The following is a 229,136-nucleotide window of genomic DNA, read 5'->3' on the forward strand; positions in this document are numbered from 1 at the left end:
GGGGGCGCTGCCCCCGGACCCCCGGGATATTTTTAGCCAGATGAAGGGGATCCCCGGACTCTCGCGAGGAGATACAAGATGAACAAACTGGCGGATTATGACGGACCTATTCTGGAGATCGACAAGCTTTCGATTTCCTTCTTTACCCGTCTGAGGGAAATTCCCGCTGTGATGGATTTTTCGGTCAGCGTACAGCCCGGCGAGGCGGTGGGGTTGGTCGGCGAATCCGGTTGCGGCAAATCAACCGTGGCGCTGGGCGTTATGCAGGACCTTGGCAAGAACGGTCGCATCGTCGGCGGAACGATCAAGTTCAAAGGCCGCGATCTGGCAGAGATGTCGACCGAAGAATTGCGTGACATTCGCGGCAATGAGATCGCGATGATCTATCAGGAACCTATGGCGTCGCTGAACCCGGCGATGAAAATCGGCAAACAGTTGATGGAAGTGCCGATGATCCACGAGGGCGTTAGCCAGGAAGAGGCTTACTCTCGCGCGTTGGAAGTGGTGACAGACGTACGCTTGCCGGACCCCGAGCGGATGCTGAATTCGTTCCCGCACCAGTTGTCGGGTGGTCAGCAGCAGCGGATCGTGATCGCGATGGCGCTGATGTCGAAACCGGCGTTGTTGATATTGGACGAACCTACAACCGCGTTGGACGTGACCGTTGAGGCCGCTGTGGTCGAGTTGGTCAAGGATTTGGGCAAGAAATACGGCACATCGATGCTGTTTATCTCGCACAACCTGGGTCTGGTTCTGGAAACCTGCGACCGGCTTTGCGTGATGTATTCGGGTGAAGCGGTTGAGCGCGGCTCGATCAAGGATGTGTTCGACGAGATGCAGCACCCTTATACACAAGCGCTGTTCAGGTCGATCCCACTGCCTGGGGCTGACAAGAACTCGCGTCCTCTGGTGGCCATACCGGGGAACTTCCCCCTGCCCCATGAGCGGCCTCCGGGCTGTAACTTTGGCCCGCGCTGCGACTATTTCGAAGAGGGTCGCTGTGACGCCAAGGACATCCTGATGGAAGCGGTGCCCGGGAATGACCGGCATCACACGCGCTGCCTGAAATTCCAGGAGATCGATTGGAACGCGCCGATCACGGTGGGCGAGCAAAAGGAAAAGGCCGAGATTGGTCGGACCGTTCTGAAGATGGACAACCTCAAGAAATACTATGAGGTTGCGGCAAACGCGCTGTTTGGAGGTGGCGAGACGAAGGTTGTGAAGGCCAACGAAACGCTCAGTTTCGAGGCGCACGAATCCGAGACTCTGGCGATCGTTGGCGAATCCGGTTGCGGCAAGTCCACCTTTGCCAAGGTTCTCATGGGGCTGGAAACGGCCACCGACGGGCAAATCCTGCTGGACAACCGCAATATCGAACAGGTGCCCATCGAGGAGCGTGATGCCAAAACCGTTGGCGAAGTGCAGATGGTCTTCCAGAACCCGTTCGACACTTTGAACCCGTCGATGACGGTCGGGCGTCAGATCATACGGGCGCTGGAAATCTTCGGCGTCGGCAATTCCGAGGCCGAGCGCAAAAAGCGGATGCTGGAGTTGCTGGATCTGGTGAAACTGCCGCGCGCCTTTGCGGATCGGATGCCGCGACAGTTGTCTGGTGGTCAGAAGCAACGTGTGGGCATCGCCCGTGCCTTTGCGGGTGACGCCCGCATCGTGGTGGCGGACGAGCCGGTATCGGCGCTGGACGTTTCGGTTCAGGCTGCGGTGACCGACCTGTTGATGGAAATTCAGCGTGAACAGAAAACCACGCTGTTGTTCATCAGTCACGACTTATCGATTGTGCGGTATCTGAGCGACCGGGTGATGGTGATGTATCTGGGCCATGTGGTGGAACTGGGCACCACGGATCAGGTCTTTGCCCCACCCTATCACCCCTATACCGAAGCACTGCTGAGTGCGGTTCCGATCGCCGATACGTCGATCGAGAAACAGCATATCGTTCTGGAAGGCGACATCCCATCGGCGATGAGCCCGCCGCCGGGTTGCCCGTTCCAGACGCGGTGCCGCTGGAAATCCGAAGTGCCTGACGGTCGGTGTGAATCCCATGTACCGCCGGTGCAGACCCTGGCGGATGGGCATCAGGTGAAATGTCACCTGGCCGAAGACATTCTGGCACGGATGGAACCTGTGATCAAAGTCGCAGCGGAGTAACCGTCAGATTGGATTTGGAAAGGGCCGGTCATGGACCAGCCCTTTCTGTTGGCGCCGTGGTTTTGTGGGGAGACTAACGGCGCTAGAACTTTCACGTGAGTGGCAGCCCCCGGAATGACCTCAACCGGTCATGACGTTATTGCCGAAATGCATGAACTCCTGATTCATTCCGGCAATCTCCCCGGCTTCGAGCTGCAGGCTGGCACTGTCGAGCATCTTGTAGCTCTGCTGCCCTTTCACCCAGTCGTCAGCAGTTTGCAGTGTCGTCAGAGTGTAAGACGTGACCTCATTCAGGTAATGGGTCGGGATGATGACCTTGGGCTTAAGCTTGGAGACGATGTCGTTTCCCTGATCAAAGCTGAGAATGTGTTCCGAGCCATCCACAGGCAGCGTCAGAACATCCACCTGTCCGATCGCATCCCAGAACTCCTGCGGCGGATTATGGCGGTTGTCGCCCCAGATCAGTGTGCGGATGCCCCCGGTTTCGACCAGATAGACGACCATATCCATGTGACCGACATTGTTCGGCGGGCAGGCTTCCACCCCGAACTCGGCCAGTGCGTTCGTCCAGTCATACCAGCCAGGCGCGACACAGGCGTGCTTATCGGCAAAGCCAGTGATCTTGACGTCGGCAAACTCAAAGTTACCCACCATGCGATCCAGCACCATTGTCGAGCTTGGGCGTTCAATCGCATCGTGATCGAAATGCGCATGGGTGGACAGGGTGATGTCCACAGGTATCTGGGGGAATTCATTGCGGAACCACAGACCCCACGCACCCGACGGATCATCGCGCCAGGGATCAAACAGAACGGTCGCCCCGTTGGGCGAGGTGATTTTGATGGCACAATGACCGTAATAGTCGATGCCAACGGCCCCGGTGCTGGCCTGACCGGTCGACCCTTGCAGGTCGATCACATGGTTGTTGTTCCCCGGCTGCAACCAGGCCTGCGATTGCGCCTCGGCCGGTTTTGCGCCCAGCACCGAAGCTGTCGCGCCGACACCAGCGGCGCCCGCCGCCATAAAGAACGACCGGCGCGACAGCCCCGGCGCCAGTTGATCCTTGTCTCCTTTCAGGATGGTCGGCTTCAGATCTTTTCGATCCATGTTTGTGTACCTCTCTGTTGGACGTGTGCAGTTTGTCCGCACCTCACCACAGAGGGTAACAAGCCAAGGCATACGGGCTCAGACCGGAAAATTAGGGGTGAAATATGGGGGCAAACCCCATATTCAGACATCACGAAATCGAGAGCAAATGGCTGCGCAGGTTCTTCTCGCGTCCCTCAAGGCCCAGTTTACGACGGATATTGTTGCGATGAAAATCGATGGTCGATGTTTCCCGCGACAAAGCCTTGGCAATGTCTTTGGTTGTTTTCCCAAACATCACCATCTGCGCGATTTCAATCTCGGTCGGGGTCATTGCCGCGAAGGCATCTGTCAGTTTGTCAGACAAGGACGACGTAATCTCGTTGAGGTTCTTTTCGGCTAGCTCAAGATAGACGTATTGCGCCTCATCCCCGGAAAGCTGCGCCCGAACTTTTTCGAGATATGGCAGAACTCGGCTGCGCACCTGTTCGACAATTTCGTGATCCCGGCTTTTGCGATCGTCATCCAGGCTGGACAGCAAAACGCGTAGAGCCGTGTTCGTTTCCTGCAATTCCCGCGTGCGATCCGAGACACGCATTTCAAGCTGCGCCAGTGTTTCGTTCAGTTTCTCTTCCAAAGCACGGCGCAGATAAACCTCTTGCAACAAAGCCAAATCCGACTCGACCATGCGTGCGAACTGCGCCAGTCCTTCGCGAAACAACAAAGCGCGTCGGTTCTGTTTTCGATCCAATACGCAGATTGTTCCGAACACCGATCCATCAGGCCATTTCAACGGCAGACCGATGTAAAAGGTCATCCCGTGTTCCAAATCGTCATTGTCTGCCCAGACCGGATCACAAGCGGCGTCCTCGACCACCAGTTCCCCGTCGCGTTGCAGAACGCCCTGACAATATAGTTTGGGATTCAGCTGGAAACTCATGCCAACTGGATAAGGGTTTTCAGGATGATCGGACGTGATCAGTACGGCATGATCCGGCGCATCGGTCTTCATGATCAGGCTTGCGGGGACATCCGCCAGCTCTGCGACCAGGTCCACCAGCTGTTGCCAGTTGGCCAGTGTTTCTTTGGGAATTTGCGGGTGATCAACAGGCATAAGGGGCCTCACCAGTGACTGGGCGATACCCTTTCAGGTTAGTTGGACAGTCTGTCCAGAATCAAGAATTGGACGCTCTGCACCGCAGCATCGAGGTTTACCCGCCCCAGATAACCTTCACGTAATTCTGGGTTTCCTTGTAGGGCGGAATACCGCCATGCTTTTCCACAGCCTTTGGCCCTGCGTTATAAGCCGCCAAGGCCAGAGGCCAGGACTTGAACTTGCGGTACTGCCAGGACAGGTATCTGGCCCCGCCTTCAAGGTTCTGTTTGGGATCATGCGGGTTAACCCCCAACAGTTCGGCTGTTTGAGGCATCAGTTGCGCCAATCCCAGCGCGCCTTTGTGAGATTTCGCCTGCGGGTTCCATCCGCTCTCCTGCTGCACAAGACGCAAGAACAAATCTTCGGGAATGTTGTGAAGTCGGGCCGCCTGCTTCGCCAGGTCCAGGTAATGGCCGCGATACTTCCCGGTATAACGCTTGCTGGTTTGCGCGCGGGATGTTTTGGGCTTCAACCGAGCGGAATCGCGATATTGCGTTGCAGCACGGGAATCCAAAACCTTGGATTGCTTCAGAAAAATATCCTTACGGCTTTTGGTCGACAGCGTTTGCGCCTGCACAGGCGCGACAGCCAGCACAAGGCAGACAACAGAAAACCCAGCAACCCAAGAACGCATCAATGCCTATCCTGCTCGATAAGAAACCAGTCAGAGTATAGGTATTCGCGGCGAAAATGAAAGCGTGGTAACGACCAAAGTAAGACTCTTGTTCAACACTGTTGTATCTACTGTTTTCAACCATGATGCAGGCCGTATAGGGTCTCACAAAACAAGTCGCGCCAGATTCGGCGCATATACGTGAAAACAGAACGAGGAATTACATGGCGGGTTCAGTCAACAAGGTCATTCTGGTCGGAAATCTTGGCCGCGACCCCGAGGTCCGGTCGTTCCAAAACGGCGGCAAAGTGTGCAATCTGCGCATTGCCACCTCGGAAAACTGGAAGGACCGCAACACAGGTGAACGCCGTGAGCGGACAGAGTGGCACTCGGTCGCCATCTTCTCGGAGCCGTTGGCCCGTATTGCCGAGCAATATCTGCGCAAAGGCAGCAAGGTTTACATCGAAGGCCAGCTGGAAACCCGCAAATGGCAGGATCAGTCCGGTCAGGACCGTTATTCGACCGAAGTTGTCCTGCGCCCTTATCGCGGAGAACTGACCTTGCTCGACAGCCGTGGTGAAGGTGGCGGCGGCGGTGGTGGTTACGGCGGCGGCCAAGCCGGTGGTGGATATGGGGATCCTTATGGTGGTCCGTCCAGCTCTCCGGCGCCTGCATCGGGCGGAATCGACGACGACGAGATTCCGTTCTAAGCAAAACGGAGACACAACATGACATGGTCCTTCTCTCTCGGCCGATTGCTCGGTTCCGAACTGAGGGTCCATGTCACCTTTTTCCTGCTTTTGGCCTGGGTCGGTTTTGCCGCCTACTCCGCCGGTGGCCTGCCTGCGGCTATTGAAAACCTGATCTTTGTTCTGGCGCTGTTTGCCTGCGTTGTTGCGCATGAATTCGGTCACGCCCTTATGGCCCGGCGTTATGGAATCAAAACCCCTGACATAACCCTGCTGCCCATCGGCGGGTTGGCCCGGCTGGAAAGAATGCCCGAAAAGCCGATGCAGGAAGTTCTGGTGGCCCTGGCCGGTCCTGCGGTAAATATCGTCATCTGGATCATTCTTGTCGCATTGGGCGCAGGGCTGCCGATTGAGACATTATCCCAGCTCGATTCACCGGGTGTCGGGTTTCTGAACAGGCTGGCTTACATCAATCTGCTGCTGGCTGTGTTCAACATGATCCCCGCCTTCCCCATGGATGGAGGCCGCGTTTTCCGCGCCCTTCTGTGTCTGCGCATGGATCGTGTCAAAGCCACGCGCGTGGCCGCGGTCGGCGGCCAGATCGTAGCCGTGGGCCTTGGCTTTTTCGGACTGAGTTCGGGCAACCCCTTCCTGGTTCTGATTGCAGTGTTTGTGTTCATCGCGGCCAATGCCGAAAGTCAGGACGTCGCGTTGCGATCTGCTGCTCGCCGTGTATTGGCACGCGATGCGATGATCACAGAATTTCACGCGCTATCCCCCAACGACACGCTGAGCACGGCGGCACAAGCCGTGATCCACACTACGCAGCACGAGTTTCCCGTGCTTGATGCTGAACATGCTCTGCTTGGTTTTGTGACCCGTGATCGGCTGTTCGCTGCGTTGGCAAGTGATCAACCCAGATCAGCACCGGCGACCTCGATCATGGACGCGGATATCCCTGCGGTTTCGTTGACCACCGGCCTGGAAGCCGTATTGGAACATCTGCACAAGGGTGCTCCGGCCATCTCGGTGGTCACCCGGTCCGGGCGCATGATGGGTTACATCACGCGGGAAAACATCGGCGAGCTGATGGTCATTCAGGGTCGTTAGGGTTTTCGGTCAAGCCGTCGCGAGGGCGTCCGACAAAACCGACAGAACCGCATCTTTCGGTACATCTGAGGTCACGAAAGCCTGCCCAATCCCGCGCGCCAGAATAAACCTAAGCTGCCCGTCCACAACTTTCTTGTCCTGTCCCATAAGATCTACCAGCGCCTCGGCGTTTGGTAGGTCGCCCGGAATATCGGCCAGATCGGTTTTCATCCCCATCGCCCGCAAATGCGCACGCACCCGGCTTGGGTCTTCTTGCGAACACAGGCCAAGGCGGGATGACAGTTCAAACGCCAGTGCACAGCCGATGGCCACGCCTTCGCCATGTAAAAGACGGTCGGAATAACCCGTCGCAGCCTCCAGAGCATGGCAGAACGTATGCCCAAGATTGAGAAGGGCGCGGTCGCCTTGTTCGGTTTCATCCCGCGCCACGATATCGGCTTTCATTTGAACCGAACGCGTGACTGCGTGCACGCGGGCCGCCATGTCACCGTTGGAAACACTTGGACCGTTTTTCTCAAGCCATTCAAAGAAGTTTGCATCGCCTAGCAGTCCGTACTTAACAACCTCACCATAGCCGGACAGAAAATCCCTCTGCGTCATGGTGCCCAGCACCGAAGTATCAGCCAGTACCAGCGAAGGTTGGTGAAACGCGCCAATCAGGTTTTTTCCCTGAGGTGCGTTGATCCCGGTTTTTCCACCCACCGAGCTGTCGACCTGCGCCAGCAAAGATGTCGGGATCTGCACAAACCGAACACCGCGCCGCAGAACCGCCGCTGCAAAACCAGCCAGGTCACCAATAACCCCACCGCCAAGGGCCACGACAACGTCCTGACGCTCGACTTTCTCAGCCAGCAGCCACTCAACGGCGCGTTCAAAATGCGGCCAGCTTTTGGTGGCCTCTCCGGCTGGCAGGGCCAGTGCGGACATCTCAATGCCCGCAGCGTTCAACCCGGCGCGTAGAGTTTCCAGATGCAGATCGGAAACGTTCTCATCCGTCAAAACCGCGACTTTTGACCGAGCCAGCAGTGGTGAAATCCATTCTCCGGCCCGCGCCAGAAGATCCGGCCCGATCTCAACGTCATACGACCGGTCACCCAGTTCCACATGTACTGTTTGATGCATTTACTTGTGTTCCAAAACATCAGGGCGCGCCAACAAAGCGTCGACAACGCGGCCAACCATATTTTCGATCGAAGTCTCGCCATCCGATTCAACCGTCAGATCAGCTTGGGCATATACCGGAACGCGGGCTTCGTAGAGGGACTTCAACGTTGCATACGGATCGGCGGTACGCAGCAACGGGCGCGTATCTTTGTGGCGAACGCGGTTCCACAGAACGTTTAGGTCCGCCCGCAGCCAGACCGCAGCACCTTTTTCGGTAATCATGCGGCGGTTCTCGGGCTGCAAGAACGCCCCGCCACCCGTTGAAAGAATGCCTTTCTTCTCATCCAGCAAGCGCCCGATGACCTGAGATTCTTTGGTGCGGAAAAAAGGCTCACCGTCGCGCTCGAATATCTCGGGAATGGTCATGTTGGCGGCTGATTCGATCTCAGCATCGCTGTCCAGAAACGGAACACCCAGTCTGGCGGCCAATGCACGACCCACAGCGGTCTTGCCAGCCCCCATCATGCCCACCAAAACAACGGTTTTGTGCAAATCAAAACCGGCCTGCGTGTCCGCTGGATGCGTGTTATGCTTAATTTCGCTCATTTAACCGTGAATGACGTGATCTTAGGAAAAATGCCAGTTATAACTTGGCCAAAATCAAAAATTGAGGCAGCGTGGCGCCATGGGCCGTCTGATTAAGTTCCTGATATATGTTCTTTGCCTGGGATTCATTGGGCTGGTTGCCTATGCCTATGTCGGCCCGTTCTTTGGCGCGGATTTCTCTGCACCGCAAAGTGAAATCCGCGAACCGGTCGAATTGGATGTCAACTAAACAGGCGCTGTTGGCGATCTTTCTGGCTGGTTCGGCGCAGGCGCAAGCCCCGCTATCTGCAATCGAATGGCTGGCGAACCCTCCGGAAAACCTGCCCGGAACGGTTTTGCTTGAACCTCCGGTCGCGCAGAATGGCGGATTGCCCGATGTCGAAGTGACCCCGCTCGAAGCGCTGTCACAACCGCTGGGTCTAGTGTCGTCTTCGGTGACTGGATTGCCGGTGGATTTGTGGCACAACAGCGATGCGGACCGACTTGCGGAATTGATTGCAAAAACACCCGTTCGCGGTAATCCGGCAATGCAGCGGTTGTTGTTTACATTGCTTCTGTCAGAAACCCGTGCTCCCGCCGGGCCGGAAGCTGAAGAGGTGTTGTTGCTGGCGCGACTGGATCGATTGATGCAGCTGGGCGCGGCCGATCCCGCTCAATCGCTTGTCCAACTGGCGGGACCAACGGATTCTCAGGACCGGTTTCAACGCTGGTTCGATGCCACGCTGCTGACCGGCGACGAGGATCGCAGTTGCACCGCCCTGATCGCTGAACCACATCTGTCCAGAGATTATGCAGCACAAGTGTTCTGCAAAGCTCGTCGGGGGGATTGGGCGTCCGCAGCGCTGACGCTGGAAGCCGCGCATGCGCTTGAGGTTTTGCCGCCGGAAGACCTTGCCGTTCTTGATCGATTTCTGAGTCCAGAACTCTACGAAGGCGCTGCTTATCTGCCTCAACCCGAAAACCCGGACCCGCTGAGTTTTCGCCTGTTTGAGGCAATCGGAGAGCGTCTTCCCTCTGCCCCGCTGCCCCGCGCGTTTGCCAACGCTGACCTGCGAGATGTGGCGGGATGGAAAGCGCAGATCGAAGCTGCCGAACGGCTCACGCGTATTGGCGCTTTGACACCCAATCAATTGCTGGGCCTTTACACCGAGCGGTCTCCGGCAGCGTCCGGTGCGGTCTGGGACAGGGTTGCGGCCATTCAACGGTTTGAAAGCGCGCTGGATACCGGCAATTCGGAAGCCATTGGTAAGACTCTGCCACCGGTCTGGCAGCAGATGCGAAACGTCGGGCTTGAAGTGCCTTTTGCCGAACTGTTCGCCGAGCGTTTGTCGCATTTGTCCTTGGATGTACCTGCGACTGAAAACTTGCGCTGGCGCGTTCTGATGCTGTCGGGTCTTTACGAACAAGCCGCCCTGTCCACGCCTGACGCGTCCACCGAGTCACTGTTCCTTGCGGCTTTGGCGCAAGGTGATCCGGGGCGTGCGACATCCCCTTCCCCATGGGCGGATGCAGTTGCGCAGGGATTTGCGTGGGCGGCACCGGTGCCCAACGACATCGACGCGCTACTTGCCAACGGTCAGCTTGGTGAAGCGATACTGGAAGCAGTGCAGCTTTTTGCGCATGGCGCACGGGGCAATCTGGTGGATCTGACCGCCGCAATCGCAACTTTCCGGCGCGTGGGCTTGGAAGACACTGCGCGGCGTGCAGCACTGACCCTGTTGATCCTGCAAGAGCGGTGATCATGAGCGCACCGGCATCAAACGAGCTATGGATTTCGACCTTCTTGCAGGCTCAGGCGGCCGAATTGGGGGCAGCGACAAATACATTGCTGGCCTATGGGCGCGACCTGAAGGATCTGGCCGCATGGTTGGAACACAGGTCTTCCGGGTTTGACCAAGCAGATCGTGATCAGATCGAGGCCTACTTGATCGACTGCGACGCACAGGGCCTGTCACGTTCAACCCGCGCGAGGCGCTTGTCGGCCATCAAACAACTCTATCGATTTGCCTTCGAAGAAAGCTGGCGCGAGACGAATCCCGCCATTCAGATCAAAGGTCCGGGCCGCCAGAAACGGTTGCCGAAAACGCTGGACGTGCCCGAGGTTGATCGCCTGCTCGAAGCCGCACGACAAACCGGACGCACCAAAGCAGATCGGGTGCGCAACACTTGTCTGATGGAGGTTCTTTACGCCACAGGAATGCGCGTGACCGAACTTGTGTCCCTGCCCGTCTCCTCGGCCCGAGGCGATCCGCGGATGCTGCTGGTTATGGGGAAAGGTGGCAAGGAACGCATGGTACCGCTGTCGCCACCGGCGCGGGACGCGTTGGCCGCGTGGCTGACAGTTCGGGACGAGATCGAAGATCAGGCCGTAGAGAAAGGCGGTCAAAGATCGCGTTTTCTGTTTCCTTCGCGCGGCAAATCCGGCCATTTGACGCGACACAGGTTCTTTCTGCTGGTCAAGGAACTGGCAGTTCAGGGTGGCGTGTCGCCGGAAAAAGTCACGCCGCACACCTTGCGCCACGCCTTTGCCACGCATCTGCTGGCGAACGGTGCCGATCTGCGCTCGATCCAAACACTGTTGGGTCATGCTGACGTCGCCACGACCGAGATTTACACCCATGTTCTGGATGAACGGCTAGCGGAACTGGTGTTGCAACATCACCCGCTGAGCAAAGACCCGGACGGAGACAAGGGCTAAGCCCTTGATCCAGCGGGGCAGTATCCCCATAACGGATGCATCACCCTAAACCACCAAGGACCAATGGAACCCTCACCTTCTCTGATCGACGGCGCATTCTGGTTTACGTCAGGCGCGATCCTCTTATTGCTGATCTTGTCCGGCTTTTTTTCGGGCTCGGAAACGGCACTTACGGCCTCTTCACGCGGAAAACTGAGGGCACAGGCCGACAAGGGTTCACGCGGGGCGAAAAAGGCGCTGGAAATCACCGACGACAATGAACGTCTGATCGGATCGGTTCTGCTGGGTAACAACCTCGTCAACATCCTCGCGGCATCGCTTGCGACGGCGTTGTTCACGCGGCTGTTTGGTGAAAGCGGCGTGGCTTTGGCGACGCTGGTCATGACCTTGCTGGTTCTGATCTTTGCCGAAGTGCTGCCCAAGACCTACGCCATCACCAATTCCGAGAAAGCCGCCGCAGCGGTTGCGCCGATCATCAGCGTGGTTGTCACGGTATTTTCGCCCATCGTCGCAGCCGTGCGATTGCTGGTGCGCGGTGTATTGCGCCTGTTCGGCGTGCAGATCGATCCCGACAGCAACATTCTGGCCGTTCGTGAAGAAATCGCCGGGGCCCTGCAATTGGGCCATTCCGAAGGTGTAGTCGAAAAGGAAGACCGCGACCGCATCCTGGGCGCGCTGGATCTGGGCGACCGGGCGGTGGAAGAGATCATGTTGCACCGCTCGAACATCGAGATGATCGACGCAGATGCCGCACCCGAGGCGATCCTGAAACAATGTCTTGAGAGCCCCCATACGCGTTTGCCTGTCTTCAGGGATGAGCCGGAAAATATCGTCGGCGTTGTCCATGCCAAGGACCTTTTCCGCGCGATGTACGCGCAGGCTGGAGGCAGCGACGGCAGCGCCGAACGACTGGCCAGCTTTGACATCGGCAAAGTGGCCAACGATCCCTATTTCGTGCCCGAAACCACCACGCTGGACGACCAGATGCGGGAATTCCTGCGGATGCACAGCCATTTTGCGCTGGTGGTGGATGAATATGGCTCACTGCGCGGCCTGATCACTCTGGAAGACATTCTCGAAGAGATCGTGGGTGAGATCGCCGATGAATTCGACATCGAGGAAGACGTTCCGGTGACCCGCACTGATGATGGCCAGTTCCTGGTCGAAGGTGCCATGACCATCCGTGACGCCAACCGCGCGCTGGACTGGTCACTGCCGGATGAAGAGGCCAACACCCTAGCCGGTCTGGTGATTCACGAGGCACAGATGATCCCTGTCGTTGGTCAGGTGTTTTCGTTCCACGGTTTCCGGTTCGAGGTCACGGCACGCGAAGGCAACCGCATTACCGGACTGAAAGTACGTCCCCTCTAGCTTATCCAAAAAGCCGGTGCCCGAAACGGAGCACCGGCTTTGGGTACTGGTCGTGCGCGAACCAACAACGCAAGAAATACATCCCCGTCAGGACACCAAGGGCGCTATCCACAACACGCGTTAGGTCGGGTGCATTTTCGAGACGGGCTCCGGGGCTTTTGCCCAAGTCAGCGAATGACTTCCGCGACAAGTTTTGTCGCTTTTGACATTGCGCTCTGACCCACGCCAAGCACACTGGCGAAAACCAGTGGGAGGCCCTTATGAAACTTCAAACTCGCGTGGTGGTCATCGGCGGCGGCGTTGTCGGCTGCTCGGTCCTGTATCACCTGACAAAGTTGGGCTGGTCTGACGTCATGCTGCTGGAACGGTCCGAATTGACCAGCGGATCGACCTGGCACGCGGCGGGCGGATTTCACACCCTGAACGGCGACACCAATATGGCTGCGCTGCAAGGCTATACGATCCGGCTGTATAAAGAGCTTGAAGAGATCACCGGCATGTCCTGTGGCCTTCACCATGTGGGCGGCGTGACGTTGGCTGACAATCAGGACCGGTTCGACATGCTTCTGGCCGAGCGCGCCAAACACCGGTTCATGGGGCTTGAAACAGAAATCGTCGGACCGGAAGAGATCAAGAAGATCGCTCCGATCACCAACACCGATGGCATTATCGGCGCGCTCTATGATCCTCTGGACGGGCATCTCGACCCATCCGGCACCACGCATGCCTATGCCAAGGCTGCCCGTATGGGCGGTGCCACGATCGAAACCCATTGCATGGTGCGTGAAACCAACCAGCGCTCGGACGGAACCTGGGATGTCGTGACCGACAAAGGCACCATTCACACCGAGCATGTCGTCAATGCAGGCGGTCTTTGGGCGCGTGAAGTGGGCGCAATGGCCGGGGTCTACTTCCCCCTGCACCCGATGGAGCATCAGTATCTGGTGACCGACGCGATCTCCCAGATCGAAGCGATCATCGACGCCGGTGGAGAGCACCCGCACGTCATGGACCCGGCAGGTGAAAGCTATCTTCGGCAGGAAGGGCGCGGTTTGTGCATCGGGTTCTATGAACAACCCTGCAAACCCTGGGCCGTTGACGGCACGCCGTGGGAGTTTGGCCACGAATTGCTGCCTGACGATTATGACAAGATCACCGACAGTATCGAGTTCGCATATCGCCGCTTCCCGGTTCTGGCCGAGGCCGGTGTGAAATCGGTTATTCACGGCCCGTTCACCTTTGCGCCCGACGGCAACCCTCTGGTCGGCCCGGTTCCGGGTATGCGCAACTATTGGTCGGCCTGCGGTGTCATGGCCGGGTTCAGTCAGGGTGGCGGCGTTGGCCTGACACTGGCGCAATGGATGATCGAGGGTGAGCCCGAACGTGATGTCTTTGCCATGGATGTGGCACGGTTTGGCGACTGGATCAGCCCTGGCTATACGCGCCCAAAAGTGATCGAGAACTATCAGAAACGCTTTAGCGTCGCCTATCCGAACGAAGAACTGCCCGCCGCGCGCCCCAATCGCTCGACCCCGATGTACGACATCTTTAGCGATCTCGGCGCCGTCTGGGGGCAGCAATATGGGCTGGAAGTCGCCAATTACTTCGCGCAGGGCGATGAGCCGGGTTATGAGACGCCTTCGTTCCGGCGTTCGGACGCGTTTGAGGCGACCGGTCGCGAAGTGCGCGCTGTGCGCGAAGGTGTGGGCATCAACGAAGTCCACAATTTTGGCAAGTACCGCATTACGGGATCAGCCGCACGCGATTGGCTGGATCGGATCATGGCTGGTCGTATTCCGAAACCCGGACGGTTGTCATTGACGCCGATGCTGTCGCACAAGGGTAAACTGATCGGCGATTTCACGGTGTCCTGCCTAAGCGAAACCGAATTTCAGCTTACGGCTTCATATGGCAGTCAGGCCTTCCACACGCGTTGGTTCGAGCAAAACGCCCAGGATGGCGTGACAATCGAGAATATCAGCGACCGTCTGAACGGGTTTCAGATTGCAGGCCCCAAGGCAACGCAGATTCTGGCTGCGTGTACCCGTGATGACCTGAGCGATTTCCACTTTCTCGACGTGCGCCGTATGACCGTTGGCATGACGGACTGCATCGTGCAAAGGGTCAGCTATACCGGCGATCTTGGCTATGAAATCTACTGCGATCCGATGGCGCAGCGGCAACTTTGGTGGACACTGTGGAAGTCCGGACAACCCCACGGCATGGTACCTTTCGGAATGCGCGCGATGATGAGCCTGCGTCTGGACAAGTTCTTCGGCTCATGGATGCGGGAATTTTCACCCGACTACACTGCTGCGGAAACCGGGCTGGACAGATTCATATCGTTCCAAAAGAACGTTGACTTCATAGGTCGTACAGCTGCTGACGCGGAACACACCGAAGGCACTTCACGCACCTTGGTTGCATTCGAGGTCGAGGCCGATGACGCCGACGTCAACGCTTATGAACCCATCTGGTTGGACGGCACTGTTGTCGGGTTCTGCACGTCAGGCGGCTATTCCCACTACGCTCAGAAATCCGTCGCCATGGGCTTTTTGCCGTCTGAACGCGTCGCCGACGGGCTTGAGGTGGAAATCGAGATCCTGGGACAGATGCGAAAGGCCAAGGTCATCTCGACGCCTTTGTTTGATGCGGATGGAGCCCGAATGAGGGGATGACTTGGGCTTGAGCCGACGGCATTGTGGCGAAATGACTGAGATTCCCATCATTCTGCTTGCCGCCGGCCAATCCAGCCGCATGGGCGGTATCGATAAACTGATGCAGCCCGTCGACGGAGTTCCGCTTCTCACCCGATCCGCAACCATGGCCCGCTCTGTCGGGCCTGTTATCGTCGCCCTACCCCCACAACCGCACCCAAGATATGAGGCGCTTGACGGTCTGGACGTTCAGGTCGTCCCGGTTTTAGACGCTGCGGAAGGTATGAACGCCAGTTTGCGCGCCGCGATCCAAAAGTTGCCTCCTGATGCACCAGCTGCAATGGTATTGCTTGCTGATTTGCCTGATCTGACTGCAACCGATCTGAGGATGATCCTGCAAGCGCGGCAAACCTATCCTGACAATTTAATCTGGCGCGGAACAACCGAGGATGGAAAACCCGGTCACCCAGTGGTGTTTGACAAATCTCTCTTCGGCCAACTTTCGGAACTGCAAGGGGATGACGGTGCGCAGGCGGTTGTACGGAAACAGCGCGGCAAGGTTCACTTGCAAACCCTGCCGGGCCAAAACGCGTTGTTGGATCTGGATACCCCGGAAGATTGGACAGATTGGCACGCGAACCGCACCCCATAAAAAACACGGCCCGGTCTTTCGACCGGGCCGGTGCCCAAAACAGGACTACCACTTTGTTCAATCTCCAAAGTGCGGCCAGTGCGCCTTCAAGACGCTCCGGCTATCAAACAGCCAAACCTAAACAAGACCCCCTCGTTAACACGCCGCTATCACTTTTGGTGATCGAGTTGACCGCCAGCGCCCCCTAGCGCTTTTGGTCCCCCTCACTTGGGCACCTTCATCCTCACTGATCTGATCCTTCGAAACAATGTAAAATTGGAGGAAAGGGTTAATTTGGCTTTGAGACGAATGACTTTTGCGCAACATCACGCACGCGCACACTCAACCCTAGGGAGAAAGTGAAGTTGTGAACACGTCAACGATTCGAGATTAAGCGCAAACTTATGAGCTTATTCACCCAGTCAGCAGCACAATAATTGTGTCAAGCCCCGCGCAACACGGGCTCGCCCACAACCATTGGAAGAGCAGTCTTTTTGCCCCCAAATCAGGGAAATCATTGTCAACAAAACAAAGCAAATTCAATGTTTTTGAAAGTTTGACGTCAATTTTAGCAACAATCCTCCGATTCGCCCGTGCCCGAACCGGGAAATTTTGCGAATCCCGACTGACGTCCGCCGTCACACAACACCGGCTTTGTGGCAAAATTAAGATTTATTAATTGAGCAGTCAGGAAACCCCAATCCTGAACAGGCATCTGGTGTCTCAACGCGCATTCGCAGCTGCGTGATAATAACAGGAGACACAAATGAGCATCCGCAAATCCTCGCTTCTACTTCCCCGTACATCGAACTGGGTGGGCGTCAGCGCACTCGGCGCCGCATTGCTGGCAACGACCGCCATGCCGTCGATGGCGGACGAAGCGCTGGCCGATCTGGTCGAAACCGTTTCACCGTCGGTCGTAACCATCATCGCCGAACAGGACACGGCCCCCACTCCGGCTCAGAACTTTGATTTCGAAGGACATCCCTTCGGTGAATTCTTCAAACGATTTGACGGTCCTGAAGGGTTCGACATGCCACAGCGCGGCCCGGCACAGGGCCTGGGCTCGGGCTTTGTTCTGGATGAAGCCGGATACATCGTCACCAATCACCATGTCGTCGACAACGCCTCGACCGTGACGGTTCGGCTCAGCGATGATCGCAGCTATGAAGCCGAAGTGATCGGAACCGACCCGCTGACAGATATCGCAGTGCTGAAAATCGACGCCGATACGGACCTACAAGCTGTTGAACTGGGTGACAGTGACACGATCCGCGTAGGCGAAGACGTTGTCGCCATCGGCAATCCCTTCGGTCTGAGCTCGACTGTCACGACCGGCATCGTTTCGGCCAAAGGACGTAACATCTCGGAAGGTCCGTATGCGGAGTTCATCCAGACGGACGCTGCGATCAACAAGGGTAACTCGGGTGGCCCCCTGTTCAACATGGAAGGTGAAGTTGTTGGCGTGAATTCGGCCATCTATTCGCCCAGCGGTGGATCAGTTGGCCTGGGTTTTGCGGTGACATCGAACATTGTCGAGCACATCGCAGCCGATCTGCGCGACGATGGCCAGGTTAGCCGCGGCTGGCTGGGTGTTTCGATCCAAAACGTCAGCCCGCAACTCGCGGCGGCGTTGGGCATCGATGCCTCTTCTGGCGCGCTCGTGTCCGACGTGGTTACTGACAGCCCGGCAGATGGCGTCCTGAAACAAGGTGACGTGATCCTGTCCTTCAATGACGAGGCCGTCGACTCAAGTGGTGATCTGCCGATCCTTGTGGGCACGACCAAAGTTGGAACAGACAGCACTCTGACCGTTTTGCGGGATGGCAAACAGGAAACGGTTACGCTGACCGTTGGTCAGCATCAGGCCGCGTCCGCTCAGGTTGATGAACCGGTCGAAGCTGAGGTCGCAGGCACATCGCTTGGTGTAACGGTCGCCCCTCTGACTGAAACGGCCCGCGCGGAAACAGGTGTTGCCGAAACCGTCGAAGGCGTTGTGGTCACAGATCTGAAGCCGGACAGCCCGGCGGCAAAAGCCGGCCTGCAGCGAGGCGATGTGATCGTCAAGCTGGGCAATCAGGACACCTTTACACCTGATGCGCTGATGGCAGCACTGGACAGCGAAAAAACCGATCCTGCCCTTGTGCTGATCAATCGCGGCGGCAGCCAGATATTCGTCGCGGTCGAACTGGCCTAATCTAAAAAAGCGTGCGCCGCTTGATGGGGATTTTCGGCGCGCGCCTCACCCGGCGGAACAGAGTTGTCCACTATCCGCCGGGCTTGCCGGGTGCAGGCCCAGCACCCGGCAAGAACTTCTTCAAACCATGTGCTTTACCCGAAATTTGTGTTTAAATCCCGAAAGAAAGGAGCCCGACCATGAGCCGCCGCCTGTTGATCGTCGAAGATGATGCTGACACCAGGGACTTCATCGCCAAAGGATTTGGGGAAGAGGGTTACGTGGTCGAAACCGCAGCCGATGGTCGCGAGGGGTTGTACCATGCCACCGACGGAGGGTTTGACGCTATTGTTCTGGACAGGATGTTGCCCGGCCTCGATGGGCTGTCGCTGATCAAGTCCCTGCGGGCAGCCGGGTTGAAAACCCCTGTATTGATGCTGACGGCCATGAGCGCCGTGGACGAACGGGTAAAGGGCCTGCGTTCGGGCGCTGACGATTATCTGGTCAAGCCCTTCTCGTTCCAGGAGTTGCACGCCCGGATCGAGGCTCTGCTGCGCCGCCCTCAGGAATCCGAAGAGGCGCCGACCTTGACCTGCAAGGATCTGCAAATGGATCTGTTGACCCGCAAGGTCACGCGCGACGGGCACGAGATCACCCTGACCCCTCGTGAGTTTCAGATCCTTGAGTTCTTCCTGCGCCGCAAGAACCGTGTGGTGTCGCGCACCATGTTGCTGGAAGGGGTTTGGGACTATCACTTTGACCCGAACACCAACGTTGTGGACGTCCATATCTCAAAACTGCGGCGGCAGTTGGATGAAGGCGGCGATGCGCCGTTGATTGAAACTGTCCGCGGAGCGGGTTACATGATGTCCGATGGATAACCTTCGGCTTTCCCTGAATAATTCCCGCACAAGGCTGGTCGCCACCAGCATGTTCCTGAGCACCTTTCTAACAGCATCTGTGCTCGCAGTTGTTTATGTGACCGCCAACCGAAGCATCGAGTCGGAAACCCGCTCGGTTGTATCAGCCGAATTGACGGGGCTGGCAGATGAATATGAAAGACGTGGGCTAATCGGTCTGATCACCGCCATCGAACGCCGCCTGCCAAGCGCTTCAGAGCGTGACGCGCTCTATCTTTTGACGGATCGGCTGGGCGTGAAGCTGGTGGGTAATTTGAAATCCTGGCCAGTGAACATTGCCGCCGGAAGCGGTTGGGTAGACCTTGAACTGCGTCGCGCCGACAATGATCAACTCTTGCCTGTTTCAGCCGCGTCCATCCGCCTGCCCGGTGGGGAACGTCTTTTGGTTGGCCGTGACGCCGCGACGCGCCAGCAGTTCGACAGGGTGCTGTTCCGATCCGTCGCACTGGCGCTGGGAATTGCCTTGGTTCTCAGTGTCATCACCGGTTGGCTGTTCACACGGCTGGTGTTTTCGCGCCTTTCCGATATGGCCAGCACGGCCGAGAATATCGTATCGGGCGATCTGTCCAGACGGATGCCCCTTCGTGGAACCGGGGACGAGTTTGATCAGGTCTCGGGCACGTTAAACAACATGCTCGACCGGATCGAGGAGTTGATCAGCAATCTTCGCACGACCTCAAACTCAATTGCACACGACCTGCGTTCGCCGCTGTCTCGCCTGCGTCAAAGGGTCGAAGCCCTTTCGGAACCCGGCAAAAGCGAGCTGGATCGCGAGATCGACATTGCGCGGGCAACGGGTGAGATCGATCATGTCTTGCGGGTGTTGGGGCAGCTCACCGAAATTTCACGTGCTGAGGCCGGTCTGGGGCGCGAGCAATTCGAAACCATCGACTTGCAGCAATTGGTTGGTGATGTCGTCGAACTTTATGATCCCGTCGCCGCCGATCAGCGAGTGCAGCTGGAGGTTACAGGTTCCGCCCCGTCCATTCAGGGGCACCGCCCCCTTCTCTCGCAGGCGCTGTCAAATCTGCTTGAAAATGCGATGCGATACGCGCCAGAGGACACGGCGATCACGATTACAATCGGCGCGCATGATGGGTTTGCTCGGTTGAGCGTCAGGGACCGTGGACCCGGCGTTCCTGTGGAAGAGTTGCATCGCCTTCAGCTTCCTTTCGTGACTCTTGATCCAGCGCGGACAGAGCGTAATGCGGGTTTGGGTCTGGCCCTGGTTGCTGCAATCTCACATATGCATGGCGGGAAGTTTGCAGCGCGGAACTGTGACCCCGGGCTGGAAACCACGATCAACCTCGCGCAATAGCGTCAATCCGGAATGCCGTTTATCGCCAAGGTCTTGTTTTTATAACGCTTGTCGTCCGTCACATCCGCACCGAACCAATCAGGTGGAACGTATTCTTTAGCCTGCTCCTCCGAGGTGAATTCCACCTCCACCAAACGCAAAGGCGCCAGATCGCCTGAAAAGATATCCAGTTCGAACACCAGACCGTCCGGCAATTGACCGGTATAGCGCTCCTTTTCAACACGGCGCCCTTCTGTTTCTGGCCAAAAGGTTTCGAACTGATCCGCAGTAATCTCGGCCTCACGTTCAACTCGCACCAGCCCACCGCTGCCTTTCAGGGTCAGGAAAAACGCATCGTTCTTCTGCCTCAACCGCAGTTCGGTCGAGTCGTCGGGCGCCGTCAAGTAACCCTGTCGCACGACCGCTTTTTGCGCCTTGCTCAGGTCCGGTAGTTCCGACACCAGAAACTTGCGTTCTATTTCTTTGCTCATCGGATTGAAACCACTCCGTTTTCCAATTCGTCAAACAGCGCATTATACGCAGCGCAGGCCACGCTGCGCCCGGCATAGGTGCTGACCGGGGCACGGTGCTGACCCATTTTCTCAATGTCCGCCGCAAAAGGCACCGTCGTCTGCAAAAAACGCTTCGGATACAGTGCGCGCATCGACACCATCGTGTCCTGATGCAAAATCTTCCGCTGTTGCACCATCGAAAAGAACGCCCGCAACTTTTTCTTACGCAGTTTGTGTTTATCAAAAAAGCGCACCAGTTGATCGAATGTCCGTTCAGACAGCGTTGTGGGTATGACTGGCACCACGATCTCATCGGCTGCCTTAAAGACATTCTCGGACAGGATCGAAAAGTTGGGCGGACAGTCCAGAATGATCACATCATAGTCGCTGCCAGCCGCCACAAGAGCCTTTTTCAACCGCGAGCGCTTGTTCCGCATCCGCGACAGGAACACATCGAAATCGCGAAAGGTCAGGTTTGCAGGAAGCACGTCCAACCCTTCGAAATCGCTGGCCCGGATGCCTTTTGTAAACCGTTCTACATCCTCGAAAAACCGAGCCTCCGTCAACTTCTTCGATGGCTTCACCCGAAAGTAGAACCCAGACGCGCCTTGTGGGTCGAGATCACACAGCAACACTTGTTTCCCGGCTTGCGCATACGCATAGGCCAGATTCACCGAGGTCGCGGTTTTACCGACACCGCCCTTGTTGCTGTAACAGGCAATGATCTTCATTCCTCACTCCTTTTTTGGTGAAATAAGCTGCGGAACAGGTGTCGGGTTTCAGGCCCGTTGAATTGCTGAAAGCTTGAGATGACGCGGCTTCGTTCGGCCTTTTGGCGCTGATCCAGCACGGCAATCAATCCACCCACCGCCAGACCGATCTGGGCATCCACGCGGCCCTGGGTGTTGCTTTGTTGCGAAACGAAGGCCAGCAATGCCTCTTGCTGCACCGAGTAGTCGTTGAATAGACCCAGATTATCCTGAAGCTTTTTCAGAGGCTTGAGTATGGATTTGAAACTCTTTGCGTCAAAGAGCGGGGCAAAGAACTCCATCAGGTAGCGTAGCTTTTTGCAATCAATGCGGAGGTCATGCACCGTTTCGTCCGGGGTGTCTTCGGTAATGCTGCGCGCGATCTTGCACACCTTGCGATAGCGTTTCCAGATCAGCGCGCAGGCATAGTCAAATGCGCCCCGGTTTGCGTTTAGCCCGGGCTGCAAGCGTGCTGTGCCATCGAACAAAGCGATCAGCTCAGTCATTGACGCGTCGTAGGCGTCGCTGCGTAATCGTCGGGACAAGCGGGATAATTCCTGCGCGCGCTCCTTCTGGAAACGATCAAACATTTCCTGCAAACCTGCGTGAAGATTCGATGGTATCAATTTGAAATACATATCTTTTTCCAAAAGATACACATCCAGATCGCGCATTCTCCCAGTGGGGGCCATGAGATCGGAAAAGACCTGTTTCAACTCTGCGGTCTGCGCATCAGAGAAAACCCCTTTGAACAGGCTGAGCACGGAACGGATTTTCCGAAGAGACACCCGGTAATCGTGCAGAAACTCTGTATCAATGTCAGCAATCACACCAGCTTCGTTCTGTCGTGCAACCTTAAGATATGTTTGGATAATATCTGCAGCCACCTCGATGGAAGGTTCCGTTTTTCCCAATTTGATCTCAGGCTTGGCCTGATAGGCGACCATGTCCGGATACAGCCCGGCATAGAACGCATCCAGACCCTGCTCATCAGCAGTCATAGCGGCAATAGCTGCGCTAACCTTTTGATACGCTCTTTCGTACCCTCTCAGCCGCTGAAGTTGAACAATCGTCGCTTGCCCTTTTGGTGAGGACATGGACCAAATCGTTCCCCTGACCTGCGTTTTCTGCAACTCGTCCAGCACAATGAGAGAATTCACCTGAATCTCTCCGGTTCCGATCTGCATTAACGCGCGCAGTTCGGGAAACTTGTTCAAAGCCGACCGCACCGGCCCCTGTGGCAGGTCTAGAACAAACCGCCCTTGCCCTTTGCAGCGCTGAGACAGTGGGAGGCCGCCGTGCTGCCAAAGATGCAGTACACCACCAGTTTCAATCAGAATCCGACCAGACGAGCGCAACGACTGATCGTGACAATCCAACAGTGAAAACGGTTTGGCGGCCCCTTTTGTGTCAATTCTTACAGACAGCCCCGAAAGGGAATTGGCAAAAAGCGCCTCGTCAAATGGATTTGGCAGAATGAACTGATCAGCGGAAGGCCCGGTCATGGTCCAACCTTCCGAGGCTTTTTTCTTGCCCTTGGCTGACTTCCTTCCGGTCTCTTTGGCATTTGACACCCGACCCTCCATGACAGCGTAACGTCAGGCAAACTTATTCCCCGAAAAACATCAAGACATTCTGTTTTGACCAAACGTAATCATCGGGTGACAGAAGTCGGTGACGTAAGTATGACCAGCGTATGAGTGACCCCGTTTCATCGATCCGAAACCTCGGCCCCGCCTTTGAACAAGCTTGCGCGCGGGCTGGTATTCATTCGGCTGACGAGCTGCGAGAGCTGGGGCCCGACGAAGCCTATGCCCGCCTTTTGCGTGCTGGGACCAAGGCACATTTCATCGGCTATTATGTTTTGGTGATGGGGCTGCAAGGCCGCCCGTGGAACGATTGCAAAGGTGAAGAGAAAAAAGCCCTGCGACAACGTTTTGATGCCATCAAGGCCGGTAACAGCGCAGCGCCAGAAAACAAGATGGTTGCTGATCTGGACGCCATCGGCGTGCGCGTCGCACCCAAAGATCTGAAACAAATCTGAACAAAAAAGGCCGCCCCAACCGGAGCGGCCCAATCGTGCAGCATAGGCTACGGCTTAGCCGACCAGCTCGATGCCCGAGAAGAAGTAGGCGATCTCAACCGCTGCGGTTTCCGGAGCGTCGGAACCGTGAACCGAGTTTTCGCCAACCGATTCAGCGAACTCAGCGCGGATGGTGCCGGGTGCCGCGTCTGCGGGGTTGGTTGCGCCCATGACTTCGCGGTTCTTGGCAATGGCGCCTTCGCCTTCCAGCACCTGAACGACGACCGGAGCCGACGACATGAATTCGCACAGTTCGTCATAGAACGGACGCTCGGCGTGCACGTCATAGAACTTGCCAGCCTGAGCTTTGGTCATGTGGATGCGCTTTTGCGCAACGATGCGAAGGCCGGCTTCTTCGAACTTGGCGTTGATCTTGCCAGTCAGGTTACGGCGGGTTGCATCGGGTTTGATGATCGAGAATGTGCGTTCCAGTGCCATGTCGGCCTCTCCTTAGTGCTAGGCGCAGCATCTGCGCCGAAATCCATCGCGCGCCGCCTAACACGGTATTTGCCGCATGAAAAGGGTGCCGCGCGGTTTGAGGATCAGATTGTGTCGGGTAGCGGGTCCATTGCGTCAACGCGGCGAACATATAGCACGGCAAGAAGGCCAATAAAGCTGCTGGCGAACATCATTCCCAGCACCAGGTACGGCCCGTTTTCGGGGTTGACCAAAGCCCCCGTCATTGTGGTCAGAATTGCACCCAAGGCCACGACCATGGCACCGGACAGCCCCGCCGCACTTCCGGCCAGTTTTGGACGAACCGACATCACCCCGGCCGAGGCATTGGCGTTGGTCAATCCGTTTCCAAAACCCACGCAGATCGCGGACCCGAAGAACACCCAGACCGACCCCATTTCCCCCAGAAACAGCAGCAGCCCGCAGAACGGACCGGTCGAGGCGACGATCCGTCCGATCAGGATCATCGTCGTCAGGCGAGTACGCGCGGCAATGCGCCCGGTAACGAAATTACCCACCATAAATCCACCGGTGATGATTCCGATCCCCAGCCCCAGCATCGCCGGGCTCAGATCAAACCACACGGCAGCCACCAAGGGTGCGCCGGTGATGAAACTGTAGAACCCTCCGATCGAAAACGCGGCACACAGCGCATAGCCCCAGAACCGGCGAGCGCGAAACAGGTGCGGATATTCCCGCAACTGCGCGGCAAAGGTCGCGGATCGGTTGGTGTTGGTCTCGCCCATATCCGCCCACAAGAGCAGCAGCATCCCGGCCCCCAGCGCAGAATACAGAACAAACCCGGCCCGCCAGCCAAACAGCATGTCCAGCGCGCCGCCCAGCATCGGCCCCAGCATCGGAGCAAGCGCCATCGCCATAGCGACATAGCCCAGCTTGCTGGCCGCCTCGTTCGGCGTGTAGAGGTCGCGGATGGACGCGCTGGACAGCACCGGCCCCGCCACCACTGCCGCTTGCAGCAGGCGGAAACCAAGGAACACCCAGATCGACTCGGCCAGCACACAACCCAGCGAGGCACAGGCGAATATACCCATACAGATCAGCAGGATGGGCCTACGGCCAAACCGATCCGACAAAGGCCCCATGATCAGTTGCAACACGGCAGAGACCGCCAGATACCCGGCCACCGACAGGTTGATGAGGCCATAGTCAACCTGAAAATCCTCTCCCATCCGGGCCAGCGACGGCAGGAACATGTTCAGTGACAGCACCGACAGTGCCGTGGCGAAGATCAATGTGACCAAAGATGGGGGCGTCTGAGCCGCGCGCATGATGAAAACCGTCGAGAAATGCCAACCGGAACAGCGCTAACACATCGCCTTTGTATTGAACATGTCAAGCTGCTGGCGGCGGCATCACCGCTCTGCTAAGAGCGCGTCATGTTACGGATCGAAGACATAACCTACGCGGTTGAAGGCCGCCCCCTGTTCGATGGGGCCAGTGCGACAATTCCTGACGGCCACAAAGTCGGCCTTGTCGGGCGGAACGGTACGGGGAAAACCACCCTGTTCCGGCTGATCCGGGGCGAGTTGGCGCTGGAATCGGGCAACATTGCTGTGCCGAAACGCGCCCGCATTGGCGGGGTAGCGCAAGAGGTGCCCTCATCCGATGTCTCACTGATCAATACGGTTCTGGCTGCCGATACCGAACGCAGCGCGCTGATGGCCGAGGCCGACAGTGCAGAAGACCCCGCGCGCATTGCCGAAATTCAGACCCGTCTGGCCGATATCGACGCCTGGTCGGCCGAGGCGCGCGCGGCCTCTATCCTCAAAGGCTTGGGCTTTGACGATGAGGACCAGCTGAAACCCTGTTCCGATTTTTCGGGCGGCTGGCGGATGCGCGTGGCGCTGGCGGCAGTGCTGTTTTCTCAGCCCGATCTGCTGCTATTGGACGAACCTACCAACTATCTGGACCTTGAAGGCGCGCTGTGGCTCGAGAGCTATCTGGCCAAATATCCGCACACGGTCATAATCATCAGCCACGACCGCGGGCTGTTGAACCGCGCGGTGGGCTCGATCCTGCATCTGGAAGACCGCAAGCTGACCTATTACGCGGTTCCTTATGACAAATTCGCAGAACGCCGCGCCGAACGTCTGGCGCAGGCAGAATCCGAAAACGCGAAGGCCAAGGCCCGTATCGCTCATTTGCAGAGCTTTGTTGACCGCTTCCGCTACAAGGCGTCCAAGGCGGTTCAGGCGCAATCGCGTCTGAAGATGATCGAACGCATCCAACTGGTCTCAACCCCGCAAGAGGCCGCTTTGCGCGCGTTTTCGTTTCCGGAACCCGAAGAGCTGTCGCCTCCAATCATCCAGATCGAAGGCGGTGTGACCGGTTATGGCGAGACCGAAGTGTTGCGCCGCCTGAACCTGCGCATCGATCAGGATGATCGCATCGCGTTGTTGGGCAAGAACGGTCAGGGTAAATCGACTTTGTCAAAACTGCTCTCGGATCGCCTGCCACTGATGGCGGGCAAGATGACGCGCAGCAACCGGTTGCGCATCGGCTATTTCGCGCAGCATCAGGTGGATGAGCTGCACGTGGACGAAACGCCGTTGGACCACCTGCGCCGCCTGCGCCCGGATGAGGCTCCGGGCAAGTGGCGATCACGTCTGGCCGGGTTCGGGATGAACGCCGATCAGGCGGAAACGCTGGTCAGTCGTCTATCGGGCGGCCAGAAAGCTCGGCTGTCGCTGCTGATCGCCACCATCGACGCGCCGCATATGCTGATCCTCGATGAACCGACCAACCACTTGGATATCGAAAGCCGCGAGGCGCTGGTCGAGGCGCTGACCACCTACTCCGGAGCCGTTGTACTGGTCAGCCACGACATGCACCTGCTGTCTCTGGTCGCGGACCGGCTTTGGCTGGTCTCGGACAAAACGGTGAAACCCTTCGATGGTGATCTCGAAGCCTATCGCGCCATGCTGCTGGCCCGCGACAAACCGGCAAAGGAAAAACCGCAGGTTGCGAAACCCAAGCGCCCTTCGCGTGATACCATGCTGGCGCTGCGTGCCGATCTGCGCAAATGCGAAGACCGGATCGAAAAGCTGACGGACATGCACGAGAAACTGTCAGCTAAACTGGCGGATCCGGCCTTGTACGAAGATGACAGGATTAACGATCTGGAAACTTGGAACCGCAAGTTCACCGAGGTTACCGAGGCCATGCAAAAGGCCGAGGCCCTGTGGGTGGCGGCCGCCGAACGGCTTGAGCAGGCAGAAACTGCATGAGCGCGCCTGTCAAAGACACCGACGCCATGATTGCCGGTATGCGTCCCGTTTTACAGCCCGGCACATTTGCCTTTATCGTTTGGCCCGCGAACGAACCCTGGCCGGAAGGCACGCGTGCAAGCTGTGTCGAGGCTGAGGGATTGTCCCTTATTGTTCCGTTCAAACATGCGGCTCAAGATGCCGTGGCCATGCACTGCATCACATTGCAGGTTCATTCCTCGCTGGAAGGTGTCGGTCTGACCGCTGCCGTGTCCGCTGCTTTGGCACAGGCGGGCATTCCTGCCAACATGGTCGCGGGGTACCACCACGATCATGTTTATGTCCCCTCAGATATGTCAAAGGACGCCTTGAGCATCCTGCAAGACCTGCAACGGAGCAGCAAATAGCAATGGACAGCGCTTTCCTTATTACCGCGTTCACGACACTTTTCGTCGTTCTCGACCCGCCCGCGCAAACGCCGATCTTTGTTGCGCTAACACAGGGTATGGACTGGAACACCCGCCGATCCATTGCGGTTCGGGCCTGCCTGACGGCAGGTGTCATTCTGGCCATGTTCGCCGCCTTTGGTGAAGCGCTTCTGGGGTTCGTTGGCATTTCGATGGAGGCATTTCGCGTTGCCGGGGGTGTTCTGTTGTTCCTGACGGCGCTGGACATGCTGTTTGAACGCCGCACCAAACGGCGCGAGAGCAGCGCCGAGGAAGAGGAACACCCGGACCCTTCGGTCTTTCCGCTGGGCATTCCGCTGATCGCCGGCCCCGGTTCGATCGCAACGATGATTCTGCTAGCGGGCCAGCAGCCCGGCATTCAGGGTCTTGCCGTTGTCATTGGCGTCATGCTCGTCGTTCTGGCGATGGTTTTCGTGATGTATCTGACATCCGGCGCGGTGGCCCGTGTTCTGGGCAAAACCGGGCTGAACGTCCTGACACGCCTGCTGGGTATGCTGCTGGCGGCTTTGTCTGTTCAGTTCATTCTGGACGGCCTCAAGGCCTTTGGTTTTGCGTCTTAAATCCCCATATACAGTTCATGTAACTTTAGTGGGGTGAACCTGTTGGAAAGCGTCAATATTGGACAATTGGTCTATCTGGTCGTGCTCGGCCTGGCGGTCGCGTTCTGGTTCGTTTCGCAAAACCGCCAGTCGCTGAACAAGACCCTGCAACAGGTGATGGCCTGGGTGTTCATCTTTGTCGGTGTCATAGCGGTCATTGGGTTGTGGGAAGATATCCGGTCCTCGGTCAGCCCCGCCCCGCAGATGGCCGTCACCGGCGACGCGATTGAGGTGCCGCGTGCTCAGGATGGGCACTATTACCTGCCGCTCGTCGTGAACGGCGAACCGATTGTTTTCCTTGTGGATACCGGTGCCAGCCAGATCGTGCTCAGCGCACAGGATGCGGAGCGCGTGGGCATTGACCCGGACCAGCTGAACTATTTCGGACGCGCGATGACGGCGAACGGAGAGGTGCGGACCGCACCTGTGCGACTGGACAGTCTGGAACTTGGGCCGATCACGGATCGCAATGTCTCGGCCTGGATCAACGAAGGTGAGCTGCATCAGTCGCTTCTGGGCATGGATTACCTGCATCGGTTTTCGAACATCCAGTTCACCGATGGCCGTCTGATCCTGTCGCGTTAGGCTCTCTCGCCACTTGAGAACAAAATGAGAACATGATATATCTCTATCATGTCTGCTCAGCTTCTTGGTCAAAAGCCCGCGCGCGCTGCGCCGGGGGTCAAACTTCATGAGGAAATCGCCCTGCAACTGGGCCGCGTGCACGAAGCCTGCGGCCCGGCCCGGCGCAGTTTCGCCATGTGGCTGGCCGGTCAGACGCAGGGGCCGGTCTTGTGGATTTCCCCCGCGTGGGAGCCCGGCCAGTTGAACCCGGACGGGATGATGCCCTTTGCCGACCCCGCCCGGTTCATCTTCGTCCACCCCACCCGTGCCGAAGACCTGCTGTGGTGTATCGAAGAGGCGCTGCGCAGCGGGGCCGTTCCGCTAATCGTCGGCGACCTGCCCGGCGCGCCGGGGCTGACCCCGATACGGCGGATGCATCTGGCTGCCGAACAGGGCGGCACGATGGGGCGGGCTCCGCTGGGTCTGTTGCTGACGCCCGGCGACGGTGGCGCGCAAGGGGTCGAGACGCGTTGGCACATGGCCGCCACCCATCGGGGTGAGGCCCGCCGCTGGGCCCTGACCCGCCGCCGCGCCCGCGCCCTGCCCCCGGTTACGTGGCAGGCCACCATGACCGCCGCCCGCGCCGGTCTGAACCTGAAGCGGATCGAAACAGAGGACACCGTGGCGTGAGTCCACATGGTTCACGCAAGATGTGACTGGTCAAACCCCGGACCGCGCCCTAGCGTCACCGCATGAGCCATCCGATCCATGACAGCCGCTATTCCTGGCTTCGCCTACTGATCACGCTCGCCATTGCAACAGTGGCGAATGTGGGGTTGTGGGCGGCGATCGTAGTCATGCCTGCGATTGAAACGGAATTTGGCGCTGGTCGTGCCGAAGCCTCGATGCCTTATACGCTTGCGATGATCGGTTTTGCACTGGGCAATATGTGGCTGGGGCAATTGGTAGACCGGCTGGGCGCAACAATGGCCCTGATCGGAGCAGCCGGTCTAAGTGCCCTGAGCTATGTGCTGGCAACGCTGGCGCCAAACATCATGCTGCTGTCCGCGGCGCATCTTTTGCTTGGGTTGGGCACTTCGGTCGGATTTGGCCCCCTGATCGCCGATATCTCGCATTGGTTCATGAAACGTCGCGGTATTGCCGTCGCGCTGGTGGCCAGCGGGAATTACCTGTCCGGTGCCATCTGGCCCACCCTGCTGTCCGGCATTCTGGCGCGGGACGGCTGGCAACAGGTCTATTTGTCGCTTGCCATTCTGACGCTTTTTGTTGTCATCCCCTTGTCGTTGCTGCTGCGTCGTCAGATCCCGGCAGAGGCGCATAACTCCTCCGCCGCCTCAGCCCAAATCAATGCGCGCAGCGTCGGTATCTCACCTCGGGCGTTGCAATATATTCTTGGTCTGGCCGGGATCGGTTGCTGCGTGGCGATGTCCATGCCGCAGGTCCATATCGTCTCGTATTGTGTCGGGCTGGGTTATGGCCCCGCAGTCGGGGCCGAGATGTTGTCACTGATGTTGTTGGGAGGTGTCGTCAGCCGCGTAATTTCGGGCTTGGTTGCAGATCGGTTGGGCGGGGTCATGACGCTTTTAATCGGCTCGGTCCTGCAATGCATCGCGCTATTTCTGTTCCTGCCCTATGACGGGATGGTCTCACTCTACTTCATCAGCCTGCTCTTCGGGCTGGCACAGGGCGGTATCGTGCCCAGCTATGCGCTGATTGTCCGCGAATACATGCCACCGCAAGAGGCGGGCGCGCGGGTCGGATTCGTCTTGATGATGACCATACTCGGCATGGCTCTGGGCGGCTGGATGTCAGGATGGATTTACGACCTCACCGGAAACTATCAGCTGGCCTTCGTGAACGGTATTCTGTGGAATGGGCTGAATATCGCAATCGTTCTGATGCTGCTCAGGCGGTCCCGCCCCAGAAGAGAGAGGGTCATGGCATGACGTTCATAACTCGCCGCAATGTACTTGCCGGGATGGCCGCCCTGCCCTTGGCCCAGACTGCGCATGCCGCGTTGCAGCCCTACATTCTGTCAACCAAAGACACCCGGGTCGGTTTTACCTTTGATCTGTCGGGCGTAACGCAATCGGGAACCATGCCAATCCTGTCCGCTGACGTTCAGGTCGACACACACCGCCTGCAGAACAGTCGGGTATCCGTGACGCTGGATGTCAGCAAAGCCAGAACACGGCTACCCTTTGCGCGTATGCCCATGCTCAGCCCCAGTGTGCTGGACGCAAAAAACCATCCGACGATTCGGTTTGTATCAACCGACATTCAGTTGGGTGTAGATGGGCGCATATCAAACGGCGCTCGGGTAACGGGTGATCTGACCGTACGAGGCGTGACCCGCCCGATCACGTTAGAGGCCAACCTGTACCGTAAGGCCGGAACTGCGGTGAACGACCTGAGCCGTTTGTCCATTGGCCTGAAAGGGGCTTTGAACCGGCACGACTTCAACGCTTCGGGCTATCCGGATCTGGTTCAGGACAACGTCGGTCTGGACATCCACGCCGAGATCATCCGCGTAACCTGACCGGGGATCAGCGAAAAACGACTCGATAAGGTCGAATTGATGCGTGCATAGTGCGTTGACCCTGCCAATCTGAGATCACTATGCGCACGATCATTTCATTTGCGGCCCTGTTTCTTTCGGTCATTCTGCTACAGCTCTCGACAGGAGGTGTCGGGCCGCTCGATGCCATCTCGGGCATTACGCTGGAATTTACGACAGAACAAATCGGTCTGCTGGGGTCGGCGCATTTCATAGGGTTCTTCGTCGGATGCTGGTGGGCCCCGCGCCTGATGGGCAGCGTTGGACATTCCCGCGCCTTTGCGGTGTGCACCGCCTTGGGCGCGATGGGGTTGATCGGGCATACCCTGACCGAAAACCCTTATATCTGGGCCGCCCTGAGGATCGCGTCAGGCACCTGTGTCGCCGGCTGCTATACGGTGATCGAGGCCTGGCTGAACGCCAAGGTCACCAATGAAACACGCGGGCGCGCCATGGGGACCTACCGCATTGTGGATATGGGGGCCTCGCTGACCGCTCAGTTGATCATCGCGGTTCTGCCACCTGCCTCTTACGTGTCGTATAACCTGTTGGCCATTCTGTGCTGCGCCGCCTTGTTGCCGCTGACACTGACCCGAGCGAGCCAACCGAAAACACCCGATGCACCGCGTCTGCGACCAAAGCTGGCCTGGCGCAGCTCCCCACTGGCCGTTGCAGGGGTCATCGTAGCAGCGCTGAGTTCTGCTTCGTTCCGAATGGTCGGTCCTGTTTATGGTCAGGAAGTGGGTCTGGGCGTGGACCAGATCGCGTTCTTTCTGGCATCGTTTGTCTTGGGTGGAGCGCTGGCACAGTACCCGATGGGATGGCTTGCGGATAAATACGACCGACGCTGGGTGCTGATCTGGTTGTCCGTTGCAGCGGTCCTCAGCTGCGGCGTGACCATGGCGGCCAGCGGTACCGGAACCTTGGGGGTCATGCTGGCGGCGGGTCTCTTCGGCTTCACGACCTTCCCGATCTTTTCGGTTTCGTCGGCACACGCAAACGACTTTGCCACTACCGAACAACGGGTCGAGTTATCTGCGGCACTGATGTTCTGGTACGCGCTGGGGGCAATCGCATCGCCCTACATCTCATCCACATTGATCCAGCAATTCGGTCCTGGAGCACTGTTTGCCTTTGTCGCACTTGGTCATGTATTCCTGATTGGCTTTGGCTTGGCCCGAATGAAATCTCGCCCCACGCCCGAAGAGCGAACCAACTACGTCTATGCGCCACGGACGTCATTCACCATTGGTCGCCTGTTGAAGCGATCTCGGGAAGGGCGATAGATCAAAGGCCATGGGGCCAGTCCTCTTCAAAGACCTCCGTCGGTTTTGGTAGTGCCTCAATGCTAATCCGCAGGCGGCGGGGATGGGATCATTTCATCTAAAAGTGATCCTGCCTCGTACCCCAGCAGATCAACTTCCATACGCGCTGGATCGCCGAAGGCCCAAACACCAACATGGCGCTGCATACTCTCATAGCCGACGAAATCGGCCATTGCCTGATTGCCATGTGCATTTTCGGCAAACATGACCTGACCCGCAGCAACTTTCTGCGGCATCACGCGCTCCAGATACAATTCAACGACATTGATCCCGGTCACGTTAGACCCACCGTGATGGACAACATACATGTCGTCCCAGACCTCTTCACTCACTGTCGCACGCGCATCCGATACAGCCCTGTGTAACGCAGCAATCTCGGCCCGCGCTGCTTTGCGCATGTTCGCGGCCCAAATCGGACGCATGTCGTTGATCGCATCTGCCACGTCCTGCTTTGTCAGGGTCCCGCGCTGGACAGCTGTGCTGGTAAAGGTCCGCGCAGCCTCAAGCATTTGCCGTTGCCAGGCAATCTCGTCTTCCGGCAGGTCGAGTCCTTCGATCCATGGCAGCAAGGTATCGATTTCCTGCGCTATAGTCGCAAAGTCAGTTTTCCAACGAGTGTCATCTTCTTTGGGCCACGGAGTAACCGCACCGATAATTCCCAAAAGAACATGGGACGTGGATTTGAAAATCAGATAGTTTGGCGCGTCCCTTGGAAAGGACACCTCCCCATTTTCGGACAGGATCGTAACATCCCGGGCAATCACCATGACCGGCCGTGTCTGCGATGTCAGCGCATCCTGACCACGCCGAAAAACCGACAGCATCGCCTTGTCAAAACTATCAATCGCATCCATGGCTTCACCCTGTTCGGCCTGAACATTCGGCGCGACGAATAGAGTCAGACAGAGAGTCGCCGATACCTTCAGCACGCTTTGAACCCAAAACAGCTTCATTTTGTCCCCCATGCGCAATTTACACAGCAATCATACATGGTTCTGCACCGCCACGCGAAGGTCGCGTTGAACCGGCACTTACACGCCTTTTCGGGCGTTTATCGGTGAAAGCGGGGTTTTGCTGGCCGGTGACATAAGGTAGACGGACGCGCAGTTAGATATGCGGAAGCGAAACATGGCTCGGATTCTCATCACCTCGGCGATCCCTTACATCAACGGGATCAAGCACCTCGGCAACCTGATCGGCTCGCAATTGCCGGCTGATCTATACGCGCGGTATCAGCGCGGCCGGGGAAACGAGGTCATGTTCCTGTGCGCCACGGATGAGCACGGCACCCCAGCGGAATTAGCCGCTGCGAAAGCTGGCAAGCCGGTCGCGGACTATTGCGCCGAGATGTACGGAATTCAGGCCGACATCGCCAAGCGCTTTGGCCTGAGCTTCGATCACTTCGGTCGCTCTTCCAGCGAGCAGAACAAGCGTCTGACCCAGCATTTCGCAGGCAAGCTGGACGAAGCCGGGTTGATCCGTGAAGTCAGCGAAAAACAGGTCTATTCCAACGCCGACAAACGCTTTTTGCCTGATCGTTACATTGAAGGCACCTGCCCCAATTGTGGCTATGAGCGCGCACGGGGCGACCAGTGCGAGAACTGCACCAAGCAGTTGGACCCGACGGACCTGATCGAGCCGCGCTCGGCCATTTCCGGTTCGACCGATCTGGAGGTGCGCGAGACCAAGCACCTGTATCTGCGCCAGTCGGCGATGAAGGATCAGCTGGACGCGTGGATCGACAGCAAAAGCGACTGGCCGATCCTGACCACCTCGATCGCCAAGAAATGGCTCCATGATGGTGACGGGTTGCAGGATCGTGGCATCACCCGCGATCTGGACTGGGGTGTGCCGGTCAAGAAAGGCGATCAGGACTGGCCTGGGATGGAAGGCAAAGTCTTCTATGTCTGGTTCGACGCCCCCATCGAATACATCGCCTGTGCCAAGGAATGGGCCGATGCCAACGGCAAATCCGATGCTGATTGGGAACGCTGGTGGCGCACCGACAAGGGTGCGGATGACGTGCGCTATGTCCAGTTCATGGGCAAGGACAACGTGCCGTTCCACACGCTCAGCTTCCCGGCCACCATTCTGGGTTCGGGCGAACCGTGGAAGATGGTCGACCACCTGAAATCGTTCAACTACCTGAATTATGACGGCGGCCAGTTCTCGACCTCACAGGGCCGTGGCGTGTTCATGGATCAGGCGCTGGAGATTCTGCCCGCCGATTACTGGCGCTGGTGGCTGCTGAGCCATGCGCCCGAAAGCAGTGACAGCGAGTTCACATGGGAGAACTTCCAGCAGTCGGTGAACAAGGACCTTGCCGACGTGCTGGGGAACTTCGTCAGCCGGATCACCAAGTTCTGCCGCTCGAAATTCGGCGAGGCAGTGCCTGCAGGTGGTGAGTTCGGCGAGCGGGAAAATGCCCTTGTCGAAGAGCTCACCAAACGTATCCGCGCCTATGAAGGCCATATGGAAGCGATGGATGTCCGCAAATCAGCGCAGGAATTGCGGGCAATCTGGGTCGCGGGCAATGAATACTTGCAAGCCGCAGCCCCGTGGTCGACCTTCAAGGAAGACCCTGAACAGGCCGCTGCTCAAGTGCGATTGGGTCTGAACCTGATCCGTCTTTATGCGGTTCTCAGCGCACCCTTCATCCCCGATACCTCGGCCCGGATGCTGAGCGCGATGAACACGCTGGACACCAGCTGGCCCGATGACGTCGCCATGGCGCTGAACGCCCTGCCCGCTGGTCATGACTTTACAGTACCTGACGTTCTGTTCGCCAAGATCGCGGATGAACAACGTGAAGACTGGCAGCAAAAATTCGCCGGAACGCGCGACTGAAGCCTTCTGGCGTCAAGAATTGACGGGGGCCATCATGGCCCCCTTTTGCTCTGGCCCTTAGTTCGGGCCAAGGCCTAAACCAGCCTAAGTGCTGAAATTTTTGGCGCCGCCTCTGACGTGCCCGAGATTCATCACCTTGAGAAATCACCGCAAAGAAGTCATCCTGAGACCAAGTCCTTCCGACTCGGGCCGCTTGGGCGGCGGGGTCGGCTTCAATTGTTTCTGCATCGAACGAGGCTTTCGCCATGTCCCCAGCGTTTAACTTACCCACCCTGACCAGCAGGCCACTGGCCGTTATTTTGATGCTGTTGTCCCTGGGTTTGGCGCATCCTGCGACCGCGCAGGAGGAAGGGGCACCGCCAAAGGTCTCGATCGCGGCGGCCTATACCGAGGAAATCACGGACGAGGCCACGTTCATCGGTCGCGCCGAGGCGATCAACAACGTCGACATCGTGGCCCGCGTGAACGGGTTCCTCAACAGTCGCGAGGTTGAGGATGGTGCAACCGTCAAGGCAGGCGACCTGCTGTTTACCATCGAGCCTGACCTTTATGAGGCTACGCTCGAAGCGCGCAAGGCCGATCTGAACCGGGCAGAGGCAAATCTGGAACTGGCCAAGGTCGACCTGGCCCGTAAGGAAGAGCTTTACAAACGCGACGCTACACCGGAATCGGAACGCGATATTGCCCGCGCCAATGAACTGGTGGCCGAGGCTGAGGTCAAAGCCGCCAATGCCGCCATTCAGCAGGCCGAATTGGATCTGAGCTATACTCAAATCCATGCGCCGTTTGACGGTCGTATCGGCAGCATCACCACCAGTGTCGGCGATGTGGTTGGCCCGACCAACCCTCCGCTGGTCAATATCGTCAGTGAGTCACCGATCTACGTGAATTTTTCGCTGAACGAGAAGCTCTTTACTTCGGTTCTGCAAACCTACGGCGAAAGCTCGGCCTCGCTTGCCGAAAGCCCACAAAGCCCAAATGTGCATGTCGTGCTGCCAAACGGAACCGAGTTGGATGAAACCGGAAGGATCGTCTTTGTCGACAACCGCATCGATCCGCTGACCGGTGCGATCACGGTCCGCGCGCAATTCGACAACGCCGACCGGCTGATCCTGGATGGCGCGTTTGTAAATGTGCAAATCGAAGCCTTAGAGCCGACCTTGCAGGTCCTGGTGCCGCAAGCAGCCCTGCAGCGCGATCAGCGGGGTGAGTTCGTTCTGGTGGTCAACGACAAGCAGATGGTGGAACAACGCTATATCACCACCGGCGATACGGTCGGCACCGCCATCATCGTGACAGACGGTCTGCGTGAAGGCGAAAGCGTGATTGTCGAGGGATTGCAGAGGGTCCGCCCCGGCGTGGCCGTTGACGCGGTCGTGGCCTCTGAGCAGCCGGGAGAGTAACAGATGTTCTCAGCCCTGTTCATCAGCCGGCCCAAGCTGGCGCTTGTCATTTCGCTGGTGCTGACCATCATGGGCGGCATCGGCTATCTGGTGCTGCCAGTGGCGCAGTTCCCTGATATCACGCCACCGGTTGTCAGCGTTACAACAACCTATACCGGCGCCAATGCCGAAACTGTGGAAAACACTGTCGCCGCCCCCATCGAGGCGCAGGTCAACGGTGTGGACGATATGATCTACATGACGTCCACGTCTTCGGATAACGGGTCCTATTCGCTCAACATCACCTTCGAGGTCGGCACCGACCCCGATATTGCTTCGGTGAACGTTCAGAACCGGGTCGCGCAGGCTATGTCATCGTTGCCAACCGAGGTGACATCGTCGGGTGTGGTCACGCAGAAATCCTCGACCAACATGCTGATGCTGGTCACCCTGACATCGCCGAACGGCACGTATGACAGCGTCTTCTTGTCCAACTACGCCTCGATCAACCTGCGCGATGCGCTGGCGCGTGTGCAGGGTGTTGGTAAAGCGGATGTTCTGACCAACCTTGAATACGCCATGCGGATCTGGATGGACCCCGACAAGATGGCTGCCCTGTCCATCACACCGGGCGATGTGATCAACGCGATCCGCGAACAGAATATCGAAGTTTCAGCCGGTTCGATCGGCTCCCCTCCGGTACCCGAAGGACAGACGTTTCAGTACACGATCAAGTCCAAGGGCCGTCTGACTTCGGCTGAAGAGTTTAGCGACATCGTGATCCGCACCGGTGCCGATGGCGCGATCGTTCGCGTCAAAGACATCGCGCGTACAGAGCTGGGCGCGCAATTCTACTCGGCTTCCGGTTATTTCCAGGCGGTTCCAGCCACTGTGATCGGCATCTACCAGGCGCCCGGCGCCAACGCTCTGGCGGTCTCGGAGCGCGTGCAGGCAGAGCTGGTACGCCTGTCTCGCGCATTCCCAACGGACGTCGAATATGAAGTGCCCTTCAACACCACTGACTTTGTCGAAGCTTCTCTGAACGACGTGGTCTCGACCCTGATCCTGACCTTCACTCTTGTGATCTCGGTTGTGTTTGTGTTCCTGGGAAGCTGGAGGGCCACGATCATTCCCGCCGTGGCCATCCCGGTCTCGTTGATAGGTACGTTCGCCTTCTTGCTGGCCTTCGGCATGTCGTTGAACACGATCTCTCTGTTCGCGCTGGTGCTTGCCATCGGGATCGTGGTCGATGACGCCATCGTCGTGGTCGAAAACGTGGAGCGCATCATCGCGGACGAGGGGCTGCCCCCTGCCGAAGCGACCCGCAAGGCGATGGGGCAGATCACAGGCCCGGTTATCGCGACGACGCTGGTTCTGTTGGCGGTCTTTGTGCCAGTGACCTTCATGCCCGGCATCTCGGGGCGACTGTATTCCCAGTTCGCCATCACGATCTCAACCGCGGTTGTGATTTCGTCCATCAACGCTCTCACCCTGTCACCCGCGCTGTGTGGTCTGGTTCTTCGTGCACGGTCAGGCCCGCCCAAAGGACTGCTTGCGATGTTCGAAGGGTTCATCGGCACAGTGCGCAATGGGTATGTCGCCATAGTACGTAAGCTGTTGGTTTTTCCGGCCATCGCTTTGGCCATCGTGGTTGGACTTGGCATGGGAACGGGAACGATCATGTCGAACACCTCAGCCGGGTTTATCCCGCTTGAGGACAACGGCTATCTGTTCGTTGACGTGCAACTGCCCGACGCGGCGACACTGGAACGGACCGAGGCCGTGACCGCCCGTCTTGACGATCAGCTGCGTGAAATCCCCGGTGTGGCCAGCACGGTTCTGGTCAATGGCTTTTCGCTGCTGAACGGCACCACCACAAACGGCGCTGCAATCTTCGTGAACCTCGACAACTGGAGCGAGCGGCAAGAAGAAGACCTGAGCGCGGATGCCATCCTCGCCAAGGTGCTGGCGATTGCCAACAGCGAGTCTGCCGCCTCGATCGTTGCCTTCAACCCACCGCCCATCCAGGGTCTCGGCATGTCTGCCGGGGTCGAGATGGAGGTACAGCAAACCGGTGGCGGCACCCCTCAGGATCTGGCCTCGGCCGTGGGTTCGTTCGTGTATTCAGCTAATCAGAGGCCCGAGATCGGGCAGGCCTATACAACCTTCCGCGCCAACGTTCCTCAGCTGTTCGTGGACCTGGACCGTGAGAAAGCCAAGACGTTGAATGTCTCGGTGGCTGAAGTGTTCCAGACCATGCAGGCGCAACTGGGGTCTTACTATGTCAACGACTTCAACCTGTTTGGCCGCGTCTACCGCGTAATGATCCAGGCCGATGGCACCTATCGCGACAATGTCGAGGATATCGCCAATCTCTACGTCCGGTCGCAAAATGGCGACATGGTCCCACTGGGCACTTTGATCGACGTTGAAAACGTGCTGGGGCCGGTTCTGTTGAAACGGCACAACCTGTTCCGGTCGGCCACGGTGACAGCGGTGCCTGCGCCCGGCCTGTCCAGCGGCGACGCGATCACGGTGATGACAGAGGAATCTGAGACCGCCCTGCCCCCCGGATATGCATTCGAATGGACCGGAACGGCACAGCAGCAGTTGGCATCCGGCAGTCTGGTCATCATCATTCTGGGGCTCGCGATCCTGTTCGGGTATCTGTTCCTGGTGGGCCAGTACGAAAGCTGGACGATGCCCGTTTCGATCCTTCTTTCGGTGGTCGTGGCCCTGTTTGGCGCCGTGGCAGCGGTTGCGATTGTGGGCAGTGACATCAACCTCTACACGCAGATCGGTATGATCATGCTTGTGGGGCTGGCGTCCAAGAACGGTATTCTGATCGTTGAATTCGCGATGGAACAGCGCGCCAAGGGTTTGTCCATCAAGGATGCCGCCGCCGAGGCGGCGTATCAGCGTTTCCGCGCCGTGATGATGACCGCCCTGTCCTTTCTGCTGGGAGTTGTGCCGCTGCTCGCCGCAAATGGTGCCGGTGCCGCCAGCCAGAAGGCAATCGGTGTTGCGGTGTTTGGCGGCATGCTGGCCGCGACGCTGGTTGGTGTGATCGTGGTGCCCGTGCTCTATGCCCTGATGCAAAGCATGCGAGAATGGTTGAAGGGTACCAAAAACGATCCTGGCCCTTCAGAAGAAGCAGCCTGAACACCAAAAAGCCCCGCCTGAGTAGGCGGGGTTTTTTCTTGCAAATTCGTTTGTTTTTTACGGCTGACTCACGCCACTTTTTCGTCCCGTAGCCGTACGGACATCCAATGATCAATCCGCGCGATTTGCTCGGCAGTAAGACGTAAGCCCAGTTTGTTGCGACGCCAAACCACATCTTCAGCCGAACGGGCGTATTCCTTGTCCATCAACCAACTGACTTCTTGTGTGGTCAGGGTGGCGCCGAAATCCTCACCCAGATCAGAAGCCTGCTTCGCATCCCCCAAAACATCACGCGCCTCGGTCCCATAAGCGCGGATCAGACGCGCAACCCATTTCGCATTGAGGAACGGATAAGCAGCCAGAAGATCGCTTTTCAAAGTTTCCACGGCATCAACAGGAAAATCTCCACCCGGCAGAGCAACTCCGGCGGTCCAAGGGCCGGGCAAGTCCGGGAAGAACTCTCCTACCTTTTCCAGCGCGCTTTCCGCAAGCCGACGATAGGTGGTGATCTTGCCGCCAAACACATTCAACACAGGTGCCCCGCCCTGCGCATCCACTTTCAAGGTGTAATCCCGTGTCGCCGCCGTGGCGCTGCTGGCCCCGTCGTCATAAAGCGGGCGCACCCCGGAATAGGTCCAGACGATATCATCGCGGGTCACGGCACGTTTGAAATACTTCGATGCGAAGGCGCACAGATAATCCTGCTCGGCCTCGGTACAGACCGGTTTGGTGGACGGATCCGGATGGTCCTGATCCGTTGTACCGATCAGGGTAAAGTCCTGTTCGTAGGGAATGGCGAAAATGATGCGCCCATCCTCGCCCTGAAAGAAGTAACATTTGTCGTGATCGTACAGCCTGGGCGTTACGATATGGCTGCCCCGCACCAGCCGAACCCCCTCGCGTGAGTTCACGCGGATCTTGGTCTGGATAATGTCACCCACCCAAGGCCCACCCGCATTGATCAGCATCTTGGCCCGGATCACACGGGTCTCTCCGCTGTCCCGCTCCCGAACCGACACTTCCCAAAGATCACCAACCCGCTCAGCCGAAGTTACTTCGGTCCGGACCATGATCTGCGCGCCTCGGGCCTCAGCATCGCGCGCATTCAGAACCACCAGACGGGAATCTTCGATCCAACAATCGGAATACTCATAAGCCGTTTCAAACTTGTCCTGCAAAGGAGCGCCTTCCGGAGCCGAACTCAGGTTCAACGACGTCGTTCCCGGCAGGATTTTGCGCCCGCCCAGATTGTCGTACATGAACAGGCCCAACCGGATCAGCCAGGCCGGGCGACGCCCGCGCATCCATGGCATAACCGTGCTCAACACTCGCGAGGTCGGAGTTTCCGAGTCGAACCGCATGTCTTTGTGATACGGCAGCACAAACCGCATCGGCCAGCTGATATGCGGCATCGCACGCAGCAGGGTTTCACGCTCGATCAGAGCCTCGCGTACCAGCCGGATTTCGAAATACTCCAGATACCGCAACCCGCCGTGAAAAAGCTTGGTCGAGGCAGAGGACGTTGCCGACGCGAGGTCGTTCATCTCGGCCAGCGTCACTGACAAACCCCGCCCGGCCGCGTCCCGAGCAATGCCGCAGCCATTGATCCCGCCACCGATGATGAAAAGGTCTGTGATCTTGTTGTCCGTCGACCGCATATCCGATGATTCCCCGCCAAGCATGGTTATCGGCATTAGCCAGAACAAACTTCGCTTCGTCAACGTTTATGTTCGTTTATTTTCTTTTTGCAACACGGGTATGTATTTCAAGCAAATCTTCTTGCCAAAGCAAACAAAAAGAACAAAAACGAAAGCGACACTTTTGCACCGGAACCCCTCATGTCCTTGTCCTTTCGCCAATCCGATATTCTGGAAATCGCCAGCGCCGAGGGCCGCGTGACTGTTGACGGGCTGGCCGAGCGATTTGGCGTCACGGTTCAGACAATCCGGCGCGACCTCTCCGAACTGGCGGATGCGGGCAAACTGGACCGGGTCCATGGCGGCGCAGTTCTGCGTTCAGGCGTTTCCAACATCGGGTACGAGGACCGGCGCGCGCTGAACTCCGACGCCAAAGCGCGCATCGCTCTGGCCTGCGCCGCCGATATCCCAGACGGGGCTTCAGTTTTCATGAATATCGGAACCTCAACCGAGGCTGTGGCAAGGCAATTGCTGAACCATAAGAACCTGATGGTGGTGACGAACAACATGAACGTCGCAAACATCCTGATTGAAAACCCCGATTGCGAGATCGTTATGGCCGGTGGTGTCCTGCGGCGGACGGATGGCGGGTTGATCGGTAATTTGACCGTTTCGACCATCCGGCAATTCAAATTCGATCTGGCCGTCATCGGATGCTCGTCACTGGACACGGACGGCGATCTCTTGGATTTCGACTTTCAGGAGGTTCAGGTCAGCCAGACCATTATCGCACAGGCACGCCGCACATTTCTGGTTGCCGATCATTCCAAATTTCAGCGCTCGGCCCCCGCGCGCATAGCCTCATTGGCCGAGATCGACGCGGTCTATACCGACGCACCCCTGCCCGGTAACCTGCCCCAGCGCTGTCAAGAGTGGCAAACAGACGTTGTCATCTGCGACTAGACAAAAACAGCTTTCAACGTTCAGGCGAGTTGCATGGCTTGCCAGATGGGACCTGGCCTGACACTATCCGGGGAATAAGGAATTGTGCACGGGAGGGGAGAACCGGGCCATGATTGCGCTTTTATTTGCATTACTTATCGCCACGATGGGGCTGAACTATTTCAACCTGACAAGGGCCAGCAACCTGCTTTTTTTCGCCACGCTGGTCCTGTGTGTGTATTGGCTGAAATTCCACGCCACCACACCTTTAACGATTCAACTCTGAGGGAATTGCCATGACACCTGAACTGTCCCGCACCCTCAACGCACTCGGTATGCTGGCTGTCTGCCTCGTTCTGGCACTGGCGTTTTTCTATCAACTCGTTCTTTACGAACTGCCCTGCCCGCTTTGCCTGCTACAACGCGTCGGCCTTGTCGCCGTTGGCGTGGGGCTTGGCTTGAACCTTCTCTACGGGGTAAGGCCGCAACATTACGCCATCGTACTGATCGCCGCATTGTACGGCGGCAGTGTTTCGATCCGGCAGATTCTGCTGCACATCGTGCCCGGAACGGGTCACTATGGCTCTCCGGTTCTGGGGCTGCACTATTACACCTGGGCTGGAATCGCCTTTTTCCTTGTATTGCTGGGCACATCGATCATGCTGCTGTTTGAACGCCAATACGAGGGATCCTCACATCACGAACCCAGATTCGGTGGCAACGCTCTGGCCAAATACGCGTTTTTCACGATGTTGGCATTGGCCGTGCTGAATGCGGGTTCAACCTTGTTGGAATGCGGGCCCGGTATCTGCGCTGACCCGCCGACAAGCTACAAGTTGATTGACGAATTGGACCCCGGCAATTGATGATACCCTAACCTTCCCAAAAAAGGAGGCGCGAGCATGGGACTATTGGGACAGCCCCTTGGCTATTACGACTACCTGACTTTCGTGGCACTGATCCTGCTGCTGGCGGCGGTGATGGCACTGTTTCTGTTTGTCATGGGACTGCCGGGGCGGATCGCCATAAAGCGCAATCATCCCCATGCCGAAGCCGTCAAGATTATGGGGTGGATGGGGTTTTTGGCCGTCGTGCCCTGGTTCCACGCTTTTATGTGGGCCTTCCATGACGGTGTAACGGTCGATATTCGCCGCGGTCCGGAAGAAGAAAAAGACGCCATTCGCGATGAAATCAAACGCTTGGGCGGCAAGGTCAAGCCAGAGTATCAGGATCGTCTGGACACAGACGACACTCAACAAAGCTAAGGCCGAAGGAAACCAACACACATGTTCGTCGCCCTTGGCATCACGCTTTTCTACATCATTTTTGTCTGGCTCATCTTCTTCAAGCTGGAATGGCTGAAATTCAACATCGCCTGGGGCATCGTTTCGTTCTGGGTCGGCGCGCATCTGTTGTTGATCTTTCTGGTGGCGCTGCGTTTCTTTCAGCCCTTTTCGGTGGACAGCCACGTTGTACGCTCGACCATACAAATCGTGCCCAAGCTGACGCAGCCGACGATATTGACTGAGGTTCTGGTAGAGCCGAACACACAGGTGACCAAAGGCGATCCGCTCTATCGTTTTGATGACACCGTGTTTTCGCTGGCGGTGGACAATGCGAAGGCGCAATTGGTTGCAGCCGAGCAGAACGCCAAGATACTTGATCAGGACGTTATAGCCTCGACCGAATCCGTGGAACGGGCCAATGCGCAATTGGCTTATGCTCAGACCCAGCAAGCGCGATATGAAACCCTCGTGCCCGCAGGTGGAGCGCGTCAGGACGATCTGGACCGCTGGAACGAACAGGTGACCGAAGATCTGGCCGCCGTCAAACAGGCCGAGGCAAATCTGGAAAAGGCGCAACTGGCTGTGGAATCGCAAATAGACGGCGTGAACACAGGAATTCTTCAGGCGCAGGCGCAATTGGCCGAGGCTGAGTATTTTCTGGAAAACACGACGATCTATGCCCCCGAAAACGGCATGATCGTTTCTCAGCAGGCGCGCCCCGGACTTGTCGTCGGTGACATTCGGCTGGGCGCGATCGCCAGTTTCGTGACTGAGGACAGCCCCTATATTCTTGCCACCTTCCGCCAGCAGAACCTGAAGTTCGTCGAACCGGGGCAAGAGGTCGAGGTGGCGCTGGATCTTTATCCCGGCGAAATCCTGACTGGTAAGGTCGAGGCGATCTGGTGGGCCACCCGACAGGGGCAATACCTTCCATCTGGCCGCCTGCCCGGTTTTGAACTGCCCGAACTGCCCGGTCGCATTGCCGTGCAGATCACTGTTGACGTGCCCGAAGGACATACTTTCCCCGCAGGCGGCCACGCGGCGGTGGCGATCTACACCGGCATGGGCAAAAGCTTTGAGTTCCTGAGGCGCATCAACATCCGCCTCTATTCCTTCGCCAACTTCATCCGACCGCTGGATATCTGAGGATGCGCGCCATGACACTCCGCCGGTTGTTGGGAACTGCCATCTGCGCCGCTACGCTGGCGGCCTGCACGCCGGTGGGACCGGATTTCGTACGCCCGAATTCCCCGGTCGTGAAGCAGTGGATCGAAGTGAACAACCCCAGCGCAGGGCAAAGCGGCCTGACATCGCGCAGCGCCCCCGTAGTGAAGTGGTGGGAAACGTTCAATGACCCCACCCTCAACAAGCTGATTGCCGAGGCTTATGCCCAGAACCTGACGCTTCAGGTCGCCGGTGCACGGGTATTGCAAGCCCGGGCACAGTTGGGGATCGCATTCGGCGAGCTTTATCCGCAATCGCAGGCCATTGGCGGGTCGTTGCAACGACGGCAGATCAGCGACAATCTTGGGCCGATTTCCGATATCAACCGGATCATCCCACTGGATACCGAGTTTTCGACCTCACAAGTCGGCTTCGATGCCCAGTGGGAACTGGATGTCTGGGGCGCGCAGCGGCGTGGCGTTCAGGCGGCACGGTCGAATCTGGCGCTGCAGGTGGCGAATTATGACGATGCTCTGGTCACGTTGACCGGGGATGTGGCTGCGCTTTACGTCAACATCCGGGCGTTACAGGAATCGCTCGCAGTTGCCCGTGAAAACATCAAGTTGCAGCAGGAGTCCGCAGATCTGACCCAGCTACGTTTCAACAACGGGGTTACCACGGAACTGGACGTTCAGGAATCCACCGCCCTGCTCAACAACACGAAAGCCTTGGTGCCCGAGCTGGAAAGTGACCTGCAACAGACCAAGAATGCCTTGGCCGTACTGCTGGGGGCCACCCCGTCCCGTATGACAAGCCTGTTGGGGAATTCCGGCCGTATCCCGTCTGCGCGATCCAACGTAGCCGTGGGCGTACCCGCGGAGCTGTTGCGCCGCCGACCGGATGTCCGCGCGGCAGAACTGGCTGCCGCGACGCAATCGGCGCAGGTTGGTATCGCGATGGCAGACCTGTATCCGCAATTTGTGCTGTCAGGCTCGATTGGCCTGCAGGCATCGGGCGGGCGTGATCTGTTCAGCGGTAACAGTACAACCGGGTTGGCCAGTGCCGGTGTGGTCTGGAACGTGCTGAACTATGGGCGCATCAAGAACAATGTAAGGGCTCAGGATGCGGCTTATCAGGCGCTGATCGCCAATTATCAGAACACCGTGCTGACCGCCTATTCCGAGGTGGAAAGCGCCATGGTCGCCTATGCGCAGGCGCGTAAACAGGTTGGGTTTTATCAGCAAAGCGTCGACGCCTCGCGCAAGGCCGTTGATATTGCCGTCAGCCAATACACAGACGGCATCGCCAGCTATTCGCGTATTCTGAACACTCAGACAGCCCACTTGCGCTCGCAAGCCAATCTGATCGAAGCGCGGCAGCAAGTGTCCAGCAATCTGGTCGCGGTTTACAAGGGTCTGGGTGGTGGCTGGCAAATCCGTCAAAATCAGGAATTCCTGCCTGAAACCGTGCTGGCCGAGATGGCTTACCGCACCGACTGGGGTGATCTGCTGCAGAAAACCCCGACCCGAGCCAGCCTGAACTGAGGTTACTTGGTCAGCCCACGCAACCCACCGGAAATCAGGATATTGACCTCATACAGAATGCGCGGCGCAGCTAGCCCCCCCGGGCTGGCCAGGTAATTCGGGCTCCATTCCGGGTCGAACTTTTGCTTGAAGCTGCGCAGACCTTCGAAATGGTAGAACTGCTCTCCATGTTCATAGACGAACCCGCCGATGCGGTTCCACAGCGAGGCGAGCTGACGGTTTTCTATCCCCGAGAATGGGGCCGCCCCCAGTGAGAACCAGTGGAATCCCTGATCTGCCCCCCATTGCATCATCTCGGCAAACAGCGCGTCCATGACAAAGCTGGGGCTGTCCGGTTCATAGCGCATCAAGTCCAGCGAAAGCTCGGATTTGTTGCCGCCCTGAAACAAGTTGGCAAAGGCTTTGATCCTGCCTGTGTTGCCGTCCCGCAGAACTGCGTGATCGAAATAAGACAGGTACTGATCGTCGAACCCGCCCAGCGCAAAGCCTTTTTCGGCACCAGCCTTTTGCGCCAGCCAGTGATCAGAAATCTCGCGCAGTTCCGGCAAGACAGGAGCCAATTCTTCTTTCGGAATGATCTCAAAAACATAACCTTCACGCGCGGCCCTGTTTTTGGCCTGGCGGAACCGCTTGCGCGACTTTCCGTCCAGCGAGAAGTCCTGCAAGGGCACCCGTGCAACCTCGCCAATCTTCAGGATCGACAGCCCCAGATCCAGAAAGGTCGGTAGGTATTTGGTCGAAACGCTGTAAAAGGCACAAAGCTTCCCTTCACGATCTGCCATTTCTCGAAGCTGCCAGATCAATTGTTGTCCGGCGGCCTCATCGCCGACTGGCTCTCCTTTCGAGATCAACGCGTTGCCAGTATCGGCGTAGGCGATGAATGCCGTCTCATCCGGCGAGATCAGGAATTGCTTGTCGCCGGTAAGTGAGATTTGGGATTCAGTGTCTTCACACTCCATCACCAACCGTTCAACAACCTCGGGAATTTCAGTGCGCTGCGGTGCCGGTATCTCACGCCCGAACAGAGAGTTCACGGCAACAATGCCCACGATCACCGCCACAACAAGGCTGGAGCGTAAAAAGCGCGATGCATCGCCGGTCCACGCAAACTCCCACCATAGGGCATTCTGGTACTCGACATGGGAATAGGCAAACAGCCCGATCCAGAAGATCACGGCCAATAGTACCACGACGCTGATCAGCCACGGGATGTTTAGCCTGAATATCGACGCGCCGCTGACCCGGTAAAACGCCCCGCGGAACAGAGCCAGCACACCGATAGTGCCCAGCATCGACAGCGCTTCGTGGGTATCCAGCCCCTTTGTCAGCGAGGCGAAGAACCCAGCCACCATCAACAGCATGGCGACCACCCAAGCACGGTAGAGCTTGCGGAACAATCCGCGTGACACCAGCAGAAGCAATACGCCGATAGCACTCCCGGCGAGGTGCGAGGCTTCGACAAATGATAGCGGCAAAACTTCTCTCAGAACGCCAAGGTTCTGGGTGCTCGCCGGTAATGCGCCGGATACCAGCAGGACCACCCCGGCCACTGCAGCGACGCCCGCGGCCACCATGGGAACGATGGGCCGGATGACCCGGTAGACCCATGTCGCGGCCCCGCCGATCCTATGCCTCTGGGTCAGAGCCGATGCGACCGCTATGGACAGGCTTGCGATACCGAATGGCAAAAAGGTGTAGACGACCCGATAGAGCAACAAGGCCGCGATCACATCCGACCGTCCCGATGCCCCAAGCCCCGCGATCAGCGTTGCCTCGAACACGCCGATCCCGCCCGGAGCATGGCTGAGAATGCCGACGGCGATTGCGGCGATGTAGATCGTGAAGAAATACGGGTAACCAACGCCCAGATCGTCCGGCATGAGCACATAGAGCGCCATGGACGCGCCAAACAGATCCCCGATTGCGGCCAGTGTCAGAAGGCTGGCCAGTTTGCCACCCGGCAAATTAAACCCGATGCCAGCAACGGCAAACCGCCTGCCCCCACTGGACAGCCATATGAACATGGCAACCAAAGCCGCCAACAGGCACAGGCCTATAACGGTCTCGACCGTTTCGCTGACAGGCATCACTTTGGAGATTCCGTCTGGATGCAAGGTCAGCAACAACCCCAGAATCAGAATAAGACCCATCCAGAACGCGACCCAGGACGTGGCAATCACCCCGGCCACACGCCCCAGGTCCAACCCTAACGAAGCGTAGATCCGGTATCGAATCGCGGTCCCGGTAATGTAGGAAAAGCCAAGACAGTTGGACACGGCATAGCCGCTGGCCCCTGCCATTCCGGCCACAGGCAATGGCACCTTGCCGCCTGCCACGCTTTGCACGGCAAACACGTCGTAAAGTGACAGTGAAAAGAAACTGAGCGCCGTCCAGCACAACGCAAAAAACAACAGCTTCCATGACGTCGCCGAGATATCAGTCTGGACATCCGACCATTTCACATGCGCGGACAGATCATGCAAAACCGTCAACGCAATCCCGGTTATCAGAACCGGTATTGCTACCCGCAGCCAGGGTTTTTCCAGCGTGGCCGTAACCTTTTCGGCCCAATGCACGGCTAAAGGTTCACCGTCTTTTTCTGCATTGGTCATGCTGCACGTCCCCGCCAGTTTCTGATCGAAGATAAAACGCGCGGCTTGCCCGCCCGCCAATCAACTTCACTTCATCTGCCAGCAAACTCTGGCACATTTTGCTTTCATCTCAAAGCGCTAGAGCCGCCCTTTGCGCGTCGACAGCAACAGATTCGTTTCTGACCGCGTTACACCGTCGACCTTTCGGATCTTGAACAGAACCTCGTCCAGTTCAGCCAGAGTTTCGGTGCTGATCTCGGCGATCAGATCCCAGCTGCCATTGGTCGAATGAACCGCCGTAACCTGACGCATGGCGCCGATCCGGGCCATCACCCGTTCTGTCCCGCGCCCCTCGATCTCAAGCATCATCAACCCGCGCACCGGGCTTTGCGCAAGATCGCGGCGTGTTAACACGGTAAACCCCACGATTTCACCGGATTGCTTCAGCCGCTGCAACCTGCTGCGCACGGTTGTACGCGTCACGCCCAACGTCTCCGAAAGCTCTGACAGGCTGGCTCGTGCATCCCGCTGCAAAGCATTAAGCAGGCGATTATCCAATTCGTCCATTACTCTTTCTCAATTAGGATTTTCCGAACACATTTTGAGCAATTTGCTGACTTCACGCAAGACAGTCTGACATCCTAAATGGACATATGGAAATCAAAGATATCATACTGGTCGGCGCTCCGATGGACGTCGGAAAGCGCCGTCAGGGTTGCCGGATGGGCCCTGACGCGTATCGCGTGGCGGGGCTGGATCAGGCATTGACCGATCTCGGTCATTCCGTTCACGACTGGGGCGACGTGCAACCCGACGACGTTGACATTCCCCAACATCCGCACCTGTTCGCTCTGCCAGAATGCGTTGGCTGGACAGAGGCGCTCAGCAAGGCTGCGCAAACTGCGGCCCAGCAGGGTGTTCCCATCTTCCTGGGGGGCGATCACGCGCTGTCCATGGGCACGGTTGCCGGGATGGCCGCATACGCCGCGCAGGTAGAGCGCCCCTTGTTCGTACTGTGGCTCGACGCTCACAGCGACTATCACACGCCGGACAGCACCGACAGCGGTAACCTTCATGGTACACCCGTTGCGTATTTTACTGGCAGACCTGGGTTCGAAGCCTTCCCGCCTTTGCCCTCTGTCGTACCAACGGACCGCGTCGGCATGATCGGCCTGCGTTCTGTCGATCCGGCCGAACGCGCAGCTTTGGAGCAGGATCGCGCCATGCTGGCGGATATGCGCAGCATCGATGAACACGGCATCAAGGCCCCGCTTCTGGCCTTTCTGGATCGCGTCAGGGCCGAAAACGCCCTGCTGCACGTCTCGTTGGACGTTGATTTTCTGGACCCGGCAGTGGCACCTGCTGTTGGCACCACGGTTCCGGGTGGCGCAACCGAGCGCGAAGCCCATCTGGTGATGGAATTGCTGCATGAAAGCGGGCTGGTTTGTTCACTTGATCTGGTCGAGTTGAACCCCTTCCTTGATGAGCGTGGCCGCACAGCAAAACTGATGGTAGATCTCGCCGCGTCGCTGATGGGACGCCGTATCTTTGACCGCCCCACCCGGAGTTTCTGATGCTGTCGCTGCAAGCACCCTCTGCCGCTGTTATGATCCGGCCACATGCATTTGCATCCAATCCGGAAACGCGCGATGACAATGCCTTTCAAACACTGAGCGTTTCATCCGCCGAGGCCACGTCAGACGCCGCCAGAGATGAACATGACCGGGCGGTGCAGCAACTGCGCGAAGCAGGTGTTTCGGTTCATGTCTTTGACGATTACGGCGACCTCAACACGCCTGACAGCGTTTTCCCGAACAACTGGTTCTCAACGCACCCAGGCGGCCACATAGCGATATATCCAATGTTTGTACCGTCTCGCAGACGCGAGCGGCGAACCGACGTGATCGAATTGCTGAAACATGAATACCGCGTACAGGACGTCATCGACTATTCCGGTCTGGAACAAGACAATCTGGCACTGGAAGGGACTGGTGCGATGGTGCTGGATCACGTCGCGCGCATCGCCTACACGGTCACGTCCAATCGCGCCGATCCGGTCTTGCTGGAAAGGTTCTGCACTCATTTCAACTATGAGCCAATCGCCTTCGAGGCCCGCGACGCCAAAGGCCGCGACGTGTATCATACCAACGTGTTGATGGGGATCGGCACGCATTACGCATTGATTTGCCTGGATATGATAACGGACCCAACTCGCCGCCAGACCGTGCGCAACCGGTTAGAGGAATCCGGCCGAACCGTGATTGATCTGACGCACGAGCAAATCGCCGAATTTGCGGGCAACGCGATTGAGCTGACGGGGCGGGATGGATTGGTTCTGGCCTTGTCCAGCCGTGCACTTGCTGCCCTCACACCGGATCAAGTCGCGACAATCCAGGCCAGTGCTACGCCTTTGCCACTGTCCGTTCCAACAATTGAAACTGCCGGTGGATCCGTGCGCTGCATGATTGCAGGCGTCCACCTTGCCCGCCGATAGGAGAGCATGATGCAACCTTCAGATAAGGCCTTGGTGCCGTTCGTATCCGTCGACAACATGATGCGGCTGGTTCACCATATCGGTGTCGAAACGATGATCACGCAGATCGCCGCACAGATCGAAGCCGATTTCAAACGATGGGAAAGCTTTGACAAAACCCCGCGCATTCCGGCGCATTCCCCCCATGGTGTGATCGAACTGATGCCAACCTCGGATGGCGAAGCTTACGGGTTCAAATACGTCAACGGCCACCCCAAAAACACTTCCGAAGGTCTTCAAACAGTCACTGCATTTGGCCTGCTGGCAGATGTCTACACCGGATATCCGACCCTGTTGACCGAGATGACAATGCTGACCGCTTTGCGGACGGCGGCAACTTCGGCTCTGGTCGGGAGCTATCTGGCCCCGAAAAATGCCACGACAATGGCCATGATCGGCAATGGTGCGCAGTCCGAATTCCAATGCCTGGCCTTCAAGGCCATGTGTGGGATCGACACCGTTCGGCTTTATGATATCGATCCGAACGCCACCGCAAAATGTGCCGCGAACCTTCAGGGCAAAGGCCTGACCGTCGTCTCTTGCAAGACACCGGAAGACGCTATCGAGGGCGCGCAGATCATCACCACCTGCACGGCAGACAAGAAATACGCCACGATTCTGACCGACAATATGGTTGGTCCCGGCGTCCACATAAACGCTATCGGCGGCGATTGCCCTGGCAAGACAGAATTGCATCGCGACATCCTGTTGCGTTCGGACATCTTCGTCGAATACCCCGAGCAGACCTGGATCGAGGGCGAGATTCAGGCGCTAGACGCAGATCATCCTGTGACCGAGATGTGGCAGGTCATCACCGGTGCCGCCAAAGGGCGAACCGATGAGCGGCAGATCACCCTATTCGACAGTGTCGGTTTCGCGATCGAGGATTTCTCAGCCCTGCGCTATGTCAAACAGGCAATTGAAGGCACCGCGTTCTTTGAACCTCTGGACATGTTGGCGGACCCGGACGATCCGCGCGATTTGTTCGGAATGCTGATGCGGGCCGGATAGCACAATCTTGGGGGCTCTGCCCCCGTCGCGCTGCGCGCGCCTCCCCCGGGATATTTTCAGCCAGATGAAGCAAGGGATCCTTTATTCATCTGGCCATAAATATCCCGGAGCGCGAGGCAGAGCCTCGCTTCTTGGCTATCCCGCAAGCGATGGCAGGTAGAGAACAATACCGGGGAAGGCCACAAGCATCGCGATGGTCATGGCATCAGCGATGAAAAAGGGTGTGACGCCTTTAAACACATCCTGAACGCTCAAATCCGGGCGCACGCCAGCTACGACAAAGCAGTTAAGCCCTATCGGCGGAGTGATCAGGCAAAACTCGGCCATTTTGACCACCAATATGCCGAACCAGATCGCGCACATCGGGCCTGACATGCCAAACGCACTGTCTGCGGCACTGACGGTTTCGCCGCCATTCAGGGCCATGACCGCAGGATAAACAACCGGCAAGGTCAAAAGCAGCATTCCAATCGCGTCCATGAACATGCCCAACACCGCGTAAGCCAGAAGGATGCAGATCAGGATCATCATGGGCGACATTTCGAGCCCTGTGATCCAATCCGAGAATGCGCCCGGCAGATCTGCAAAGCCCAGAAAGCGCACATAGATCAGAACGCCCCAGATGATCGAGAATATCATCGCCGTTAGCTTGGCGGTTTCCAGCAAAGCGGATTTGAACTCGGTCCAGCGCATTCCGTGGAACAGAGCAAAACAGAACACGATGAAAGCGCCGATTGCGCCGCCTTCTGTCGGTGTGCCCCACGCCTTTTCACCAAACGGGTTATAGACAAAGCAGATGATGATCAGGATGACGGCGACAATCGGGATGGCACCGGGCAGCGCGGCAAGGCGTTCTTTCCACGTAAAACCCGTGACTGGCGGGCCGACGGATTTGAAGATGACCGCAATCCCGACGATCAGCAGACCATAGACAACGGCAGAAAACGCGCCCGGTATGAAGCCGGCCAACAGCAATTTGCCCACATCCTGCTCGACGATGATCGCGTAGATGACCAGAATGGCCGATGGCGGGATCAATGAGGCCAGCGTGCCTCCGGCCGCAACCACGCCTGCAGCAAAGCGCTTATTGTAGCCGACCTTCAACATCTCGGGGATCGCGATGCGGGCAAAGACTGCGGACGTCGCGACCGAAGCTCCGGACACTGCGGCGAAACCAGCAGTCGCAAAAACAGTCGACACCGCCAGTCCCCCGGGAACCCAGGCGACCCAGCGCTTGGCGGCCTCGAACAAGGCGCGGGTGAGACCGGCGTAGTAAGCCAGATACCCGATCAGGATGAAGGTCGGGATCAGGCTGAGGGTGTGGGATGCGACCTTGGAATGCGGCACCTGCCCAGCAGTCTTGACGGCCACTGTCAGCGCTTTGCCAAACCGCTCCGGATCGTAACCGAACTTGGCCCAGAATATCCAAACCAGCCCGACAAGCCCCGCCAAACCCGCAGCGAAAGCAACGCGCATGCCTGCCACGACAAGGACCAGTAGACCGCCGGTGACCCAAAGGCCAATCTCAATCGTGTCCATGTATCAGTCCTGCCCTTCGAACTGCTCGGCCTCGGCCGCTGCCTGTGCCGCCGCATCCTGTATCAAGGGAACCGCGGCCGGAGCCTCCAATCCCAACCAGAATGCGCGCCCATACCCCCAAACCTGCAACGCAAGGCGCAGGCAAAGGACGGAAAACGCAACGGGTGCCAACAGTTTTGCGGGCCAAAGGGGAATGCCGATGTCAATGGAACTGTCCCGGCTCCACAGTGGCGCGCCGAAATCGAACGACCGGTCGAAATGTGACCAACTGCCCCAAACCAGAGCCAACATCAGTAAAAGGATCAACACCACCGAGATCAGCTCGAACAACCACAACGCTCTTCCGTGCAGGCGCGAGATAACGATGTCCATCCGAATGTGACCACCGTCGCGCTGAACGTATGAAATGCCCAGAAAGGCGATAAGCGGCATCGCCTGCTCAATCCAGTCGACATAACCCGGCAATGGCGCATTCAGGGCGTTGCGTCCACTGACCGAAATGACGGCCAGAACCATCAAACTAAACACTGCCAAACCGCTGATGAGTGCCAGAAAACGCTCCAGCTTCAACAAATGCTGATCCAGCTGGCTCAGACGGCTTCCGTCCGCCAGCACCGTGGCCTGTCCTGCCATTCTGGAAGTTCCTTGTATTCCAATCAGAACCGGGCGCCCAGTTTGAGCGCCCGGTCAAAAGATCAGTTGCCGCCGCGCTGTTGCTTCAGCGTCGTTTGCACAAGATCATACAGATCCTGAGCTGGAAGGCCCTGTTCGGTCATGTCCGTGATCCACTTTTCACGGATCGGGTCGGCCGCCTTGGTGCGAAACTCTTCGATCACAGCGTCGTCGATCATGACTTTTTGCACGCCTTTTTCCTCAAGAACGCTGTCCCATTGCTCGAGCAGCCCGCCGTAGTTTGCGAGGTAATGATCAATTGCCTCGTCGATCGAGCTGTTCAGCGCTTCACGATGTTCCGCTGGCAAGGCTTCATAGGCCTCGATATTGACAACAACTGGGCAATTCACGGTTCCCGGGTTCAGGTTGGCCGTCCACCAATCCGCTTCGTTGATCGTGCCAAAAGACAGGTGCGCGTGCTGGGCAAAGGCGACCGTGTCAACAACGCCGGATTCCATCGCATTGAATGCTTCGGTCGCAGGTACCGAGGTCGGAACACCGCCGACAGCCTCGAAGGCCTGCCCCAAACCGCCGGTCGCCCGGACCCGCATTCCATCAAAATCCGACAGTTCATCCCGCGGCTCGCCGGTTCCGACAATGTTATATTGCGGCATCGGTGAGGTCATGATGATGCGGGCGTTCCATTGGGCCATCTCATCCTTGACGGCTGGATGGTCATAGACCGCATGGCTGACTGCCACCTCTTCCTGCAGGTTATTTACGCCCAGGAATGGCAGTTCCAGAACGGTGATCGCGCGGTTCTTGTCGCGGTGATAGCCAGCACAGAACTGAGCCATTTCGAAGGCACCGATTTCGATACCGTCCAGATTCTCTCGCGGTTTGGACAGCCCACCGTAGCTGACGTTGATGGTAAACTCACCGCCTGTCTTTTCGCTGACAAGTTCGGCCAGTTTTTCAACATGTTCCGTGAACGCGCGGCGCTTGCCCCAGACGGACGCGTTCCATTCAGTTGCCGCAGCTTCGGTTACAAAAGCCACGCCAAGGGCGGCGACGGCGGCACCGCTCAACATCTTTTTCATAATTTTGTCTCCCATTGGTGCGCCTCCTCCCGAGGCGCTTGTCGATCAAGCTAGCGCCAACATTCGATTGTGCCAACCCTGACCGGAATATCCTAAGGCTCACGAAGACGTCGGGATCGTAACCTTGATCGCTGGAAGGATAGCGAGCGACTGGTCCTTGCTCTTGCAATCGCCGCACAGCGCGCCAGTCGCTTGTTACATCTATTCTCTTGTTTTAGCTCATCTTTATTCAGATTTCTTGACTTCATTTACAAATATCACCCTAAAACAGAAATTTCTTTACAAAGAAATTCAAGGATTACGGCAATTTATTTATTTATTTTCTGAACGCGGTAATATTCGGTCTTGGGGAGGAACGGGATCGACATTGCCTAAGCGACCGGCAAAAAATGTCCCAAAGCAATCCAGTCCAGAGGGAGGAGCCTCAAAGATGACCACCGCTGCCCAGGCAGATGCCAAGACATATCCGCCATCCGCAGAAACCGTCGCACGTGCGCATGTCGATGCTGCAAAATATGCCGACATGTACGCCGCCTCGATCAATGATCCAGATACCTTCTGGGGCGAACAAGGTAAGCGCGTCGACTGGATCAAGCCCTTCTCAAAGGTCAAGGACGTCGATTACAGCTTTGGTTCGGTTAAGATCAACTGGTATGCCGATGGCACGCTGAACGTGTCCGCCAACTGTCTGGACCGCCACCTGAAAACGCGTGGCGACCAAACCGCGATCATTTGGGAGCCGGATGATCCAAACGAACCAGCCCAGCATATCTCTTACGCCGAGCTGCACCGCCGCACCTGCCGCATGGCGAACATTCTGGAATCTCTGGGCGTGCGGAAAGGCGACCGTGTTGTCATTTACCTGCCGATGATCCCCGAGGCCGCTTATGCCATGCTGGCCTGCGCGCGGATCGGCGCGATCCATTCTATTGTTTTCGCGGGATTTTCACCGGATGCTCTGGCGGCACGCATTAATGGTTGTGACGCCAAGGTTGTGATTACCGCTGACGAAGCACCGCGCGGCGGTCGCAAGACACCGTTGAAATCAAACGCGGATGCGGCACTGTTGCACTGTAAGGACAGCGTGAAATGCCTTGTGGTCAAGCGGACCGGCGGTCAGACCACATGGATTGACGGACGGGACTACGACTATAACGAAATGGCGCTTGAGGCCGATGACTATTGCGCGCCTGCCGAGATGAGCGCCGAAGACCCATTGTTCATCCTCTACACCTCCGGCTCGACCGGTCAGCCCAAGGGCGTTGTGCACACAACGGGCGGCTATCTGGTTTATGCGTCTATGACCCATGAGATCACGTTCGACTACCACGATGGCGATGTTTACTGGTGTACTGCGGACGTGGGTTGGGTTACGGGCCACAGCTATATCGTTTACGGCCCTCTGGCCAACGGCGCGACGACGCTGATGTTCGAAGGGGTTCCGACCTATCCGGATGCCAGCCGCTTTTGGCAGGTTTGCGAAAAGCACAAGGTCAACCAGTTTTACACGGCTCCCACAGCGATCCGCGCGCTGATGGGTCAAGGCACCGAATTTGTCGAGAAATGTGACCTGAGTGATTTGAAGGTTCTGGGGACTGTTGGCGAGCCGATCAACCCAGAAGCCTGGAACTGGTACAACGAAGTTGTTGGTAAGGGGAATTGCCCGATCGTGGACACCTGGTGGCAGACCGAAACCGGCGGTCACCTGATGACGCCTCTGCCCGGTGCGCACGCGATGAAGCCCGGCTCGGCCATGAAGCCCTTCTTTGGCATCGAACCCGTGGTGCTGGACCCGCAGTCCGGCGTCGAGATTGAAGGCAATGGGGTCGAGGGCGTTCTGTGCATCAAAGACAGCTGGCCCGGTCAGATGCGCACCGTCTGGGGTGATCACGAACGGTTCGAGAAGACCTATTTCTCGGACTACAAAGGCTACTACTTCACAGGTGACGGCTGCCGACGCGATGAGGATGGCGATTACTGGATCACCGGTCGCGTGGATGACGTGATCAACGTGTCCGGGCACCGTATGGGCACTGCCGAGGTCGAAAGCGCGCTGGTCGCCCATGCTGCCGTGGCCGAGGCCGCCGTAGTCGGCTACCCCCATGAAATCAAAGGACAAGGCATCTATTGCTATGTCACTTTGATGAATGACCGCGAGCCTTCGGACGAACTGCTGAAGGAACTGCGCACATGGGTCCGGACCGAGATCGGCCCGATTGCCTCGCCTGACGTGATACAGTGGGCCCCTGGCCTGCCTAAAACCCGCTCGGGCAAGATCATGCGCCGTATCCTGCGCAAGATTGCCGAAAACGATTTTGGCAGCCTGGGTGACACGTCGACGCTCGCCGATCCATCGGTTGTTGAAGACCTGATCGAAAACCGTGCGAACAAGTGAGGATGTGATGGACGCTGCCACGATCACCACACCCACCGTTCTGATCCTTCTCGGCCCTCCGGGCGCCGGGAAGGGCACGCAAGCGCGTATGCTGGAAGAGAAGTTCGGGCTTGTACAACTCAGCACCGGAGACCTGCTGCGCGAAGCCGTTGCCGCAGGCACCGAAGCCGGCCTTGCCGCCAAGGCCGTCATGGAAGCTGGCGATCTGGTCAGCGATGAGATCGTCATTGCCATCCTGCGCGACCGCATGGTTCAGCCCGATTGCGACAAGGGCGTCATTCTGGACGGCTTTCCGCGCACAACGGTTCAGGCCGAGGCACTGGACGGTCTGCTGGCGTCGACCGACCAGAAGATCAACGCGGCGATCAGCCTTGAGGTCGAAGACGCCGAAATGGTGATCCGCATCTCGGGCCGCTACACCTGTGCCGGTTGCGGCGAAGGGTACCATGACCGCTTCAAGAAGCCTGCGGAAGACGGCAAATGCGACAAGTGCGGCCATACCGAATTCAAGCGCCGCGCCGATGACAATGCCGAAACCGTGGCCTCACGCCTGGCCGCGTATCACGCGCAGACCGCTCCGCTGATCACCTACTACGACGGTCAGGGCGTGCTTCAGCGCACGAATGCCATGGGCAGGATCGAAGACATCGCCAACGATCTCGAAGGGATCGTCGGCAACACGATGAGTTAAGGGGAGGAGATAAGCCGCAAGGCTTTGATCCTAAAAAGAATACTTCAAAAGACCGCCTTGGCGGACCGGAGAAGTTTTGCCTGATGCCAAGGGGTATCGGGCACAATCGAGAAGCGGCTCGCGTCACTGGAGGATTTGGGCACGGGTCGCCCAACGAGGAAGCTAAGGAGGAACCCGCAATGGCGGATCATTCAACAAACTCCGCGCAGACTGCCGAAGCCGATAAGGGCTATTGGCAGGCCAACCTGCGCCTCATCTACATCAGCCTCGCGATCTGGGCGCTGGTGTCGTTTGGATTCGGCATTCTGCTGCGTCCGTTACTGTCGGGCATCGCCGTCGGCGGAACCGATCTGGGCTTTTGGTTCGCTCAGCAGGGATCGATCCTGGTCTTCCTGGTGCTGATCTTCAACTACGCCTGGCGCATGAACAAGCTGGACGCCGAATACGGCGTAGACGAAGAGTAAGGGAGAGCGGGGATTATGGATCAGTTTACCATCAACCTGCTGTTTGTTGGCGCGTCCTTTGCGCTATACATCGGCATCGCGATCTGGGCCCGCGCAGGTTCCACATCGGAATTCTACGCCGCCGGTCGTGGCGTTCACCCGGTCACCAACGGTATGGCAACAGCGGCGGACTGGATGTCTGCGGCCTCGTTCATCTCGATGGCGGGCCTGATTGCCTTTACCGGCTATGACAACTCGACCTTCCTGATGGGTTGGACCGGTGGCTACGTGCTGCTGGCACTGCTGCTTGCGCCCTATTTGCGTAAGTTCGGTAAATACACCGTGTCGGAATTCATCGGCGACCGTTTCTACAGCCAGACCGCACGTGTCGTTGCGGTAATCTGTCTGATCGTTGCGTCGGTCACCTACGTGATCGGTCAGATGACCGGCGTGGGCGTGGCCTTTGGCCGCTTCCTTGAGGTGTCCAACACGTCCGGTCTGCTGATCGGTGCCTGTGTGGTCTTTGCCTACGCGGTGTTTGGCGGGATGAAAGGTGTGACATACACACAGGTTGCTCAGTACTGCGTGCTGATCACCGCCTACACCATCCCGGCGATCTTCATCTCGTTGCAGCTGACAGGTACGCCGGTTCCGGCGCTGGGTCTGTTCAGCGACACTGCAAGTGGTGAGCCGCTGCTGACCAAGCTGGACGCGATCGTGACCGAGCTGGGCTTTGCCGAGTATACGGCGCACCATTCGAACACGCTGAACATGGTTCTGTTCACGCTGTCGCTGATGATCGGTACCGCCGGTCTGCCGCACGTGATCATGCGCTTCTTCACCGTGCCGAAAGTGTCTGACGCACGCTGGTCCGCCGGCTGGACTCTGGTCTTCATCGCCCTGCTGTACCTGACCGCCCCTGCGGTTGGCGCAATGGCGCGTCTGAACATCACCGACATGATGTGGCCCAATGGTGGCATCGAAGGTGGCGCTGTCTCGGTCGAGGAAATCGACACCGATCCGCGCTATGACTGGATGAAAACCTGGCAGAAAACCGGTCTGCTGGACTGGGAAGACAAGAACGGTGACGGCAAGATCCAGTACTACAACGACAAGTCCGAAGCCATGACTGCAATCGCAGAAGAAAAAGGCTGGGTTGGAAACGAGCTGACCAAGTTCAACCGTGACATCCTGGTTCTGGCCAACCCCGAAATCGCCAACCTTCCGGGTTGGGTGATCGGTCTGGTCGCTGCCGGTGGTCTTGCGGCTGCTCTGTCGACCGCTGCGGGCCTGTTGCTGGCGATCTCGTCGGCGGTGTCCCACGACCTTGTCAAAGGTGCGATCAACCCGCAAATCTCTGAAAAGGGTGAACTGCTGGCTGCACGTATCGCCATGGCCGTAGCCATCGTTGTTGCAACCTATCTGGGTCTGAACCCACCGGGCTTTGCGGCGCAAACCGTGGCACTTGCCTTTGGTTTGGCGGCAGCTTCGATCTTCCCGGCGCTGATGATGGGGATCTTCTCGACCCGCATCAACAACACCGGTGCGGTTGCTGGTATGCTGGCGGGTCTGGTTGTCACACTGGTCTACATCTTCCTGCACAAGGGCTGGCTGTTCATTCCGGGCACCAACTCGTTCACCGATGCTGACCCGCTGCTGGGTCCGATCAAGTCGACTTCGTTCGGCGCAATCGGGGCGATGATCAACTTCGGCGTTGCCTACGTTGTTGCAGGCATGACCAAAGAGACCCCGCAGGAGATCAAGGATCTGGTCGAAAGCGTGCGCATTCCCCGTGGTGCGGGCGCAGCTCAGAACAAGTGAGCATGATGCGGTCGTTGGTTCTTGCCTTCGACCGCGTCTTTCGATCCACTGTTCCCGCCCGGCATACCACTGGGCGGGATTTTTTTCACCAGAACACCGGAGACAACAATGCCCCTGTCCCACGATGAAATCGCCCGGTTTCTGAAATCCGTTCATCCCTATGATGCGTTGCCCGCGGACGCTCTGGATCAGGTCGTCAAACAGATCGAGGTCTGGGAGGTTGAAGAAGACGCTTCGGTCTATGAGTTGGGCCACACGCTGCCCGGGGTGTTTGTCATCTACGAAGGACAGGTAGAGATTACCGATGAGAACGGTGCCGTCGTCTCTCATCTGGGATTGCGCAATTCCTTTGGCGAGCGCGGTCTGCTGAAAGACGGCAAGGCCGCCACCAAAGCCCGTGCGCATACACCGTCTGTCCTGATGGTTCTGCCTCCGGATCTGGTGAGGCAGCTGATTGACGGGCATGATGTCGTCGCCAATTTCTTCAATCGGACCCGGGGTGATCGCAGCGGCCCTCAAAGCCTTGCAACCAGTTCGATCGACGTTCTGATGGCGCATAACCCGGCCACCTGCCCCGTGGATACTCCTGTCCAGGAAGCGGCACGAATGATGCGGGACAAACATATCTCGTCGCTCTGCGTGACAGATGGAGAAAGTTTAAAAGGTATCGCGACCTTGCGGGATATCTCGGGCAAGTATGTTGCTGACGGATTGCCGCCGACCACACCGATTTCCGAAATCATGACCGTCAATCCGATTACACTGTCGCCCAGCGATATCGGGTCGGATGTTCTGCACATCATGATGGAGCGAGGCATAGGCCACATCCCGATTTCCGAAGGCGGTCGTCTGGTCGGAATCGTGACGCAGACCGATCTGACCCACTATCAGGCCGTGAACTCGGCCGAACTGGTACGCCGCATTGCTCAGGCTGACACAGCGGGTGAAATGGCCCGAGTGACCGAAGAAATCCCGCAGCTGCTGGTTCAGCTTGTCGCTGGTGGAAACCGGCACGAAATTGTCACCCGTCTGATCACCGATATTGCCGACACAGTGACCCGCCGTCTGCTGGCTTTAGCCGAAGCCGAACTGGGCCAGCCCCCGGTTCCGTATTTGTGGCTGGCCTGCGGCTCGCAAGGGCGACAGGAACAAACAGGCGTGTCTGATCAGGACAATTGCCTGATGCTGGACGACAGCGTTACCGATGCCGATATGGCCTATTTCACCAAACTGGCCAAATTCGTCTCGGATGGGTTGGACACCTGCGGGTATTTCTATTGCCCCGGTGACATGATGGCGACCAATCCGCGCTGGTGTCAGCCTGTACACGTCTGGCGCGATTATTTCAAAGGTTGGATCGCCAAGCCGAACCCCGAGGCGCAGATGTTGGCTTCGGTCATGTTTGACCTGCGCCCCATTGGTGGTGCGTTTGAGTTGTTTGCAGACCTGCAAGCCGACACTCTGGCAGCCGCCAAGGCGAACTCGATCTTTGTGGCGCACATGATTTCGAACTCGCTGAAACACACACCTCCGCTGGGTCTGCTGCGCGGTTTCGCCACGATCCGCTCTGGTGAACACCGCAACACGCTGGACCTGAAGCACAACGGGGTTGTGCCCGTTGTCGATCTGGCGCGCATCTACAGCCTGCAAGGTGAACTGACCGAGGCCAACACCCGCGCCCGCCTGAAAGCCGCCGAGGTCAGCGGAGTGCTCAGCCCCTCGGGGGCTCGTGACTTGCTTGATGCCTATGACCTGATCGCCGAAACCCGGTTGGAACATCAGGTTCGATTGGTCAAATCAGGCGAGAAACCCGACAACTATCTGCCACCGTCCGACTTGTCAGACTTTGAGCGAAGTCATCTACGCGATGCCTTCGTGGTGGTAAAAACGATGCAATCGGCGGTTGGCCACGGCAAGGGAATGCTGGGCTGACATACGTCAGACGAACGGAGAGACCATATGTTTCTGGAATTGATCGGCACCATTTTTGCGGGCTTTGCCTTTGCAGGCATCGTTCTTGTGCTGAACAAATTGACTGGTGGGCGTTTGCCGAAATGGACCACTCCGGTTGCCGCCGGTCTGGGGATGATCGGCATGACCATCACCAGCGAGTATTCCTGGTACGACCGTACGCGCGACCAGCTGCCCGACGAAATGGCCATCGTGCAAGAGGTTGAAAGCCGCGCTTTTTACCGCCCCTGGACTTATGCTGTACCCTTCGTCGACCGATTTGCTGCTATTGACACCGTATCGGTACGCACCAATGAAAACGTTCCGGATCAACGACTTGTCGATCTATATTTATTCGGACGCTGGGCACCGGTTTCGAAACTGCCCGTGGCTGTAAACTGCGCCGAGAATAGCCGAGCCAACTTGGTCGACGGCGCGGAATTTGCCGATGACGGGCGCTTGATAAATGCCGACTGGATTTCAGCCGAAGCCAACGATCCCCTAATCGAGGCCACCTGCGGGGTCTGATCATGCTAACCGGATTGAGCCTGAGACTCAGGATTTTTCTGTTCTTCTGTTTGCTGGCGTTAGGTGGAATAGCGATCAGCGCGGTGGCGCTTTGGGTCGCCTATTCCCGCGCAGGAAACCCCGATCTGTTCAGTGACTTCATCTTCGCCGAAATTCTGATCGGGTTTGGTTTGCTGGCCCTGATCGCAGGTGTATGGCTGCTGTTCGATGACAATGTCGCCAAACCGATCGAACGCCTTTCGGCCCAGCTGCGCGCCCGTGCCCATGCTGGTGTCAGCACGGATCTGGATATGCAGGCCGCACGCTATCTGGGTGATCTCGGCCCTGCTGCGGCGGGGCTGGCCGAACAACTGGCCTCGAACGCCATGCGCACCGCCGAGGCGGTGGCGTCAGAAACCGCCCATCTGGCAGCGGAGAAACAGCGCCTCACTGCCCTTTTGACGGAAATCCCTGTTGCCATGCTGTTGGCAAGCCCGAAGCATCAGATCGTTCTGTACGATGGGCAGGCGGCTGAGGTTCTGGCGCAAATCGCGCATCCTCGCCTGAATGCGTCATTGTTCGAGTATCTCGAATCCACGGGCCTGACAGACGCTTACGCTCAACTTAGTAAAACCGGCAAGGACGTCTATTGCACCCTGTCCAGCGTTGACGGTCGGCAGACCTATTCCGCCCGGATGAAGCCGCTGGGGGATGCGCCCGGCTATATGCTGGTCTTCGAAGACAGCGCCCTGCACATGTCACCCGATGAGGCCCGCCCACTGGTCTATGATTTCGAACTGCTCGACACGCCGGGGGATGACGCGTTTGAAAATCGCACCCTGTCGGAACTGTGTTTCGTGGTCTTCGACACCGAGACAACCGGCCTGCTGCCGCACAAGGATGAGATCGTACAGATTGGCGCGGTACGCGTTCTGAACGGCAAGATTGTTCAGGGTGAGCATCTGGACATGCTGGTTGATCCGGGCATACCGATTCCGGCAGCCTCGACCAAGGTACACAAGATCAGCGACCGCATGGTTCAGGGCGCGCCGGATATTGCCAAAGCCGGGCGCGTGTTCCACCAGTTTTCGCGCGATGCGGTGATCGTGGCGCATAACGCCCCATTCGACATGGCCTTTCTGCGTCGTCACGCAAAACAGATGGATGTTGAATGGGATCATCCGATACTCGACACCGTTTTGCTGTCCGCAGTGCTGTTCGGAGCCAGCGACACACACACATTGGACGCCTTGTGCGAAAGGCTGGAAATCACCATTCCCGAAGCACTGCGTCATACAGCTCTGGGCGATGCGGTGGCCACGGCTGAGGCGTTGATCAAGATGCTGCCGATCCTGCAGGCCCGAGGCCTGACGACGTTTGGTGAGGTGATTATCGAAACCCGCAAGCATGGGCGTTTGCTGGAAGACCTGAACTGACAGTTAAAATTGCAAACAGCAGTCAGCTTTCCATGGACAATCCGGGCCGCGCATGGCACCTGATGCGCGGCCAAGGAATAAGCGCGCAATGACCGAAAAGACCTTCACACCCTCGCCTGATCAAAGCCCGGCCTTCCGCGAGGCGTTGGGATGCTTTGGCACAGGCGTCACTGTGATAACCGCGCAATCCGAAAAAGGCCCGCGCGCCATCACCGTGAATTCCTTTGCGTCGGTCTCGTTGGATCCGCCACTGGTGTTATGGTGTCTGGCCAAGGAATCGAACCGTTTCAATACGTTCAGTTCCTGTGATCACTATTCGATCCACGTCATGGCGCAGGAGCAGCAGGATCAGGCACTGCGTTTCGCCCGCGACGGTACGGATTTTTCTCATGCGGACTGGGTCGCTGATGAGGCGTCCCGCCCGCAACTGGCAAATTGTCTGGCACGGTTTGATTGCAGCTTGCACGCCCGTCACGATGCCGGGGATCATCTGATCATCGTGGGTCAAGTGGATCAGGTGATGTACCGCACAGGTAAGGGCCTGATCTTCAAACGCGGACAGTTCGGTGGTTTCGTCGACCTGATTTAATCGTCCAGCGAGCCGTGAACCGCCAGCGCCTCCAATTGTGCGTCTTGCGGAGTGATCACGCGAAAGGCCTCATGCACTCCTGTCTCGGTCAGCTCTCGGGCCACAGTCAGCAGCGTGTTGGCGGCATGGTCATCGCACAGTTCCGACATGTGATCGATTTCGGCTTGCGCCACACCCATTGCCGCTTCGACCGAGGGCGCGCCGTAGAGTTGCACAAAATGTTCGGCCAGATTGCGCGTGATCTGATCTTTCTCTGCAGCTTCGATCTGAGTCACGGCGACAAAGGTCACCCGGCCAAAGGTTTCCAACCCCAGCCAACCATTGGCAAAGGCCTGACGCGCTTTGCCCTCAAGATCGCCCTGGCCCCAGTTCGAAAACTCGAACCCGCCAGAAACGCACCACTCACCAGTGCGGGCCGGAGAATGAAACACGTTCATATCGCTTTCATCGAAATGGATCGCTCGGGCCAGTTTCATCATCCGTTCTCCAACAATTCAGTCAGGGGGCGCAGATGCGTGTCGACGCCATCGCGGATCAGCATCCCGAACCGCTCATCTGTTCCAAGGAACACTCCGCCATCAATCAACGGTTCCCCGACCCCGCGCAGCAGGCCCATCCATTCGGCGTGCAGAGGGGCGTTGCCATCCTCTTGCCAACGGTTGAGCCAGGTCAGCATATGACGTGACCAGCTTTCGACCAGTTGCGTGGCCGTAACCTCGGCACAGCCTTCATCGTAAAGCGCTGTGATATCGGGATTTTCACCCGGTGCGTCACTGGTTTGCAGCAACGTCAATTCCCAACCAACGACCAGCCAGTCCGGCTCTTCCTCGGGAACCGTGGTAGAGGCCGCAATTCGGAACCGACCACAGCGGGCCCCGTTCACGCAAATCAGGCCATCCCACCCCAGATGAACCGCGACTTCGGGCGGGGCCAGCGCGCCCAGCGCGTTCTGGAACCCTACGGCGCAAAGCGGCAGCATCGCCATCGCATCGTGCAGAGGAACTTCGGGGGCGAAAACAATCGCCACCCGCAGGAAATCGGCCTGAATGTTGTAAACCACCGTCCCGGCATCACAGCCCAGCGCCGCCATGGCTTGCGCGCGCTCGAACGGGTCTTCCCCACCCTGAACCGGGTGGCCCGTCAACAAGGGGGGAAAGACCGGTTCGCTCATGCCTTGCCTTTGGCGATCATGTCGCGGGCGATCTTGCGGAACGCCTCGGCCTGCGGGCTGTCGGGTTTGCTGACCACGATTGGCGCGCCTCCATCAGCGGCAACACGAATCTCCAGATGCAGCGGAATCTCACCCAGCAACGGCACGCCCAGCGCTTCGGCTTCAGAGGCCACGCCGCCATGACCAAACACGTGCTCTTCATGTCCGCAGTTCGAGCAGATATGCGTGGACATGTTCTCGATCATCCCAACGATCGGGGTCTTGAGTTGGTTGAACATGTCGATCCCTTTGCGGGCGTCGATCAGCGCCACATCCTGCGGGGTTGAGACCACGATGGCACCGTCCACCTGAAACTTCTGGCTCAACGTCAGTTGCACATCCCCGGTACCGGGCGGCAGGTCGACGATCAGAACGTCCAACGCGCCCCACTGCACCTGCCCCATCATCTGTTGCAGGGCCCCCATCAGCATCGGACCGCGCCAGACAACAGCCTGACCTTCATTGGTCATCAGACCCATCGACATCATGGTGACGCCATGGTTGCGCAACGGCAGGATCGTCTTGCCGTCAGGGCTGGCCGGGCGGCCTGAGACACCCAGCATCCGGGGTTGCGACGGCCCGTAAACATCCGCATCCAGCAGACCCACACGTCGCCCTTCGGCAGCGAGTGCACAGGCGAGGTTGGCCGAAACGGTCGACTTACCGACACCGCCTTTACCTGACGCTACTGCAATGATCCGATCCACACCCGGAACCGGCTGCGGCCCAGTCTGCGAGGGCTTGGGTTTCGGTTTCAGATCGGGCGGTGCCTTGTCGGAATGCGCGGTCAGCATGGCCGAGACGGTGGCCACACCGTCTACCATTTGCGCTGCTTTCTCGGCGGTGGCGCGCACGGGCTCCATCTTTTCGGCGTGCTTTGGATCGATCTCAAGCACAAAGCGCACGGTGTCACCTTCGACATTCAATGCACGTACGATACCCGCACTGACAATATCCTGCCCTGACACAGGGTCGGTGATCTTTTTCAGGTTCGCCAGAACCGCGTCACGAACACTCATGCCTTTCTCCCAAGTATGTGCCCTGCTGACAGGGGCGTGCGTATCGACGTATTCTGGTCGCCGCTCATTGCATGTGTCTCCGTCTCTTTCTGTTTATTTGACGCATCCCGCCCGGCAAAGTTACGCTGAGCCATGCGCTTTGTCCTTATGTGCCTGAGCCTGACGCTCTCTGCCACCCCTTCCTTGTCCCAGGAGGCGATTGGCCTTGCGGCCCCGGCCGAGGTGAACGACTCCGGTCTGTTGCAACATATCCTTCCTCGCTTCTCTCTCAAGACCGGGATACGCGTTATTGCGGATGATGCAGGGGTTATGGTGCTGGAAACTGCGCCGCCCGGTGACCCGGTCTTTGCCCGCGACGGGGTGATCTATCATCTGCGCATCGAAGACAATGACCGTCAGGCCCGTTTTCTCGACTGGCTGCAGTCGGATATCGGCAAACGCACGGTCGAGAACTTTGCCCCGGCGCAAGGTGCGCCATTTTCTGCGAGTTTCGAAATCACAGCTGCGCAATCCGATGGCACCGTCGATGGCGATACCGCCTTGGGCGAGGAGCTGTCGATGACCCATTGCGGGCGGTGCCATGTCATCGGACCGAAGAACCGTATGAACGGGTTGGGATCGACCCCCTCTTTTGCCGTTTTGCGGGCAATGCCAGACTGGACTGAGCGGTTTGAGGCGTTCTTTGCGCTGAACCCCCATCCTGCCTTCACCCAAATCGACGGTCTGACGCCCCCCTTTGACCCCGAGCGTCCTTCGCCCATCCACCCGGTCGAAATGACGCTGGACGATCTCGATGCGATCCTTGCTTTTGTATCGCATATCGACGCGGCTGATCTGGGGGCTCCGCTCCAGCTTCAGTGATCCTTTCTGTCCGAATAGTAATCCTCGGTGGTGACAACCCGAGGTCTTGGGTTTGACTGGAACGGATTGTCCTGCTGATTGAATTGCGCATTCACCCGACAATTGTCACACATCTGGATCATCCGTGCCTGATCAGATGTGGCAAACATCGGATGCGTGCCTGACAATTTCTCCATGATCCGCTCAACGGTGGATTTCACCCCGAACAGCGCCCCGCATTCCACGCAGGCAAAGGGTTCTTCCTCGTTTAGAACCTGCTGTGACAGAGCCACATCGCTCAGATCCAGCTGTGGCACCAGAGTGATTGCATCTTCGGGGCATATGGTCTTGCACATACCGCATTGCAGACAGGCGTCCTGCTGGAAGTTCAGTTGCGGCATGTCCGGGTTATCTATCAAAGCACCGGAAGGACAGAGGGACACACAGCTGAGGCACAGGGTGCAGCTGTCCGTATTTACCGCGACGGCCCCATAAGGCGCGTTCTCCGGCAACGGCAACGGTGCGTCAGCCTTAGGGTTCAACGCCTGCGCCGCCAAACGCGCGATTTGCCGGCGATTGCCCAGCGGCAAAACCGGATCACCCAACGGCTGCGGTACTGCCTGATCATATAGCAGCGCAGCCATGGCATCGGGGTCAGCTTCGTCGATCAGACCTATCCCGTCCGAGCCTGCGATAGCGCGTGCCAGTTCAAGTTCACGGACCAAAGCATCTCGTTCGGTCGTTGGGGCGAGCAGCACATCCACCCGGGCAAAACCATGCGCCAAAGCCGCCAGCATCTCGGCATGTCCGAAACCGGATATAACGTTCATTTCCAACGGAATAACAGCCGAAGGTAAACCACGCCCGAACCGCGCTGCTAACCGGATCATCTCGGCCCCATGGGCATCATGCACAAGCAGCCGGGGCGCGGTACCGCCCGCCCGCCGATAGGTGCGCGCCAGAATGTGCATCCGCGACAACAGCGCCGAAACGGTTGGGTCCTCGTAGGTTATGGCCGTCGAGGGACACAGGGCAGCACACGCCCCGCAGCCCGCACAGACCATTGGATCGATTGCGACATGCTCGCCCGCGGGGGTAATCGCTCCGGTTGGGCAGATGTCCAGGCAGTTGGAACACCCCACCTGTTCGGCCCGGGAATGGGCACAAAGGGTTTCTTCCATCCGTACATAAAGGGGTTTTTCGAATGTCCCGACCAGATGCACGGCCTCAAAGGCCAGCCGTTCGATTGCGACGGCATCTTTTGGATCGGCCCGCAGGTAGCCTTCGCGCTTGGTCGGGGCCTGCACAAAAGGCGTACCGCCGGTCAAATCGAGAATAATGTCGCAGGCCGAATGCGCCCCGTCCTTTGGGTCAGTCCATGCAAATGCGCCGCGTCCTCCGGGCACGACCTGCTGCAGCTCGTCCAAATGCAACGAAAACCCACCAAGCGCACCGGAAACAGAGCGCAGCCTTCCCCGAACCACATCAAAAGCCCGCGAGACAGGTTCAGATTGTTCCGTCGTCAGAACAGTCACTGCCAAAGTGCCTGCCAACCGCTCTGCCAGATCAAAGGCCACTGCGCCTGGACCGATGATGAAACAGGTGCCTTCGCTGAAAACATCCACGCTGGGCGTCACGGGTTGCGGCAATAGCGCCTCGGCTGCCAGGGCGGCCATCTTCGGGGTCGCATCAGCGCCCTGATCGGACCATCCGGCCCGGTCACGCAGATCGACAAATCCGGGCGCGTCGATGTTCAGGTCTTCGGCAAGGGATTGGAACACCTCCTGCTCTTGCTGGCAGGCAACAACCGTTTCGCCATCCTGCATCAACTTCGCGGCCGATTGCAGTTCGGTCGTGCAAAGCGCGGTATGCACCTTGGAACAGCTGATACCACAGGCGCTCTCGATCCTGTCCGGGTCCAGCGCCTGAGTACCGGCGCAATCGCATAGCAGTAGTTTCGTACCCATGTCCCCTCCCTCGGGACACGGTCCCGATCTCATGCACTTTAGGCTGTACATCCGGCACGGCAACTTCAACCCCTCGCCGAATGTCAGGTACAGGGCTGTATTCCGCAGCAAAATGTCATGAAACAAAAGCGTTCTTTGGACCTGATCACGCAGTTGCTACCCCGAACTACGACCAAAGTCGTAGGGCGTGGACTTGGCACGAAGCTAACTTGTGTACCATAGTGGACTGGGAAAGGCAGGGGAGAGCCTTTCGGGGAGGAAACAGTGGCCAAGGCCGCAAGCCAGATCGAAATGCCGGTTGGCGTCATAGTGCGCAAAACGCCCGGGGTCACCCGTTGGGCTCGATGGAATTGGCGCGCGGTGGCTTTGTTACCTGGCGCGGGGCCTGCCGAGTGGCAGGAACTGCGCCGCGAAGGCGATGCCGTGGAGTATCATGCCGCCACCCTCCCCCTTACCCTCTGGGCCGACGAAACCGAGGCCTATATGGTCAACCTTTCCGATGGCCAACCTTCTATTTACCTGGTGCTGCGGGATGAGCTGAAGGGCGACACCCCTCTGAACGCGGTGTTGATCACTGCCTCTCCGTTCGAAGGGCAGGATTACGCGGACACAGGTGAAGAGATTGTCGAGAAAATCCCCATGACCGAAGGGCTGATCGCCTGGGTGCGAGATTTCACCCTTAAGCATCATCAGCACGAAGTCTTCGTCAAACGCCGTCGCGACAAGAAGCGGACCGATCTGGTAGAAGACGGCAAGGGCGACGCGCGCATTCGGCAGACATCCGATGTCTACCGTGCCCCGCGGAGGGTACTGCAATGACCGAAGCCCGCGATTTCTGGTCGCGCCGGAAGGCAGCGGTTCAGGCCGAGGCCGAAGCTGAGGTTGTAGCGGCGCAGGAACAGGCCATCGCAGAACAGCGGGCGGAACTGGAAGAAAAAACCGACGCCGAAATTCTCGCGGAATTCAACCTGCCCGACCCCGATCAGTTACAGGCCGGAGACGATGTCTCAGGCTTCATGGCCAAGGCCGTTCCCGATCGCCTGCGCCGCCGTGCGCTGCGGCGATTGTGGCGATTGAACCCGGTCCTGGCCAATGTCGACGGGCTGGTGGACTATGGCGAAGATTACACCGACGCCGCCTGTGTGATCGAAAATATCCAGACAGCCTATCAGGTGGGTAAAGGCATGTTGGCCCATGTCGAAGCGCTCGCTGCCGAGGCGGAAGAGATTAAAGAGATCGCCGACGAAAGCGACGACCCGGAATCCGAGCTTGAACCGGCTGAACCGGAACCTGTGCCCCAGCCTGTGCAGGTGGCTCAGGCTGATGAGCCGGAAGACATCGATCTGCCCCCGGCCCCACGCCGCATGACTTTTGAATTTGAAGGATGACCGAATGACCGCAAGCAACGCGCAAAACATGGATGTCTCGGCCGAGGATCGCCTGCGCGCGGATTTCTACAACTTTCTCGGGCTGTTGCTGTCAGGACCGCCGGATCAGATGCTGTTGGAACAGATGGCGGGTTTGACCGGGGACGACACCGATCTTGGTCAGGCAATACAGGCCATGGCGCGGGTGGCCAAAGTCACCAAACCCGCCGCTGCGGAACGCGAATTCAACGCACTGTTCATCGGTCTGGGCCGAGGCGAGTTGCTGCCCTATGCCAGCTTCTACCTGACGGGGTTCCTGAACGAGAAACCTTTGGCGCAACTGCGCAACGATATGGCGGTCCGTGGGATCACCCGCGCCCAGAACGTGTTCGAACCCGAGGACAACATCGCCTCGCTGATGGAAATGATGGCGGGGATGATCGTTGGGCGTTTCGGCGCCCCCGCCTCTCTGGAAGACCAGAAAGCGTTCTGGAGCAAACATATCGGCCCCTGGGCCACGCATTTCTATTCGGATTTGGAAGCCGCCGAGAACTCGGTTCTCTATGCATCCGTCGGCACCGCCGGTCGGGTGTTCATGGAGATCGAACGCGAAGCCTTCCGAATGACGGCGGAGTAATCCGCCTTTCGCCGATGCCCATGGCATCAAACCGCAATTGGGACAGGAGGAGCCCATGAGCAAGACCAAGGAAGAAGGCGCAACCCGCCGCGACTTCCTGAAACTGGCCGGAACCGCAGCCCCCGCTGCCGTCGCCGCTGCCAGCCTGAGCGGACAGGCCGAAGCAGCCGAGCTGCCGACGGATGAAACCCGCATTCAGGATACCGCGCACACGCGCGCGTACATAGAAAGCACACGCTTCTAGCACGAGGAAAGCACCCGGTTCATGACCGGACGCCTTCACCCCGACAGACGGTTGCGATTGGCCCTGACGTCGGCATTAGCAGTACCAAGCCAGCCGTGGCTGACACGGCGCGCAAGGGAGGAAAGAAATGCTTAGGAAAAAGACCAACGGGGTTGCGAGACGCCCCCAGCGGACAAGTATCCTGTCCCAGGTCGGCGAGAAAACCGTCGATCGCCGCGCATTCCTGCGTGGCTCGGGCCTGACGATCGGCGGCCTTGCCGCGATCAGCGCCACGGGTGGAACCGTGACGCCAGCCAGCGCCCAAACAGCGGCCAACACCGCCGTTGAGAATATCAAATCCGTATGCACCCACTGCTCGGTCGGCTGTACAGTCGTCGCCGAAGTGCAGAACGGCGTCTGGGTCGGGCAGGAACCCGGCTGGGACAGCCCGTTCAACCTGGGTGCGCACTGTGCCAAGGGGGCCTCGGTCCGCGAGCATGCCCATGGCGAACGCCGCCTGAAATATCCGATGAAAAAGGAAGGTGGTGAGTGGAAACGCATCAGCTGGGATCAAGCGATCAACGAGATCGGCGACGGCATGATGAATATCCGCGAAGAATCCGGGCCGGACAGCGTATACTGGCTGGGGTCCGCGAAACATAACAACGAACAGGCCTACCTGTTCCGCAAGTTCGCCGCCTATTGGGGCACGAACAACGTGGACCATCAGGCCCGTATCTGCCACTCGACCACTGTTGCGGGTGTTGCGAACACATGGGGCTACGGCGCCATGACCAATTCGTACAACGACATCCATAACTCGCGTGCCATCTTCATCATCGGCGGCAACCCGGCCGAGGCGCACCCCGTCTCGCTGTTGCATGTTCTGCGCGCGAAAGAGCAGAACAACGCCCCGCTGATCGTCTGCGACCCGCGATTCACGCGCACTGCAGCACATGCGGATGAGTATGTGCGGTTCCGTCCCGGCACCGACGTTGCTCTGATCTGGGGTATCCTGTGGCACATCTTCGACAACGGATGGGAGGACAAAGAGTTCATCCGCACCCGTGTCTGGGGCATGGACCAGATTCAGGAAGAGGTCGCCAAATGGACTCCTGATGAGGTTGAGCGCGTCACCGGCACACCCGGCTCGCAGCTCAAGCGTGTTGCGCGCACCATGGCCAACAACCGTCCCGGCACGGTGATCTGGTGCATGGGCGGCACGCAGCACACCAACGGCAACAACAACACCCGCGCCTACTGCGTGCTTCAGCTTGCGCTTGGCAACATGGGCACCTCGGGTGGTGGCACCAACATCTTCCGCGGCCATGACAATGTTCAGGGCGCGACGGACCTTGGTGTTCTGTCCCACACCCTGCCCGGCTATTATGGCCTGTCGAAAGGCGCATGGGGTCACTGGGCACGAGTCTGGGGTGAAGAACCGGAATGGCTGGCTGGTCAGTTCGCTTCAATCAAGGACAAGGAAGGCAAGGACAAGTCGCTGCAGAACGAGCGCGGCATCCCGGTCTCCCGCTGGATCGATGGTGTTCTCGAAGACCCGGCCAACATGGATCAGGACAACAACGTCCGTGCCATGGTGCTGTGGGGTCACGCTCCGAACTCGCAAACGCGAGGCCCGGAGATGAAGACGGCGATGGAGAAGCTGGACATGCTGGTCGTGATCGACCCGTATCCCACCGTTTCCGCCGTTCTGCATGACCGCACCGATGGCGTCTATCTGTTGCCCGCCTGCACACAGTTCGAAACCCGTGGCTCGGTCACGGCGTCGAACCGGTCGCTGCAGTGGCGCGACAAAGTGGTTGATCCGCTGTTCGAAAGCCTGCCGGACGAGGTCATCATGGCCAAGTTCGCCAACAAGTTCGGCTGGGCGGATCGGTTCTTCCGCAATATCGAGATGGAAGACCCGGAAACCCCGAATGTTGAAAGCATCACGCGTGAATTCAACGCGGGACTCTGGACCATCGGTTACACCGGTCAGTCGCCGGAACGTCTGAAAAGCCACATGGCCAACCAGCACACGTTCGACAGAACCACGCTGCAAGCCATTGGCGGACCAAACGACGGCGAGTATTACGGTCTGCCCTGGCCCTGCTGGGGAACGGCCGAGATGGGTCATACGGGGACACCAAACCTGTATGACATGTCGAAACCGGTGGCCGAAGGCGGCCTGACCTTCCGCGCCCGCTTTGGCGTGGAGCGCGATGGCGACAACCTTCTGGCCGAAGGGGTCTATAGTGTTGGATCGGAAATTCAGGACGGCTATCCCGAATTCACGATGCAGATGCTGATGGACCTTGGCTGGGACGGCGACCTGACAGCCGAGGAACGCGCAGCTATAGACGCTGTTGCGGGACCAGAGACAAACTGGAAAACCGACCTGTCCGGCGGTATCCAGCGTGTTGCGATTGAGCATGGCTGTGCGCCCTTCGGGAACGCCAAGGCCCGCGCGGTCGTCTGGACCTTCCCGGATCCGATCCCACTACATCGTGAGCCGCTCTATACCAACCGGCGCGATCTGGTGGAGGACTATCCGACCTATGAAGACCGTCAGGCTTATCGCCTGCCCACCCTTTACGCTTCGATCCAGAAGAACGACTTTTCAAAGGATTACCCGATAATCCTGACGTCAGGTCGTCTGGTCGAATATGAAGGCGGCGGTGAGGAAAGCCGGTCGAACCCGTGGCTGGCCGAGCTGCAGCAGGACATGTTCGTCGAGATCAACCCGCGCGATGCCAACAACCTTGGTATCCGTGACGGGCAACAGGTCTGGGTCGAAGGTCCGGAAGGCGGCAAGGTCAAGGTGATGGCAATGCTGACCAACAGGGTCGGTGCCGGTGTGGCCTTCATGCCGTTCCACTTCGGCGGCCATTTCCAGGGCGAGGACCTGCGGCACAAATATCCCGCAGGAGCCGATCCCTATGTCTTGGGTGAAAGTTCCAACACCGCCCAGACCTATGGCTACGATTCAGTAACCCAGATGCAAGAGACGAAATGTACTCTCTGCAAAATCTCGGCAGCGTAAGGAGGACGATTAATGGCTAGAGCAAAGTTTCTCTGCGACGCTGAACGCTGCATCGAGTGCAACGCCTGCGTGACCGCGTGCAAGAACGAACACGAGGTGCCGTGGGGCATCAACCGCCGCAGGGTGGTGACGATCAATGACGGCAACCCGGGTGAACGCTCGATCTCGGTGGCCTGTATGCATTGTTCGGATGCGCCTTGCATGGCGGTGTGCCCGGTCGACTGCTTCTATCAGAACGAAGAAGGGGTCGTCCTGCACTCCAAAGACCTGTGCATTGGCTGCGGCTATTGCTTCTACGCGTGCCCCTTCGGCGCGCCGCAATACCCGCAGGCGGGCAACTTCGGATCGCGCGGCAAGATGGACAAATGTACCTTCTGCGCCGGCGGCCCCGAGGAAACGCACTCGACCGCAGAGTTCGCCAAATACGGTCGCAATCGGATCGCCGAGGGCAAGCTGCCCATCTGCGCCGAGATGTGTTCCACCAAGGCCCTGCTCGCTGGTGACGGCGACGTGGTGTCTGCCGTTTACCGCGAACGTGTCGTCGCGCGCGGCTTCGGTTCGGGCGCATGGGGTTGGGGCACGGCCTACGACCAGAAAGACGGCTAAGATCTTTATTAAGAGCGACAGCCCCTGCTTCGCGTCGGGGGCTGTCTTTAAGTTGCGCGGGGTCTTGAAAAAGTCGTCGCAGCATATCCTCAACGTGGCGGAGCGACGATGACCGACGATATCTACTGGCTGCTGAAACTGAACCTCAACCCCGAAAAGAAAGCCGAGTTCCAGGCCCTTATGGCTGAGATGGTCGAAGCCACGTTGCAGGAAACCGGTGCCAACAGCTATGAGTGGCACCTGACCGACAACACGGTCCACATCTACGAACGCTATGCCAGTTCCGATGATGCAATGATCCACATGCAAAATTTCGGTGCAAATTTCGCAGACCGTTTCCTGTCGCTTCTGACTCCTGTTCAGTTGGACGTGTACGGACCTGCGAATGACGACCTGCGCGCCGCGTTGTCTCCGGTAGGTGCGGTCTTTCACCAACAAATCGGCGGCTTTGACCGCTGACCCGAATTTGTACAAGAGGATAGCCAGATGCGCCTGATCCAATGTCTGCTCGTTTCGATATTCCTGACCGGAGCCGCTTGGGCGCAGGACACCTCTGAACCCCCGGCCCCGGATCGCAGCGCAACCGGCGGGGCGAGCACGCTTGAGGATATTCTGGTGCGTCAGCGGGGCGAAAAGTTAGATAACAGCTATCGCTCGGAAAACACAGGTCAGGGTAACGCCGAGGGGTTGCTGGGCCAGTTGGGCACACGCGGCGTGGCATCAGACAGCGATGTCTATCGCGCGATACGATACGGCTCGGCCAACACCACCGTTTCATCTGCCGGACCCGCAGCGGGTGTGCTGATCCAGGACGGCGGCATGTGGTGGCTGAACTTTCGCACCGGGCCGCTGCGCGAATACGGGGGCTACATTGTGGCCGGAATGGCGGCCATCATTCTGCTGTTTTTCCTGATCCGCGGCAAAATTCGCATCGACGGAGAGAGAACCGGCAGGACAGTTACACGTTTCAACGGGTTTGAACGGTTTGGTCACTGGCTGTTCGCCGGGTCGTTCATCGTGCTAGCGATCACCGGCCTGCTGACCCTCTATGGCCGCGACTTCCTGATCCCGATTTTCGGGAAAGAAGGGTTCGCCACCGTCGCTCAGGGCTGCAAATGGCTGCATAACAACCTTGCATGGGCCTTTATGCTGGGACTGATCATCATCACCGTAAACTGGATTGCCCATAACATCCCCAACCGCATCGACCTGAAATGGCTGGCCGCCGGAGGGGGATTGTTCACCAAGGGTAGCCATCCGCCGGCCAAGAAATTCAATGCGGGCCAAAAGGTCATTTTCTGGGCCTGTATCCTGCTGGGTGTCTCGATCAGCTTGTCGGGCCTGTCGTTGCTGTTCCCGTTTGAACTGCCGATGTTTGCCAAGACATTCTCGGTCGCCAATGCCACTGGGATTCCACAGATGCTGGGCCTAAACCTGCCCGTGCAGATGTCCCCACAGGAAGAGATGCAATATGCACAAGTCTGGCACGTGATGGTCGCCTATGTGTTCATCGCCATCATCATCGCCCATATCTACCTTGGCTCCGTCGGCATGGAAGGAGCCTTTGACGCCATGGGCACCGGTGAGGTCGAAGAACAATGGGCCCGCGAGCACCACTCGCTATGGCTGGAAGAGGTGCAGGAAAAAGAGGCTGGCAAGGCAGCAGCCTCGCCCGCCGAATAGATGCGCGGGCTGATCCTGGCCCTGGCGCTGATCCCCCTACCCGCCATGGCCGAGTTTTTCACGCTCAAGGGTCACGGCGGGCCAATCATGGGGATCGCCACCGCGCCCGACGGCAGGATCGCCACGGCTAGTTTCGACAATTCGGTCGGCCTGTGGTCGGACCAAAGGCCGCAATGGCTGGAGGGCCATGAAGCGGCTGTGAACAGCGTCGCCTTCAACGGAACCGCCATATATTCCGCAGGGGACGACTTTACCCTGCGCCGCTGGCCGGGCGGCGAAATCGTAGGTCAGCACAAGGGCAAGATCGTCAGCATCGCGGCATCGAAAACCCATGTGGCCACCGCCAGTTGGGACGGAACCATCGGGCTGTGGCCGGTGGACGGGTCCGAGGGCAGGATGCTGGGGCCGACCGGCAGTGGCGTAAACGCAGTGGTGTTTTCCTTGGATGGCAGCGCGCTGTATTCGGCAGGCATGGATGGCTCTCTGCGCCTTTGGGACGTGTCCGATGGTCAGGAAACGCAGCGCATTGTCGAGCATGGGTTTGGCCTGAACGAATTGATACTGAACGAGCAGGACGGCTGGCTCGCCTATGGCGCAGTAGACGGAGTGACCCGCATCCGCGATCTGGAAACCGGCGAGGAACGGGACTTCACCCTTGAACGTCGCCCGATCTTGGCGCTGGCGCTCAGCCCGGATCGCCGCCTGTTGGCAATGGGCGATGGCGAAGGCTTTATCATGATGATCGACACGGCCGAATGGCAAATCGCGCAGGATTTCCGGGCCACCCTGCGCGGACCGGTCTGGGCGCTGGCCTTTTCCGCAGATGGCCAGAACATCCACGCAGGCGGCATTGACCAGGCGATGTACAGTTGGCCGATTACAGCTCTGGGCGATCAGGAACAGATGGCCTCGACTGAGCCAGGTTTTCTGAAAAATCCGCAGGACATGAGCAACGGTGAACGCCAGTTTGTCCGCAAATGCTCGATCTGTCACAGCCTGACACCGAACGGACAGCGGCGCGCAGGGCCGACCCTGCACGGTGTCTTCGGGCGCAAGGCAGGCACGCTACCGGAATATTTCTACTCGGACACGCTGCAAGACTCTGATATCATTTGGAATGACGAAACGATAAATGCCCTTTTCGACGAGGGGCCGGACCACTACATTCCGGGTTCAAAGATGCCGATGCAGCGGATCACCCAAGCGCAGGATCGCGATGACCTGATCGCCTTTCTACGCCGCGCAACGGCACCCGAGAACTGAGCCGGAGGAGACCAATGAAAGCCTTTCTTGCCGCCGTGGCCGCAATGGTCGTCATCGCTGTCGCAGCCCCCTTTGCACTGCAACAAATGGGGTTCAGCACCGCAGATGCGGGCTCGGGTTCGGCTGTGCGCCTCGACTGAATGTCCGAATACCTGACCACCAAAGAACTGGCCGAACTGCTGCGCATCGGCGAACGCAAAGCGTATGATCTGGCGTCGTCTGGTGAAGTGCCTTGCGTGCGCGCCATGGGGAAACTGCTGTTTCCAAGGGCCGAAATCGTGGCTTGGCTCAATGCTTCGCGCTCGGGTCCGCACGTCGCCGAACCTCCACTGCCCCCAATCGTCGCAGGAAGTCATGACCCTTTGCTGGACTGGGCACTGCGCGAAAGCGGCTCTGGTCTGGCAACTTATTACGACGGCTCATTCGACGGGCTGACGCGGCTGAGCGACCGCAACGCGCAGGCCGCTGTGTTGCACATCCACGAAGATGGTGGGTTCAACAACAAATCCCTACGCGATGCCCTGGGTGAAGCTCCGGTCATCCTGTACGAAGTCGCGCGGCGCGAACGCGGGCTGCTTCTTGCCCCCGGCGTTTCGGACATCAACACGTTCGACGATCTCAAATCGCGCTCCGTGATCCTGCGTCAGGACAGTGCGGCCAGCCAACGCCTGTTCGATTTCCTGCTTGAATCCCATGGCATGAGCCGTGACGATCTGGATATTCGCCCCGGCTGCGCGCGCACCGAAGAGGAACTGGCCATCGCGCTTCACGACCAAAAGGCTGAGGCCGGTTTCGGACTGGGTGCTTTGGCCGGGCTCTATAATCTGGGCTTTGTTCCCACTCATAACGAACGATTGGACCTGGCGATCTGGCGCAGGTCATTTTTCGATCCGCCAATGCAAAAACTGATAACGCTGCTGCGCTCGGATCACTTCACGCAACGAGCCCGCGAATTCGGTTCCTACGATCTGTCGGGACTTGGAACCATCCACCACAATGGCGCCAGCGGGTGAACCACCACCCGCCGCTTCATCTTTTCAAAAATACTCACCCCGTAAGGGTTGGCCGCAGGCCAAATTATTGAGCATTGGGGAAAAACACCTGCTGCCCGTCCAACCTGAACGAAGCGATTGCCTCCTGCCCGTCCGGCCCGGTCAGCCAGTCGATAAATCGTTGGCCGGAAGCTGCCCGCACATGCGAGTGCTTTTCAGGATTCACAAGGATTACACCGTATTGATTGAACAGGCTTGGATCGCCTTCGATCAAAACCTCAAGATTACCCCTGTTTCCAAAAGACAGCCACGTGGCCCGATCCGTCAGAGTATAGGCGTCCATGCCGCTGGCCACGTTCAGGGTCGCCCCCATGCCGGACCCTGTCTCACGATACCACGCGCCTGATGCTTCAGTCGGGTCCAGCCCAGCCGCAGACCAATGGCTCAGCTCAGCTTTATGAGTTCCGCTGTCATCACCACGTGACGCAAATACGGCTTCAGCCTCGGCAATGGCTGAAAGCGCGGCCAAGATATCAGTGCCGCCACGAATTCCGGCCGGGTCAGATTTCGGGCCAACCAGAACGAAATCGTTATACATCAGATCTTTTCGCTCGACGCCCCAGCCGTCTTCCACGAATTTCTCTTCGGCAGGCTTTGCGTGAACCAGTAGAACATCTCCGTCCCCGTTGATCGCGTTTCGGATCGCCTGACCGGTTCCAACCGCGACAACACGAACATCAATGCCTGACTCCGCTTCGAACCATGGCAGGATGTGTTCCAACAGCCCCGAGTTTTGCGTTGATGTTGTCGACTGCACCACGATAAACGGCTCTTCGGCCGAAACCACACTGGCCGACAGGCCATAGGCCATCACTGCTGCCCGAATTAATGCCCGGAACATCATTCTCTCCGTTCTATCTTTTTAGGTAACCAACCCACCCGCGAGATAACGACGCGCCGCGTCACTTTCGGGGGCATTCAAAACTTGTTTTGCGGTGCCGTGTTCCACCACATGTCCGCCCTGCATCATGACCACATCCGCGGCCAAACGTCGGGCCTGTCCGATATCATGCGTCACCATCACAATCCGTACGCCCCGCTTCGAGGCGCGTAACACCATTTTCTCGATCATCTGGGTCGCGCTAGGATCAAGGGCGCTGGTCGGCTCGTCAAGAAACAAGGTCTCGGGCTCCAACGCCAGCGCTCGCAGGATTGCCAATCGCTGCGCCTCGCCCCCGGACAATGACCGCGCGGGTTGCCGGGCCTTGCCGTCGAGTCCACCTTCGGCCAGCAGCTCGGCGATACGTGCCTTTCTGGCTGTTCGCGCCATCCCCTGACGTTTGAGAACGAAATCGAGGTTTGCAGCAACGGACCGGCGCAGCAACACCGGTTGCTGGAACACCATGGCCTGACGGGCCTTCTGCACTGCGCCCAAAGGCTCTCCATCCTGAATCACTCGCCCCCGATTCGGTGTGATCAGGCCATGCAGGCAGCGCAACAGCAGGCTTTTGCCAGCGCCATTGGGACCAAGGATCAACGTTGGCCCCGGCCCATCCAGAACCAGCGAAGGGACATCCAGCAACGTCTTGCCCTTGCTGCGGATACGCAAATCCTCAACCCTCAGGCAATTCGCCATTTCACAGAGCAGATCACGCATGGCGCAACCCCTCCTGCTCGGCCCGCAAACTGACAGCGCTGACCATTGCATTCACAGCCACTGCAATCCCGATAAGGATGACCCCCAGCGCCAGTGCCAGCGCCAGATTCCCTTTCGAGGTCTCAAGCGCGATGGTTGTCGTCATGACGCGCGTCACGTGGTTGATGTTTCCGCCCACTATGATCACAGCGCCGACCTCGGCGATGGCGCGTCCGAAACCCGCCAGCAAAGCCGTAACCAAAGCCAGTCGCGCGTCCCACAGCAGCACCGGGACTGATGCAAGGCGGGACACGCCCAAAGATCGCAACTGTTCGGAATATTCCTCGGCCAGCATCTCGACGACTTGTCGGGTCAGTGCTGCGACGATCGGGGTGACCAAAACCACTTGCGCAATGATCATGGCCGTCGGGGTATACAAAAGCTCAAGCACACCCAAAGGGCCGGACCGGGACAGCATCAGATAGACCAGTAAGCCCACGACGACCGGAGGGAACCCCATCAGGGCGTTCATCAGAACAATGATCATCCGCCGCCCCGGAAACCGGGCCACTGCCAAAGCAGCCCCGACAGGCATACCGATCAGGGCAGAAATCAGCACGGCAAACACGGATACTTTCAGAGACAACAACACAATCGCCCAAAGCTCTGAGTCTCCTTCGAGGATCAAAGCAACCGCTGAGCTGAATTCTGACGCAAATCCCTGCATTTTTTACCAAGCAACATGCATCTCGTACGAAATGCGTTAATTTACAAGTAAATACTACTCTGTTTTTGAAGCGAGTACAGACACAATTCCGGCATCTGAAATCAAAAACGCGGCCCCGATTGGGGCCGCGCTGAAATCGCTCATGTCGTCGGCTGACGTCAGTTCAATGCCGCATCCGTGATCTGGTGCGTCCAGGCACCTTCGGGCTCTTTGGTGATAGCCGGGTTTTCTGCGGAAACGGCCGACAGCAGCGTTTTCACTGTCTGTTCGTAATCGGCAGGGTCCAGCGCTCCGTCCGATCCTGCAATCAGCTTTGCGACCTCACCCATCATATAGACCTGATGGTCCAGTTCCTGCGCGCCTGTCTCATCGAATTCCAGCACGATTTCCGCAGCCTCTTCCTGGTTTTCGGCTGCGTATTTCCAGCCCTTCATTGAGGCCCGCACAAAACGTTCCATCTTGTCGACGAATTCAGGATCGCTCAGGTTCTCTTCCATGACATACAGTCCATCCTCGAGCATCCCGAAGCCCATCTGAAGATAGTTGAACGTCACCAATTCTTCGGGCGTGATACCGGCCTGAAGGATCTGACGGTATTCGTTGTAAGTCATGGTGGAGATGCAATCCGCCTGCCCCTGGATCAGAGGATCTGCAGAAAACGCCTGCTTCAGAACCGTGACTCCGTTATCATCGGCACCATCTGTTTCGATGCCCAAGGACGCCATCCAGGCATAGAACGGATATTCATTGCCAAAGAACCAAACCCCCATAGTGCGACCTGGGAAATCCTCGGGGGTTTCGACGCCGGTGGATTTCAGGCAGTTCACCTGCAAACCGCCCGTTTTGAATGGTTGCGCGATGTTCACCAACGGAACGCCACGCTCGCGCGCGGCCAAGCCAGCGGCCATCCATGTCGTGATGACATCTGCTCCGCCACCGGCAATCACCTGTTCCGGTGCAATATCGGGGCCACCCGGTTTGATTGTGACATCAAGCCCTTCTTCGTCGTAGAAACCTTTTGCTTCTGCCACGAAGTAGCCGGCAAATTGCGCCTGCCCGACCCATTTCAACTGCAACGTCACTTCGTCCGCCGCAAGCGCCGTGCTGGCTGCCAAACTGAAGGCGGCAACCGCCCCGCTAAGTAGCTTGTTCATCTTCATATCTCCTAGTTGCTTATGGTTGCCCCGTTTTCGAGGTCTGTTGAATTATTCCTTTTCTTATCCGCGTTGTGACGGGTGCCAGAACGTCACGACCTTTTCGATGCCGGCGACAAGGCCATAAAAAGCGGTGCCGGCCAGCGCAGCCACGACGATCTCGGCCCAGACCATATCAAGCGACAGCTGACCGACGCTGGTAGAAATCCGAAAGCCCATCCCCACGATTGGCGAGCCAAAGAACTCTGCCACAATGGCTCCAATCAAAGCCAAAGTTGTCGAAATCTTCAACCCGTTGAAAACGAAAGGCATCGCCGCGGGCAGACGCAGCTTCAGAAAACTCTGCCAATAGGTTGCAGCATATGTCTCCATCAAGTCGCGCTGCATCGCGGTCGCTTCGCGCAGACCGGCAACGGTGTTGACCAGCATCGGGAAGAACACCATCACAACGACAACCGCCGCCTTGGAGTGCCAATCAAACCCGAACCACATGACAAGGATAGGTGCCGTACCGACGATGGGCAGAGCGGCCACGAAATTCCCAACCGGCAAAAGCCCGAGGCGCAGGAAGTCCCACCGATCCACAGCAATGGCCATCAGGAAAGCAGCCCCACACCCGATGACATATCCGCTGAGCGCACCTTTCAGGATGGTCTGAACAAAATCCGCCCACAGAATATCAAGGCTGTCGCCAAAGCGCAGCGCGATGGCAGAAGGCGCAGGCAGGATGACCAGCGGAACCTCAAGTCCGCGAACCAACAACTCCCATGCCCCGATAACGGTCAGCCCGAAAATCACCGGCGCCAGAAAGCGAACGATCTGACTGTCAGCCTGAGGACCACTGGCCAGACGGCTGTTCAACCACCAGCCAAAACCCCATAGCAGCAGAGCAAGGATAACCAACATCATTGCGCCATCCCCATCCGCTTGAGGACCGTACGCTCTATCAAACCGAGCAACCCGACCAGACAAGCCGCCAGAATGGCCGCTGCAAACAGGGCCGACCAGATCTGAACCGTCTGGCCATAATAACTGCCCGCAAGCAATCGAGCGCCCAGCCCGGCCACGGCCCCCGTCGGCAGTTCACCCACGATTGCACCGACCAAGGACGCCGCAATACCGATTTTCAATGACGTGAACAGGTAAGGCATCGACGCAGGCAGGCGTAGCTTCCAAAAGCCTTGCGACCGGCTGGCATTATAGGTTCGCAACAGGTCCAACTGCATGGCATCAGGGCTGCGCAACCCTTTGACCATACCCACGACAACCGGGAAAAAGCTCAGATAGGCCGAGATGATCGCCTTGGGGATGATCCCCTGCACGCCCACCGAATACAGGACAACGATGATCATCGGTGCCAGCGCAATAATGGGGATCGTCTGGCTGACAATGGCCCACGGCATGACCGACAAATCCATTACGCGGCTATGAACGATCCCGACAGCCAGCAAGATGCCCAGCCCCGTGCCGATCACAAAGCCAAGCATCGTCGCGCTGAGGGTCACCCAACCATGATAGATCAGCGATCGTTTCGAGGTGATCTTCTTCTCGACGGTCGTTTCCCACAGTTCAATCACGACCTGATGGGGCGATGGCAAACGGGGTTTCTTCTGCTCCCACGCGGCGGGGATCGCAAATGTGTTGTTCGCAACAAGGCTGAATTCACCCAAGTCCCGGCGTGCGCTGGCAGTAGGCGGCTGCACCTCGGCACCGCCACGTTCAAGTTCACTCAGAACACCCTTGATGTTCATCGGAACGCAGGCCGCGTACCAGATCACAGCGATTGCAGCGACAACAGTAAGGACAGCAACAACCTGCTTCATGCGCGCCACTCCATCCGAAAGACGGACACGGTGTCGGGCGGCACAGGCGGTTCTTCTGCGGTCACTTCAAACCCTTCCCGGCGATAAAAGCGCTGTGCCGCCGTGTTGGGTCTGTGTGTCGTCAGCCAGAGGAAATTCCGACCCTCTTTGGCGATATCGACAAACCGCTTGCCGACACCTTGCCCGGTTCGGCTGCAATACAGCGCGCCGATTTTCTGCTGTACGGGATCAACCGACATATAGCAATCGACCGGATCCCCGGCGACCCAGATCTCACGATCGTCGAAAGCAACGCGGATCATGTTCGCCAATTCTTCTACCGGCAATTCCTCGGGCATCCAGTCTGTTTGCGTGGCCCAGTCATGAATGACCTTGGCGCAGTCTGTCACGTCATCCAGCACGGCGCGTCTGATCATATCCGTGTTCGGCTCAGTCGTCATAAGAATGTCCCGCCCGCAGCCCATCCCTCACACGATGCGCAACCTCGATGAATTCCGGCGTGTCACGGATGTCCAAAGGCCGTTCCCTGGGCAGAGGGCTGTCGATCACATCCGTGATCCGTCCTGGCCGAGGGCTCATAACCACAATTTTAGTGCTCAGATACACCGCTTCTGGGATCGAGTGCGTCACGAACCCAATCGTCTTCTCGGTCCGCGCCCAAAGCGCCAGAAGCTGTTCGTTCAGGTGATCGCGCACAATCTCATCCAACGCGCCAAACGGCTCGTCCATCAGCAGGATGTCGGCATCGAAGGCAAGCGCCCGGGCAATGCTGGCCCGTTGCTGCATCCCGCCAGATAACTGCCAGGGAAATTTACCACCAAATCCTTCAAGGTCAACAAGTTCCAGAACCTTACTCACCCTCTCCTCCTGTTCGGCAGAAGAGTATCCCATGATCTCAAGCGGCAGTTTGATGTTCTTGGCAATCGTACGCCACGGATACAAACCTGCCGCTTGAAACACATAGCCATAAGCCCGGTTTCTCCGCGCCTCATCGGGGCTCATGCCGTTAACGGTCAAGGTACCCCCGGTCGGCGTTTCCAGCGCCGCGATACAGCGAAGAAAAGTGGTCTTACCGCAACCCGAAGGTCCGATAAAACTGACAAAGTCACCTTTATCGATCGTCAGGTTCACGTCCTTCAGCGCGTGAACCGGCCCATCGTTTGTCTGGAAAGTTAGGTCCAGCTGCCTTGCCTCGACTACGGGCTGGGTAGTGCTTTCAATATTCATTCCATTGCCTTGAAAATATTAGGCTTTGGGCCGCCACGTTAACGGCCCAAGCGCTTTAGACGCCTGTCGCCGGAATACCCGTCCGCTCTACCGGCCGTGGGGCTGTCAGTTCTTTCCAGGTGCTCAGAGCCTTGTTGACATGGCCGTTGGGTTCACGCGCGACGAACTCGCCATGGCCCTCCTGGGTACGGATCTCACCATCATGCACGGCAATCTGTCCGCGCGTCAGCGTAAAGCGCGGAAGGCCCTTGACCTCTTTACCTTCGAACACGTTGTAATCGATTGAAGACTGCTGCGTATCAGCACTGATCGTCTTGGATTTTTCCGGGTCCCAGACCACGATATCCGCATCAGCCCCAACAAGGATTGCACCTTTTTTCGGATAGCAATTCAATATCTTGGCGATATTTGTTGAAGTAACCGCTACAAACTCGTTCAGTGTCAAACGCCCGGTGTTCACGCCATGGGTCCACAGCATCGGCATCCGATCTTCAAGTCCACCTGTCCCGTTCGGGATCTTGGTGAAATCCCCGACGCCATACCGTTTCTGTTCGGTCGTAAAGGCACAGTGATCCGTGGCCACCACGCTCAAGGTTCCCGAATGCAACCCGTTCCAAAGGCTGTCCTGATGCTGCTTGTTCCGGAACGGGGGGCTCATGACACGGCGCGCGGCGTGGTCCCAATCCTGGTGGAAGTACTCACTTTCATCCAAGGTCAGGTGCTGGATCAAAGGTTCCCCCCACACCCGTTTTCCCTGCATCTTGGCCCGACGAATGGCCTCGTGGGCCTCTTCGCACGAGGTATGCACCACATACAGCGGAACCCCGGCCATATCCGCAATCATGATGGCGCGATTGGTCGCCTCGCCCTCTACCTGCGGCGGGCGTGAATAAGCATGCGCCTCGGGGCCGGTGTTGCCTTCGGCCAGCAGTTTTGCGCTCAGTTCCGCGACGACGTCGCCATTCTCGGCGTGCACCATGGCGATACCGCCCAGCTCAGCCAAACGTTTGAACGATGCGAAAAGCTCGTCATCATTCACCATCAGCGCACCCTTGTAGGCCATGAAATGTTTGAACGTGTTGATACCGCGCGTCTCGATAACGGTCTTGATGTCGTCAAACACCTGCTCCCCCCACCAGGTGACGGCCATGTGGAACGAGTAGTCACAGTTTGCGCGGGTCGATTTATTGTCCCATCGCTTCAACGCATCCAGTAGGCTCTCGCCAGGGTTCGGAAGCGCAAAATCCACAACCATCGTGGTACCACCGGCCAAAGCCGCGCGCGTCCCGCTTTCGAAATCATCGCTGGAATAGGTGCCCATGAATGGCATCTCCAGATGGGTATGAGGGTCAATCCCACCCGGCATAACGTAACAACCGGTCGCGTCCAGTTCCTTGTCACCATTCAGGCCCATCCCGATCTCGGTGATCACGCCGCCTTCGACCAGCACATCCGCCTTGTAGGACAAATCAGCAGTAACGACCGTTCCGTTCTTGATAACTGTGCTCATTGTAAACTCCCTGATGCGGTCTGCGCCGCTTGCTTCATCTGGCTAAAAATATCCCGGGGGAGTCGCCCGTCGGGCGACGGGGGCAGAGCCCCCTATTCCACAATCTCAGCCGTCTCGACGACTGCGTGCAACAGAACATCCGCTCCGGCTGCCGCCCATTCCTTGCTGATCTCTTCCGCCTCATTGTGGCTCAGCCCGTCGACACAAGGGCACATGACCATCGCGGTCGGAGCCACCCGGTTGATCCAGCAGGCATCATGCCCCGCGCCCGAGATGATGTCGGTGTGCGAATAACCCAGCCGTTCCGCCGCATTGCGCACGGCTGACACGCAATCGTCGTCGAATTTCACAGGATCAAACCCACCGACCTTTTCGAACTCGATCTGCAGACCCATTTCCTCAACGATATCCACGGCCGCCACCCGCAGGCGGTTTTCCATGTCCGTGATTACGTCCAACTCGGGCGAGCGGAAATCGACCGTGAACACCGCCTTACCGGGGATCACATTGCGTGAGTTCGGATAGACATCGATATGACCCGCCGCCCCGACCGCGTGCGGTGCATGCGACCAGGCGATCTCGTCCACTTTCTCAAGAATACGCGCCATTGCCAGCCCCGCATTCTTGCGCATTGGCATCGGGGTCGAGCCGGTATGGGCGTCCTTGCCGGTTACGGTGATCTGCGTCCAACTCAGCCCCTGACCGTGAGTGACGACGCCAATGTCTTTGCCCTCGGCCTCCAGAATCGGCCCTTGTTCAATATGAAGCTCAAAAAAGGCGTGCATCTTGCGAGCTCCGACTTCTTCGTCACCCCGCCAGCCGATCCGATTCAGTTCATCGCCAAACTTCTTGCCCTCGGCATCTTCTCGGCCATATGCCCAATCCTGCGTGTGCATACCCGCAAACACGCCCGAGGACAGCATAGCCGGCGCATAACGCGTGCCTTCTTCGTTGGTCCAGTTGGTGGCCACGATGGGGTGTTTTGTCTTGATGCCCAAATCGTTCAGAGTCCGGATCAGTTCCAGACCGCCCAATACTCCAAGCACACCGTCATACTTGCCCCCTGTGGGCTGCGTATCCAGGTGCGATCCAACATAAACGGGCAAAGCCTCCGGGTCGGTGCCTTCGCGACGGGCAAACATGTTTCCCATCTGGTCCAGCCCCATGAAGCAACCGGCCTCTTCGCACCATTTCTGGAAAAGGGCGCGACCTTCGGCATCCTCATCCGTCAGGGTTTGGCGATTGTTGCCACCGGCCACACCGGGGCCGATCTTGGCCATCTCCATCAGGCTGTCCCACAACCTGTCGCCATTGATCCTGAGATTCTGCGCCGGAGCTGCCATGTTCATTTTCCCTGTTTGCTTGCGATTTGGCTCGCTTTTGGTGTCTTGATTTGACCATCTGGTCAAACTCACGCTATCACGGGTTCGAGATCAGTCAAGAAATTGCGCGGCGCAGCTTGAATTTTCACTGAATTCCGCGCCTATAGTCGAAAAAAGAGACACGCTGAAAACATGCCGAAAGACCGCGCACCGACTCGCATTCAGAAAAAGAACCGCGCTGCGATTCTCGAGGCCGCCCTGAACGTGTTTTCCGCACACGGGTTTCGCGGATCGACAGTGGATCAGATTGCCACCGAGGCCGGGCTGAGCAAGCCAAACCTGCTGTATTATTTCCCATCGAAAGAGGCGATCCACACTGAACTGTTGTCGGGCCTGTTAGAGACATGGTTGGCCCCCCTGCACGACCTTGACGAAAACGGCGATCCGATGGAGGAAATCCTGGCCTACATTCGCCGGAAACTGCAGATGAGTCAGGAGTTACCACGCGAAAGCCGCCTTTTTGCCAATGAACTGGTACAAGGCGCGCCGCGCATTCACGAGGCTTTGTCCAAGGACCTCAAGGAACTGGTCGATGACAAGACCAAGATCCTTACCCGCTGGATGGATCAGGGCAAAATCGCGCGGGTGCACCCTTATCACCTGATGTTTTCGATTTGGGCGCTGACGCAGCATTACGCCGATTTCGAAGTCCAGGTACGCGCGATCCTTGGTGAAGAGGATCCGTTTGAAGGGGCTGATCCCTTTGTCGACATGCTGTATCGAAAGCTTCTGACCCCTTGAAAAAAAGGGCCGCGAAAACGGCCCCTTAATAATTTTTGTAACCCGGTTCATTCGGCCGCCTTGGCCATCGGGTTGTTCGGGTGCGTGGTCCAGTTGGCATAGTTGGGCTGAACCTCTTTTCCAGTACGCGGATCAACCTCGCCTGCGGCCATCGGCACCATGGAGATGCAGTCTTCGACCGGGCAGACATCGACGCAGAGGTTGCAGGCGACGCATTCCTCGTCGATCACCTCGAACACACGATCATCCGACATCGAAATTGCCTGATGGCTGGTGTCTTCACAGGCCGCATAGCAGCGACCGCACTTGATGCACTGGTCCTGATCGATCTTGGCCTTGGCGATATAGTTCAGGTTCAGATATTGCCAGTCAGTAACATTGGGCACCGCGCGACCGATCACTTCGTCAACGCTGGTATACCCTTTCTCGTCCATCCATTCGGACAGACCCGCCGTCAGCTCGTCGATGATCTTGAAACCATAGGTCATCGCGGCAGTGCAGACCTGAACATTGCCGCAACCCAGCGAGATGAACTCGGCCGCGTCACGCCAAGTTGTGACACCACCGATGCCGGAAATCGGCAGGCCATGCGTGGCCTCGGCCCGCGCGATTTCGGACACCATGGACAGGGCAATCGGCTTCACGGCCGGTCCACAATATCCACCGTGGCTGCCTTTGCCGTCAATCGAGGGTTCAGGGCTGAACGTGTCCAAGTTTACACTGGTGATCGAGTTGATCGTGTTGATCAGCGACACCGCATCCGCGCCACCGTTTTTGGCTGCCGCAGCCGGTTTACGGATATCGGTGATATTTGGCGTCAGCTTTACGATAACCGGGCGGTCGTAATACTGCTTGCACCAGCGCGTGACCATTTCGATGTATTCCGGCACCTGCCCCACGGCGGATCCCATGCCACGTTCGCTCATCCCGTGCGGACAGCCGAAGTTCAGTTCGATCCCATCCGCGCCAGTTTCGGCAACGCGCGGCAGGATTGCTTTCCATGCCTCTTCTTCACAGGGCACCATGATCGAGGCGATCAGTGCGCGATCCGGGTAATCGGCTTTGACCCGCGCCATTTCCTCAAGGTTCACCTCCAGTGGCCGGTCCGTGATCAACTCGATGTTGTTCAAACCCAGCAATCGACGATCCGCGCCGTAAATCGCGCCATAGCGCGGGCCGTTTACGTTCACGACTGGAGGACCCTCGGCCCCCAAAGTCTTCCAGACAACGCCACCCCATCCGGCCTCGAAGGCGCGACGGACGTTGTATTCCTTGTCGGTGGGCGGCGCGGAGGCCAGCCAATAGGGGTTGGGGCTGGAAATGCCCAGAAAGTTTGTCGTCAGATCGGCCATGGCTTCTCCCTTCCCGGCTCAGCCGGATTTCTTGAATATCATTTCAGTCGGGCGAATGCGCCCGGCTTTGAGGTTTGTGACGTAGTTTTGGAATTTCTCGGGTGCCGTCTCGCCCATCATCAGATGAATCCCCAGCGGCGCTGGGCCGCTTTCAGCGATCTTGGCAAAGACATCCTCGAAGAACTGTATCGCGAAATCGGTGCGGTCCGTTTCGGTCTCAAGTTCCAGCCCCGCCGCCGCTGCTGCGTCTTTGTACACATCCGGTGCGTGAACGAAGGACGTCTCTGGCAACGTGGACCAGGGAAGCGGGAAAGCCAGGGGTTCATCGACGTCTCCGCCCATGACGTCGAACAGGGCAAAGGTTCCGCCCGTGGCCAGCGCCCGCGACACTTCCGCAAACAGTCCGGCCTTGTCTTCGATGTTCATGCCCACATGCATCATGACAGCCAGGTCAAACCCCGCATCTGGCACAGGCATGTCCAAAGCACTGCCCACATGAAAAGTGGCCTTTTCCGAATGCCCGACCAGATTGCTCAACGCGGTGGCTGTTTCCACAAATTCGGGCGTCAGGTCGACCCCGGTAACCATCGAGTCATAACGGTCCACGATATAACGCGAAGTGCCCCCGATCCCGCATCCCACATCCAGAACACGGGTTGCATGGGTCGGCGACAGTTGCGCAAACAGGTTGTCGGTCGCCAGAACACCGCCCGTATGGAACTCGTCCCCTGCCTTCAGATCAGCAACGGTGGCCGCGTCCGGGTCAATACCGCTGGCCTCAAGCGCCGCGCGGACGCGTTCGGTCAGGGCACCGGTGGTATAGTGTTGAGCAACAGCTTGTTCGATCTGGGACATGAGAATACCTCAGCAGCGAAAGGAATGGGGTGAATACCCCACCCTATCACGAAACGAGCGTCGCGTGGATGTCCATCGCTGCATCCCGGCCTTCGGCAACTGCGGTTACGGTCAGGTCTTCGCCCCCTGCCGCACAGTCCCCACCAGCCCAGACACCCGACATTGAGGTGCGCCCGGCCCCGGTGACAGCAATCTTTTTGCCGTCCAACGCCAGCCCTTCGGGTGCGCCATCCAGCGTCTGACCGATGGCTTTGAGCACCTGATCAGCCGGCAGGCGGATGGTCTCGCCGGTACCGGTGAGCTGGCCGTTCTGGCTGGAGGTGTATTCCAGCTCAATCTCGGCTGCGGCCCCATTGCCATGCACGGCGACCGGCTGAACATTCGTCATGATCCGAACACCGTGCGAGGAGGCAAGGTCCTGCTCGTACCGGCTGGCACCCATGGCGTCGCGATCGCGACGATAGGCAATGGTGACATGTTCGGCACCCAGCAGCTTGGATTTCACGGCAGCGTCCACCGCCGTCATGCCGCCACCAATGACGACAACATTCCGACCGACCGGCAGATCCGAAAGATCGCTGGCCTGCCGAACGTCCGAGATGAATTCGACCGCAGCCCTAACGCCGTCTTTATCAACACCACCAGCACGCAGGGCGTTTACACCCGCAAGGCCAATGGACAGGAACACCGCATCGTAATTCTCGAGAAGACCGTCCAGTGAAATGCTTTCGCCCAGAACCGATCCGGTCTCGACCGCGATGCCGCCGATTTTCAGCAGCCAGTCCACCTCGGCCTGCGCAAAGTCGTTGGTCGATTTATATGCGGCGATCCCATATTCGTTCAGGCCGCCGGGTTTGGGCTTGCTTTCGTGGATCACGACGTCATGGCCCAGCATGGCCAGACGGTGGGCACAAGCCAGACCAGCTGGCCCTGCCCCCACAACGGCGACGGTTTTGCCTGTCGATGGCGCCCGTTCGAACGGATGCGTGTCAGAGGCCATTATCTCATCGGTCGCAAAACGTTGCAGGCGACCGATCTCAACCGGCTTGCCCTCAGCCGCCTCGCGGACACAGGCCTCTTCACACAGCGTTTCCGTCGGGCACACACGAGCGCACATTCCGCCCAGAATGTTTTGCTCGAGGATCGTGCGACCCGCTGCTTGTGGCTGTCCGGCCTGAATCTGGCGCATGAACAGCGGGATATCGATATCCGTCGGACACGCAGTCACACATGGCGCGTCATAGCAGAAATAGCAGCGATCTGCGGCAACGGCGGCCTCATGCGGGGCCAGTGGCGGATGCAGATCGGTGAAATTCGAGGTCAGCTCATCGCTGGAAAGCCGCCCGGAGACGATCCCGGGTGCCATCTGGCCCTGTGCCATCACTCTACTCCCTGTAGATATGTTTGTTATGACCTCAGCTTGCCACAAAAAATTTTTTTATCAAATGGTAAAATTTATCAAAGGGTCAAAAATTTGAAAATCCGGGCCAAATGACCCGGATTCAGCAAGGTATTGCCTGTTTTTGAGGCGGCAAACCCCTCAGATCATTTTGCCAAGATGGCCGGACTTGGTCCAAACGCGCGCGCCTTCAGGCCCTGCAACGGCCTGGGATTGCGTTCCCGGAGGCAGGCGCAGCCAATCCCATTTGCCAAAATCAGTACCCTCTTCGGTAAAGCCACCGCTGATCACGAACACTTCCATGCCCTGGCTTGCATCCAGTTCAACGACGTCTCCTGCGCCCCAGGTCAGGACGTTGACGTCCTCATGCGAGTCCTTGAACAGTTGAATGTTCGCATTGCCGTTGACTGAGCGCTTGACCTCGGTCCGGTCCTGCAAATCGAATTGATGCAGCTTGACCAGAATGGTTGCGCCTTCGGCCGCAGACGGCGTGTGCGAGGTCGTCGGCGGGTTGCGCACGTAACTGCCAACAGGGAAATCTCCGGTCTCGTCCTGAAACACACCGTCGAGAACCAGATATTCCTCTCCACCGTAATGAGTATGGGCCGAAAACGCGCTGCCGGGGGCAAAGCGAACGATGGTCGTGGCGCGCGCAACCTCTTCGCCGATGCGGTCCAGCATTTTACGCTCGACCCCTGCTGCGGGGGAAGCGACCCATTCGGTTTCATCAAAATGAACAGCAACCCGTTTGGTGAAATCCGCGTTGATCCGCATGTGTAGCCCTTTCTGCAATGACCCCTGAAAGAAATGGGATCGCCAGGCTGAATTTCAAACCTTCCGCTTTTGACGCACCAACCCGCTTGATGTAATCCGGTTCAAAGGGTGCCGGATCTGGCAACTCACGGGAATGGGCGCAAATGCAGGCAACTTCAAAGAAATTCAACATTGCAGTTGTCGGGCAAAACAACCGCCTGCAATACGAGGCGCTGCTGTTCGCAGCATCCCTGCGCCATTCTTCACCGCAATTTGAAGGCAAGCTGTTTGTCGCCACGCCCAACCCGGGGCCGCGCTGGAGCCAGAATCCAAGCATTCAGGACGAAGATGTTCTGAAAGCCCTAAAACAGTTGGACGCCGAAATCTTGCCATTCGACTCGCAGGTTTTTGGCGAAAGCTATCCTTACGGAAACAAGATCGAGGCGCTGCAGGCGCTACCGGAAGGTGAACCCTTTGTGTTCTTTGATACCGACACGTTGATCACTGGCGACATCACAACCGTGCCCTTCGGTTTCGATCGCCCCGGCGCGTCGTTGAAAGTCGAAGGGACATGGCCCAAGCCCACGTTGTACGGGCCTGGTTTTGACGGGATCTGGCGCGCGCTGTATCAGCGGTTCGGATTGGATTTCGAAAGCTCGCTTGACGACAGCCAACCTCATGATCACTGGCGGCGGTATCTGTATTTCAATGCAGGTTATTTCTTCTACAAATGCCCCAAGATGTTCGGCGACCGATATCTAGAGTATGCCAGCACGATCCGGGACGAGAATATTCCTGAACTGACGGGCCAGAACCTTGATCCCTGGCTGGATCAGGCCGCCCTGCCACTGGTCATTCATTCACTTGGCGGTGGGCGCGATGCGTTGCCTGACGGTCTTCTGGATGGGTCGGTCAGTTGCCATTACCGCTTGTTCCCCCTGCTCTACGCCCGCGAAAACGACCATGTGATCGACGTTCTGGAAACCGTTGTGGCGCCGAACAAGGTCAAGAAAGTGCTCAAACAATATGACCCGCTGAAAAAACTGGTTCTGCAGGGGAAAGGTGCAAAAATCCGCGCCCTGTTTGATCAGGACAACCTGCCGCGACGGGAACAGGCCATTCGCAATACGATCAAAAGCAAAGGTCTGTGGCTGCGCTGACAGGATCGTTGTGCGCGGGCAGGCAATAGCCTACAGATTCGGAAAGACAAATTCCAACAGGAGATTTTAAAGATGTCTGACGGCCCCACCTACGGTTTCGACACGTTGCAGATACACGCGGGCGCTCGACCCGACCCGGCGACCGGAGCGCGCCAGACACCGATCTATCAGACTACGGCTTACGTTTTCCGCGACGCTGACCACGCAGCGGCCCTGTTCAATCTGCAAGAAGTTGGCTTTATCTATTCCCGCCTGACCAACCCGACCGTCGCCGTTCTGCAAGAGCGCATCGCGACGCTTGAGGGCGGCGTTGGGGCCGTGTGCTGTTCGTCCGGTCACGCCGCGCAGATCATGGCACTGTTCCCGCTGATGGGGCCGGGCTGTAACGTCGTTGCCTCGACCCGTTTGTACGGCGGCACGGTCACTCAGTTCAGCCAGACCATCAAACGCTTTGGGTGGTCGGCCAAGTTCGTGGACACTGATGATCTTGACGCGGTGAAAGATGCCATCGACGAAAACACCCGTGCGGTGTTCTGCGAATCCATCGCCAACCCCGGCGGTTATGTCACCGATATCCGTGCTTTGGCGGACGTTGCTGATGCGGCGGGCATTCCGCTGATCGTCGACAACACCTCGGCCACGCCCTACCTGTGCCGCCCGATCGAACATGGTGCGACCTTGGTGGTGCATTCGACCACCAAGTATCTGACTGGCAACGGAACCGTCACCGGCGGCTGCATCGTGGATTCAGGCAAGTTCGACTGGTCGGCAAATGACAAGTTCCCCTCGCTCAGCGAACCTGAACAGGCCTATCACGGCCTGAAGTTCCACGAGACCTTCGGACCGCTGGCCTTTACCTTTCACGGCATCGCCATCGGTCTGCGCGACCTTGGTATGACCATGAACCCGCAAGCCGCGCACTATACGCTGATGGGGATCGAAACCCTTTCATTGCGGATGGAGCGTCACGTCGAGAACGCGCAGAAGATCGCGGCCTGGCTGGAGGCCGATGATCGCGTGGATTATGTCACCTATGCCGGGTTGCCATCATCGCCTTATCAGGACCGGGTCAAATCGCAGTATCCCCGCGGTGCCGGGGCTCTGTTCACGTTTGCGGTCAAAGGCGGCTATGACGCCTGTATCAAACTGGTCAACGCGCTGGAAATCTTCAGTCATGTCGCCAATCTGGGCGATGCGCGTTCGCTGATCATCCACTCGGCTTCGACCACGCACCGGCAATTGACACTTGAACAGCAAGAAGCAGCGGGTGCAGGTCCGGGCGTCGTACGTGTGTCCATCGGAATCGAGGATGTGAACGACCTGATCGAGGATCTGGATCAGGCTCTGGCCAAAGCGAGCGCCTGAAGATGGCCGGGCACGACACAAACGACCTTGGCCAGCCCATCGGCTTGCCGGTTTCGGGTGACTTTCCGCGCCCGACGCCGCCCTATACCCCGATGGATGGGCGATACTGTTCAGTCGTACCTTTGGACGTAAACAGACATGCGCCCGGATTGTTCCGGGCGTTTGCGAATGACAGGGATGGCCGCAACTGGACTTACCTGCCCTATGGCCCCTTCGAGAACGAGCCGGAGTTCGAAGACTGGGCCCGCGCCAATTGCATGGACGCGGATCCGATGTTCCATACCGTTCTGGACGGCGACGACGCGCCGCTGGGCATGGCCTCTTACCTGAGGATCGAGCCCGCAGCCGGCGCAATCGAGGTCGGGCATATCCATTTCTCGCCCCTTTTGCAGCGCAAACCGCAATCGACCGAAGTCATGTACCTGATGATGAAGCGTGTGTTCGATGAGCTGGGCTATCGTCGTTATGAATGGAAATGCGATGCGCTGAACGCACCATCATGCCGGGCGGCAGAGCGGCTGGGTTTCACGTTTGAAGGAGTATTTCGACAGGCGACCCACTATAAAGGGCGCAACCGGGATACCGCGTGGTACTCGATCATCGATACCGAATGGCCGCGCATACGTGATGCCTTCGAAGCTTGGCTGTCGCCTGACAACTTTGACGCCACGGGCCAACAACGAAAACCGCTGATGGCCCGCGCAAAGGATTGACCTTATTCCGAAATCTCGAATTCCATCGAGACACTGACGGAAACCGAAACCTCTCCACCTGCGACGGGAACTCCGCCCGCATCCGCCATGCTCATCGCGCGCATTTCTGCCATTGGATGGATGCCAGCCGTTTGTTCCGATATCGACTGCACCGGGCCGAGCGTTATGCCCGCCGCCTGCGCCAATTGCTCAGCTTTGGCAGTTGCTTCACCGACGGCCTGGGCACGGGCTTGCGCTTCGATCGGCTTAGGATCCTGAACGCCGAAACTCAGCCCGCCGAAGTCATTGGCCCCGTCCTGAATCACCGCATCCATGATTTTCCCCAATTGGGTCAGATCACGCACCCGCACAAACACGCGGTTCGAGGCAGAGAAACCCGTGATCTCGGGCGTCTCCCCGTTCTGCCCGTGACGGCCCGACCAGACGGGCGACAAGGATAGGTCCCGAGTCTGAACGTCACGGTCTTCGATGCCCATCTCGGTCAGGCGGGCCAACACTTTGGAAACGGCGTCCGACGTGGCCTGCATCGCCGCTGAGGCTTCGGCGTTTTCGTTTGTCACACCTAAGGTGATCGTCGCCATGTCGGGTACGACCTGCACCGTCCCGGTGGCATCGACATTGATGCGACGTTCTTCCGCATGGGCAACCCCGGCGGCCGTGGCGGCCATCATCGCGGCCAGAAAAGCGAATGTCTTCAAGGTTATCACTCCAAATTGCTCTGTCACAAGATGGGTTGGTGAGGCTTTGCCATACAAGGGGAAAGGCTGCCTTTTTCTTTCCCTCGGCGGGTTCCTGCTTTATTGTCGGCCTGCAAACGCAAAGTCGTTTGCATTGTCGCTGATAATTATGGTTCCTCCGGATTATGAAACCCGCCTTTGCGCTGTCTTTTTCTACGACCGGAATAACACTGCACCACCATTCGGATGGCGACTGGTTCGTGATCGGCACGATTCCGTTGGATATTCAGGACCTGCCCGGGCAGATGCAGGCGCTTCGGGAAAAGGCGTTTGCGCTGGAAAATGATCTGAGCTGCAAGCTTATCTTGCCAGAGGATCAGGTTCGGTATCTACAGCTTTCAACCGACGGGCTGGCCCCGGAAGACCTGAAGGAACGCATTGAGAGCGCTCTGGCCGAAGCCACGCCTTATCCCCTGTCCGAACTGAGTTATGACAGCCAGACCGAAGGCGACACGACCTATGTTGCCGCCGTGGCAATCGAAACGTTGATCGAGGCACAGAGCTTTGCCTCGGACCATGGGTTTGTTCCGGTGGCCTTTAGCGCCGAAGAAAATCCGGAAGCTTTCCCGCGAGAGGCCGTTTTCAGCGAAAACTCCGACAGTGATGAGGTTACTCAACCGACAGATCGGCCTTTACCCATAGAAACAGACACGCCGGAACAGGACAAAGCTGCAGCGGTTCCAACGCATCCGATTGCGGGTCGCCCCGCGCCCGAAGCGTTCCGCGCGCCTGAAACGTCCGCAAGTAAAAACGCTGCGACAGCAACAGGAACCAACCGATACACTATTCCGACCTTTGTCGCTGTGCTTATTATCAGCGGCATTATTGGCGCATGGCTGGCCTCGGGGTCCAATCCAGATGAGGATAAGGCGGACCTGACCCCACCTACCGAGGTTACATCCCCTGAACCAGCTTTGGAATCTGCACCCCAACCAGAGCCCGAAATTGCTGCGATCGAACCTCAGCAGGAAACCCGCCCTGAACCGGTCGTTGAAGAACCTGAGGTCCCAGCAACCGACACTGCCAGTACCGAGACAGAAACGCAGCCGGATCTGACTGCCACGGATGCCGCAATTCTGGAAGCGCTCAAAGTTGCCCCTACGCCGGTGGAATCTATTGCGCAGGACCCCGAAGCTCAAAAAGACATCCAGGCCATCACGGGCATCAACACGACCGCACCTGCAGCGCTGGATGAACCCTATGTCGAGGATGCTGATGAACTGTATCTGGCATCGCTCGACAAATCCGATCTGTCCAGCGATGCGGTTGCCTTGCCTCCGGCCCCCAGTTTCGACACGGACGATCCGTTCAATCCTGACGTATCGCCCAATATCGCAGGCACAAGGTTTGATCTGGATGAAAACGGCCTGGTCACGCCAACACCGGATGGCACCGTGAATCCGGACGGGGTTGTCGTGTACCTGGGCCGCCCATCCAAGGTTCCGCCCGAAACACCGGTGCGTTTCGAAGAAGAACCGGTGATTGACGAGATCGACGACAGGCTGGCCGGCATTCGACCCAAACCACGTCCTGCCAATCTGGTCGAGAATTTTGAGCGCGCGCAGCTAGGTGGTCGGTCGTTGGAAGAGTTGGCCACCAAGCGTCCGAAGGCGCGCCCCGAAAGCCTTCAAGTCAAACCGCAGATTGATGATACGCCAACAGCTTTGGCCGTTGTCAGAGTGCCTCGGCCCAAACCGCGACCCGCTGGACTGGCCCCTGCAAAGGCACCTGCTTCAACCGGTTCCAATCTGGGATCAACCGCTGCACTGGATCAGAAATCCGACGAAGCAGGGTCATTCCAACCCAAAACGGTTGCCCCCAAGATTCCATCAACTGCATCTGTGGCCCGTCAGGCCACAATCGACAATGCGATCAATCTGCGTCGACTAAACCTGATCGGCGTATACGGTACGCCTGCGAACAGGCGCGCTTTGGTTCGCCTGCCCAGCGGACGATACAAAAAGCTGAAAGTCGGCGACCGCATCGACGGTGGCAAGGTCATCGCCATCAGCGACAGCGAGTTGCGCTATCAGAAAAAGGGCCGCAACGTGACGTTGGCCATGCCGCGAAGCTGACGACGCCCGCTCAGGCTTTTTCGGAAAGAAACACGCCGGAGGTTCAGGTCCGCCCCGGCGCTTTTTTTGATCAGGCTGCGGAAATCTCACCGCTTTCGATCTGCTCACGTTCGATGGATTCGAACAGGGCCTGAAAATTGCCCTCTCCGAACCCGTCATCGCCCTTGCGCTGGATGAACTCGAAGAAGATCGGGCCAATGACGGTCTTCGAAAAGATTTGCAACAGAATCCGGGTTTCTCCGCCGTCAACGACACCTTCGCCGTCGATGAGGATACCGTGTTTCATCATCCGGTCCAGCGGCTCTTCATGATCGGCCACGCGGGTCTTGGACATATCGTAGTAAGCCTGATTGGGGCCAGGCATGAATTTCAGGCCATTCTCGGCAATCGCGTCGGTCGAGGCGTAGATGTCTTCGCTACCGACTGCGATGTGCTGAATGCCTTCGCCCTTGTATTTCTTCAGGTAAGACACGATCTGCCCGGTCTCGCCCCGATCTTCGTTGATCGGGATGCGGATACGCCCACAAGGCGATGTCAACGCGCGGCTGAACAGCCCGGTGAACTTTCCCTGAATGTCGAAGAAGCGGATTTCGCGGAAATTGAACAGGTCGCCATAGAACTTGAACCACTTGTCCATGTTGCCCTTGTAGACATTGTGAGTCAGGTGATCGAGGTAATAGAACCCTTCACCACGCGGTTTGGAGGTCTTTATCCACTCGAACTCCTGATTGTAGGGCGATGTGTCGTAATACTGATCAATGAAATAGATCAGCGACCCTCCGATACCTTTGATCGCGGGCACATCCATGGTCTTGTCAGCGCCATCGTAAGGTTCAGCACCTTTTGACACCGCGTGTTCATACGCTTTCTGAGCATCAACCACGCGCCACCCCATCGCAGGCGCACATGGACCATGTTCCGCCACGAACTTGTCGGCAAAGCATTCGGGATCGGCGTTCAGGATATAGGTGACGTCCCCTTGCTGCCACAGCTCAACGGCCGGTTTGCTCTTGTGCCGGGCCACCAGATCAAACCCCATCTTTGCAAACAGGTCACGCAGTTCCTGCGGTTCGGGATGGGCGAATTCGACAAATTCGAACCCGTCAGTACCGGCGGGGTTTTCTTCGCTGATCACAGATTTCGGGGCGTTATGCGGGAAAGGACCCATGGCGCGTCTCCTTCGAAAACAGGAATTTCCTTGCTGATTCAAAAATACGACTTTTCTGGTGCTGTTTTTGCGCATTGTTTTCGTATAAACTGATAGTCAGCGCGCAAAACGCGCATGAATGTAAAGAAAGTCAGGATTTTCCCGCACATGCTGGATGAAACCGACAAACGATTGCTTTCCGCCCTGCAAAAGAACGCGCATCTGACTGCGCATCAACTGGGTGAAACATTGAACCTGTCACCCAGTCAGGCGGGGCGTCGCCGACAAAGGCTTGAGGCCGAGGGCTACATCACCGGATATGCCGCGCGGTTGGATCCGCTGAAACTGGGTCTTCAGGTGCAAGGGTTTGTTCAGGTTCATCTGGGTACACATGGCCCCGAACAATCCCAAAGCTTTGCCCGCATGGTCGATACCCGCCCCGAGATTACAGCCGCCTGGACCATGACAGGTGAGGCCGATTACCTGCTTCACGTCTACTGCGACGACCTTTCCGCCCTCAACAGCTTGTTACATGAGGTCATTCTGCCGCATCCTGCTGTTGCAAGGGTCCAGAGCCAGATTGTAATGGACCAACTGAAACGAGACGCCCCCCTGCCCACCTGAACGGGCCCAAGAGGACACATATGGACGACTTCCTATATCAGGCTTCTATCTATCTGGCGGCAGCGGTAATCGCTGTTCCCTTGTCCGCAAGACTGGGGTTGGGATCGGTGCTGGGTTACCTCGCCGCCGGGATCATCATTGGCCCCGTTCTTGGGTTTGTTGGAGCTGAAACCGAAAACCTTCAGCATGTCGCCGAATTCGGCGTGGTGATGATGCTGTTTCTGATCGGTCTGGAGCTGGAACCGCGTGCCCTTTGGGATATGCGCGATAGATTGCTGGGGCTGGGCGGGTTACAGGTTCTGCTATCGACGGCGGCGATTGCCACCGTGGCCATTTATGCCAATCACCCGTGGTCGGTGGCTCTGGCCGTAGGGCTGACCTTGTCGCTGTCATCCACCGCGATCGTGCTTCAGACATTGTCCGAAAAGGGCCTGATGCAGACAAATGGGGGGCGAGCTACGTTTTCGGTCCTGCTGACGCAGGACATTGCGGTCATTCCAATCTTGGCCATGCTTCCCCTTCTGGCTTTGCCGGCGATGCCGCATCTCGAAGCGGATGGATCTATTGACCGAGGCGCCGGTGATCTGCACGGCGCGGACCATCACAGCCTTTCTCTGGTCGAGGGATTGCCGGGCTGGGCTGTCACGCTGGTCACGATAGGCGCGATAGTGTTTGTCATTCTGGCCGGTGTCTATCTGACCCGTCCTCTGTTCCGTTTTATCCACGCGACACGCCTGCGCGAGATGTACACCGCTTTGGCGCTAATGATCGTGGTTGGGATTTCCTTCCTGATGACGCTTGTCGGCCTGTCACCTGCCTTGGGCGCCTTTCTGGCGGGCGTGGTTCTGGCCAGTTCCGAATTCCGACACGAGATGGAAAGCGATCTTGAGCCGTTCAAAGGTCTTTTCCTCGGGCTGTTCTTCATCACGGTCGGCGCCGGAATCGATATTGCCTATTTCTTCAACGACCCGTTGGATCTGATCGGCCTGGCGCTGCTTGTGATCCTTGCCAAAGGGATCATCCTGTATCTGGTTGGCAAGGCCTTTAAGCTGCGTGGACGCGATCACTGGCTGTTCACTCTGGGTCTGGCGCAGGCCGGTGAATTCGGCTTTGTCCTGCTGGCGTTTTCCACTCAGCAGAATGTCATCCCCCCCGATCTGTCCCAAAAGCTGCTGATGATCATCGCGTTGACGATGCTGATCACGCCGCTTCTGTTCATCATCTACGACGTTCTGTCCCGCAAGATTGGCGATGCCTCAGTTGCCCCAGAACCGGACGAGATTGACGAGAAAGGCCCGGTTATCATCGCTGGCATCGGTCGCTTTGGGCAGATCGTGAACCGGCTTGTACGGGCCAGCGGGTTCAAGACGGTCGTTCTGGATCACGATATCGAAACCGTACAACTGATGCGCCGGTTCGGCGTCAAAGGGTTTCTGGGCGATCCCACCCGCCCCGAACTGCTGCGTGCTGCCGGGTTGGAAAAGGCCTCGGTGCTTGTGGCGGCGATGGACGACTATAAGCAAGTCACGCGGCTGGTCGGGTACGCCAGACGACAGCGCCCCGATCTGCACATCATCGCCCGCGCCCGTGACCGAACCCATGTGTACGAACTGTATCAGGCCGGTGCCAATGACATTGTGCGCGAGTTGTTCGACAGCTCTCTGCGCGCGGGTCGCTATGTTCTGGAGAATATCGGGCTGAGCGAATATGAAGCTGCCCAAGCGGAACAGACCTTTTATCATCACGACCGAATGTCCGTTCGTGATCTGGCCGAACTGTGGGTGCCCGGTATGCCAACAGCCGAAAACAAGAAGTACATCGAGCGTGCGCAGAAGCTTGAGAAAGATCTGGAAACTGCGCTGTTGGAGCTGGCGGAAGAACACGCCAAGAAATCTGCCTGACCCTGGCCAGTGCCGGGATCAGGCAACTGATCAGCCGTCAGAAACGCCTGCCTCGGCAAAGGTTGCCATGCCGGAATGGCAGGCGACGGCGCTTTTCAGAATGTTGATCGCCAGCGCCCCGCCGGATCCTTCACCCAGCCGAAGGTCAAGGCTCAGCAGCGGGTCCTTGCCAAGCTTCGCCAACACGGCCCCATGCGCCGCCTCGGCGCTTTGATGGCCGGCCACGGCATGATCCAGCGCGCTGTCAGAAAGCTTCCACAAACAGGCAGCGGCGGCGGAACAGATGAACCCGTCCAGGATCACCGGAATGCGTAGAACCCGTGCAGCCGCGATTGCCCCGGCCATTGCCGCAATCTCGCGCCCTCCCAGTCGGCGCAGGATTTCCAGACCATCCTCTGAACCGTGCAAGGCAACGCCTTCGGCCACAACGCGGGTTTTGTTGGCAAGTCCGGCGTCATCCACACCAGTCCCGCGACCCGTCCAGTCGGACGCGTCACCACCGAACAAAGCACAGGCAATGGCGGCAGCCGGGGTAGTGTTGCCAATACCCATCTCGCCCACGACCAACAGATCAGCCTGCGGATCGACGGCCTGCCAGCCAGTCCGCAGCGCCTCCAGCAGTTCGTCTTCCGTCATCGCCGGGCCTTGCGTAAAATCCGCTGTCGGGTAGTCCAGATCCAGCGCGTGCACATCCATCTTTGCACCCGCCGCTTTGGCCAGTTGGTTGATCGCCGCCCCGCCATGTTCGAAATTCATCACCATCTGCACGGTCACTTCCGGCGGAAAGGCCGACACGCCCTGTGCAGTGACCCCGTGGTTTCCGGCAAAGACAATGACCTGAGGCGTTGTGATCTGCGGGCGGGCATCCCCGCGCCATCCCGCATACCAGATTGCCAGATCTTCTAGCCGCCCGAGCGCGCCCGGGGGTTTCGTCAGTTGTCCATTGCGCTCTTCTGCGCCCTGCACCGCAGCAGCATCCGGACCCGGAGCCGCCGCCAGAGCAGTGCGAAACGCGTTCAAATCATTCAGTTCAGGCAGCATGAAAGCCTCATTGCATCAGAGTGGTCCTGTGTGTTTAACCGAAGCACTGAATCCAACAAGACCTTGAAAGGCACGGGTGTGCAAAAAAACGACACCAAACCCCTCTCTCTATGGGATATTCCGCTGGCTCTGGTGCTGCTGACCCGTTTGCCCCTGCCCCGATTGCCCGAACCGGTGTTCGCGCGGCAGGCACAGGCTGCATGGGCCTTCCCGATTGTCGGACTGGTCGTCGGTGGGATCGCCTGCCTTATTGGATGGCTGGCAGTCGTCGCTCACCTATCCCCGTTCATTGCAGCGACGTTATTGGTTGCGTCCTTGATCATGACCACTGGCGCGATGCATGAGGATGGTCTGGCCGATACTTTCGACGGCCTCTGGGGTGGTTTTACACCTGAGCGTCGGTTGGAGATCATGAAGGACAGCCACATCGGCACCTATGGCGTTCTTGCGCTGATCATCTCGCAGATTCTTCGAATTTCTGCGGTTGCAGCGATATTGGCCGCCGGATCGATCTGGACGATTGTTGCGGCCTGCGTGTTGTCACGCGCTCTGATGCCTGTTTTGATGACCTCTCTGCCAAATGCCAGAAACTCGGGCCTGAGCCATTCGGTAGGAACACCCGGCGCAATCCCGGTCGGCGTGTCCTTGGGCCTGGCCGTTCTAATAGCTGTTGTCTTGTGCGGAAGTCTCGCAGTCACCGCCATTGTTTTCGCCGCTTTGACCGTTGCCGTTTTGGCGATCGTCGCACGCAAGAAAATCGGCGGTCAGACCGGAGATATTCTGGGGGCATCGCAGCAACTGGCGGAGATCGCCTTTATGCTTGCCATCAGCGCCCAGATCTAAGACGCACCGCCTGTTTCGATCCGCAACGTACAGCCGCAGTGTTTGCAATGGACGGCATCCGGATCGTGCCTGTAGAGCCCGCAGCTGGGGCATCTGTGGCGTACTTTCTGCGGCATGAATATCGCCTGCGCCAGACGAACAAACAGCGCAACCCCGACCACCATTATGAAAACCGAAAACAGCTTTCCCCAAGGTGTTGCCAACGTAATGTCCCCAAACCCAGTCGTGGTCAGGGTCGCCATCGTGAAGTACAGCGCATCTATGTAAGGCGTCTGCGCGTCTTTGGGAATGAAGAACACCAGAACGGCGGTAGACGTTGCAAAAACAAAAACCAGCAGGTTGATCGCCGCGATCACTGCATCTTCATGGGTCCGGAAGAAATGACTGTCGCGCCGCAAATCTCTGAGCAGATGATATGAATGAATCAGGCGTAAGGCGCGCAAAATCCTCAGAAAAGCAAGGTTTCCCGTTAAGAACGGGTCCAGCACAAGCGAGAGAATAACGACGATATCTGCAAGCGTGTAAACTTGGCGCAGCAGTTTGGCGCGATCTTTTGATATCCAAAGCCGCGCAGAGAAATCGAGCAAAATCAAAAAGCCGATCAACAGGCTTGCTACGGTCACGCCAGGCCCGTGCGGGATGTGTGCCGTGGCGACAAAGAACACGATTGTCACAACGTCGAACAGGATTAGCGCATACCTGAACCAGACCGAAACCGGGTCATGCCCTATGTACAGATACCTGACTGTCTGCTTCATGTCCGCCCTGTAGCTTGCTGCAGATACAGTGAAATTAGCGGTACTTAAGCAATTCACCAAGCCACGAAAAAGGCCGCCCCAAAAGTGGGACGGCCCAAACTTACATCTTGATCGAGATCAGGCGGCGCGCGAGGTCAGAACTTCGTCCACCTGTTTCGCGGCAGAAACCTCGCCCGCACCCGAGACGGCCGCAACCTCGCGGGTCAGGCGTTCCAGAGCGGCTTCATAAAGCTGACGTTCGGAATAGCTCTGTTCACGCTGGTCATCGGTGCGGTGCAGGTCGCGGACCACTTCGGCAATCGAGATCAGATCGCCCGAGTTGATTTTCTGTTCATATTCCTGTGCGCGACGGGACCACATGGCGCGTTTTACCTTGGCCTTGCCCTTCAGCGTCTTCATCGCCTGGCTGATTACATCAGGCGAGCTGAGCGAACGCAGACCGGATTCAGTGACCTTGTTGGTCGGCACGCGCAGCGTCATCTTGTCTTTCTCAAATGAGATGACGAACAGCTCAAGCGAGAACCCCGCGACTTCCTGCTCTTCGATCGAGACAATCTGGCCTACGCCATGTGCGGGGTAGACAACATAGTCGTTCGGGCGGAACTCGAGCTTTTTCGACTTTGTCATTCAGTTTTTTCCTTGCTTGCGGACGGGACACAGACAACAAAAGCACCACATGCGGGGACTGTTTCAGCCCCGTCAGGCGGCGATTGCGTCACAAATTCAAAACTCCAAAGTGAGCATACTTTCGGAGCACATCCCAATCTTGGTCATCATACAGGGTGTAAGTATATCACAAAAATAAGACACCCGAAAGTTTACCTTTCGGCATTTCTTTCGAATTACCCTGCTTTCAACAGGTTATGCAGCGTTCTTCGTGTGTCAAACGGTCTGGCAACCGCGAATCGCTTAACCGCCTTCACCTGGAGCTTCCGAGAAATACTTCTCCATCTTGCCCTCTTCACCGTCCCGCTCTTCCGCATCGGGCAACGGGTCTTTCTTCGTGACGATCACCGGCCATTGTTCCGAGAACTTGCGATTGAACTCCACCCACTTTTCCATACCAGGTTCGGTATCGGGACGAATCGCGTCGGCCGGACATTCCGGTTCACACACGCCGCAGTCGATGCATTCATCGGGGTGAATGACCAGTGTATTCTCACCTTCATAGAAACAGTCTACCGGGCACACTTCAACGCAGTCGGTGTATTTGCAGGCGATACAGTTTTCGGTGACAACATAGGTCATGATCGGATTCCCGTTTACGGTTTGAGCGACTAGCTAATTCAGTCTGGCCTACTCTTCAAGATGGGATCGGTGATCTTGAGTGCGAGAAAGATCAAGAGCGCGCCGATCTTTCTTGGTTGGACGACCTTTTCCTTCAAACCCCGGATTTCTGAGAGAAACGTCCTGTTTTTTCGTCAAATCGAAATACAGCGTCTGTGCCTCGGGTGCCGGACCGCGGCGCTCGCCCAATTTTTCCACACGCACGACACGTACAATACGGCCCTGTGGAAAGGTCAGAACATCACCGGGAGCCACGGCCTGCGCCGGTTTGAGCACCCGGTTTCCGTTCAGTCTGACATGGCCGCCGCTGACCTGTTTGGCGGCCAGGCTACGGGTCTTGAAGAACCGCGCCTGCCACAACCATTTGTCGATCCGCAGCTTAGCCTGATCCATGACGGATCAGTTGCCGTCTTTCAAACCCATTAGCGCTGCTGCAAACGGGTTATCCGGATCGATCGCCTTTTCCTTCTTGGGCGGACGGGACGAGAAGGTCTTGGAGCCTTGCGGCTTTCCACCCTTCTTGCCCTGCGGCTTGCCACGGCCGTCCTGAGGCTTGCCGCGTGGTTTGCCTTTGCCCTGTCCCTGCCGCTGTTCACGACGCGGTCCACGGTTGGCCTGACGCTGGCGACCCCAGGTGAAGGTGTAGAACACCTCGATCTCGGGTTCGTCCGACGCGGGTTCAGAGGCCGGTGCCTCGGCTGCCGCCTCGGTGCTTTCGGTAGCCTCGGCTGGCGCCTCGGCGGGTGTGGCGACCTCATCTGCAGAGGCTTCGGATGCCGGTGCGTCTTCGGCAACAGGTTGTTCAGCCGCCTCAGTGGCAAGCTTTTCAGCTTCGACCGGTGCCGCTTTGACCTTTTCACGCTCACCGCGTTCAGCCTTGTAGCCCAGGCCCTGCATCAGATCTGCGAATTGCTCAAGCGTCATACCCGTGATCGACAGCATGTCAGGCTTGGCTTCAAACCCACCCCGGCTGTCTTCGGCGCGCAGCATATCCGCCAGACGTTCCAGCATGTCGATCCGGATCGAACGCTCGCCTGCGTCACGGTAGCCGCACATGGTGTCATAACCCTCGGGCGCATCCTTGGCGACCGGAACCGTGACCAGACCCGGAGGCGGCGCTTCGGGGAATTCCTGCAAACCGCCAGCCAGTGCCCACAGAACCAAACGCAGGCGCGTTGGCGCGGGTTTCAGCAGCAGTGGCATGAAGATCGTGAACTGACCAAACCGAATGCCATGCTTGCGCAGCGCGCCACGGGCATCCTGATCCAGATCCTTGACCTCTTGCGCGACCTGCGCGCGCGGCAGCACGCCCAGCGCCTCGACCATGCGGAAGGCAAAGCCCTTGGCCAGACCGGTCAGTTCTTCGTCACGCGACAGATTCAGTAGCGGCTCGAACAGCGCAGCCACTTTACGGTCGATGAAATGCTGCAGACGGCGCTGCACTTTCTGTTCGACGTCCGGCCCTGCGGTCTCATCGACAAAAACCTCGACCATCGGCTTGAGAGGCTCGGCCCCGGCAACCAGTTTGCCGACAGCATATTCGCCCCACATCAGACCGCCCTGATCCGTGAAATCAATTTCGGTATCGGGCGCATTGTAGAAGCGATCGGCACGCAGATGGAATTGCGGCGCGAGTGCTTGCAGAGAGGCCGATTTCAGAGCTTTCGCCTCGGTTCCCTGCGCAGCTTTGTCCGGTGTAAACCGGAACCCTTCCAGACGACCGACGAATTCGCCTTCGACGGTCACTTCACCCTTGTCATTTACTTCGGCCAAAAGGGCCTCCTTCTGTTTGAGCCGGCGCAACAAAACGGATGTGCGCCGGTCCACAAATCTTTGCGTCAGACGCTCATGTAATGCGTCCGACAATCTGTCTTCTACAGTGCGCGTTTCGTCGCGCCAATGTGATTCGTCACGGACCCAACCGTTTCGTTGCGCAACATATGTCCAAGTGCGAATATATGCCAACCTTTTGGACAGAGCATCAATATCGCCATGGGTTTGATCTATCCGGCGGATCTGTCGCGCCATGAAGTCGTCGGGAATAGACCCCCGCTCGTGCAGGTGGCCATAGATCACCTCGAGCAAACTGGCATGCTCTGCGTGGCTGATACCGCGAAAATCGGGGATTCTGCACACATCCCACAGCAATCGGATAGACGGGCCGTCACTTGCGCGGGCCACAATTTCGGTCACTTGCGACAGCGATTTCAGGGCGTTCAGGTCGTCAGCGGGGCGCGCTTTGATCAGATGATCGTCCTTCGGGTTGACCTCAAGCGAGTCGATCAACGCGTCAATCGAGCCGAACCGCAGGGCGGCATTCCGCCAGTTCAGTTTTTTCATCGGCGTAAACCGGCTATCCATTATCGCCTGCGCCACGCCTTCGTCCAGTGGTGGCGCCTCGCCAGTCACGCCAAAGGTGCCATCGGACATGCCGCGCCCTGCCCGACCCGCGATCTGAGCAAGCTCATTCGGGGCAAGCGGGCGCATCCTGCGCCCGTCGAATTTGGTCAGGGATGAAAAGGCCACGTGGTTGACATCAAGGTTCAAGCCCATGCCGATGGCGTCGGTGGCGACCAGATAATCGACCTCACCATTCTGGTACAGGTCCACCTGAGCGTTCCGCGTGCGCGGGCTGAGCGCGCCCATAACCACCGCCGCCCCGCCTTTCTGGCGGCGCAGAAGCTCGGCGATGGCATAGACGTTTTCGACCGAAAAGCCGACGATAGCGCTGCGCGCGGGCATCCGGCTGATCTTTTTGGAGCCAGAGTAAACCAACTGCGACATGCGCTCGCGCCGAACGAACTGCGCCTCGGGCACCAGCGCCGCGATTGGGCCTCGCATGGTGTCGGAGCCCAGGAAAAGTGTCTCATTCGTGCCTCGGGACCGCAGCAGACGATCCGTGAAAACATGACCACGTTCAGGATCGGCACAAAGCTGGATTTCATCGATCGCAACAAAATCCGCGCCCATTCCTTCGGGCATCGCCTCGACCGTACAGACCCAATACTGCGTACGCGGTGGCACGATCCGCTCTTCACCCGTTACCAGTGCAACAACCGATGGTCCGCGGATCGCAACGATCTTGTCATAGACCTCGCGCGCCAACAGACGTAACGGCAGGCCGATCACACCGGTCCGGTGCCCCAGCATGCGTTCGATTGCGTAATGGGTTTTGCCTGTGTTCGTCGGGCCCAGTACGGCCACGATTCGAGATGACCCGCTCACCTTTGCCCCCTGCGCTCTGAGACTTACAGCGCCTTGCCTTCAACCTGAGGCATCAGCCGATTCACGGCATTGGTTACTTCTTCGTGATGGGGATGTATAGCCAAGGCCCGCGAATACGCCTCGTAAGCTTTCTGCGGTTCTCCGATAACTTCAAAAATCAGACCCAGACCGTAAATCGCTTCGTAATGGTTTGGATTCAGGGTCAGGACATGTTCCAGATCGGCTGCCGCCATGCCAAATCGCTCGATCCCGAAAAAGGCCGAGGCCCGCAGATGCCAGCCTTCGGCGAATTCCGGGGCGTGATCCGTCAGTGCGGTCAGATGATCAAGTGCAGCCTCTATGTCACCATCATCCAACGCTTCACGGCCCCGCTCCAGCAGCAAGTCGGCTGACGCCGAGCCGGATTGCGACCATAGGGCTTGTAACTGGCGATCCAGAGCGAATGCCTGATCCGGCGTTGATTGGGCCAGTTTTTGCAGCAATTCACCCTCATCCCGCGAATCCGCCTTTTGCGCGAGGCAATTGGTGGAAAACGTGACTAGGACAACAAGTGCCGCAACGGTACCTTTGAGATTGAGGATTGCAATGCTCATAACAATAGTCAGTGTAGCGTTGCGACCGGGGATGTCCATTCACGGCGCACTAACAATATGAGGAAAAGCATGAGCGAGATTCTTGAAAAGGCAGCTGCCGCGCTGAACGAAAAACTGGAAGGCAGCGCTTTTGATGCCTCGGCCAAGTTCGATATCGCCGATCTGGGCGCAATCGTTCTGGACGCTGACGGCGCGCGTGTCAGTGACGACGACGCTGATGTCACCATGAGCGCTGACGCCGACACGTTCGAGCAAATCCTCAGCGGTGAACTGAACCCCACTGGCGCGTTCATGTCAGGCAAACTGACCATTGATGGCGACATGGGTGTTGCCATGAAGCTTGCCTCGGTGCTGGCCTGATGGAGTTGACGCCGGCCCCTTTGTTTGAAGACGTGGCCGGCGGACCAGCCGGTGGCAAGGCCCATTGGTTGGCGACATCGGATCGAAAACGCATCCGTGTTGGCCATTGGGTGCCACAAGGTGACGTGTATGGCACTGTCATGATGTTTCCGGGACGCACGGAATATATTGAAAAGTATGGCAGTACTGCTGGCGAGTTCGCGCAACGTGGTTTCGCCGCACTTGCCGTTGACTGGCGCGGTCAGGGACTGGCGGATCGCCTGCTGGACAACCCGCGTATCGGCCACGTCGATCAGTTTACGGATTACCAGCACGACGTTCGGGCAACTCTTGATCTGGCAACCGCGCTTGATCTTCCAAAACCGTGGTACGTGATCGGCCATTCGATGGGGGGCGCAATCGGCTTGCGCGCCGTGATCGAACAGGGCTGTTTCGCGGCCTGCGCGTTCACGGGACCGATGTGGGGTATTTTCTTTTCGCCTGTAATGAAGCCACTGAGCCGCGTGACGGCCTATTGGGGGACTGCACTTGGCCTTGGTGAAAAAACGCCCCCGACGACAAGCCTGGAAAGCTATGTTCTTTCGCAACCGTTCGAAGGAAACATGCTGACACGCGATCCGGATATGTATCGGATGATGCAGGATCAGCTGACGGCACATCCCGAACTGGCTCTGGGTGCACCCTCGAACCTGTGGCTGCGCGAATCGCTGGATGAATGCGCCTGGCTGATGGAACACCCCGCACCCGAAACGCCCTGCCTGACCTTCCTTGGCAGTCACGAACAAATTGTTGACCGCAAGGCCATTCGAGCACGCATGGCGAACTGGCCGAACGGAACGCTGGTTGAGATCCCGGATGGCGAACACGAAGTGCTGATGGAAGCACCGGATGTTCGGGAACCGGTTTTGGATCAACTGGCTGCACATTTTCTGACCAACCAATCCAACGGAACAACCCAACTGGTTTCTTCGTAAACCTGTTCACCTTGAGGACTGGCCGCTTGTGATCCGGGCGCGCCAGCCCTAAATGTTTGCAAAAGCAAACTTCAATAGGTGATCCATGCGCGACCTTCCCTTCCCTGTCCGTGATGCAAATGCAATGGGCGGTGCCGACAATCTGGGCAACCTTCCGGAATGGGATCTGAGCGATCTTTACACCTCGGAAGACGCGTCAGAGTTGGGACGTGATCTGGAATGGCTGGAAGGCGAGTGTGCGGGTTTTGCTGCTGACTACGAAGGCAAGCTGGCGGAATTGGATGCGGACACCCTTCTGACCTGCGTGCAGCGCAACGAAAAGATCAACTCGATCGCTGGGCGGATCATGTCCTTTGCCGGTCTGCGGTATTACCAACTGACCACCGATGCGGAACGGGCCAAATTCCTGTCGGACATGCAGGAAAAGATCACCGTATTCACCACGCCGCTGGTGTTTTTCACGCTCGAGATCAACCGTATCGAAGACGAAGTGTTGAAGGCACATTTTGATGCCAACGCGGATCTTGCCCGGTACGAGCCCGTGTTCCGCCGCATCCGGGCGATGAAGCCTTATCAGCTGTCGGATGAGCTTGAGAAATTCCTGCACGATCTGGGCGTTGTTGGCGACGCGTGGGAGCGTCTGTTCGATGAGACCATTGCCGGTCTGACATTCAATGTCGGCGGTGAAGAGTTGAACATCGAAGGCACCCTGAACCTGCTGACCGAGCAGGACCGCTCGCAACGCGAAGCTGCGGCACGTGAGCTGGCTTCGGTCTTTCAGGACAACATCAAAACTTTTGCTCGTGTTCACAACACACAGGCCAAAGAGAAGGAAATCGTCGACCGCTGGCGCAACATGCCAACGGCGCAAACCGGCCGCCACCTTTCAAACGATGTCGAACCCGAAGTGGTCGAAGCCCTGCGCGAGGCGGTCGTGGCCGCCTACCCCAAATTGAGCCATCGGTACTATGAACTGAAGCGCAAGTGGCTGGGTCTGGATGTGATGCAGGTCTGGGACCGCAACGCGCCCCTGCCGTTGGAAGACACGCGCATTGTCAATTGGGACGAAGCCGAAAAAACGGTGATGGATGCGTATAACGCGTTCGATCCCCGGATGGGTGAAATCGCGGCACCATTCTTTTCAAAGGGCTGGATTGACGCTGCAGTGAAGCCCGGCAAAGCTCCGGGTGCTTTTGCGCATCCGACCGTCACCGATGTGCATCCCTATGTGATGCTGAACTATCTGGGGAAACCGCGCGATGTGATGACCCTGGCCCACGAACTGGGCCACGGCGTCCATCAGGTTCTGGCCGCCGATCAGGGTGAGATGCTGTCATCAACCCCGCTTACACTGGCCGAAACCGCCTCGGTCTTTGGTGAAATGCTGACCTTCCGCAAGATGCTGGATCAAGCCGAAACGCCGGAACAACGAAAGGTCCTGCTGGCCGGTAAGGTCGAGGATATGATCAACACGGTGGTTCGTCAGATCGCCTTCTACGACTTTGAATGCAAGCTACACGCCGCACGCCGCGAAGGCGAGTTGACCCCGGACGACATCAATGCCCTGTGGATGAGCGTACAGGCCGAAAGCCTTGGCCCGGCGTTTGAATTCATGGACGGGTATGAAACCTTCTGGGCCTACATCCCGCATTTCGTGCATTCGCCCTTCTACGTCTATGCCTACGCCTTTGGCGATGGCCTCGTGAACGCACTCTATTCGGTTTACGAAAGCGGTGCGGACGGGTTCGAAGACAAGTACTTCGAAATGCTGCGCGCAGGCGGTTCCAAACACCACAAGGAACTGCTGGCACCATTCGGACTGGATGCCAGCGATCCGAAGTTCTGGGACAAGGGTTTGTCCATGATCTCGGGCTTTATAGATGAACTCGAAGCCATGGAAGGCTAACACAGGTTCAGGCCTGCCGGTCTATCGGCAGGCCATTTCCATCAAAGCGCCGAAAAAACCGTACCGATAATCAGGTCGCGAATGCTATTCACCACGTGCTTTACACGTGCCTTTGCTATCCCCGTAGCGGACAGCGCCAACATTTCCGCACTATCGACCTTCATCTGAACGAGAAACTTGTACTCTGCCTTGCTGATCTCGCCATTAGCCAGCATGCGAGTATAACGTTTCAGGTCAGATTCGGAATCACGCAGAAATGCATTCAAGTCTCGTTCGGCTTCGTTCGCGAACGTCTTGGCCGCATTTTTTATGATTACAAGAATTCCGTCTTTGATTTCGTCAAATACTGCATCTACATTCATCGTTTTTCTTCCTCAAATTAGCTTTCATTTAATTTCAGGACAGGTGGTCGCTTCGCGTTTATTCGCTTCGAGACAGATCAACCGGTCGAACACATCCGATATGTTTTGTTTGTATTCGGTCCGGAAACCTTTGCTCAACCCAGAAGATTGCTGGTCTCTCCAAAACGCAATCAAGCCACCAACAAATTTTTTGTTGGGGTCGCGAAGAAGTGCCCACATTTGTGCCGCTTCGTTGTTATTTTGGATACCGTTGGCAAATTCATAAGCCTTGTCCAGATCCAACATGATCTGATCGGCGGCCTGTTTTTGAGAAGCATAGCTGCCACTGGTTTTATCAACAAAAGCCAGGGACTTTGCCTTCATTTCGGTAGCCTGTGTATAGGCCTCCAACGAATAATCTGCATAGTTGATACAAGCAGAGAGTAAAAAAAGGACAAGAAAGTTTGCCACGTAAAGACGCACAGAGTTAATCATTTCCATCTACCTAAATCGATCAAACAAGTAACACGAAACCTATCACAAGATTAGGCCGCATCCAAATTCGCCAGTCAAAAGCTTTTGCGAAACACTAAAAACAACTAGGATAGCGATTATTCCGCAAGCCCGAAGCGGGACAGAGTGTTCGCGGTTCAACCTTCTCTCGAAAAACCAAAACTAGCGTAGTTGACTATCCTTCGATCCACGCCGGTTTATCCCTCCGCGCGCCCTGAACGTGCCGTCCCGCTCCTGCTGACAATCCAGGCAGAGCTTTACTCCCGGCAAGGCCACCCGCCGCTTTTCAGGGATTGGTTCTTCGCATTCGGCACAATGGGTCAGGCTTTCGCCGACGGGTCGCTTTTGGGCCTGCATCCGTGCCAGTTCGTCAGAAATCGACGCTTCGATCTGTTCACTCACCGCGCCATCGCGCGCCCAGCCTCCGGCCATGGGTCATCTCCTGAAAGGGTGATTGGCAGAATAACCGAGCCTAAGTGAAAAGAGCAAGTTACAGCGAAACGGCCCCATCGAACACGCGGTCAATCACCTCTTGTGTCCCGCGTGAGAATTCCAGCGGACAAGGGTACTCCTCTCCTTCCCGGACAGACCGGCAGAAGGCCTCGACCTGAAGCTTGTAATGATCTGTTGCAGGGAACCTGGTGACCTGCACTTCCAGCCCCGGACGGTGTAGCTCGACCCGAGCCTCGCCGAACACACGCGCGTTGAAAGGGGTTGTCAGGCGGATCAGTCCGGCCTCTCCGTGAAACACCATCTCCTGATGGGGATGCATCCGGATGGACACGTAGCTGGAATAGGTAAACTCGGGGAACTGAGCACGTATTTCGGTAAAGACGTCGATACCATTCTGCCAACGTATTGCAGACTGAACCGAAACAGGTTCTTGCCCGGTGGCAAAACGCGCGCCGCCGATCACATAGACACCGATATCACGCAATCCGCCACCGCCGGTCTCGGCTCGGTTTCGGATGTTCTGAATGTCCGTACGATTGTCGAAACTGAACGCGCCAGTCACATGCACCAGTTTTCCTATAGCGCCATCCGCAATCAGCTTACGGGCCAATTGCCATTGGGGGTGATGCACGATCATGTAAGCCTCGGCGGCAAGCAGGCCGCTTTCGTCCCGTTTTTGGATCAATACGTCAAACTCATCCGCCTTCATGGTCATGGGCTTTTCGCACAAGACGTGCTTGCCTGCCTCCAGCGCCTTCAGGCTCCATTCCAGATGCATGTGGTTCGGTAGCGGAATATAGACCGCGTCGATCCCGGGATCTGCCAACAGGGCATCGTAGGTATCGAACACCTGCAAGTCAGGGCAATAGGACAGAAAGGGATCAGCCTTAGCGGCATCGGAGGTTGCCAAAGCGGCCAAACGCGCCCCGTTTGATGCATGTATCGCAGGGGCCATGTACTCGCGCGCGAATTTGGCTGCACCCAAAACACCAAACTGAACCGGTTTTTGCATCGCACTCTCCCTGTTTACCAGCGCCGTTGCACTGGGTGATCGCAAAACTTCACGACCTGACTCTGGCAATATGTCATCGAAATAAAGCTTGCCTTCCCCGTAACATACAAGCGGCACTACCGCCACTCATTCACCTTTCAAGATCCGTTTCCCTATCTCCCCCGTAGCAACTCCATCGATGGGCATAACAAGGATAAGTTCGTAAATGGGGATGGGCGCGACTGAAGCTTCGCGCCGGCAACGGCGAGATTGATCTGTCCGGATTTGACAGGATCACCAGTTTTGAAGAAATCGAAGGCGATTTTGTTTTCGTGTAAGGCAAAAAAACCAGCCCGCAGCGATTGCGGGCTGGTGTTTCGGTCAGCTGACGCCCAGCATCCCTTTTTCACGAGCCAGGTCGCGCATTTTCTTTTGCAGTTTCTCAAACGCGCGCACCTCGATCTGGCGAATACGCTCGCGGCTGACGTTGTACTGCGTGCTGAGATCTTCCAGCGTTACCGGTTGATCCAGCAATCTGCGCTGGGTCAGGATGTCTTTTTCCCGATCATTCAGCACGTCCAGAGCGGCTGACAGCAATTCCCGGCGCGCTTCCAGCTCATCGCGCGCTTCGTAGTCACCGGCCTGATCGGCATCTTCATCCTCAAGCCAGTCCTGCCATTGCATCGTACCTTCGCCTTCGGAGCCGACCGTGGCGTTCAGCGATGCATCCCCACCGGACATCCGGCGGTTCATGCTGATCACTTCTTCTTCGGTCACACCCAGATCATTGGCGATCTGTTTGACGTTTTCCGGGCGCAGATCACCCTCTTCCAGCGCCCCGATACGGGCCTTGGCTTTGCGCAGGTTGAAAAACAGCTTTTTCTGAGCCGACGTGGTGCCAAGTTTCACCAATGACCAGGACCGCAGGATGTACTCCTGGATCGAGGCCCGGATCCACCACATGGCATAGGTTGCCAGGCGGAATCCCTTTTCGGGATCAAACCGTTTCACGGCCTGCATCAGGCCCACATTGGCCTCGGAAATAACTTCGGCCTGCGGCAATCCATAGCCGCGATAACCCATCGCGATTTTAGCCGCCAGACGCAGGTGAGACGTCACCATCTTATGCGCCGCTTCGGTATCCTGTTCTTCGACCCAACGTTTGGCCAGCATGTATTCTTCTTCCGGCTCCAACAGGGGAAACTTACGAATTTCCTGCATATAGCGATTCAGGCCGCCCTCGGGCGTCGGTGCGGGGAGATTTGCGTAATTTGCCATTATGATGTCCCTCCGACAAATGTTTAAGTCTTTAACATAGGATATGGGTAAGGAACCCTGCCTATTCAAGAGGTGCTGCTAACAGTCTGAAATTAATCTTACGTTAAGAAAAGGTAAAAAGCCCTTATTCACAGGACTTTGCTTATTATGACAGTGGTGTGCGCAACCCTGCTATCAGGTTTTGCATATCTTGCGGCAACTCGGCCTCGAACCGCAGATTTTCACCTGTCACCGGATGTTCAAACCCGAGAACGGCAGCGTGCAGCGCCTGTCGCGGAAAATCGCGAACAGCATCGGCTGCAACCGTGGAAAACGCTCTGCCAGCCAGTTTCCGCTTGCCGCCATAGACTGGATCGCCCACCAACCCATGCCCCGCATGGGCCATATGCACGCGGATTTGATGGGTTCGGCCGGTTTCAAGCCAGCATTCGATCAGAGCAAGACCCGCAGGATTACCAAAACTTTCGACAACACGCGCGCGCGTCACCGCATGGCGTCCCCCGTGGAACAGAACAGCTTGCCGCTGTCGGTCGGTCTTGTGCCGCGCAAGCTGAGTTGTCACGCGCATGATGTTGCCGGGCTCGAAATTGACGCCTTTGACTCCGCGCAGGCGAGGGTCATTTGCATCCGGCACCCCGTAACAGACCGCGCGATAATAACGTTCAGCACTATGCGCCGCGAACTGCTCGGCCAAACCGTGATGCGCCGCGTCTGACTTCGCGACCACAAGAAGCCCACTGGTCTCCTTGTCGATCCGATGCACGATACCAGGGCGTTTCACGCCGCCGACACCCGATAGATCATCGCCGCAATGGTGCAGCAAGGCGTTCACCAAGGTACCGCTGGGCGACCCCGGAGCAGGATGAACGACCATACCCGCTGGCTTGTTGACGACGATGACATCTGAGTCCTCAAAAACGACCTCAAGCGAGATATCTTCGGGGCCGATATGGCTGTCCTCGGCCTCGGCCACGATAATCGTGACCCGAGCGCCCTCGGGCACCTTCGCCTTGGGGTCGCGTGCTTCGGTTCCGTCGATCTGAACAGCGCCCTCTTCGATCAGGCGGGCCAGCCGGGTACGCGACAGATTTTCCCCGTCTGGCACATCCCGGGAAAGCGCCTTATCAAGGCGAGGTGGCGGATCAGCCGCAATCTGAAACTCTATCTGGCGGGTGCCCATGACTGTCCCTTCCGAACCCCAAGAACCGCAGGAAACACCACAGCTGCGATTGCTGCGGCGGATGGTCATGCTGTTGACCGCGGTGATGATTGGCGGCGTTCTAGTGACATTCGGCCTGATTGTCATCCGCCTATCGGACCGTACCCCCAAACTGCCGGAGCAGATTGAATTGCCGGACGGTGCACGCGCGCAAGCCCTGACGATCGGCGCAAACTGGTACGCGGTCGTCACCGATGACAACCGCGTTCTGATCTTTGACAAAACGACCGGAAAGCTGCGTCAGGAAATTGCGGTCGAATAGCTGCTTGGGCAAATCCGGCCAACGACTGCGGCACCTTTTGAGATCACGGTGCCGCCTGGCTTCAATCAGGAAACAGCCGCGTTCCGGTCCAAGCCTGACCCAGTTGAACATCAAGTTCCGGCGCGCGCATCTGACGCTTTCCTCCAAATGGGCAAAGTGTGATTTCACCTAGGTAAATCTTGTCGCCGGTGGCGTACAAGTCTACGCGCGCAAATTCCACTCGTCGACCAATCGCTTCGGCGATTTGAACCATGTCGTCGTATCGCTTTGGCCGCGGCTCTGTGTCTTCACTCGTTTTGAAGTACAACTCTTTGGGGATGAAGTTATACTCTCGATCGTGGATCATCTGCACGTGCCCGCGCGACCGATCCCGGTCCACCTGAACGAGTTGTACGCGACCGGCTACTACCCAGAATTTCCAGTCGATGATATCTTCGCCTTCAGCGGCGAGATCCTCCTCAAGAAAGAACTGGGTATCGATTGTCGAATACCACCATTCCGCGGCCCAAAATCCATGTGGAAGCGGCTTTTTGCTCCAATTCAGAAGCTTTTCATTTGCTAGTTTGCGGTCATCTTCATTCAGCGGCCACGTCATGCGATGATTTTGGCCCTGGCTGTTGTTGCACTTCAGCCAATAGTTGCCCGGTTCAAGATCCAGCTTTTCCGGAAGCTCTGTCGCAGGAGAAATCCAATACCGTTTCACGGGTGTCAGCAACCGATCCGCGGGTTCCGGCACATAGCTTTCTGCCGTTAGCTTATCAGCTGCCGAAACCTTGGGCATCTCCGCAAACAATTTCATGACCAACAGCTTTTCGGTGATTGTCTTTGGATTCGAAAGGTCCGGCAAATAGCGCTGGTTGTTTGCGAAACGAGACAGCGACAACGACAAGGCATTCAGCCGGGCTGCATCGTTCGCATAATGATCCCAACCGCGCTGATGCCCCGCTAATGGCGCTCGAGCCACGCCGTAGAGGTCGCGCTCTCTAATCTTGTCCAGCTCCCGCTGAGCCACTTTCAAGTAGGGTTCCGCCGACGTCACCTGTGCCACCGACATCGCTCCCTTTGTGGCTTTGCTAATGTCTTCCTTACTGATCCTAAGGTCCTCAAGATCAGATGGAAATTGGATTGCCTTGGGGGAATGTTTGCCTTTTCGCGGCAAAGGCGCATGGCCTGGGTTGATCCCAAGGCCGCGCAACCTGCGATCGAGGAAAGAGTGTCGCTTCACACCCTTAGCGATCCACCAGCGCATTCGGCGCCCCCACAGGTGCACGGCAAGTGTTTCGTCAGTCAGGTACTTCCGTCGAAACTGGCGTGCAGGGATATCATTCGCCTCACCGGTTTGCCGGAACGGCAGCGGATAGAAAACGGGAACGGGGCTGGCATGCTCAATTCCACCGTAATGCCGCAAGTACCAAGTCAACACGCCCGGTCCGTAAACGCTATGATCCTGGTCTGATGCATGTGGCAATTTCCCGGCCGCCTTCTGCCGTTCAAGTGCTTCGCGCTGCTCACCCTCGACCCAAGGCCGGATCGGAAACGGGTCGAGGCTGTAATCCATGTAAGCCTGAAGTGCCGGGCTGTCCGAAGGCAACCGCATAACGGCGTTACAGATCGTCTTTTTGTTAAAGAAACCAAAAATATGGTCAGCCTGTGGAATAGGAGCCAGGGAAACGACATCCGTATCGCACCACAGAAAATCTGTCTTTTTCAACAGTTGTAATCTGAATATGTCTGACTGCGGCACAGGTGTCTTAAACTGGCTATTCACAATGAACTTTTGCGGCTCATGAATTTCATTTGCCGACACAAGTTCTATGCCTTCGGGGACATTTTCGACTTCACCGTAATGGAAAAGGACCACCTTGTGGCCATTTGCCACAAAGGAGAGCAGACATAGTTGTTCCAGAAAACTCAGCGGGCCTTCTAGCCACAACATCCCAATCGTAGGCAGAGAGCGATCAGAAACCATTAACTCAATTCTCCCAAGTACGCTCAGTCAGATTTCTGGACTGTGTTCGCCGGACACTGGGGGCGTCTCGGCAGAAAGCCGTTCCCGCACGATGCGGTCCTTTCTGACAAACTCCACCGCCGGTTTAGCCAACAGCTTCTGATACAATTCATGATAGTCCGGTTGTTTCAGCAGATCGTTAATCAGCGCTTTGTGCCAGCGGAACGACTTTCGGTGCAACCGTTTGAGCCGGTCGTCGGAACGAAACTCTTCCAGCACGGCGTCAACCTCGTCCTTGTATCGCAGGATCGTTTCGTCTTTCGCTCCACCTCGGTTCCAGCGGTCCCAGTATTCGGTTCCCAGCGTCTGAGACGAATGATTTGCTCTGCCCCGGCTGCGCTTGGCCAAATAGGCCTGGGTGGACCTCACGGCATAGTGGTTGATCTGCGCAACCTCAAAACCAAAGGGCGGTGAGACGTGGTTCCCGAACGGCGCAGGTTCTACGGCATGACCACCGGGCACGGATCGAAACATGCCCGCCTGAAGTTCAGGCTGGGGATGCGGGTTATGCAGCCCGTAGCGCAGATAAAAATCGCCCTGCCGGAACAGGGATTTGACAAATCGACGCCCTGCCCCGCCCTGTTCGAAATCCAGTTCGCCATCCCAAAATTGCCGTGTCACAGGAGTGTCGCGCAACACATGCCGGCCACTGTTGGAAAATATCTTCCAAGGGATGGAAATGACATCTACGCCCGGTGTCGCCTCGATCAGGTCATCAACCTTATGATTTCCGGCGTGAATGTTCAGGAATTCATCGGCGTCACCGACGTAAATCCATTTCGCCTCTTTCACGACAGGCAAGCGTCGCGCCTGCCTCAGCGCAGATCTGTGAATGCCACCGGTTCCGACACGGTTCCTGTGAAATTCCACATGGCCCAAGTCCTGCAAACGGCGGAGTATCTGGTTTGTGCCGTCCGTACAGTCATTGGTGTAGACAATGATCCGGTCAAACCCCAGCACCTTGTGATGGGCCACCCATTCCAGAATATAGGGGCCTTCGTTTTTCATCGCAGAGATGAGGATCTTTTCAGGCTTTTCCATCGTCGTCGCCTACCCCCGCGTCTAGTCGCCCTGACCTTTGCTGTCCTTCTGCGGGACGATCTTTTCTATGGCGATCTGCGCGCCGGCAATCGCCCGGATACGCAGTTGTCGGGGGTGCTTGCCCAGAAACTCGTTAACCGCGCGGATCACGCCATCGCCCCACCAACCGCGGCGGTGGTAATCGTCGAATGCCATGATCCCACCCGGTTTGATCTTAGGAAACAACGCGGCCAAGTCAGCAGTCACGCCTTCATAGGAATGGTCCCCGTCAACATAAGCGAACGAGATGCTTTCATCGTCGAAAAGCTCAAGCGCGGGCACCGAAAAGTCGCGGATGATGCCGACCTTGCCTTCTTCGATCTCATTCTCGAATGATTTGACGACTTTCTGAAAGATGGCCTCCATCTTTTCGTCTTCGGTTCGGCCTACAAAAGCAGTTGTGTGCGATTCCTCACCGATATGCTTCCAGGGGTCGATCAGAAACAGTTGGCTGGGCTCGATCAGCTTCAGGATGGTCGGTGAGAACTCACCTTGCCAGACGCCGATCTCAACCGCCACGCCACCCTTGGGAAGGCGCGACAGGAATGTGCGACGGATCGCATCCTTTGTATTCTTGCGCTTGGTCGCCTTGTCAGCCTGAGGTTTGCTCTTGCGCCCCGGCGCGGCACCAATAATTTGGGGTTCGTTTGCCATCTCGACCTCGTCCTGCATGCGTGACAGGCATCGACGGATGCAACTGTCCCGCTTTTGTCCCGCTTTGTTCTTTTCTAGATCGCTACCACGCCAACAGCGCAAGAGCCAGCAGCTTGGGCTATTCTTTGGTAAGCGGTGGTAATTTGTCGATCCCAAGCCACGGTGGTTCCAGGCTGGTGATCCTGTAACTGCTCGCCTTACTCGCAAGAAAACGGTTAATCGCCGTTGACATGCCCGAATATGACCCTTTGCCCCGCCTGTAGGATGTAAAGGCGATACTGCCGCCCGGGGCCAGAACCCTGTCGATCCGTCTCAACAATTGAAGCATCACACGTTCAGCGCGAACGCCACGAATGACCACGACGCCAACGCTGTGATCCTCGAACAGCTTCAGCATCAAAGGCGGCAACGCCCTGTAGACCCTGAGACGCCCTGCGACAATCGGTTCACGGAAGTATTCAAGCAATGCATAAAACGTGCGATCCAATGCCTGTAGATCAGGGTCCTGCGTTGCATCCTTGCAGGTGAAGGTATCCCAAGACAGACCCCATGGCCCGATGATCGTCAATTGTTCGACCGCGTCTAAAGCAAGTATTTCGTCAACGATTTCGGTTTCGACATGCCCGATCAATACCCATTTCTTCTTGCCACTAATCGATCGCAAAAACCTCTGACGCTGTTTTTTTGTTCTTTCAATCTCCGGAGACACCGACGGCAGGAGCGCTGGGTCTTTCGGGTCAAACGGTAAGTCCACCTGCTTTGCATCGGTGATTTTTGCGTGTTGCAAAGCTGCTTCTTCGCAATTCATTGACGTACCCAGTGAATCCAACCGGGCAAACCACGGATAGCTGTACGGTCTCGAGTATTCGGGTTTGGACATCTTGCCCAAACGCGTCCATTTCGCGACCTGTGCAAAAGTAACTTCTGGATCTCTGAATGTCGCTGCATCAAAGGAAAGATCCGCTTCCTCCATCACGCCCAGATCCAGCGCCTTCACATATCGCCCGCCACCAAAGTTCTTGTACCGATCGATAAACCCTTGCGCGGCCTCTGTTTCACGTATCTCTGAGATGCGGCGCTTGTGATAAGAGACGGCCTTGTCGTGCAAATCCGCCAAAACAGGATCCGCGCGCAATTCTTCATATGTTTTTCGGAGGTGATCCAACTTGGACAGGATCGATGTTTCTTCAACGACGTTGAAGCAGTGCATGTGCCAATAGGCTTGCCCCGTTGCTTCCATCTTGGGGTGAAACGCGGTGGTGTTCACGTCCCCTCGCAACCGCTTCATCAGGTAACTCTCTATGGATCGAACAGCATAGTGATTCATCCGGAAAAACTGCTGTCCAAAGGCCGCCCCGGTTGTCGTATGAGACCAGCCGTGCCGACGCATCGCGGGCGGTAAGGGATCCCCGTCACCGTCTAACCACGCAAACTTCTCGGCCTTACCAGCAATAGGGCCGCGCGGACGATGTGTGTTGATCGCACGATAGGCCCCATTATTGCGGGTCAGGGACTTGAAGGCGCGCACATTCTGCGGCGTGACCACACCCAACTCTCCTGCGGATGTAAACTGTTCGACAACGAGCTTGTCTTCGAACTCAACGATCCTGTTGTGCCCGAACATTTGCCATGTTGCGGCAAACCCATCCGCATGTGGAAAGGTGCGGAAAAGATCATCAAGTGAGCCTTCACCGATGCGAATATCGAAGAATTCGTCAACATCGCAGACCAAAATCCATTCGGCCTCGGAATACCATGGATGTTCCATTGCATTCGCATAGGCAGATGCCTGAGGCCCGTGCTTCCACGGCCTTGGATTGTCGATATGTGCCAGAAAACCCAGTTCCTCACATCGTTTGAGGATCGCGTCTGTGCCGTCTGAACAGTCGTTCGAATTGACGATGAAATGCGTGAATCCGATCGAGAGATAGTATGCAATCCACTCCAGGATGAACGGCCCCTCGTCTTTCATCGTGGATATGACAAGTCTCATCGCAACTGCCCGCAACCGTGGTCTGCAAGTTCAGAATAATGGGAAAAAACGCATCATTGCAGACATATCGCGCGCATCCCGGCACGCAGCTTTGTTACGGGCGGCGGAATTGCATTGCAAGTGGACAGACCAAAGGAGCCAATTCTGCACTCTCTGCACGGTGCAAGGAGGTGAAACCCCAGGCGCAATGCCAGCGCGTCACGCAAACTTGCAGATGAGAAACTTCAACTTAGTAGAATGTTTGGTGCGGTCGAGAAGACTCGAACTTCCACGGGAGTTACCCCACAGCGACCTCAAGCAAACCGCGTGTCAACATTCCGTCTAACGCACTGTAAACTTGGTGTCTTTCACCGCGTGACCCTCTTAGGTTCTTCGCACAGTTAGGTACTGCGAGTACGACTGTTACTGTAACGGAATCGGGCCGGTCAACCCGTACATGTAAGGGTGAGTCAGATTGACTCAGCTTGGGAATGGTAAGTTGAACTAGAAAAAGCGTCGGACTACCGAGGCAATAACCGCACGGTGACTTTAAGTTTCCCTTTGATCACTGTGGGTCAATGGAGGGTTTGTGGAAGGACCCTCCCGTCTACTCAACATGCAATGACCGCAAAGAGCCCAAATTTACCAATGCTGGGCGAAAGCACGAATATCCGGTAATCTGTGTGTCCAACGGGTAGGCTAATAATCCATTGGCTGCGACACATTAATGCCGTTATCCTTGAAAAGGTGGGAAGTCTACAAGGCCTAAACCATGTAAGCATGCTTGCATTCATATTTTGAGGGCATCGATGAAGCCCAGAAAATTTTTTCTTTGGACACTTGCCATCGCAGTTTGTCTTCCTGTGTTGGTCTTTGGAGTGTTGCCAACAAAGCGTTGGGCCAATGAAACAGGCGTTGAAGTGGGTTCCATACCCACCAACGGAGAGTGTAGCTCAACCATCTCTGGCGGAGATGGTACAATAGCATTTGAATGTGGGTCCCCGGATTGTGGCCCCGGTGAGCAATGCGGCCCGGTCATACCTCGTCCGCCATTTCCGAATCCAAGCGTCTGTATTCTGAACCCTGAACTCTGTAGCTTAAATTGCCCCGGGCCTGGCTGTGGAGGCGGTCCTACTTCACCTGACGACCGTTGCGTAAAACTCGGAGTGACTGGTCCGTGTTTAGACAGGGCACTTTTCTCCGATCTCGAAAGGGCTGAATACGCCTTCAATGCACCTCAAGAGATGGCGGTATCTGAACCGCAAACGATTGCCCTAGTGATCGACACAACAGGGCAGACTGATTTTTCGGCGGAGCTAATGGCGCTGCCAGGTGCCCCAGTCGAAGGTAAAACCCCTATATCTCTCATCATGGAAGCCGAGATTGTTGGTCCGGCGTTTGAAATCACCCCAAGCGGAAGACAAAGGCGTGAGTTGTCGAAATTGAATCCGACCCGTTGGGATTGGGAGGTTTCACCAAAGCGCAGCGGACAGCACCAACTGGAGGTTTCACTTTATGTTATTGCCACTAGCGCGGGAGAGAGCCTTGGCGAAGAAAAAGCGCTCGCGGAGCGAAAAGTCATCAACGTCACTGTTTCACGGCTAGACCGCTTGATCTCCTTTGCAGAGAAGACTGATCCACTCCGGGCTCTCATATTCGCGCTTGCCGTTGGTCTAGCTGGCTTGTTGACCTGGTTTGGCATCAAGAGTTGGAAAGACCTTTACGGCAGAAAGCCAGAAAAAGAGAAGCCGCAAAAAATCGAGGTTACGATCAAAAACGAAGTACAAAAGACTCAAGGCAATGAATCAGATAAGGCATAGGGTGCTTCTGGACCGATAGCGTGCAATTCAAGATAATTGCCTAAATCTTTGTTTCGTGGCGCGGAATCTGATTGCTGACATTCGTTGGCTCACACTCAACGGCAGCTAAGTCCGCACAGCGGAATTCAACTATTCCTTTGTCACTCCAGTAATGCAGAGGCATCTTTGTAAAACTCCAAGTCCTCACTCGGCACCCTCGCCAGAAACTCAAGCTCCCCACTCGCCCAACCATCTTCAAACGCTTGGTTCAACCGCCGCCTCTCAAGGTCCGACTTGGTGCATGGGTAAACCAAGCCGACTATGTTCTTGTACATGTGTCGCGCCCTACTCTCATCATCGCGGTAGAAAAACCGCATGTAGCCATCAACGGCACTAAAGATCATGCCACTTCGGTCATTACAGCTTCTCGTTTGATGACTTCGGTTCAGTTCCTTGTTGGCCTGGTCAAAAAGCTCAGGACCAAGGATGGACAATGCTTCGTCTGGCAGTGCGTCCAGAGAGCCCCTGAGAGACTCACTGAGCGGGGTTAAGGGTTTGGTGATAGGTTGGGACTCTGAGGTAGTTTGGGGTGGCTCTGAGTCCACTGAGAGTCCCTCAGTGGGAGTTTCTTCTTTCATAGTTTTCCTTGATCAAATGAATTCGATTCGGATGGGCGTTCTTTCCCAGCCGAAGTAGATGTGAGGCGAAATCAGAGGTGACTCGAAGGTCGGCTACGCGGGACCAATCCGCCGTTCAAATCGTACAACCCAACGTCCAAATTGAAAAATTCCAAAAAAACCTTGGCGCATTCGCCTACGGCGTGACAATGGAAAGCGTAGTCTCAAGCACTTGGTTTGCCATTCTACGGGCTTGTTCAACCGGCATGTCAATGAATGTTGGGTCCAAGTTGTTAGTGCTGACCGTCAGACGAGAGCCATTCCCAAATGGTTGCCAAACCCAGCACTGAGTTTTACTTCCATCTTCCGGTAATAAACAAACGGAACCTTCGGTCAGATCACCTAGCCGCTCTTTTTTAAGTGATCCTCCCTCTCTCCAGTAGGGCATTGGAAAGCCAGTCTCTGAATCTGGTGCGATCAGAACTTTCCCGATGTGGCGGTATGGAGAAGGGGAGTAACCGCTGCACCAGTTAGGCCCGTCATCACCCTCACAGACAGAGGTCAGGCGTGAGAAATTCGACGCTGGGTTTATCCAAACTACATCCACATCGATTGCTTGTTCGCCGCTACGGCTAATCCGGCAAATACGTGAATAGTCCGATTTCCTTTCCAACCTACCAAAATGGTTAATTTCATCCCCCTTCTCAAGGCGGGGGCGCAATTCTGGTGGAAGAATTAAGGTTTCATCGGCAATGACCACTTGAAGAGATTGTTCAAGACAGGTGTTTGGTACGTATTGGAGCCAAAGTACGTAGCCGGAATAGGTACTGGCAACGATAACTGGAACCGAAACAGAAATCGACCGAGAGACCCGCGCCAATCTCATGATGCTTCCCCAACCCGCGCCGACAATTAGTAGTGCGATGGATGGAACAATTGTGAGCATATACCCCAATCCGGCGTATTGGCCGGTTGGCGAAATAGACCACAAAAAAACAGCCGGAAGCGCCAATGCCACCATAAGAAGTGGAGCACGGACCCTCCATCGAAAACGAAACGCCACGGCTGAAAGAAGAGCCACACCCGCTAAGACAAGAGAGAAAACTGTAGGGTCGTTGAGCGGGAACATAACCGGGCACCTCTTCTCGGCAAGTTGCCTGAGGGTACTAACCAATGCAACCATTAGTCGAAAGGTCCCCGTTTCGCTCGCCGAAATATCCTTAGTATCTTAGATTAGCCGACACTGGTTGCATTGCACGAGACAGTAACATTGGGCTCAAAGCGGACCTTTGACTAGATGCCCCGAACCCTCTTTATTTCGCTAAACCTAAGTGTTGACGTCTACAGGGAAATCCAAGTCCGTATCGGGAATCTGGCTGGCATAGGACGTAGCCGGAACTCTAGGATCAATCGGTTGAACCTTATGTTCCTTGACCAGCTTAGCGGCAGTAGAAAGGTCGGTACCGGTGGCGGTACCTTCCTTGATCTTCCCAATCAGTTTGCGAACGAGTAACCCGTTGAGTTCTTCGAGTTCGTCTTGGGTAGCGTTTTTAATGCTCTCTGCATTCATGGGATCACGCATAGGGTTCATACAAATAGTTGAAGGCGTCGATTACTGAATCTCGTGACAGTTGACCAGTCGCGGCTTTGAACCAAACGTTCCGAACGATTGCTTGCTGATCGCGCGTACCGTTTTCTGCAAGATTTACGAGGAACTCAATTCGTTCACCTTCGAGGCCATCCCCCATGTTCAAGAAGTTCTGGATGACCTGACCTCCGACTTCTTGCATTTCATTGTACGCTTCTTGATAGCGCTGTTCGGAGACCCCCATTTTCTTGTCGAGAAACTCTATTCCGTCTTCACTCAACTCGCCGTTCTCGACAATGTTCTGGCCAATCATGTTTAGAACTTCACCGCCGTTCTGCCCAAAGGCCAACTCAAATTGGTCGCTAAGCAGCTTCGCTTCTTCTGGACGGTCATCCACGGGTTCGGCTTCTGGTGCATTCTCAACGTCCTGCTGGAAACTCTCTTGGGGTGAAGTAAACTGCCCGTCACTGATTGCACCGATGGATTGAGCCATCTCGTATTCCATCTCAACGCCATTGATCTTGACGATATCGTTGGGTCGGAGTTCACCCCCAGAGTGAACACGAACCCCGTCACGGATCACGACATCCAGATTGTTGTTGAACGCATGTTCGGGGATTGAAGTAGAGCCTTCTTTGAAGTGCCCCTTTGCTCGTTCCTCTGCGGTTACATCACGTGTAGTGGCGATGAAGTCATCCGAGTTGCGGAGATTGCTGTTTGGGACCGCTGCAATATCGTCAGCGCTAATGTTTTCAATTGTCATTTGTAGTATCTTCTTTCTTAGAATTTGTGAGTGTGAGGCCAAGAGCCTCGTGTGCCTTCGCAAGAAGGCGATGGTCGGAACACCACGCTTTGCCCATCGCATGATCGACAGCGCCGTGGAGTTCTTCGCCAATAGCTCGGACAATAGGTCCAGCTTTAAAACGGTTGATGGTGACCTTCTTCGTCACCTTTTCTGTGATAGGTCGGGGTTGGTTCTGAATAGGATCATCTGAGACATACCAAGGCTTCTCCCAACGGATGATCTTTTCCTCGGTCTTGGTCTTAGTGAACCCTGAGTTTGCCAAGACAAACTTACCTGCCCATGTATCGACAAAGAAGTTCCGCGTCTTGACTACCCCACGTTTACCCTCGGGCATCTGCCAGTGGAACTCTGACCAAAGACGACAGGCCATATACCTGACCATCGCATCAGACAGAGAGTTCTTCTCTCGGTAGACGTAGTTGGAGATTATCACCCAGGCTTTTGCCCGTTGGGTGTAACCCATGTCCCCCTCAAGCCCAAAGAAAGGCAGAGCATAGGCTGGGCTGTGCGTAATGGTGCGCTGGGCTGAACCCCAAGAGGACTTAAAGGATCGTTTGGCAAAGTCCGAGGTTAGATAGTCTTCTTCCAGCCAATCTTTGATCGCACCCTCTAGGGCTCTAAGTTCACCTTGGGTTGGCAATCGGCCTGTAGGGTGTCCGTACACACGGTTGCGCCGATAGTGAATTAGGCAATAACCAGAAACCTTTAAGCGATGACTTCCACAACCCGAAACTGAACAAAGCTTGGTCTCGTTTCTGGCTTCATATGCTTTTCTTCGCTGTTTGAGCGCTTCTCGTGACGCCTCGCTACGCCTCCCTGCCGGGATGGTAGACAATGGTAACTTAGCCATCATCGACCTCTCTTTTGAGGAATAACGAATTCAGCAACAACTTTCCGTTGTCCAACCGCTGAGCGTTTTCGGCAATCACTGAGACACCCACAGCCTCCAAGGCTTTCCGCCCCTCGCTACCCTCAGGGTAAACAAACGATTTGACCCCTGTACGCCAAAAGGAGTGAGACAGGTTAAGGTCGTTGCGAACTTGGAGCGGATGATAGGGACCAGCCTTAGCTAGTGAGAAATAGTCGACCAAAGTGGGAATGATCGATGAGTAATTTGAAACGTATTCCATTCGTGTTTCTCTAATTCTTTCATGCACTTATGTCGGTTCTCCCTTTTAAGGAAGACCTTCGTAAGCTATTGTAAATATTGATTTATTTGGAATGTTGAGGCCCCAACTGAGCCTCAACCCATGGCGACCCACAGATGTTATCGGGTAACCTTGAGTGCTTCTTCGGGTTCTGCATCTTCGTTCACCCACTCCAAAAACAACTTCCTCATCCGTCCACTAGGGAGCAACAAAGTCACAGTTGGGTCAGAGGTCGAAGATCGACATCGAATGCGAGAGCGATACAAGAATTGGAGTAGTTCAGATACGGCAAACTGCTCCTTAAAAGCTCGGTCATTTTCCTTATCCAGCCATTCCAAGATGGCCGGATGGACGAAGTAGTCGTACAGGCAAATGACCACTGAACAATGGCGGAACTTGTTCAACCCTCTCACGCCGGGGTTTACCCAACTGGCCCCAAACATCTTGGATGCCTTGGAAAATCCACTCGGAGTACCTTCATCAAAAACTGATCCGTTTCGACTGTACCAATTCTCCTTGGCACAACCGATCATAATCATTTCAAGAGGGATGCCTCTGAGCAGCCTCCCGCGTATGTTCTTCAATGCGTTCTGTACGCGCTTATAGATCTTCGCTCCCCCGCGTGGATTTGTCTGTCCGGTGTACGAAAAACTAAGATCAGCCAACGCTGGGATATCCCGTAGCGTGACCCAACGCCTAATCTCACGCCGCAACTTTGCTTCCTCAGCGAAATCCCGGTTGATTACATAGGGAACTTTAAGTCGCTCTAAGTATGCCGCGAGTGGCGAGCCCTTAGACATAAAGGTCATAATCGTTACTGAGTTCGCTGCCGTTAGAAGTTCCACCGGAATTGGAATGACAAACATATGTCGAGACTGTGTGACATATAGGAGCCCCGCTTTGGCAGCGTTTAGTAAGTCGGTAGTCAAAGTGTCTGAAACGTCACCCTGTCTTTCGGCCCATTTGGCTGTTGGTGTAACCTTTCCAGTACAGCGATCCACCACGGCATACCCATCTCGGACCAAAGCCTCCCAAGTACCTTTCTTGGGTCCTTGAGGGACTTTAAGGGGCTCTAACGTCTCATCAATGACAAGCGCGTAATCGGCCAACCATCCATCTTGATTGAGTTCGACAATTGAGGGGTAAAGAGCATGGGTTGTCACCACGTTCTTACCTTCTCGAATGAGGGTATGGAGATGATCACCTTTGGTTCGGCCAGAGTGGGCTACGGGTTGCTCGAAGTGAACACCCGCCGGGTTGTCGATGACATCTTGGCATTGTTCCAGGTACTCATGCACGACAAGGTACTTCGTGTTCGGGTCAAATCCTCTCAAGAGGGTCTGAGTCTTTCCGGTCCCCATGGGTCGATCATAGAACATAACTGGAGGGCGAGGCCCTTGAGTGTGTTTTGGTGGAAAAGCAAAGTTTGAATAGTCCATTGATATTATTGATAATGATAGGAAAGCAGGGCTGCGCCCCGCAGTCCGACACCAAATCACCAACGCGATTTGAAAGAAGCGATTGAATCACCGCTGTGTCGGAACATGAGTGGACATTTGGTCCACAACAACGACCCAAACAACGCTTAGAAGTGCGTTGTCTAAGTCAATGAGTATCTCGCTCATCGGTAGTAGAGTTCATGAAAAAAGAAAGAACAGGAAAGAACTCCGAGCGTAGTAGTCCATATGCAGTGTTAATTGATTGCCCCTCAGAGCCCACAGAAGGCCCCTCAGAGTCCCAGAGCGCACCACCCGCACCAACCCAACCAAAATCCAAAGGTGGACTCAGTGACTCTCTCAGCGGCCCTACGAGCATCCTCAACTCGGAACAGTCAGCGACCAACCACAAATTTAGTGGAACAATGATCCTGTTGGCTTGGGGTGTCATCAACCATCACAACACCCAAACCCGTACAACCCACACGTACAGATCACCGTATCTCACTGAAAGATATAAGGTTGCTACGAGTAACGATACCCGAAGCAGCGACCATCAGGTGTGTTTCCATACCAATTGAGCATCGGGTTCCCCTGCCCCGCCTCACAGTGGATCGAAGGTTGACGGTCGGTTGGTCTGGGTGGACGGTCGGCTGGACTGTGAGTGTGCTGTAAGGGTACCGGGGGGTAGACCGGAGCGGACCTACCGTTAATACCCTCACAGATTTTTTTTACAAAAGCCGCACAGGTCGGCTTGTTACCCAAATGCTGAAAGGTAAAGTCGATTTCAGTTTCGTCAAACAAGAACATGCCTAGATCAAAGACCACAATCCTAAAGCTGCAATCACAGGCAGGTAACATACGGAAACCGAACAGTAATTTCACCACTCTCCCAGCTTGCCCTTTGGCCTTGTGAATGGCAGGTTGAATGAAACACCGATCCGTCAACACTGTTCATCGTTCGGTGAATGCATGTCCGTAAATTTCTTTTGAGGTTTGTCTTGAAGCATCCGCTAGCAGGGTTTGAAGTCCAAGGAATCAATATCAAGTGTTTCGATGATTGTGGCAGTGGGTTTTTTCATTTCTCACCAATCAGCGTCGTCATCGGAAAGAACAACTCCGGTAAGTCAACCGTGGTCGACTTGATCGAAATCTGCATAGGTCAAACCTCAGGGGAACTGACTCGCGAGTCTCAAAGGAGGACAGGTGAAACACCTGCGATAGATATCAAAACAATCCCTACCGAACCTGAACTGAACAAGCAGTTTTCCACTGGTCGCGTTGGATCATACAAAACAGGTATGGATGACCATGAATTTGGACACATGTTTTTGAAACATCCACCAGTGTGGCGATATCACGGTACTGCGGATCCAAACTTAGTCGATGCATTCGGCTTCAAAGATACAGACCCTAATTACTTAAACAATGTTGCGCCAAGGCTCAAAGCTGTGAACAAGTGGTCGCTAGCCGGTAACACACTTCTACGCGTCGCCGCAGAGCGGAGTGTTCTACCAGAAGCGCGAAACCCACCCGACCCGAAGCCGAATGGGATCGGAATTACCAACCTAGTTCGCCACTTCATAAACAGCGATGCTCAACCAAGAGACGTCGTAGAGGTCGATCTCTTGAAAGACCTAAACGCTATCTATTCTGGGGATTGCGAGTTCACTTCCATCATTTGCCAAGAGAATGACAGTACACAATCGTGGGAGATATTTTTACGCGAGGAAGGAAAGGGCGACGTAAGGTTATCAGAGTCTGGCTCCAGCTTGCAGTCAGTATTCATAATCCTGTCTTATTTCCGGTTGGTACCACTTCTAAACAAAATACAATGGAGCGACTTGGTTCTGGCTATTGAAGAGCCGGAGAACAATCTTCATCCAGCACTACTACGGCGACTGATTGCATTTCTGGCGGAACGTCGAGAAGAACTTGGGTTCTCACTGGTAATCACTACACATTCGCCGGTTTGTATAGACTGGACCACTGCTCGAAATGACGCTTGTATTATCCACGTTACGCGAGAGGGAATTCGCTCGACATGTAGAAATGTCTTGGACTACGACGGTCGGACCAACATTCTGGACGATTTGGACGTCCGTGGTTCAGACATTTTGCAATCAAATGGAATTATTTGGGTCGAAGGCCCAAGTGACCGAATTTACTTAAAACGTTGGATCGATTTGGTGAGCGAAGGAACTTTGGTTGAAGGAGCCCACTATACTTTCATGTACTATGGAGGGAAAATTCTCAGCCACTTCGAAGCGGTGGCTACAGAAGAGCTTTCAAGTTTGGTTTCGATGGTAACGCTAAACAGAAACATAGCAGTCGTGATGGATAGCGACCGCAAGAGAAATACCAATGGGTCTCGCAAACCGCCAATGCGGTTAAACTACACAAAAATGCGTCTAAGGGACGAAGTTGCGGACAGGGGTGGTTTTTCTTGGGTCACTGCTGGCAAAGAGATTGAAAACTATGTTCCAATTAGAGTTTGGCAACGCCTAATAGGCGATGACTTCAAAGTAGCCGACGAATTCGTTGACCTACCAAACTTAAGCGCCGTCAGGTCCATCAAGTCAACCAAAGTCGAACTTGCTCATGTAGTCTGCGAAGCAACGGAAATCGAAGACCTCGAAGGTCATCTCGACTTGCTACCACAAATTCAAGAACTAGTCAGTCACATTAGGGTATGGAACTCGCTGGGTTGAAATCCTGAGATTGCAGTTTCAACGTGGCATCTCAAGATTTGCACTGCGCCCATCGGTGACAGGCGCAGTTTTCGCTTACGCTTTCAATTAATTCAAACCAAGAACCCGCTTACTAGCAGTATTCTCACGGTTTCTCTGCATTCTCTCAAAGAACGCCTGACGCCCCTTGAGTGCTGCAAAGCCCTTCGAATGGTTGTCCATCCATGTCTCTGTGGCTTGCTCGTAGTCCCGCTTGAGGTCTGCAATCACCTCGGCCTTGGTACCCGCAGTTCTCGTACGGTTACCCCAAGGTAACTCGTTGAATGCTTCATTTTCCGCAAGTTCCTCTAGGGCTTCACGATAAGTCTTACCATTGAGCTTCGTGGTGCTGAACACGTCCTGATACTGATCAAAAAGAGACCTCTTACCATCATCGGCTTTGTAGTCCCTCAAGTCCTCATTGCGGATGAAAGAGCCAGGACGCTTCAAGACGTACTGTCTACCAGTTGCCTCATTGGCCTCAATCAGCAGCTTCATTGCCTTGTCGGTGGACGCTGGTTTCCCAACGAACAAGTGGTTGCCAGCCAAGTCATCTTGATCAGTGTAAACGTAGGGCTCCCCAGTAAACTGGTTACGCTCTAGGTCAACTTCGTCCATGTTGATGACGGACGAGAAGTGACGGGCGAAGGCATCCAATGTTAGCGGCTCAGCTTTGTATTTGTGACCACTGTCATCTAGGGATTGATTGGCTTTCCTAAGGATGTTCGGGAAATAGCTTTCGGCCATAGTGTGAACCGGACGCTTCCAAGCCTCACCAGTTTCGAACGAACCACCAGTAGCCTTAACGAGACTTTCCAATCCCTCCATAAAGGAGTTGTTGGTCACAGCTTCTGAGAAGACATAAGCCATAGCGCCAATATGGGCTTGGAGCATTTCACCTTCTCGCTCGAATTCTCCCCTGTCCTTGCTTTCTTCGATCTTTCTCATTCGGACCATGGTGTTCGCAAAGAATTTCATGGGGAACGCAAAGGGCTCAAAGCGCTCGTAGCTATGCCATTCTCCATTGATGAAGATGCTGTAAGGCGGAATGACTTTCCGGCGCATCGCTGCATCGACGTAGTTTCGTTCTTCACCGCCTGTGATCTTACCCTCGGACACCAAAGCCATAGTCCAGCCAACAATGCTCAAACCCACGGCGTATTCACCAGCGGCTCTTGCCTGAGAAGCTTTACCGTTGTGGCCCATCAGGTCGTCCCAGAACTTAGAACTCCCATGTTTGCCTTGGGCAACATTTGCCACCTTAGAGGCAATGGCGATGCTCTCTCGAACTCCGGGTGTCATCCGAATTCCCTCATCAGTCAGGCGAAAGAAAATCCGCATAAAGGGAAACAGGAATCGTCCAGCCATAGAGCCGTTTGTAATCTCCGACGCTTTAGCCAACAGTTTCTCGCCATGGTATCGGCTGTTTGGATCGAACTGTTTCTGAAAGGTAACTTCCTGCGCCCTCGTAATAGCCAGCATGTCCAGCCCTGCCCCGGTCTCGGGGTCAAACGCTTTGTCCATCCTGTCTTTGATGAAGGTTTCCCTCTGGTTACCCTTGAGCCCCTGCAAGTCCGCATCGAGCGAAGCAGAAGCCCTCACCTCTCCACGGTAAGCCAACTGCTTGATGAACTGGTCAGTGCCAATCATCAAACGAGATGGGTAGGTCAGGATATGGTTCTTATAGACCGGATCGAGACGCTCAAATTGGGTGATGTCATCAAGGACCGGCTTCATCTGCTTATACGCTTCGATTGCGTAGGTCAGACTGTCTTTCATCCCTGTGGTCATCCCAATGATCTTCTGAGCGGCCATCTTGGTCATCTGCTTGTCACGCGAGATAGCACCCCAAGCCGCCTCATAGGCGATCCGAGAAGTCATCTGTGCGAATGACGACAAGAAGTTGGTTTCATGGGTTTTGATACCAGAGAGCATGGCGTTGTAGCGCCACTGTTCTAGACCCCTAAGAGCTTTGTTGAGGTTACCCTCATCCTCGATCTTAGCCTTGGCGTCTGCGAGTTGCTGCTTAGCTTTCGGGTTCAGGATTGTCCCTGACCTATGAGCTTCATCTCCCATCGCTCTGACGCGCTGGAAGGCCAGCACAGGGTCAACACCCTCTTTGGTGAGTTCCCGGTACCTCTCGGCCAGAAAGGCCCCGTTACCGCCGCCCTCAGTTTCCCTCAGGCGCTTTGTGATCTTCTTCTCGACTACCCTAGCTGCATCACGAACAACCTTCTTGGCTTGACGTTTGCTAAGCCCTTTGGCCTTCGCTTCATCCTCAGCTGCTTTTGCAGCCGCAGTGATCTCGTCATAGATGTTCATGTGACCGGCACGTTGGCCCAACAGTGCACCCGCAGCGGACCCTAGGTTCGCATTGAGCGCCTCAACTTCCATCGAAAGCTGAACCTGCTTGTGGAACATTTCCCTCAACACAGCCTCTTCATGAGGCGTGAGGCGTCCACTGTTCAGAGCAGCATCGACCAGACCAGCCATTCGGTTTGTCTGAGCCCTGAGTGACCTTGCGGCCATCTGCACGGCGTACGAGCGGAGACGGAAGTCAGCGATAGTTAGACTGTCAGCGTCTGCCCACTTCCTGAGACCTTTAATGTCTCCAGCATCTACCATCTTCAAGGCTTGCTGGAACGGTTTCATAAGAGCGCCTTGGAGTTGCTCTTTGGTGCGAATACCGTGTTCTGCGAGTGTATCTGTGGCGTTCTTTAGGTAACCCTTGGCTATATCCCAAGCGGAACCGGTGTCGATCACTTCCCGAGCAGCGTTCCAGATCTTCTCTGCACGGTCGATAGCCAGCTTGTGTTCCTTGGCGGAAACGATCGGTTTGGCCGGTTGACCGGTCAGGTCCTCCGCAGCAGCTTCGAAGCGTGGCGGGATGGACTCGATAGGGTCAGGAGTAACCTGTGCATCTTTGGCGATATCATCAGCCACTTTTGAAGGCGCGTTAGTCGGAGAAGTATTGTTGAGGGCAGAGCGGGACGCTCGTTTAACCTCGAAATGCCAGAGTTTACTTTGAGACGTCGCAGCTATCCTTGGATCAGGTTTGTTGGTCTTTTTGACCACACGAGACAAATCCTCCGCGTCAACCTTATCGATGATCTTCTTAACTTCTGTGGCGGCGTCATCAGGTTGGATTTTACCGGTACGAACATTCCTAAACACACGGGCGACACTCATCATCACAAGGTCAAGACCGATGCCAAGCACACCACCTTCTAAAGCACGTCTAAAGCGTTTCTCAGCCTCGGTATCATCTACATCATGCCTAAGATATTCATCGACAAATCTACTTTCGACACCGAAGTAATCGGACAATGCAGTAGATATCAAAGGGTCATCTTCATCAAAGGCACTGTAGTCAGTGACCATGCTAACGACCGATGCTAGAGCCAGTTTCCCCTTGGTTCCAGCTTCTGAAATAGTCTTCAACTTGGACGCTGCACCGACTCCGGTGAAGAACGGCGCAGCGAATTGCACAGCGCCTTCTGTCAGTTGACCCGTCAGTGTCTCAGGTTTTTCTATAGCTCCCCTGAGAACCGTATCAGCGTCCCACTCAACGCGGGACTCGGCGCTTTCTCGAGCCCACTCAGGGACTTCAATATCAGCATCTTCCAGTTGCTTAATGTAAGCTGGGTCGATGTGGCGGGAGTTGGTGAGAACTTCGCTTACCTCGGCAGCTGCACCGAAGAGGCCGCGCGTTGCGGCCCCCGGTAGTTCTGCGAGATGCTCAAAGAGACCATGGGGTTCCTCTAGGGTGCGGTAGTGTTCCGCCGCACCGGCTCCCCAGACATTGTCGAAGTCTTGATGAACTACATCACCTTCCTCAGCTTCTTTGAGGGCAGTAATCATGTTCTCATTTGGACCGGCTAAGATCATCTGAACGAGTTCCATATCGTTACCAGCAGTGGCAGCGATATCGGCCTGAACAGTCAGATCATCTTCGGCGTGTTTTCTGATGTTTTCGACCTCATCAAAGGTGAATTGGCCGTACCATTGATTTTCAAGCTTTCGGGTGTTTCTGTTGTCATTCATTCAATCTGTTTTCCTAAAATATTTCCTTGGTCGGCGCATTGAAATCGTTGCGCCTAAAAGTATGTTTCCCGGCTCAGCGACAGCGACCATCAAATTTGAAGTCGCTATCGCAAGCACAAGGAAAGGCACCGCCTCCCCCATGATTGGGGCGGCACCAGTAGAACTAGAGTTTGAGTTGCGGTCTCTGGCTGTGGCCATCAGGCTTCTGCGCGTTCCGTCGCAAGACACTATGAGGAAGCCCCCATGCGGCGATGGTTAAACACACGTCCCCCGTCAGGTTTACCCAGAGGTGATAGGTTATAGATCATCATTCACGCATTATCGGCTCAACGCGCAATGCGCTGACGCCTAGCTACCCCACCATGCAGCCTAGTAACTGCACGACACATATATCCCGTGTGTCTGGTCAAGGGTGATGACCTTAGTATGCAGGATCATCAAGTGACCCATTGTCAAAGAGCAAATAATTTCTATCCGATAACGGAGTGAATGTAAAGTGAAATTTTGTATACCATTGAAAATCATATACTTGAGGTATATTGTAATACTGTAATTCACTCCGCTATCGCAGGAAAGAGAGCGTATGCACAATGGAATCCAGCCCGGAATTGACTTTCTACAGAGGTTTTCACAGTTCGATCTAAAGATGCAAATGAGTACTGCACTAACCCTGCTTTACATCGCCCGACACCAGAATCGACCAGAGGGCGTGACCACAGCCGACATCCAGAGGTGGGTTGGCCTAAAAACTGCGGCTGCTAGTCGAAACAGCAACTACTGGGGCAAAGGTGCGGTAGATATGCCCCATGCTGGATACGGTTTGATAACGGTGACCATCAGTCCCAATGACGGGCGCAAGCGTGAACTGAGATTGACGCCAAAGGGCGAAGCCTTTGTCCGACAATTGGAAGAGGTACTCTCTGGCCCCAAAGAAGGTTAAGTCCCCCTACAACACAAAGGGGCCAGCAATCAGCCAGCCCCTTAACTTAGAAAGTACTACAATCTATGTCGCTATGGCGTCCAACTCTGCGTCCACAGGATGCCTGTCACCAGTCACTTCCTCATAAGCATGGAGCGCATCAATGAGGCGCTTCCTGATGCTCTCTCGGTCATATTGGTTGTTCAGGCCCCACCCTGTTTCGAGTTCAAGACCCGCGATCAAATCAGCGTTTTTTTGATCTACCAGCATCAAATAGCTCATCATGACTCGCTCGTGGATGGCTTGTGCCACCGACAGTAAACCTACACTTTTCATTTAAGCTTCCTCTTCTACTTACTCGTTTGGTTTCAGTTTGCCTCAAGTCGAACCGAGGGGGACACAAGACTTCCCCCAAGTTCCACATACAGTGCTTTGAAAGTCGCTAGGATCACGTCATCCAACTCTGCCCTCTTGGCATAGACGCTAATCCCAATGTCATCTTTGTTCGAATGTCCAACTGCGAGATTTCTTGCTTCTCGGGCAACACCAGCGTTGACCAGAGCGGATACAGCGGTACGACGAAACGAGTGCATGTCCCACTTAGAGTTATCGCCTTCGATACTCTTACGCGCTTTCTCCAAGGCTTTGCCGAGATAGTGACTTGGCTGCTTATCGTATCCCCCCAGGTTGATCCTTGGGAACAACCGTCCTTCGCTCTCAGGGCAAGATGGCTCAACTACACCCGCCCTCTTGATTGCCTCTCTCAACAAGGAACAATCATCACCACCAACGATCATGACTGTCCGCTTCCCCGCCTCAGTTTTGCTTTCGGGGATATCGATGCGAATGTAATCTCCCCGGTCGTCAATGTCGGTCAGGTAGCGCCCACAGATTTCATTCAGTCGGCATCCGGTGACCCAGAGTAAACGCACGGTGACGAACATCTCGAATTGGTATTTGAGGGCGGAATTGCCAGCGATGTAAGCGAGAAGGCGCTCTGCTTCCTCTCGGGATACTGGCCGTAGTTTCTTTTCTCTTGGGTCAGCTTTCTTTTTCTGTCCTGCGACACGCCTCAAGAGCGACGAAAAGGGATTGCGTACATCAGGATCGACCAACCCCCAGTGATCCAAGACACGCCAGTATGACGCGAGACAGCACTGATAGGACTGTAGGGACCGCGCAGAGAGAAGTTCTCCGGTCCGCTCAGACGGTGTGACTTTGAGGTAATCCATGAACGAAAGAGCCAACGCCCTGTTGATCTCTGTGACCCCGATATTCCCCGCGAACGCCTCAAAGCCCTCAAGGTGCTGCCGATACCGGGCCTTGGTGGATTCCTTGATACCATCCGCCTCCGCCAGCCAGCGATGCGCCGTATCTCTAACGGTCGTCCCCTCTTGCGGGATATGTCGCGCCACCTGTTTAACCATCGGCTCCGGTGTAGAACCCTCACCTATCGATGCGAGAATTTCCGGCAAGACCTCTTTTCGCCGGACCAAAGCCTCAGCTAAATCCTGCGTCCCGAGACCACGCACGATCTCTTTCTTACCGATTATTGCTTGATACTCGTGGGGAACTGCGACTCTGACAGCGTAACCTTTGCCTCGCTTGAAGAGGCCCTTTGGCACCCGTACATCCATCTCAAAAGGCTCCATTTACCGTTACATTCGGTGAAGAAACCTGTTGAAAATCAAGTACTTGGTGCGGTCGAGAAGACTCGAACTTCCACGGGTGTTACCCCACAGCGACCTCAACGCTGCGCGTCTACCAATTCCGCCACGACCGCACTGCCAATGACTTGGTAGAGCGGCGTATAGACGTTGGCGCGTGTGATGTGAAGAGGCAAAAACGCTCTGGTTTAAAATCCTTTTCCACAGCCTTATCTATGCCTGTGAAGAACACCGTTTCGATCTGACAGGAATCCAAGATGACCTCACCCGATACCCGCCCTATCGTTCAGATCGACATCGTTTCGGACGTTGTGTGCCCCTGGTGTATCGTCGGGTTCCGGCAGCTTGATGCCGCGCTACAACAACAGAATGTGCTGGCCCGACTTCGCTGGCATCCGTTCGAATTGAACCCGAACATGCCGCCCGAAGGTCAGAACCTGCGCGAACATATCGTGGAGAAGTACGGCTCAACTGCGGAACAAAGCCAGCAGGCGCGGGACAGGCTGACTTCGATTGGCGTTGAGTTGGGGTTTACCTTCAACTTCAACGACGAAAGCAGGATGGTGAACACGTTCTCGGCGCATCAGTTGCTGGATTGGGCCGAAGGGCAAGGCCGGCAGCATCCTCTGAAACTGGCGCTGTTCGATGCGTATTTCACGCAGCAGCAGGACGTGTCGGATATCGATGTTCTGACGGAGGCGGTTCAAACCGCCGGGCTGGACCCGGATGCAGCCAGACAAGCGCTTGAAAGCGGCCAGCATGTTGCGCCGGTACGGGAAAAGCAGCAATTCTGGATCAGCCGGGGTATCTCTGGCGTACCGTCCATGGTGTTTGGCGGGAAATACCTGTTGACCGGCGCACAGGGAACCGAAACCTATGCGCAGGTATTGCAACAGTGTCTGTCAGAGGCGGCCTGACCCCTTTTCCTGACCGCTTTGGACGGATATGAGGCCGATATGGAATGGAAAATCACTGATGGTCTGACCAGCTATGACGACGCCGTTGCCTTTATGGAGGCACGCGTCGCGGCAATCGCACGCGGCGAGGCCGAGGAATGCGTTTGGTTGCTGGAACATCCCCCGCTCTATACCGCGGGCACCTCAGCCAAGATCGAAGACCTGACCGACCCTGATCGCTTTCCGGTCTACGAAAGCAAGCGAGGCGGTGAATACACCTATCACGGACCCGGTCAGCGTGTTGCCTATGTCATGCTGGACCTGAACATACGTGGCCGCGACGTGCGCAGGTTTGTAAAGCAACTGGAAAACTGGGTGATTGCGGCGCTGGCGGAATTCAACGTACATGGCGAGATTCGCGACGGGCGCGTGGGGGTCTGGGTTCGACGCGACGATAAACCCCTGACCGTGACCGGCAAGCCAGCGGAAGACAAGATCGCCGCAATCGGCCTGCGCCTGCGCAAATGGGTCAGTTTTCATGGCATCTCGGTCAATGTTGAACCGGATCTGGAGCATTTCTCGGGCATTGTTCCCTGCGGCATCAGCGAATATGGCGTGACTTCGCTGGTCGACCTCGGGCTTCCCGTGGCTATGGCAGACCTTGATGCGGCATTGGGCAAGACCTTCGCAGAGGTTTTTGGCCCCATGGAGTCCTGATTCCAACACTCAAACACCCTTCAGCGAATCGCTGGGACAGGAAGGCCAAACAACAATCCACGCCACCACATGGCTCTGTTTCCGAAAGGCCGATCAATTAACCGTGAATCCAATGAATTTAGGCAATTCTTTAAGTATTTTTTAATTCAGATAGATACACAGGGGCCGTTAACGAGTAATATGAAACTGCCAATCAAGAGTGAGTGGTATGTTAACCGGTGATCCAGGGCTCGCCCTCGAAATCCGAGAAGTGTTTGGTTACGAGTCTGCCGTTCCGACCCCAAATCGGAACGGCAATTCTCTTTCCGCCACTTGAACGCTGGACGTCTGAACAAGCGCGATTGTCTACATTTGTCCGGGTGCTGAGTGCACGGCGATGCGCACCCCAGTCCACAAGACGCAGCACGGCAAGGTGACTGCGCGCTGCAAGCCGTTTATCGCGGATTTGACTACAAAGCGCCTTTGATCTTCTCAGCATGCTGCGCGATCAGATCGAAGTCACCCATGACGCCCGCTGGCCCCGTCGATACGCCCTCGTAACGTGGCAGGACGTGGAAATGCAGATGGAAGACTTCCTGGCCGCCAGCAGCTTCATTGAACTGCTGAATTGTCACTCCGTCCGCGTCAAAGGCCGACTTGACCGCTACGGCCATTTTCTGGACCGTTTTCATCACGGCAGCGAGTTGCTCGGGCGTGGCATCCAACACATTGCGGCACGGCGTTTTTGGTATCACCAGCAAATGACCGTCCGAACGCGGCATGATATCCATGAAGGCTAAAGTCTCGTTATCCTCGAACACACGGGTCGAAGGGATTTCATTGCGCAGGATTTTGGCAAAGATGTTCTCTGGATCGTAATCAGCCATTTCAAGTCTCCGGATTGCGGGCGTTGGCGTAGTTCTGTGATGCCTGCACATGACGGTCAAGGCGGAACTCTGCCGAATACCCCGATGCGCGGCATCGCCGGGGCTTGAAATACAATTCGCAATCGCCAGATATCCCCTGATCAGGACACCAAAATCGCGCGGCACATCTCTGCCCGCGACAATTAATCTTGATCCAGATCAAACTCGACCATTGAAGGTCGCCCCCTCGCAATCTAAAACCAGCAGGAATCCCGCGCGTTGGAGAGGTCCGACTGCGCGGTGCAGTTGCAACAGGAGGCACCTATAATGGCAGACGCAGCCATTCATGGTCACGACCATGAAGACCAGCGCAGCTTTTTCCAGCGCTGGTTCATGTCGACCAACCACAAGGACATCGGGATTCTGTACCTGATCGTTTCGGCCCTGGCCGGTCTGATCTCGGTCGCGATGACCGTCTACATGCGGCTTGAGCTGATGCACCCCGGTGTTCAGTACATGTGCCTGGAAGGCTTTATGGCCGACCCATGTACCCCCAACGGACACCTCTGGAACGTCATGATCACTTATCACGGTGTTCTAATGATGTTCTTTGTTGTCATCCCGGCCCTGTTCGGCGGATTTGGCAACTATTTCATGCCGTTGCAGATCGGCGCGCCGGATATGGCGTTCCCGCGGATGAACAACCTGTCCTTCTGGCTGTACGTCGCTGGTACCTCGCTGGGCGTCGCCTCGCTGCTGAGCCCCGGTGGTAACGACCAGCTCGGTTCGGGCGTTGGCTGGGTTCTGTACCCGCCGCTGTCGACGACCGAAGGCGGCATGTCCATGGACCTTGCGATCTTCGCCGTGCACGTATCGGGCGCCTCCTCGATCCTCGGCGCGATCAACATGATCACCACCTTCCTGAACATGCGTGCCCCGGGCATGACCCTGTTCAAGGTGCCGCTGTTCAGCTGGTCGATCTTCGTCACTTCGTGGCTGATTCTGCTGTCCCTGCCGGTTCTGGCGGGCGCAATCACCATGCTGCTGATGGACCGCAACTTTGGTTTCACCTTCTTTGATCCGGCCGGTGGCGGTGACCCGATCCTGTATCAGCACATCCTGTGGTTCTTCGGCCACCCGGAAGTGTACATCGTGATCCTGCCCGGCTTTGGCATCATCAGTCACGTGATCGCGACCTTCGCACGCAAGCCGATCTTCGGTTACCTGCCGATGGTTTGGGCGATCATCGCGATCGGTGTTCTGGGCTTCGTCGTTTGGGCACACCACATGTACACCGTTGGCATGTCGCTGCGTCAGCAGGCTTACTTCATGCTGGCCACCATGGTCATCGCGGTGCCGACAGGCGTTAAGGTCTTTTCGTGGATCGCGACCATGTGGGGCGGTTCGATCGAGTTCAAAACTCCGATGCTGTTCGCCTTCGGCTTCCTGTTCCTGTTCACCGTCGGCGGTGTGACCGGTGTGGTTCTGTCGCAGGCAGGTGTGGACCGTGCCTATCACGACACCTACTACGTGGTTGCGCATTTCCACTATGTGATGAGCTTGGGTGCCGTCTTCGCGATCTTCGCGGGTGTGTACTTCTACTTCAGCAAGATGACGGGTCGTCAGTACTCGGAATTCTGGGGCAAAGTTCACTTCTGGTTGTTCTTCATCGGCGCCAACCTGACCTTCTTCCCGCAGCACTTCCTGGGTCGTCAGGGCATGCCGCGCCGCTACATCGACTACCCCGAGGCATTCGCTCAGTGGAACTTCGTGTCGTCGATTGGTGCTTTCATCTCGTTCGCCTCGTTCCTGCTGTTCTTCGGCATCGTGTTCTACGCCCTGTTCCGTGGCGCGAAAGAGACACGCCCGAACCCGTGGAACGAATACGCGGACACGCTGGAATGGACCCTGCCCACACCGCCGCCCGAACACACGTTCGAGCAGTTGCCCAAGCAGGAAGACTGGGACAAAGGCCACGCGCACTGATCCCGACCTGATCTAATGAAACCCCGCCCAAAGTGGCGGGGTTTTTCGTTGCCCGATCTGCTGGTTCGCCAATTGCACCAAAATCCGCTATGATAGTCCGGCAGAACAGCCGGAGGGTCGGCCATGCCGGAAATCGACTTTTGGTATTCAGTCGGCAGCACCTATAGCTTCCTTACCGTGATGCGACTGGACGATTGGTGCACCGAACATGACGCCAGTGTGAATTGGCGGCCCTTCAATGTGCGGACCGTCATGGCAGCCCAACAGAATATCCCATTCGCCGGCAAACCAGAGAAATCCGCCTATATGTGGCGCGATATCGAACGCCGCTGTGCCAAGTACCACATCCATGCCAGTCTGCCGGCGCCCTATCCGATTTCTGATCTGGCCCTGGCCAATCAGATTGCTGTCCTTGGAATGAGGGATGGATGGGGCAAATCCTTCACACAGATATTGTACCGCATCTGGTTTGAGGAAGGCATCGAAGCCGGGCGCGAAAGCGCCTTGTCCGAGGCCTTGCTGAGGTGCCAGCAAGACCCACGACTGACACTGGCTCGTGCGCGCAGCCCGGACATCGTTGCCGCGCTTGAGGCAGAAACCGATACCGCAGTGAAACTGGGTGTTTTCGGCGCCCCCAGCTTTGTCGTGAGGCAAGAGGTATTCTGGGGTGACGATAGATTAGATGACGCCCTGTCCTGGGCGCGGGTCGGCCACGTCGTCTGAGCAAAACCCGTCGACACGCGGCGGCACTGCGCTATGTTTCAGACATGCCCTATACGTGGAATCAGACATCCGAAACCGATCAGGAATTGCGGCTCTGGCCGCATAACTCATTGCCGCCGCGCGGGGCGATGATCACCATCCTGTCGGTGTTTCTATTTGGCCTGATCCCACTGCTGGCAGTACTTGGGTCCGTCGTTCTGTGGGGGCTGTTGCCGTTCCTGCTGATCACGGTGCTTGGGCTATGGCTGGCGATTCAGACGAACTACCGCGCCCGCAGTGTGTTCGAGGTTTTTACCCTGTCAGATACACAAGCCCGACTGGTGCATCACACACCGGACAAAGAACAACAGGAATGGTCCTGCAATCGCCATTGGGCGCGCCCTGAAATGCACGAAAATGGTGGCCCCGTTCCGCACTACGTGACACTTATCGGCGACGGGCGTGAGGTCGAGATCGGGGCGTTTCTGTCAGAAGACGAGCGGATCACGCTCTATGACGACTTGGTCAGAAAACTGCGCGAACCGGTCGCGCAGTAGATTATGTCTCAGCAGTTGCCGTTTGACCCGGCGCAGAGGTGATCTTTGACCATCGGCCCGACCTTACCGAAATCCATTTGACCCGTATAGCGGGTCTTCAACTCGCCCATGACCTTGCCCATGTCGCGAATGGAGCCAGCTCCGGTTGAAGTAATCGCAGCCTGAATCGCTTTTGATACCTCGTCATCGTCCAGTTGCTTGGGCAGAAACTCTTCGATGACGGCAACTTCCTGCATCTCACGCTCGGCCAAATCCAGGCGACCGCCCTCTTCATAGGCGCGCGCGCTCTCTTTGCGCTGCTTGGTCATTTTACCAAGGATTTCAAGTACCTCTGCGTCACCGCAACCTTTGGCCTCTTCATTGTCCGAGGCGCGCGCAGCGATATCACGGTCCTTAATGGCCGCGTTGATCAAACGCAGCGTCGACAGGCGCTCGGCTGCTTTGTCTTTCATTGCTTGCTTCAGGGCGGCATTCACCCGTGATCGCATGTCCATTTGTTTTGTCCATCCCCATGACAACGGAACCCCGAACATATCTAAACAAAAAGCCTGACACAACCGGGAGTGAATACCGCTAACCTATTGAAAAGTAACAATAGCCAAAAAATTGAACAGGCTTGACCCAAAGGCGTAACCCCCTTAGGTATGCGCCGATTTACCTGCAGGAGAGTCGCGCCATGGCCCAGAACGCCCCGTCCAAGCCCACCGCATGTCTGGCTTTGGCCGACGGAACATTGTTTTACGGCATAGGTTTTGGTGCAACCGGTCAGACTGTTGCTGAACTGTGCTTTAACACTGCAATGACCGGATATCAGGAAATCATGACGGACCCGTCTTATGCCGGGCAGATCGTGACCTTCACATTCCCTCATATCGGCAATGTCGGCGTCAACCCTGAAGACGATGAAACCGGTGATCCGGTCGCCGCTGGCATGGTTGTCAAATGGGACCCGACCGAACCGTCCAACTGGCGCTCGGCTGAGGAGCTCAAGGGCTGGCTTGCCCGCCGTGGCCGCATCGCCATTGGAGGCGTCGACACCCGCCGCCTGACCCGCGCCATCCGGCAGCAAGGTGCGCCTCACGTCGCGCTGGCCCATGACCCTGACGGCAATTTCGACATCGAAGCGCTGATCGCGGCAGCCCGCGGGTTTGCCGGACTGGAAGGCATGGATCTGGCCAAGGATGTTACCTGCGCGCAGAGCTACCGCTGGGATGAGATGCGGTGGGCCTGGCCAGATGGGTACAAACGTCAGGAGGCCCCTGCCCACAAGGTTGTCGCTGTCGATTACGGTGCCAAACGCAACATCCTGCGCTGCCTTGCGTCGGCTGGGTGCGATGTGACCGTTCTGCCTGCAACAGCAACGGCTGCCGAGGTTCTGGCCCATCAGCCAGACGGCGTGTTCCTGTCGAACGGTCCCGGCGACCCGGCCGCAACCGGTGAATATGCCGTTCCGATGATCAAAGAGATTCTGGATACAACCGATCTGCCCATCTTCGGCATCTGCCTGGGCCACCAGATGCTGGCGCTGGCCTTGGGCGGCCAGACGGTCAAGATGAACCACGGCCACCATGGAGCCAACCATCCGGTCAAGGATCTGGACACCGGCAAGGTCGAGATCACGTCGATGAACCACGGCTTTGCTGTGGATGCACAATCGCTGCCCGAAGGCGTAGTGGAAACCCATCGGTCGCTGTTTGACGGCTCAAACTGCGGCATTCGCATGTCGGACAGGCCCGTGTATTCGGTGCAATACCACCCCGAAGCGTCACCCGGACCGCAGGACAGTTTCTACCTGTTCCAGCGTTTCGCCGATGCCATGGAAAAGAAAAAAGAACAGGCATAACGCCCGAACAATGCAGTGTTAACGTGGTGTTAACCTCGATTGAACAACCCTGAGCGCAGGTAACTGTGCCGGGGTTTTTTAATGGTTGAGTTTAATCTTCAGAGCTTTGCAACCACAGCCCCGATCCCGGCACCCGGGTTTCGGAAACCGCTGGGCACTTGTCTGATCGAAAGCGAAACAATCACCAGATCGCAGCTGAACCATGCGTTGAGCCTGCAATCCAAACAGAATGCGCCGCTGGGGGAAATTCTGGTCGGCGAGGGCTACGCCTCTCGTCAGGATGTGTTGAGCGCCCTGTCCGCGCAATCCGGCTGGCAGATCGCGGATCTTGAACAAATCCCTCCCACGCTGGGATTGTGTGACCTCAAGCCGGTGGAGTTCTGGCTTGAACACAAATTTATCCCCTGGATGCGCATCGGTCCGCTGCTTCTGGTTGCCACGGCCCGACCCGATCGTTTTGCAACCGTCACAGCCGAGTTGCAGGATTGCGATTATGCAATCCTTCCGGTCCTTGCGGAATCTAACCTGATTGATCAGATTATCGCACAGCTGTTCTCACGACCCCTGGCCAAGGCCGCAGAAACCCGCGTAGACCCCACGCAAAGCTGCCGTAACTGGACCGCAGGATCGCGCATCGTCCCGGTTGTCGTAACCCTTTGTGTAATATCTTTTTTCGCTCTTTTCCCCTCGATTGGCTTACTGGTATTGCTGGGTGCGGCGGTGGCAACCTTGATACTCTTTGCCGTTTTTCGGATGTCCGGCACCCTGGCCTACCTCCGCCACCTCACAAAAAAACCACCCGAACCAACTGAAGCTGCCATCGCACTTCGACAACCTTGCGTGTCCATCATGGTGCCGTTGTACAAAGAACGTGAGATCGCAAATGCGCTGGTACAAAGGCTCCAACGACTGACCTATCCGAAAGCTTTGCTGGACGTCATTCTGGTACTCGAAGAAGCGGACGACGTGACCCGTAACGCCCTTGCACACGTGACTCTGCCCAGTTGGATGCGCATTATCGAGGTTCCGGAGGTGAGCGGGCTGACCACCAAACCACGCGCCATGAATTATGCTCTGGAATTTTGTCGTGGCGACATTGTTGGCGTTTGGGATGCCGAAGACGCACCCCAGCCCGATCAGATCGAACGTGTCGTGGCGCATTTCACCCAAGCCACGCCCGAGGTTGTGTGTCTGCAAGGTGTTTTGGACTATTACAACCCGCGCACGAACTGGCGGTCACGCTGCTTTACCATCGAATACAACAGCTGGTTTCGTGTCATCCTGCCGGGTATCGCACGTCTGGGCCTGGTTGTTCCACTTGGGGGCACAACCTTCTTTTTCCGCCGCGACAAGCTGCTGGAACTGGGCGGCTGGGACGCTCACAACGTCACCGAGGATGCTGACCTGGGCGTGAGGCTTTGCCGGGCTGGCTACCGGACCGAGATGGTGGATACCACAACGTTCGAAGAGGCAAATTTCCGGGCCTGGCCTTGGGTAAAACAACGCTCACGCTGGCTCAAAGGCTTCATGGTTACGTATCTGGTGCATATGCGTCACCCGCGAAAACTGTATTGCGACCTTGGCGTTGCGCAATTTTTAGGTCTTCAGGCCTTCTTTTTGGGCACGCTGGGGCAATTCCTGCTGGCACCCGTTTTATGGATTTTCTGGCTATCAACATTGGGGTTGCCCAATCCGATGGAACAAACCCTGCCGCGTCAAATCACAACAGCATTGATTTGGCTCTTTCTGGCGACAGAGGCCCTGAGCATCTGCGTTGGTGCCATCGCAGTATCCGCGCGTGAACGTCGGTTTCTGCTGCCATGGGTCCCGACAATGTTTTTGTATTACCCTCTGGGCGTGATCGCCGCTTACAAAGCCCTGTGGGAACTGGCGACCAAACCTTTCTTCTGGGACAAAACCCAACACGGGCAGGCCAGCGAAGACGTGCCGCTGGCCTGACGCTCATTTATCGCGGCGGCTGGCATCCTGCTTCAGACGCGTCATGAACGCGATGGATATATGCTCCTTCAACGCCCGCCCCGCAGCTTCTTCGTCCCGGGCCGCGATGGCTTCGACGATTCCCTTATGCTCACTTTGCGCAATCTCTCCGCGTCCCTGCACGGCCAGCGACGTGGTTGCCATCAAGGCCATTGTGCGATGCACCAGATCAAGCTGCTGAACCAGATAGCGATTGTGCGACGCCAGATGGATCTGCTCGTGAAAACGTCTGTTGGCACGCGACAAGGCGGATGGGTCGTCGACCAAAGCGTCGTCCTCAAGAACCATGTCCTGCAGAACCTTGATCTCTTCTTCGGTGGCATGTTTGGCGGCCAGTCGCGCGGCAAGCCCCTCCAACTCGCGGCGCACGATGTAAAGCTCGGCCATCTGGTTGTGATCCAGAGATGCCACGATCAACGACCGCCCGTCCCTTTCCAGCAGAGATTGGGTTTCCAGCCGTTGCAACGCTTCGCGGATCGGGGTGCGAGACACGCCAAAACGTTCGGCCAGCTCGCTTTCCACCAGGCGATCTCCGGGCTTGTAGACGCCCACGTCAATGGCTTCGAGAATTAGGCTATAGGCGTCTTTGGTCGGGGTTCGGGTCTGGCTCATGGGGCGTTTGTCTCCTCGTTCGGACATGTCTATCCGTCTCAGGGGGCAGCGATCAAGTAGAGCATTGAAAACTGTCCGGTCGCGCCCTAAACCCAAATCATGGTCAAACCTTCGTTTAGTCATGTCACGCAGTGGGTGTTCGATCTGGATAACACCCTTTACCCGCCGCATATGGGTCTTTTCGATCAGATCGAAGTTCTGATGACCGATTATGTGGTGCAGGCCATCGGTGTAGACCGGGCCGAGGCCGACGGGCTGCGCGCGTATTACTGGCGCGAATACGGAACCACGCTGGCCGGATTGATGGCCGAACATGATCTGGACCCCGACCCATATTTGCACGCCGTTCATCAGGTGGACATGAGTCACATGGATCCGGACGCGGCCTTGGCCGACCACATTCGCGCCCTGCCCGGGCGACGTATTGTCTATACCAACGGCAGCGCGCCTTATGCCGAACGGGTTTTGCAGGCTCGAGGACTTTCAGGCCTGTTCGATGCGATCTATGGCGTTGAACATGCCGGGTATCGACCCAAGCCGGAAAAAGCCGCCTTCGAGACGATCTTTGCCCGCGACGGTATTCAGGCCGACAAAGCCGCGATGTTCGAAGATGACCCCCGCAATCTGGCTGCCCCGCATGAGATGGGAATGCGCACGGTTCATGTCGCCCCCGACCCGCATGAGGCCGATTTCATCCACCATCACACGGACGACCTGACCGCGTTTCTGGCACACCTGCGATAGGCTGTCGCACTGCGACGATCATGCTCATTCTGCCCTCGCATCCGCGTCCTTATATGCGCCGCAGCGACGAACAGATGGAGACCTCAATGAGCGCGATCGAGATGCCCGGACGCTTGCCGATCTGGCAGCGCCTTTTCTTTGCAATTCCGGTTTTCGGCTGGCTGGCCCGCGACGCGGTCAATGGCAAGGCCGAAGACCTGTATTACACCGCCGGTGCGATTTTCAGCATGTGGGGCTGTTCCATCATGTTGTTCGGCCTTCCCGGCCTCTACATCCCTGCGCTGATGATGGTGCCGGTGATGTTCCTGATTCTCGTCCTGATCTCGCGGGGTTGAGATACGGGACAGGATGTCACTTGGCGCTTGGGGTGGAACCGAACTAGGTTCTGCCCAAAACGATGAGAGACGCCATGACTGACAGCTGCGACATCCTGATTTCCGGCGGTGGAATCGCCGGGCTGACCGCCGCCGCGGTTTTCGGAACAGCGGGCTTTGACGTGATCTGTGTCGATCCGACCCCGCCAATCACCGAGCGGGATGTGGACGGGTCCGATCTGCGCACCACCGCCTTTCTGCAGCCTGCGCATAGTCTGCTGGATCAATGCGGTCTTTGGGCACGTCTGGACACCCATGCAGCTCCGCTGCAGATCATGCGCATTGTCGATGCCGGAGGCGACGTACCCGAGCCGCGCGTTGTGCGCGATTTCAATGCAGCGGATCTTTCCGAACAACCGTTCGGCTGGAACCTGCCAAACTGGCTTCTGCGCCGTGAAATGGTGGCACGTCTGGCGGAACTGCCCAATGTCGATTTCCGTCCGGGGACTGGTACAACCAGCCTGTTCACCCGAACCGCCGAAGCCCGCGTTGGTCTGAGCGATGGCAGTCGTGTCCGGTGCAAACTGGTGCTTGCCGCCGATGGCCGCAATTCACCGATGCGCGAGGCCGCCGGTATCAATGTGCACACAACGCGGTACGGGCAAAAAGCACAGGCTTTCGCGGTTACACATCCAATTCCACATGAGAATGTCTCGACCGAGATTCACAGATCGGGGGGGCCGTTCACTTTGGTGCCTCTGCCCGATTGGAAAGGGCAGCCTTCATCAGCCATTGTCTGGATGGAGCGTGGGCCGAAGGCTGTGGATCTATTGAACCTTGAACCCAAAGCGTTTGAAGCTGCGATGACTGAACGTTCCTGTGGTCTTTTCGGGCCGCTGACGCTGGCCTCACGCAGAACCATCTGGCCGATCATCAGCCAATCGGCGGAACGGCTGGCTGGTGAACGGATCGCCCTGATGGCCGAGGCTGCGCATGTCGTGCCACCTATCGGCGCGCAAGGGTTGAACATGTCGCTGGGTGATCTGCGCTGCCTGTTGGAGCTTGCGCAGGCCCGGCCCGAAGGTCTGGGCGATGTGCAGATGCTCGACGCTTACCACAAGGCCCGCCACACCGAGGTTGAAATGCGCGTCAAAGGCATCGATCTGTTGAACCGCGCCTCGATGATCGAAGCACGTCCGCTGCGGGATGCACGAGCAATGGGGCTGAGCGCGCTCTATTCCCTGCCCCCCGTGCGTAAGACTTTGATGCAGATGGGCCTCGGCGTTCGCTAAGGCCCGGTCCGCTTACAGAACCTGATCCAGCACACGCTTCAAGCGCGCGATTGTGGCATCGACATCGTAAAGCTTGTCCAGCCCGAACAGACCCAACCGGAACGTGCTGAATCCTTCGGGCTCGTCACATTGCAGAGGAACGCCAGCGGCAATCTGCATCCCCAGGGCCGCAAATTTCTTGCCGTTCTGAACTTCGGGATCCGAGGTGTAGCTGACCACAACCCCGGGCGCGCCAAAACCGTCCGCGGCCACCGAAACGATGCCTTTTTCCTTCAGCATCGCCCGCACACCGTCGCCCAACGCCCATTGCGCCGCGCGCAACTTTTCGAACCCGTAGTCCCGGGTCTCGGCCATGGTGTCCCGGAAGGCCAGCAACGCATCGGTGGGCATGGTAGCATGATAGGCATGACCACCGTTCTCATAGGCCTGCATGATCTGACGCCATTTCTTCAGATCAATGGCGAAGCTGTCGGAAGTGGTTTCTTCCAGACGCGCCACACCGCGTTCTGACAACATGACCAGACCGGCACAGGGCGACGCGCTCCACCCCTTCTGCGGTGCAGAAATCAGGACATCGACGCCGGTGGCTTTCATATCGATCCAGGCGCATCCGGACGCAATACAATCCAGCACCATCAGGGCACCGACCTCATGCGCTGCGCTTGCCAATGCGGTCACATAATCATCGGGCAAAATGACACCGGCAGCCGTTTCGACATGAGGTGCAAAGACGACACCAGGTTTTTGTTCCCGTATCGCTGCGACAACCTCTTCGATCGGCGCAGGTGTGAAAGGCGACGGGCTGGTATTGCCGGTCTCTCGCGCTTTCATGACCGTGGTCGAGTTGGTCAGAGACCCGTTTTCAATGATCTGGCTCCAACGGTACGAGAACCAACCGTTGCGCACCACAAGCACGTCCGCACCACGCGCAAACTGCCGCGCGACCGCTTCCATGGCATAGGTGCCGCCACCGGGAATAACGGCGACCTCATCAGCCTTGTACACGTCTTTCAGCATGTCCGAGATGTCGCGCATCACCTGCTGAAATTTCTGAGACATGTGGTTCAGAGAGCGGTCGGTAAACACGACCGAAAACTCTTCCAGCCCGTTCGGGTCAACGGTATCTAACAAAGCAGGCATGACGCATCCTTTCCAAAGCGTTTTCGCAGTCATGCCCCCTTTGCCTATTTGGGTAAAGCCATTTTGCGACATAAAAGCGACCTAAGGTAAAGTAAGGTAAACAATAGGTTTTTCCCTGTTTTTTTCGACACAATACCAGAAATGACGCCAAGTAGTGTCACTTCCCCTTTACACTCCTACTTGCTTCTGAACAGATGCATACACGTTATACTTGAAGGGATGTATTCACCCGTGACGATACAAAAACGGATCAGCTTCCAGTCCGTTCGAGACGAAGTAAAACGACGCATTGAAAGCCGTGTCTGGCCACAAGGATCGCTTTTGCCGACAGAAACGCAGTTGGCTGAGGAATTCAATTGCGCCCGGGCCACCGTGAACCGCGCCCTCAGGGAACTGGCCGAGCAAGGTTTCGTCGAACGAAAACGCAAAAGCGGCACGCGGGTCAAGAAAGAACCCAGCAAACACGCAAAGCTCGAGTTCTCTCTGGCCCGACAGGTGGTCGAAAGCCAGAATGCCACCTATCGCTATGCTCTGGTGGAACGGAACGTGGAGGCCAGCCCCGGTTGGTTGTCGTCACAACTCAACATGGCATCGGATGCGCGCGTTCTGCACATCATCTGCATGCACTATGCAGATAACCGTCCGTTTCAGATGGAAGAACGCTGGATCAACATCGACGCGGTCCCGGATGTCGAAAGCGCTGACATGGTTGAACAGGGGCCGCACGAATGGCTGCTGAATGTGGCGCCGTTTACGGATGCCGAGATCGCGTTTTGCGCCATATCCGCAGATGCAAGACTAGCGGAGTTCATGGGCACCACGGCGGGCACGTCCATGATTCAGATGGAACGCACCACCTGGAAGGAAGATAAACCGCTGACTTTTGCTCGCATGACCCACCATCCGGGATACTGCGTCCGCACCAAGTATTAATGGGTTTCAACCAATAGGGCCGGGCAAACGTTCTTCGCTCAGCAGAACGTTAGCTTCTACGTCGCCCGCGCCCGGCAGAGTCATTATCCGCCGCCGCAACACCCGTTCGAAATCGGGCAAATCGCGCGCCACGACGCGCAAACGATAATCATACAACCCCAGCACATGCTCGACGGTCTGCACCTCGGGAATGGCGCTGACGGCGCGTTCGAAATCTTCAAGGCTGATCTGCCCCTTGCGCCCGAGTTTGATACCCAGAAAGACCGTCACACCAAAACCAAGCGCCTCTGCATTCAGGCGCAATCGCCTGCCCTTGATCACTCCTGCCTCTTCAAGTCGACGAATACGGCGCCAGGTGGCCGGTTGAGACAATCCGAACCTGCGCCCCAATGCGCCGGCACTTTGTGTCGCGTCCTGTTGCAACGCACGGAGAATGCGGCGGTCAATCTCGTCCAACTCAATCATACCGGCAACACCTCATCCCGCTTGACCCGCGCGATATGCATCAGCGCCTCAATATCGGCAATATGGGGCAAGGTCAGAATCCGATCGCGATAAAGCTGCTGATAGTGCCTCATGTCTCGTGCAATCACCGAAAGACGCACATCGACACGGCCCAAAAATGTCTGAATCTCGATCACTTCGGCCACCTCACGCGCAGCCTGCGTAAACTCGTCAAATGCCCGAGCCTGGGTCTTGTCGAGTGTGATCCGGAGCGAAACTTCGACCGCATATCCTATCGCGGCCCAGTCAATGACCGCCTCTTGCCCTTCGATAATCCCGGCGGACTGCATCTTTTCGATACGCCGCCAGCAAACGCCTGCGCTGATCCGGCAAAGATCAGCCAGTTCTGCGGTGGTCAGGCTTGGATTTGCCTGAAAGTGGCGCAGAATGCGTCGGTCAATATCATCAAGCATGATTTTTTCATGTTTTTGCGTTTTCGAGAATTATTCTTCACCTTTTCAGAAAATACTCAAGCCCAACCCTCTCGCCATTACGCGGGCAGACAGGTAAAACCGCCGCAATCTAACCAGAAAGGACCGGCGAAATGCGCGTCTATTACGATCGCGATTGCGACATCAACCTGATCAAAGACAAGAAAGTGGCTATCCTGGGCTATGGCTCGCAAGGCCACGCTCATGCGCTGAACCTGCGCGACTCGGGTGCCAAGAACCTCGTGATCGCCCTGCGCGAAGGTTCGCCTTCGGCCAAGAAAGCCGAAGCTGAAGGTCTGGAAGTCATGGGCATTGCCGAAGCGGCTGCCTGGTGCGACGTCATCATGTTCACCATGCCCGACGAACTGCAGGCCGAGACCTACAAGAAATACGTGCACGACAACATCAAGCCGGGCGCGGCCATTGCGTTTGCCCACGGCCTGAACGTCCATTTCGGCCTGATCGAACCGAAAGAAGGCGTCGACGTCATCATGATGGCCCCGAAAGGCCCCGGCCACACCGTGCGCGGCGAATACACCAAAGGCGGCGGCGTGCCTTGCCTGGTCGCGGTCCACAACGACGCAACCGGCAAAGCGCTGGAAATCGGCCTGTCCTACTGCTCGGCCATTGGTGGCGGACGCTCGGGCATCATCGAAACCAACTTCCGTGAAGAGTGTGAAACCGACCTGTTCGGTGAACAGGCTGTTCTGTGCGGTGGTCTGGTCGAACTGATCCGCTGCGGCTTTGAAACGCTGGTCGAAGCAGGCTATGCGCCCGAGATGGCGTACTTCGAGTGTCTGCACGAAGTGAAGCTGATCGTTGACCTGATCTACGAAGGCGGCATCGCCAACATGGATTACTCGATCTCGAACACTGCCGAGTATGGCCAGTACGTCACCGGCCCGCGCATCCTGAAATACGACGAGACCAAAGCCCGCATGAAAGAGGTTCTGAACGATATCCAGCAGGGTAAATTCGTTCGTGACTTCATGTTGGAAAATGCCGTAGGCCAACCGACCATCAAAGCGTCGCGCCGTGCCAATGACGAGCACATGATCGAAGAAACCGGAGCGAAACTGCGTGGCATGATGCCGTGGATTTCGGCCGGCAAAATGGTCGACAAAGAAAAGAACTAAGTTGGGCGGAAGCCTGTTTTCGGGCGGCCCATGTGGCCGCCCTTTTTCGTTTGCACAATGTTTCCGCAAGGCACATATACAGCCGACCAGATTTGTATTTTAGCTTAAACACACGTTCCGACAGGACAATCAATGCTTCAACAGCCGACAAAGCAGGACTGGAGCGGCGTCTTCACGCTGGGCCTGATCTGGGGCGCGACCTTTATGGTCGTTGCTATGGCACTTGAGGGCTATGGGCCAATCACAGTCGCCACCTCAAGAACCACGTTGGGGGCCGTAACACTTCTGCTCCTGATGTGGGTGACCGGGCGCAAAATGCCGGTTTTGACACCCGCCTTGGGCGTTTCGATTGTTCTGATCGGCCTGCTGTCGACTGCTGTGCCCTTCATGCTGCTCAGTTGGGGGCAGCAATTCGTACCATCCGCCTTTGCCGGTCTGTCCATGGCAGCAATTCCTTTGATGGTGCTACCGCTTGCGCATTTCTTTTCCGATGAGCCACTGAACTTGCGCCGCTTGCTGGGTGTTTGCCTTGGCTTTACAGGCGCATTGGTACTGATCGGCCCTGGTCTGGCGCAACTTGGTCAGGGGACTGAACCCCTGGCGCAAATGGCCTGCATCACTGCGGCGTTGTGCTACGCCTCGTCGTCTGTACTGACCCGCCGCTGCCCGCCCGTCGATCCACTGGCGCTTGCTGCGCTGACACTGCTGGTTGGGGCGGCCCTTTTGGTGCCGATCATGTTGCTGACCGAGGGGCTGCCCAAATGGCAGGCAACCCGCCCCACGGTCGCGCTGATTGTTCTGGGCCTGTTGCCGACAGCCTTTGCAACCCTGCTGCGCGTGTCGATCACCCGCAGTGCCGGGTCGGTTTTTTTGACACTTGTGAATTACCAGGTGCCGATCTGGTCAATGGTGTTCGGGGCATGGATCCTGTCCGAGGCCCTACCTCTGCGGTTTTACATCGCCCTTGCCCTGATCTTGACTGGCATGGCCATCAGCCAGTGGTTCAGCCTGCGCAAGGTTCTGTTCGGGCACTAGCCCGCGACGGCTTCGACCTCAGCCACGATGCTGTCCACAACCTGAGACAACAGCCCGTCGTCTTCGCACTCGGCCATGACACGGATCAGCGGCTCGGTCCCGGATTTGCGGATCAGCAACCGGCCCTGCCCGTTCAGCCGCGCCTCGGCATCGGCAATCGCGGCCTGAACGCTCTGAACCTCAAGCGGGGTCTGCCCGCTGGCATAGCGCACGTTTTTCAGCAGTTGCGGCACGGTTTCAAACTGTTTGGACAGATCAGATGCCTTACGCCCTGAAAGAACCATTTCCGCCAGAAAATGAAGTCCCGCCATCAGCCCGTCGCCGGTGGTGGCATAGTCGCTCATTACGATATGGCCAGACTGTTCCCCACCAAGGTTGAAACCACCTTCCCGCATCCGCTCGACCACATAGCGGTCACCCACTGCCGTCCGTTCCAGGCGCACGCCTTGAGCGGACAGGTGGCGCTCAAGCCCAAGATTGGACATCACGGTTGCCACAAGGGCATCGCCCTTTAGTTGGCCCGATTTCTTCCAGGCCGTCGTCAGCAGAGCCATTAGCTGATCGCCATCGGCAACCTGCCCTGTCTCATCCACAACAACCACCCGGTCCGCATCGCCATCCAGACAAATGCCAACGTCTGCGCCATGGGCAACGACTGTTTCAGCGGCCAGTTGCGGCTTTGTTGATCCACAGTGGAGGTTGATGTTCTTTCCGTTGGGCGCAATGCCCACAGGAATAACTTCGGCGCCCAACTCCCACAGAACCTCAGGCGCGGTTCGGTGCGCCGCGCCGTTCGCACAGTCGATCACCACTTTCAGACCATCCAAGCTCACATTGCGCGGTAAAGAAGACTTCACACGCTCGCCGTAGCGGAAACGCGCGTCATCGACCCGGCGTGCCCGGCCAATGTTTTGCGCCCGCGCAGGACGAACGCCTTCGTCGATCAGCCTTTCGATCTCGATCTCGACCTGATCGGACAGTTTATAGCCATCCGGCCCGAAGAACTTGATCCCATTATCTTCCGCTGGGTTGTGGCTGGCCGAGATCATGACGCCCAGATCAGCCCGCATGGAGCGTGTCATGAGACCAACTGCCGGAGTTGGAACCGGCCCCAGCAACAGCACATTCATGCCCGTTGACGTCAAACCGGCCGTCAGCGCATTTTCCAGCATATAGCCAGACAAGCGCGTATCCTTACCGATGACCACCCGGTGCACACCTGTCGCGTCGCGGCGGAAATATCGCCCGACCGCGGCCCCGATGCGCAGGGCCATTTCGGCTGTCATCGGATGCGTGTTGGCGGTGCCCCGCACCCCGTCGGTTCCGAACAGCTTGCGCATAGGTGTCACTCCGTGATTTGTCTTGTGACCGGATTACCGGACAGCAGCCCATAGGCGCAAGGCCTGAGAGGTCTCGGCCACGTCATGAACGCGGATGATCTGCACGCCCTGAGACAATCCTGCCAGAGCCACGGCAATTGATCCCGGCGCGCGCGCAGTCTTGCGCGGCTCTTGCCCGATGGAGCCAATGAATCCTTTGCGCGATACGCCCAGCAGGATCGGGCAACCCAACCCATGAAACAGGCTGAGATTGCGCAGCAAAGTCAGGTTGTGATCCTCGGTCTTGCCGAACCCGATCCCCGGATCCACGACAATCAAATCGCGGCTGAGGCCAAGGCCCTCCAGCAGCGCAATCTGACCATTGAGAAAGTCGTAGATATCCAGAAGAACGTTGTCGTATTGTGGATTGTCCTGCATCGTTGCCGGATCGCCCTGCATATGCATAACACAAACAGGAACGCCCTGTGCCGCGCAGAACGGTGCCAGCGCTGGATCAAACATAAAGCCCGAGACATCGTTCACCAGCCCCGCCCCCGCCTCACAGGCGGCCATGGCGACGCTGGCCTTGCGCGTATCAATGGAAATCAAGGCATCGGTTTCGGACCGGATCGCTTCGATTGTCGGACGAGTTCGTGTGATCTCTTCTTCATCTGGTACAAAATCCGCTCCGGGGCGGGTGGATTCCCCACCAATGTCCAGAATGGTAGCCCCACACGTCACCATTTCGGCAGCCGCCGCCCGAGCGGCCTCGACCGAGCTGTGAACTCCCCCATCCGAGAAACTGTCCGGCGTGGCGTTCAGAATGCCCATGATATGAGGCACCTGCATATCCAAACCAGCGACGGCCGCGCGCGGTTGAGTCAAACGGTCCAGATGGCTCGGTGGCACCTCCGAAACTTCCACGATTTCGGGCTCAGCCCCGCGCCGCAGGGCTTCGACATGGGTAAACCAAAGCGGTTGACCAGCCAGTGCAACGGCACCGGCAGGCCGCGTCGGTCCGTGTTGAACCAGCGGTCTGTAGTAAGTGCTCACAATTGGGCCTGATCCACAGTCACGGCGCGCAAGGGCGTTTTGGGTTCTTTCGGCAAAGCGCCGCCGATCACCATCATTTCGCTGGCTTCAAAGGTTGCCGCGAACCACGCGGCCAGGGCCACGGCATCCGACGGTGCGGCAGAGGGGCCATCTACGGCGTCCAAAACGATCTTGGATGGTGCCCAGACACAAATCTGCCCATTCTTCATCGCCCAATCCAGTTCGGTCCGTGTCGACACCACCACACAGCGGTGATCCCGGGCGGCCAGAACCCACGCGTTCTGCTCGATAGCCAACAGATCGATCCGGCGCTGCGTCATGGCGTGGCCAGTTTGTGGGGCGGCCATTTCCGACGCCCCCACGCACAGGATCAGCGGACGCTGACGGTTCTCCAACTGATCGATCCATCCGGTCAGGTTGTCCGAGGCAATTGCATCGTTAGACAGAAAGACGAGGCGGGGATGCGGGCGTTCTTCTTCAACCACGTCGTGATGGATAGAATCCTTCCCACGCACAATCTCGACGCCCAGAGCACCCGGGCCCCGATCCAGTTTTTCAATGCGAACAAATACCCTTACAGCCTGAGGCTCAAGTAGAATACGTTCAGCAACGCGTTCAGCCAGCGTCTCGAGCAGGTTCAGACGTTCTGCCGCCAACTCAAAGGCAATCGCTTCGGTCACGCGGTCATAGGACAGGATACGATCCACGTCGTCGTCGATATCTGCGGCCAGCGGGCGTACCTCAACCACGATATTGAAACAGATCCGCTGGGTTGTACCCCGCTCGGCCTGAAACGCTCCGATTTCGACTTCGACAATGTGGTCGCGCAGCGAAATGCGATCCAATGGTCCGCGCGGAGAGGTCGCCTCGGACCGTTCAGACGGGTGCGCAAATGCCAGGCGGATTTCAGAACTCATGGGTCAGGCCTTTTCGGGCTCGTTGCTTAGATTGCCTACTATAGGCGTCGCGAGGCCCTATAACACCTATACAAACGCCATTCCAACCGCCGATTGCGGCGTCAGCTGACCCGAAACCAGCTCATCATCCCCGAAGCGGCGTGCCCCAGCATATGGCAATGCAACAGCCAATTCCCCGGATTATCGGCAACCAGGGCGATCCGGCGGGTCTGCCCCCGGCCGATCAACACGGTATCACGCCAGGGGCCTAGGGACCCGTCGTCCAGAATCAGGCGGAAATGATGGCCATGCAAATGCATCGCGTGCGGAAAGGCGGTTTCATTCACGAACTCAATCCTGTGCAGGCTGCTGATTTCGACGTCCAGGAACGGGTCGTCCGGGCGTTCTGCGTGGCCGTTCAGTGCCCAGAACCGACCCAACTGTGCCAACTCACGGCCCGATAAAACGGTTTCGCCAAGTCGAGCGCTTTCCAGCCATCGCATCGCGCCGCCCTGCAGAACCATCTTATGCAGGGGCGCGTCCTGAGTTTTTGCAATCGAGGGTAAAGGATTAGGCGGCAATGCTGACACACCTTGTCTGTGCGCCTTCGCAGCGGCGTCGCCAATTTCAAACCGCGTCAAACCAAAGGACCCATCCCTTTCGACACTGACCAAGCTTGCCGTATCACTTTCTGCGACGACATCGACAATCAGGTCCGCGCGCTGCGCTGGTGCCAGCGGAAATGATCCGGACAGTTCCAGAGGCACCTCCAACGGCATCCCGTCCAAGGCAACGATCCACCCCGTCAGACCGTCGAGATCCAGATCATAGATCCGGGCGTTCGAGGCGTTGATCAATCGCAGTCGAAGGCGCTGATTTCGTTGCACTTGAAAGACGGGATCAAACGCCCCGTTGACTGTGACGATATTCCCAAGTCGACCTGCATGGCTCAGATCATGGCCGTTATCGAAGTCATCCGTTATCTGCGCGGTTTCCGGGTCCAGCCGCCAATCATCCAGCATCAGCACCAGATCCTGATCAACATCTGGCGCTGCGGCCTCTTCTACGATCAACGGCCCATATAGCCCACGTGCAACCTGTTCCATCGACCGGTTATGTGCATGGTACCAATAGGTGCCCGCGTCAGGTGCGACGAAATCGTAATCAAAAGTCTCTCCGGTTTCGACGGCGTTCTGCGTCAGACCGGGCACGCCATCCATGGCGTTGTCTATGCGGATACCGTGCCAATGGACCGAGGTCGGTTGCGGAAGTTCGTTCACCAGCTTGCGCTGAACGCGCGCGCCCTGCCCGACCCTCAGGGTCGTTCCTGGGACTGATCCGCCAAAGCTCCAAACCGTCGTATCAGGAAACCCGTCTGGCGCCACACGTTGCCGCGTCACACGCGCTTTGAGCGACGGGTAATCGGCCCGGGCCGCAAAGGGCAAGACCGAAGCGGCGGCGGCAGTTTTCAGAATGTGTCTTCGGGTGAATAGCATTACGGGCCTCCTGGGCCCGTAATATAGACTGCAACCTGCCGCGCGCCATCAAGCTTCCAGCGCGGGTGCGTCAATCAGTTGCTCGCCGTCCGATAGTTGTGGCGGTAGAAAATATGCACGCCGATCCGCGCGGTCTGCTTATAGACCCGAGACCATGACGGACGAACCGCAGTCGTGTGATAGTGCGTTGCACCCTCGGTCAGCTCTTTCGCATGGCCATCAATTGCCGCGCGGGCAACTTTCGACACACGCTCATAAGCTTTTTTTTCGTGGATGACCTCTTTGCGGCCATCGCATGTGTAGGTGAACTGGCACTGGTACTTCTTGCCGGTGCCCTGGCGGATCACACCACACAGAGAGCTTGGAAAGCGGCTGCTCTTGACCCGGTTCAGAATGACCTCGGCCACGGCGAACTGGCCGCGCACGCTTTCGCCGCGCGCTTCGAAGTACAACGCCTCGGAAAGGCATTTCCAGTTTTCGTCACCGGTTGCCTTGGGTTGCTGATCCAACCAGTCCTTGGAATAGGTCACTTCGACAGGTTTAGCCGCCTTACGTGGCTGGAACAGTTTGAAGTAGTCACGAAAGCTTTGCGCCGGCAATTCGTTGCGGGCGACAAGTTCTTGCTTTGCGGTATTGGTTGCTTCCCTCTCAGACAAGGACGCACTCGGCAGCACGGTTGCCGCCAAAGTGGCAACAGCCAGAATGTAACGTAGCATCAGATAACCTCGCACAGGCACTTCACGCGCCAAACCCTCCCCCGGCGGGCGCGACGAGGCATTTAGCGCAGTCTGGCGCAAAGGTCCAGTCTTTCGGAAAAAGCAAGTGGAAACTTGCCCGTAGCGAAGATAAATTTCGCATACGAGTGTCCAGATAACCCACTAATCCTTGGGTTTTTAGGCTCTGTCAACCCCCAAGTCTGGAGGAAATCGCCAGTTGAGCGGCAGCCAGCCGAGCGACCGGAACCCGGAACGGTGAACAGGACACATAGTCAAAACCCAGATCGCGGCAGATGGCGATTGATTCGGGGTTTCCGCCGTGTTCGCCACAAACAGAAAGGGTTACATCCGGTTGGGCGGCGCGGCCACGTTCGGCCCCAAGCTTCAACAACTCGCCCACGCCATCCGGGTCAAGGACATGAAACGGATCTTCGCCAAATACGCCCTGGTGCACATAGGCCGACATGAACCGCCCTGCGTCATCACGCGACAGCCCATAAGTCATCTGAGTCAGGTCATTGGTACCGAAACTCATGAACGCGGTTTGCGGCGCGATTTCTTCCGCCCGTAGACAGGCGCGTGGCGTTTCGACCATGACACCCAGACGATACTCGAATTCCTGCCCCTGCTCGGACGCGACCGCAGCGGCCACCGAGTCGATGCGGGATTTGACCAGCTCGACCTCGCGCTTGGCAGACACCAGCGGAATCATCACTTCGGGCACAACCGGTGCGCCGTTTTCACGGGCCTCAAGTGTGGCTTCAAAGATCGCACGGGCCTGCATGTCATAGATCTCGGGCACTGTCACACCCAGACGCACGCCGCGCAGGCCAAGCATCGGGTTATACTCGGTCATCGCTTCGACACGGCGCTCAACATCAGACACCGGCAGGTCGAGCGCTTCGGCCAGCTCACGTTGACCACTGCGTGTGGTCGGCAGGAATTCATGCAACGGAGGGTCGAACAGGCGGATGCACACCGGCTTACCTTCCATGATCCGGAACAGCTGGACAAAGTCATCGCGCTGCATCGGAAGCAGACGCTCCAGCACAGCGGCCCTGCCTGAAGAAGTCTGCGCAAAGATCATTTCGCGCATCACGATCAAACGGCCGGGATCAAAGAACATATGTTCGGTCCGGCACAGGCCAATGCCCTGAGCCTGAAAGTTCCGCGCCGTCTGCGCGTCCGCTGGCGTGTCGGCATTGGCGCGGATGTCAATGTCACGCTCGGCATCCGCCCAGGCCATCAGCGTCTGAAAGCAATCGTCCAGCGCGGCCTCGAGCATGGCGGGTTGACCTGCCAGAACCTGACCCGAGCTGCCGTCAATGGTCAGAACATCTCCGGTTTTGAAAACACGCCCGTCCGGTGCCGTCAGCATCTTCTTCTTTGTTTGAAACCGAATGTCCGATGCGCCAACGATGCAGGGCAAGCCAAGCCCGCGCCCGATCACGGCTGCATGGCTGGTCATTCCACCCTTTTCGGTCAGTACTGCGACAGCCGCGTGCATCCCGCGCACGTCTTCGGGCGAGGTTTCGCGGCGCACAAGAATACAGGCTTCTCCGCGTGCCGCACTGGCCTGCGCCTCAGCCGAAGTGAAAACGATCTTGCCGGTCGATGCACCCGGGCTGGCGCCAATGGCAGTCGTCAAAACATCGCGCCGCGCGTCCGGATGGACCTGCCTGTGCAACAGCTCGTTCAACGCATGTGGGTCGACCCGCATTACCGCTTCTTGCTGGGGTATGATCCCGTCTTCGGCCAGACGAACGGCGATCCGCATAGCGGCTCGCGCGGTACGCTGAACCCGGACGCCATCGAGGATATGCACGTTGCCGTTTTGAATGACGAATTCGACCTGCATCTCTTCGCGCAATTTTTCACGCATGACTGCAGCCTGAGATTTGACCTCAGCAAAGGCATCGGGCGCGACTTCTTCAAGCGAGGGGCCGCGCGGGTCTTTTTCCAGAAACAGCGCCGCCACATTTTCACCAAGCGCGTCCCGGCCCTGGCTCTGGCTCAGGTACCGGCCTGTGATCTGCGGCATTCCGGTTGTGGAATCAACCAGTTGCAACACACCTGATCCGCATTCCCCTTGGCCGACGCCCGGAATCATTTCCTGAATGACAAGCCCAAGGCCCGCGTCCGCCGGGGCACCCTTGGCCTGACGCAACAGGCGCGCGGATGTCCCGTCCCAGGCACGGGCCATCGAGCGTAAAACGCCGATCAGTTGCTCGCCCCTGTCCTGAGGAAAGGCTTCATCCGTTTCATCTTCATAGGCGCGCAGGGAATGGCGCAATCCTTCGCTGCCATCCAAATCAATGTCGTCGAATACATCCGCGTCCAGTCGCGCCACGTGGACCGCATAGCTTTGAACGAACCTCAGATAAAGCGCCGCAGCCGCTTCTGCCCCCATGTCATCCGACAGATCCACATAACGCGCATCATTCATACCGATGTTCAGAACCGCGCCGGGACCACCCCAGTCGGGATCTTCGGAACTGGGCCGAACGCAAAGCAACGACGACGGATCGAACTGCTCAAGGATCGCGGCCAGATCGGGAACTTCGCCTTCCGCAATCTGATGGACCGCATCAAAGGACAGCGCAACGGTCCGGGGAACCGGCAGGTCAAGTCGAACCAGCCTTTGCAGGCATTTGGCCCGCCCGCCATGGGTTTGCGGCGTGACAGGCGCGTCGGCGGTAATGAGTGTGGTATGCGGATTATTCTGCACTGCAGCACCTTTTGATTTGCGTGCAGCATAAGCGCTTGCGCCTTTCGCGCAAGGGCGTTCTGGGCGCGCATCGCAGCGCGCCCGGGGTTTTAACCTTCAATCCGGGTCAGATCGGCGACGCTGGAACAGACCTGCCGAATCTGGCTGAGCAAGTTCAGACGGTTGCGGCGCAGGATGTCGTTGTCGGTGTTGACCTGCACATCCTCAAAGAATGCATCCACCGGACCGCGCAGCGCAGCCATCGCAGCCATCGCCGTCGGGAAATCCTCGGACTTCAACGCAGGATCGATCTGGCCCTGCGCCGTTTCCAAAGCTGCGAACAGTGCTTTTTCGCTGTCCGTCTCGGCGAATTTCACATCCGCACCATAGGAGTATTCAACCCCGTCCTTTTCTTCGGCCTGCGTGAGGATGTTATTGGCGCGTTTGAAGCCCTGCACGAGGTTCTCACCATCCTCGGTCGCGATGACTTCGTTCAGAGCACGTGCGCGTTTGACCAGCAGGTTGAGGTCGTCATTCCCCTCCATCGCGATACACGCATCGATGATGTCGTGGCGGATGCCCTCGTCACGGAGGAAGACCTTGAGGCGGTCGTGGAAGAACGACAACAGGTCGGAGGGTGCAGACGAAACGATTGCATTTGCCGCTTCGACCTGGTGGGCCAGATCGTGGACCCGTTTTGCGGCAGCCTCGGCTGCATCTCCGGTTGCCTTTGTCTGCTCTGCCTTGGCCTCCAATACGGCGGCCTGCCATTCGGAAAGTTTCAGCAAGGAACCCAGCGCAGTTGCAAAGGTCTGGTTCAAAGGCAAGCGAAGATCGTTGGTCAGGATCAACCGGATCACACCAAGCGCCGCGCGGCGCAGCGCATACGGGTCCTTCGACCCGGTTGGTTTTTCGTCAATTGCCCAGAACCCGGTGAGCGTATCCAGCTTGTCGGCCAGCGCCACGGCGACTGAAACCGGAGCAGTTGGCACATCATCGGATGGGCCGAGCGGCGAATAATGCTGTTCACTAGCCTGTCCGACCTCAGCAGGCAGATCAGCCGCGTCAGCATAGTAACGACCCATAAGCCCCTGAAGCTCGGGGAATTCATAAACCATCTCCGACGACAGATCCGCCTTACAACCCTGCGCGGCTAGCATTGCCAAAGCGGGATCGGCAGAAACCGCAGGGGCCAGTTCATGCGCCAGCGCGGCAATGCGATTTACCCGTTCCCCTTGCGAACCCAGCTGCGCATGGAAGGTAACCACATCCAGCTTGCTGACCCACGGATCAAATCCATCGGATTTGGCAACGCGCAGGTCGTTCTCCCAGAAGAATTTCGCATCTGCCAGACGCGCCGACAGCACCTTCTGGTTGCCCGCCAGAATGGTCGCGCCATTATCGGCGGTTTCGCGGTTGGCGACGGTGATGAATCGCTCGATCCGGCCCGTTTTGGGATTGCGGACCGAGAAGAACTTCTGATGCTCTTTCATCGAGGTCTGCAGCACCTCGGGCGGTAGGTCGAGGAATTCATCGTCGATCTGTCCCATCAGCACTACGGGCCATTCGACCAGACCGGCGACCTCGGCCAGCAGCCCCTTATCCTCGACCACTTCCAAACCGGCAGCAAAAGCCATGTTTTGAGCGTCATTCCAGATATGCTCGGCACGTTCTTCGGGCGACAACACCACGAAGGCGCGCTTCAGCTTGGCAGCGTAATCCTCGAAAGAGGTGACCGAAAACCGGTTGGGGGCCATGAAACGGTGGCCGGCAGTGATATCCCCGGAAGTGATGCCTTCGACCTCCATCGGCACGACTTGCGCCCCAGTTTCATCCGTCAGGATGCAGAGAATGGAATGCAACGGGCGCACCCACCGCAGGCTGCCACTGCCCCAGCGCATCGACTTGGGCCAGGGGAAATTACGGATGGTGGCGTCCAACACTTCGGCGATGATTTCAGCCGCCGGGCGACCTGCCTTTTCAATGGTGGCAAAATAGACGGCACCTTTGGGTGTCTCACGCTCTTCCAATTGATCGCGGGTCAGACCTGCGCCGCGCAGGAACCCTTCGATTGCCTTGTCGGGCGCGCCTACCTTGGGTCCCTTGCGTTCCTCCCGAATGGTAGGGCTTTCTGCCAACAGACCTTCCACCGCCAGCGTCAGGCGGCGCGGCGTAGTCAGCGCGGCGGCACTTGCATAGGTCAAACCGGCCTCGACCAGACCATCGGTAATCCGCTTTTTCAGATCCTCACCAGCACGGGCTTGCATCCGTGCGGGGATCTCTTCGGAAAACAGTTCGATCAGCAGGTCGGGCATTGTCGGTCCTTAGAAATTGACGATCGTCTGGATGACGATGGCATTGGCGATATCCACAAAGAAGGCGGATACAAGGGGCAGCACGATAAAGGCAATAGGTGACGGACCATATCGCTTGGTCACGGCCGTCATATTTGCGATCGCGGTGGGTGTCGCACCCAATGCAAAGCCACCAAACCCGGCCGCCAGCACAGCGGCGCGGTAATTGGAGCCCATGACCGGGAACAGCACCCAAAGGACGAAAAGCACAGCAAAAAGCGTCTGCGCCGTCATGATCACGACTATCGCAAGGCCCAGTTCTGCAATGGTCCAGAGTTGCAGGCTCATGAGAGACATCGCCAGAAAGGCACCCAGCGCGAATTCCGAGATCAGAGCCAGCGATGGCGTACGCGATACTTTTGGCGCGTTGGGAAACAATGCGTCGCGCAGATTGGCGATCACAATGCCCATGATCAGACACGGCACGAACAGCGGCAGCTTCAACCCGGCAGCCGTTATCACCTCGCCCAGAGCATATCCTGAGATGATAGCCAGATTCAGATAGAGCAACACGCGCATAACGGTCAGGTGGTCGATCCGGGTGACGTGCCCTTCATAGTCCTCAGGTAGCCCAATGCTATGCTCTTCATCAGGGCGGTCCGGTGTCAGACCGCGCCCCTCCACCAGAACACGCGCGATTGGACCACCGACCAAAGCAGCAAGGACCAAGCCCAGAGTGGCAACGGCCACCCCAAGCTCGGTTGCGCCGTCAAGACCCGTAACCTCGGCCACGTCCGGAGCCCATGCAATGGCTGTCCCGTGCCCACCGATCAGCGCGGCGGAACCAAACAAAACGCCAGCCTGCGCAGGATAGCCGAACATCGCAGCCCCTGCGGCACCGATCACATTCTGGAACACAATCGTTGCCAGGGTCAGAATCAAAAGCAAAAGCAACGGCTTGCCGCCCGCAATGAGATCAGACAGACGCGCGTTCAGGCCAATGCCGGCAAAGAACAGAACCAGCAGGAAATCCCGGGCCGTCAGGCCAAAGGACAGTTCAATGCCGAACACCAGATACAGCAGCAGAACAATCAATGAGGCCAGCAAGCCGCCCGTTACGGGCTCGGGGATATTGAAGTTGCGCAGGGTCGCGACGCGGGCGTTGATCTCGGCCCCGATCAGATAGACCGCAAACCCCAACGTGGCCGTCAGGAAATCGGGGATTTCAATGACATGGCCCACGTGATGCTCCTTTAGTTTTCCGGCCGCGGTGGGCATTCTTCACCCACAACCGTTCCGTCATAGGCTTTTTCACCGCAATTGTTCAACGCGTGCCAGATGTAGCCCTTGCCATCCGCAGAAATCGCCACGATTCGGTCGACACCGTAGTGAATATTCTTCGTCCCCATGAACGCCCGCGCCTGCCCGGATTTGAGCGCATCTGCCAGCGCTACTGCATCGTAACAGTCAAACCAGCCCGGCGCTGTCAAAGGCTCGGGGTTCTCGACCGGAACAAACCCGCCCATCTGATCCGGTGTCAGTTCGGTTTCGAAACAGGCGCGGTACCGGATCGGAGAACTGTCTGCGTCAATCGCCTGGAAAACCGAATAGGCGATGGGCGTTGGCCCTTCGACCCCATCAACCACAAGGGTGACATCCTGACCCGGTTGCGGTTCAACCTCATAGTAAAAGCCGTAGACCTGCAAATAATACATGCCTGCGCCAGCCAGTGCGGCCGACAGCAACAGAATGATAGCAAGCAGTTTTCCCGTCATCTTTCAGGTCGCCCCTTTCAAGTTCTTGTAAAATAGGACAGGTTTCATCCACGTACAGGCAGAAACGAGGTCAGCAGAATGGAAACCACTCTCGCCGTCGGTTTTTTTGGTGCATTGTTTGCGATCATGAACCCGGTCACCAACCTGCCGGTGTTTCTGAGCGTTACTCAGGACCTGCCTGCCGCCGAACAGCGCAAGGTTGCGGTAAAGACGGTGACATACTGCCTGATCCTTGGGGCTGCCTTTGCCTTCGTCGGAAGTCAAGCGCTTGGTCTTTTTGGCATCAGTGTCAATCACCTGCGTGTCGCAGGTGGCCTGGTTGTCATGATGATCGGCCTCAACATGCTGAACGGGCACGAAAGCACGTCTCATCACGGAACGAAGGGGGAAAAGGAAGCGTACCCCGAGCCCGATACGGTGGCCTTTTACCCGCTGGCCTTTCCCATTCTGGTTGGCCCCGGCACGATCACCACGTTGATCCTCTATGCGCACAGGGTGAAGACGCCAGTCGAAGCCTTTGTTTATGCGGGAGTATTTCTTTCGGTGGTCGGGCTTCTTCTGATCACGTTCTGGAACGCCGCCTGGCTGGCTGAACGCCTGTCCAACACCGCGCGTGTGATCATGAGCCGTTTCATGGGAATGATTCTGACGGCCATCGCCGTCAGCATGATTGCCGACGGCCTGAAAGCGCTGTTGCCCGGGCTGGCCTGAGTGCCGCATCAGGCTGTATGCCCGGCGGCCTCGGTCAGCACGAACGCATCCGCACATTGCTTGGCCAGCGCGCGCACACGCCCGATATAGGCTTGCCGCTCGGTGACCGAAATGACGCCCCGCGCATCCAGCAGGTTAAAGATATGTGATGCCTTGATGCATTGATCATAGGCCGGGTGCGCCATGATGATGCGCTTGCCGGTCTTGGGATCGTCGTGGTCCTGCGCGAGAATTGCGGCGCACTCTGCCTCGGCCTCTTCGAAATGGCGCAGCAGAACCTCGGTGTTGGCCACGTCAAAATTCCAGCGGGCGTATTCTTCTTCGGTCTGCTTGAAAATGTCACCGTATTTCAACGGGCTGGGCGATTGCGGATCGTTGAACGGCATATCCATCACGTGGTCGATACCCAGAACATACATCGCCAGACGCTCAAGCCCATAGGTCAGCTCGCCCGAAACCGGCGCGCAGTCGTGGCCGCCAACCTGCTGGAAATAGGTGAACTGGCTGACTTCCATGCCATCGCACCAGACCTCCCAGCCCAAACCCCAGGCACCCAGAGTGGGGCTTTCCCAGTCATCCTCGACAAAACGGATGTCATGCAGGTCCATGTCGATGCCGATCGCCTCGAGGCTACCCAGATACAGCTCTTGCAGGTCCGGCGGGCTGGGTTTGATCAGCACCTGATACTGATAGTAATGCTGCAACCGGTTCGGGTTTTCACCATAGCGCCCGTCCGTCGGGCGGCGCGAGGGCTGAACGTAGGCCGCGGCCCAAGCCTTTGACCCCAACGCGCGCAGAGTGGTCGCGGGATGGAACGTCCCTGCCCCAACCTCCATGTCATAGGGTTGCAGAATCGCGCAGCCCTTCGAGGCCCAATAGGTCTGAAGCCGCAGGATAATCTCCTGAAATGAACGCGGTGCGCTGGTCGGTTCGGTCATGACATTCCCTCTGGGCACCCGTGCGCCCGGTTCCGGTCGGTTTTGCCCTTCCTATGCAAGGGGCCAAGGGGCGTCAACGGGGCTTTGACCTGCCTCTGTATCTGCAGGGCCACACCGTAAATTCCCCGCATTCATGGCATGGCGTTCGGCAAATGAAATCGCGTATTCTGCGCCAAAGCATGAACACTGCATAACACGGGCAGACTATGATACGCGTATTTTCAGCAATCCTATTGTTTCTTCTGGTCGGCCTGCGCGCCGCAACCGCTCAACAAGACCCCGGCGTCTGGGTTCAGGTCGAGGCTCAACCCTCGCTGCGCGAAGCGCAGGAGCGGGCTCAGGCCTATGCTGGCGCATTACCTGATGTAAACGGGTTCCGCCTCAACAGTGGCTGGTACGCGATTGTGATCGGGCCCTACACGCGCACCGACGCTGAACAGGTGCTGCGTGTCTACCGGGCCGAAGGACAAATTCCTCGCGACAGCTACATCGCGTTTTCCAGCGCAATGGGACAACAGTTCTGGCCAATTGGGGCAAATGTCCTAAGCCGTGGCACCATCTCGACGCCTATTGCGCCCGCGGCACAACCGGACGAGGCACCTGCGGTCGTCACCCCTCAGAATTCGGATGAAACCCGCACGCAGGCGCTTCAATCAGAACGTCTGCTGACCGCGCAGGAGCGCAAGGATTTGCAAACTGCCTTGCGCGCGGAAGGGTTTTACAACTCGACCATCGATGGCGCTTTTGGGCAAGGCACCCGCCGCTCGATGGGCGACTGGCAGCGGTTCAACGGCTATGAGGTCACGGGCGTTCTGACCACGCTGCAACGCAAGGCCCTGATGGATGAATACAATGCACCGCTGATCTCGGTCGGGATGGAACGGTATTCAGACGACAAGGCCGGGATTTCGCTCGACTTGCCTTTGGGCGCCGTGAGCCTTGACCGGTATGAGGCCCCCTTCGTGCACTTCAATGGCACCTCGGACCTGAATGCCAAAGCACTTCTGATCAGCCAGGACGGCGACAAGAACACGCTGCGCGCACTATACGAGGTGATGCAATCGCTTGAGATCGTGCCGCTGAATGGCCCTCGTAACCTGGGACGTAACCAGTTCACGCTGGAAGGGCGCGGCAACGGTATTGTGTCCTTCACGCAAGCGCGGCTGGCGGACGGCGAGATCAAGGGTTTCACCTTGGTCTGGCCCGAAGGGGATGAGGCACGCCGCCTGCGTGTTCTGGCCGCCATGACGTCCAGCTTCAGCACGACGGATACGGTTCTGGATGCCGCGGCCGGTGCAGATGCGGAACAGCGCATCGATCTGGTTTCGGGTCTTCAGATTCGCAAACCCCGACTGTCACGGTCCGGTTTCTTTGCTGATGAGAATGGCACCGTTCTGACCGTATCCGAGGCGGCGGACAGCTGCACGCGGATCACTCTGGATGGTGATCAGGAGGTTCAATTGGCTCTGACTGATCAGGACCTTGGCGTTTCGGTTCTGAGACCCGCGCAAGCCCTGGCACCGATGAGCGTTGCCGCGTTCAGCGCTGCTCAACCGCGCATTCAGTCCGAAGTGGCCGTGTCCGGCTTTTCCTATCAGGGCGCATTGGGTGGCCCCTCACTAACCTATGGCCAGATCGCAGATATCCGTGGCCTGAACGGCGAAACCGGTGTCAAACGCCTGGCCCTGAGCGCGCAACCGGGCGACGCGGGCGGCCCTGTCTTTAATGACAGCGGCAATGTTGTGGGCATGTTGCTACCCACACCTTCAGAAGGCCGCACCCTGCCAGCATCGGTCAGCCTTGCGGCCACCGTTGATCGGTTGACCGAAATCCTGGCAGAGGCCGGTGTGTCCGGTCAGTCCAGCGAAGAGACCACACAGATCTCTCCTAACGAGCTGAACCGGCGCGCCAACGGCATGACGGTGCTGGTTCACTGCTGGGATTGATCCGGCAACACATCCAAGCAAAATGCGCCGCATGAATTTGCGGCGCTTTTTTGTTACAGAATGTCCGGTGTCACATAGATTAAGGTCGGTACAGGCGCATCGAAAGCGGCACGGACTGCGCCTTGCATCTCTGCCAGAGTCGAAGGTGATGTGGAGCGCGCGCCAAAAGCCTCGGCCAGCTTACAGAAATCCGGGTTATGCGCCACGACCGAATTGGGGGCGATCTGGCTGCGTACCATGCTGTCTTCGATCTCTTTCAGCTTGCCGTTGTCCCACAGAATGATCGGCAGCGGCAAACCCAGTTCAACCGCCACGCCCAGTTCCTGCATTGTGTAATGGAACCCGTAATCCCCGGCGATAACTGCGGTTGGTTTCCCGCGCCGCGCCACCGCTCCGCCAATTCCGGCCGGCAACCCGTACCCCAAGGTGCCAAACCCTGTCGGATGATGCCAGTGATGGGGATAGGCCATGTCCCAAACCTCTTTTGCGACATAAGCGAACTGAGTCATGTCCGAATAGATCATGGTGTCGGCAGGCATGGCTTCGCGCAGTGCATCCGCAATCGGAACAATCCCGGGCCGTTCGGCATCCACCTCGGCACGCCATCGGGCGCGGGCTTCGGCCACTTCTTCCGTCGACCATCCGGTCGCTGGTTTCATGTCCTCGGTCGCGAGCCACAAGGCGCGGGCAAAGCTTTGACTATCAGCCTGCAATTTGATTGCAGCGCGGTGGCGATCAGACAGAACCTCAGGGTCCAGATCCACGCGGATCAGCGTCGCCTGGTGTCCCAATTCGTGCCGCCACAAATCGACCTCACCCAGTTCAGCGCCAACCGCAATCACAAGATCAGCCGAGGCTATAACCTCGGCACTGCTAGGACGTGGCAACATGGATCCGAAGTCCAGTGGATAGTTCGCACCCGGCAGCCCGCGCCCGGCATATGTCGTAAAGCAGGCAGCGCCCAGCTGCGTTAAAATCTGCCGCCAATCATTCGACTTGCATCCGCCGCCCAGAATGAACAATGGCCTGCGCGACAGGTTCAGCATGGATACAACCGAAGACACATCAGGCGGCAAGGCCTTGGTTCGCAATCCCGGTTGGTTGGGGAATGGGGCAGGCTCGGCCTCAGCCTCCAACCGCGCAATAGGCACCTGAATGTGTTTGGGCCGAGGTCGCGACAGCTCAAATTCTTCGAACGCACGCTCGATCAGCCCATACGCTGCTGTGGCGGTATCGGCCTGCGCCGACCAGTCCGCAACCGTCCCGGCCGCCGCGCGTTGATCTTTCATCTGGTGCAATTGACCGCGATGCGCCTGCGTTTCATCCAGACAAGATGACAACACCAGTATGGGCACCGAGTCGCTGTAGGCCTGTCCGATCGGTGTCATGATGTTGCACAGACCCGGCCCGGTAATCACATAGGCGACCCCCGGTTGTCCTGTCGCGCGCGCATAACCGTCAGCCATGAACCCGGCGCCCTGCTCGTGACGGGCCAGAACATGCGTAATTCCGGCCTCTTCGATGCCGCGATACATTTCCTGATTGTGAACGCCGGGAATGCCGAAAATCACATCCACGCCTCGATCCTTGAGCATATGCGAGATTTGCGCGCCAAGGGGTCTTTTCATCAGCCTCTCCAGAATTGAACGGTGAAGATCGCGTAAACGGCCAACAGCTCAAGCCGCCCGACCAGCATTCCGATTGTCAGCAACCATTTGGCCGTGTCGCTGAGACCGGCAAAGTTCCCCGCCGGTCCGATCTGATCGCCGAGGCCCGGGCCTACATTGGCCAGCGCCGTTGCGGCCCCGGACACGGATGTAATGAAATCCAGGCCCGTCAGCGCCAAGGCCCAGGACAACACGCCCATCGACAGAACGAAGAACATGAAAAAGCTCATCACCGATGTCAGAACATCCCGCCCCACAGGCCGCCCGTCATAAAGCGGCATGAACACCCCATGCGGGGACCTGATCCGTCTGATCTGGGTTTTGATGGACGCAATCAGCAATTGGTAACGGAAAATCTTTATCGAACACGCGGTCGATCCAGCGCAACCACCGATCAATCCGATCAGGAAAAAAAGCATGATCGGAAAGCTGCCCCAGCCCATGTAATCGACACTGGCGTATCCAGTGCCCGAAATGATTGAGGTGATGTTGAACAAGGATTCGCGAAAGGCCTGCTCCCAATGATGCGGGAAGACCGAAGTCAGAAAGACAGTCATAATGACGACCAGAACCAGAACCGTCGCAAGGAAGGCCCGGATCTGACTGTCCTCCCATAGTGATGCGGTGTGGCCGTTGGCCAGCTGGACGTAACGCACAAAAGGAAGCGCGGCCAGGATCATGAACACAGCAGCCGCATATTCCACCGGGCCCGAGAACGTCGCGAAAGAGGCGTCGTAGTTGGCAAAGCCACCGGTCGCGATTGTGGTCATCGAGTGGACCATGGCGTCGAAAAAGCTCATCCCGAACCCGGCATAGACCAGCGCACACACAACAGTCAGAAAAACGTAGATCAGGGAAATCTGCCCCGCGATCTCTTGCGCGCGTGGCAGGATTTTCCCCATGGTCTCAAACCCTTCCGAGCGGAAGATCTGCATACCGCCAACCCGCAATTCCGGTAGGAACACCATCGCGACCACGATGATACCGATGCCACCCAGCCATTGCAGGATGCCGCGCCACAGCAATAGCCCACGTGGCAGTGTGTCCAACCCCGAAATCACGGTCGAGCCCGTTGTCGTCAGCCCCGACATCGCCTCGAAATAGGCATCGACAAAGCGCAGCTCGGTTTCACCGAAAAGGAACGGAATTGCCCCGAAAACAGGCAGCGCGACCCAGACGCCGGTTGTCAGCAAAAAGGTCTGCCGAATGGTCAGCCCCTCGCCCACGCCATTGGCGCAGCTCATCGCCAGAACGGCGCCGGTCAGCATCGTGATGACGGCACTTTCCAGAAACACGTGCCATTCGCCACGCCCCTCGAAAAAATCCGCGAGCATAGGGAACAGCATGGTCGCCCCAAGAATGGCGACCAGCAAGCCAATCACATATCCGACCGGGCGAAGATCCATCATAACGCGCAGCGTTGGCGCGCCTGCCCGACCGTGTCAAGCAGATGGTCCCGGTTTTTACGTGTCGGTTTTGGTATTTGCCCCGGGCATCACGGGTGGTTTGGACGGACTACGCGTTTTGCGCACCCGAGGTTTGGGCTGTTCAACCGCCAAAGCTGGCTTTGCCTCAGATGTTGATGCGGGTTTCGCCGGTGCTGCCTCGCGTTTGGCAGCTGTATTATCCGTCACCGAAGGTGCTACGGGTTTAGTCGCAGCCGCTTTAGCCGGTGCCGGAGCAGCTTTGGTCGACGCAGCGCGGGCCGGTGCCGTTTTGACTGGCGTCGCCTTGACCGGAGAGGGTTTGACAGATGTCTTTTTTGCAGGTGCAGCCGGTTTTACGGCTTTGGCGGCAGGTTCAACCGGTTTGACGTTTGGATTGGCTTCGGCAGTGGTGGCAGGCTTTACATTCGCCGGTGCTGCCGAAGCTGTGCGCGGTTTTGCGGTAAATTCGACTGATTTGGCTGCTGGTTTCTTGGGCGTTGCTTTTTGCGGCGGCTTTTTCGCAGCGGATACCGCAGTGGCGGCGCGTTTGGTACGCGGCGCAGCGGGCTTGGGCTGTGCTGCTCGTTTCTCAGCCGGCTTTTCCGCGGCCGGAGCGGGGACGGATGCCGCCAGATGCAGCGCGTGAACAGGAACCATCGGCAGTTCAAGCGCGGACCGGGTCATGATCTGCATGATTTTCATCTGGTTGACCACTGCGTAGCCCGCCATGCGAAATGCCGCGGCCTGAAACTCCAACGGTTGGGTAATCGGATTCATTACATGTTTCTCCTGTAAAAAGGATGCAGCCCTAATTTCGTGGGTAAAGCGCCTTGCCCGCCCGAATTGCCCGAGCGGTGATTGCGGTCTTGCAGTCCAAGGCGTCTCACGTCTCGGCTTCCTTTCGGGGCCGTGTTCCTTTCTGCTGAAAGGCATACGGTTGCTGCATTCCCGGCAAACATACAGGAAAAGATAGCGCAATCGCAGCATTTTTGCTGCGTTGCGGCAAAAGAGCGCTTACGGCTGCAATCTTTGATTAAATTCTAACCGCTTACGCAGGGTAAATTACCCGACATGAAACAGTGTAGTGAACAGTTTTGGGTCCAGGCTGGATGCTGCAAAGGTCGGCCCCTCGGTCAGAATCGACACAGCATCGTGGCTGTGCAGGCTTTCCTGGTGGCTGGCGACGACACGGAAATCACCGACGTGATGATCTGCCAGCAATTCAGCACAGAACAGCCGCGCGGCGTCTTCGACAAAGATCGGGTTGGCGGCGTTCAACTCGGCAAAGGCCTGTTCATCTTCGCGCTTGACCATGACCTGCGTCTCGGTTGGAACCGCACGTCGGCAGAGCGCGATCAGATCTTCGAACCACAAACAGTCTGCATCGCAATCCACCGCCACAGAAATCCTTGCAACGGAACGCTGCGAATGCGGGGTTGCCAATTGCCCCCGCATGGAACGGGCATGTTCACTCAGCTCCAACGAGCATGGACAGGTCGAAGAATAGACATAGTCCAGATGCATGATCTTCTGGCGCACACCGCCTTGTTCAACCAGTTCCAGCGCGATGTCGTAATACTGGTACCCTTCCAAACCCGAGCGCAGGCTTTTGATCCTGTCCGGATAGGAAAACCGCATCTGGATACGTGCGTCAAAACTGTCCAGATCGGTCATGTAGTCGTCCAGTGCCGCCTCCATAACCTCAAAACTGAACGTACGCTCGGCATGTTTGTAGAAGGACCGCATGATCCGGGACATGTTGATGCCCTTTTTCTCGGCTTCAAGGCTGACGGTCCCGGTAATCGACGTCTCAAGCGTCAGATCTTCACCGTCTTTCCGATGAAACCGGATCGGCAGGCGGAAGTTCGAGATACCCACATGCTGAATCTGCTGCTTTGCACCACGGATCAGGCTGGACGGACCGTTTTGCAAATCCGGCAGGGACGCGCGGTAATCCGCGTCAACTGCGAAATCCTCAGGGTATTCGCGCGACAGCGAAGGATAGTTCACCGCAGTCAGGCCGGGTACCAGACGCGCAATGGACGGATCCAACTGGCTGATTTCCGAAGCAGTGGCAGATTGCGCCCATTGCCGCAGAACTTTCAGGGCCTCGGCGGCTTTTTCTTGATCCGGGGTGTCATCAATGTCGCGCGGGTGAACGTTCATCGGCTGCGGTTCCTCGATTGGTCGTCGGAATATATACGACTGCAGTTCTTTTTCCAGTCTAACCACGATACGTGGGCAATAGCAGTCCGGATCGAAAAAACCGGCGCAAAACCGTCATTCCACAACGGATTGCGCCGTTTTTGACGGGATCGCTGGCTGACGCCCCCCCTGTTCCACCCGACATGTTGCCCTAAAAACAAGGCTGCACACGTCACGAGCGGCTTGGCCGCCGATCAAAACAAACGCTCGGGGTGCGCGCGATTACCTCTGCGAGACCTCCAACGCCTGCCGGAGGTCGGCAAGCAGGTCCCCGGCATCTTCCAGGCCAACCGAAAGCCGGATCAGTCCCGGAGTGATACCCAATTCGTCTTTCTGCGCATCACTCAGGCGTTGGTGCGTAGTCGTTGCCGGATGCGTCGCGATAGACTTGGCGTCGCCCAGATTGTTGGAAATCACGGGAATGGTCATCGCATTCAGGAACGCAAAGGCCCCGTCCTTGCCACCTTTGATATCCAGAGACAGCACGGTGCCGCCCTTCCCGCCCAGCTGAGATTGAACCAGCGCGTTCTGCGCATGGGTTTTCAAACCGGGGTAAAGGGTACGTTCCAACGCGGGGTGCCCTTCCAGTGCCTCTGCGATTTTTTGCGCGCTTTCGGCCTGCGCGTTGACCCGCAACGCCATGGTCTCCAGACCCTTCAGCATGACCCAGGCATTGAACGGGCTGAGCGCGCCACCTGTATGCTTCAGATAGGGTTCAACAGTTCCGCGGATGAATTCCTTGGTGCTGATGATCACACCGCCCAGCGCACGACCCTGCCCGTCAATATGCTTGGTCGCCGAATAGACGACAACGTCCGCGCCCTGTTCTATCGCGCGCGAAAAGACCGGCGTCGAGAACACGTTATCAACCACGACAAGCGCGCCAACAGCATGGGCCAGTTCGGACACGGAAGCGATATCGATCACTTCCAGCGTCGGGTTCGACATGGATTCGAAGAAAACCGCTTTGGTGTCCGGGCGGATCGCCGCCTTCCACTGCTCAAGATCGGTGCCATCGACAAAGGTCACGTCAACGCCATAGCGGGTCAGAATGTTTTCAAGGATGTACAGGCACGACCCGAACAGCGCCTTTGCTGAAACAACATGGTCCCCGGCTTTGAGCATCGAGGTTAACGCACCATTGACCGCCGCCATGCCCGAGGCCGTCGCAAACGCATCCTCGCCGCCTTCCAGCGCCGCGATGCGCTGTTCGAACATGGATACGGTCGGGTTGCCGTAACGGGCGTAAATAAATTCGTCGGGGCCGCATTCCAGAAACCGGGCTTCGGCCTGTTCTGCGTTGTCGTACACGAAGCCCTGCGTCAGGAAAATCGCTTCGCTCACCTCGTTGTATTGACTGCGGCGGATGCCCCCGTGGACGGCTTGGGTGCGTTTGTTCCAGTTCTCGCTCATCTCATTCCTTTCAGCCTCCGGCGGAGGCAAACAAAAAACCCCAGACGCGGCCAAGCGAAAGGGGTCTTTCATCCTGACCTTTTAGCGGTGTTGTTTAACGTGGCCCGCAATCCGGTAACAAATCGCCACACAATTCTGTGCTGCCATACGCCTCGGGATGCGTTCCGTCAAGTCCGTGCTTGGCTCCGTCACGCTTTCGTAACCGCCTCTTGCCGATCAGGCGAAAAATCGCATGATCCGGAAGATACGGAGGAGCCATGACCAACCCTATCGATCTGTATTTCTGGCCCACGCCAAATGGCTGGAAGGTGTCCATCGCACTGGAAGAGATGGAACTGCCCTATACCACTCACCTGATCAACATCGGCAAGGGGGATCAGTTTGAACCCGAGTTTCTGAAAATTGCCCCGAACAACCGAATGCCCGCCATTGTCGACCCGGATGGCCCAGATGGCGAACCCGTCTCGGTTTTCGAAAGCGGCGCGATCCTGATGTATCTGGCCCGCAAGACAGGGCGGTTTTATGGCAAGAACGAGCGTGACCGGATCGCGGTCGAAGAATGGCTGATGTGGCAAATGGGCGGCGTTGGCCCAATGGCCGGTCAGGCGCATCACTTCCTGAAATACGCCCCTCAACTGGACCCACCGCAGGACCTGCCCTATGCCAAAGACCGTTATCGGGCCGAGGTTGGCCGATTGTACGGCGTACTCGACCGCCGGCTGGCAAAACACGAGTACGTCGCGGGCGACTTCTATTCGGTTGCCGATATGTCGATCTGGGGGTGGGCCAGCCTGTGGGAAGGGCAACAGCAGGTGCTGGAGGACAAACCTCATTTCACCCGATGGTTGGAAACGGTCAGCGCCCGCTCGGGTGTGCAGGCAGGACGGGCGTTGCATGCAGAGCTGCGCGGGGATCACCGGGACAAGCAGGTACAGACTGTTCTGTTCAAGCGGTGAGATGTATCTGACCCATACCCTTAAAATCCCTAGGACTTCCACACTACCTGTGCGCTACGAAAGACAGTCGCCACCTGTTCGTTTTGCCCATGCCTCATGACGGCCCTTCCAAATCCCGTCATGGCACAATGCCTGTGAAGTACCGTCAGGCGAGTGTTTTTCATTGCTACAAGCAACGCGCCGTCAAGCTTATGGTGGACAGGTGAAAAGTAACGTCCCTCACCAGCACATGATGACGTGATTCGTTATTGAGGCGATGTCCCACGCCGAAGATCTTTGTTTCCAGATGGCTAAAAATAGCTGAAATCGAGCATATTGTTTTTTCTTTTACACTGCACTTACAGGTACAATAGGACTTATTGTTTACACTTTTGCTCTACTTTTGAGACAATCCACCTAATTTGAGGTGAAAAAGTGGCGTCAATGTGGCGCTCGCTATCAAAGTGTGATTAGGTACCTTAGACACTCGCAAAGAGTGTGGTTCGTAATTGGTGATATTTTTGAAGGTGGGAACATGGCTCTCAAAGGAAACGTTGCTGCAATAGCGGTTGCTGCGGTGATGGCCGCCAGCGGTGCTTCGGCACTGACAATTTCCAATATTACACCGTCCTGGCAGAACGTTAACCCGTCAAGTGGCATTACTGAAAGCGCCTCGGGCTCAACGATTTCTCTTAGCTGGGGAAGCGGTGGAAACTCTAGCGGTTATGAATTCACACCGACTGGTACACCGATTTCCGGCCTGCTGCCGGGCACGGCGTTTTCACTCGGTCAATTCACCCATCTGAACTTTCCAATTAAGGGAACGACTCTGAGTTCTGTCGACCTCATGGTTGATATTCTCATCAGTGGCGGCCCACTTGTGTCGTCGTCATTTGGCATTACACATAATGAGACCCTGAACCGTCCGAGCAACTGCCCTGGCCAATCTCCGGCCTGTGACGACATCGTGACCATTTCCAACAATCTGGGTTCGCAAACCTTCAGCTTTGGTGGGCAGAATTACGTGTTCTCGGTGCTTGGCTTTTCTCAGGACGGTGGCAGCACCATCTCGAGCGGCTTCAACACGACGGAAAACATGCAGAACCACGCAACGCTGTACGGTCAGTACACGATTGCTCCGGTACCGCTGCCCGCCGCTGGCTGGTTGCTGATCGGAGGCATCGGTGGCTTGTTTGCAGTGGGTCGTCGGAAAAAGCGTAGCTTGGCCTAACCTGGCTTTTCCTGCTCCCACCTTTCCTAGTGGTGGGAGCGTTCCAAAACGCTCTGCTTTGCTGTCAGACCTATTGTCTCTTGGCTATTTCCGGTCATGCGCCCTTTGGATCTACAGGGGCGCTTTGTCCCGGAACGATACGCCCTGTCGATGCGATATAGCCGTTGCTGACTTTCGTGTGCGACCTGCAGCAGCTGGCTGAAATCAGAATTATTCAGACGTGTTGCGCAAAATACTAAATCTGTCTTGCGCCGGAATGTGATCATCCCCCTTGGTGCTTGTGCAACAGCAAGCCTCGTTAGCGAAACTGGAATTCAGGTTCCGCGGGGAAAGACATCGGCTTGCCTTTCCTGTGCCCACCGCGCAGCACCGCAACATTCCGACCGTCAACACGCATCCGGGATGTCAGGACAAGTGCCGCTTGCCTTTGTGTTGCCCCTTCTGCCAGTGCCTGCCCGGCCAACAGCTTGGTCTTATCGGACGGCAAGCTATTTGACTTCGCCGACCGACTGGAACGAAAACTCGGAACTCTGCGCTGTTTTCGGGCAGATCCTTCCACCGACTGCGGCACCTCAATGCCCTTCACCTGCTGCAATTCCGCAAGGTATGTTTCGGCGACCCCTAGGTGCCTGCGTTCAAAGGAATAGGCGTTCAATGCCTCCTCGATCATTCTGGCGGTATGGACATAACCCTTCGAGCGCGTGAACTCTGAGAGTTCGGCAAGACGACCGGCGATCTGGCTCTCATCCTGCCAAGCCGTTTCTTCCAGCGATCCATGTTGTGGTACTTTAGACATCCGGACTGAACTCTGAGATGGCTTTGAGTGGCGCGACCATACCCATGCTCTGACAAAGGCCAACGCGTAACGATGTCTGCCAGTACCTGCCCGACATCCGAGAGTCGACCAACCGGTGTGAAAGTGGCGGAAAAGCGCCTCTGATCGGCGTATGGATCAAAGAGAACAGATCGGCACTGCTCAGAACACACGTTTTGAGGCGAGCAAAGCTCCGCGTTACCCGTAAAGCAGACCTACCCCTCGCCCCGCACCAACAGATCCAGCATCCCCGAAATATCCTCGATCTCTTCTGCAATCACATGGGTCACCGAATGCGCCCGCTGCATCCGACCCGTCACTTTCAGCAACCGTCCCGAAATCACCGCGCGGCGGAACTGTTCGTAGATTTTGCGCCAGACCACCACATTCACGATCCCGGTCTCATCTTCCAGCGTCAGAAAGATCACCCCCTTGGCCGTCCCGGGCCTTTGCCGCAGGATAACCAGCCCCGCCACGGCCACGCGCGCGCCCTCGGGCGGTGCGTTCAACTGATCGGATGGCAAACAGGACGGCGCGCGCGGCCAGTCCCGGTTTGAAAACGCAGGGCGAACAGGAGCATCAAGCATGAGAACAAATATAGAACACACGGCAAGAAAGTCCAGACGCGGCGCACTGAGTCGCAAATGAGGCTGGAAAGACTTAAATGCCTTGACTAAGGAAGAATTCGAACATCGCAAAAGGAAGACGCACGCAATGGCAAAGATCACCTATGTCGAGCACGGCGGTACCGAACACACTGTCGAAGTCGCCAACGGACTGACCGTCATGGAAGGGGCCCGTGACAACAACATTCCCGGCATCGAGGCCGATTGCGGCGGCGCCTGTGCCTGTTCAACGTGCCATGTCTATATCCACCCCGACTGGGTCGAAAAAATTCCCGGAAAGGATGACATGGAAGAAGACATGCTGGACTTTGCCTACGAACCCGACCCGGCCCGCTCGCGCCTAACCTGCCAGATCAAGGTCACGGACGCGCTGGACGGTCTGGTCGTTCAGATGCCCGAAAAGCAAATCTGATGCTTCCCAAAGCGCCGCGTCCCCCCGATCGCCTCTGGCGAGGGCGGGCACGCGGCGCGCTGACAGCTCTGAGCGTCTGGGGATCGGCTTTCGGCACAGCAACTACGGCCGATCAAATAAAGACGGCCAGGTTCACAGAACCAACCACGCGCTATGCGCACGGAGTATTGGGAGATAACGTCGAATTCGGTGCATTAGAACTTCGCAGTCAAAGTGCCAACTCAGCTCCAACGACCGTAATGATTCGCCTACCACAAGATCGCGTCTTCGAAGATCTCGAACCACGGCTTCTGGACATTGATACAGACGGCACACCCGAAGCTGTTGTCGTTGAATCCCAAGAACAACTTGGCGCACAACTCGCCATCTACAACGCAAGCGGCAAGAAAATCGCCGCCACACCCCATATCGGCACCCGCTTCCGCTGGCTCGCCCCAATCGGAGCCGCCGATCTGGATGGCGACGGCCATGTCGAAATCGCTTACATCGACCGCCCGCACCTCGCCAAGACGCTGCGCATCTGGCGATACAAGGACAACGCCCTGACCGAGGTCGCCTCGATTCCCGGTCTGACCAACCATAAGATCGGCGAGGATTTCATCTCCGGCGGCTTACGCGACTGCGCCAACCGCCCGGAATTGATCGTGGTCAGCGCCGACTGGTCGCGAATCATCAGCGTCTCTTATGACAACGGCTGGATCAAAACCGATCTCGGCCCATTCAACGACCCCGACAGTCTCGCTCAGGCCTTGAGCTGCTGATCCGCCTCTTCATCTGGCTAAAAATATCCTGGGGGTGAGGCCGCAGGCCGAGGGGGCAAAGCCCCCTGCCCGATCAACTCTCCAGAGCACGCCACCCGATATCGCGTCGATAGAACCCTTCGGGCCATTCCACGCCATCAACCATCTGATAGGCCCGATCCCGCGCCTTCTGCAGCGTTTCACCGCGCGCAGTCACGTTCAAGACCCGCCCACCGGCAGCCTGCACCTGTCCCTCAACTGCTTTGGTGCCTGCATGGAACACCATATTGCTGCTGTCCTCGGGCATTCCGTCCAGCCCCTTGATGACTGAACCCTTTTCATACGCACCCGGATAGCCCAAGGCCGCCATCACAACCGTCATCGCGTGATCATCAGCCCAGTTCACGCGCATCTCACCCAACCGACCCTCAGCTGCGGCATGCATCAGGTCCATCGCCTGAGCACCCAGACGCATCATCAACACCTGGCATTCGGGGTCGCCAAATCGAACGTTGTATTCCACAAGACGAGGCTGACCGTCTTTGATCATCAGCCCCGCATAAAGGACACCTTGAAATGGCGTACCCCGGCGTTTCATCTCGGCAATGGTCGGGCGCACAATCTCTTCCATTGCGCGCGCTTCCACCTCTGCGCTCAGCACGGGTGCCGGGGAATACGCCCCCATGCCGCCCGTATTCAGCCCGGTGTCGCCCTCTCCAACACGCTTATGGTCCTGAGCGGTGCCGACGGACAGAATGTTCTCACCGTCACACAAAACGAACAGCGAAGCCTCTTCGCCGTCCATGAACTCTTCAATGACGACTTCCGCTCCAGCGCCACCAAAGGCACCGCCGAACATGTCGTCTATCGCTTCCAGTGCCGTCTCTTCGTCCATCGCGACGATCACGCCTTTGCCCGCCGCCAGACCGTCGGCTTTGACAACAATCGGCGCTCCTTGCGCGCGAATGTAAGCCTTGGCGGGTTCAGCTTCGGTGAACCGGGCATAAGCTGCGGTTGGGGCATTGGCGGCGTCGCAGATCTCCTTGGTGAAGCTTTTCGATGCTTCCAGCCGTGCCGCCTCGGCCGACGGGCCAAAAACCAGCACCCCGGCCTCGCGCAGACGGTCAGCCACACCGGCGGCCAACGGAGCCTCGGGGCCGACAATCACGAAATCAATTGCGTTTTCTTCGGCAAAGCTGACAACAGCCCCGCCATTCTCGATATCCAGTGCCGCGCAATCCGCGATCTGAGCGATCCCGGCATTGCCCGGAGCCACGATCAGACGGTCGCATTTGGGGTTTTGCAACACTGCCCAGGCGAGACTGTGTTCGCGCCCGCCGCTGCCGAGAATGAGGATGTTCATGAATGCTCTCCGATCTGCTTGGCCTTGCCTGCGCGGCGTTCTAAGCTGGCCCGGCATTTGAAACAAGGCGCTGAAATGTCCGATCTGCTTGATGACCCGATTCCGGGCCAGAATACCCCCGAATACACGGTGTCTGATATCTCGGGAGAGGTGAAACGAACTCTCGAAGGCTCGTTTGGGCGAATCCGGGTACGCGGTGAGGTCGGACGCGTATTCAAAGCACGTTCGGGACACTTGTATTATGATATCAAAGATGACCGGAACGTTCTGGCCTGCACCACGTGGAAGGGTCAGATTTCGGGCCTCTCCGTTGTGCCGGAAGAAGGGTTGGAGGTTGTCGTCACGGGACGCCTCACCGCCTTTGGTGCGCAATCCAAATACAACCTGAACGTCGATGAGGTCTCAGTCGCTGGACAGGGCGCCCTGATGGCGTTGCTGGAAAAGCGTAAGAAACAGCTTGAGGTCGAGGGCTTGTTCGCGCCCGAACGCAAGAAACCACTGCCCTATCTGCCGCAGATCATTGGTGTGGTGACATCCCCTTCGGGCGCGGTGATCCGCGATATTCTGCACCGTCTGCGGGATCGGTTCCCGCGCAAGGTGCTGATATGGCCCGTGGCAGTTCAAGGGGCGAATTGCGCACCCGAGGTTGCCCGTGCCATCGAAGGCTTCAACCAGTTGACGCCCGGCGGCGCGTTGCCACGCCCCGATCTGATCATTGTGGCGCGTGGCGGCGGGTCTATCGAAGATCTCTGGGGGTTTAACGAAGAGGTTGTCGCCCGCGCTGCCGCTGCATCCGACATTCCGCTGATCTCGGCTGTCGGGCACGAAACCGATACGACGCTGATTGACTTTGTCTCAGATCGCCGCGCACCCACACCCACTGCGGCAGCAGAGCTGGCAGTGCCCGTCCGTATGGAACTGCTCGCATGGACCGGAGAGCAAGGCGCTCGCCTGTCGCGCGCAGCAACGGATGCGGTGCAGCGCCGAACGCAAAGGCTGCGGGATCTGTCCCGCGCCCTGCCGCGCCCGGACAGCCTGTTGAACACCCCGCGCCAACGCCTTGATTTAATTGCAGATCGCCTGACACCTGCCTTGACCCGAGGAGTTCAAAATCGTCGTCTGCAAGTGGTGGAACTGTCCGCTCACCTTCGCCCTTCTACTCTTCGCAGTCTGGTTTCGACACGGCAGGAATCACTACGCAACCTGTCCTCGCGCCTGTCCCTACGCCCGATCCAGCGCGAAATCGACCAGCAGCGGCAAAACCTCACCCGGCTTGGCGATCGGATGAACACAGCGCAAACCACGCGGCTGGATCGCCTTCAACAACAGCTTGAAGCAACAGACCGCCTGCGCGAAACACTCAGCTACAAAGCCACGCTGGAACGCGGATATGCCGTCGTCCGAGCAGACGGGAACGTCGTCACCACCAAAGCTCAGGCCGCCAAGCACACAGCACTGGATATCGAATTTGCCGATGGCATTCTCAGCACCGGAGCGGCGGCAAAATCACCGCCCAAGAAACCCAAACCGGACGCCCCGGATCAGGGATCGCTGTTCTAAGTCATGCTGACCATCTGGGGCCGCAAGACATCATCGAATGTTCAGGCCCTGATGTGGTGTGTCTGTGAGTTGGGGCTGGATTTTCACCGCCACGATCTGGGGCACAAATACGGCGGGCTGAACACGGATGACTTTGGCAAACTGAACCCAAACCGCACGATCCCTGTGATACAGGACGGCAATCATCCACCGCTTTGGGAAACAGGCGCGATCCTGCGATATCTGGCCAATACCTATGGCGATGACAAATTCTGGCCACGTGACCCGGTCAAGCAAGCCGAAGTGGATAAATGGGCGGAATGGGCCAAGATCAACGTTGCTCTGGCGTTCACAGTGCCCGTGTTCTGGCAAGTCGTGCGGACGCAGCAGGCAGAACAGGACCAACAAGCAATCGAAAAGGCGGTTACGGCTTTAGAGAACACATTGGCCATCGCCGATACACAACTATCTGAGCGCACCTTCCTGTGCGGCCTCGACCTGACCTTGGCGGACATTCAACTGGGTCACATTCTCTATCGCTACTACGATATCGAGATTTCGCGCGCATCACTGCCCAACCTGCGCCGATATTACGAAAGGCTGGCAGACAGGTCAGCTTACCAAACACATGTCATGATCAGTTACGATGAGCTTCGGGCCGACTGATCAGACACCAACGTCGGGCCCGTAGCAGACCATTTCTTCCCCAAGATCCTCTGCCTCATACAGCTCGGTCGCTTCCGGATTGCCTTCGAACTGCGCGATCAGGCCGCCGCCGGATCGAGTAAAGACCCAGCATTGCGGATCCAGCCTGTCTTCATAGACAAAACAGATCTGCTCGTCCCGCTGATACCAGATACCTTCCTTGCAATTCCCGTCCAGAAAAGACCAGATCACACGGCGGTTCGGCAAGTACCGCTCAACCCCGTAAATCTGCCCTTCGAACCCGTAGAACAGGGTTTTCCCCTGCGTATACTTGTCGAATTCCGAACCAGACAAAGGCGTCTGGGCCGCCACGGACTGCGCGGCGAAGGTCGCGAGAATCATCAGAAATCTGAACATGCGCTTATTTTGTCAGATGCGCCCCGGACACGCCATTCACCCTTTACGCTTAGGCCGTCACACGTTGCTTAACTCAACGTAAGCGGTTGCTTCAACGCGACACCCCGGATCAGATTGTTCTGAAACGGCTCGGAGATGACATGACAACCATATTGATCTGGATCGCCCTTGGCTGTGCTGTCGGTTATCTGCCCCTGACGGCGCGGCCCGCCAGTTCTTTGCGTACTGTACTGAAAACCGCTTCAGTCGCTTTGTTGGCAGTCATCGCCACCTTGCAAGGCGGGCCTTGGTTGCTGGTTCTCGCGCTTGTGCTCTGTGCGTCAGGCGACGCTCTGTTGTCGCGCGAAACGGATGCTACATTCATGGCGGGCATCGCCGCGTTCGCCGCCGGGCATCTGGCCTATATCGCTCTGTTCCTGTCTCATCCCGCCAGTTCCGCCGCGCTGATTTGGAATGCACCCGCGATTGTATGGTCCTTGGTCATTCTGGGCATCATCATGGCTACATTGCTAAAGCCCCGCGCCGGAGACCTGAAGGGACCGGTTCTGGCTTATATCCCCATCATCCTCGGCATGGGGATCACTGTATTGGCACTGCCGGATGCGGGCGCTTTGCGTTGGGCCTTTCCAGCCGCCATCGCCTTCATCGCCTCCGATCTGATCCTGGCGACCGAAAAGTTCCTGTTGCCGCCAAACCATCCCTCCCTCAAGGTGACACCCTATCTGGTCTGGCCCCTCTACTGGGGCGCACAGCTCGGCTTTGTCCTTGCGTTCGCGTGACCCTTTGCAACTGCCGCAAATCCGCATTAGGTGAAGGGAACACCTGCGGAGACAAAAAATGGCGTTTTTCTCAAAGCTAAAGGACAAGCTGTTCAAATCCTCCTCTCGTCTGGAAGAGGGGCTGGAAGCCATCGTCGAAGATGGCGGCGAGGAAACGGCCACGCCCGACCCGGTAATCCCGGAACCGCAGCCCGAACCGCAACCGGTGCCCGAGATTCCGGACCCAGCCCCGGCCCCGCAACCGGTTGAACCACCCGCTCCGATCCCTGCCGACCCGACGCCCGTCACTCCGCCACCGGAAGTCCCTGAATCCAAGGGCATCCTGAACCGCCTGTTCAACCGCGGCAGCGGCAGCACCGAAATGCGCCGCACCTTGGACGATGACATGCTGGAACAGCTCGAAGAGCTGCTGATCGCCTCGGACATGGGCGTCGACACGGCCCTTCGCGTCACCTCGAACATGGCCGAAGGGCGCTTTGGTCGCAAACTTTCGACCCGGGAAATCAAGCAATTGCTGGCACAAGAGGTGGCCCGCGTGATGGAACCCGTGGCCAAGCCCCTGCCGATCTATCCCAGGCGCCCGCAAGTGGTGCTGGTCGTCGGTGTCAACGGCTCGGGCAAGACCACCACAATCGGCAAGCTGGCTAGCCAGTTCAAAGAGGCGGGCAAGAAAGTCGTCATCGCCGCCGGTGACACCTTCCGCGCCGCTGCCGTTGAACAGTTGCAAGTCTGGGGCGACCGCGCCGGGGTTCCGGTTCTGACAGCGCCTGAGGGTTCGGACCCGGCCAGCCTCGCGTTCGACGCGCTGACTCGCGCACAGGCCGAAGGTGCCGATCTGCTGATGATCGACACTGCGGGCCGCCTGCAAAACCGCGCCGACCTGATGGAGGAACTGGCCAAGATCGTCCGCGTCATCCGCAAGGTCGATGAAACGGCCCCGCATAACACTCTGCTGGTCCTCGACGCCACAACCGGCCAGAACGCGCTGAGCCAGGTGGAAACCTTCCGCAAACTGGCCGACGTCTCGGGCTTGGTCATGACTAAACTGGACGGCACCGCAAAGGGCGGCGTTCTGGTTGCACTGGCAGACAAATTCGGCCTGCCCATCCACGCGATAGGTGTCGGCGAACAGATCGACGACCTTGCCCCTTTCGACCCCGAAGAATTCGCCGCCGCCCTGACCGGTCTCGACAAAGGCTGATCCGCCTCTTCATCTGGCCAAAAGTATCCTCGGGGGGTGTGGGGGGCAGACAGCCCCCTACCCTCTCCGCCCCACAAAAGGTCTGCGTATTTGAGCGACTGGCTGATCTCTCTCGAAGGCACCGAAGCCGGCCACCAACTGGCGTTGGCGCTGGCGCTGATGGCCGCGTTCCTGCACGCCGCGTTCGGAGCGCTGCAAAAAGGCCGACATGACCCGTGGCTGTCCCGCGGTGCCATCGACGCCTGCTATTGCCTGATGGCCGCCCCGTTCGCCTTCTTCGTGGTGCCCTGGCCCGAACCGCATATGTGGCCGATCTTCGCGCTCGTCTGGCTGATCCACATTGCCTACAAGACCCTGCAAGCCATGGCTTATACCAAGGGCTCTTATACCGTCGTCTACCCGGTCGTGCGCGGAACCGGCCCGTTGTTCACAGTTATCGGCGCATACCTTTTGTTCGGCGAAACCTTCACGGCCGTTCAATGGCTGGGGGTCGCTACCCTGCTGGCCGGGATCTTCGGGCTGGCCGCCTATAATTTCAAGTTCCTCGAAACCAACCGCGATACGCTGGGCATCGCGCTGACACTGGCGATCATCACCGGCCTTTTCGTGGCCCTTTACACCACCTATGACGCCTATGGCATTCGCGCCACCGCCGATCCGTTCACCTTTCTGGCGTGGTTTTTCATGATCGACGGCGCGGTCATGCCGATCTACGCTTTCCTCAGGTGGCGCGCGATGACGCACAGACCCGCGCCCGGTCCGCTGATGCTGCGAGGGTTTGTCGGAGGGATCATCGCCCCCTTGTCCTTTGGCTCGATCATGCTGGCCACAAGGTTGGACAAAGTCGGCGAAGCGGCTGTTCTGCGCGAAACCTCGACCGTCTTCGCGGCGCTGATCGGCTGGCTTGTCCTGAAAGAAACCGTCGGTCCCAGACGCATTGCATTGATGGCATTGATTGCACTCGGCGCCGTAATAGTTGAAATGGGCGGGTAAGCAGCAGGAAGTACCGATGACAGGCAAAAAAGATATCAACCCGTTTTTGAAACAGGTTCTGGAACTTGGGCCCCCGTTGGCCTTCTTCTTCATCTACCTGCGCCTGCGTGACGACAGCTTTCTGATTGGCGACATCGAATATTCCGGATTTATCGTCGCAACGATCATTTTTGTTCCACTGATGTTGGGGGCGATGGGCATCCTGTGGTACCTGACCGGCAAGCTCAGCCGGATGCAGATTTTCACTGCTTTCATGGTGATCTTCTTCGGCGGTCTCACAGCCTGGTTCAATGACGAACGCTTCTTCAAGATGAAGACCACACTCGTCTACGGACTGTTTGCGCTGATCCTCGGCATCGGCCTGATGCAGAAGAAATCCTATCTGGCCTATGTTTTGGATGAGCTGCTGCCGATGAAACACGAAGGCTGGATGATCCTGACACGCCGCCTCTGTGCCTGTTTCGCTGTTCTGGCCGCAGCAAACGAGTTTGTCTGGCGCACCATGTCGACGGACCTGTGGGTCAAGATTGAAACCTTTGGCTTTCCGATTGCCCTGATGGCCTTCCTGATGCTGCAATTCAGCATTCTGCAGCGCTATATGGAAGACCCCGAGCAGAAATAACTGCCCTTACGTCCGCCAGACCTGCCAAAACAAACATAATTCTTGGCTTGAGCGCCGAGCTATGGGAAGCTGTGGCACCACCACCCACACTCACACTCTGCCCAAGATCGGTGCACACATGACGGCCTTTCCCAACAGCGGCTTCCTTTCCGAAGCCTCCGACGGGCTCAGAGAAATGCTTTCGGCTCAGGCGACCGAAATTTCTCTGGCTCAAGATGAAGTATTATTTGAACAAGATGATGAGGGCGACGCGCTCTACGCCATTCTTGAAGGCACACTTGAAGTGTCATTTCTCGCCATGAGCGGCCGCAAGCTGACGCTGACCCTGATGCGCCCCGGCGAAGTTTTTGGTGAGATCGCGTTGTTCGACAACGGCCCGCGCACGGCGACCATCTCGGCCGCAGAGCCCTCGCGTGTGCTGCGTGTACGTCGCAACGATGTCATGAACCAGATCAGGCAACAGCCTGATCTTGCAGTAGATATGATACGTCTGGCGGGTCTGCGGATGCGCTGGATGGGATCGCAGTTGAACGAACAGGTCTTTCTGCCCATGCCCATCCGCTTGGCCCGCAAGCTGCTACACCTGTCCGGTTTGCAAGACGACCCGTCCCAGCGCATCACCCTGTCGCAGAGCGAACTGGCCGAATTTGTCGGCGCCACGCGTGAGGCGGTTTCCAAAACAATCTCCACATGGAAGCGGGATAACGTGGTCGAAGCCTCTCGGGGTGGTTTGCTGATTCAGGATTTTGAAGCCCTGCGCGAGTTGGCGGATTCCGACCTTATCTGAACGGATGTGATCTGGTTCACAGACCGATATGCCAACATTGACCTAAGGTGAGATTGTTACCGTAGGAGGTCAGAGAATCATCCCCGATATCTGTCCACTGACCTCTCCCTGTATCTGAGCCATACGCAATTTCTGCGTATGGCTCATTTTCTTTGAATACTGCCAATCCCGCGATTTGTCCGGGGCTTTGAAAAAGACCGGGAACATGCCCCGGCCTTTTCAGTTATTCCTCAAGGCTCAGTGCCACAAACCTCGGATCGCCACCCCTGCGCACCAACAGCAACAAAGATTTGCGCCCCGCTTCGCGCGATTCGTCCATCCGGGCTTCGAGATCGTCGATGGTTTCCACCTTTTGCTGGCCTGCTTCAGTAATCAGATCACCGGCCCGCATACCTTTGGCGTAAGCTTCGGACGCTTCATCGACATCCGTAATCACCAGACCTTCGGCATCGGCATCCAGACCAAGATCCTCTCGCAAAGTGTCGGTAAGAGGCGAAATCGTCAGACCGAGAATATCGGCATTTTCATCAGCCGGTGCTTCCTGCGGCTCTTCTTCGCCATCTTCGGTGCGTTCCGCATCTTCGCGACGACCCAGCGTCACCAGCACGGTCTGTGTTCCACCATCGCGATGCACGATCACGCGGACAGATTTGCCAACTTCGGCTTCACCAACCTGACGCACAAGACCACGTGTGTCTTCCACCTCGACACCGTCAAAGCTGAGGATCACGTCACCCGCCTTCAACCCGGCCTCCTTGGCAGGCCCTTCCGGGACATCGCTGATCAGCGCGCCGCCAGGTTTTTCCAGACCCATGGCCTCGGCCATATCCTCGGTTACGTCCTGAATGCGGACACCCAGCCACCCACGGCGGGTTTCACCAAATTCACGCAGTTGATCGACAACCTTCACAACCACGTTCGACGCCATCGAGAATCCGATACCGATCGAGCCACCGTTGGGCGACAGGATCGCAGTGTTCACGCCAATGACTTCGCCGTTCATGTTGAACAGCGGTCCACCCGAGTTGCCCCGGTTGATCGCCGCATCTGTTTGGATGTAATCATCATAAGACCCGCTCAGCGCCCGGTTACGTGCCGATACGATCCCGGCAGACACAGAAAAGCCCTGACCCAACGGGTTGCCCATGGCGATGACCCAATCGCCTACGCGCGCCACGTCACTGTCACCAAACTGCACATACTTCAACGGGCCCGACGCTTCGACCTTGAGTAGCGCGATATCGGTTTTCTCGTCGGTTCCGATAACCTTGGCAACCAACTCTTTCTTGGGCTGACCATCGCCGGGGAAGAATTCCACAAGAATCTCATCCGCTTCGGCAATGACGTGATTGTTGGTCACGATAAAGCCGTCTTCCGAGATCACAAACCCCGAACCCAGCGCGTTGCTACGCCGCGGTGCGTTATCGCCATCTCCGCCGTTACGGTCCTGAAACTCGCGAAAGAAATCTTCGAACGGAGAGCCCTCGGGTACAATGCCCTGCGGACCTGTCTGGCCTTCGATCAAAGTGCTTGTCGTGATGTTCACCACAGCCGGGCTGATCTTTTCTGCCAGAGGTGCAAGGCTCTCGCTCCGCGCCTGCGCCGTGACGGTCTGCGCCAGCACAAACAGAAGCCCGACAAATGCCAGCCACATCAGCCGCATCATGATAACCGCTTCGTCCCGCCGGATGGAAATACTGCGTGCTTTTGCCTGCACCTGGGGTCTCCTTGTCGACAATCGTTACCCGGCCGCCCCTTCGGCAGCCTGTCTTGATATCCAATGTAGTCAGTTTGGTCGCGCCCGCAACTCGGGATCAATGTTTATCACCGGCAATTGAGCCTCGTGGCGCTATCGCACCAGCGCGCAAGTCGCAGCAATGCGTTTGTTCGCGGTTGGCACTGAGCGTGATAGGGACCAGAGCGTGCAGATACAATGCAGTCAGCACCCCACATCAAACAAGCACGCGCTGTGTTTCAGAACCCGATCTGATACGCTCCCCACAGCAGGATCAGACCGCTGACAACGCACAACAACCCGGCAATACGCCTCGCCTGTTCAGGCATGGCACGCAACGCTTCCAACATTCGCTCAATAAGCGAAGGGGCCAGCGCATAGGCTAGCCCCTCGACGATCAGTACCAGCCCGAAGGCTAGAAGTATCATGGTCATCCACGGACCTCTCCGAGTTAGGGTTGGTTTTCGCACACCTTAATACCGGTTCCGCCGCCTTCGTACCGCATGACATAGGTCACAAACAGAGCCGCCGCAGGTCTCGACAGACGCCCGTCTTGGGAAGACACATGCTCCAGCGCGACAAAATACTCTTGATCACAGGAATAGGACGGGAATTTTTGGGTTCCACTGACGCCCAACCCCAGGCCGGAAGCAGAGTCTGAAGACACATCACCCCTTTCCCCCCCAAAATCCGCCTCGTCATATCCGGTGAGATGGGTCGTGGCGACACTTTTGCAGTCTGCGCTGTCATATTGATGCCGCTCCCAGATCTCAAAAAACCGGATCGAACCGGTCCCATCTTCCTGCAAAAAACGACGCGCTCTGAATTGCAGTCCTTTGGGGTAGCTTGTGCTTTTGCTGTAGCTGGCCGTAATTTTGAACTTGGTATCAATAGCTGACAGCAGCCCACCTACGCCCGCCACTAGCTCGAACCCTGCCTCAAAAGCCAAACTAATCTCATTGTCGCAGGTCTTTTCCCGCGCCAGTAGATTATCAAAGTATTCTTTTACCGTTTTCCAGGTGTCGGCATCCACGTCCAACGCGGCGACATCTTGGATCAGCCTCTCAAGAACCTCACCGTCGTTCACCGGTCGGATCGGATAAAAGCTGGCATCATCATAAACATCCTCGATATTGACAAAGACGAAATCGCCAACTTTATCGGTAATGTCGACATCGGTGGCAGTGTCGAAACCTTTCTGGCTGTCCGGGGTCACAGTAATTACTGCGCGCCCCTGATCGTCTTCGCGCACGCGATACCGTTCCGAGGTAGAATATTCGAGTTGCGCTCCATCTGCGGCTTCCACGCGACCAGCACGTCGCGCGTTTGCGATCGCACCAAGATATCCTTCGTCTCTATAACCATCAGCCTTAAAGAAACCTGTGCCATCCGTGCGCACGAAAACCGGCAACCCGTCTTCGGTCACCGCGAAACACCACTGCCTCAAGCCGTCGCGTTGGCAGAGTGGACCTTTTGCCACCAAAAGAACCTTTCCCGCCGGGAGATACGCACGCGCATCCGTGATCGCAACGCGCCGTTTTGAAATTGCGGCCAAACGCACAACGGAACTGTTAGAGATTCGTTTGCCGAAGGTTTCATAACTTTGCCCATTCAGCTCAATCTTGGGCGCTGCGTGAGCGATTTGGGTTGCCATAATCACTGTGGCAAAAAAAGCAATAAATCGGTGCATGAATACCACGCCAGACAAAACAGCTTCATACTGGCGGCAATTCGTCTTTCAAATCAACCCCGTTGGCCGCTCGAAGCATGCAGGGGGTCGCCGAAAAAAAGGGCCGACCCGTAGGTCAGCCCTTTTTCATCCAAGAGAAGTTCAATGGTCACTGACCGGAGCCGGTTGGCGATTTGAGATAGTTGAAGAACTCGGAATCCGGGCTCAGCACCATCGAGCTGTTGCCGCCGCCCAGCGCCCGCTCATAGGCGGACAGAGAGCGATAGAACTCAAAGAACTCCGGGTCTTTGCCGAAGGCTTCGGCGAAGATCGCATTGCGCTCGGCGTCAGCTTCACCGCGAATGATCTCGGCCTCGCGGTTGGCGTCCGAGACCAACTCGACCACGGTACGATCCGCCTGCGCGCGTACACGCTGCGCGGCTTCGTTACCACGAGCGCGTTCATCGGTCGCTTCGCGTTCACGCTCGGCCTTCATCCGGTCAAACGTGGCCTCAAGGTTGGCTTGCGGCAGGTCTGTCGCCTTCAAACGCACGTCGATCACGTTCACGCCCAGCGCACGCGCTTCGGCAATCGCGCTGTTGCGGATACGCAGCATCAAGGCCGCACGATCCGAGCTGAGGATGTCACGCGACGATACCGAACCCAGCACTTCGCGGGTTTCGGCGCGCAGGATGCGATCCAAACGGTCTTCAGCAACCGGGATACCACCCACACCAACGGCCTGACGGAACTGGTTCAGGTCGGAAATCCGGTAACGCGCAAAAGCGTCAACCACCAGACGGCGATCGTCCAGAGGTGTCACCTCGAGCGGCTGCACGTCAATCGACAGGATACGGTCATCGTAACGGACCACTTCCTGAATCAGCGGAATCTTGAAGGCCAGGCCCGGCTCTTCCTTGACCGCGACGACCCGGCCAAATTGCAGAACCAGCGCCCGTTCGCGTTCATCAACGATAAAGATCGAAGACAGAACACCAACAATCGCAAGGAAAACGACGGGCAGGATAAATGTCGATTTACGCATCAGTTACTCTCCTGACCGGAATTGCGGCGAAGTTCATTCAGCGGCAGATAGGGTACGACGCCCTGCCCCTGACCGGTTGAATTCTCGTCCAGAATGATCTTGTCGACATCACCCAGAACCTGCTCCATCCGCTCCAGATAAAGACGCTTGCGGGTCACGTCCGGTGCTTTGGAGTATTCCTCCAGAACCGCGCTGAAACGGCTGGCTTCACCCTGCGCACTGTTGATCTGTTGGGCGCGGTAGGCTTCGGCCTCTTCCAGAACCTGCGCGGCTTCACCACGCGCTTCGGCCAGAACCCGGTTGGCATAAGCATCGGCGACGTTTTGCAGCCGGTCACGCTCCTGCGCGGCAGCCTGAACGTCGCGGAAGGCGGCGATCACGTCCTGCGGCGGGTCGGCCTTGTCAAAGTTGACACGGACAATGTTGATCCCCGAATCGTAGCTGTCCATGGTGGACTGGATCAGTTCCTGCAGACGGTCGGCGATAACACCCCGGTCCCGGTTCAGGATCGGCGCCAGCTCGCTTTGCGCAATGATCTCGCGCATGGCCGACTCAGAGACCGCACGGATGGTCTGGCGCGGATCGCGCAGGTTGAACAGGAATTTGGCCGGGTCGTTGATGTTCCAGACAACCTGATAGTCGATGTCGACCACGTTTTCGTCGCCGGTCAGCATCAGGCCATCATCGCTGCCACGTGTTCCGCCCATATCCTCGGTCTGTTCGCGTGTGACTGGAATGACCTCAGCCGTCACAAACGGCCATGGGGCAAAGTTCAGTCCCGGATTCCCGACGGCTGAAAACTCACCCAGAAACAGTTCTACCGACTGCTCTTCGGGCTTGACGGTGTAAAAGCTGGCAAGCCCCCAAACAACGGCTGCCGCCACGAGGCCAATCGCAACCGTGCCTTTGGTAAAGGCCGGGCCACCGCCGCCCTGTCCACCGCTGCTACCACGGCCACCCCCGCCGCGACCGCCCATGAGGACGCGCAGCTGCTCCTGACCTTTTTTCATCAGCTCATCGATCTCGGGGATCTGCGGGCCATCGCCTTCGGGCGGGCGTCGCCCGTCCCCGTTGTTACCCCGATTTCCTCCGCCTCCGGATGAGCCTCCGCCCCCCCAGGGGCCACCGCTGTTGCCCGCCATATGTATCATTTCCTTCGTTTAGGCCCGTGTGATCACGAACTCACTTTTAACTTGTGTGCGCTCGCTTGCAAATCAAGCGGTGCGTACAGGTTGCCGCATTGTCACCAGTTCTTCCGCCATAACGGGGTGTACTGCAACCGTGCGATCGAAATCTTCCTTTGTTGCGCCCATCTTTACGGCGATTCCGGCCAGTTGGATCATCTCACCTGCGCCGGGGGCGACAATATGGCAACCCAGCACCTTGCGTGTTGCCTGGCTGACCAGAAGCTTCATCAAAACGCGCTGTGTGCCGCCGGCAAAGGATTTCTGCATCGGCTTGAACGAAGTGGCATAGACCTCGATCGGTTCCTGCGCCGCGGCTTCCTCTTCACTCAGGCCAACAGTGCCGAATTCGGGCTGCGTGAAGATCGCGGTCGGGATCAGGTCGTGATCCACAGGCGTCGGGTTTCCCTTGAAGACAGTTTCCACAAAAGCCATCCCTTCGCGGATGGCCACAGGCGTCAGGTTGACCCGGTCGGTAACGTCACCAATGGCGTAGATCGACGGAACAGCGGTCTGGCTGTATTCATCCACGATGATCTCGCCCTTGCGACCGCGTTCTACGCCCAGCTCTTCCAGCCCGAGGTTATCAGCATTCGGCGCGCGGCCAGTGGCGTACATGACCACGTCGAAACAATCTTCGGTTCCATCGGTCGCTTTGACCCGGATCTGATCACCGTCTTTGGTCATTTCCAGCACATTGGTGCCCAGACGGACATCGATCCCGTTCTGGCGCATCTCTTCACAGATCAACCCACGTGCTTCTTCATCAAAGCCACGCAGGATTTGCGCACCGCGATAGAATTGCGTGGTTTTGACGCCCATCCCGTTCATGATCCCGGCAAATTCGCTGGCGATATAACCGCCACCGACGATCAGGATGCTCTCGGGCAGCTTGTCCAGGTGAAAAATCTCGTTCGAAGTGATCGCCAAATCCGAGCCCGGAAACTCCGGCACCACCGGGCGGCCGCCGGTTGCGATCAGGATATGCTTGGCGGTTTTGCGGGTACCATCGGTCAGCTCGACCGTATGTGCGTCCACCAAGCGTGCGCGCTGATCAAAGCTTTCGACACCGTTGTTTTTCAGGATGTTGCGATAGATACCTTCCAGCCGATCCAATTCGGACACCAGCTTGCCGTGAAAGGTGTTCCAGTTGAACGCACCGGGTTGAACATCCCAGCCATAGGCTTGCGCATCCCCGACCATACCCGAGTATTCGCTGGCAAAAACCATCAGCTTCTTGGGCACACAACCCCGGATCACGCAGGTGCCGCCATAGCGGTCTTCCTCGGCAAGCGCGACCTTGGCGCCGGTTTCACCTGCCGCCACACGTGCTGCGCGGACCCCGCCCGAGCCTCCGCCGATGACGAAAAGATCATAGTCAAAGCTCATGCACGTTTCCTTCGTTCAACTTGCAAAAATTCTCTGGATATCTGGGCGCGAAAACCCCTGTGCCAACCCCCGGGCGCGGAATTTTCGACCTTTTACCAACGCTTATCAGTCTGGCTTGCATTAAATTCAGTCCGTTTGATCGGAAAACAGGTTCTCTCGCGATCCCCCCAACAACTGATCCAACTCAATGGTGCCCGCATTGATATCCCGAAGTTCGACACGGCCATCTCCGTGGCCGATGACAACCTTGTCACAGATATCGATGAACAGGCCGTTTTCGACCACGCCCGGCACCTGATTGAGGATCAGCGCCATCTGACGCGGGTTACCGATGCGCTGCAGATGCAGATCAAGAATGTGATTGCCCTCGTCCGTCACAAACGGGGCCGCCCCATTCATGCGCAGCGCCGACGAGGTTTCCAGCACATCCATCGTATCAAGGGCTTCTTCGATCAGTGTTCGCGTGGTTTGCCAACCGAAGGGAACAACCTCGACCGGCAGAGGGAAAGCGCCCAGCGTTTTGACCTCTTTGCCTGCATCGGCGATGACGATCATCTGGTCGCTGGCCGTGGCGACTATTTTTTCCTGCAGATGCGCGCCGCCGCCGCCCTTGATCAGGTTAAGATCCCCATCGAATTCATCCGCCCCGTCGATGGTCAGGTCCAGCCAGCCGGCCTGATCCAGAGAAATAACCTCGATCCCGACTTCGCGGGCAAGCTGCGCCGTGCGGGTGGAGGTGGGAATGCCCTTGATCCGCAATCCTTCGTCCCGCACCCGTTCGCCGAGGCGACGCACCAACCAGGCGGCTGTGGACCCCGTCCCAAGGCCCACGCGCATTCCGTCCTCGACCATCTCGGCAGCGCGGCACGCAGCCACGTATTTTGCAGTGTCGATGGGCGACAGATCTCCGGTCATGGCAGCTTTCCCAGTTTAGTCTGCCGGAGTTATAGGGAATGCGCCGCGCAACCGCGACTCCATTTTGCGGATTAACAGACGTAAATATGCCTCAGGACTGCGCGTTTCCAAAAGGAAACGTCGCAATCATGTCTTACGCCCTCATCTTTGTCATGTAGATTGCGCGCATGTTGACCTCGTACCGCCTGCATTACGCTCCTGACAACGCCTCGCTGGTGATCCGGCTGGTGTTGGAGGAAGTGGGCGCGCCCTATGAAAACGTGCTGGTGGACCGCCGCAGGAACGAGCAGGACAGTGCCGCGTACCGTGCACTGAACCCGAACGGGCTGATACCTGTGCTGGAAACGCAGCAAGGACCGATCTTTGAAACTGCGGCTATCCTGCTCTGGCTGTCCGAGAGCCACGGACAATTGGCCCCAGCAGCAGACGATCCCGAACGCGCGGGCTTTCTGAAATGGTTGTTCTTTGCATCCAACACGCTGCACGCCGACCTGCGCATTCTGTTTTATGCCGAGAAATACATCGACCCGTCACAGGCTGACACTTTGCGCGCGGGCATGCGTCCGCGTCTGAGGCAACATCTGCAAGTGCTGGACGCGCTGGCAAAACGCGCACCCGGTTGGTTTTGCGCTGAAAGCCCATCCGTTCTCACTTATTATGTCGCCTGCATGATGCGCTGGATGGCCCTGTATCCGGCCAAAGCGGATCGCAGTTGGTATCAGCTGGCGGATACGCCGAGCCTGCAAACCATTCTGATGCAGCTAGAAACACGCCCCGCTACGCGCACGGCCATCGCAGCCGAAGGCCTTGGGGCCACGCCCTTCACATCTCCTGACTACGCTAATCCTCCGGAAGGCTCAGCTACCTGATATGTTCCTCTCTGTCTTCGATATGTTCAAAGTGGGCATCGGCCCATCCTCTTCGCACACCATGGGCCCGATGGTGGCCGCGGCACGCTTTCTGGATATGATGCGTGCATCACCCTTTGAATTTGTGGGGCTGCGGGGATCGCTGCATGGCTCGCTGGCCTTTACGGGTGTTGGCCATGCGACTGATCGAGCAACAATTCTGGGGCTGGCGGGGTTCGTTCCGGACACCTATGACAATGAAAAGGCCGAGGCCGCCCTGGCGAACATCGCCAGCACTCATACGGTTTCACCCGAAGGATTGCCGACGCTTCAATTTAACCCCAAAGCAGATCTGGTTTTCGACTATGATAATAACCTGCCCGGACACGCCAACGGGATGATCCTGATGGCGACCGACGCGCAGGGCGACGTTATCCTGCGGCAGGTGTTTTATTCCATCGGCGGCGGCTTTGTTCTGACCGAAGAAGAACTGGCCGAGGGCAAGGCGACAGACGACGGCGCGCCGGTACCTTTCCCGTTCAAATCCGCCGCAGAAATGCTGGAGATGGCCAAATCCAGCGGCAAGAGCATTGCCGAAATGAAGCGTGCCAATGAAGTCGCGCGTGGATGTGCCAACAGTTTTGCCAAAGGGTCGGCCCGCTTGTGGGACGTGATGAATGCCTGCATCGAGCGCGGATTGACCACTGACGGAATCCTGCCGGGCGGGCTGAAGGTGCGCCGGCGGGCCAAAGGCATCTATGACGCCCTGATGGCCGAGCGTGGTATGAATCTGACCGCACCGCACACGATCAACGACTGGATGAGCGTCTACGCCATGGCCGTCAACGAAGAGAACGCTGCTGGCGGGCAAGTCGTCACCGCGCCTACCAACGGGGCGGCGGGTGTGCTGCCCGCGGTGCTGCGTTATTATCTGGACCACGTTCCCGGGGCCTCCGAAAGCCATATCGAGGACTTCCTGCTGACCGCCGCCGCGATCGGCGGGCTGGTGAAGTACAACGCCTCGATCTCGGGCGCCGAAGCGGGATGTCAGGCCGAGGTTGGCAGCGCGTCTGCCATGGCCGCCGCCGGAATTTGCGCTGTGATGGGCGGCACGCCCGAGCAGGTTGAAAACGCCGCCGAGATCGCTTTGGAACATCATCTAGGAATGACCTGCGATCCCGTCGCCGGGCTGGTTCAGGTACCCTGTATCGAGCGCAATGGCCTGGGTGCCATCAAAGCGGTGTCAGCCGCTTCACTGGCCTTGCGTGGGGATGGCGAGCATTTCGTGCCGCTGGACGCCGTCATCGAGACCATGCGCCAGACCGGTCACGACATGCATGAGAAGTACAAAGAAACCTCACTTGGCGGGTTGGCCGTGAACGTGCCAAACTGCTGAGATCAATAGCGGAGAGGGTCAACATGCGTGGACATTGCCTGTGTGGCAGCATCAAGTACGAGATTGATCCTCCTGCCCTGTCCTGCGTCACCTGTCACTGCGACAGTTGCCGTCGTCAATGCGCCGCGCCGATGACCACCTATTTCGCGGTCCGCGACGGCCAATGGCGTTGGACCGGAGCGGAACCCAAGCGTTTCAACTCCTCTCCCGGAGTTGAACGCAGTTTCTGCCCGGATTGCGGCACTCCGATCTCGTTCCGCTCAACCAAAATGTCGGACGTGTTGCACCTTTACGTTGCGACTTTGGAGAACCCTGAGGCGCTGCGGCCCACACTCCATGTGTCGCATGAAGAAAAGCTGAGTTGGTTACATCTGGATGACGGCCTACCCACGTGTATCGGCCCGGATTACACCAAGGTGCAGCCCCTTCCTGACGCCTGATGTCAGGCCTTTCCAGCGTGCTGCGAAACGGATAGCGTCGCGCGCATGACACAGGACCGTCCCGTCTTAGGCATCTTCTTGATGCTTGGTTTTTGCGTGCTCGCCCCTCTGGGGGATGCGATGGCAAAGCTGTTGGGCGAGACCACTCCATTGGGTCTACTCGTTGCGGTTCGCTTTGCAGTGCAAGCCGTGATCCTGATCCCTCTGGTTGCTTTGACCGGACGACCCTGGCGGATGCGCGGGCGCATCCTGCGCCTGACAGTTATCCGCACGCTGCTGCACATAATCGGCATCACCGCAATGTTCAGCGCACTGCAATTCCTGCCGCTGGCCGACGCAATCGCCATCGCATTCGTCATGCCGTTCATCATGTTGTTGTTGGGCAAATACGTTCTGGGCGAAGAAGTCGGCACCCGCCGCCTTGCGGCCTGTATCGTCGGTTTTGCCGGAACGCTTCTGGTCATCCAGCCCAGCTTTGCCGAGGTCGGCGCCCCCGCACTGCTGCCTTTGATCGTCGCCGTCGTATTTGCCTTGTTCATGCTGGTCACACGGCAAATCGCCAAGGAGACGGATCCGGTTTCCTTGCAGGCGGTGTCTGGCGTCTTTGCGACCGTTATCCTTGTGCCTGTCCTTGCCGTCGGAACGCCGCTTGGCATATGGGAGATATCTGCAACTTTCCCAGCGCCGGGTATGTACTGGCTGCTGATCGCAATCGGCATTCTGGGAACGGTCGCGCATCTGCTGATGACATGGTCGCTGCGCTACGCGCCGTCGGCCACGCTGGCCCCGATGCAATATCTGGAAATCCCCGTCGCGACCCTGATTGGCTGGATCATCTTCAGCGACCTGCCCGACGGGTTGGCTGCGATTGGCATCCTGATCACCATTGCCGCTGGTCTATACGTTATTCTTCGCGAACGGGCCAACGCGCGGACAGCCCCGACAGAAACTCCTGCATAAGCGGATCGAGCGTAGTGCGGGGAACCATCACCAGCAGGCCCGGGCCATCCATCTGCAATTCAACCATCGACAAGGCGCGGTTTGACGTCCCCACCTGCCCGTCCGGTTGAAATTGCAGCCCATCTATCGGCCACTCCAGCCCGGTGCTGCGCCCCGTCACGGCGCGCATCGGAAACAGGGACACTACATCTCCGGGTGCGACGGGCAGTCGGATTTGAGGTGGCGCGTGGAAGACCACCTCATGTTCGCCCAGCAGAATGCAGGCCTGATCCTGACGCCTCACCAGAACGTTCAATACTGCCAGTTGATGATCCAGTCGCCCGCCTAAAAAACCTGCCCCCAAAACCAGCGGAGCCTGCACGTTGCGTAGGGCCTTGTCGAAATCGGTACTGTCCTGTTCCCGGATGGCAAAAAGGCGGTCAGCCGGGATTTTCGCCTTCGACGCGCTGTCCAACGAATCGAAGTCTCCGATCACCGCATCCGGAATACGGCCTGATTCTGTCAAAACCATCGCCCCGCCATCGGCCGCGACGACAGAATTGACGCGATTCAGCACCAAGTCTAGGTCCTCAGAACCAACAAAACCGCCCCCAAACAGGCCTATTGGATCAGAAGAGCGCACAATTGGTTCATTTTTGCTAAGATTGGCCATTTTTCCCGGATTTGGACACATTAAGACCACAAAATGATAGGTTCATGCAGGATGTTCAGAGCCGATGTGTGCTCCCGAGTTCGGGTAAGTTGGCTCTCGTAGTTTGTAAAGGACGTGCGTCTGATGGTACAGAATAACAAGGTATTGACCGTTTCCTATGGAACTTTTTCCTGCACTTTGGAAGGATTTGACGATTCCTTTGAAACGATGAAAGCCATCGCCGAATATTTCCGCGATCTCGCTGCGGATGATCGCTATTTCGGTTCGGAACCCCCTCAGCCAGATGCCGAGATGCTGACCCGTATCGCCCGTCGCGATGCGTCGCAGCGCGTCGAAGCCAGCCAAAACGAATCCGGACTGTTGTTGCGCGCCACTCAGGGCACAGAAGCACCGGCCCCTGCTGTTTCGGATGCTCCGGCCCAGCACACGGCTGCGATGAATGTCATGAACACCCCTACTCACGGACAGACACAGCCAAGCCCGGCACAAACCGGTGTCGTGGATGCGGAACCCGTCGCGGACACCCCTCCTCCGGCGGCCGATAGCATCGCGGCAAAATTGCAGCGCATTCGCGCCGTAGTGTCCCATTCAGATGTACCACCTACCGCCTATTCCGAAGACGATGAATCTTCGCTGCTGGCCGACACATCCCCTCCGGTTGATGCCGTAGCAGCTGCATTTGAGGCCGGCGCTCTCAGCTCCGAAGACTTTGCCGAACCTGCGGAACCCGTAGCGGCAGAGGTCGAAGAGAAGCAAGTGCCCGATGTCGATGAAGCGCAGTCTGATGAAGTGCAGGCAACCGAAGCCACAGAAACGCCAGACGTCGAAACTGAAGAACCGAACATCAATGAGAAGTCCGAACAGCAGGTGCCCCTGACCCCCGAGCACCTGCAGGACGCGGATATCGAAAAGACATCAGAGACCACGCAGCTGTCTACCGAGCCCCTGTTCTCGGACCTTGAGGAAGCGACCGATGAGGAAATCGACGAAGAAGATGTTCCAAACATCCTCAACGTCGAAGACGTGGCGATTGAGTCCGATGATGAACCGGCAGAAGACATCCAGGTCGATCAGGAACAGGGTGTTTTGACCGAAGAGGACGAAATGCACCTGCTGTCCGAGATTTCTGAAATCGAGGCGGATCTGGCGGGTCGTTCGAGCCAGAAGCTGGCCGACGATGCCAATCCTGATCAGGATATTTCACGCCTGATGGCCAAAACCGGCGAACACATGGAAGATCCCTCCAGCAGCGATGCGCGGGAAACCTATTCGCACCTGCGCACCGCCGTTGCCGCGACCGAAGCTGACCGTGATGGTCAGGCTTCTCCTGAAACCTCGCCCGTCGACGAGTATCGCGGCGATCTGGAATCGGTCGTCAGCCCGCGCCGTCCCGAAGTGAACGTGACCAGCATGCGCCCGGAAGCTGAGGCGCCTGCGCCGCTGAAGCTGGTTGCCGAGCAGCGTGTAGATGATCAGAACGCATCGACAGGCCCGGTCATGCCGCGCCGCGTTATCACTCAGACAGAAGAAACCGGATCAGAAGAAGGCGGTTTTGCGCAGTTCGCGCAGGATCAGGGCGCACAGTCGTTGCAGGATCTTCTGGAAGCGGCGGCGGCATATCTGTCCTTTATCGAAGGTCAGGAGCAATTCTCGCGCCCGCAATTGATGAACAAGGTTCGTTCCCTGAAGCAGGATGAGTTCAATCGCGAGGAAAGCCTGCGTTCGTTCGGGCAGCTTTTGCGCGATGGCAAAATCGAGAAAGCCGGTGGCGGTCGTTTCGCGGCATCCAACCTGATCGGCTTCCGCCCCGATGACGAGCGCGCAGTCGGCTGATCACTAAGCCAATTTAAAAGAATGGCCGGGTAAAACCCGGCCTTTTTTGTTTTCACCGACTTGGAATGGCGACGAAAAAAAGGGGCTAAGGCGGTACCGTCATATATTTTATGCCGCAATGCAGAATTTTAGTATAACCTCAAGGCAGAAATCTCGTCATCATGCCCGTTTCAGACAAAGGAAACGCTATGCAAGACGTCATCATTCGCCGCCTTCGAAAGTACGATCAAGCTCTAGTAACAAACCATTTCAACAACTTAGATGAAGATATTCTACTGTCGCGCTTTGGAGCACTTGTACAGCCCGAAGGAGTGCAAAACTACATTTCCAACATGTTTGCAAACGCAGCATTCATTTTCGGAGCGTTTCCAGATTCTTGCCTGCGTGGTGTCGGAGAATTGCGTCTGATACCTGACCGCAAACTCCACGTTGCCGAAGCCGCCTTTACCGTCGAAAAAGCCTGGCAGGATCAGGGGATTGGAGACGCCCTGCTGTCACGCCTCATTACAGTAGCTCAGAACCGAGGCATCAGAGAAGTCCACATGCTGTGCCTTGCGACCAATCAAAAAATGCGAGGCCTGGCCGCCAAACATAATGCAGAGTTGGTCATTGTGCCGGGTCAGGTCGAGGCAACTCTGACCACCCCTTGGCCTACCCCCTTCAGCATGGCCGAGGAAATCACAAGCGAGTACCGCGCGTTTGCACGCGCTGTGCTCAGTTGGCCAAGCCATGTGCAAACTTCACGCAAAGCTCAGGACTGATCCGGGTCTTCTTTCCCAACGCCGCGAAACACGAACTTGAACGGCAATGCCCAAAGTATACCGAGAACGATGTAGACCAGAAGTTCCAGCCAGATCGGGGGGCGGTCCAGCCAGCTCAAAACCGTCACCACCGCCACGATGTAAAGCGGCAGGCCGATTACAAGAATCACCAGCGACCAACGTCGGCGCGCCTTGTAGCTCAGCCCTGTTTTCTGCTCTTCGCTCATCAGTCGGCAAACGGGTCGGTCACCAGAATGGTGTCGTCCCGCTCCGGGCTGGTCGACAGAAGCGCGACCGGACATTCGATCAATTCTTCGACACGACGCACGTATTTGATCGCGTTGGCAGGCAAATCGGCCCAGCTGCGCGCACCTTCGGTCGATTCGCTCCAACCCGGCATTTCTTCGTAGATCGGGGTACAGCGCGTCTGCTGGTCGGCCGCAGTGGGCAGATAGTCCAGACGTTCACCGTCCAACTCGTACCCTGTACAGATTTTCAGCGTTTCAAACCCGTCGAGAACGTCAAGTTTTGTCAATGAGATGCCGTTGACACCACTGGTTGCGCAGGTCTGACGCACCAGACAGGCGTCGAACCAGCCGCAGCGGCGTTTACGGCCTGTAACCGTGCCAAATTCATGACCCCGGGTTCCAAGGCGGTGGCCGTCGTCGTCGTCCAACTCGGTCGGGAACGGACCTTCGCCGACGCGAGTAGTATAGGCTTTGACGATTCCCAGAACGAAATCAACCGATCCCGGCCCGATTCCCACACCAGTGGCAGCCTGCCCGGCGATCACGTTGGACGAGGTCACAAAAGGATAGGTTCCGAAATCGATGTCCAACAGAGCACCTTGCGCCCCTTCGAACAGAATGCGTTTGCCCGCCTTGCGTTTTTCGTTCAGCACTTTCCAGACCGGTGCGGCGAAGGGAAGGATTTCCTGAGCGATCTCCTTTAGCTGCGCAATCAGGGCGTCCCGGTCGACGGGCTCAATGCCCAGACCTTTGCGCAACGGATCATGGTGCTGCAACGCACGATCCACCCGGGCCTCAAGCGTTGCTTCATCCGCCAAATCAGCAACGCGTACGGAACGACGCCCGACCTTGTCCTCATAGGCAGGGCCAATCCCACGACCGGTGGTTCCGATCTTGGTACCCTTGCTGGCAGCTTCTTCACGCGCTCGGTCAAGCTCGCCATGGATTGGCAAGATCAATGGGGTGTTTTCGGCAATCATCAGTGTCTCAGGAGTGATCTCGACGCCCTGCTTTCGGATCGAGGCAATCTCGTTCACCAGATGCCAGGGGTCCAATACGACACCATTGCCAATGACGCTCAACTTGCCGCCGCGCACAACCCCCGAGGGAAGGGCATTCAGCTTGTAGACTTCACCATCGATCACCAGCGTATGACCGGCATTATGCCCGCCCTGAAAACGCGCGATCACATCTGCTCTTTCGCTGAGCCAGTCGACGATCTTGCCTTTTCCTTCGTCACCCCATTGGGCGCCGACAACAACCACGTTGGCCATATCCGGTCCTTTTCGTGCTGAGTAATCAAACCCGGCTCATATAGCGGGGCTCAGACGGCAGGGAAACCGATATTTCGCCGCAGTTGAAAATCGCGCGAACGCGCGATGCCTCCGGCGGGGATATTTATGGCCAGATGAAAAGCGGATCCCCCTGCTTCATCTGGCTAAAAATATCCCGGGGGAGTCGCCCGGAACGGGCGGCGGGGGCAGAGCCCCTTTTACCTCAACGCAGATGCACAGGTTGCCCGTGGGGCGTCGTCAGATAAGCCTCTTCCCAAGCCTGATACAGCGCCTCCACATCTCGCGTTGGCGCGGTACCCTGCTCTGCCAGCAAACCCTCAAGAGTTTCCAGCCATGCGTGGAAATAGTCGTCACCCCCATCCAATTCCCGAGCAAGCCCATTGCGCTTTAATGTGTCCGAGAAACGGGCCGCCCAGTCGGACCATTCAAACCGCCCTGCTTCGTTCAAGGCAACGGTGACGGCAAAGACCTGAGCGTGCCAGAGTTCGGCAAATACCGGTTCTGGGGCTGCGTATGTCATGCAGCCGCTCACGCCGGTTCCAGATAGCTTTGCCAGAGATCCAGAACCACTTCGTCATCCGGATGTTCCGGGCTAGCCCAAAGCTCCGACGCCGGGAATACCACTGCATAGATCGGTTCAGGTGCTTCGCCTAAACCGTGAGCGTTGGAATCGGGCAGGACATGCGATCCGTGCTGGCGCAGGATTCGGCCCTTGGCGCCAGCGGCATAGATCGGCAGACGCGTATGGCCGCCATCCACAAGACGATTTGTTGCGTGCCGGGTCGTTACAACCTCTTGTCCAACAGAAAAATGCGTTGAGACATCGGAGGGTCTGTCCGCAGGGCCACCTTTGGCCAACGCCGCGGATACAGCTTCCGCTTTCAGCATTTTTTCGGCCAGTGGATGCGGTTCGTCCTTTCCGCCATCACGCAGGTCATCGTGGGTCAATACGCCGTTCTCTACCAACAAATCGGCCAGACCCGAGATCCATTTCTCATAATAGGAAAACCGCGCGTAATCCTTGGGCGACAACCGCTCGCGCGCGTGGCGGGATACGTCGATGTTCCACTGACCCAAAAAACCGGAGGCGAGTGTCACAGCCAGTGCTCTTGCGTGCCAGTCCTCGGCAAAAACCGGCGCGTCCTCTGCTTCGGGGTTTATAGGCCCATCCCCAAAACGCCCTCCCATGTCATGAGCGCGGGTCATGAGGGCACCTTTGGCAGGCCCGTGCCAATCATGCTGTCGCGCGTCACCAGCGCAGCAAGCTGGTCTTCATTCATCCCATCCGTGCCTTCGGGGCGCATGGGTAGAACGAGGTAGCGAATCTCGGCAGTCGAATCCCAGACCCTAACGGAACTGCCCTCAGGCAAGGTGACGCCGAAATCGGCCAGTACTTTACGCGGTTCACGCACTGCGCGAGCGCGGTAGGCATCGGATTTGTACCAACCGGGTGGGATGCCAAGCAACGGCCACGGATAACAACTGCATAGCGTACAGACGACCATGTTGTGCTGATCCGGCGTGTTTTCGACAACGACCATGTGTTCACCCTGACGACCGTAATAACCAAGATCTGCCACGACAGGCGTGGCATCTTCCAGCAAGGCGGCTTTGAAAGCCGGGTCACTCCAAGCCTTGGCAACAACCCGTGCGCCATTCTGCGGGCCGATCTTGTTCTGATAGGTGTCGATAATCTCATCCAGAGCCGCCGGATCGATCAGCCCTTTACGGGTCAGAATCGTTTCAAGCGCTTTGACACGCAGTGCGGGTTCCGGCGGTAACAGGGCGTGCGGGTGGTCGTGATCGTCATGTGGCATGGGCCGCAGCCTGCGTCACGCATCGGCGTTCTGTCCAGTCCCTTTGCTGTGATATGATACATCACGCGCGGTGATGCGAACTCCTTACTTGCCCCCGCTGGCAAACTTGCATAAGTACCACGCGATACACGCCACGCTGTACAGGAACACCATGGAAAACGTCGTTCTCATCATCCACCTCCTCCTGGCCCTGGGCCTGATTGCCGTTGTCTTGATGCAGCGGTCCGAAGGCGGTGGCCTTGGCATGGGTGGCGGCGGTGGCGGCGCCATGACCGGGCGTGCGGCGGCGACGGCGCTGGGTAAGCTGACCTGGATCCTGGCTGCATGTTTCATCGTGACCTCAATCACCCTGACCATTCTGGCGGCTCAGAAGTCTTCGGGCAGCTCGGTGATCGACCGTTTGGGCGTTCCGGCTCCGGCCTCGACCGAAGAAAGCACCCCGGCGATTCCGTCGGCAGATGATCTGCTGCCACCGGCACAGGGCGACAACGCGCCACTGATCCCGCAAGCGGACTGATCCACAAAACCTAGAAACCTGAAAGAGAACTGCAACAGCATCTTGCGGTTCTCTTGCGCTTTTGGCGCGAATCCTTTATACGTGAAGTCCCGTGATGCAGCGGTTTTTCGGAACCGCCGGGCAGCTGATTTTGACGTCTCACGGGAGCAGCCGAAAAACTATGGCGCGTTTTATATTCATCACTGGTGGTGTGGTTTCGTCCTTGGGCAAAGGACTGGCTTCGGCGGCTCTGGGCGCTTTGTTGCAGGCCCGGGGATATTCGGTGCGCCTGCGCAAGCTGGACCCCTATCTGAACGTCGATCCCGGCACGATGTCGCCGTTCGAACATGGCGAAGTGTTTGTCACAGATGACGGGGCCGAGACCGATCTGGACCTCGGCCACTACGAGCGTTTCACCGGCGTGGCCGCACGCAAGACCGACTCGGTCAGTTCAGGGCGGATTTATTCGAATGTGCTGGAAAAAGAACGCCGCGGCGATTACCTCGGCAAAACCATTCAGGTGATCCCGCACGTCACGAACGAGATCAAGGATTTCATCGCCATCGGCGAGGATGAGGTCGATTTCATGCTCTGTGAGATCGGCGGCACCGTCGGTGACATCGAAGGTCTGCCTTTCTTTGAGGCCATTCGCCAGTTCAGCCAGGACAAGCCGCGCGGTCAGTGTATCTTTATGCACCTGACGCTGCTGCCCTACATCAAGGCCTCGGGCGAGCTGAAGACCAAGCCGACACAGCACTCGGTCAAGGAACTGCGCTCGATTGGTTTGGCCCCCGACATTCTGGTTTGCCGATCCGAGGGTCCGATCCCGACCAAGGAACGCGAGAAACTGGCACTGTTCTGTAACGTCCGCCCCGACAGCGTGATCGCGGCGCAGGACCTTTCCACGATCTACGACGCCCCTCTGGCCTATCATCGCGAAGGCCTGGACCAGGCGGTTCTGGATGCCTTCCAGATCAGCCCTGCCCCCAAACCGGATCTGGCCAAGTGGGAAGATGTCAGCGACCGCATCCACAATGCCGAGGGCGAAGTGAAGGTCGCGATCGTCGGCAAGTACACACAGCTCGAAGACGCCTATAAGTCGATTGCCGAAGCTCTGACCCATGGTGGCATGGCCAACCGGGTGAAGGTGAAAGTCGAGTGGGTGGATGCCGAAATCTTCGACACAGAAGACGCAGCCCCGCATCTGGAAGGCTTCCATGCAATCCTCGTACCCGGTGGGTTCGGCGAGCGCGGCACGGAAGGCAAGATCAAAGCAGCGCAATACGCGCGTGAACACAAGGTGCCTTATCTGGGCATCTGCTTGGGTATGCAGATGGCCGTGATCGAAGCAGCCCGGAATGCGGCTGGAATCGCAGAGGCGGGCTCGGAAGAGTTCGACCATGAAGCTGGCAAGAAGCGTTTCGAGCCGGTTGTTTACCACCTTAAGGAATGGGTGCAGGGGAACCACAAGGTTGAACGCAAAGTCGGTGACGACAAGGGCGGCACAATGCGTTTGGGCGCCTATAACGCCGTTCTGGCGGAGGGGTCCAAGGTCGCCGATGTTTATGGTGGCACACAGATCGAAGAACGCCACCGTCACCGGTACGAGGTGGACATCAAGTATCGCGAGCAGCTTGAAAAAGCCGGTCTGAACTTTTCAGGCATGTCGCCGGACGGCCGTTTACCCGAGATTGTCGAATGGTCGGATCACCCCTGGTTCATCGGCGTTCAGTATCATCCGGAATTGAAGTCCAAACCGTTTGATCCGCACCCGCTGTTCCGCGACTTTGTGCGCGCTGCGAAAGATACCTCGCGTCTGGTCTGATCCTCAGCTGGGTCGGGCTGCCGCCCACCAGTATCAATTGCACGCACATGTGCTGGAGGAAGAAGGCCACAAAGGCTGGCTGGACACACGGTTGAACCTGCTAAAACGTCTGGGCAAAGCCAACTTCACTGCGAAATTTGGATCCGGTGTGGCTGACGGGACCTGACGCCCGTCTTTAAAGTCAAAAGATACCGCAGGCATGGCCCGACATACCAGGATGGCCGTGTCTAAGGCCGTCACTGCAAAGTGACGCGCCTGATCGAGAAATTTCTATTCGGGATGCCTTCATCGGGTTAACTGTTGATGACGTAACAACAGGAGAGCTCTGATGACCGATCAAGCCCAACGCGCAGAAACCTTTGCCAGCCTTCACAAGAAAGGTGACCCGGTCGTATTGTTCAACATCTGGGACGCTGGAAGCGCAGGCGCGGTTCAAGAGGCCGGTGCACTGGCCATCGCCACTGGGAGCGCTCCGGTTGCGATGGCTCAGGGGTTTGCGGATGGGCAGAACATCCCGCTTGAAGCCGCCTTGAGCAACGCCCAAAGAATCGTGAACGCCGTAGACCTGCCTGTCACGCTGGATTTCGAAGGCGGTTATGCCGTTGATCCGATGGGCATTATCGCCAATGTACAGGCCGCTTTGGAAACCGGGGTGGTCGGCTTCAACTTCGAAGATCAGATCGTTGGCACCAAGGAGTTGTATGACATCGAAACTCAGGCCGCACGCGTCGGTGCCATGCGCGAGGGGTGCAATGCGGCAGGTATCCCCGCCTTTATCAATGCGCGCACAGACATCTTCCTGAAAGCCGCCCCTGAAACACATTCCGAGGCGATGCTGGACGATGCCATGGCACGGGCTGAGGCTTATGCGGATGCAGGTGCCAGTGGGTTCTTCGCTCCGGGTCTGAAGGACGAGGCAATGATCGCCCGACTGTGCGAGGCAACGAACCTGCCCGTAAACATCATTGCCCTGCCCGGCACCCCTGACACATCGCGATTGGCGGAACTCGGCGTCGCCCGCGTCAGCTATGGTCCGGTTCCCTATCGCCATATGATCGGGTGGCTGACGGACCAGGCGCGCGCTGCCATTCGTTACAACGGCTGAACATCCTGAGGTGATGGGATTGCATTTGCGGTCATTTCTCATCACCTTGCCCCTGAACCTGTACAGGAGGCGGACGTGACGAAAGGTTATTGGGTGGCTCATGTCGATGTGGACGACATGGAAACATACAAGAACTACATTGCCGCGAATGCAGAACCCTTTGCGGCTTTTGGCGCGCGCTTCCTGACGCGCGGCGGTGAACGTGTCGTAAAAGAAGGTTCGACACGAGCCCGAACGGTTGTGATAGAGTTTCCAAGCTATGAGGACGCGCTGGCCTGTTATGAAAGCGAGGCCTACCAAATTGCCAAAGCCCTGCGCGACCCGGTTTCGGTAGGCGATCTTGTGATCATTCAGGGCTATGACGGGTAGTCTGCGCTTGGCGCACCACAAAATATGGAATAATCTGTAGCCATGTTGAAAAAGTTCTTTCAGGCGCTCAGACCGCCGCAGCATGAACATCTGCCAGACCCGGATGCCGAGCTTGCATTGGGCGCGCTGATGGTGCGCGTGGCGCAGGCAGATCGGGATTACAAACTGGAAGAGATCAGCCTGATCGACAAAATCCTGGCCCGCCTCTACCAGCATAATGCAATCGAAGCGGCCAAGGTTCGTGCCACGTGCGAAAAGCTTCATGCAGCCGCGCCGGAAACCGATACCTTTGGCAAACTGATCCGCGAGACCACGGATCTGAAGGAACGGCTGGCAGCGCTGGATGCGTTGTGGGAGGTCGTTCTGGCCGACGGAACATCCGACGAAGGAGAGATGAAGATCGTCGAAGAGGCCCGTGTCGCCATGGGGCTGAGCTTTAATGACAGTCAGGCTGCGCGTGAACGTGTTCAAAGTCGCTTGGATGTGAGTTAGGCGCTCGCTATATCTAACCCATGTTCAGTGACTTTCTTTCCAGGCTCACGCAGCCTCAGCCCGATCCGCTTGTCGAAGATGATGCCCGCCTGGCCCTGACGGCCCTGCTGGTGCGTCTGGCCCGTTCCGATAATGACTATTCCGATACCGAGATGGCCCGAATCGACCGAATCTCGGCGGAACGCTTTGGCCTGTCCCCGTTCGAAAGTGCCGCCCTGCGCGCGCGTGCCGAAGATCTTGAGGCAGAAGCCCCGGACACGGTCCGCTTTACCCGCGCCATCAAAGAAGCGGTCGCCTATGAAGACCGTTTGGCGGTCGTTCAGGCGCTTTGGTCGGTGGCTCTGGCTGATGGGCACCGCACGGGCGAAGAAGACTCGCTGCTGCGTCTGGTTGTCAGTCTTCTGGGCGTCAGTGACGTGGATTCCGCCTTGGCGCGTCAAAGGGCTGCAAAATCGTGACTGCGATGCTGGGCATGTATGACATGCCTGCGGTGCGATCTGCCAATGACCGGTTCTGGACCTTGATTCGCGCCCACCTTGGGTTCGGACCCGAACGCCTAACACGCGACAGAGATGTATGGCAGGTCTGGCGGGATCCGAATTTGGTTTTGGCACAGACCTGCGGGATGCCGTTTCGAACCCGGCTGCACGGTGATGTGCAACTGGTCGGAACCCCGGACTATGGTCTGCCCGGATGTCCCCCCGGACATTACTGCTCGGTCTTTGTGGTGCGCCGCGACGACCCTCGCGATCTGACAGAGCTTTGTGACGGCACCTTTGCGTATAATGAAGCGCTGTCGCAATCCGGCTGGGCGGCCCCTGTTACCCATATGTCAAAGGCAAACCTGCACCCCGCCGCGCTTCTGGAAACGGGTGGACATGCGCTCTCGGCCGGGTCGGTTGCAGATGGCAGGGCTGATTTCGCCGCTCTGGATATGCTGACCTGGCTGATGCTGCAGCACCACACCGATCTTGGGGACAAGCTGCGTGAACTGGACAGGACAGACGCCACCCCAACCCTGCCCTACATCACCGCACCAGACCAAAACCCGCAGCTCATCGCGGACGCCATCCGTACCGCGATTGACCATCTGGACGATGGCGATCGACAGTTGCTGCATATTCGAGGGCTGGTTGATATCTCGGCCGCGGACTACCTGGCTGTTCCCACTCCACCTGCGCCAATAGCAGCGCAATTCGACGACTGACCAAATTGTCTTCCAAAACTGATCAATTTGACTGTTTCTCAGCTTGATTCTGTGTTTTGCACATTGCAAACAGCCTATTTTTCGGTCCTAGTACCGCACCAACGCCACCAACCACTGGACTGCCCGTGACAGAAACTGCTCCCGTCATTGAAATCAAAGACCTTCACAAAAGCTTCGGTAATCTGGAGGTGTTGAAGGGAGTGGACATAACGGCGCATCGCGGCGACGTGGTTTCCCTAATCGGGTCGTCCGGGTCAGGAAAATCGACTCTTTTGCGATGCTGCAACCTGCTGGAAGACAGTCAGCAAGGTGAGATTCTGTTCAAAGGCGAACCGGTCAAGTGGTCCGGGCAAAGCCACGGGCGTCGCCCCGCCGACCCTAAACAGGTTCTTCGCATCCGGACCAACCTTTCGATGGTGTTTCAGCAATTCAACCTGTGGGCGCACATGACCATCCTGCAAAACGTGATGGAGGCCCCGGTCACCGTTCTGGGCCGCGACAAGGCCGAGGTTGAAGACAGCGCGCGCAGGTATCTGGAAAAGGTTGGCATCGGCGACAAATGCGACGTCTACCCGGCACAGCTGTCCGGTGGTCAGCAACAGCGCGCTGCCATCGCGCGCGGGCTTTGTATGGAGCCCGAGGCGCTGCTGTTTGACGAACCGACCTCGGCGCTGGATCCGGAACTGGAACAGGAAGTCATCAAGGTAATCAAAGATTTGGCCGCCGAAGGGCGCACCATGATCATCGTGACCCATGACATGAAAATGGCGGCCGACATTTCAAGCCACGTTGTGTTTCTGCATCAGGGCCTGATCGAGGAAGAAGGCTTGCCCGAAGATATCTTTACGTCACCCGAATCCGAACGGCTTCGGGGCTTTCTCTCCGCCACTCAGGCGGCTTAACTTCAAAAACAGAACCAAACTGGGGAGTAACCAATGAAAAACCTGATTCTGTCTACTGCAGCACTGGCGCTGACCGCTGGGATCGCCATGGCCGACACTGTCCGCATGGGCACCGAGGGCGCCTACCCTCCGTACAACTTCATCAACGATGCCGGTGAGATCGACGGGTTCGAGCGTGAAGTGGGCGACGAGCTGTGCAAGCGCGCAAACCTGGAGTGTGAGTGGGTCAAGAACGATTGGGATTCGATCATTCCAAATCTGGTCTCGGGCAACTACGACACCATCATCGCCGGCATGTCGATCACCGACGAGCGTGACGAAGTCATCGACTTCACCCAGAACTACTTCCCGCCTGCGGCATCGGCCTATGTCGGTGCATCGGACGGTGTTGATGTCTCAGGCGCTGTTGTTGCAGCACAAACCGCGACCATTCAGGCTGGCCATGTGGCTGAATCCGGCGCGACTCTGGTCGAGTTTGCAACTCCGGAGGAAACCATTGCAGCCGTTCGTAACGGCGAAGCCGACGCCGTCTTTGCCGACAAGGACTTCCTGGTGCCGATCGTTGAAGAATCCGGTGGTGAACTGGTCTTCGTAGGTGATGATGTCCCACTGGGTGGCGGTATCGGCCTTGGCATCCGTGAATCCGATGGCGAACTGCGCGGCAAGTTCGACGAGGCCATCACCTCGATGAAGGCAGACGGCTCGCTGAACGAGCTGATCGTCAAGTGGTTCGGTGAAGGCGTTCCGACCTACAACGCTGACGGTTCAGTCGTAACAAACTAATCCGTCTCATATGGTTCGGCGCGCCAGACGCGCCGGACCTTGCCCAGTTGCACATTGGGCACGACGTTCGAAAGACGCTACATGTTTTCCTACTGCGCTGATCCTGACACGCTGGGCACGTTCCGCTGGTTTTCCTGCTATTTGACCAACGGCGTTCACTGGTCCTTCTACCTGTCTTTCCTCAAGGTTTTGGGGTTGCTGGCTGTGACCGCGCCCGTTGCATTGAGCTTTGGATTTATCGGCGCCATGGCTGCCCGCTCGCATTTTTTGCCCGTCAGCTGGTTGGGCAAAGGATACATCGCCATTGTCCGCGGTGTGCCCGATATCGCATTTTTCCTGTTTTTCGTCATCGCTCTGGATCAGGTGTTTGAATGGACACGCCACAAAATCTTGTGCCCCGACTGGACCGACCCAATCCGGCAAGGCAATGATTTCATCGTCTGTCAGGCCGCCAAACTACCCTTGGGAACCGCACCGGAATGGGTGCACGAAACCTACGGTTTTTTTCTGGCCATTATCACATTCTCAATCGTTTTCGGCGCCTTTGCTGCAAACGTCCTGTTCGGCGGCATGCGCGCCGTACCGCACGCCCAGCTTGAAACCGCCGAAGCTTATGGCATGACCCGCCGCCAGACCTTCTGGCGCATCCTGGTGCCGCAGATGTGGGTTTATGCCCTGCCCGGCCTGTCGAACCTTTGGATGGTGTTGATCAAGGCCACGCCATTGCTGTTCCTGCTGGGCATCGAAGATATCGTTTATTGGGCCCGCGAGTTGGGTGGCACCAAAACGTCGAAATTCACGCAGTACCCTCATGGCGATTGGCGGATGTGGTACTTCCTTTTCCTGCTGGTCTTCTACCTCGGCATGACCCGTGTCTCGGAAATTGGACTTGAAAAGCTGATGCGCCGGTTGTCCCACGGTCAGGCCACTTCCGGTGGCGAGCTTCTGCGCAAGGAGACCACAGCATGAGCTGCTTGCAAACAATTCAGGATTACGGTCTGCGGTCTCTTGGCATCGGCGAGCGTCTTCTGCCAAAGAATGACTTCACCCTGTGCGAGCAGTTCACCCTGATCGGTTCCGGCATGATCTGGAATGTTTATTTCGGGATCATGGCACTGGCGACCGGGTTCTTTCTTGCCACGGCCCTGGCCGTCGGCAAAGCCTCGACAAACAAATGGCTGCGCAAACCTTCGGAATGGTTCATTTTCCTTTTCCGGGGCTCACCTTTGTTCATTCAGTTCTTCTTTGCCTATTTCTTCTTCCTGTCGCTGAAGAAGTCCTACCCGATGTTCGACGCTTTCACCTCGGCCTGGTTGGGTGCGCTGATCGTACTGTTCCTGAACACCGCTGCCTATTCGGGCGAGATTTTCTATGGCGCACTGCGCTCGATCCCCAAGGGCGATATCGAGGCCGCGGATGCCTATGGCATGTCCGGCTGGGCTCGGTTCCGACGGATCGTCTGGCCAACCATGCTGCGGCTTGCGTGGCCTGCTTATACGAACGAAGCGATCTTTCTGTTTCACGCAACCACGCTGGTATTCTTTTCGGCCTTCCCGGCGTGGCAGCAACGCGGAGACGCGTTGTATTACGCCAGCTACTTCGCTGACAAAACGTTCAACCCGTTTATCCCCTACCCAATTCTGGCCTTCTATTTCATCCTGCTGACACTGGTCGTCGTCGGGGGCTTTGGCCTGATCAACAAACGCCTGAACAGGCACCTGCCGGTCGCAAGGCAGGCGAAGATGCGGTTCAAACTCAATCTGGCGCGCTGATCGACAGCGCGCCTGACGCTTCAGCCTTCAAAGCCAAACGATTCAGCGTTCAATCGCGCGAACAACCCACTAGATTTGAGAGAAGTGGTACCGCCTCCCTGGCTTGAACAGGGGACCTCTGGATCCACAATCCAGCGCTCTAACCAACTGAGCTAAGGCGGCACTTGTGAAGGGCGATGTACCGAACGCGCCGGGGGAATGCAAGAGGATTAAAGTCGAAATTTCCAGCTTTGTTCGACAAGATCGACCCCAAAAGAATGCACCGATTTGCTGTCAACCAATTCCCAACCAAAGGCCTTGTACAGCGCACAGGCGGCGGTATGGCTTTCATGTGTCCACAGAACCATTTCCTGGTATCCTGCCTCACGCGCAAACGCTGTACAGGCCTGTAGCAGCCGTTTCCCAAGCCCCAGCCCTCGGGCCTCGGGGACAAGAAGAAACAGTCGAAGTTTGGCTTTGGTCTGATCGAGACTCACACAGAAAATACTGCCAAGGCGCTGACCGTCCCGTTCGGCGATCCATCCCATTTCGCGGTTTGGATCGTGGGATGCAATGAAATCGCAAAGAATGCGCGCCACCAAGGGGCCAAAGCTGTCATCAAACCCTTCGTCACGTGCATATAGCGTGCCGTGTTGTTCGATCAGCCAAGGGGCATCATCGGGGCGAAACGATCTGAGAACGACGTCATCCATGACTTATCTGACCGCAAAGGTGACTTGATTCTCAACCCCGTGCGCGCTAGCAGAAATGCTCAGTCTCGGAGGCACAGATGGGCATCAATACCGAACGCGATATTCAGGCAAACCTGCAAATCGGTCCCACCGATCAGGGTATGGTGCGTTTGTTCATCGAAGCTGACGGCGTGGAAATTCCGATGGACTTCGAGCCTGAAGAAGCCGAAGAGATCGCGGACGAGATTCGCGCTGCCGTACAGGCCGCTCTGGCTGTCAAAGGCTGACTTACAAACGTGGGTCGCGCAGCGCGTGCAGACGGCGCGCTGCATCAGTCGCAAATTTCTGGATCATCTTTTTGCGCCGTGCAGGGGCAAGCTTGTCCTCGGGTGCCATGCGTACAATCTCAGCGTCATAGGCATCGGCAATGATCAAACCCGTTTCATCTGGCAACAGATCGGTTGGAAACTCGGTATCCACGGCCCAAAAAAATCGGTCGCACCAATCCAAATAACCCTGCCATTTCGAATCCGACTGATAATCGGCCCGGCTGGATTTGCATTCGATCACCCAAAGCTCACCCTTGGGGCCCAACCCCATCACATCGACGCGCAACCCGCGCGCCGGAACAAATTCCTCAACAGAAACAAACCCATGTGCCGCCAGATGCCGCGCGACGCCGCGCGCCAGTTTCTGTCCGGGTTGCAAGTCCAAAACCATATCTCAAATGTGAACAATTAGTGAACAAATGTAAAGCACCGCTTCCAACTTGACATGATACCTTCTGGTACTGCATTAATGTGATACCAAATGGTAACTCATTTGAGGGTGCTTATGGAAAACCAAACTCAAAACGCGTTTCGTGCGCTTGCTGATCCAACCCGCAGGGACATCGTGCAACTGCTCGCGGCTCAGGACATGACGATCGGGCAGTTGACCGACCGGTTCGACATGACCCGGGCTGCAGTCAAGAAACACCTGACGGTGCTGTCTGATGGCGGATTGATCTCGGTCGAAGTGCGCGGTCGCGAGCGCGTCAATCGACTTGAACCTCTGGGGATGGCCCCGGTTCTCGACTGGCTCAGTTACTTTGACCAGTTCTGGGACGATCGCCTCAACTCTCTCAAGGAAGCTGTTGAAAGGAAATCAAAATGACCGAAGCTGTATTGAAAAAATCAATTTTTCTCAGGGCCGAGCCGGAAACCGTTTGGGCCTATCTTACAGATCCTGATCGCCTGGCGGAATGGTTCCACAAACCGGAGCGACCGCTGGCCGAGGGCCAAAAGCTTGAGATGTTTGGCACCACCAGCGGCGATTTGTTGATCTGGGGTGAGGTTCGCGTCGCTAAACCTCCAAAATACCTCGAGTATACGTTCACAGTAAAACCCATGGGCGACGCCGTCAGCACGGTGAAGTGGACCTTGGAGCCCGTGGCAGGCGGCACGCGCCTTGAGCTGCTGCACGAAGGTCTGCCGCAGGGGGTCGATGCCTTTGGCCTGATCCTGTCACTGGACAAAGGGTGGGACGAACACTTTGGCAAGATGCGCGTGGCGCTGCACGAAACTGTTGATGCCTGACCCGCTGACGAAACCCCTTGTGCGAACCCGCCTGACGCCCTACTTAAGCGATTGGCGGGTTCTGCCCTTCTTGTGACAGGTAGCATTCTGGTGGCCTTAAGCAATTCCGAGGGGGCTGGCTCTGTTCAGGTCCTGGCCTGATTACCCGGCGCCCACCTGTACATACAGGTCCTCGGGAATCAAACCGCACGGTTGCTTGGCGGTCCCGCCGCACTTTCCCCGAAAAATCAGCGCCCTGCGCGGGCTTCCTGCTTAACGGTCGCCGGTTCAAATCGATGCACGACCGGAGACCCCCGGCGTGGACCCTGCGGTTTTTCCGCCATGCTCATGATCTTGTAGGCGAACTGAACGCCTGCAAAAACAATACCGTTCATGAACCAGATCATCACCAGAGCGACCAAGCCGACGTCAGAGCCAGTGATCAGGTTCCGCAGGTTCGCGACGTTCAGCGCCAGCAGAACCCCTACGAACACGGCCGAGATGACAAAACCCCAGACAACTTGGGTAATATACAGGCGGATCAGTTTCGGCATCGCATCTCTCCTTGCCTATCGCGATTATGATAGCGCATGCTCGGGCGCAGTAAACCAAACCGGGTGCGGCAATTTAACGGAGGCGCAATGAACGCACTGGACCAATTCGTTCTGGACCTTATTGACGACTTTTCAACATATCCGATTAACGCAGACCGCTGGGAATTCACTCTCAACCGACTGTCTGAACTGGGCATCAATGCACTGAACATGCTGTGTTTCACTCCACAGACCGGACAAATTCACTGGGTGCGCAGTTCGATGTCCAAGCCTTGGCTGGACCAGTATGAACGCGGCGGGTATGCCGAGGCTGACCCGATGCTGGCGCAGGTCTTCAATGGCACCGAAAGTCTGTATGTACAAGCCGCCAGCCTACGTGCCGAAGACGGTCACACAGAACTGGCCGTGGGGTTGAATCACGGGCTGAGCGACGCGGGCTATATTCACCTTTTCTCGCTTATCGTCCCCTGCCCCGAAAACGAGGCCAAACTGGTCGTTCTGGCCTCGGACCGCCCCGAAATGCATGAGGTGATGGCCGGGCAGGATCGCAGTATGCGCATTCTGGCGACTGTTCTGGCCACCAATCTGGGGGCCGAAACCCCTGACGAGCACGGTCGGGTCTACGATATCGCCTCGCTGGTTGATCGGGTGCTAGAGCTGACGCCTCGCGAAACCGAAGTGCTGACATTGCTGGCGGAAGGCTTACGCAATGAAAGGATCGCAGACACGCTGAACCTGTCCGAGATCACGGTCCGCGCCCATCTGCAAAGTGCGCGGCAGAAACTGCAGGCTCCGACCCGTGAATCCGCTTTGGTACGGGCAATGCAGCTGGGGCTGATCGCACCCACACCCTATCGGAATCGATAACTAGCACCGACGGTCAGAGACGCTAGAGTCGGAACACCGTGGATAAAACCTGTGAGTGGTCGAAATCGTCGGTGTATTTGAGCATATATTTTAGAAGCTTAGGCGCGGATTGGTTACAAGGCCACCGCGCCTTATTTTATCACTGCTCTGCTGCTTTCAGAACGCTTCGGGCTTGGCTTCGCGCGCCATGTGGTCAAGTACGGCATTGACGAATTTGGGCTCTTTCCCTTCCGGGAAGAACGCGCGTGCGACATCCACGAACTCAGTGATGACAACCTTGGGTGGTGTGTCGCTTTGGGTCAGTTCGGCACCCGCTGCACGGAATACAGCGCGCAAGGTAGGGTCGATACGCGCGATGGGCCATTTGGCAACCAGAGCGCGGTCGGTCATCTGATCAATCGGGGCCTGATAGTTCACAGCGTTGTCGACGAGCGACCGGAAGACCGAGATATCGCCGTCCAGCATCTCATCCCCCTCATAGACAGCGCCGAACCGATGATCCAGAAACTCGTTCACAACCTGCTCGGTCGTCTGGCCCGACTGCTCCATCTGGAACAGCGCCTGCACGGCGTACAGCCGGGCGGCGGATTTCATCAGGCGTTTCTGGTTGGCCGGCTTCGGCGCGTCTGTCTGGGTCATGCTGTTGTGGGTCCGTTGCTGTCGCCCGCCACAAGGATGGACTCGGACGGCGGCTTAAATCCGACGCCCTTTTTGGAAGAGCCCCACTTACGGCTGAGTGCGATCAGATGCAAGGCCGCAGCGGCCGCTCCGCCGCCTTTATTCATCTTTTCAGGATTTGCGCGGACTTCAGCCTGATCATCGTTTTCAACAGTCAGGATGCCGTTGCCGATACACAGCCCTTGCAGTCCCATCAACTGAATGGCGCGGCTCGAGTCGTTGCAGACTGTTTCGTAATGCGTGGTCTCACCACGAATGACGCAACCCAGCGCGACATATCCGTCGAAGTTGCATTGACGGTCGGCCATGGCAATCGCGGTGGGAATTTCCAGCGCACCGGGGACTTCGACAACTTCACAGGTTCCGCCAGCGGCTTCGATCTCGGCCCTAGCGCCAGCAATCAGGTTGTCGGCTATGGCACGATAGAACGGAGCCGCCACGATCAGCAGCTTCACCGGCTTGTCGAAACTGGGTGTCGGCAGAATGCCATGTTTGTCTTGTTCAGCCATGATCAGTCTTCCTTCAGGATCGAGCGGGTGCCGACGATGGACAGGCCAAACGCATCAAGCCCCAGATACACGGTTTCCGGCGAGTCGGTCAGCAACACCAGTTCCTGAATACCCATCTTAGACAGGATTTGCGCACCCAGGCCGGTTT

221 protein-coding genes, 2 tRNA genes and 1 riboswitch (1 of these 224 running past the window's edge) are annotated in these 229,136 nt (G+C 57.2%); of the genes, 115 read left to right on the forward strand and 108 right to left on the reverse strand.

The window, feature by feature from the left end; all coding sequences use genetic code 11:
- Positions 1-78 precede the first annotated feature (78 nt).
- Positions 79-2,166, forward strand: a complete 2,088-nt coding sequence (locus ACR0LF_RS03635; protein ID WP_480575094.1) for a dipeptide ABC transporter ATP-binding protein — start codon at positions 79-81, stop codon at positions 2,164-2,166.
- A gap of 120 nt (positions 2,167-2,286) precedes the next feature.
- On the opposite strand, the gene ACR0LF_RS03640 is transcribed toward ACR0LF_RS03635, so the two are convergent.
- The 3 genes from ACR0LF_RS03640 to ACR0LF_RS03650 form a co-directional block, all read right to left on the reverse strand.
- Complete coding sequence (locus tag ACR0LF_RS03640) at positions 2,287-3,273, reverse strand: MBL fold metallo-hydrolase (RefSeq protein WP_480575097.1); 987 nt, start codon at positions 3,271-3,273, stop codon at positions 2,287-2,289.
- Between the two features lie 130 nt (positions 3,274-3,403).
- The gene (locus ACR0LF_RS03645; protein WP_480575100.1) at positions 3,404-4,366 is read right to left on the reverse strand and encodes a LuxR C-terminal-related transcriptional regulator; all 963 of its coding nucleotides are present in this window, start codon (positions 4,364-4,366) and stop codon (positions 3,404-3,406) included.
- A gap of 97 nt (positions 4,367-4,463) precedes the next feature.
- Positions 4,464-5,042 (reverse strand): lytic transglycosylase domain-containing protein, encoded by a 579-nt coding sequence (locus ACR0LF_RS03650; RefSeq protein ID WP_480575103.1) that lies wholly within the window; start codon positions 5,040-5,042, stop codon positions 4,464-4,466.
- A gap of 203 nt (positions 5,043-5,245) precedes the next feature.
- Here ACR0LF_RS03650 and ssb point away from each other — a divergent pair, with 203 nt between their 5' ends.
- Together ssb and ACR0LF_RS03660 are read left to right on the forward strand one after the other, a co-directional pair.
- Positions 5,246-5,731: a single-stranded DNA-binding protein gene (ssb, locus tag ACR0LF_RS03655; protein ID WP_480575106.1), complete on the forward strand. Its 486-nt coding sequence runs from the start codon at positions 5,246-5,248 to the stop codon at positions 5,729-5,731.
- Positions 5,732-5,749: 18 nt separating this feature from the next.
- Positions 5,750-6,820 carry a site-2 protease family protein gene (locus tag ACR0LF_RS03660; RefSeq protein ID WP_480575109.1) on the forward strand — a complete coding sequence of 357 codons (1,071 nt, stop codon included), beginning with the start codon at positions 5,750-5,752 and terminating at the stop codon, positions 6,818-6,820.
- A gap of 9 nt (positions 6,821-6,829) precedes the next feature.
- Here the strand turns inward: ACR0LF_RS03660 and aroB are convergent, their stop codons facing one another.
- Positions 6,830-7,942, reverse strand: a complete 1,113-nt coding sequence (gene aroB, locus ACR0LF_RS03665; protein WP_480575113.1) for a 3-dehydroquinate synthase — start codon at positions 7,940-7,942, stop codon at positions 6,830-6,832.
- Positions 7,943-8,530 carry a shikimate kinase gene (locus ACR0LF_RS03670; protein WP_480575116.1) on the reverse strand — a complete coding sequence of 196 codons (588 nt, stop codon included), beginning with the start codon at positions 8,528-8,530 and terminating at the stop codon, positions 7,943-7,945. It lies immediately after the preceding gene.
- 79 nt (positions 8,531-8,609) lie between these two features.
- On the opposite strand from ACR0LF_RS03670, the gene ACR0LF_RS03675 reads away from it, so the two are divergent.
- From ACR0LF_RS03675 to ACR0LF_RS03715, 9 genes are all read left to right on the forward strand, one after another.
- Positions 8,610-8,759 carry a hypothetical protein gene (locus ACR0LF_RS03675; RefSeq protein WP_480575119.1) on the forward strand — a complete coding sequence of 50 codons (150 nt, stop codon included), beginning with the start codon at positions 8,610-8,612 and terminating at the stop codon, positions 8,757-8,759.
- The gene (locus ACR0LF_RS03680; RefSeq protein ID WP_480575122.1) at positions 8,749-10,269 is read left to right on the forward strand and encodes a hypothetical protein; all 1,521 of its coding nucleotides are present in this window, start codon (positions 8,749-8,751) and stop codon (positions 10,267-10,269) included. Before ACR0LF_RS03675 ends, ACR0LF_RS03680 begins: the two co-directional genes overlap by 11 nt.
- A 2-nt stretch (positions 10,270-10,271) precedes the next feature.
- On the forward strand, positions 10,272-11,228 hold the full coding sequence (locus ACR0LF_RS03685) for a site-specific tyrosine recombinase XerD (protein WP_480575125.1): 957 nt from the start codon (positions 10,272-10,274) through the stop codon (positions 11,226-11,228).
- 63 nt (positions 11,229-11,291) lie between these two features.
- Entirely contained in the window at positions 11,292-12,599 is a 1,308-nt protein-coding gene (locus ACR0LF_RS03690) for an HlyC/CorC family transporter (RefSeq protein WP_480575128.1), read from the forward strand.
- A gap of 260 nt (positions 12,600-12,859) precedes the next feature.
- The gene (locus tag ACR0LF_RS03695; protein ID WP_480575131.1) at positions 12,860-15,277 is read left to right on the forward strand and encodes a GcvT family protein; all 2,418 of its coding nucleotides are present in this window, start codon (positions 12,860-12,862) and stop codon (positions 15,275-15,277) included.
- A gap of 31 nt (positions 15,278-15,308) precedes the next feature.
- The gene (locus ACR0LF_RS03700; protein WP_480575134.1) at positions 15,309-15,908 is read left to right on the forward strand and encodes a nucleotidyltransferase family protein; all 600 of its coding nucleotides are present in this window, start codon (positions 15,309-15,311) and stop codon (positions 15,906-15,908) included.
- Positions 15,909-16,653: 745 nt separating this feature from the next.
- Positions 16,654-18,084 (forward strand): DegQ family serine endoprotease, encoded by a 1,431-nt coding sequence (locus ACR0LF_RS03705; protein WP_480575137.1) that lies wholly within the window; start codon positions 16,654-16,656, stop codon positions 18,082-18,084.
- A 179-nt stretch (positions 18,085-18,263) separates the two neighbouring features.
- Complete coding sequence (locus ACR0LF_RS03710) at positions 18,264-18,944, forward strand: response regulator transcription factor (protein ID WP_480575140.1); 681 nt, start codon at positions 18,264-18,266, stop codon at positions 18,942-18,944.
- Positions 18,937-20,301 (forward strand): sensor histidine kinase, encoded by a 1,365-nt coding sequence (locus tag ACR0LF_RS03715; protein ID WP_480856032.1) that lies wholly within the window; start codon positions 18,937-18,939, stop codon positions 20,299-20,301. Before ACR0LF_RS03710 ends, ACR0LF_RS03715 begins: the two co-directional genes overlap by 8 nt.
- Positions 20,302-20,303: 2 nt before the next feature.
- On the opposite strand, the gene ACR0LF_RS03720 is transcribed toward ACR0LF_RS03715, so the two are convergent.
- Genes ACR0LF_RS03720 through ACR0LF_RS03730 form a run of 3 tightly spaced genes read right to left on the reverse strand, consistent with a single transcriptional unit; the run spans position 20,304 to position 23,115 of the window.
- Positions 20,304-20,771 carry a CYTH domain-containing protein gene (locus ACR0LF_RS03720; RefSeq protein ID WP_480575146.1) on the reverse strand — a complete coding sequence of 156 codons (468 nt, stop codon included), beginning with the start codon at positions 20,769-20,771 and terminating at the stop codon, positions 20,304-20,306.
- Positions 20,768-21,523, reverse strand: a complete 756-nt coding sequence (locus ACR0LF_RS03725; RefSeq protein ID WP_480575148.1) for a ParA family protein — start codon at positions 21,521-21,523, stop codon at positions 20,768-20,770. Before ACR0LF_RS03725 ends, ACR0LF_RS03720 begins: the two co-directional genes overlap by 4 nt.
- On the reverse strand, positions 21,520-23,115 hold the full coding sequence (locus ACR0LF_RS03730; RefSeq protein WP_480575150.1) for a CHAD domain-containing protein: 1,596 nt from the start codon (positions 23,113-23,115) through the stop codon (positions 21,520-21,522). The genes ACR0LF_RS03725 and ACR0LF_RS03730 overlap by 4 nt, the downstream gene beginning before the upstream one ends.
- Positions 23,116-23,237: 122 nt before the next feature.
- Between ACR0LF_RS03730 and ACR0LF_RS03735 the strand changes: the two genes are divergently transcribed.
- Positions 23,238-23,585 carry a TfoX/Sxy family protein gene (locus ACR0LF_RS03735; RefSeq protein WP_480575153.1) on the forward strand — a complete coding sequence of 116 codons (348 nt, stop codon included), beginning with the start codon at positions 23,238-23,240 and terminating at the stop codon, positions 23,583-23,585.
- Positions 23,586-23,639: 54 nt separating this feature from the next.
- On the opposite strand, the gene ndk is transcribed toward ACR0LF_RS03735, so the two are convergent.
- Together ndk and ACR0LF_RS03745 are read right to left on the reverse strand one after the other, a co-directional pair.
- Positions 23,640-24,062 carry a nucleoside-diphosphate kinase gene (gene ndk, locus ACR0LF_RS03740; protein ID WP_008757405.1) on the reverse strand — a complete coding sequence of 141 codons (423 nt, stop codon included), beginning with the start codon at positions 24,060-24,062 and terminating at the stop codon, positions 23,640-23,642.
- 104 nt (positions 24,063-24,166) lie between these two features.
- On the reverse strand, positions 24,167-25,369 hold the full coding sequence (locus ACR0LF_RS03745) for a multidrug effflux MFS transporter (RefSeq protein WP_480575155.1): 1,203 nt from the start codon (positions 25,367-25,369) through the stop codon (positions 24,167-24,169).
- Positions 25,370-25,477: 108 nt separating this feature from the next.
- Between ACR0LF_RS03745 and ACR0LF_RS03750 the strand changes: the two genes are divergently transcribed.
- The 8 genes from ACR0LF_RS03750 to ACR0LF_RS03785 all read left to right on the forward strand — a co-directional run bounded on the left by ACR0LF_RS03750 (position 25,478) and on the right by ACR0LF_RS03785 (position 32,801).
- Entirely contained in the window at positions 25,478-27,328 is a 1,851-nt protein-coding gene (locus ACR0LF_RS03750; protein WP_480575157.1) for an ABC-F family ATP-binding cassette domain-containing protein, read from the forward strand.
- Positions 27,325-27,714, forward strand: a complete 390-nt coding sequence (locus ACR0LF_RS03755) for an ACT domain-containing protein (protein WP_480575160.1) — start codon at positions 27,325-27,327, stop codon at positions 27,712-27,714. The genes ACR0LF_RS03750 and ACR0LF_RS03755 overlap by 4 nt, the downstream gene beginning before the upstream one ends.
- 2 nt (positions 27,715-27,716) lie before the next feature.
- A complete protein-coding gene (locus tag ACR0LF_RS03760; protein WP_480575162.1) occupies positions 27,717-28,334 on the forward strand; it encodes a MarC family protein in 618 nt (205 codons plus the stop codon).
- Between the two features lie 42 nt (positions 28,335-28,376).
- Positions 28,377-28,958 carry a retropepsin-like aspartic protease family protein gene (locus tag ACR0LF_RS03765; RefSeq protein ID WP_480575165.1) on the forward strand — a complete coding sequence of 194 codons (582 nt, stop codon included), beginning with the start codon at positions 28,377-28,379 and terminating at the stop codon, positions 28,956-28,958.
- 48 nt (positions 28,959-29,006) lie between these two features.
- Positions 29,007-29,627, forward strand: coding sequence for an ImuA family protein (locus tag ACR0LF_RS03770; protein ID WP_480575168.1), 621 nt, complete (start codon positions 29,007-29,009; stop codon positions 29,625-29,627).
- Positions 29,628-29,689: 62 nt separating this feature from the next.
- Positions 29,690-30,904: an MFS transporter gene (locus ACR0LF_RS03775; protein WP_480575171.1), complete on the forward strand. Its 1,215-nt coding sequence runs from the start codon at positions 29,690-29,692 to the stop codon at positions 30,902-30,904.
- Positions 30,901-31,497 carry a YceI family protein gene (locus ACR0LF_RS03780; protein ID WP_480575174.1) on the forward strand — a complete coding sequence of 199 codons (597 nt, stop codon included), beginning with the start codon at positions 30,901-30,903 and terminating at the stop codon, positions 31,495-31,497. Before ACR0LF_RS03775 ends, ACR0LF_RS03780 begins: the two co-directional genes overlap by 4 nt.
- A gap of 80 nt (positions 31,498-31,577) precedes the next feature.
- Positions 31,578-32,801 (forward strand): MFS transporter, encoded by a 1,224-nt coding sequence (locus ACR0LF_RS03785; RefSeq protein ID WP_480575177.1) that lies wholly within the window; start codon positions 31,578-31,580, stop codon positions 32,799-32,801.
- Between the two features lie 62 nt (positions 32,802-32,863).
- Here ACR0LF_RS03785 and ACR0LF_RS03790 read toward each other — a convergent pair whose 3' ends face one another.
- A complete protein-coding gene (locus tag ACR0LF_RS03790) occupies positions 32,864-33,793 on the reverse strand; it encodes a hypothetical protein (RefSeq protein WP_480575181.1) in 930 nt (309 codons plus the stop codon).
- Between the two features lie 175 nt (positions 33,794-33,968).
- Here ACR0LF_RS03790 and metG point away from each other — a divergent pair, with 175 nt between their 5' ends.
- The 3 genes from metG (at position 33,969) to ACR0LF_RS03805 (ending at position 40,231) form a co-directional block, all read left to right on the forward strand.
- Positions 33,969-35,687 (forward strand): methionine--tRNA ligase, encoded by a 1,719-nt coding sequence (gene metG, locus ACR0LF_RS03795; RefSeq protein WP_480575184.1) that lies wholly within the window; start codon positions 33,969-33,971, stop codon positions 35,685-35,687.
- A gap of 245 nt (positions 35,688-35,932) precedes the next feature.
- Positions 35,933-37,090: an efflux RND transporter periplasmic adaptor subunit gene (locus ACR0LF_RS03800; RefSeq protein ID WP_480627482.1), complete on the forward strand. Its 1,158-nt coding sequence runs from the start codon at positions 35,933-35,935 to the stop codon at positions 37,088-37,090.
- 3 nt (positions 37,091-37,093) lie between these two features.
- Positions 37,094-40,231: an efflux RND transporter permease subunit gene (locus tag ACR0LF_RS03805; RefSeq protein ID WP_480575190.1), complete on the forward strand. Its 3,138-nt coding sequence runs from the start codon at positions 37,094-37,096 to the stop codon at positions 40,229-40,231.
- Positions 40,232-40,299: 68 nt separating this feature from the next.
- Here ACR0LF_RS03805 and glpD read toward each other — a convergent pair whose 3' ends face one another.
- Positions 40,300-41,889, reverse strand: a complete 1,590-nt coding sequence (gene glpD, locus ACR0LF_RS03810; RefSeq protein WP_480575193.1) for a glycerol-3-phosphate dehydrogenase — start codon at positions 41,887-41,889, stop codon at positions 40,300-40,302.
- Between the two features lie 180 nt (positions 41,890-42,069).
- Between glpD and ACR0LF_RS03815 the strand changes: the two genes are divergently transcribed.
- The 6 genes from ACR0LF_RS03815 (at position 42,070) to ACR0LF_RS03840 (ending at position 46,804) form a co-directional block, all read left to right on the forward strand.
- Positions 42,070-42,831 carry a DeoR/GlpR family DNA-binding transcription regulator gene (locus ACR0LF_RS03815; RefSeq protein ID WP_480575197.1) on the forward strand — a complete coding sequence of 254 codons (762 nt, stop codon included), beginning with the start codon at positions 42,070-42,072 and terminating at the stop codon, positions 42,829-42,831.
- 109 nt (positions 42,832-42,940) lie between these two features.
- Positions 42,941-43,096 (forward strand): DUF5993 family protein, encoded by a 156-nt coding sequence (locus tag ACR0LF_RS03820; RefSeq protein WP_480575200.1) that lies wholly within the window; start codon positions 42,941-42,943, stop codon positions 43,094-43,096.
- A 10-nt stretch (positions 43,097-43,106) separates the two neighbouring features.
- Complete coding sequence (locus tag ACR0LF_RS03825) at positions 43,107-43,676, forward strand: disulfide bond formation protein B (protein ID WP_480575204.1); 570 nt, start codon at positions 43,107-43,109, stop codon at positions 43,674-43,676.
- A gap of 36 nt (positions 43,677-43,712) precedes the next feature.
- Complete coding sequence (locus tag ACR0LF_RS03830) at positions 43,713-44,075, forward strand: DUF3302 domain-containing protein (protein ID WP_480575207.1); 363 nt, start codon at positions 43,713-43,715, stop codon at positions 44,073-44,075.
- Positions 44,076-44,096: 21 nt separating this feature from the next.
- Positions 44,097-45,242, forward strand: coding sequence for an HlyD family secretion protein (locus ACR0LF_RS03835; protein WP_480575210.1), 1,146 nt, complete (start codon positions 44,097-44,099; stop codon positions 45,240-45,242).
- 11 nt (positions 45,243-45,253) lie between these two features.
- The gene (locus ACR0LF_RS03840) at positions 45,254-46,804 is read left to right on the forward strand and encodes an efflux transporter outer membrane subunit (protein WP_480575213.1); all 1,551 of its coding nucleotides are present in this window, start codon (positions 45,254-45,256) and stop codon (positions 46,802-46,804) included.
- A gap of 2 nt (positions 46,805-46,806) precedes the next feature.
- Here ACR0LF_RS03840 and mprF read toward each other — a convergent pair whose 3' ends face one another.
- Complete coding sequence (mprF, locus tag ACR0LF_RS03845; RefSeq protein ID WP_480575216.1) at positions 46,807-49,416, reverse strand: bifunctional lysylphosphatidylglycerol flippase/synthetase MprF; 2,610 nt, start codon at positions 49,414-49,416, stop codon at positions 46,807-46,809.
- 117 nt (positions 49,417-49,533) lie between these two features.
- Positions 49,534-49,962 (reverse strand): Lrp/AsnC family transcriptional regulator, encoded by a 429-nt coding sequence (locus tag ACR0LF_RS03850; protein WP_480575219.1) that lies wholly within the window; start codon positions 49,960-49,962, stop codon positions 49,534-49,536.
- Positions 49,963-50,048: 86 nt separating this feature from the next.
- Between ACR0LF_RS03850 and rocF the strand changes: the two genes are divergently transcribed.
- From rocF to ACR0LF_RS03865, 3 genes are read left to right on the forward strand one after another with little or no spacing between them, the layout of a single operon-like run.
- Positions 50,049-50,969, forward strand: a complete 921-nt coding sequence (gene rocF, locus ACR0LF_RS03855; protein WP_480575222.1) for an arginase — start codon at positions 50,049-50,051, stop codon at positions 50,967-50,969.
- Entirely contained in the window at positions 50,969-51,889 is a 921-nt protein-coding gene (gene ctlX / locus ACR0LF_RS03860; protein WP_480575224.1) for a citrulline utilization hydrolase CtlX, read from the forward strand. Before rocF ends, ctlX begins: the two co-directional genes overlap by 1 nt.
- A 6-nt stretch (positions 51,890-51,895) precedes the next feature.
- On the forward strand, positions 51,896-52,939 hold the full coding sequence (locus tag ACR0LF_RS03865; RefSeq protein ID WP_480575227.1) for an ornithine cyclodeaminase: 1,044 nt from the start codon (positions 51,896-51,898) through the stop codon (positions 52,937-52,939).
- Positions 52,940-53,074: 135 nt separating this feature from the next.
- Here the strand turns inward: ACR0LF_RS03865 and ACR0LF_RS03870 are convergent, their stop codons facing one another.
- From ACR0LF_RS03870 to dctP, 3 genes are all read right to left on the reverse strand, one after another.
- Entirely contained in the window at positions 53,075-54,478 is a 1,404-nt protein-coding gene (locus tag ACR0LF_RS03870; RefSeq protein WP_480575230.1) for a TRAP transporter large permease, read from the reverse strand.
- Between the two features lie 3 nt (positions 54,479-54,481).
- Positions 54,482-55,111 (reverse strand): TRAP transporter small permease, encoded by a 630-nt coding sequence (locus tag ACR0LF_RS03875; RefSeq protein ID WP_480575233.1) that lies wholly within the window; start codon positions 55,109-55,111, stop codon positions 54,482-54,484.
- A gap of 62 nt (positions 55,112-55,173) precedes the next feature.
- The gene (gene dctP, locus ACR0LF_RS03880; protein WP_480576176.1) at positions 55,174-56,190 is read right to left on the reverse strand and encodes a TRAP transporter substrate-binding protein DctP; all 1,017 of its coding nucleotides are present in this window, start codon (positions 56,188-56,190) and stop codon (positions 55,174-55,176) included.
- Between the two features lie 430 nt (positions 56,191-56,620).
- On the opposite strand from dctP, the gene acs reads away from it, so the two are divergent.
- From acs to ACR0LF_RS03920, 8 genes are all read left to right on the forward strand, one after another.
- Positions 56,621-58,585 (forward strand): acetate--CoA ligase, encoded by a 1,965-nt coding sequence (gene acs, locus ACR0LF_RS03885; protein ID WP_480575236.1) that lies wholly within the window; start codon positions 56,621-56,623, stop codon positions 58,583-58,585.
- A 7-nt stretch (positions 58,586-58,592) separates the two neighbouring features.
- The gene (locus ACR0LF_RS03890; protein WP_480575239.1) at positions 58,593-59,276 is read left to right on the forward strand and encodes an adenylate kinase; all 684 of its coding nucleotides are present in this window, start codon (positions 58,593-58,595) and stop codon (positions 59,274-59,276) included.
- A 179-nt stretch (positions 59,277-59,455) separates the two neighbouring features.
- Positions 59,456-59,740 (forward strand): DUF4212 domain-containing protein, encoded by a 285-nt coding sequence (locus ACR0LF_RS03895; RefSeq protein ID WP_480532861.1) that lies wholly within the window; start codon positions 59,456-59,458, stop codon positions 59,738-59,740.
- A 15-nt stretch (positions 59,741-59,755) separates the two neighbouring features.
- A complete protein-coding gene (locus ACR0LF_RS03900) occupies positions 59,756-61,540 on the forward strand; it encodes a sodium:solute symporter family protein (RefSeq protein ID WP_480575242.1) in 1,785 nt (594 codons plus the stop codon).
- A gap of 108 nt (positions 61,541-61,648) precedes the next feature.
- Complete coding sequence (locus ACR0LF_RS03905; RefSeq protein WP_480575245.1) at positions 61,649-63,472, forward strand: DUF294 nucleotidyltransferase-like domain-containing protein; 1,824 nt, start codon at positions 61,649-61,651, stop codon at positions 63,470-63,472.
- Between the two features lie 27 nt (positions 63,473-63,499).
- Positions 63,500-64,018 (forward strand): hypothetical protein, encoded by a 519-nt coding sequence (locus ACR0LF_RS03910; RefSeq protein WP_480575248.1) that lies wholly within the window; start codon positions 63,500-63,502, stop codon positions 64,016-64,018.
- A gap of 2 nt (positions 64,019-64,020) precedes the next feature.
- On the forward strand, positions 64,021-65,433 hold the full coding sequence (locus ACR0LF_RS03915; RefSeq protein WP_480575251.1) for a 3'-5' exonuclease: 1,413 nt from the start codon (positions 64,021-64,023) through the stop codon (positions 65,431-65,433).
- Positions 65,434-65,521: 88 nt separating this feature from the next.
- Positions 65,522-66,022 (forward strand): flavin reductase family protein, encoded by a 501-nt coding sequence (locus ACR0LF_RS03920; protein ID WP_480575254.1) that lies wholly within the window; start codon positions 65,522-65,524, stop codon positions 66,020-66,022.
- On the opposite strand, the gene ACR0LF_RS03925 is transcribed toward ACR0LF_RS03920, so the two are convergent.
- From ACR0LF_RS03925 to ACR0LF_RS03935, 3 genes are read right to left on the reverse strand one after another with little or no spacing between them, the layout of a single operon-like run.
- Positions 66,019-66,498 (reverse strand): DUF6505 family protein, encoded by a 480-nt coding sequence (locus tag ACR0LF_RS03925; protein ID WP_480575257.1) that lies wholly within the window; start codon positions 66,496-66,498, stop codon positions 66,019-66,021. The genes ACR0LF_RS03920 and ACR0LF_RS03925 overlap by 4 nt on opposite strands.
- The gene (locus ACR0LF_RS03930; RefSeq protein WP_480575259.1) at positions 66,498-67,193 is read right to left on the reverse strand and encodes a biotin/lipoate--protein ligase family protein; all 696 of its coding nucleotides are present in this window, start codon (positions 67,191-67,193) and stop codon (positions 66,498-66,500) included. Before ACR0LF_RS03930 ends, ACR0LF_RS03925 begins: the two co-directional genes overlap by 1 nt.
- Positions 67,190-68,251 carry an Mrp/NBP35 family ATP-binding protein gene (locus ACR0LF_RS03935; RefSeq protein ID WP_480575262.1) on the reverse strand — a complete coding sequence of 354 codons (1,062 nt, stop codon included), beginning with the start codon at positions 68,249-68,251 and terminating at the stop codon, positions 67,190-67,192. Before ACR0LF_RS03935 ends, ACR0LF_RS03930 begins: the two co-directional genes overlap by 4 nt.
- A gap of 132 nt (positions 68,252-68,383) precedes the next feature.
- Here ACR0LF_RS03935 and ACR0LF_RS03940 point away from each other — a divergent pair, with 132 nt between their 5' ends.
- On the forward strand, positions 68,384-69,112 hold the full coding sequence (locus ACR0LF_RS03940) for a c-type cytochrome (RefSeq protein WP_480575265.1): 729 nt from the start codon (positions 68,384-68,386) through the stop codon (positions 69,110-69,112).
- Here ACR0LF_RS03940 and ACR0LF_RS03945 read toward each other — a convergent pair.
- Positions 69,106-71,058, reverse strand: a complete 1,953-nt coding sequence (locus tag ACR0LF_RS03945) for a 4Fe-4S binding protein (protein WP_480575268.1) — start codon at positions 71,056-71,058, stop codon at positions 69,106-69,108. The genes ACR0LF_RS03940 and ACR0LF_RS03945 overlap by 7 nt on opposite strands.
- A gap of 264 nt (positions 71,059-71,322) precedes the next feature.
- On the opposite strand from ACR0LF_RS03945, the gene ACR0LF_RS03950 reads away from it, so the two are divergent.
- The 11 genes from ACR0LF_RS03950 to ACR0LF_RS04000 all read left to right on the forward strand — a co-directional run bounded on the left by ACR0LF_RS03950 (position 71,323) and on the right by ACR0LF_RS04000 (position 80,893).
- Positions 71,323-71,877, forward strand: coding sequence for a DUF3305 domain-containing protein (locus ACR0LF_RS03950; protein WP_480575271.1), 555 nt, complete (start codon positions 71,323-71,325; stop codon positions 71,875-71,877).
- On the forward strand, positions 71,874-72,446 hold the full coding sequence (locus ACR0LF_RS03955) for a DUF3306 domain-containing protein (RefSeq protein ID WP_480575274.1): 573 nt from the start codon (positions 71,874-71,876) through the stop codon (positions 72,444-72,446). The genes ACR0LF_RS03950 and ACR0LF_RS03955 overlap by 4 nt, the downstream gene beginning before the upstream one ends.
- 4 nt (positions 72,447-72,450) lie before the next feature.
- Positions 72,451-73,062 carry a TorD/DmsD family molecular chaperone gene (locus tag ACR0LF_RS03960; protein ID WP_480575277.1) on the forward strand — a complete coding sequence of 204 codons (612 nt, stop codon included), beginning with the start codon at positions 72,451-72,453 and terminating at the stop codon, positions 73,060-73,062.
- A 55-nt stretch (positions 73,063-73,117) separates the two neighbouring features.
- Positions 73,118-73,306, forward strand: coding sequence for a ubiquinol-cytochrome c reductase iron-sulfur subunit N-terminal domain-containing protein (locus tag ACR0LF_RS03965; RefSeq protein ID WP_480575280.1), 189 nt, complete (start codon positions 73,118-73,120; stop codon positions 73,304-73,306).
- 127 nt (positions 73,307-73,433) lie between these two features.
- Entirely contained in the window at positions 73,434-76,328 is a 2,895-nt protein-coding gene (locus ACR0LF_RS03970; RefSeq protein WP_480575283.1) for a formate dehydrogenase subunit alpha, read from the forward strand.
- A 12-nt stretch (positions 76,329-76,340) separates the two neighbouring features.
- Entirely contained in the window at positions 76,341-76,934 is a 594-nt protein-coding gene (fdh3B, locus tag ACR0LF_RS03975) for a formate dehydrogenase FDH3 subunit beta (protein ID WP_010439472.1), read from the forward strand.
- Positions 76,935-77,042: 108 nt separating this feature from the next.
- Positions 77,043-77,393 carry a putative quinol monooxygenase gene (locus ACR0LF_RS03980; RefSeq protein WP_480575286.1) on the forward strand — a complete coding sequence of 117 codons (351 nt, stop codon included), beginning with the start codon at positions 77,043-77,045 and terminating at the stop codon, positions 77,391-77,393.
- A gap of 27 nt (positions 77,394-77,420) precedes the next feature.
- Positions 77,421-78,617: a formate dehydrogenase subunit gamma gene (locus ACR0LF_RS03985; RefSeq protein ID WP_480575289.1), complete on the forward strand. Its 1,197-nt coding sequence runs from the start codon at positions 77,421-77,423 to the stop codon at positions 78,615-78,617.
- Positions 78,618-79,880 (forward strand): c-type cytochrome, encoded by a 1,263-nt coding sequence (locus ACR0LF_RS03990; protein WP_480575292.1) that lies wholly within the window; start codon positions 78,618-78,620, stop codon positions 79,878-79,880.
- 14 nt (positions 79,881-79,894) lie between these two features.
- Positions 79,895-80,020 carry a hypothetical protein gene (locus tag ACR0LF_RS03995; RefSeq protein WP_480575294.1) on the forward strand — a complete coding sequence of 42 codons (126 nt, stop codon included), beginning with the start codon at positions 79,895-79,897 and terminating at the stop codon, positions 80,018-80,020.
- Complete coding sequence (locus ACR0LF_RS04000) at positions 80,021-80,893, forward strand: substrate-binding domain-containing protein (RefSeq protein ID WP_480575297.1); 873 nt, start codon at positions 80,021-80,023, stop codon at positions 80,891-80,893.
- A gap of 64 nt (positions 80,894-80,957) precedes the next feature.
- Here the strand turns inward: ACR0LF_RS04000 and ACR0LF_RS04005 are convergent, their stop codons facing one another.
- The 10 genes from ACR0LF_RS04005 to ACR0LF_RS04050 form a co-directional block, all read right to left on the reverse strand.
- Positions 80,958-81,773 carry an ABC transporter substrate-binding protein gene (locus ACR0LF_RS04005; protein ID WP_480575300.1) on the reverse strand — a complete coding sequence of 272 codons (816 nt, stop codon included), beginning with the start codon at positions 81,771-81,773 and terminating at the stop codon, positions 80,958-80,960.
- 21 nt (positions 81,774-81,794) lie between these two features.
- Positions 81,795-82,529: an ATP-binding cassette domain-containing protein gene (locus ACR0LF_RS04010; protein WP_480575303.1), complete on the reverse strand. Its 735-nt coding sequence runs from the start codon at positions 82,527-82,529 to the stop codon at positions 81,795-81,797.
- Complete coding sequence (locus ACR0LF_RS04015; protein ID WP_480575306.1) at positions 82,522-83,235, reverse strand: ABC transporter permease; 714 nt, start codon at positions 83,233-83,235, stop codon at positions 82,522-82,524. Before ACR0LF_RS04015 ends, ACR0LF_RS04010 begins: the two co-directional genes overlap by 8 nt.
- A gap of 158 nt (positions 83,236-83,393) precedes the next feature.
- Entirely contained in the window at positions 83,394-84,389 is a 996-nt protein-coding gene (locus tag ACR0LF_RS04020; protein ID WP_480575309.1) for an ABC transporter substrate-binding protein, read from the reverse strand.
- Between the two features lie 63 nt (positions 84,390-84,452).
- On the reverse strand, positions 84,453-85,298 hold the full coding sequence (locus ACR0LF_RS04025; RefSeq protein ID WP_480575312.1) for an ABC transporter permease: 846 nt from the start codon (positions 85,296-85,298) through the stop codon (positions 84,453-84,455).
- Complete coding sequence (locus ACR0LF_RS04030; RefSeq protein ID WP_480575315.1) at positions 85,295-86,212, reverse strand: ABC transporter permease; 918 nt, start codon at positions 86,210-86,212, stop codon at positions 85,295-85,297. Before ACR0LF_RS04030 ends, ACR0LF_RS04025 begins: the two co-directional genes overlap by 4 nt.
- Positions 86,209-86,652 carry an N-acetyltransferase family protein gene (locus ACR0LF_RS04035; protein ID WP_480575318.1) on the reverse strand — a complete coding sequence of 148 codons (444 nt, stop codon included), beginning with the start codon at positions 86,650-86,652 and terminating at the stop codon, positions 86,209-86,211. Before ACR0LF_RS04035 ends, ACR0LF_RS04030 begins: the two co-directional genes overlap by 4 nt.
- Entirely contained in the window at positions 86,642-87,439 is a 798-nt protein-coding gene (locus ACR0LF_RS04040) for an ABC transporter ATP-binding protein (protein WP_480575321.1), read from the reverse strand. The genes ACR0LF_RS04035 and ACR0LF_RS04040 overlap by 11 nt, the downstream gene beginning before the upstream one ends.
- 55 nt (positions 87,440-87,494) lie before the next feature.
- Positions 87,495-88,949 carry a dihydropyrimidinase gene (hydA, locus tag ACR0LF_RS04045; protein ID WP_480575325.1) on the reverse strand — a complete coding sequence of 485 codons (1,455 nt, stop codon included), beginning with the start codon at positions 88,947-88,949 and terminating at the stop codon, positions 87,495-87,497.
- 92 nt (positions 88,950-89,041) lie between these two features.
- Entirely contained in the window at positions 89,042-90,292 is a 1,251-nt protein-coding gene (locus ACR0LF_RS04050) for a Zn-dependent hydrolase (RefSeq protein ID WP_480575328.1), read from the reverse strand.
- Between the two features lie 171 nt (positions 90,293-90,463).
- Between ACR0LF_RS04050 and ACR0LF_RS04055 the strand changes: the two genes are divergently transcribed.
- Entirely contained in the window at positions 90,464-91,072 is a 609-nt protein-coding gene (locus ACR0LF_RS04055; protein WP_480575330.1) for a TetR family transcriptional regulator C-terminal domain-containing protein, read from the forward strand.
- A gap of 47 nt (positions 91,073-91,119) precedes the next feature.
- On the opposite strand, the gene preA is transcribed toward ACR0LF_RS04055, so the two are convergent.
- From preA to ACR0LF_RS04075, 4 genes are all read right to left on the reverse strand, one after another.
- Complete coding sequence (preA, locus tag ACR0LF_RS04060; protein WP_480575333.1) at positions 91,120-92,424, reverse strand: NAD-dependent dihydropyrimidine dehydrogenase subunit PreA; 1,305 nt, start codon at positions 92,422-92,424, stop codon at positions 91,120-91,122.
- An 18-nt stretch (positions 92,425-92,442) separates the two neighbouring features.
- Complete coding sequence (locus ACR0LF_RS04065; RefSeq protein WP_480575336.1) at positions 92,443-93,279, reverse strand: methyltransferase domain-containing protein; 837 nt, start codon at positions 93,277-93,279, stop codon at positions 92,443-92,445.
- 46 nt (positions 93,280-93,325) lie between these two features.
- Positions 93,326-94,660 carry an NAD(P)-dependent oxidoreductase gene (locus tag ACR0LF_RS04070; protein WP_480575338.1) on the reverse strand — a complete coding sequence of 445 codons (1,335 nt, stop codon included), beginning with the start codon at positions 94,658-94,660 and terminating at the stop codon, positions 93,326-93,328.
- 159 nt (positions 94,661-94,819) lie between these two features.
- Positions 94,820-95,452 (reverse strand): cupin domain-containing protein, encoded by a 633-nt coding sequence (locus ACR0LF_RS04075; RefSeq protein ID WP_480575341.1) that lies wholly within the window; start codon positions 95,450-95,452, stop codon positions 94,820-94,822.
- A gap of 143 nt (positions 95,453-95,595) precedes the next feature.
- On the opposite strand from ACR0LF_RS04075, the gene ACR0LF_RS04080 reads away from it, so the two are divergent.
- The 3 genes from ACR0LF_RS04080 to ACR0LF_RS04090 all read left to right on the forward strand — a co-directional run bounded on the left by ACR0LF_RS04080 (position 95,596) and on the right by ACR0LF_RS04090 (position 98,669).
- Positions 95,596-96,591 (forward strand): hypothetical protein, encoded by a 996-nt coding sequence (locus ACR0LF_RS04080; protein WP_480575343.1) that lies wholly within the window; start codon positions 95,596-95,598, stop codon positions 96,589-96,591.
- A gap of 72 nt (positions 96,592-96,663) precedes the next feature.
- Complete coding sequence (locus tag ACR0LF_RS04085; protein WP_480575346.1) at positions 96,664-97,956, forward strand: O-acetylhomoserine aminocarboxypropyltransferase/cysteine synthase family protein; 1,293 nt, start codon at positions 96,664-96,666, stop codon at positions 97,954-97,956.
- A gap of 2 nt (positions 97,957-97,958) precedes the next feature.
- Positions 97,959-98,669: a GNAT family N-acetyltransferase gene (locus ACR0LF_RS04090; protein WP_480575349.1), complete on the forward strand. Its 711-nt coding sequence runs from the start codon at positions 97,959-97,961 to the stop codon at positions 98,667-98,669.
- A gap of 2 nt (positions 98,670-98,671) precedes the next feature.
- Here the strand turns inward: ACR0LF_RS04090 and ACR0LF_RS04095 are convergent, their stop codons facing one another.
- Entirely contained in the window at positions 98,672-99,367 is a 696-nt protein-coding gene (locus ACR0LF_RS04095; RefSeq protein ID WP_480575352.1) for an SIMPL domain-containing protein, read from the reverse strand.
- Positions 99,368-99,531: 164 nt separating this feature from the next.
- Between ACR0LF_RS04095 and ACR0LF_RS04100 the strand changes: the two genes are divergently transcribed.
- Positions 99,532-101,481 carry a hypothetical protein gene (locus tag ACR0LF_RS04100; protein WP_480575355.1) on the forward strand — a complete coding sequence of 650 codons (1,950 nt, stop codon included), beginning with the start codon at positions 99,532-99,534 and terminating at the stop codon, positions 101,479-101,481.
- Between the two features lie 70 nt (positions 101,482-101,551).
- Here the strand turns inward: ACR0LF_RS04100 and hppD are convergent, their stop codons facing one another.
- The gene (hppD, locus tag ACR0LF_RS04105; protein ID WP_480575357.1) at positions 101,552-102,649 is read right to left on the reverse strand and encodes a 4-hydroxyphenylpyruvate dioxygenase; all 1,098 of its coding nucleotides are present in this window, start codon (positions 102,647-102,649) and stop codon (positions 101,552-101,554) included.
- A 147-nt stretch (positions 102,650-102,796) separates the two neighbouring features.
- On the opposite strand from hppD, the gene ACR0LF_RS04110 reads away from it, so the two are divergent.
- Positions 102,797-103,252 (forward strand): Lrp/AsnC family transcriptional regulator, encoded by a 456-nt coding sequence (locus tag ACR0LF_RS04110; RefSeq protein ID WP_480576179.1) that lies wholly within the window; start codon positions 102,797-102,799, stop codon positions 103,250-103,252.
- 20 nt (positions 103,253-103,272) lie between these two features.
- Positions 103,273-105,153, forward strand: a complete 1,881-nt coding sequence (locus ACR0LF_RS04115; RefSeq protein WP_480575360.1) for a monovalent cation:proton antiporter-2 (CPA2) family protein — start codon at positions 103,273-103,275, stop codon at positions 105,151-105,153.
- Positions 105,154-105,183: 30 nt separating this feature from the next.
- On the opposite strand, the gene cobT is transcribed toward ACR0LF_RS04115, so the two are convergent.
- On the reverse strand, positions 105,184-106,194 hold the full coding sequence (cobT, locus tag ACR0LF_RS04120; protein ID WP_480575363.1) for a nicotinate-nucleotide--dimethylbenzimidazole phosphoribosyltransferase: 1,011 nt from the start codon (positions 106,192-106,194) through the stop codon (positions 105,184-105,186).
- Positions 106,195-106,272: 78 nt separating this feature from the next.
- Between cobT and cobS the strand changes: the two genes are divergently transcribed.
- Positions 106,273-107,037, forward strand: coding sequence for an adenosylcobinamide-GDP ribazoletransferase (gene cobS / locus ACR0LF_RS04125; protein WP_480575366.1), 765 nt, complete (start codon positions 106,273-106,275; stop codon positions 107,035-107,037).
- Here the strand turns inward: cobS and ACR0LF_RS04130 are convergent.
- The 6 genes from ACR0LF_RS04130 to ACR0LF_RS04155 form a co-directional block, all read right to left on the reverse strand.
- Positions 107,034-107,795, reverse strand: a complete 762-nt coding sequence (locus ACR0LF_RS04130) for a potassium channel family protein (RefSeq protein WP_480575368.1) — start codon at positions 107,793-107,795, stop codon at positions 107,034-107,036. The genes cobS and ACR0LF_RS04130 overlap by 4 nt on opposite strands.
- Before the next feature lie 117 nt (positions 107,796-107,912).
- Complete coding sequence (locus tag ACR0LF_RS04135; protein WP_480575371.1) at positions 107,913-108,422, reverse strand: CarD family transcriptional regulator; 510 nt, start codon at positions 108,420-108,422, stop codon at positions 107,913-107,915.
- Positions 108,423-108,704: 282 nt separating this feature from the next.
- Complete coding sequence (gene fdxA / locus ACR0LF_RS04140; RefSeq protein ID WP_480575374.1) at positions 108,705-109,043, reverse strand: ferredoxin FdxA; 339 nt, start codon at positions 109,041-109,043, stop codon at positions 108,705-108,707.
- 48 nt (positions 109,044-109,091) lie between these two features.
- The gene (locus ACR0LF_RS04145) at positions 109,092-109,475 is read right to left on the reverse strand and encodes an RNA-binding S4 domain-containing protein (RefSeq protein ID WP_480575377.1); all 384 of its coding nucleotides are present in this window, start codon (positions 109,473-109,475) and stop codon (positions 109,092-109,094) included.
- Between the two features lie 6 nt (positions 109,476-109,481).
- On the reverse strand, positions 109,482-112,307 hold the full coding sequence (locus ACR0LF_RS04150; RefSeq protein ID WP_480575380.1) for a helicase-related protein: 2,826 nt from the start codon (positions 112,305-112,307) through the stop codon (positions 109,482-109,484).
- Positions 112,308-112,330: 23 nt separating this feature from the next.
- Positions 112,331-112,900 carry a tetratricopeptide repeat protein gene (locus tag ACR0LF_RS04155; RefSeq protein WP_480575383.1) on the reverse strand — a complete coding sequence of 190 codons (570 nt, stop codon included), beginning with the start codon at positions 112,898-112,900 and terminating at the stop codon, positions 112,331-112,333.
- Positions 112,901-112,969: 69 nt separating this feature from the next.
- Here ACR0LF_RS04155 and ACR0LF_RS04160 point away from each other — a divergent pair, with 69 nt between their 5' ends.
- From ACR0LF_RS04160 to ACR0LF_RS04170, 3 genes are all read left to right on the forward strand, one after another.
- Positions 112,970-113,260, forward strand: a complete 291-nt coding sequence (locus tag ACR0LF_RS04160; protein ID WP_480575386.1) for an SCP2 sterol-binding domain-containing protein — start codon at positions 112,970-112,972, stop codon at positions 113,258-113,260.
- Complete coding sequence (locus ACR0LF_RS04165; RefSeq protein WP_480575389.1) at positions 113,260-114,234, forward strand: alpha/beta fold hydrolase; 975 nt, start codon at positions 113,260-113,262, stop codon at positions 114,232-114,234. Before ACR0LF_RS04160 ends, ACR0LF_RS04165 begins: the two co-directional genes overlap by 1 nt.
- An 85-nt stretch (positions 114,235-114,319) precedes the next feature.
- On the forward strand, positions 114,320-116,140 hold the full coding sequence (locus tag ACR0LF_RS04170) for a M3 family oligoendopeptidase (RefSeq protein ID WP_480575392.1): 1,821 nt from the start codon (positions 114,320-114,322) through the stop codon (positions 116,138-116,140).
- A 41-nt stretch (positions 116,141-116,181) separates the two neighbouring features.
- Here ACR0LF_RS04170 and ACR0LF_RS04175 read toward each other — a convergent pair whose 3' ends face one another.
- The 6 genes from ACR0LF_RS04175 to ACR0LF_RS04200 all read right to left on the reverse strand — a co-directional run bounded on the left by ACR0LF_RS04175 (position 116,182) and on the right by ACR0LF_RS04200 (position 120,896).
- On the reverse strand, positions 116,182-116,502 hold the full coding sequence (locus tag ACR0LF_RS04175; RefSeq protein ID WP_480575395.1) for a hypothetical protein: 321 nt from the start codon (positions 116,500-116,502) through the stop codon (positions 116,182-116,184).
- 24 nt (positions 116,503-116,526) lie between these two features.
- Complete coding sequence (locus ACR0LF_RS04180; protein WP_480575398.1) at positions 116,527-116,982, reverse strand: hypothetical protein; 456 nt, start codon at positions 116,980-116,982, stop codon at positions 116,527-116,529.
- 174 nt (positions 116,983-117,156) lie between these two features.
- Complete coding sequence (locus ACR0LF_RS04185) at positions 117,157-117,426, reverse strand: DksA/TraR family C4-type zinc finger protein (RefSeq protein ID WP_480575401.1); 270 nt, start codon at positions 117,424-117,426, stop codon at positions 117,157-117,159.
- A gap of 58 nt (positions 117,427-117,484) precedes the next feature.
- The gene (locus ACR0LF_RS04190; RefSeq protein WP_480575403.1) at positions 117,485-118,459 is read right to left on the reverse strand and encodes a Gfo/Idh/MocA family protein; all 975 of its coding nucleotides are present in this window, start codon (positions 118,457-118,459) and stop codon (positions 117,485-117,487) included.
- A gap of 360 nt (positions 118,460-118,819) precedes the next feature.
- A complete protein-coding gene (rpoH, locus tag ACR0LF_RS04195; protein WP_480575406.1) occupies positions 118,820-119,716 on the reverse strand; it encodes an RNA polymerase sigma factor RpoH in 897 nt (298 codons plus the stop codon).
- 145 nt (positions 119,717-119,861) lie between these two features.
- The gene (locus tag ACR0LF_RS04200; RefSeq protein ID WP_480575409.1) at positions 119,862-120,896 is read right to left on the reverse strand and encodes an RluA family pseudouridine synthase; all 1,035 of its coding nucleotides are present in this window, start codon (positions 120,894-120,896) and stop codon (positions 119,862-119,864) included.
- Between ACR0LF_RS04200 and ACR0LF_RS04205 the strand changes: the two genes are divergently transcribed.
- Complete coding sequence (locus ACR0LF_RS04205; protein WP_480575412.1) at positions 120,895-121,197, forward strand: DUF6476 family protein; 303 nt, start codon at positions 120,895-120,897, stop codon at positions 121,195-121,197. The two genes, ACR0LF_RS04200 and ACR0LF_RS04205, sit on opposite strands and share 2 nt — an antisense overlap.
- 61 nt (positions 121,198-121,258) lie before the next feature.
- Here ACR0LF_RS04205 and ACR0LF_RS04210 read toward each other — a convergent pair whose 3' ends face one another.
- The 4 genes from ACR0LF_RS04210 to ACR0LF_RS04225 form a co-directional block, all read right to left on the reverse strand.
- Positions 121,259-123,166, reverse strand: coding sequence for an ATP-grasp fold amidoligase family protein (locus tag ACR0LF_RS04210; protein WP_480575415.1), 1,908 nt, complete (start codon positions 123,164-123,166; stop codon positions 121,259-121,261).
- Between the two features lie 27 nt (positions 123,167-123,193).
- Positions 123,194-124,246 (reverse strand): glycosyltransferase family 2 protein, encoded by a 1,053-nt coding sequence (locus tag ACR0LF_RS04215; protein ID WP_480575418.1) that lies wholly within the window; start codon positions 124,244-124,246, stop codon positions 123,194-123,196.
- Between the two features lie 21 nt (positions 124,247-124,267).
- Positions 124,268-124,939, reverse strand: a complete 672-nt coding sequence (locus tag ACR0LF_RS04220) for a class I SAM-dependent methyltransferase (protein ID WP_480575421.1) — start codon at positions 124,937-124,939, stop codon at positions 124,268-124,270.
- A 118-nt stretch (positions 124,940-125,057) separates the two neighbouring features.
- Positions 125,058-126,932: a glycosyltransferase family 2 protein gene (locus ACR0LF_RS04225; RefSeq protein ID WP_480575424.1), complete on the reverse strand. Its 1,875-nt coding sequence runs from the start codon at positions 126,930-126,932 to the stop codon at positions 125,058-125,060.
- 1,256 nt (positions 126,933-128,188) lie between these two features.
- Between ACR0LF_RS04225 and ACR0LF_RS04230 the strand changes: the two genes are divergently transcribed.
- The gene (locus ACR0LF_RS04230) at positions 128,189-128,731 is read left to right on the forward strand and encodes a hypothetical protein (protein WP_480575427.1); all 543 of its coding nucleotides are present in this window, start codon (positions 128,189-128,191) and stop codon (positions 128,729-128,731) included.
- Between the two features lie 792 nt (positions 128,732-129,523).
- On the opposite strand, the gene ACR0LF_RS04235 is transcribed toward ACR0LF_RS04230, so the two are convergent.
- From ACR0LF_RS04235 to ACR0LF_RS04255, 5 genes are all read right to left on the reverse strand, one after another.
- Positions 129,524-130,456 (reverse strand): hypothetical protein, encoded by a 933-nt coding sequence (locus ACR0LF_RS04235; protein WP_480575430.1) that lies wholly within the window; start codon positions 130,454-130,456, stop codon positions 129,524-129,526.
- Positions 130,457-130,654: 198 nt separating this feature from the next.
- Entirely contained in the window at positions 130,655-130,897 is a 243-nt protein-coding gene (locus ACR0LF_RS04240) for a hypothetical protein (protein ID WP_480856048.1), read from the reverse strand.
- A 4-nt stretch (positions 130,898-130,901) separates the two neighbouring features.
- Positions 130,902-131,678, reverse strand: a complete 777-nt coding sequence (locus tag ACR0LF_RS04245) for a hypothetical protein (protein WP_480575436.1) — start codon at positions 131,676-131,678, stop codon at positions 130,902-130,904.
- Positions 131,668-132,573 (reverse strand): hypothetical protein, encoded by a 906-nt coding sequence (locus ACR0LF_RS04250; protein ID WP_480856050.1) that lies wholly within the window; start codon positions 132,571-132,573, stop codon positions 131,668-131,670. The genes ACR0LF_RS04245 and ACR0LF_RS04250 overlap by 11 nt, the downstream gene beginning before the upstream one ends.
- 414 nt (positions 132,574-132,987) lie before the next feature.
- A complete protein-coding gene (locus ACR0LF_RS04255; protein WP_480627483.1) occupies positions 132,988-134,229 on the reverse strand; it encodes a hypothetical protein in 1,242 nt (413 codons plus the stop codon).
- Between the two features lie 1,076 nt (positions 134,230-135,305).
- Between ACR0LF_RS04255 and ACR0LF_RS04260 the strand changes: the two genes are divergently transcribed.
- On the forward strand, positions 135,306-137,015 hold the full coding sequence (locus ACR0LF_RS04260) for an ATP-dependent nuclease (protein ID WP_480575445.1): 1,710 nt from the start codon (positions 135,306-135,308) through the stop codon (positions 137,013-137,015).
- An 87-nt stretch (positions 137,016-137,102) separates the two neighbouring features.
- Here the strand turns inward: ACR0LF_RS04260 and ACR0LF_RS04265 are convergent, their stop codons facing one another.
- Positions 137,103-141,077 carry a hypothetical protein gene (locus ACR0LF_RS04265; protein WP_480575448.1) on the reverse strand — a complete coding sequence of 1,325 codons (3,975 nt, stop codon included), beginning with the start codon at positions 141,075-141,077 and terminating at the stop codon, positions 137,103-137,105.
- 652 nt (positions 141,078-141,729) lie between these two features.
- Between ACR0LF_RS04265 and ACR0LF_RS04270 the strand changes: the two genes are divergently transcribed.
- Complete coding sequence (locus ACR0LF_RS04270; protein WP_480575451.1) at positions 141,730-142,017, forward strand: hypothetical protein; 288 nt, start codon at positions 141,730-141,732, stop codon at positions 142,015-142,017.
- Between the two features lie 63 nt (positions 142,018-142,080).
- Here the strand turns inward: ACR0LF_RS04270 and ACR0LF_RS04275 are convergent, their stop codons facing one another.
- The 3 genes from ACR0LF_RS04275 to ACR0LF_RS04285 form a co-directional block, all read right to left on the reverse strand.
- Positions 142,081-142,332 (reverse strand): hypothetical protein, encoded by a 252-nt coding sequence (locus tag ACR0LF_RS04275; RefSeq protein WP_480575454.1) that lies wholly within the window; start codon positions 142,330-142,332, stop codon positions 142,081-142,083.
- Positions 142,333-142,364: 32 nt separating this feature from the next.
- Positions 142,365-143,633, reverse strand: coding sequence for a tyrosine-type recombinase/integrase (locus ACR0LF_RS04280; protein WP_480575457.1), 1,269 nt, complete (start codon positions 143,631-143,633; stop codon positions 142,365-142,367).
- 59 nt (positions 143,634-143,692) lie between these two features.
- Positions 143,693-143,779: transfer RNA gene (locus ACR0LF_RS04285), tRNA-Leu, on the reverse strand.
- Between the two features lie 141 nt (positions 143,780-143,920).
- Here ACR0LF_RS04285 and ACR0LF_RS04290 point away from each other — a divergent pair.
- Entirely contained in the window at positions 143,921-144,580 is a 660-nt protein-coding gene (locus ACR0LF_RS04290) for a DsbA family oxidoreductase (RefSeq protein ID WP_480575460.1), read from the forward strand.
- 39 nt (positions 144,581-144,619) lie between these two features.
- Entirely contained in the window at positions 144,620-145,276 is a 657-nt protein-coding gene (lipB, locus tag ACR0LF_RS04295) for a lipoyl(octanoyl) transferase LipB (protein WP_480575463.1), read from the forward strand.
- A 449-nt stretch (positions 145,277-145,725) separates the two neighbouring features.
- Here the strand turns inward: lipB and ACR0LF_RS04300 are convergent, their stop codons facing one another.
- Positions 145,726-146,142 (reverse strand): HIT family protein, encoded by a 417-nt coding sequence (locus tag ACR0LF_RS04300; RefSeq protein ID WP_480575466.1) that lies wholly within the window; start codon positions 146,140-146,142, stop codon positions 145,726-145,728.
- Between the two features lie 306 nt (positions 146,143-146,448).
- Between ACR0LF_RS04300 and ctaD the strand changes: the two genes are divergently transcribed.
- From ctaD to ACR0LF_RS04315, 3 genes are all read left to right on the forward strand, one after another.
- Positions 146,449-148,107: a cytochrome c oxidase subunit I gene (ctaD, locus tag ACR0LF_RS04305; protein WP_480575469.1), complete on the forward strand. Its 1,659-nt coding sequence runs from the start codon at positions 146,449-146,451 to the stop codon at positions 148,105-148,107.
- A 123-nt stretch (positions 148,108-148,230) separates the two neighbouring features.
- Positions 148,231-148,830 carry a DsbA family protein gene (locus tag ACR0LF_RS04310; protein WP_480575472.1) on the forward strand — a complete coding sequence of 200 codons (600 nt, stop codon included), beginning with the start codon at positions 148,231-148,233 and terminating at the stop codon, positions 148,828-148,830.
- A 44-nt stretch (positions 148,831-148,874) separates the two neighbouring features.
- Positions 148,875-149,366 (forward strand): DUF2244 domain-containing protein, encoded by a 492-nt coding sequence (locus tag ACR0LF_RS04315; protein ID WP_480575475.1) that lies wholly within the window; start codon positions 148,875-148,877, stop codon positions 149,364-149,366.
- A gap of 8 nt (positions 149,367-149,374) precedes the next feature.
- Here ACR0LF_RS04315 and ACR0LF_RS04320 read toward each other — a convergent pair whose 3' ends face one another.
- Positions 149,375-149,860 carry a GatB/YqeY domain-containing protein gene (locus tag ACR0LF_RS04320; RefSeq protein ID WP_480575478.1) on the reverse strand — a complete coding sequence of 162 codons (486 nt, stop codon included), beginning with the start codon at positions 149,858-149,860 and terminating at the stop codon, positions 149,375-149,377.
- A gap of 182 nt (positions 149,861-150,042) precedes the next feature.
- On the opposite strand from ACR0LF_RS04320, the gene carA reads away from it, so the two are divergent.
- Entirely contained in the window at positions 150,043-151,209 is a 1,167-nt protein-coding gene (carA, locus tag ACR0LF_RS04325) for a glutamine-hydrolyzing carbamoyl-phosphate synthase small subunit (RefSeq protein WP_480575481.1), read from the forward strand.
- 81 nt (positions 151,210-151,290) lie between these two features.
- A complete protein-coding gene (locus ACR0LF_RS04330) occupies positions 151,291-153,168 on the forward strand; it encodes a glycosyltransferase (RefSeq protein ID WP_480575484.1) in 1,878 nt (625 codons plus the stop codon).
- A 3-nt stretch (positions 153,169-153,171) separates the two neighbouring features.
- Here the strand turns inward: ACR0LF_RS04330 and ACR0LF_RS04335 are convergent, their stop codons facing one another.
- Positions 153,172-153,819, reverse strand: a complete 648-nt coding sequence (locus tag ACR0LF_RS04335; RefSeq protein WP_480575487.1) for a GntR family transcriptional regulator — start codon at positions 153,817-153,819, stop codon at positions 153,172-153,174.
- Positions 153,820-153,918: 99 nt separating this feature from the next.
- Here ACR0LF_RS04335 and ACR0LF_RS04340 point away from each other — a divergent pair, with 99 nt between their 5' ends.
- The 3 genes from ACR0LF_RS04340 (at position 153,919) to ACR0LF_RS04350 (ending at position 156,169) form a co-directional block, all read left to right on the forward strand.
- Positions 153,919-154,563 carry a pyrimidine 5'-nucleotidase gene (locus ACR0LF_RS04340; protein ID WP_480575490.1) on the forward strand — a complete coding sequence of 215 codons (645 nt, stop codon included), beginning with the start codon at positions 153,919-153,921 and terminating at the stop codon, positions 154,561-154,563.
- A gap of 86 nt (positions 154,564-154,649) precedes the next feature.
- On the forward strand, positions 154,650-154,898 hold the full coding sequence (locus ACR0LF_RS04345; protein WP_480575493.1) for a hypothetical protein: 249 nt from the start codon (positions 154,650-154,652) through the stop codon (positions 154,896-154,898).
- A gap of 74 nt (positions 154,899-154,972) precedes the next feature.
- Positions 154,973-156,169 (forward strand): UbiH/UbiF family hydroxylase, encoded by a 1,197-nt coding sequence (locus ACR0LF_RS04350; RefSeq protein WP_480575496.1) that lies wholly within the window; start codon positions 154,973-154,975, stop codon positions 156,167-156,169.
- Positions 156,170-156,181: 12 nt separating this feature from the next.
- On the opposite strand, the gene ACR0LF_RS04355 is transcribed toward ACR0LF_RS04350, so the two are convergent.
- Positions 156,182-157,309 (reverse strand): aminotransferase class V-fold PLP-dependent enzyme, encoded by a 1,128-nt coding sequence (locus tag ACR0LF_RS04355; protein ID WP_480575500.1) that lies wholly within the window; start codon positions 157,307-157,309, stop codon positions 156,182-156,184.
- A 231-nt stretch (positions 157,310-157,540) separates the two neighbouring features.
- Here ACR0LF_RS04355 and ACR0LF_RS04360 point away from each other — a divergent pair, with 231 nt between their 5' ends.
- Positions 157,541-158,242, forward strand: a complete 702-nt coding sequence (locus ACR0LF_RS04360; protein ID WP_480575503.1) for a GntR family transcriptional regulator — start codon at positions 157,541-157,543, stop codon at positions 158,240-158,242.
- Positions 158,243-158,248: 6 nt separating this feature from the next.
- On the opposite strand, the gene ACR0LF_RS04365 is transcribed toward ACR0LF_RS04360, so the two are convergent.
- The gene (locus ACR0LF_RS04365) at positions 158,249-158,707 is read right to left on the reverse strand and encodes an Lrp/AsnC family transcriptional regulator (RefSeq protein WP_480575506.1); all 459 of its coding nucleotides are present in this window, start codon (positions 158,705-158,707) and stop codon (positions 158,249-158,251) included.
- The gene (locus tag ACR0LF_RS04370) at positions 158,704-159,159 is read right to left on the reverse strand and encodes an Lrp/AsnC family transcriptional regulator (protein WP_480575509.1); all 456 of its coding nucleotides are present in this window, start codon (positions 159,157-159,159) and stop codon (positions 158,704-158,706) included. Before ACR0LF_RS04370 ends, ACR0LF_RS04365 begins: the two co-directional genes overlap by 4 nt.
- 131 nt (positions 159,160-159,290) lie before the next feature.
- Here ACR0LF_RS04370 and ilvC point away from each other — a divergent pair, with 131 nt between their 5' ends.
- The gene (gene ilvC / locus ACR0LF_RS04375; protein WP_480575512.1) at positions 159,291-160,313 is read left to right on the forward strand and encodes a ketol-acid reductoisomerase; all 1,023 of its coding nucleotides are present in this window, start codon (positions 159,291-159,293) and stop codon (positions 160,311-160,313) included.
- 132 nt (positions 160,314-160,445) lie between these two features.
- Positions 160,446-161,348 carry a DMT family transporter gene (locus tag ACR0LF_RS04380; protein WP_480575514.1) on the forward strand — a complete coding sequence of 301 codons (903 nt, stop codon included), beginning with the start codon at positions 160,446-160,448 and terminating at the stop codon, positions 161,346-161,348.
- Here ACR0LF_RS04380 and glmM read toward each other — a convergent pair.
- The 9 genes from glmM to ACR0LF_RS04425 all read right to left on the reverse strand — a co-directional run bounded on the left by glmM (position 161,345) and on the right by ACR0LF_RS04425 (position 173,604).
- Positions 161,345-162,688, reverse strand: coding sequence for a phosphoglucosamine mutase (gene glmM / locus ACR0LF_RS04385; protein ID WP_480575517.1), 1,344 nt, complete (start codon positions 162,686-162,688; stop codon positions 161,345-161,347). The genes ACR0LF_RS04380 and glmM overlap by 4 nt on opposite strands.
- A 33-nt stretch (positions 162,689-162,721) precedes the next feature.
- Positions 162,722-163,720: a dihydropteroate synthase gene (gene folP / locus ACR0LF_RS04390; protein ID WP_480575520.1), complete on the reverse strand. Its 999-nt coding sequence runs from the start codon at positions 163,718-163,720 to the stop codon at positions 162,722-162,724.
- A complete protein-coding gene (locus ACR0LF_RS04395; RefSeq protein ID WP_480575523.1) occupies positions 163,717-164,637 on the reverse strand; it encodes a dihydroneopterin aldolase in 921 nt (306 codons plus the stop codon). The genes folP and ACR0LF_RS04395 overlap by 4 nt, the downstream gene beginning before the upstream one ends.
- A gap of 101 nt (positions 164,638-164,738) precedes the next feature.
- Positions 164,739-166,112 carry a multicopper oxidase family protein gene (locus ACR0LF_RS04400; RefSeq protein WP_480575526.1) on the reverse strand — a complete coding sequence of 458 codons (1,374 nt, stop codon included), beginning with the start codon at positions 166,110-166,112 and terminating at the stop codon, positions 164,739-164,741.
- A 74-nt stretch (positions 166,113-166,186) separates the two neighbouring features.
- Complete coding sequence (locus ACR0LF_RS04405) at positions 166,187-166,828, reverse strand: cell wall hydrolase (protein WP_480575529.1); 642 nt, start codon at positions 166,826-166,828, stop codon at positions 166,187-166,189.
- A gap of 187 nt (positions 166,829-167,015) precedes the next feature.
- On the reverse strand, positions 167,016-169,556 hold the full coding sequence (locus ACR0LF_RS04410; RefSeq protein ID WP_480575532.1) for a putative PEP-binding protein: 2,541 nt from the start codon (positions 169,554-169,556) through the stop codon (positions 167,016-167,018).
- 89 nt (positions 169,557-169,645) lie between these two features.
- Positions 169,646-171,850, reverse strand: coding sequence for a glycine--tRNA ligase subunit beta (gene glyS / locus ACR0LF_RS04415; RefSeq protein WP_480575535.1), 2,205 nt, complete (start codon positions 171,848-171,850; stop codon positions 169,646-169,648).
- A gap of 9 nt (positions 171,851-171,859) precedes the next feature.
- On the reverse strand, positions 171,860-173,071 hold the full coding sequence (gene gltS / locus ACR0LF_RS04420) for a sodium/glutamate symporter (RefSeq protein ID WP_480575538.1): 1,212 nt from the start codon (positions 173,069-173,071) through the stop codon (positions 171,860-171,862).
- 11 nt (positions 173,072-173,082) lie between these two features.
- The gene (locus ACR0LF_RS04425) at positions 173,083-173,604 is read right to left on the reverse strand and encodes a DUF6446 family protein (protein ID WP_480575541.1); all 522 of its coding nucleotides are present in this window, start codon (positions 173,602-173,604) and stop codon (positions 173,083-173,085) included.
- A 78-nt stretch (positions 173,605-173,682) separates the two neighbouring features.
- Between ACR0LF_RS04425 and ACR0LF_RS04430 the strand changes: the two genes are divergently transcribed.
- Positions 173,683-174,315, forward strand: a complete 633-nt coding sequence (locus ACR0LF_RS04430) for a MarC family protein (RefSeq protein ID WP_480575544.1) — start codon at positions 173,683-173,685, stop codon at positions 174,313-174,315.
- Positions 174,316-174,323: 8 nt separating this feature from the next.
- On the opposite strand, the gene ACR0LF_RS04435 is transcribed toward ACR0LF_RS04430, so the two are convergent.
- Complete coding sequence (locus ACR0LF_RS04435) at positions 174,324-175,253, reverse strand: glycine--tRNA ligase subunit alpha (RefSeq protein ID WP_480575547.1); 930 nt, start codon at positions 175,251-175,253, stop codon at positions 174,324-174,326.
- Between the two features lie 206 nt (positions 175,254-175,459).
- On the opposite strand from ACR0LF_RS04435, the gene ACR0LF_RS04440 reads away from it, so the two are divergent.
- A complete protein-coding gene (locus ACR0LF_RS04440) occupies positions 175,460-177,199 on the forward strand; it encodes a serine protease (RefSeq protein ID WP_480575550.1) in 1,740 nt (579 codons plus the stop codon).
- Between the two features lie 53 nt (positions 177,200-177,252).
- Here the strand turns inward: ACR0LF_RS04440 and ACR0LF_RS04445 are convergent, their stop codons facing one another.
- The 5 genes from ACR0LF_RS04445 to metZ form a co-directional block, all read right to left on the reverse strand.
- Positions 177,253-178,827, reverse strand: coding sequence for a thiamine pyrophosphate-binding protein (locus tag ACR0LF_RS04445; protein ID WP_480575553.1), 1,575 nt, complete (start codon positions 178,825-178,827; stop codon positions 177,253-177,255).
- Complete coding sequence (locus tag ACR0LF_RS04450) at positions 178,827-180,275, reverse strand: TrkH family potassium uptake protein (RefSeq protein WP_480575556.1); 1,449 nt, start codon at positions 180,273-180,275, stop codon at positions 178,827-178,829. Before ACR0LF_RS04450 ends, ACR0LF_RS04445 begins: the two co-directional genes overlap by 1 nt.
- A 54-nt stretch (positions 180,276-180,329) precedes the next feature.
- Positions 180,330-181,070, reverse strand: coding sequence for a hypothetical protein (locus ACR0LF_RS04455; RefSeq protein ID WP_480575559.1), 741 nt, complete (start codon positions 181,068-181,070; stop codon positions 180,330-180,332).
- Positions 181,071-181,355: 285 nt separating this feature from the next.
- Positions 181,356-182,459: a GTP cyclohydrolase FolE2 gene (gene folE2, locus ACR0LF_RS04460; protein WP_480575562.1), complete on the reverse strand. Its 1,104-nt coding sequence runs from the start codon at positions 182,457-182,459 to the stop codon at positions 181,356-181,358.
- A gap of 261 nt (positions 182,460-182,720) precedes the next feature.
- A complete protein-coding gene (metZ, locus tag ACR0LF_RS04465) occupies positions 182,721-183,911 on the reverse strand; it encodes an O-succinylhomoserine sulfhydrylase (protein ID WP_480575565.1) in 1,191 nt (396 codons plus the stop codon).
- Positions 183,912-183,972: 61 nt separating this feature from the next.
- A riboswitch (SAM riboswitch) is annotated at positions 183,973-184,050 on the reverse strand.
- Between the two features lie 118 nt (positions 184,051-184,168).
- Between metZ and ACR0LF_RS04470 the strand changes: the two genes are divergently transcribed.
- Both ACR0LF_RS04470 and ACR0LF_RS04475 read left to right on the forward strand, forming a co-directional pair.
- On the forward strand, positions 184,169-184,867 hold the full coding sequence (locus ACR0LF_RS04470; protein ID WP_480575567.1) for a glutathione S-transferase N-terminal domain-containing protein: 699 nt from the start codon (positions 184,169-184,171) through the stop codon (positions 184,865-184,867).
- A 475-nt stretch (positions 184,868-185,342) separates the two neighbouring features.
- Positions 185,343-186,077, forward strand: coding sequence for a THxN family PEP-CTERM protein (locus ACR0LF_RS04475; protein ID WP_480575570.1), 735 nt, complete (start codon positions 185,343-185,345; stop codon positions 186,075-186,077).
- Positions 186,078-186,375: 298 nt separating this feature from the next.
- Here the strand turns inward: ACR0LF_RS04475 and ACR0LF_RS04480 are convergent, their stop codons facing one another.
- Positions 186,376-186,873 carry a hypothetical protein gene (locus ACR0LF_RS04480; protein WP_480575573.1) on the reverse strand — a complete coding sequence of 166 codons (498 nt, stop codon included), beginning with the start codon at positions 186,871-186,873 and terminating at the stop codon, positions 186,376-186,378.
- 233 nt (positions 186,874-187,106) lie between these two features.
- Complete coding sequence (locus tag ACR0LF_RS04485; protein ID WP_480575576.1) at positions 187,107-187,478, reverse strand: OB-fold nucleic acid binding domain-containing protein; 372 nt, start codon at positions 187,476-187,478, stop codon at positions 187,107-187,109.
- Between the two features lie 127 nt (positions 187,479-187,605).
- Here ACR0LF_RS04485 and ACR0LF_RS04490 point away from each other — a divergent pair, with 127 nt between their 5' ends.
- Positions 187,606-187,929, forward strand: coding sequence for a 2Fe-2S iron-sulfur cluster-binding protein (locus ACR0LF_RS04490; RefSeq protein WP_170742441.1), 324 nt, complete (start codon positions 187,606-187,608; stop codon positions 187,927-187,929).
- Positions 187,929-188,690 (forward strand): FG-GAP repeat domain-containing protein, encoded by a 762-nt coding sequence (locus ACR0LF_RS04495; protein WP_480575579.1) that lies wholly within the window; start codon positions 187,929-187,931, stop codon positions 188,688-188,690. The genes ACR0LF_RS04490 and ACR0LF_RS04495 overlap by 1 nt, the downstream gene beginning before the upstream one ends.
- A gap of 73 nt (positions 188,691-188,763) precedes the next feature.
- On the opposite strand, the gene purD is transcribed toward ACR0LF_RS04495, so the two are convergent.
- Complete coding sequence (gene purD, locus ACR0LF_RS04500) at positions 188,764-190,032, reverse strand: phosphoribosylamine--glycine ligase (protein WP_480575582.1); 1,269 nt, start codon at positions 190,030-190,032, stop codon at positions 188,764-188,766.
- 75 nt (positions 190,033-190,107) lie between these two features.
- On the opposite strand from purD, the gene xseA reads away from it, so the two are divergent.
- Together xseA and ACR0LF_RS04510 are read left to right on the forward strand one after the other, a co-directional pair.
- Positions 190,108-191,592, forward strand: a complete 1,485-nt coding sequence (xseA, locus tag ACR0LF_RS04505; protein ID WP_480575585.1) for an exodeoxyribonuclease VII large subunit — start codon at positions 190,108-190,110, stop codon at positions 191,590-191,592.
- A 3-nt stretch (positions 191,593-191,595) separates the two neighbouring features.
- Complete coding sequence (locus ACR0LF_RS04510) at positions 191,596-192,237, forward strand: glutathione S-transferase family protein (RefSeq protein WP_480575588.1); 642 nt, start codon at positions 191,596-191,598, stop codon at positions 192,235-192,237.
- On the opposite strand, the gene ACR0LF_RS04515 is transcribed toward ACR0LF_RS04510, so the two are convergent.
- On the reverse strand, positions 192,238-192,633 hold the full coding sequence (locus ACR0LF_RS04515) for a hypothetical protein (protein ID WP_480575591.1): 396 nt from the start codon (positions 192,631-192,633) through the stop codon (positions 192,238-192,240).
- Between the two features lie 140 nt (positions 192,634-192,773).
- Between ACR0LF_RS04515 and ACR0LF_RS04520 the strand changes: the two genes are divergently transcribed.
- The 5 genes from ACR0LF_RS04520 to ACR0LF_RS04540 all read left to right on the forward strand — a co-directional run bounded on the left by ACR0LF_RS04520 (position 192,774) and on the right by ACR0LF_RS04540 (position 197,015).
- A complete protein-coding gene (locus ACR0LF_RS04520) occupies positions 192,774-193,412 on the forward strand; it encodes a lysoplasmalogenase family protein (RefSeq protein WP_480575594.1) in 639 nt (212 codons plus the stop codon).
- Between the two features lie 58 nt (positions 193,413-193,470).
- Positions 193,471-194,613, forward strand: a complete 1,143-nt coding sequence (gene ftsY / locus ACR0LF_RS04525) for a signal recognition particle-docking protein FtsY (RefSeq protein ID WP_480575597.1) — start codon at positions 193,471-193,473, stop codon at positions 194,611-194,613.
- Positions 194,614-194,703: 90 nt separating this feature from the next.
- On the forward strand, positions 194,704-195,606 hold the full coding sequence (locus tag ACR0LF_RS04530; protein WP_480575600.1) for an EamA family transporter: 903 nt from the start codon (positions 194,704-194,706) through the stop codon (positions 195,604-195,606).
- Positions 195,607-195,622: 16 nt separating this feature from the next.
- Positions 195,623-196,228, forward strand: coding sequence for an inner membrane-spanning protein YciB (locus tag ACR0LF_RS04535; protein WP_480575603.1), 606 nt, complete (start codon positions 195,623-195,625; stop codon positions 196,226-196,228).
- Positions 196,229-196,346: 118 nt separating this feature from the next.
- Positions 196,347-197,015, forward strand: coding sequence for a Crp/Fnr family transcriptional regulator (locus ACR0LF_RS04540; RefSeq protein ID WP_480576182.1), 669 nt, complete (start codon positions 196,347-196,349; stop codon positions 197,013-197,015).
- A gap of 223 nt (positions 197,016-197,238) precedes the next feature.
- Here ACR0LF_RS04540 and ACR0LF_RS04545 read toward each other — a convergent pair whose 3' ends face one another.
- The 7 genes from ACR0LF_RS04545 to rpiA form a co-directional block, all read right to left on the reverse strand.
- A complete protein-coding gene (locus tag ACR0LF_RS04545; RefSeq protein ID WP_480576185.1) occupies positions 197,239-198,681 on the reverse strand; it encodes a Do family serine endopeptidase in 1,443 nt (480 codons plus the stop codon).
- A gap of 308 nt (positions 198,682-198,989) precedes the next feature.
- Positions 198,990-199,184: a DUF2065 domain-containing protein gene (locus tag ACR0LF_RS04550; RefSeq protein ID WP_480575605.1), complete on the reverse strand. Its 195-nt coding sequence runs from the start codon at positions 199,182-199,184 to the stop codon at positions 198,990-198,992.
- A gap of 17 nt (positions 199,185-199,201) precedes the next feature.
- Positions 199,202-200,404 carry a hypothetical protein gene (locus ACR0LF_RS04555; protein WP_480575608.1) on the reverse strand — a complete coding sequence of 401 codons (1,203 nt, stop codon included), beginning with the start codon at positions 200,402-200,404 and terminating at the stop codon, positions 199,202-199,204.
- A gap of 184 nt (positions 200,405-200,588) precedes the next feature.
- A complete protein-coding gene (hflC, locus tag ACR0LF_RS04560) occupies positions 200,589-201,464 on the reverse strand; it encodes a protease modulator HflC (RefSeq protein WP_480575611.1) in 876 nt (291 codons plus the stop codon).
- Complete coding sequence (gene hflK, locus ACR0LF_RS04565) at positions 201,464-202,606, reverse strand: FtsH protease activity modulator HflK (RefSeq protein ID WP_480575614.1); 1,143 nt, start codon at positions 202,604-202,606, stop codon at positions 201,464-201,466. The genes hflC and hflK overlap by 1 nt, the downstream gene beginning before the upstream one ends.
- Before the next feature lie 72 nt (positions 202,607-202,678).
- Positions 202,679-204,037: a glutathione-disulfide reductase gene (gor, locus tag ACR0LF_RS04570; RefSeq protein WP_480575617.1), complete on the reverse strand. Its 1,359-nt coding sequence runs from the start codon at positions 204,035-204,037 to the stop codon at positions 202,679-202,681.
- Positions 204,038-204,163: 126 nt separating this feature from the next.
- On the reverse strand, positions 204,164-204,952 hold the full coding sequence (rpiA, locus tag ACR0LF_RS04575) for a ribose-5-phosphate isomerase RpiA (RefSeq protein WP_480575620.1): 789 nt from the start codon (positions 204,950-204,952) through the stop codon (positions 204,164-204,166).
- A gap of 167 nt (positions 204,953-205,119) precedes the next feature.
- On the opposite strand from rpiA, the gene ACR0LF_RS04580 reads away from it, so the two are divergent.
- The 4 genes from ACR0LF_RS04580 to ACR0LF_RS04595 are packed head-to-tail and all read left to right on the forward strand — an operon-like array spanning position 205,120 to position 208,596.
- Positions 205,120-205,821 carry a glutathione S-transferase family protein gene (locus ACR0LF_RS04580; protein WP_480575623.1) on the forward strand — a complete coding sequence of 234 codons (702 nt, stop codon included), beginning with the start codon at positions 205,120-205,122 and terminating at the stop codon, positions 205,819-205,821.
- 1 nt (position 205,822) lies between these two features.
- On the forward strand, positions 205,823-207,196 hold the full coding sequence (locus tag ACR0LF_RS04585; RefSeq protein ID WP_480575626.1) for an L-serine ammonia-lyase: 1,374 nt from the start codon (positions 205,823-205,825) through the stop codon (positions 207,194-207,196).
- 23 nt (positions 207,197-207,219) lie between these two features.
- Positions 207,220-207,636: a GFA family protein gene (locus ACR0LF_RS04590; RefSeq protein WP_480575629.1), complete on the forward strand. Its 417-nt coding sequence runs from the start codon at positions 207,220-207,222 to the stop codon at positions 207,634-207,636.
- A 45-nt stretch (positions 207,637-207,681) separates the two neighbouring features.
- Positions 207,682-208,596 (forward strand): DMT family transporter, encoded by a 915-nt coding sequence (locus ACR0LF_RS04595; RefSeq protein WP_480575632.1) that lies wholly within the window; start codon positions 207,682-207,684, stop codon positions 208,594-208,596.
- Here ACR0LF_RS04595 and ACR0LF_RS04600 read toward each other — a convergent pair.
- Entirely contained in the window at positions 208,541-209,152 is a 612-nt protein-coding gene (locus ACR0LF_RS04600; protein WP_480575635.1) for a thiamine diphosphokinase, read from the reverse strand. The two genes, ACR0LF_RS04595 and ACR0LF_RS04600, sit on opposite strands and share 56 nt — an antisense overlap.
- 219 nt (positions 209,153-209,371) lie before the next feature.
- On the opposite strand from ACR0LF_RS04600, the gene ACR0LF_RS04605 reads away from it, so the two are divergent.
- Both ACR0LF_RS04605 and ACR0LF_RS04610 read left to right on the forward strand, forming a co-directional pair.
- Positions 209,372-211,081, forward strand: a complete 1,710-nt coding sequence (locus ACR0LF_RS04605) for a prolipoprotein diacylglyceryl transferase (protein WP_480575639.1) — start codon at positions 209,372-209,374, stop codon at positions 211,079-211,081.
- A gap of 188 nt (positions 211,082-211,269) precedes the next feature.
- Entirely contained in the window at positions 211,270-211,842 is a 573-nt protein-coding gene (locus tag ACR0LF_RS04610; RefSeq protein WP_480575642.1) for an N-acetyltransferase family protein, read from the forward strand.
- On the opposite strand, the gene ACR0LF_RS04615 is transcribed toward ACR0LF_RS04610, so the two are convergent.
- The 5 genes from ACR0LF_RS04615 to nthA all read right to left on the reverse strand — a co-directional run bounded on the left by ACR0LF_RS04615 (position 211,833) and on the right by nthA (position 215,202).
- On the reverse strand, positions 211,833-212,069 hold the full coding sequence (locus ACR0LF_RS04615; RefSeq protein ID WP_480575645.1) for a DUF2842 domain-containing protein: 237 nt from the start codon (positions 212,067-212,069) through the stop codon (positions 211,833-211,835). The genes ACR0LF_RS04610 and ACR0LF_RS04615 overlap by 10 nt on opposite strands.
- Positions 212,069-213,364, reverse strand: coding sequence for an adenylosuccinate synthase (locus ACR0LF_RS04620; protein WP_480575648.1), 1,296 nt, complete (start codon positions 213,362-213,364; stop codon positions 212,069-212,071). The genes ACR0LF_RS04615 and ACR0LF_RS04620 overlap by 1 nt, the downstream gene beginning before the upstream one ends.
- A 223-nt stretch (positions 213,365-213,587) precedes the next feature.
- Positions 213,588-213,905 (reverse strand): nitrile hydratase accessory protein, encoded by a 318-nt coding sequence (locus ACR0LF_RS04625; protein WP_480575650.1) that lies wholly within the window; start codon positions 213,903-213,905, stop codon positions 213,588-213,590.
- An 8-nt stretch (positions 213,906-213,913) separates the two neighbouring features.
- Positions 213,914-214,591 carry a nitrile hydratase subunit beta gene (gene nthB / locus ACR0LF_RS04630; protein WP_480575653.1) on the reverse strand — a complete coding sequence of 226 codons (678 nt, stop codon included), beginning with the start codon at positions 214,589-214,591 and terminating at the stop codon, positions 213,914-213,916.
- Entirely contained in the window at positions 214,588-215,202 is a 615-nt protein-coding gene (nthA, locus tag ACR0LF_RS04635; protein ID WP_480575656.1) for a nitrile hydratase subunit alpha, read from the reverse strand. The genes nthB and nthA overlap by 4 nt, the downstream gene beginning before the upstream one ends.
- Positions 215,203-215,353: 151 nt before the next feature.
- Between nthA and secG the strand changes: the two genes are divergently transcribed.
- The 11 genes from secG (at position 215,354) to ACR0LF_RS04690 (ending at position 224,153) form a co-directional block, all read left to right on the forward strand.
- Positions 215,354-215,719 (forward strand): preprotein translocase subunit SecG, encoded by a 366-nt coding sequence (gene secG / locus ACR0LF_RS04640; RefSeq protein ID WP_171174800.1) that lies wholly within the window; start codon positions 215,354-215,356, stop codon positions 215,717-215,719.
- 160 nt (positions 215,720-215,879) lie between these two features.
- Positions 215,880-217,523, forward strand: coding sequence for a CTP synthase (locus tag ACR0LF_RS04645; protein WP_480575660.1), 1,644 nt, complete (start codon positions 215,880-215,882; stop codon positions 217,521-217,523).
- Positions 217,524-217,851: 328 nt separating this feature from the next.
- A complete protein-coding gene (locus ACR0LF_RS04650; protein WP_480575665.1) occupies positions 217,852-218,628 on the forward strand; it encodes an isocitrate lyase/PEP mutase family protein in 777 nt (258 codons plus the stop codon).
- A 75-nt stretch (positions 218,629-218,703) separates the two neighbouring features.
- Positions 218,704-218,997 carry a DUF1330 domain-containing protein gene (locus tag ACR0LF_RS04655; protein WP_480575668.1) on the forward strand — a complete coding sequence of 98 codons (294 nt, stop codon included), beginning with the start codon at positions 218,704-218,706 and terminating at the stop codon, positions 218,995-218,997.
- Positions 218,998-219,039: 42 nt separating this feature from the next.
- On the forward strand, positions 219,040-219,489 hold the full coding sequence (locus ACR0LF_RS04660) for a tellurite resistance TerB family protein (RefSeq protein ID WP_480575671.1): 450 nt from the start codon (positions 219,040-219,042) through the stop codon (positions 219,487-219,489).
- Between the two features lie 20 nt (positions 219,490-219,509).
- Positions 219,510-219,947: a tellurite resistance TerB family protein gene (locus ACR0LF_RS04665; RefSeq protein WP_480575673.1), complete on the forward strand. Its 438-nt coding sequence runs from the start codon at positions 219,510-219,512 to the stop codon at positions 219,945-219,947.
- Entirely contained in the window at positions 219,944-220,696 is a 753-nt protein-coding gene (locus ACR0LF_RS04670) for a phosphate/phosphite/phosphonate ABC transporter substrate-binding protein (RefSeq protein WP_480575676.1), read from the forward strand. The genes ACR0LF_RS04665 and ACR0LF_RS04670 overlap by 4 nt, the downstream gene beginning before the upstream one ends.
- Before the next feature lie 125 nt (positions 220,697-220,821).
- A complete protein-coding gene (locus ACR0LF_RS04675) occupies positions 220,822-221,598 on the forward strand; it encodes an ABC transporter ATP-binding protein (RefSeq protein WP_480575679.1) in 777 nt (258 codons plus the stop codon).
- Positions 221,599-221,631: 33 nt separating this feature from the next.
- Positions 221,632-222,381 (forward strand): transporter substrate-binding domain-containing protein, encoded by a 750-nt coding sequence (locus ACR0LF_RS04680; RefSeq protein WP_480575682.1) that lies wholly within the window; start codon positions 221,632-221,634, stop codon positions 222,379-222,381.
- An 81-nt stretch (positions 222,382-222,462) separates the two neighbouring features.
- A complete protein-coding gene (locus tag ACR0LF_RS04685; RefSeq protein ID WP_480575685.1) occupies positions 222,463-223,350 on the forward strand; it encodes an ABC transporter permease in 888 nt (295 codons plus the stop codon).
- On the forward strand, positions 223,347-224,153 hold the full coding sequence (locus ACR0LF_RS04690; RefSeq protein ID WP_480575688.1) for an ABC transporter permease: 807 nt from the start codon (positions 223,347-223,349) through the stop codon (positions 224,151-224,153). The genes ACR0LF_RS04685 and ACR0LF_RS04690 overlap by 4 nt, the downstream gene beginning before the upstream one ends.
- Before the next feature lie 85 nt (positions 224,154-224,238).
- Here the strand turns inward: ACR0LF_RS04690 and ACR0LF_RS04695 are convergent.
- Positions 224,239-224,315 (reverse strand) — tRNA-His (locus tag ACR0LF_RS04695).
- A 47-nt stretch (positions 224,316-224,362) separates the two neighbouring features.
- Positions 224,363-224,845 (reverse strand): N-acetyltransferase family protein, encoded by a 483-nt coding sequence (locus tag ACR0LF_RS04700; protein WP_480575691.1) that lies wholly within the window; start codon positions 224,843-224,845, stop codon positions 224,363-224,365.
- Between the two features lie 77 nt (positions 224,846-224,922).
- On the opposite strand from ACR0LF_RS04700, the gene ACR0LF_RS04705 reads away from it, so the two are divergent.
- Positions 224,923-225,111 carry a DUF6324 family protein gene (locus ACR0LF_RS04705; protein WP_480575694.1) on the forward strand — a complete coding sequence of 63 codons (189 nt, stop codon included), beginning with the start codon at positions 224,923-224,925 and terminating at the stop codon, positions 225,109-225,111.
- A gap of 1 nt (position 225,112) precedes the next feature.
- Here the strand turns inward: ACR0LF_RS04705 and ACR0LF_RS04710 are convergent, their stop codons facing one another.
- Positions 225,113-225,544 (reverse strand): MmcB family DNA repair protein, encoded by a 432-nt coding sequence (locus tag ACR0LF_RS04710; RefSeq protein ID WP_480575697.1) that lies wholly within the window; start codon positions 225,542-225,544, stop codon positions 225,113-225,115.
- Positions 225,545-225,658: 114 nt separating this feature from the next.
- On the opposite strand from ACR0LF_RS04710, the gene ACR0LF_RS04715 reads away from it, so the two are divergent.
- Entirely contained in the window at positions 225,659-225,979 is a 321-nt protein-coding gene (locus tag ACR0LF_RS04715; protein ID WP_480575700.1) for an ArsR/SmtB family transcription factor, read from the forward strand.
- Positions 225,976-226,401 (forward strand): SRPBCC family protein, encoded by a 426-nt coding sequence (locus ACR0LF_RS04720; protein ID WP_480575703.1) that lies wholly within the window; start codon positions 225,976-225,978, stop codon positions 226,399-226,401. Before ACR0LF_RS04715 ends, ACR0LF_RS04720 begins: the two co-directional genes overlap by 4 nt.
- 227 nt (positions 226,402-226,628) lie before the next feature.
- Here the strand turns inward: ACR0LF_RS04720 and ACR0LF_RS04725 are convergent, their stop codons facing one another.
- Complete coding sequence (locus ACR0LF_RS04725; protein ID WP_480575706.1) at positions 226,629-226,934, reverse strand: hypothetical protein; 306 nt, start codon at positions 226,932-226,934, stop codon at positions 226,629-226,631.
- Positions 226,935-227,021: 87 nt separating this feature from the next.
- On the opposite strand from ACR0LF_RS04725, the gene ACR0LF_RS04730 reads away from it, so the two are divergent.
- The gene (locus tag ACR0LF_RS04730) at positions 227,022-227,801 is read left to right on the forward strand and encodes a helix-turn-helix transcriptional regulator (protein WP_480575709.1); all 780 of its coding nucleotides are present in this window, start codon (positions 227,022-227,024) and stop codon (positions 227,799-227,801) included.
- 156 nt (positions 227,802-227,957) lie between these two features.
- Here ACR0LF_RS04730 and nusB read toward each other — a convergent pair whose 3' ends face one another.
- The 3 genes in view from nusB to ribB are tightly spaced (at most 2 nt apart) and all read right to left on the reverse strand, a layout consistent with a single transcriptional unit that may run on beyond the window.
- Positions 227,958-228,440, reverse strand: coding sequence for a transcription antitermination factor NusB (nusB, locus tag ACR0LF_RS04735; RefSeq protein ID WP_480575712.1), 483 nt, complete (start codon positions 228,438-228,440; stop codon positions 227,958-227,960).
- Entirely contained in the window at positions 228,437-228,988 is a 552-nt protein-coding gene (locus ACR0LF_RS04740) for a 6,7-dimethyl-8-ribityllumazine synthase (RefSeq protein WP_480575715.1), read from the reverse strand. The genes nusB and ACR0LF_RS04740 overlap by 4 nt, the downstream gene beginning before the upstream one ends.
- Before the next feature lie 2 nt (positions 228,989-228,990).
- A protein-coding gene (ribB, locus tag ACR0LF_RS04745) for a 3,4-dihydroxy-2-butanone-4-phosphate synthase (protein ID WP_480575718.1) crosses the window boundary here: on the reverse strand, positions 228,991-229,136 show its 3' end. 976 nt of this gene lie beyond the right edge of the window; the window shows 146 of its 1,122 coding nt (coding positions 977-1,122); its start codon lies beyond the right edge, outside the window; its stop codon occupies positions 228,991-228,993.

This window comes from Ruegeria sp. E8, from assembly GCF_056533985.1.

Coding starts and splice junctions, on each gene's coding strand:
- ACR0LF_RS03635 (WP_480575094.1), top strand. CDS start 79: ATGAACAAACTGGCGGATTATGACGGACCTATTCTGGAGATCGACAAG.
- ACR0LF_RS03640 (WP_480575097.1), bottom strand. CDS start 3,273: ATGGATCGAAAAGATCTGAAGCCGACCATCCTGAAAGGAGACAAGGAT.
- ACR0LF_RS03645 (WP_480575100.1), bottom strand. CDS start 4,366: ATGCCTGTTGATCACCCGCAAATTCCCAAAGAAACACTGGCCAACTGG.
- ACR0LF_RS03650 (WP_480575103.1), bottom strand. CDS start 5,042: ATGCGTTCTTGGGTTGCTGGGTTTTCTGTTGTCTGCCTTGTGCTGGCT.
- ssb (WP_480575106.1), top strand. CDS start 5,246: ATGGCGGGTTCAGTCAACAAGGTCATTCTGGTCGGAAATCTTGGCCGC.
- ACR0LF_RS03660 (WP_480575109.1), top strand. CDS start 5,750: ATGACATGGTCCTTCTCTCTCGGCCGATTGCTCGGTTCCGAACTGAGG.
- aroB (WP_480575113.1), bottom strand. CDS start 7,942: ATGCATCAAACAGTACATGTGGAACTGGGTGACCGGTCGTATGACGTT.
- ACR0LF_RS03670 (WP_480575116.1), bottom strand. CDS start 8,530: ATGAGCGAAATTAAGCATAACACGCATCCAGCGGACACGCAGGCCGGT.
- ACR0LF_RS03675 (WP_480575119.1), top strand. CDS start 8,610: ATGGGCCGTCTGATTAAGTTCCTGATATATGTTCTTTGCCTGGGATTC.
- ACR0LF_RS03680 (WP_480575122.1), top strand. CDS start 8,749: ATGTCAACTAAACAGGCGCTGTTGGCGATCTTTCTGGCTGGTTCGGCG.
- ACR0LF_RS03685 (WP_480575125.1), top strand. CDS start 10,272: ATGAGCGCACCGGCATCAAACGAGCTATGGATTTCGACCTTCTTGCAG.
- ACR0LF_RS03690 (WP_480575128.1), top strand. CDS start 11,292: ATGGAACCCTCACCTTCTCTGATCGACGGCGCATTCTGGTTTACGTCA.
- ACR0LF_RS03695 (WP_480575131.1), top strand. CDS start 12,860: ATGAAACTTCAAACTCGCGTGGTGGTCATCGGCGGCGGCGTTGTCGGC.
- ACR0LF_RS03700 (WP_480575134.1), top strand. CDS start 15,309: ATGACTGAGATTCCCATCATTCTGCTTGCCGCCGGCCAATCCAGCCGC.
- ACR0LF_RS03705 (WP_480575137.1), top strand. CDS start 16,654: ATGAGCATCCGCAAATCCTCGCTTCTACTTCCCCGTACATCGAACTGG.
- ACR0LF_RS03710 (WP_480575140.1), top strand. CDS start 18,264: ATGAGCCGCCGCCTGTTGATCGTCGAAGATGATGCTGACACCAGGGAC.
- ACR0LF_RS03715 (WP_480856032.1), top strand. CDS start 18,937: ATGGATAACCTTCGGCTTTCCCTGAATAATTCCCGCACAAGGCTGGTC.
- ACR0LF_RS03720 (WP_480575146.1), bottom strand. CDS start 20,771: ATGAGCAAAGAAATAGAACGCAAGTTTCTGGTGTCGGAACTACCGGAC.
- ACR0LF_RS03725 (WP_480575148.1), bottom strand. CDS start 21,523: ATGAAGATCATTGCCTGTTACAGCAACAAGGGCGGTGTCGGTAAAACC.
- ACR0LF_RS03735 (WP_480575153.1), top strand. CDS start 23,238: ATGAGTGACCCCGTTTCATCGATCCGAAACCTCGGCCCCGCCTTTGAA.
- ndk (WP_008757405.1), bottom strand. CDS start 24,062: ATGGCACTGGAACGCACATTCTCGATCATCAAACCCGATGCAACCCGC.
- ACR0LF_RS03745 (WP_480575155.1), bottom strand. CDS start 25,369: ATGCGCGCGGCTCAGACGCCCCCATCTTTGGTCACATTGATCTTCGCC.
- ACR0LF_RS03750 (WP_480575157.1), top strand. CDS start 25,478: ATGTTACGGATCGAAGACATAACCTACGCGGTTGAAGGCCGCCCCCTG.
- ACR0LF_RS03755 (WP_480575160.1), top strand. CDS start 27,325: ATGAGCGCGCCTGTCAAAGACACCGACGCCATGATTGCCGGTATGCGT.
- ACR0LF_RS03760 (WP_480575162.1), top strand. CDS start 27,717: ATGGACAGCGCTTTCCTTATTACCGCGTTCACGACACTTTTCGTCGTT.
- ACR0LF_RS03770 (WP_480575168.1), top strand. CDS start 29,007: ATGTCTGCTCAGCTTCTTGGTCAAAAGCCCGCGCGCGCTGCGCCGGGG.
- ACR0LF_RS03775 (WP_480575171.1), top strand. CDS start 29,690: ATGAGCCATCCGATCCATGACAGCCGCTATTCCTGGCTTCGCCTACTG.
- ACR0LF_RS03780 (WP_480575174.1), top strand. CDS start 30,901: ATGACGTTCATAACTCGCCGCAATGTACTTGCCGGGATGGCCGCCCTG.
- ACR0LF_RS03785 (WP_480575177.1), top strand. CDS start 31,578: ATGCGCACGATCATTTCATTTGCGGCCCTGTTTCTTTCGGTCATTCTG.
- ACR0LF_RS03790 (WP_480575181.1), bottom strand. CDS start 33,793: ATGAAGCTGTTTTGGGTTCAAAGCGTGCTGAAGGTATCGGCGACTCTC.
- metG (WP_480575184.1), top strand. CDS start 33,969: ATGGCTCGGATTCTCATCACCTCGGCGATCCCTTACATCAACGGGATC.
- ACR0LF_RS03800 (WP_480627482.1), top strand. CDS start 35,933: ATGTCCCCAGCGTTTAACTTACCCACCCTGACCAGCAGGCCACTGGCC.
- ACR0LF_RS03805 (WP_480575190.1), top strand. CDS start 37,094: ATGTTCTCAGCCCTGTTCATCAGCCGGCCCAAGCTGGCGCTTGTCATT.
- glpD (WP_480575193.1), bottom strand. CDS start 41,889: ATGCGGTCGACGGACAACAAGATCACAGACCTTTTCATCATCGGTGGC.
- ACR0LF_RS03815 (WP_480575197.1), top strand. CDS start 42,070: ATGTCCTTGTCCTTTCGCCAATCCGATATTCTGGAAATCGCCAGCGCC.
- ACR0LF_RS03820 (WP_480575200.1), top strand. CDS start 42,941: ATGATTGCGCTTTTATTTGCATTACTTATCGCCACGATGGGGCTGAAC.
- ACR0LF_RS03825 (WP_480575204.1), top strand. CDS start 43,107: ATGACACCTGAACTGTCCCGCACCCTCAACGCACTCGGTATGCTGGCT.
- ACR0LF_RS03830 (WP_480575207.1), top strand. CDS start 43,713: ATGGGACTATTGGGACAGCCCCTTGGCTATTACGACTACCTGACTTTC.
- ACR0LF_RS03835 (WP_480575210.1), top strand. CDS start 44,097: ATGTTCGTCGCCCTTGGCATCACGCTTTTCTACATCATTTTTGTCTGG.
- ACR0LF_RS03840 (WP_480575213.1), top strand. CDS start 45,254: ATGACACTCCGCCGGTTGTTGGGAACTGCCATCTGCGCCGCTACGCTG.
- mprF (WP_480575216.1), bottom strand. CDS start 49,416: ATGACCAATGCAGAAAAAGACGGTGAACCTTTAGCCGTGCATTGGGCC.
- ACR0LF_RS03850 (WP_480575219.1), bottom strand. CDS start 49,962: ATGGACGAATTGGATAATCGCCTGCTTAATGCTTTGCAGCGGGATGCA.
- rocF (WP_480575222.1), top strand. CDS start 50,049: ATGGAAATCAAAGATATCATACTGGTCGGCGCTCCGATGGACGTCGGA.
- ctlX (WP_480575224.1), top strand. CDS start 50,969: ATGCTGTCGCTGCAAGCACCCTCTGCCGCTGTTATGATCCGGCCACAT.
- ACR0LF_RS03865 (WP_480575227.1), top strand. CDS start 51,896: ATGATGCAACCTTCAGATAAGGCCTTGGTGCCGTTCGTATCCGTCGAC.
- ACR0LF_RS03870 (WP_480575230.1), bottom strand. CDS start 54,478: ATGGACACGATTGAGATTGGCCTTTGGGTCACCGGCGGTCTACTGGTC.
- ACR0LF_RS03875 (WP_480575233.1), bottom strand. CDS start 55,111: ATGGCAGGACAGGCCACGGTGCTGGCGGACGGAAGCCGTCTGAGCCAG.
- dctP (WP_480576176.1), bottom strand. CDS start 56,190: ATGAAAAAGATGTTGAGCGGTGCCGCCGTCGCCGCCCTTGGCGTGGCT.
- acs (WP_480575236.1), top strand. CDS start 56,621: ATGACCACCGCTGCCCAGGCAGATGCCAAGACATATCCGCCATCCGCA.
- ACR0LF_RS03890 (WP_480575239.1), top strand. CDS start 58,593: ATGGACGCTGCCACGATCACCACACCCACCGTTCTGATCCTTCTCGGC.
- ACR0LF_RS03895 (WP_480532861.1), top strand. CDS start 59,456: ATGGCGGATCATTCAACAAACTCCGCGCAGACTGCCGAAGCCGATAAG.
- ACR0LF_RS03900 (WP_480575242.1), top strand. CDS start 59,756: ATGGATCAGTTTACCATCAACCTGCTGTTTGTTGGCGCGTCCTTTGCG.
- ACR0LF_RS03905 (WP_480575245.1), top strand. CDS start 61,649: ATGCCCCTGTCCCACGATGAAATCGCCCGGTTTCTGAAATCCGTTCAT.
- ACR0LF_RS03910 (WP_480575248.1), top strand. CDS start 63,500: ATGTTTCTGGAATTGATCGGCACCATTTTTGCGGGCTTTGCCTTTGCA.
- ACR0LF_RS03915 (WP_480575251.1), top strand. CDS start 64,021: ATGCTAACCGGATTGAGCCTGAGACTCAGGATTTTTCTGTTCTTCTGT.
- ACR0LF_RS03920 (WP_480575254.1), top strand. CDS start 65,522: ATGACCGAAAAGACCTTCACACCCTCGCCTGATCAAAGCCCGGCCTTC.
- ACR0LF_RS03925 (WP_480575257.1), bottom strand. CDS start 66,498: ATGAAACTGGCCCGAGCGATCCATTTCGATGAAAGCGATATGAACGTG.
- ACR0LF_RS03930 (WP_480575259.1), bottom strand. CDS start 67,193: ATGAGCGAACCGGTCTTTCCCCCCTTGTTGACGGGCCACCCGGTTCAG.
- ACR0LF_RS03935 (WP_480575262.1), bottom strand. CDS start 68,251: ATGAGTGTTCGTGACGCGGTTCTGGCGAACCTGAAAAAGATCACCGAC.
- ACR0LF_RS03940 (WP_480575265.1), top strand. CDS start 68,384: ATGCGCTTTGTCCTTATGTGCCTGAGCCTGACGCTCTCTGCCACCCCT.
- ACR0LF_RS03945 (WP_480575268.1), bottom strand. CDS start 71,058: ATGGGTACGAAACTACTGCTATGCGATTGCGCCGGTACTCAGGCGCTG.
- ACR0LF_RS03955 (WP_480575274.1), top strand. CDS start 71,874: ATGACCGAAGCCCGCGATTTCTGGTCGCGCCGGAAGGCAGCGGTTCAG.
- ACR0LF_RS03960 (WP_480575277.1), top strand. CDS start 72,451: ATGACCGCAAGCAACGCGCAAAACATGGATGTCTCGGCCGAGGATCGC.
- ACR0LF_RS03965 (WP_480575280.1), top strand. CDS start 73,118: ATGAGCAAGACCAAGGAAGAAGGCGCAACCCGCCGCGACTTCCTGAAA.
- ACR0LF_RS03970 (WP_480575283.1), top strand. CDS start 73,434: ATGCTTAGGAAAAAGACCAACGGGGTTGCGAGACGCCCCCAGCGGACA.
- fdh3B (WP_010439472.1), top strand. CDS start 76,341: ATGGCTAGAGCAAAGTTTCTCTGCGACGCTGAACGCTGCATCGAGTGC.
- ACR0LF_RS03980 (WP_480575286.1), top strand. CDS start 77,043: ATGACCGACGATATCTACTGGCTGCTGAAACTGAACCTCAACCCCGAA.
- ACR0LF_RS03985 (WP_480575289.1), top strand. CDS start 77,421: ATGCGCCTGATCCAATGTCTGCTCGTTTCGATATTCCTGACCGGAGCC.
- ACR0LF_RS03990 (WP_480575292.1), top strand. CDS start 78,618: ATGCGCGGGCTGATCCTGGCCCTGGCGCTGATCCCCCTACCCGCCATG.
- ACR0LF_RS03995 (WP_480575294.1), top strand. CDS start 79,895: ATGAAAGCCTTTCTTGCCGCCGTGGCCGCAATGGTCGTCATCGCTGTC.
- ACR0LF_RS04000 (WP_480575297.1), top strand. CDS start 80,021: ATGTCCGAATACCTGACCACCAAAGAACTGGCCGAACTGCTGCGCATC.
- ACR0LF_RS04005 (WP_480575300.1), bottom strand. CDS start 81,773: ATGTTCCGGGCATTAATTCGGGCAGCAGTGATGGCCTATGGCCTGTCG.
- ACR0LF_RS04010 (WP_480575303.1), bottom strand. CDS start 82,529: ATGCGTGATCTGCTCTGTGAAATGGCGAATTGCCTGAGGGTTGAGGAT.
- ACR0LF_RS04015 (WP_480575306.1), bottom strand. CDS start 83,235: ATGCAGGGATTTGCGTCAGAATTCAGCTCAGCGGTTGCTTTGATCCTC.
- ACR0LF_RS04020 (WP_480575309.1), bottom strand. CDS start 84,389: ATGAACAAGCTACTTAGCGGGGCGGTTGCCGCCTTCAGTTTGGCAGCC.
- ACR0LF_RS04025 (WP_480575312.1), bottom strand. CDS start 85,298: ATGATGTTGGTTATCCTTGCTCTGCTGCTATGGGGTTTTGGCTGGTGG.
- ACR0LF_RS04030 (WP_480575315.1), bottom strand. CDS start 86,212: ATGAAGCAGGTTGTTGCTGTCCTTACTGTTGTCGCTGCAATCGCTGTG.
- ACR0LF_RS04035 (WP_480575318.1), bottom strand. CDS start 86,652: ATGACGACTGAGCCGAACACGGATATGATCAGACGCGCCGTGCTGGAT.
- ACR0LF_RS04040 (WP_480575321.1), bottom strand. CDS start 87,439: ATGAATATTGAAAGCACTACCCAGCCCGTAGTCGAGGCAAGGCAGCTG.
- hydA (WP_480575325.1), bottom strand. CDS start 88,949: ATGAGCACAGTTATCAAGAACGGAACGGTCGTTACTGCTGATTTGTCC.
- ACR0LF_RS04050 (WP_480575328.1), bottom strand. CDS start 90,292: ATGGCAGCTCCGGCGCAGAATCTCAGGATCAATGGCGACAGGTTGTGG.
- ACR0LF_RS04055 (WP_480575330.1), top strand. CDS start 90,464: ATGCCGAAAGACCGCGCACCGACTCGCATTCAGAAAAAGAACCGCGCT.
- preA (WP_480575333.1), bottom strand. CDS start 92,424: ATGGCCGATCTGACGACAAACTTTCTGGGCATTTCCAGCCCCAACCCC.
- ACR0LF_RS04065 (WP_480575336.1), bottom strand. CDS start 93,279: ATGTCCCAGATCGAACAAGCTGTTGCTCAACACTATACCACCGGTGCC.
- ACR0LF_RS04070 (WP_480575338.1), bottom strand. CDS start 94,660: ATGGCACAGGGCCAGATGGCACCCGGGATCGTCTCCGGGCGGCTTTCC.
- ACR0LF_RS04075 (WP_480575341.1), bottom strand. CDS start 95,452: ATGCGGATCAACGCGGATTTCACCAAACGGGTTGCTGTTCATTTTGAT.
- ACR0LF_RS04080 (WP_480575343.1), top strand. CDS start 95,596: ATGCAGGCAACTTCAAAGAAATTCAACATTGCAGTTGTCGGGCAAAAC.
- ACR0LF_RS04085 (WP_480575346.1), top strand. CDS start 96,664: ATGTCTGACGGCCCCACCTACGGTTTCGACACGTTGCAGATACACGCG.
- ACR0LF_RS04090 (WP_480575349.1), top strand. CDS start 97,959: ATGGCCGGGCACGACACAAACGACCTTGGCCAGCCCATCGGCTTGCCG.
- ACR0LF_RS04100 (WP_480575355.1), top strand. CDS start 99,532: ATGAAACCCGCCTTTGCGCTGTCTTTTTCTACGACCGGAATAACACTG.
- hppD (WP_480575357.1), bottom strand. CDS start 102,649: ATGGGTCCTTTCCCGCATAACGCCCCGAAATCTGTGATCAGCGAAGAA.
- ACR0LF_RS04110 (WP_480576179.1), top strand. CDS start 102,797: ATGCTGGATGAAACCGACAAACGATTGCTTTCCGCCCTGCAAAAGAAC.
- ACR0LF_RS04115 (WP_480575360.1), top strand. CDS start 103,273: ATGGACGACTTCCTATATCAGGCTTCTATCTATCTGGCGGCAGCGGTA.
- cobT (WP_480575363.1), bottom strand. CDS start 106,194: ATGCTGCCTGAACTGAATGATTTGAACGCGTTTCGCACTGCTCTGGCG.
- ACR0LF_RS04130 (WP_480575368.1), bottom strand. CDS start 107,795: ATGAAGCAGACAGTCAGGTATCTGTACATAGGGCATGACCCGGTTTCG.
- ACR0LF_RS04135 (WP_480575371.1), bottom strand. CDS start 108,422: ATGACAAAGTCGAAAAAGCTCGAGTTCCGCCCGAACGACTATGTTGTC.
- fdxA (WP_480575374.1), bottom strand. CDS start 109,043: ATGACCTATGTTGTCACCGAAAACTGTATCGCCTGCAAATACACCGAC.
- ACR0LF_RS04145 (WP_480575377.1), bottom strand. CDS start 109,475: ATGGATCAGGCTAAGCTGCGGATCGACAAATGGTTGTGGCAGGCGCGG.
- ACR0LF_RS04155 (WP_480575383.1), bottom strand. CDS start 112,900: ATGAGCATTGCAATCCTCAATCTCAAAGGTACCGTTGCGGCACTTGTT.
- ACR0LF_RS04160 (WP_480575386.1), top strand. CDS start 112,970: ATGAGCGAGATTCTTGAAAAGGCAGCTGCCGCGCTGAACGAAAAACTG.
- ACR0LF_RS04165 (WP_480575389.1), top strand. CDS start 113,260: ATGGAGTTGACGCCGGCCCCTTTGTTTGAAGACGTGGCCGGCGGACCA.
- ACR0LF_RS04170 (WP_480575392.1), top strand. CDS start 114,320: ATGCGCGACCTTCCCTTCCCTGTCCGTGATGCAAATGCAATGGGCGGT.
- ACR0LF_RS04175 (WP_480575395.1), bottom strand. CDS start 116,502: ATGAATGTAGATGCAGTATTTGACGAAATCAAAGACGGAATTCTTGTA.
- ACR0LF_RS04180 (WP_480575398.1), bottom strand. CDS start 116,982: ATGGAAATGATTAACTCTGTGCGTCTTTACGTGGCAAACTTTCTTGTC.
- ACR0LF_RS04185 (WP_480575401.1), bottom strand. CDS start 117,426: ATGGCCGGAGGCTGGGCGCGCGATGGCGCGGTGAGTGAACAGATCGAA.
- ACR0LF_RS04190 (WP_480575403.1), bottom strand. CDS start 118,459: ATGCAAAAACCGGTTCAGTTTGGTGTTTTGGGTGCAGCCAAATTCGCG.
- rpoH (WP_480575406.1), bottom strand. CDS start 119,716: ATGGCAAATTACGCAAATCTCCCCGCACCGACGCCCGAGGGCGGCCTG.
- ACR0LF_RS04205 (WP_480575412.1), top strand. CDS start 120,895: ATGACTGTCCCTTCCGAACCCCAAGAACCGCAGGAAACACCACAGCTG.
- ACR0LF_RS04200 (WP_480575409.1), bottom strand. CDS start 120,896: ATGGGCACCCGCCAGATAGAGTTTCAGATTGCGGCTGATCCGCCACCT.
- ACR0LF_RS04210 (WP_480575415.1), bottom strand. CDS start 123,166: ATGGTTTCTGATCGCTCTCTGCCTACGATTGGGATGTTGTGGCTAGAA.
- ACR0LF_RS04215 (WP_480575418.1), bottom strand. CDS start 124,246: ATGGAAAAGCCTGAAAAGATCCTCATCTCTGCGATGAAAAACGAAGGC.
- ACR0LF_RS04220 (WP_480575421.1), bottom strand. CDS start 124,939: ATGGCAAACGAACCCCAAATTATTGGTGCCGCGCCGGGGCGCAAGAGC.
- ACR0LF_RS04225 (WP_480575424.1), bottom strand. CDS start 126,932: ATGAGACTTGTCATATCCACGATGAAAGACGAGGGGCCGTTCATCCTG.
- ACR0LF_RS04235 (WP_480575430.1), bottom strand. CDS start 130,456: ATGTTCCCGCTCAACGACCCTACAGTTTTCTCTCTTGTCTTAGCGGGT.
- ACR0LF_RS04240 (WP_480856048.1), bottom strand. CDS start 130,897: ATGAATGCAGAGAGCATTAAAAACGCTACCCAAGACGAACTCGAAGAA.
- ACR0LF_RS04245 (WP_480575436.1), bottom strand. CDS start 131,678: ATGACAATTGAAAACATTAGCGCTGACGATATTGCAGCGGTCCCAAAC.
- ACR0LF_RS04250 (WP_480856050.1), bottom strand. CDS start 132,573: ATGATGGCTAAGTTACCATTGTCTACCATCCCGGCAGGGAGGCGTAGC.
- ACR0LF_RS04255 (WP_480627483.1), bottom strand. CDS start 134,229: ATGGGGACCGGAAAGACTCAGACCCTCTTGAGAGGATTTGACCCGAAC.
- ACR0LF_RS04265 (WP_480575448.1), bottom strand. CDS start 141,077: ATGAATGACAACAGAAACACCCGAAAGCTTGAAAATCAATGGTACGGC.
- ACR0LF_RS04270 (WP_480575451.1), top strand. CDS start 141,730: ATGAGTACTGCACTAACCCTGCTTTACATCGCCCGACACCAGAATCGA.
- ACR0LF_RS04275 (WP_480575454.1), bottom strand. CDS start 142,332: ATGAAAAGTGTAGGTTTACTGTCGGTGGCACAAGCCATCCACGAGCGA.
- ACR0LF_RS04280 (WP_480575457.1), bottom strand. CDS start 143,633: ATGGATGTACGGGTGCCAAAGGGCCTCTTCAAGCGAGGCAAAGGTTAC.
- ACR0LF_RS04290 (WP_480575460.1), top strand. CDS start 143,921: ATGACCTCACCCGATACCCGCCCTATCGTTCAGATCGACATCGTTTCG.
- lipB (WP_480575463.1), top strand. CDS start 144,620: ATGGAATGGAAAATCACTGATGGTCTGACCAGCTATGACGACGCCGTT.
- ACR0LF_RS04300 (WP_480575466.1), bottom strand. CDS start 146,142: ATGGCTGATTACGATCCAGAGAACATCTTTGCCAAAATCCTGCGCAAT.
- ctaD (WP_480575469.1), top strand. CDS start 146,449: ATGGCAGACGCAGCCATTCATGGTCACGACCATGAAGACCAGCGCAGC.
- ACR0LF_RS04310 (WP_480575472.1), top strand. CDS start 148,231: ATGCCGGAAATCGACTTTTGGTATTCAGTCGGCAGCACCTATAGCTTC.
- ACR0LF_RS04315 (WP_480575475.1), top strand. CDS start 148,875: ATGCCCTATACGTGGAATCAGACATCCGAAACCGATCAGGAATTGCGG.
- ACR0LF_RS04320 (WP_480575478.1), bottom strand. CDS start 149,860: ATGGACATGCGATCACGGGTGAATGCCGCCCTGAAGCAAGCAATGAAA.
- carA (WP_480575481.1), top strand. CDS start 150,043: ATGGCCCAGAACGCCCCGTCCAAGCCCACCGCATGTCTGGCTTTGGCC.
- ACR0LF_RS04330 (WP_480575484.1), top strand. CDS start 151,291: ATGGTTGAGTTTAATCTTCAGAGCTTTGCAACCACAGCCCCGATCCCG.
- ACR0LF_RS04335 (WP_480575487.1), bottom strand. CDS start 153,819: ATGAGCCAGACCCGAACCCCGACCAAAGACGCCTATAGCCTAATTCTC.
- ACR0LF_RS04340 (WP_480575490.1), top strand. CDS start 153,919: ATGGTCAAACCTTCGTTTAGTCATGTCACGCAGTGGGTGTTCGATCTG.
- ACR0LF_RS04345 (WP_480575493.1), top strand. CDS start 154,650: ATGAGCGCGATCGAGATGCCCGGACGCTTGCCGATCTGGCAGCGCCTT.
- ACR0LF_RS04350 (WP_480575496.1), top strand. CDS start 154,973: ATGACTGACAGCTGCGACATCCTGATTTCCGGCGGTGGAATCGCCGGG.
- ACR0LF_RS04355 (WP_480575500.1), bottom strand. CDS start 157,309: ATGCCTGCTTTGTTAGATACCGTTGACCCGAACGGGCTGGAAGAGTTT.
- ACR0LF_RS04365 (WP_480575506.1), bottom strand. CDS start 158,707: ATGATTGAGTTGGACGAGATTGACCGCCGCATTCTCCGTGCGTTGCAA.
- ACR0LF_RS04370 (WP_480575509.1), bottom strand. CDS start 159,159: ATGCTTGATGATATTGACCGACGCATTCTGCGCCACTTTCAGGCAAAT.
- ilvC (WP_480575512.1), top strand. CDS start 159,291: ATGCGCGTCTATTACGATCGCGATTGCGACATCAACCTGATCAAAGAC.
- ACR0LF_RS04380 (WP_480575514.1), top strand. CDS start 160,446: ATGCTTCAACAGCCGACAAAGCAGGACTGGAGCGGCGTCTTCACGCTG.
- glmM (WP_480575517.1), bottom strand. CDS start 162,688: ATGCGCAAGCTGTTCGGAACCGACGGGGTGCGGGGCACCGCCAACACG.
- ACR0LF_RS04395 (WP_480575523.1), bottom strand. CDS start 164,637: ATGAGTTCTGAAATCCGCCTGGCATTTGCGCACCCGTCTGAACGGTCC.
- ACR0LF_RS04400 (WP_480575526.1), bottom strand. CDS start 166,112: ATGCTATTCACCCGAAGACACATTCTGAAAACTGCCGCCGCCGCTTCG.
- ACR0LF_RS04405 (WP_480575529.1), bottom strand. CDS start 166,828: ATGCTACGTTACATTCTGGCTGTTGCCACTTTGGCGGCAACCGTGCTG.
- glyS (WP_480575535.1), bottom strand. CDS start 171,850: ATGCCCGACCTGCTGATCGAACTGTTTTCCGAAGAGATCCCCGCACGG.
- ACR0LF_RS04425 (WP_480575541.1), bottom strand. CDS start 173,604: ATGACGGGAAAACTGCTTGCTATCATTCTGTTGCTGTCGGCCGCACTG.
- ACR0LF_RS04430 (WP_480575544.1), top strand. CDS start 173,683: ATGGAAACCACTCTCGCCGTCGGTTTTTTTGGTGCATTGTTTGCGATC.
- ACR0LF_RS04435 (WP_480575547.1), bottom strand. CDS start 175,253: ATGACCGAACCGACCAGCGCACCGCGTTCATTTCAGGAGATTATCCTG.
- ACR0LF_RS04440 (WP_480575550.1), top strand. CDS start 175,460: ATGATACGCGTATTTTCAGCAATCCTATTGTTTCTTCTGGTCGGCCTG.
- ACR0LF_RS04445 (WP_480575553.1), bottom strand. CDS start 178,827: ATGAAAAGACCCCTTGGCGCGCAAATCTCGCATATGCTCAAGGATCGA.
- ACR0LF_RS04450 (WP_480575556.1), bottom strand. CDS start 180,275: ATGATGGATCTTCGCCCGGTCGGATATGTGATTGGCTTGCTGGTCGCC.
- ACR0LF_RS04455 (WP_480575559.1), bottom strand. CDS start 181,070: ATGAATCCGATTACCCAACCGTTGGAGTTTCAGGCCGCGGCATTTCGC.
- folE2 (WP_480575562.1), bottom strand. CDS start 182,459: ATGAACGTTCACCCGCGCGACATTGATGACACCCCGGATCAAGAAAAA.
- metZ (WP_480575565.1), bottom strand. CDS start 183,911: ATGAGCGAGAACTGGAACAAACGCACCCAAGCCGTCCACGGGGGCATC.
- ACR0LF_RS04470 (WP_480575567.1), top strand. CDS start 184,169: ATGACCAACCCTATCGATCTGTATTTCTGGCCCACGCCAAATGGCTGG.
- ACR0LF_RS04480 (WP_480575573.1), bottom strand. CDS start 186,873: ATGTCTAAAGTACCACAACATGGATCGCTGGAAGAAACGGCTTGGCAG.
- ACR0LF_RS04485 (WP_480575576.1), bottom strand. CDS start 187,478: ATGCTTGATGCTCCTGTTCGCCCTGCGTTTTCAAACCGGGACTGGCCG.
- ACR0LF_RS04490 (WP_170742441.1), top strand. CDS start 187,606: ATGGCAAAGATCACCTATGTCGAGCACGGCGGTACCGAACACACTGTC.
- ACR0LF_RS04495 (WP_480575579.1), top strand. CDS start 187,929: ATGCTTCCCAAAGCGCCGCGTCCCCCCGATCGCCTCTGGCGAGGGCGG.
- purD (WP_480575582.1), bottom strand. CDS start 190,032: ATGAACATCCTCATTCTCGGCAGCGGCGGGCGCGAACACAGTCTCGCC.
- xseA (WP_480575585.1), top strand. CDS start 190,108: ATGTCCGATCTGCTTGATGACCCGATTCCGGGCCAGAATACCCCCGAA.
- ACR0LF_RS04510 (WP_480575588.1), top strand. CDS start 191,596: ATGCTGACCATCTGGGGCCGCAAGACATCATCGAATGTTCAGGCCCTG.
- ACR0LF_RS04515 (WP_480575591.1), bottom strand. CDS start 192,633: ATGTTCAGATTTCTGATGATTCTCGCGACCTTCGCCGCGCAGTCCGTG.
- ACR0LF_RS04520 (WP_480575594.1), top strand. CDS start 192,774: ATGACAACCATATTGATCTGGATCGCCCTTGGCTGTGCTGTCGGTTAT.
- ftsY (WP_480575597.1), top strand. CDS start 193,471: ATGGCGTTTTTCTCAAAGCTAAAGGACAAGCTGTTCAAATCCTCCTCT.
- ACR0LF_RS04535 (WP_480575603.1), top strand. CDS start 195,623: ATGACAGGCAAAAAAGATATCAACCCGTTTTTGAAACAGGTTCTGGAA.
- ACR0LF_RS04540 (WP_480576182.1), top strand. CDS start 196,347: ATGACGGCCTTTCCCAACAGCGGCTTCCTTTCCGAAGCCTCCGACGGG.
- ACR0LF_RS04545 (WP_480576185.1), bottom strand. CDS start 198,681: ATGATGCGGCTGATGTGGCTGGCATTTGTCGGGCTTCTGTTTGTGCTG.
- ACR0LF_RS04550 (WP_480575605.1), bottom strand. CDS start 199,184: ATGACCATGATACTTCTAGCCTTCGGGCTGGTACTGATCGTCGAGGGG.
- ACR0LF_RS04555 (WP_480575608.1), bottom strand. CDS start 200,404: ATGGCAACCCAAATCGCTCACGCAGCGCCCAAGATTGAGCTGAATGGG.
- hflC (WP_480575611.1), bottom strand. CDS start 201,464: ATGCGTAAATCGACATTTATCCTGCCCGTCGTTTTCCTTGCGATTGTT.
- hflK (WP_480575614.1), bottom strand. CDS start 202,606: ATGGCGGGCAACAGCGGTGGCCCCTGGGGGGGCGGAGGCTCATCCGGA.
- gor (WP_480575617.1), bottom strand. CDS start 204,037: ATGAGCTTTGACTATGATCTTTTCGTCATCGGCGGAGGCTCGGGCGGG.
- rpiA (WP_480575620.1), bottom strand. CDS start 204,952: ATGACCGGAGATCTGTCGCCCATCGACACTGCAAAATACGTGGCTGCG.
- ACR0LF_RS04580 (WP_480575623.1), top strand. CDS start 205,120: ATGTTGACCTCGTACCGCCTGCATTACGCTCCTGACAACGCCTCGCTG.
- ACR0LF_RS04585 (WP_480575626.1), top strand. CDS start 205,823: ATGTTCCTCTCTGTCTTCGATATGTTCAAAGTGGGCATCGGCCCATCC.
- ACR0LF_RS04590 (WP_480575629.1), top strand. CDS start 207,220: ATGCGTGGACATTGCCTGTGTGGCAGCATCAAGTACGAGATTGATCCT.
- ACR0LF_RS04595 (WP_480575632.1), top strand. CDS start 207,682: ATGACACAGGACCGTCCCGTCTTAGGCATCTTCTTGATGCTTGGTTTT.
- ACR0LF_RS04605 (WP_480575639.1), top strand. CDS start 209,372: ATGGTACAGAATAACAAGGTATTGACCGTTTCCTATGGAACTTTTTCC.
- ACR0LF_RS04610 (WP_480575642.1), top strand. CDS start 211,270: ATGCAAGACGTCATCATTCGCCGCCTTCGAAAGTACGATCAAGCTCTA.
- ACR0LF_RS04615 (WP_480575645.1), bottom strand. CDS start 212,069: ATGAGCGAAGAGCAGAAAACAGGGCTGAGCTACAAGGCGCGCCGACGT.
- ACR0LF_RS04620 (WP_480575648.1), bottom strand. CDS start 213,364: ATGGCCAACGTGGTTGTTGTCGGCGCCCAATGGGGTGACGAAGGAAAA.
- ACR0LF_RS04625 (WP_480575650.1), bottom strand. CDS start 213,905: ATGACATACGCAGCCCCAGAACCGGTATTTGCCGAACTCTGGCACGCT.
- nthB (WP_480575653.1), bottom strand. CDS start 214,591: ATGACCCGCGCTCATGACATGGGAGGGCGTTTTGGGGATGGGCCTATA.
- nthA (WP_480575656.1), bottom strand. CDS start 215,202: ATGCCACATGACGATCACGACCACCCGCACGCCCTGTTACCGCCGGAA.
- secG (WP_171174800.1), top strand. CDS start 215,354: ATGGAAAACGTCGTTCTCATCATCCACCTCCTCCTGGCCCTGGGCCTG.
- ACR0LF_RS04645 (WP_480575660.1), top strand. CDS start 215,880: ATGGCGCGTTTTATATTCATCACTGGTGGTGTGGTTTCGTCCTTGGGC.
- ACR0LF_RS04650 (WP_480575665.1), top strand. CDS start 217,852: ATGACCGATCAAGCCCAACGCGCAGAAACCTTTGCCAGCCTTCACAAG.
- ACR0LF_RS04660 (WP_480575671.1), top strand. CDS start 219,040: ATGTTGAAAAAGTTCTTTCAGGCGCTCAGACCGCCGCAGCATGAACAT.
- ACR0LF_RS04665 (WP_480575673.1), top strand. CDS start 219,510: ATGTTCAGTGACTTTCTTTCCAGGCTCACGCAGCCTCAGCCCGATCCG.
- ACR0LF_RS04680 (WP_480575682.1), top strand. CDS start 221,632: ATGAAAAACCTGATTCTGTCTACTGCAGCACTGGCGCTGACCGCTGGG.
- ACR0LF_RS04685 (WP_480575685.1), top strand. CDS start 222,463: ATGTTTTCCTACTGCGCTGATCCTGACACGCTGGGCACGTTCCGCTGG.
- ACR0LF_RS04690 (WP_480575688.1), top strand. CDS start 223,347: ATGAGCTGCTTGCAAACAATTCAGGATTACGGTCTGCGGTCTCTTGGC.
- ACR0LF_RS04700 (WP_480575691.1), bottom strand. CDS start 224,845: ATGGATGACGTCGTTCTCAGATCGTTTCGCCCCGATGATGCCCCTTGG.
- ACR0LF_RS04705 (WP_480575694.1), top strand. CDS start 224,923: ATGGGCATCAATACCGAACGCGATATTCAGGCAAACCTGCAAATCGGT.
- ACR0LF_RS04710 (WP_480575697.1), bottom strand. CDS start 225,544: ATGGTTTTGGACTTGCAACCCGGACAGAAACTGGCGCGCGGCGTCGCG.
- ACR0LF_RS04715 (WP_480575700.1), top strand. CDS start 225,659: ATGGAAAACCAAACTCAAAACGCGTTTCGTGCGCTTGCTGATCCAACC.
- ACR0LF_RS04720 (WP_480575703.1), top strand. CDS start 225,976: ATGACCGAAGCTGTATTGAAAAAATCAATTTTTCTCAGGGCCGAGCCG.
- ACR0LF_RS04725 (WP_480575706.1), bottom strand. CDS start 226,934: ATGCCGAAACTGATCCGCCTGTATATTACCCAAGTTGTCTGGGGTTTT.
- ACR0LF_RS04730 (WP_480575709.1), top strand. CDS start 227,022: ATGAACGCACTGGACCAATTCGTTCTGGACCTTATTGACGACTTTTCA.
- nusB (WP_480575712.1), bottom strand. CDS start 228,440: ATGACCCAGACAGACGCGCCGAAGCCGGCCAACCAGAAACGCCTGATG.
- ACR0LF_RS04740 (WP_480575715.1), bottom strand. CDS start 228,988: ATGGCTGAACAAGACAAACATGGCATTCTGCCGACACCCAGTTTCGAC.